The sequence below is a fragment of the Mycetocola lacteus genome, from assembly GCF_003667575.1.
Lineage (GTDB): Bacteria > Actinomycetota > Actinomycetes > Actinomycetales > Microbacteriaceae > Mycetocola > Mycetocola lacteus.
In genome coordinates this window covers 1-185,243 of sequence record NZ_RCUY01000014.1, presented here as the reverse complement: position 1 = coordinate 185,243, position 185,243 = coordinate 1, and the positions used below count along the sequence as shown (strand labels likewise).

The 185,243-nt window shown below is 65.6% G+C and carries 170 protein-coding genes, 2 pseudogenes and 1 riboswitch; of the genes and pseudogenes, 93 read left to right on the top strand and 79 right to left on the bottom strand.

Going from position 1 to position 185,243, the window contains the following annotated elements; translation table 11 throughout:
• Window positions 1–555: 555 nt before the first annotated feature.
• The 4 genes from D9V34_RS15310 to D9V34_RS15295 all read right to left on the bottom strand — a co-directional run bounded on the left by D9V34_RS15310 (window position 556) and on the right by D9V34_RS15295 (window position 5,860).
• Window positions 556–2,835 (bottom strand): transglutaminase TgpA family protein, encoded by a 2,280-nt coding sequence (locus tag D9V34_RS15310; RefSeq protein WP_183091998.1) that lies wholly within the window; start codon window positions 2,833–2,835, stop codon window positions 556–558.
• A gap of 65 nt (window positions 2,836–2,900) precedes the next feature.
• Window positions 2,901–4,118 (bottom strand): DUF58 domain-containing protein, encoded by a 1,218-nt coding sequence (locus D9V34_RS15305; protein ID WP_183091997.1) that lies wholly within the window; start codon window positions 4,116–4,118, stop codon window positions 2,901–2,903.
• A gap of 79 nt (window positions 4,119–4,197) precedes the next feature.
• Complete coding sequence (locus D9V34_RS15300) at window positions 4,198–5,199, bottom strand: AAA family ATPase (protein ID WP_121689344.1); 1,002 nt, start codon at window positions 5,197–5,199, stop codon at window positions 4,198–4,200.
• A 40-nt stretch (window positions 5,200–5,239) separates the two neighbouring features.
• Entirely contained in the window at window positions 5,240–5,860 is a 621-nt protein-coding gene (locus D9V34_RS15295; protein ID WP_147441710.1) for a hypothetical protein, read from the bottom strand.
• Window positions 5,861–6,097: 237 nt separating this feature from the next.
• Between D9V34_RS15295 and D9V34_RS15290 the strand changes: the two genes are divergently transcribed.
• Genes D9V34_RS15290 through D9V34_RS15280 form a run of 3 tightly spaced genes read left to right on the top strand, consistent with a single transcriptional unit; the run spans window position 6,098 to window position 8,914 of the window.
• On the top strand, window positions 6,098–7,096 hold the full coding sequence (locus D9V34_RS15290; protein ID WP_121689342.1) for a sugar ABC transporter substrate-binding protein: 999 nt from the start codon (window positions 6,098–6,100) through the stop codon (window positions 7,094–7,096).
• Between the two features lies 1 nt (window position 7,097).
• On the top strand, window positions 7,098–8,141 hold the full coding sequence (locus D9V34_RS15285; RefSeq protein WP_030149083.1) for an ABC transporter permease: 1,044 nt from the start codon (window positions 7,098–7,100) through the stop codon (window positions 8,139–8,141).
• Complete coding sequence (locus D9V34_RS15280; protein WP_121689341.1) at window positions 8,138–8,914, top strand: ATP-binding cassette domain-containing protein; 777 nt, start codon at window positions 8,138–8,140, stop codon at window positions 8,912–8,914. The genes D9V34_RS15285 and D9V34_RS15280 overlap by 4 nt, the downstream gene beginning before the upstream one ends.
• 69 nt (window positions 8,915–8,983) lie before the next feature.
• Here D9V34_RS15280 and D9V34_RS15275 read toward each other — a convergent pair whose 3' ends face one another.
• Together D9V34_RS15275 and D9V34_RS15270 are read right to left on the bottom strand one after the other, a co-directional pair.
• Window positions 8,984–9,778 (bottom strand): alpha/beta fold hydrolase, encoded by a 795-nt coding sequence (locus tag D9V34_RS15275; protein ID WP_121689340.1) that lies wholly within the window; start codon window positions 9,776–9,778, stop codon window positions 8,984–8,986.
• Between the two features lie 7 nt (window positions 9,779–9,785).
• Window positions 9,786–11,225 (bottom strand): XRE family transcriptional regulator, encoded by a 1,440-nt coding sequence (locus D9V34_RS15270; protein WP_121689339.1) that lies wholly within the window; start codon window positions 11,223–11,225, stop codon window positions 9,786–9,788.
• Window positions 11,226–11,354: 129 nt separating this feature from the next.
• On the opposite strand from D9V34_RS15270, the gene D9V34_RS15265 reads away from it, so the two are divergent.
• A complete protein-coding gene (locus D9V34_RS15265) occupies window positions 11,355–13,244 on the top strand; it encodes a phosphoenolpyruvate carboxykinase (GTP) (RefSeq protein ID WP_245992044.1) in 1,890 nt (629 codons plus the stop codon).
• A gap of 141 nt (window positions 13,245–13,385) precedes the next feature.
• Here the strand turns inward: D9V34_RS15265 and D9V34_RS15260 are convergent, their stop codons facing one another.
• Complete coding sequence (locus D9V34_RS15260) at window positions 13,386–14,195, bottom strand: amino acid deaminase (RefSeq protein WP_121689338.1); 810 nt, start codon at window positions 14,193–14,195, stop codon at window positions 13,386–13,388.
• A 142-nt stretch (window positions 14,196–14,337) separates the two neighbouring features.
• Here D9V34_RS15260 and D9V34_RS15255 point away from each other — a divergent pair, with 142 nt between their 5' ends.
• The 7 genes from D9V34_RS15255 to D9V34_RS15225 all read left to right on the top strand — a co-directional run bounded on the left by D9V34_RS15255 (window position 14,338) and on the right by D9V34_RS15225 (window position 20,745).
• Complete coding sequence (locus D9V34_RS15255; RefSeq protein WP_183091996.1) at window positions 14,338–15,072, top strand: HAD family hydrolase; 735 nt, start codon at window positions 14,338–14,340, stop codon at window positions 15,070–15,072.
• Window positions 15,073–15,119: 47 nt separating this feature from the next.
• Complete coding sequence (phnD, locus tag D9V34_RS15250) at window positions 15,120–16,097, top strand: phosphate/phosphite/phosphonate ABC transporter substrate-binding protein (RefSeq protein ID WP_121689336.1); 978 nt, start codon at window positions 15,120–15,122, stop codon at window positions 16,095–16,097.
• Between the two features lie 8 nt (window positions 16,098–16,105).
• The gene (gene phnC, locus D9V34_RS15245) at window positions 16,106–16,999 is read left to right on the top strand and encodes a phosphonate ABC transporter ATP-binding protein (protein WP_121689356.1); all 894 of its coding nucleotides are present in this window, start codon (window positions 16,106–16,108) and stop codon (window positions 16,997–16,999) included.
• Window positions 16,996–17,799: a phosphonate ABC transporter, permease protein PhnE gene (gene phnE / locus D9V34_RS15240; protein WP_121689335.1), complete on the top strand. Its 804-nt coding sequence runs from the start codon at window positions 16,996–16,998 to the stop codon at window positions 17,797–17,799. The genes phnC and phnE (D9V34_RS15240) overlap by 4 nt, the downstream gene beginning before the upstream one ends.
• A complete protein-coding gene (phnE, locus tag D9V34_RS15235) occupies window positions 17,796–18,650 on the top strand; it encodes a phosphonate ABC transporter, permease protein PhnE (protein WP_121689334.1) in 855 nt (284 codons plus the stop codon). Before phnE (D9V34_RS15240) ends, phnE (D9V34_RS15235) begins: the two co-directional genes overlap by 4 nt.
• A 32-nt stretch (window positions 18,651–18,682) precedes the next feature.
• Window positions 18,683–19,591: a MurR/RpiR family transcriptional regulator gene (locus D9V34_RS15230; RefSeq protein ID WP_245992042.1), complete on the top strand. Its 909-nt coding sequence runs from the start codon at window positions 18,683–18,685 to the stop codon at window positions 19,589–19,591.
• 329 nt (window positions 19,592–19,920) lie between these two features.
• A complete protein-coding gene (locus tag D9V34_RS15225) occupies window positions 19,921–20,745 on the top strand; it encodes a hypothetical protein (RefSeq protein WP_147441709.1) in 825 nt (274 codons plus the stop codon).
• Between the two features lie 53 nt (window positions 20,746–20,798).
• Here the strand turns inward: D9V34_RS15225 and D9V34_RS15220 are convergent, their stop codons facing one another.
• Together D9V34_RS15220 and D9V34_RS15215 are read right to left on the bottom strand one after the other, a co-directional pair.
• Complete coding sequence (locus D9V34_RS15220; protein ID WP_121689332.1) at window positions 20,799–22,655, bottom strand: ABC transporter ATP-binding protein; 1,857 nt, start codon at window positions 22,653–22,655, stop codon at window positions 20,799–20,801.
• A gap of 407 nt (window positions 22,656–23,062) precedes the next feature.
• Window positions 23,063–24,475 carry an MFS transporter gene (locus D9V34_RS15215; RefSeq protein ID WP_121689331.1) on the bottom strand — a complete coding sequence of 471 codons (1,413 nt, stop codon included), beginning with the start codon at window positions 24,473–24,475 and terminating at the stop codon, window positions 23,063–23,065.
• A 199-nt stretch (window positions 24,476–24,674) separates the two neighbouring features.
• Here D9V34_RS15215 and D9V34_RS17890 point away from each other — a divergent pair, with 199 nt between their 5' ends.
• A complete protein-coding gene (locus D9V34_RS17890; protein ID WP_183091995.1) occupies window positions 24,675–24,848 on the top strand; it encodes a hypothetical protein in 174 nt (57 codons plus the stop codon).
• On the opposite strand, the gene ribH is transcribed toward D9V34_RS17890, so the two are convergent.
• Genes ribH through ribD form a run of 4 tightly spaced genes read right to left on the bottom strand, consistent with a single transcriptional unit; the run spans window position 24,845 to window position 28,307 of the window.
• Window positions 24,845–25,309 carry a 6,7-dimethyl-8-ribityllumazine synthase gene (gene ribH, locus D9V34_RS15210; RefSeq protein WP_030149065.1) on the bottom strand — a complete coding sequence of 155 codons (465 nt, stop codon included), beginning with the start codon at window positions 25,307–25,309 and terminating at the stop codon, window positions 24,845–24,847. The genes D9V34_RS17890 and ribH overlap by 4 nt on opposite strands.
• A 26-nt stretch (window positions 25,310–25,335) precedes the next feature.
• Window positions 25,336–26,598, bottom strand: a complete 1,263-nt coding sequence (ribA, locus tag D9V34_RS15205) for a GTP cyclohydrolase II (protein WP_121689330.1) — start codon at window positions 26,596–26,598, stop codon at window positions 25,336–25,338.
• A gap of 3 nt (window positions 26,599–26,601) precedes the next feature.
• A complete protein-coding gene (locus D9V34_RS15200; protein WP_121689329.1) occupies window positions 26,602–27,234 on the bottom strand; it encodes a riboflavin synthase in 633 nt (210 codons plus the stop codon).
• Complete coding sequence (gene ribD / locus D9V34_RS15195; RefSeq protein ID WP_121689328.1) at window positions 27,234–28,307, bottom strand: bifunctional diaminohydroxyphosphoribosylaminopyrimidine deaminase/5-amino-6-(5-phosphoribosylamino)uracil reductase RibD; 1,074 nt, start codon at window positions 28,305–28,307, stop codon at window positions 27,234–27,236. The genes D9V34_RS15200 and ribD overlap by 1 nt, the downstream gene beginning before the upstream one ends.
• A 94-nt stretch (window positions 28,308–28,401) precedes the next feature.
• A riboswitch (FMN riboswitch) is annotated at window positions 28,402–28,549 on the bottom strand.
• Window positions 28,550–28,687: 138 nt separating this feature from the next.
• On the opposite strand from ribD, the gene D9V34_RS15190 reads away from it, so the two are divergent.
• Window positions 28,688–28,951, top strand: coding sequence for a ribbon-helix-helix domain-containing protein (locus tag D9V34_RS15190; protein WP_121689327.1), 264 nt, complete (start codon window positions 28,688–28,690; stop codon window positions 28,949–28,951).
• A complete protein-coding gene (locus D9V34_RS15185) occupies window positions 28,948–29,187 on the top strand; it encodes a toxin (RefSeq protein WP_121689326.1) in 240 nt (79 codons plus the stop codon). Before D9V34_RS15190 ends, D9V34_RS15185 begins: the two co-directional genes overlap by 4 nt.
• Window positions 29,188–29,254: 67 nt before the next feature.
• On the opposite strand, the gene D9V34_RS15180 is transcribed toward D9V34_RS15185, so the two are convergent.
• Complete coding sequence (locus tag D9V34_RS15180; protein ID WP_030149058.1) at window positions 29,255–30,241, bottom strand: sugar-binding transcriptional regulator; 987 nt, start codon at window positions 30,239–30,241, stop codon at window positions 29,255–29,257.
• Window positions 30,242–30,666: 425 nt separating this feature from the next.
• Here D9V34_RS15180 and D9V34_RS15175 point away from each other — a divergent pair, with 425 nt between their 5' ends.
• The 14 genes from D9V34_RS15175 to D9V34_RS15110 all read left to right on the top strand — a co-directional run bounded on the left by D9V34_RS15175 (window position 30,667) and on the right by D9V34_RS15110 (window position 46,248).
• Window positions 30,667–31,692: a zinc-dependent alcohol dehydrogenase family protein gene (locus D9V34_RS15175; protein WP_121689325.1), complete on the top strand. Its 1,026-nt coding sequence runs from the start codon at window positions 30,667–30,669 to the stop codon at window positions 31,690–31,692.
• Between the two features lie 42 nt (window positions 31,693–31,734).
• Complete coding sequence (locus tag D9V34_RS15170; protein WP_121689324.1) at window positions 31,735–32,382, top strand: DUF2291 family protein; 648 nt, start codon at window positions 31,735–31,737, stop codon at window positions 32,380–32,382.
• Entirely contained in the window at window positions 32,379–33,950 is a 1,572-nt protein-coding gene (locus D9V34_RS15165; protein ID WP_121689323.1) for a sugar ABC transporter ATP-binding protein, read from the top strand. Before D9V34_RS15170 ends, D9V34_RS15165 begins: the two co-directional genes overlap by 4 nt.
• Complete coding sequence (locus D9V34_RS15160) at window positions 33,947–35,047, top strand: ABC transporter permease (RefSeq protein ID WP_121689322.1); 1,101 nt, start codon at window positions 33,947–33,949, stop codon at window positions 35,045–35,047. The genes D9V34_RS15165 and D9V34_RS15160 overlap by 4 nt, the downstream gene beginning before the upstream one ends.
• A 2-nt stretch (window positions 35,048–35,049) precedes the next feature.
• Window positions 35,050–36,033: a D-ribose ABC transporter substrate-binding protein gene (locus D9V34_RS15155; RefSeq protein WP_121689321.1), complete on the top strand. Its 984-nt coding sequence runs from the start codon at window positions 35,050–35,052 to the stop codon at window positions 36,031–36,033.
• A gap of 41 nt (window positions 36,034–36,074) precedes the next feature.
• Window positions 36,075–37,859 carry a dihydroxyacetone kinase family protein gene (locus tag D9V34_RS15150; protein ID WP_121689320.1) on the top strand — a complete coding sequence of 595 codons (1,785 nt, stop codon included), beginning with the start codon at window positions 36,075–36,077 and terminating at the stop codon, window positions 37,857–37,859.
• A complete protein-coding gene (locus D9V34_RS15145; RefSeq protein ID WP_121689319.1) occupies window positions 37,856–38,341 on the top strand; it encodes a ribose-5-phosphate isomerase in 486 nt (161 codons plus the stop codon). Before D9V34_RS15150 ends, D9V34_RS15145 begins: the two co-directional genes overlap by 4 nt.
• A 2-nt stretch (window positions 38,342–38,343) precedes the next feature.
• Window positions 38,344–39,126, top strand: a complete 783-nt coding sequence (locus D9V34_RS15140; RefSeq protein WP_245992041.1) for a triose-phosphate isomerase family protein — start codon at window positions 38,344–38,346, stop codon at window positions 39,124–39,126.
• Between the two features lie 52 nt (window positions 39,127–39,178).
• Window positions 39,179–39,994 carry a DeoR/GlpR family DNA-binding transcription regulator gene (locus D9V34_RS15135; protein ID WP_121689317.1) on the top strand — a complete coding sequence of 272 codons (816 nt, stop codon included), beginning with the start codon at window positions 39,179–39,181 and terminating at the stop codon, window positions 39,992–39,994.
• A 19-nt stretch (window positions 39,995–40,013) separates the two neighbouring features.
• Window positions 40,014–41,045, top strand: a complete 1,032-nt coding sequence (locus tag D9V34_RS15130; RefSeq protein ID WP_220700607.1) for an NAD(P)-dependent alcohol dehydrogenase — start codon at window positions 40,014–40,016, stop codon at window positions 41,043–41,045.
• A 606-nt stretch (window positions 41,046–41,651) separates the two neighbouring features.
• The gene (locus D9V34_RS15125) at window positions 41,652–43,385 is read left to right on the top strand and encodes a glycerol-3-phosphate dehydrogenase/oxidase (RefSeq protein WP_121689316.1); all 1,734 of its coding nucleotides are present in this window, start codon (window positions 41,652–41,654) and stop codon (window positions 43,383–43,385) included.
• A gap of 171 nt (window positions 43,386–43,556) precedes the next feature.
• On the top strand, window positions 43,557–44,270 hold the full coding sequence (locus tag D9V34_RS15120; RefSeq protein WP_245992046.1) for an MIP/aquaporin family protein: 714 nt from the start codon (window positions 43,557–43,559) through the stop codon (window positions 44,268–44,270).
• Between the two features lie 111 nt (window positions 44,271–44,381).
• The gene (glpK, locus tag D9V34_RS15115) at window positions 44,382–45,896 is read left to right on the top strand and encodes a glycerol kinase GlpK (protein WP_030149055.1); all 1,515 of its coding nucleotides are present in this window, start codon (window positions 44,382–44,384) and stop codon (window positions 45,894–45,896) included.
• A gap of 106 nt (window positions 45,897–46,002) precedes the next feature.
• Window positions 46,003–46,248 carry a PLDc N-terminal domain-containing protein gene (locus tag D9V34_RS15110; protein WP_183091994.1) on the top strand — a complete coding sequence of 82 codons (246 nt, stop codon included), beginning with the start codon at window positions 46,003–46,005 and terminating at the stop codon, window positions 46,246–46,248.
• Here the strand turns inward: D9V34_RS15110 and D9V34_RS15105 are convergent.
• Both D9V34_RS15105 and D9V34_RS15100 read right to left on the bottom strand, forming a co-directional pair.
• Window positions 46,232–47,485 (bottom strand): Nramp family divalent metal transporter, encoded by a 1,254-nt coding sequence (locus tag D9V34_RS15105; protein ID WP_121689313.1) that lies wholly within the window; start codon window positions 47,483–47,485, stop codon window positions 46,232–46,234. The two genes, D9V34_RS15110 and D9V34_RS15105, sit on opposite strands and share 17 nt — an antisense overlap.
• Before the next feature lie 109 nt (window positions 47,486–47,594).
• Entirely contained in the window at window positions 47,595–48,023 is a 429-nt protein-coding gene (locus D9V34_RS15100) for an organic hydroperoxide resistance protein (protein WP_030149052.1), read from the bottom strand.
• A gap of 158 nt (window positions 48,024–48,181) precedes the next feature.
• On the opposite strand from D9V34_RS15100, the gene D9V34_RS15095 reads away from it, so the two are divergent.
• Entirely contained in the window at window positions 48,182–48,871 is a 690-nt protein-coding gene (locus tag D9V34_RS15095; protein ID WP_121689312.1) for a TetR/AcrR family transcriptional regulator, read from the top strand.
• Window positions 48,872–49,303: 432 nt separating this feature from the next.
• On the opposite strand, the pseudogene D9V34_RS18305 reads toward D9V34_RS15095, so the two are convergent.
• The 6 genes and pseudogenes from D9V34_RS18305 to D9V34_RS15070 all read right to left on the bottom strand — a co-directional run.
• A pseudogene (locus tag D9V34_RS18305) lies at window positions 49,304–49,429 on the bottom strand (transposase); the annotation flags it as partial.
• A gap of 560 nt (window positions 49,430–49,989) precedes the next feature.
• Entirely contained in the window at window positions 49,990–51,027 is a 1,038-nt protein-coding gene (locus D9V34_RS17655; protein WP_147441708.1) for a hypothetical protein, read from the bottom strand.
• On the bottom strand, window positions 51,024–51,323 hold the full coding sequence (locus tag D9V34_RS15085) for a hypothetical protein (RefSeq protein ID WP_121689311.1): 300 nt from the start codon (window positions 51,321–51,323) through the stop codon (window positions 51,024–51,026). Before D9V34_RS15085 ends, D9V34_RS17655 begins: the two co-directional genes overlap by 4 nt.
• 940 nt (window positions 51,324–52,263) lie before the next feature.
• Window positions 52,264–53,271, bottom strand: coding sequence for a tryptophan--tRNA ligase (gene trpS, locus D9V34_RS15080; protein ID WP_121689310.1), 1,008 nt, complete (start codon window positions 53,269–53,271; stop codon window positions 52,264–52,266).
• Window positions 53,272–53,298: 27 nt separating this feature from the next.
• On the bottom strand, window positions 53,299–54,147 hold the full coding sequence (locus D9V34_RS15075; protein WP_121689309.1) for an exodeoxyribonuclease III: 849 nt from the start codon (window positions 54,145–54,147) through the stop codon (window positions 53,299–53,301).
• Window positions 54,148–54,216: 69 nt separating this feature from the next.
• Window positions 54,217–55,440, bottom strand: a complete 1,224-nt coding sequence (locus D9V34_RS15070; protein WP_121689308.1) for a YihY/virulence factor BrkB family protein — start codon at window positions 55,438–55,440, stop codon at window positions 54,217–54,219.
• Window positions 55,441–55,574: 134 nt separating this feature from the next.
• On the opposite strand from D9V34_RS15070, the gene ptsP (D9V34_RS15065) reads away from it, so the two are divergent.
• Together ptsP (D9V34_RS15065) and D9V34_RS15060 are read left to right on the top strand one after the other, a co-directional pair.
• Complete coding sequence (gene ptsP / locus D9V34_RS15065; protein WP_121689307.1) at window positions 55,575–57,215, top strand: phosphoenolpyruvate--protein phosphotransferase; 1,641 nt, start codon at window positions 55,575–55,577, stop codon at window positions 57,213–57,215.
• An 81-nt stretch (window positions 57,216–57,296) separates the two neighbouring features.
• On the top strand, window positions 57,297–58,127 hold the full coding sequence (locus D9V34_RS15060) for a DUF4190 domain-containing protein (protein WP_121689306.1): 831 nt from the start codon (window positions 57,297–57,299) through the stop codon (window positions 58,125–58,127).
• Window positions 58,128–58,182: 55 nt separating this feature from the next.
• Here the strand turns inward: D9V34_RS15060 and D9V34_RS15055 are convergent, their stop codons facing one another.
• A complete protein-coding gene (locus D9V34_RS15055) occupies window positions 58,183–58,593 on the bottom strand; it encodes a VOC family protein (RefSeq protein ID WP_121689305.1) in 411 nt (136 codons plus the stop codon).
• Window positions 58,594–58,633: 40 nt separating this feature from the next.
• Window positions 58,634–59,089 carry a hypothetical protein gene (locus D9V34_RS15050; protein ID WP_121689304.1) on the bottom strand — a complete coding sequence of 152 codons (456 nt, stop codon included), beginning with the start codon at window positions 59,087–59,089 and terminating at the stop codon, window positions 58,634–58,636.
• A 131-nt stretch (window positions 59,090–59,220) separates the two neighbouring features.
• On the opposite strand from D9V34_RS15050, the gene D9V34_RS17650 reads away from it, so the two are divergent.
• The gene (locus D9V34_RS17650; protein ID WP_147441707.1) at window positions 59,221–59,778 is read left to right on the top strand and encodes a DUF4190 domain-containing protein; all 558 of its coding nucleotides are present in this window, start codon (window positions 59,221–59,223) and stop codon (window positions 59,776–59,778) included.
• A gap of 118 nt (window positions 59,779–59,896) precedes the next feature.
• On the opposite strand, the gene D9V34_RS15040 is transcribed toward D9V34_RS17650, so the two are convergent.
• The 4 genes from D9V34_RS15040 to sdhC are packed head-to-tail and all read right to left on the bottom strand — an operon-like array spanning window position 59,897 to window position 63,380.
• Window positions 59,897–60,658, bottom strand: a complete 762-nt coding sequence (locus tag D9V34_RS15040) for a succinate dehydrogenase iron-sulfur subunit (RefSeq protein WP_121689302.1) — start codon at window positions 60,656–60,658, stop codon at window positions 59,897–59,899.
• Between the two features lie 2 nt (window positions 60,659–60,660).
• On the bottom strand, window positions 60,661–62,463 hold the full coding sequence (sdhA, locus tag D9V34_RS15035; RefSeq protein WP_121689301.1) for a succinate dehydrogenase flavoprotein subunit: 1,803 nt from the start codon (window positions 62,461–62,463) through the stop codon (window positions 60,661–60,663).
• A gap of 40 nt (window positions 62,464–62,503) precedes the next feature.
• On the bottom strand, window positions 62,504–62,950 hold the full coding sequence (locus tag D9V34_RS15030) for a succinate dehydrogenase hydrophobic membrane anchor subunit (RefSeq protein ID WP_030149041.1): 447 nt from the start codon (window positions 62,948–62,950) through the stop codon (window positions 62,504–62,506).
• Window positions 62,951–62,960: 10 nt separating this feature from the next.
• Complete coding sequence (gene sdhC, locus D9V34_RS15025) at window positions 62,961–63,380, bottom strand: succinate dehydrogenase, cytochrome b556 subunit (protein ID WP_255505689.1); 420 nt, start codon at window positions 63,378–63,380, stop codon at window positions 62,961–62,963.
• Window positions 63,381–63,661: 281 nt separating this feature from the next.
• Here sdhC and D9V34_RS15020 point away from each other — a divergent pair, with 281 nt between their 5' ends.
• The 4 genes from D9V34_RS15020 (at window position 63,662) to D9V34_RS15005 (ending at window position 66,881) form a co-directional block, all read left to right on the top strand.
• On the top strand, window positions 63,662–64,777 hold the full coding sequence (locus D9V34_RS15020) for a mannose-1-phosphate guanylyltransferase (RefSeq protein WP_121689300.1): 1,116 nt from the start codon (window positions 63,662–63,664) through the stop codon (window positions 64,775–64,777).
• Between the two features lie 156 nt (window positions 64,778–64,933).
• On the top strand, window positions 64,934–66,058 hold the full coding sequence (locus D9V34_RS15015; RefSeq protein WP_121689299.1) for an adenosine deaminase: 1,125 nt from the start codon (window positions 64,934–64,936) through the stop codon (window positions 66,056–66,058).
• A gap of 82 nt (window positions 66,059–66,140) precedes the next feature.
• Complete coding sequence (locus D9V34_RS15010) at window positions 66,141–66,593, top strand: PTS sugar transporter subunit IIA (RefSeq protein WP_121689298.1); 453 nt, start codon at window positions 66,141–66,143, stop codon at window positions 66,591–66,593.
• A 15-nt stretch (window positions 66,594–66,608) separates the two neighbouring features.
• On the top strand, window positions 66,609–66,881 hold the full coding sequence (locus D9V34_RS15005) for a PTS sugar transporter subunit IIB (RefSeq protein WP_030149036.1): 273 nt from the start codon (window positions 66,609–66,611) through the stop codon (window positions 66,879–66,881).
• 57 nt (window positions 66,882–66,938) lie between these two features.
• Here D9V34_RS15005 and D9V34_RS15000 read toward each other — a convergent pair whose 3' ends face one another.
• Complete coding sequence (locus tag D9V34_RS15000) at window positions 66,939–68,627, bottom strand: phospho-sugar mutase (RefSeq protein WP_121689297.1); 1,689 nt, start codon at window positions 68,625–68,627, stop codon at window positions 66,939–66,941.
• A gap of 157 nt (window positions 68,628–68,784) precedes the next feature.
• Window positions 68,785–69,618: a purine-nucleoside phosphorylase gene (locus D9V34_RS14995; RefSeq protein ID WP_121689296.1), complete on the bottom strand. Its 834-nt coding sequence runs from the start codon at window positions 69,616–69,618 to the stop codon at window positions 68,785–68,787.
• 96 nt (window positions 69,619–69,714) lie between these two features.
• On the opposite strand from D9V34_RS14995, the gene D9V34_RS14990 reads away from it, so the two are divergent.
• The 3 genes from D9V34_RS14990 (at window position 69,715) to D9V34_RS14980 (ending at window position 71,875) form a co-directional block, all read left to right on the top strand.
• Window positions 69,715–71,154 (top strand): NAD(P)H-quinone dehydrogenase, encoded by a 1,440-nt coding sequence (locus tag D9V34_RS14990; RefSeq protein WP_030149033.1) that lies wholly within the window; start codon window positions 69,715–69,717, stop codon window positions 71,152–71,154.
• Between the two features lie 133 nt (window positions 71,155–71,287).
• A complete protein-coding gene (locus D9V34_RS14985) occupies window positions 71,288–71,590 on the top strand; it encodes a hypothetical protein (protein ID WP_030149032.1) in 303 nt (100 codons plus the stop codon).
• Window positions 71,591–71,692: 102 nt separating this feature from the next.
• Window positions 71,693–71,875 (top strand): hypothetical protein, encoded by a 183-nt coding sequence (locus D9V34_RS14980; RefSeq protein WP_121689295.1) that lies wholly within the window; start codon window positions 71,693–71,695, stop codon window positions 71,873–71,875.
• 290 nt (window positions 71,876–72,165) lie between these two features.
• Here D9V34_RS14980 and D9V34_RS14975 read toward each other — a convergent pair whose 3' ends face one another.
• A complete protein-coding gene (locus D9V34_RS14975; protein ID WP_220700605.1) occupies window positions 72,166–73,749 on the bottom strand; it encodes an MFS transporter in 1,584 nt (527 codons plus the stop codon).
• A gap of 182 nt (window positions 73,750–73,931) precedes the next feature.
• Between D9V34_RS14975 and D9V34_RS14970 the strand changes: the two genes are divergently transcribed.
• Complete coding sequence (locus D9V34_RS14970) at window positions 73,932–74,504, top strand: TetR/AcrR family transcriptional regulator (RefSeq protein ID WP_245992040.1); 573 nt, start codon at window positions 73,932–73,934, stop codon at window positions 74,502–74,504.
• A 324-nt stretch (window positions 74,505–74,828) separates the two neighbouring features.
• Here the strand turns inward: D9V34_RS14970 and D9V34_RS14965 are convergent, their stop codons facing one another.
• The 3 genes from D9V34_RS14965 to D9V34_RS14955 all read right to left on the bottom strand — a co-directional run bounded on the left by D9V34_RS14965 (window position 74,829) and on the right by D9V34_RS14955 (window position 77,846).
• The gene (locus tag D9V34_RS14965) at window positions 74,829–75,101 is read right to left on the bottom strand and encodes a hypothetical protein (protein WP_147441706.1); all 273 of its coding nucleotides are present in this window, start codon (window positions 75,099–75,101) and stop codon (window positions 74,829–74,831) included.
• Window positions 75,102–75,332: 231 nt separating this feature from the next.
• On the bottom strand, window positions 75,333–77,105 hold the full coding sequence (locus tag D9V34_RS14960; protein ID WP_121689292.1) for an acetyl/propionyl/methylcrotonyl-CoA carboxylase subunit alpha: 1,773 nt from the start codon (window positions 77,103–77,105) through the stop codon (window positions 75,333–75,335).
• Window positions 77,106–77,183: 78 nt separating this feature from the next.
• On the bottom strand, window positions 77,184–77,846 hold the full coding sequence (locus D9V34_RS14955; protein ID WP_121689291.1) for a Maf family protein: 663 nt from the start codon (window positions 77,844–77,846) through the stop codon (window positions 77,184–77,186).
• 62 nt (window positions 77,847–77,908) lie between these two features.
• Between D9V34_RS14955 and D9V34_RS14950 the strand changes: the two genes are divergently transcribed.
• Genes D9V34_RS14950 through D9V34_RS14935 form a run of 4 tightly spaced genes read left to right on the top strand, consistent with a single transcriptional unit; the run spans window position 77,909 to window position 82,130 of the window.
• Window positions 77,909–79,180 (top strand): class I SAM-dependent RNA methyltransferase, encoded by a 1,272-nt coding sequence (locus tag D9V34_RS14950; RefSeq protein WP_121689290.1) that lies wholly within the window; start codon window positions 77,909–77,911, stop codon window positions 79,178–79,180.
• Window positions 79,180–79,839, top strand: a complete 660-nt coding sequence (locus tag D9V34_RS14945) for a response regulator transcription factor (RefSeq protein WP_121689289.1) — start codon at window positions 79,180–79,182, stop codon at window positions 79,837–79,839. Before D9V34_RS14950 ends, D9V34_RS14945 begins: the two co-directional genes overlap by 1 nt.
• A gap of 57 nt (window positions 79,840–79,896) precedes the next feature.
• Window positions 79,897–81,156: a sensor histidine kinase gene (locus D9V34_RS14940; protein WP_121689288.1), complete on the top strand. Its 1,260-nt coding sequence runs from the start codon at window positions 79,897–79,899 to the stop codon at window positions 81,154–81,156.
• Entirely contained in the window at window positions 81,156–82,130 is a 975-nt protein-coding gene (locus tag D9V34_RS14935) for a hypothetical protein (protein WP_121689287.1), read from the top strand. The genes D9V34_RS14940 and D9V34_RS14935 overlap by 1 nt, the downstream gene beginning before the upstream one ends.
• A gap of 363 nt (window positions 82,131–82,493) precedes the next feature.
• On the opposite strand, the gene D9V34_RS14930 is transcribed toward D9V34_RS14935, so the two are convergent.
• Entirely contained in the window at window positions 82,494–82,721 is a 228-nt protein-coding gene (locus tag D9V34_RS14930; RefSeq protein WP_245992038.1) for an acyl-CoA carboxylase subunit epsilon, read from the bottom strand.
• Entirely contained in the window at window positions 82,718–84,376 is a 1,659-nt protein-coding gene (locus D9V34_RS14925; RefSeq protein WP_121689286.1) for an acyl-CoA carboxylase subunit beta, read from the bottom strand. Before D9V34_RS14925 ends, D9V34_RS14930 begins: the two co-directional genes overlap by 4 nt.
• An 87-nt stretch (window positions 84,377–84,463) precedes the next feature.
• Between D9V34_RS14925 and D9V34_RS14920 the strand changes: the two genes are divergently transcribed.
• Together D9V34_RS14920 and D9V34_RS14915 are read left to right on the top strand one after the other, a co-directional pair.
• Entirely contained in the window at window positions 84,464–85,276 is an 813-nt protein-coding gene (locus D9V34_RS14920) for a biotin--[acetyl-CoA-carboxylase] ligase (RefSeq protein WP_121689285.1), read from the top strand.
• Window positions 85,277–85,371: 95 nt separating this feature from the next.
• Complete coding sequence (locus D9V34_RS14915) at window positions 85,372–85,956, top strand: PH domain-containing protein (RefSeq protein ID WP_121689284.1); 585 nt, start codon at window positions 85,372–85,374, stop codon at window positions 85,954–85,956.
• Window positions 85,957–86,014: 58 nt separating this feature from the next.
• Here the strand turns inward: D9V34_RS14915 and ptsP (D9V34_RS14910) are convergent, their stop codons facing one another.
• From ptsP (D9V34_RS14910) to D9V34_RS14885, 6 genes are all read right to left on the bottom strand, one after another.
• A complete protein-coding gene (ptsP, locus tag D9V34_RS14910) occupies window positions 86,015–87,724 on the bottom strand; it encodes a phosphoenolpyruvate--protein phosphotransferase (protein WP_183091993.1) in 1,710 nt (569 codons plus the stop codon).
• Window positions 87,721–87,990, bottom strand: coding sequence for an HPr family phosphocarrier protein (locus D9V34_RS14905; protein ID WP_121689283.1), 270 nt, complete (start codon window positions 87,988–87,990; stop codon window positions 87,721–87,723). The genes ptsP (D9V34_RS14910) and D9V34_RS14905 overlap by 4 nt, the downstream gene beginning before the upstream one ends.
• Before the next feature lie 112 nt (window positions 87,991–88,102).
• Window positions 88,103–90,253 carry a PTS fructose transporter subunit IIABC gene (locus tag D9V34_RS14900; protein ID WP_121689282.1) on the bottom strand — a complete coding sequence of 717 codons (2,151 nt, stop codon included), beginning with the start codon at window positions 90,251–90,253 and terminating at the stop codon, window positions 88,103–88,105.
• Between the two features lie 44 nt (window positions 90,254–90,297).
• Complete coding sequence (pfkB, locus tag D9V34_RS14895) at window positions 90,298–91,245, bottom strand: 1-phosphofructokinase (RefSeq protein WP_121689281.1); 948 nt, start codon at window positions 91,243–91,245, stop codon at window positions 90,298–90,300.
• On the bottom strand, window positions 91,242–92,018 hold the full coding sequence (locus D9V34_RS14890; protein WP_245992037.1) for a DeoR/GlpR family DNA-binding transcription regulator: 777 nt from the start codon (window positions 92,016–92,018) through the stop codon (window positions 91,242–91,244). The genes pfkB and D9V34_RS14890 overlap by 4 nt, the downstream gene beginning before the upstream one ends.
• Window positions 92,019–92,264: 246 nt before the next feature.
• A complete protein-coding gene (locus D9V34_RS14885; RefSeq protein WP_121689280.1) occupies window positions 92,265–92,837 on the bottom strand; it encodes a GtrA family protein in 573 nt (190 codons plus the stop codon).
• Window positions 92,838–92,945: 108 nt separating this feature from the next.
• Between D9V34_RS14885 and D9V34_RS14880 the strand changes: the two genes are divergently transcribed.
• From D9V34_RS14880 to D9V34_RS14870, 3 genes are read left to right on the top strand one after another with little or no spacing between them, the layout of a single operon-like run.
• Window positions 92,946–94,130, top strand: coding sequence for a 5-(carboxyamino)imidazole ribonucleotide synthase (locus tag D9V34_RS14880; RefSeq protein ID WP_425454455.1), 1,185 nt, complete (start codon window positions 92,946–92,948; stop codon window positions 94,128–94,130).
• A 17-nt stretch (window positions 94,131–94,147) separates the two neighbouring features.
• On the top strand, window positions 94,148–94,657 hold the full coding sequence (purE, locus tag D9V34_RS14875; protein WP_121689278.1) for a 5-(carboxyamino)imidazole ribonucleotide mutase: 510 nt from the start codon (window positions 94,148–94,150) through the stop codon (window positions 94,655–94,657).
• Window positions 94,654–96,009, top strand: coding sequence for an LCP family protein (locus D9V34_RS14870; protein WP_121689277.1), 1,356 nt, complete (start codon window positions 94,654–94,656; stop codon window positions 96,007–96,009). The genes purE and D9V34_RS14870 overlap by 4 nt, the downstream gene beginning before the upstream one ends.
• Before the next feature lie 56 nt (window positions 96,010–96,065).
• On the opposite strand, the gene D9V34_RS14865 is transcribed toward D9V34_RS14870, so the two are convergent.
• Together D9V34_RS14865 and rfbD are read right to left on the bottom strand one after the other, a co-directional pair.
• A complete protein-coding gene (locus D9V34_RS14865) occupies window positions 96,066–97,196 on the bottom strand; it encodes a glycosyltransferase family 4 protein (protein WP_121689276.1) in 1,131 nt (376 codons plus the stop codon).
• Between the two features lie 98 nt (window positions 97,197–97,294).
• Window positions 97,295–98,158, bottom strand: coding sequence for a dTDP-4-dehydrorhamnose reductase (rfbD, locus tag D9V34_RS14860; protein WP_121689275.1), 864 nt, complete (start codon window positions 98,156–98,158; stop codon window positions 97,295–97,297).
• Window positions 98,159–98,296: 138 nt separating this feature from the next.
• Here rfbD and D9V34_RS14855 point away from each other — a divergent pair, with 138 nt between their 5' ends.
• The 3 genes from D9V34_RS14855 to rfbA all read left to right on the top strand — a co-directional run bounded on the left by D9V34_RS14855 (window position 98,297) and on the right by rfbA (window position 101,157).
• Window positions 98,297–99,592 (top strand): alpha/beta hydrolase, encoded by a 1,296-nt coding sequence (locus D9V34_RS14855; RefSeq protein WP_245992035.1) that lies wholly within the window; start codon window positions 98,297–98,299, stop codon window positions 99,590–99,592.
• An 85-nt stretch (window positions 99,593–99,677) separates the two neighbouring features.
• Window positions 99,678–100,283: a dTDP-4-dehydrorhamnose 3,5-epimerase family protein gene (locus tag D9V34_RS14850; protein WP_121689274.1), complete on the top strand. Its 606-nt coding sequence runs from the start codon at window positions 99,678–99,680 to the stop codon at window positions 100,281–100,283.
• A gap of 4 nt (window positions 100,284–100,287) precedes the next feature.
• A complete protein-coding gene (gene rfbA / locus D9V34_RS14845) occupies window positions 100,288–101,157 on the top strand; it encodes a glucose-1-phosphate thymidylyltransferase RfbA (RefSeq protein ID WP_121689273.1) in 870 nt (289 codons plus the stop codon).
• Window positions 101,158–101,216: 59 nt separating this feature from the next.
• On the opposite strand, the gene D9V34_RS14840 is transcribed toward rfbA, so the two are convergent.
• On the bottom strand, window positions 101,217–102,083 hold the full coding sequence (locus tag D9V34_RS14840; RefSeq protein WP_121689272.1) for a glycosyltransferase family 2 protein: 867 nt from the start codon (window positions 102,081–102,083) through the stop codon (window positions 101,217–101,219).
• 209 nt (window positions 102,084–102,292) lie between these two features.
• Here D9V34_RS14840 and D9V34_RS14835 point away from each other — a divergent pair, with 209 nt between their 5' ends.
• Genes D9V34_RS14835 through D9V34_RS14825 form a run of 3 tightly spaced genes read left to right on the top strand, consistent with a single transcriptional unit; the run spans window position 102,293 to window position 105,435 of the window.
• On the top strand, window positions 102,293–103,537 hold the full coding sequence (locus D9V34_RS14835) for a rhamnosyltransferase WsaF family glycosyltransferase (protein WP_121689271.1): 1,245 nt from the start codon (window positions 102,293–102,295) through the stop codon (window positions 103,535–103,537).
• Window positions 103,530–104,459 carry an NAD-dependent epimerase/dehydratase family protein gene (locus D9V34_RS14830; RefSeq protein ID WP_121689270.1) on the top strand — a complete coding sequence of 310 codons (930 nt, stop codon included), beginning with the start codon at window positions 103,530–103,532 and terminating at the stop codon, window positions 104,457–104,459. Before D9V34_RS14835 ends, D9V34_RS14830 begins: the two co-directional genes overlap by 8 nt.
• Entirely contained in the window at window positions 104,452–105,435 is a 984-nt protein-coding gene (locus D9V34_RS14825; protein ID WP_121689269.1) for a glycosyltransferase family 2 protein, read from the top strand. The genes D9V34_RS14830 and D9V34_RS14825 overlap by 8 nt, the downstream gene beginning before the upstream one ends.
• 102 nt (window positions 105,436–105,537) lie before the next feature.
• Here D9V34_RS14825 and D9V34_RS14820 read toward each other — a convergent pair whose 3' ends face one another.
• The 3 genes from D9V34_RS14820 to D9V34_RS14810 are packed head-to-tail and all read right to left on the bottom strand — an operon-like array spanning window position 105,538 to window position 108,824.
• On the bottom strand, window positions 105,538–106,713 hold the full coding sequence (locus tag D9V34_RS14820) for a polysaccharide pyruvyl transferase family protein (RefSeq protein ID WP_121689268.1): 1,176 nt from the start codon (window positions 106,711–106,713) through the stop codon (window positions 105,538–105,540).
• Between the two features lie 2 nt (window positions 106,714–106,715).
• Window positions 106,716–107,885 (bottom strand): ABC transporter ATP-binding protein, encoded by a 1,170-nt coding sequence (locus D9V34_RS14815; RefSeq protein ID WP_121689267.1) that lies wholly within the window; start codon window positions 107,883–107,885, stop codon window positions 106,716–106,718.
• Window positions 107,886–108,824, bottom strand: a complete 939-nt coding sequence (locus D9V34_RS14810) for an ABC transporter permease (RefSeq protein ID WP_245992034.1) — start codon at window positions 108,822–108,824, stop codon at window positions 107,886–107,888. It lies immediately after the preceding gene.
• 189 nt (window positions 108,825–109,013) lie between these two features.
• On the opposite strand from D9V34_RS14810, the gene D9V34_RS14805 reads away from it, so the two are divergent.
• From D9V34_RS14805 to D9V34_RS14785, 5 genes are all read left to right on the top strand, one after another.
• Entirely contained in the window at window positions 109,014–110,396 is a 1,383-nt protein-coding gene (locus tag D9V34_RS14805; protein WP_121689265.1) for a hypothetical protein, read from the top strand.
• Window positions 110,397–110,568: 172 nt separating this feature from the next.
• On the top strand, window positions 110,569–111,054 hold the full coding sequence (locus D9V34_RS14800) for a hypothetical protein (RefSeq protein WP_147441705.1): 486 nt from the start codon (window positions 110,569–110,571) through the stop codon (window positions 111,052–111,054).
• Window positions 111,051–113,339, top strand: coding sequence for a hypothetical protein (locus tag D9V34_RS14795; RefSeq protein WP_121689263.1), 2,289 nt, complete (start codon window positions 111,051–111,053; stop codon window positions 113,337–113,339). The genes D9V34_RS14800 and D9V34_RS14795 overlap by 4 nt, the downstream gene beginning before the upstream one ends.
• A 195-nt stretch (window positions 113,340–113,534) precedes the next feature.
• Window positions 113,535–114,182: a glycosyltransferase family 2 protein gene (locus tag D9V34_RS14790; RefSeq protein WP_121689262.1), complete on the top strand. Its 648-nt coding sequence runs from the start codon at window positions 113,535–113,537 to the stop codon at window positions 114,180–114,182.
• Window positions 114,183–114,200: 18 nt separating this feature from the next.
• Window positions 114,201–114,566, top strand: a complete 366-nt coding sequence (locus D9V34_RS14785; RefSeq protein WP_121689261.1) for a DUF2304 domain-containing protein — start codon at window positions 114,201–114,203, stop codon at window positions 114,564–114,566.
• A gap of 77 nt (window positions 114,567–114,643) precedes the next feature.
• Here the strand turns inward: D9V34_RS14785 and D9V34_RS14780 are convergent, their stop codons facing one another.
• Entirely contained in the window at window positions 114,644–116,146 is a 1,503-nt protein-coding gene (locus D9V34_RS14780; RefSeq protein ID WP_147441704.1) for a hypothetical protein, read from the bottom strand.
• A 105-nt stretch (window positions 116,147–116,251) separates the two neighbouring features.
• On the opposite strand from D9V34_RS14780, the gene D9V34_RS14775 reads away from it, so the two are divergent.
• A complete protein-coding gene (locus D9V34_RS14775) occupies window positions 116,252–117,484 on the top strand; it encodes a hypothetical protein (RefSeq protein ID WP_121689259.1) in 1,233 nt (410 codons plus the stop codon).
• A gap of 67 nt (window positions 117,485–117,551) precedes the next feature.
• Here D9V34_RS14775 and D9V34_RS14770 read toward each other — a convergent pair whose 3' ends face one another.
• Window positions 117,552–118,445, bottom strand: a complete 894-nt coding sequence (locus tag D9V34_RS14770; RefSeq protein ID WP_121689258.1) for a glycosyltransferase — start codon at window positions 118,443–118,445, stop codon at window positions 117,552–117,554.
• Window positions 118,446–118,546: 101 nt separating this feature from the next.
• Between D9V34_RS14770 and galE the strand changes: the two genes are divergently transcribed.
• Both galE and D9V34_RS14760 read left to right on the top strand, forming a co-directional pair.
• Window positions 118,547–119,524: a UDP-glucose 4-epimerase GalE gene (gene galE, locus D9V34_RS14765; RefSeq protein ID WP_121689348.1), complete on the top strand. Its 978-nt coding sequence runs from the start codon at window positions 118,547–118,549 to the stop codon at window positions 119,522–119,524.
• Window positions 119,517–120,512 (top strand): glycosyltransferase family 2 protein, encoded by a 996-nt coding sequence (locus tag D9V34_RS14760; RefSeq protein WP_183091992.1) that lies wholly within the window; start codon window positions 119,517–119,519, stop codon window positions 120,510–120,512. The genes galE and D9V34_RS14760 overlap by 8 nt, the downstream gene beginning before the upstream one ends.
• Before the next feature lie 24 nt (window positions 120,513–120,536).
• On the opposite strand, the gene D9V34_RS14755 is transcribed toward D9V34_RS14760, so the two are convergent.
• From D9V34_RS14755 to D9V34_RS14745, 3 genes are all read right to left on the bottom strand, one after another.
• Window positions 120,537–121,853, bottom strand: coding sequence for an O-antigen ligase family protein (locus D9V34_RS14755; protein WP_121689256.1), 1,317 nt, complete (start codon window positions 121,851–121,853; stop codon window positions 120,537–120,539).
• Window positions 121,850–123,289: an O-antigen ligase family protein gene (locus D9V34_RS14750; protein WP_121689255.1), complete on the bottom strand. Its 1,440-nt coding sequence runs from the start codon at window positions 123,287–123,289 to the stop codon at window positions 121,850–121,852. The genes D9V34_RS14755 and D9V34_RS14750 overlap by 4 nt, the downstream gene beginning before the upstream one ends.
• Window positions 123,290–123,380: 91 nt before the next feature.
• The gene (locus tag D9V34_RS14745; protein ID WP_121689254.1) at window positions 123,381–124,559 is read right to left on the bottom strand and encodes an acyl-CoA dehydrogenase family protein; all 1,179 of its coding nucleotides are present in this window, start codon (window positions 124,557–124,559) and stop codon (window positions 123,381–123,383) included.
• A 182-nt stretch (window positions 124,560–124,741) separates the two neighbouring features.
• Between D9V34_RS14745 and manA the strand changes: the two genes are divergently transcribed.
• The 4 genes from manA (at window position 124,742) to D9V34_RS14725 (ending at window position 131,268) form a co-directional block, all read left to right on the top strand.
• Window positions 124,742–125,953 (top strand): mannose-6-phosphate isomerase, class I, encoded by a 1,212-nt coding sequence (gene manA, locus D9V34_RS14740; protein ID WP_121689253.1) that lies wholly within the window; start codon window positions 124,742–124,744, stop codon window positions 125,951–125,953.
• Between the two features lie 151 nt (window positions 125,954–126,104).
• Window positions 126,105–126,422: a WhiB family transcriptional regulator gene (locus D9V34_RS14735; RefSeq protein ID WP_121689252.1), complete on the top strand. Its 318-nt coding sequence runs from the start codon at window positions 126,105–126,107 to the stop codon at window positions 126,420–126,422.
• Window positions 126,423–126,546: 124 nt separating this feature from the next.
• The gene (locus tag D9V34_RS14730; protein ID WP_183091991.1) at window positions 126,547–129,864 is read left to right on the top strand and encodes a glycosyltransferase; all 3,318 of its coding nucleotides are present in this window, start codon (window positions 126,547–126,549) and stop codon (window positions 129,862–129,864) included.
• Entirely contained in the window at window positions 129,865–131,268 is a 1,404-nt protein-coding gene (locus D9V34_RS14725; protein WP_121689250.1) for a DUF5719 family protein, read from the top strand.
• Window positions 131,269–131,310: 42 nt separating this feature from the next.
• On the opposite strand, the gene D9V34_RS14720 is transcribed toward D9V34_RS14725, so the two are convergent.
• The 5 genes from D9V34_RS14720 to D9V34_RS14700 form a co-directional block, all read right to left on the bottom strand.
• On the bottom strand, window positions 131,311–131,916 hold the full coding sequence (locus tag D9V34_RS14720) for a response regulator transcription factor (RefSeq protein WP_121689249.1): 606 nt from the start codon (window positions 131,914–131,916) through the stop codon (window positions 131,311–131,313).
• Complete coding sequence (locus D9V34_RS14715; protein ID WP_121689248.1) at window positions 131,913–133,154, bottom strand: sensor histidine kinase; 1,242 nt, start codon at window positions 133,152–133,154, stop codon at window positions 131,913–131,915. Before D9V34_RS14715 ends, D9V34_RS14720 begins: the two co-directional genes overlap by 4 nt.
• Window positions 133,155–133,278: 124 nt before the next feature.
• Window positions 133,279–134,055 (bottom strand): CPBP family intramembrane glutamic endopeptidase, encoded by a 777-nt coding sequence (locus D9V34_RS14710; protein WP_121689247.1) that lies wholly within the window; start codon window positions 134,053–134,055, stop codon window positions 133,279–133,281.
• Window positions 134,056–134,177: 122 nt separating this feature from the next.
• Window positions 134,178–134,990: an ABC transporter ATP-binding protein gene (locus tag D9V34_RS14705; RefSeq protein ID WP_121689246.1), complete on the bottom strand. Its 813-nt coding sequence runs from the start codon at window positions 134,988–134,990 to the stop codon at window positions 134,178–134,180.
• Window positions 134,991–135,116: 126 nt separating this feature from the next.
• Entirely contained in the window at window positions 135,117–135,557 is a 441-nt protein-coding gene (locus D9V34_RS14700) for a metallopeptidase family protein (RefSeq protein ID WP_030148977.1), read from the bottom strand.
• A gap of 80 nt (window positions 135,558–135,637) precedes the next feature.
• Here D9V34_RS14700 and D9V34_RS14695 point away from each other — a divergent pair, with 80 nt between their 5' ends.
• The 3 genes from D9V34_RS14695 to ahcY are packed head-to-tail and all read left to right on the top strand — an operon-like array spanning window position 135,638 to window position 137,610.
• Window positions 135,638–135,841 (top strand): DUF3499 family protein, encoded by a 204-nt coding sequence (locus D9V34_RS14695; protein ID WP_030148976.1) that lies wholly within the window; start codon window positions 135,638–135,640, stop codon window positions 135,839–135,841.
• A 12-nt stretch (window positions 135,842–135,853) separates the two neighbouring features.
• Entirely contained in the window at window positions 135,854–136,072 is a 219-nt protein-coding gene (locus tag D9V34_RS14690; RefSeq protein ID WP_121689245.1) for a hypothetical protein, read from the top strand.
• 56 nt (window positions 136,073–136,128) lie between these two features.
• Window positions 136,129–137,610 (top strand): adenosylhomocysteinase, encoded by a 1,482-nt coding sequence (gene ahcY, locus D9V34_RS14685; protein ID WP_121689244.1) that lies wholly within the window; start codon window positions 136,129–136,131, stop codon window positions 137,608–137,610.
• A gap of 74 nt (window positions 137,611–137,684) precedes the next feature.
• Here ahcY and D9V34_RS14680 read toward each other — a convergent pair whose 3' ends face one another.
• Window positions 137,685–138,512 (bottom strand): tautomerase family protein, encoded by an 828-nt coding sequence (locus D9V34_RS14680; RefSeq protein ID WP_121689243.1) that lies wholly within the window; start codon window positions 138,510–138,512, stop codon window positions 137,685–137,687.
• A 92-nt stretch (window positions 138,513–138,604) separates the two neighbouring features.
• Here D9V34_RS14680 and D9V34_RS14675 point away from each other — a divergent pair, with 92 nt between their 5' ends.
• The 7 genes from D9V34_RS14675 (at window position 138,605) to D9V34_RS14645 (ending at window position 147,465) form a co-directional block, all read left to right on the top strand.
• Window positions 138,605–139,702, top strand: coding sequence for a LacI family DNA-binding transcriptional regulator (locus D9V34_RS14675; RefSeq protein ID WP_245992032.1), 1,098 nt, complete (start codon window positions 138,605–138,607; stop codon window positions 139,700–139,702).
• Between the two features lie 227 nt (window positions 139,703–139,929).
• Window positions 139,930–141,612, top strand: a complete 1,683-nt coding sequence (locus D9V34_RS14670; protein WP_030148967.1) for an ABC transporter substrate-binding protein — start codon at window positions 139,930–139,932, stop codon at window positions 141,610–141,612.
• On the top strand, window positions 141,612–142,592 hold the full coding sequence (locus D9V34_RS14665; RefSeq protein WP_121689241.1) for an ABC transporter permease: 981 nt from the start codon (window positions 141,612–141,614) through the stop codon (window positions 142,590–142,592). Before D9V34_RS14670 ends, D9V34_RS14665 begins: the two co-directional genes overlap by 1 nt.
• On the top strand, window positions 142,589–143,497 hold the full coding sequence (locus D9V34_RS14660; RefSeq protein WP_121689240.1) for an ABC transporter permease: 909 nt from the start codon (window positions 142,589–142,591) through the stop codon (window positions 143,495–143,497). The genes D9V34_RS14665 and D9V34_RS14660 overlap by 4 nt, the downstream gene beginning before the upstream one ends.
• A complete protein-coding gene (locus D9V34_RS14655) occupies window positions 143,494–145,221 on the top strand; it encodes an ABC transporter ATP-binding protein (RefSeq protein WP_121689239.1) in 1,728 nt (575 codons plus the stop codon). Before D9V34_RS14660 ends, D9V34_RS14655 begins: the two co-directional genes overlap by 4 nt.
• A 134-nt stretch (window positions 145,222–145,355) precedes the next feature.
• Complete coding sequence (locus D9V34_RS14650; RefSeq protein WP_121689238.1) at window positions 145,356–146,252, top strand: alpha/beta fold hydrolase; 897 nt, start codon at window positions 145,356–145,358, stop codon at window positions 146,250–146,252.
• A gap of 43 nt (window positions 146,253–146,295) precedes the next feature.
• Complete coding sequence (locus D9V34_RS14645; RefSeq protein ID WP_121648305.1) at window positions 146,296–147,465, top strand: glycoside hydrolase family 1 protein; 1,170 nt, start codon at window positions 146,296–146,298, stop codon at window positions 147,463–147,465.
• A gap of 130 nt (window positions 147,466–147,595) precedes the next feature.
• Here D9V34_RS14645 and D9V34_RS14640 read toward each other — a convergent pair whose 3' ends face one another.
• Complete coding sequence (locus tag D9V34_RS14640; RefSeq protein WP_220700604.1) at window positions 147,596–148,147, bottom strand: SMI1/KNR4 family protein; 552 nt, start codon at window positions 148,145–148,147, stop codon at window positions 147,596–147,598.
• Between the two features lie 35 nt (window positions 148,148–148,182).
• Complete coding sequence (locus D9V34_RS14635) at window positions 148,183–149,034, bottom strand: RDD family protein (protein WP_121689237.1); 852 nt, start codon at window positions 149,032–149,034, stop codon at window positions 148,183–148,185.
• Window positions 149,035–149,051: 17 nt separating this feature from the next.
• On the opposite strand from D9V34_RS14635, the gene D9V34_RS14630 reads away from it, so the two are divergent.
• The 4 genes from D9V34_RS14630 (at window position 149,052) to D9V34_RS14615 (ending at window position 152,659) form a co-directional block, all read left to right on the top strand.
• Window positions 149,052–150,047 carry a stage II sporulation protein M gene (locus tag D9V34_RS14630; protein ID WP_121689236.1) on the top strand — a complete coding sequence of 332 codons (996 nt, stop codon included), beginning with the start codon at window positions 149,052–149,054 and terminating at the stop codon, window positions 150,045–150,047.
• A 73-nt stretch (window positions 150,048–150,120) separates the two neighbouring features.
• Window positions 150,121–150,585 (top strand): Fur family transcriptional regulator, encoded by a 465-nt coding sequence (locus tag D9V34_RS14625; RefSeq protein ID WP_121689235.1) that lies wholly within the window; start codon window positions 150,121–150,123, stop codon window positions 150,583–150,585.
• 95 nt (window positions 150,586–150,680) lie between these two features.
• On the top strand, window positions 150,681–152,132 hold the full coding sequence (locus tag D9V34_RS14620) for a catalase (RefSeq protein WP_121689234.1): 1,452 nt from the start codon (window positions 150,681–150,683) through the stop codon (window positions 152,130–152,132).
• Between the two features lie 167 nt (window positions 152,133–152,299).
• Window positions 152,300–152,659 (top strand): VOC family protein, encoded by a 360-nt coding sequence (locus D9V34_RS14615; protein ID WP_121689233.1) that lies wholly within the window; start codon window positions 152,300–152,302, stop codon window positions 152,657–152,659.
• Window positions 152,660–152,668: 9 nt separating this feature from the next.
• Here the strand turns inward: D9V34_RS14615 and D9V34_RS14610 are convergent, their stop codons facing one another.
• The 4 genes from D9V34_RS14610 to D9V34_RS14595 all read right to left on the bottom strand — a co-directional run bounded on the left by D9V34_RS14610 (window position 152,669) and on the right by D9V34_RS14595 (window position 155,577).
• Window positions 152,669–153,040: a hypothetical protein gene (locus D9V34_RS14610; RefSeq protein ID WP_183091989.1), complete on the bottom strand. Its 372-nt coding sequence runs from the start codon at window positions 153,038–153,040 to the stop codon at window positions 152,669–152,671.
• Between the two features lie 141 nt (window positions 153,041–153,181).
• Window positions 153,182–153,982, bottom strand: coding sequence for a hypothetical protein (locus tag D9V34_RS17645; protein ID WP_147441703.1), 801 nt, complete (start codon window positions 153,980–153,982; stop codon window positions 153,182–153,184).
• On the bottom strand, window positions 153,979–154,407 hold the full coding sequence (locus tag D9V34_RS14605) for a hypothetical protein (protein ID WP_147441702.1): 429 nt from the start codon (window positions 154,405–154,407) through the stop codon (window positions 153,979–153,981). The genes D9V34_RS17645 and D9V34_RS14605 overlap by 4 nt, the downstream gene beginning before the upstream one ends.
• A 693-nt stretch (window positions 154,408–155,100) precedes the next feature.
• A complete protein-coding gene (locus D9V34_RS14595) occupies window positions 155,101–155,577 on the bottom strand; it encodes a MarR family winged helix-turn-helix transcriptional regulator (RefSeq protein WP_121689229.1) in 477 nt (158 codons plus the stop codon).
• 56 nt (window positions 155,578–155,633) lie between these two features.
• On the opposite strand from D9V34_RS14595, the gene D9V34_RS14590 reads away from it, so the two are divergent.
• Window positions 155,634–156,146 carry a DUF6790 family protein gene (locus D9V34_RS14590; protein WP_121689228.1) on the top strand — a complete coding sequence of 171 codons (513 nt, stop codon included), beginning with the start codon at window positions 155,634–155,636 and terminating at the stop codon, window positions 156,144–156,146.
• Between the two features lie 195 nt (window positions 156,147–156,341).
• Here D9V34_RS14590 and D9V34_RS14585 read toward each other — a convergent pair whose 3' ends face one another.
• From D9V34_RS14585 to D9V34_RS14565, 5 genes are read right to left on the bottom strand one after another with little or no spacing between them, the layout of a single operon-like run.
• The gene (locus tag D9V34_RS14585) at window positions 156,342–157,673 is read right to left on the bottom strand and encodes a DUF58 domain-containing protein (protein WP_121689227.1); all 1,332 of its coding nucleotides are present in this window, start codon (window positions 157,671–157,673) and stop codon (window positions 156,342–156,344) included.
• A complete protein-coding gene (locus D9V34_RS14580; protein ID WP_121689226.1) occupies window positions 157,674–158,657 on the bottom strand; it encodes an AAA family ATPase in 984 nt (327 codons plus the stop codon). It abuts the gene before it with no gap.
• Window positions 158,658–158,662: 5 nt separating this feature from the next.
• The gene (locus tag D9V34_RS14575; RefSeq protein WP_121689225.1) at window positions 158,663–159,913 is read right to left on the bottom strand and encodes a DUF4350 domain-containing protein; all 1,251 of its coding nucleotides are present in this window, start codon (window positions 159,911–159,913) and stop codon (window positions 158,663–158,665) included.
• Window positions 159,910–160,569, bottom strand: coding sequence for a DUF4129 domain-containing protein (locus D9V34_RS14570; protein ID WP_121689224.1), 660 nt, complete (start codon window positions 160,567–160,569; stop codon window positions 159,910–159,912). Before D9V34_RS14570 ends, D9V34_RS14575 begins: the two co-directional genes overlap by 4 nt.
• Complete coding sequence (locus D9V34_RS14565; protein ID WP_121689223.1) at window positions 160,566–162,074, bottom strand: glycerophosphoryl diester phosphodiesterase membrane domain-containing protein; 1,509 nt, start codon at window positions 162,072–162,074, stop codon at window positions 160,566–160,568. Before D9V34_RS14565 ends, D9V34_RS14570 begins: the two co-directional genes overlap by 4 nt.
• 253 nt (window positions 162,075–162,327) lie before the next feature.
• Between D9V34_RS14565 and mtrA the strand changes: the two genes are divergently transcribed.
• The 6 genes from mtrA to secA all read left to right on the top strand — a co-directional run bounded on the left by mtrA (window position 162,328) and on the right by secA (window position 171,999).
• Window positions 162,328–163,008 carry an MtrAB system response regulator MtrA gene (gene mtrA / locus D9V34_RS14560; protein WP_121689222.1) on the top strand — a complete coding sequence of 227 codons (681 nt, stop codon included), beginning with the start codon at window positions 162,328–162,330 and terminating at the stop codon, window positions 163,006–163,008.
• A 72-nt stretch (window positions 163,009–163,080) separates the two neighbouring features.
• A complete protein-coding gene (gene mtrB, locus D9V34_RS14555) occupies window positions 163,081–164,664 on the top strand; it encodes an MtrAB system histidine kinase MtrB (RefSeq protein WP_245992031.1) in 1,584 nt (527 codons plus the stop codon).
• On the top strand, window positions 164,661–166,364 hold the full coding sequence (locus D9V34_RS14550; RefSeq protein WP_121689220.1) for an LpqB family beta-propeller domain-containing protein: 1,704 nt from the start codon (window positions 164,661–164,663) through the stop codon (window positions 166,362–166,364). Before mtrB ends, D9V34_RS14550 begins: the two co-directional genes overlap by 4 nt.
• Before the next feature lie 1,133 nt (window positions 166,365–167,497).
• The gene (locus D9V34_RS14545; protein ID WP_121689219.1) at window positions 167,498–168,034 is read left to right on the top strand and encodes a YagU family protein; all 537 of its coding nucleotides are present in this window, start codon (window positions 167,498–167,500) and stop codon (window positions 168,032–168,034) included.
• 217 nt (window positions 168,035–168,251) lie between these two features.
• Complete coding sequence (hpf, locus tag D9V34_RS14540; RefSeq protein ID WP_121689218.1) at window positions 168,252–168,908, top strand: ribosome hibernation-promoting factor, HPF/YfiA family; 657 nt, start codon at window positions 168,252–168,254, stop codon at window positions 168,906–168,908.
• A gap of 307 nt (window positions 168,909–169,215) precedes the next feature.
• Window positions 169,216–171,999, top strand: coding sequence for a preprotein translocase subunit SecA (gene secA / locus D9V34_RS14535; protein WP_121689217.1), 2,784 nt, complete (start codon window positions 169,216–169,218; stop codon window positions 171,997–171,999).
• An 89-nt stretch (window positions 172,000–172,088) separates the two neighbouring features.
• On the opposite strand, the gene D9V34_RS17885 is transcribed toward secA, so the two are convergent.
• Complete coding sequence (locus D9V34_RS17885) at window positions 172,089–172,556, bottom strand: Rv3235 family protein (RefSeq protein WP_183091988.1); 468 nt, start codon at window positions 172,554–172,556, stop codon at window positions 172,089–172,091.
• A gap of 350 nt (window positions 172,557–172,906) precedes the next feature.
• Between D9V34_RS17885 and D9V34_RS14520 the strand changes: the two genes are divergently transcribed.
• The 3 genes from D9V34_RS14520 (at window position 172,907) to D9V34_RS14510 (ending at window position 175,769) form a co-directional block, all read left to right on the top strand.
• Window positions 172,907–174,397, top strand: coding sequence for a sensor histidine kinase (locus tag D9V34_RS14520; RefSeq protein WP_121689214.1), 1,491 nt, complete (start codon window positions 172,907–172,909; stop codon window positions 174,395–174,397).
• 129 nt (window positions 174,398–174,526) lie between these two features.
• Window positions 174,527–175,042, top strand: coding sequence for a hypothetical protein (locus D9V34_RS14515; protein ID WP_121689213.1), 516 nt, complete (start codon window positions 174,527–174,529; stop codon window positions 175,040–175,042).
• A 112-nt stretch (window positions 175,043–175,154) separates the two neighbouring features.
• Window positions 175,155–175,769 carry an RES domain-containing protein gene (locus tag D9V34_RS14510; protein ID WP_147441701.1) on the top strand — a complete coding sequence of 205 codons (615 nt, stop codon included), beginning with the start codon at window positions 175,155–175,157 and terminating at the stop codon, window positions 175,767–175,769.
• A gap of 73 nt (window positions 175,770–175,842) precedes the next feature.
• Here D9V34_RS14510 and D9V34_RS14505 read toward each other — a convergent pair whose 3' ends face one another.
• Genes D9V34_RS14505 through D9V34_RS14480 form a run of 6 tightly spaced genes read right to left on the bottom strand, consistent with a single transcriptional unit; the run spans window position 175,843 to window position 181,968 of the window.
• Window positions 175,843–176,940 (bottom strand): Gfo/Idh/MocA family protein, encoded by a 1,098-nt coding sequence (locus tag D9V34_RS14505; protein WP_121689211.1) that lies wholly within the window; start codon window positions 176,938–176,940, stop codon window positions 175,843–175,845.
• Window positions 176,925–177,614: a ThuA domain-containing protein gene (locus tag D9V34_RS14500; protein WP_121689210.1), complete on the bottom strand. Its 690-nt coding sequence runs from the start codon at window positions 177,612–177,614 to the stop codon at window positions 176,925–176,927. The genes D9V34_RS14505 and D9V34_RS14500 overlap by 16 nt, the downstream gene beginning before the upstream one ends.
• Window positions 177,615–177,635: 21 nt before the next feature.
• Window positions 177,636–178,823, bottom strand: a complete 1,188-nt coding sequence (locus D9V34_RS14495; RefSeq protein ID WP_121689209.1) for a Gfo/Idh/MocA family protein — start codon at window positions 178,821–178,823, stop codon at window positions 177,636–177,638.
• 15 nt (window positions 178,824–178,838) lie between these two features.
• Window positions 178,839–179,753 (bottom strand): carbohydrate ABC transporter permease, encoded by a 915-nt coding sequence (locus D9V34_RS14490; protein WP_121689208.1) that lies wholly within the window; start codon window positions 179,751–179,753, stop codon window positions 178,839–178,841.
• On the bottom strand, window positions 179,753–180,658 hold the full coding sequence (locus tag D9V34_RS14485; RefSeq protein ID WP_121689207.1) for a carbohydrate ABC transporter permease: 906 nt from the start codon (window positions 180,656–180,658) through the stop codon (window positions 179,753–179,755). The genes D9V34_RS14490 and D9V34_RS14485 overlap by 1 nt, the downstream gene beginning before the upstream one ends.
• Window positions 180,659–180,663: 5 nt before the next feature.
• Window positions 180,664–181,968, bottom strand: a complete 1,305-nt coding sequence (locus tag D9V34_RS14480; RefSeq protein ID WP_121689206.1) for an ABC transporter substrate-binding protein — start codon at window positions 181,966–181,968, stop codon at window positions 180,664–180,666.
• A gap of 296 nt (window positions 181,969–182,264) precedes the next feature.
• Here D9V34_RS14480 and D9V34_RS14475 point away from each other — a divergent pair, with 296 nt between their 5' ends.
• Complete coding sequence (locus D9V34_RS14475) at window positions 182,265–183,284, top strand: LacI family DNA-binding transcriptional regulator (protein ID WP_121689205.1); 1,020 nt, start codon at window positions 182,265–182,267, stop codon at window positions 183,282–183,284.
• Window positions 183,285–183,357: 73 nt separating this feature from the next.
• Here the strand turns inward: D9V34_RS14475 and D9V34_RS14470 are convergent, their stop codons facing one another.
• Window positions 183,358–184,389 carry an NAD(P)-dependent alcohol dehydrogenase gene (locus tag D9V34_RS14470; RefSeq protein WP_220700603.1) on the bottom strand — a complete coding sequence of 344 codons (1,032 nt, stop codon included), beginning with the start codon at window positions 184,387–184,389 and terminating at the stop codon, window positions 183,358–183,360.
• Window positions 184,390–184,582: 193 nt separating this feature from the next.
• Window positions 184,583–184,831 carry a WhiB family transcriptional regulator gene (locus tag D9V34_RS14465; RefSeq protein WP_030148928.1) on the bottom strand — a complete coding sequence of 83 codons (249 nt, stop codon included), beginning with the start codon at window positions 184,829–184,831 and terminating at the stop codon, window positions 184,583–184,585.
• A 185-nt stretch (window positions 184,832–185,016) separates the two neighbouring features.
• On the opposite strand from D9V34_RS14465, the pseudogene D9V34_RS14460 reads away from it, so the two are divergent.
• Window positions 185,017–185,243 (top strand): annotated as a pseudogene (locus D9V34_RS14460) (hypothetical protein); the annotation flags it as partial.

Sequence of the window (185,243 nt, the reverse complement as noted above, 5' to 3'; positions counted from 1 at the left end):
CAGGTTGAGAGCCCTGACCGTTTTTCGGTCGGGGCTTTCCTTGTTTAACAGCATTGTTTGTGGTGCTGGTGCTGGTGCTGGTGCTGGTGTTGTGAGTGTTGGTCTCATCCTGGAGGGTGGGGCTTTTGCTGTTTAACCCGGGGCTGTGGGGGTGTGTGCTGGCGCGGCTGTGCCTTGCCCTGGATAGGCGTGGGGCTTTTACTGTTTAACCCGGCTCGCGGGGTCTGTACTGCCGCAGCTATGGCCTTGCCCTGAACAGGGGCGAGGCCTTCGCTGTTTAACGCGCTGGTTGGGCTGTTGGTGAGATACCGCTGCCAGGCCTGGGACGTGTGGGTTTTCTGTTTAACACCTGCGAGTGCTCCAGACAGTGATAGGGGAGCACGGCCGCTTCCGCGCGGACGTATGATGCGGAGGCCAGGGAGGCCAGGGAGGCCAGGGAGGCCAGGGAAGCCAGGGAGGCTCGGTATAGGTATGTACTGCTTGGGGGCGTGTGTCCGCGAGAGGGCAGGGTGTGTCTGGCGTGAGTAGGGCGCGTGCCTGGTGCGCGCACCCTACTTATCCGCGACGCAGGGATGCCGGGAAGAAGAACTCCCGGAGCCTAACCGGCACGGGTCGGGTCGTACGCAGCGCGCGGGCGAGGTCCCGCACAATCGGCCGGAAACCTCCGGCACCCTGAACCGGCGCGCCCGTTGCGTCGCGGCCGTAGCTTCCGCCTCCGGCCCCCTGTACCGGTGCCCGCGTCCCGCCGCGGCCGTAGCTTTCCCTTTCGAGTGCATGCAAGAGGTCCGCACAGCCGGGCTGCTCGGTGGACATCGTGGCCTGGAGCCTGGCTGCGAAATCGCGTGCTGTTTCGCCCGCGATCGGGGCGAGCCCGAGGTCGGTAGCTGTCGCCTCCAGCTCGGCCCACGCCGCACCTGCAGGGGTGCCGTCGCGGGCACCGTGACGATAGCGTCGCTCGCGCTGCCACATTCGGGCGATGGTCTGACCGAAGATCAGAACGAGCAGAACCAGGACCCCCAGCACAGATACGCCGATCGGGCTAGACACCGTGCCTGCGGAGGAGCCTCCGGGAGCCTGGGTGGGGCTGTTGGAGGCCGACGGGACCGGGGCGGCGGTGGGCACGGGAGCGGCGCTCGGGGCGCTGGTGGGAGCGGCGGTGGGTGCCGTGGTGGGAGCGGTTGTCGGATTCGGAGCCGCCTGTGCAAACTGCGCGGGGACCCCGCGACTCGTGGTGGGTTCAAACGAGATCCACCCGGCACCCTCGAAGTAGAGCTCCGGCCAGGCGTGAAGCTGTTGTGAGGTGACACGATATGTCTGTTGGCCGTCATCGTTCAGCCCATCGGCGGTTCCGGGAAGATAGCCCACCGCAATGCGCGCGGGGATCCCCATCAGCCTGGACATGACCGTCATCGCCGAGGAGAAGTGAACGCAGTATCCGGTTTTACGCTCAAGGAAACTCGCGATAACCTCGCCTGCCGACCCATCAAACCCCTTCTCTACCGGGGCAGATTCGGAGTAGGTGAAGTCGTTGCGGAAGTAGTCCTGCAGCGCCATCGCACGGTCATAGTCGGTGGTGGCACCGGCGGTCACCTCGTTCATGACCGCGGTGATCGAGGCCGGGAGATCATCGGGAAGCGAACGGTACCGCGGATCGATCGCGCTTGTGCTTCCCGGCACAGCCGCGCGTAACTGCTCGGCGCTGGGCTCCACCTGCGTGCTGGTGACGGTGTACCGCTCGGCTCGTGTGTTGGTTTCGTTGCTGTAGGCGGCCAAGCTCGGCAGCTCCCAGTTCCAGTCGCCGATGAGTCCGGTCACACCATCTGGCGCATAGGGCAGCGGAAGCCAGTTTGTGGACAGGGAATCGATGGAGATTGTGGTGGTGACCCGGGCGGTTGGTGTCTCCGCGTCGAGGCCCGGGGGCGCGGGGAACTCTACGACGCTGGAGTTTGGCGCTGCCTCGAAGGGGCGTGGCTGCCAGAGGGTGCGATCCAAATCGTCGATGGTGAAGACGCGGAGATAGAGCGGGATCTCCGAGGTGGTGACGTAGGTCAGCGCGACGGTGTTGGCACCACGACGGAGGTCGTCACCGAGGGTGATCATCGGGTTGATACCCGTCTCAAACGGCCCGGCCTGATTGCCGATGGCCAGGGGCTTGCTGCCCACGGTGGCGGTGAGCGCGGGGGCGGCGGTCAGCGCGGTGATGACCGCGATCGCGGCCACCGGGATCGCGATGGGACGAAACCATCCACCGTGTTCGGCGGAGGGGGAGACCGGGCGGGTGAGTGTCAGCAGAAGCAGGATCGAGAGCGCAAATGCGGTGAAGGAGGCCACATTCAGCGTGGGGGTGATGACCAGCTGAGGTGCCGCGTAGACGGCCACCGACAGCAGGATGGCGAACAGGGGAAGGCCCGCGATCAGGACCAGCGCCGCCGAGACAAAGGCAATCAGGAGAACGGCGAGTGTGATCAGAAAGCGGAATCCGTCGCCGGGGAGAAGCGGGGCGGCCCCCGAGAGCATCTCATCCAACCCGGCCGAGGTGAGCGAACCAAAGGAAATCAGCGTCCCGGGCAGCGGAAGAATGCCCAGCAGAGCATTCCCGGGGCTGAATGCCAGGGTGAGCCCGGCGAGCCCGGTGAGCGCGCCGGCGGCCCACGGAACCACCGCGCGCAGGATGCGAGACGTTCTCGCGGCGGGGCGATCCATCCAGAGTCTGAGGGCCACGATGACGCCGTACATGATCGTGGCGATGACCAGCGGGACCATGATCCACGTTGTGCCCAGGAAGATACTTCCGAAACCACCCAGACCGGTTGCCACCAGGAGCAGGGTTGCCACGGCCTGGATACTCGGTCTGAGCCGGTCCATCGTTCGCGGGCGTGACGTGGGCACGGACTCGGGCCTCATCGTTTCGCCCCCTCACGCGTCCGCCGGAGAGGCTCCGGGGAGGGCATGTCCACGCAGACCCAGCCTGCCGTCTCGAGGATCGAACGCGTCTCGACCGGCAGATCGGCGACAAGCAGCGCGGTGCCGGAATCAATCTTGGCGCACAGCGCCGCGTACTCGGCCGCCACCTCGGGAGTCACCCGACCGAGAACCGCGATCACCGCATGCCGTCGCGAGAGTGTCGAGTGCAGCGCACTCACCGGCACCGAATGGGTGGAGGGCTCGGCCCGGGCCAACGCCAGCAGCGCGGGTTCGGCCGAGGCGCTGGTGGTTTCACGGCCACGCGTGGTGACCACGGTGCCGCCGGTGCAGAGCACGGGACGCCAACCGTGAGCGGCCGCGTCAATCGAGGCGGTGGCCGCAAGTGAGACCGCCCACTCAAACAGCGGATCGTACCCATCGCGTGCCCCGGCCGCCCACTCATACATGGGTTCAAACGAGGCACGCGCCGGCGGGCTAAACCAGTGCTCGGCATCGGTATCGAGGACCACGTACAGCGTCGGCGACGGGGTGGACTCCTCCTGACGAACCATCAGCTCGCCGTGACGCGCACTCGCGCGCCAATTGACACGACGAATGGAATCCCCCGGGCGATATGCGCGAGGAATCGGATCGTCCAGGCCCGACTCGCCGCGACGAGATACCCGGCCGGCCTGGCCGTCCGCACCCTGCGTGCGCAGGCCTCCGAAGGGCACATGGGTGGCTGGACGCGGCAGGACCGTAATCTGATCGGTGCCGCCAAAATGCCGACGCACGCGGACTAGGCCAAACGGGTCCCCGATGAGTGCCTCGACCGGACCGAGCGTGTGCACGCCGCGACGCTGGGCGCGAACCGTGGTGCCGCCGGTGAAAGCTGATCCGCCGCCGGGCAGTACCACGCGGGTGGTGGGTGTCTCCGGCACCAGCTCGTCACGGGGGAGCGCCGAGGGAAGCAGATCGTGCCAGTCGGAGACCGCCACGCGATGGGCACCGGGACCATCCAGACGTACACGAATGTGCATCCGATCATCCGCGGTCAACGTAGAAATCGGGTGCACCCGCTCGACCCGCACCGATCCGATCGGCCACAGACCGATGAGCACCGCGAAGGGGAGCAGTGCCGCAAGCAGCAGGCCGGCGGCCATGAGCTGCACCGAGCCCAGTGAGGTGGCCGACACAAAGAGCAGGATTACCACGATGAGCAGTCCCCACCCTCGCGATGTGAGGGCGAAGCGCGCGTTGTGTCGGGAGTGCCGCCGCGGCGCGCGTGCCACGCTAGACCGCCTGCCCCGAGTGCGGGACCTGGGTGACACGGAGAATGTCGCGCAGGATCTCATCGATGGCCGTACCGGTGTGGACATCGTGCTCGCCAGTACCCCGTCGAGCCGGGATCAGACGGTGAGCCAGCACCGGAATAGCCAGCGCGGCAATGTCATCGGGGAGGACAAAATCGCGTCCATCCAGCGCCGCCCGGGCCTTCGCCGCGCGCACCAGCTGGAGGGTCGCTCGCGGGCTGGCACCAAGCTTGAGGTCCGGATGTTCCCGGGTTGCCCGGATCAGAGCCACCGTATACGCCTCGATCAGCGGGGAGACAAAGACGTGCTGGGCCCAGGAGATGAGCTGTTCGAGTTCGGCCCGGCTGATGACCGAGGTGATCGAGTCGAGAGGGTTGGTGGTGTCGCGCTGGCGCAGCATCTTCATCTCGGCGTCCGCATCCGGATATCCCATTGAGATCCGCAGCATGAAGCGGTCCCGCTGAGCCTCGGGCAGCACGTAGGTGCCCTCCATGTCCAGCGGGTTCTGGGTGGCGATCACCGTAAAGGGATGGGGGAGAACGTGGGTGTGCCCATCGCTGGTCACCTGGCGTTCGGCCATGGCCTCCAGGAGCGCCGACTGGGTTTTGGGGGAGGCTCGGTTGATCTCATCGGCAATCACAATATGGGCAAAGACGGCCCCGGGTTTGAACTCAAACTCCCCACGTCCGGCATCGTAGATGGACACACCGGTGATGTCGGCAGGCAACAGATCGGGGGTGAACTGGATGCGCCCCACTGTGCAGTCCACACTCGCGGCGAGGGCGCGGGCGAGCGCGGTTTTCCCCACCCCCGGCACGTCTTCGATGAGCACGTGCCCCTCGGCGAGGAGCGCGATCAGCGCGAGCTGGGCGGCCTCGGGTTTACCGTCGATGACGGTTTCTACGCGTTCCAGGATGCGCTCGGCGGAACCCTGAAAGGCATCCGCAGTCTGCGGGGGCGACGCGGTGGGGGGCTGGTTCATGTGAGCTCTTCCGGGTAGGCGTGGCCGGTGGGGTGCTGGTTCATGCGAGGTCCTCCGGATAGGCGCGACCAACGGGGGCCGGAACCGGGACGGCGTGGATGCGATCAAAGCGCAGGGCATTGACGGCTAACGCGGCGAAGACTCCGAGAAAGCCGAGAATGGTGAAGGGATAAGACAGCGATCGCAACGTTTCGTGTACCGGCTCCCAGGGATTGGGGGTGTCCGGGAACGACTCCTGGTAGTAGCCGCCGGACAGACTCATCATGCTCTGCGCAAAAACGCCGTAGATACCCAGGACCAGTGCAACAATGCCCACGGTCCAGAGCGTGATCAGCCACGGATTTCGACGTCGCTTGGGTGTCACATATTCCGCAAAGTCCAGGGAATCCTCCGGAGGCTGGCCCCAGGTCTGGGGGGATCCGGCGTGTGTGGCCGCCGGCGTGGCCGGGACCGAGGGGGTGGGTGCGGAGGCCCGCGCGGCCGGGGCGGGCTCCTGGGCGCGTGTTACCGGTGCCGTCGAGGACGGTGCGGGAATGAGGGATTCGGGTGCCGGTGCCGCCGCCGAGATTTCCGTTTTAGCCTGGGATTTTTTGGGTTCACGGATGCCCGTCGAGCTGGCATACCCGCGTTGGAATGCCGGGTCGTATCGTGAGTCCACCACGGAGTCTCGCTTCCCGCCGCGACCGCGCGGCATAGGTTCGGATTGCCCCGATCCTAGCGTCCACTTCTGTCAGCCTCCAGGAAACGAGCTTTGGGGCGTGCCGTGGATGGCCTCGGATGGAGTGCACGGATGACCCGAGGATCCCGGATCGAGTCGCCGGTCGTGCCCACGACGGTAGGATCGAAACGCCCCCGCACGCGTCTTGCCCCGCGCGTTCGACTCCCCTAACTAAAGGACATGCCCACCGTGACCCTGCGCCCCTGGACCCGCCGCGCCCTGACCACCCTTGCCGGTGCCGGACTCGTTCTCACCCTCGCGGCATGCGGAGGGCCCGCCGGTGTGGGCGGTGCGGCGGCGAAGGATGACGCGTCCGGACCCGAGTTGAAGATTGCCATGATCACCCACTCGGGTGCCGGCGATACGTTCTGGGACATCGTGCGCTCGGGTGCCGAGGCCGCGGCGAAGAAGGACCATGCCGAACTGCTGTACTCCTCCGACCCCGACGGCGCCCGCCAGGCACAGCTCGTGGATCAGGCGGTGGACCAGAAGGTTGATGGCATCATCGTGACCCTCGCCAAGCCCGACGCCGTCGCCTCCTCGGTGAAGGCGGCCGTGGCCGCGGGTATTCCGGTGGTGTCGATCAACTCCGGTGAGGACGCCTGGCAGGCCCTCGGTGTGCTGGCCCACTTCGGCCAGAATGAGACCATCGCCGGCGAGGCGGCCGGAACCAAGCTGGACGAGCTCGGGGCCAAAAAGGTCGTGTGTGTGGTGCACGAGCAGGGCAACGTGGGCCACGAGGCCCGCTGCGATGGCCTCGCCAAAACCTTCACCGGCAGTGTCGAGCGCCTCTACGTCAACGGTCAGGACATGACCAACGTGGCCTCTACGATCACCGCCAAGCTGCAGACCAGTCCCGACATCGACTATGTGGTCACCCTCGGCGCCCCGTTCGCGATGTCCGCGATCGACGCGATCGCTGATGCCGGCAGTTCGGCGAAATTGGCGACCTTCGACCTCAGTGCCGACGCGGTGAATGCGATGAAGGCGGGCAAAATCCAGTTCATCGTGGACCAGCAGCCCTACCTGCAGGGATATGAGGCGCTGGATAACCTGTGGCTGTACAAGACCAACGGCAACATCCTCGGCGGCGGCAAGACCGTGCTGACCGGACCGCAGATCCTGACCTCCGCCGACGCCGACAAGATCGCCGGCTTCGCCAAGAACGGTACCCGCTAATTTGAGTACCGGTGATCTGATTCGCGACGAGCGGGTGCGCGGCCGCGGACTGTTTGAGCGCGTGTTTGTGCGACCCGAAATCGGGGCGCTCGCCGCGGCCCTGGTGCTATTTGTGGTGTTCGCCGCGGTATCGCCGGTCTTCACCCAGCCCGCATCGCTGGCCACCATCCTGTACGGGGCGTCGACCGTGGGCATCATGGCCGTCGGGGTCTCGCTGCTGATGATCGGCGGCGAGGTGGACCTCTCGGCCGGCGTGGCCGTGACCACCAGCGCCCTGACCGCCGCGCTGATCGCCTACTGGTTTGGCGGCAACATCTGGTGGGGTGTGCTGTTCTCGCTGATCGCCGCGCTCGCGGTGGGCGCGCTCAATGGGTGGCTGCTCACCCGGACCCGGCTGTCGAGCTTCATCGTGACGCTGGCGTCCTTCTTTATGCTCACCGGTCTGAACCTCGGTGTCACCCGGATGCTGACCGGCGGGGTCGCCACCCCCTCGATCGAGGCGGCGCCGGGCTATGAGCTGGGCCGAGAGATCTTTGCGGCCGACGTGCCGGTGTTCGGAATTACGATCAAGATCACCGTGTTTTATTGGATCGCGCTGGTGATCATCGCCACCTGGATTCTGCGTCGCACCCGGGTGGGTAACTGGATTTTTGCATCCGGCGGTGCCCCGGCGGCGGCCCGTGCCTCGGGAGTCCCGGTGCGCGCCACCAAGATCGGCCTGTACATCGGCGTGGGCTTCTGTGCCTGGCTATTGGCCATGCACCAGCTGTTTGCGTTTAAAACCGTGCAGTCGGGGGAGGGCATCGGGAACGAGTTCCTCTACATCATCGCCGCGGTGGTGGGCGGCTGCCTGATGACCGGCGGCTACGGTTCGGCAATCGGGGCGGCGATCGGCGCACTGATCTACGGGATGGCGCTCAAGGGTGTGGTTTACGCCGAGTGGAGCCCCGACTGGCTGAAGTTCTTCCTCGGCGCGATGCTCCTGGCCGCGACCGTGTTCAACGTGTATCTGCAGCGCCGCGCGGCCCGAGGGAGGATCCGATGAATGCCCCGCTGCTGAAGCTGACCGGTGTGGGTAAGACCCACGGCAACGTGATTTCGCTGACGGATGTGGACCTCGAGGTGCACGCCGGCTCGGTGACCTGTGTGCTCGGCGATAACGGTGCCGGCAAGTCCACCCTGATCGGGATCATCTCCGGCAACCACGCCCCGGACTCGGGGACCCTGGAGATCGATGGGATCCCCACGCGGCTATCCTCGCCCCGGCAGGCCCTGGAGCGCGGCATCGCCACCGTCTACCAGGACCTTGCGGTGGTGCCGCTGATGCCGATCTGGCGCAACTTTTTCCTCGGACAGGAACTCACCCGCGGATGGGGTCCGCTGAGCCGGCTGGATATCGCCACGATGCGAGAGATCACCCGGCGGGAGCTGGCCGGGATGGGTATCGACCTGCGTGATGTTGACCAGCCCATCGGGACCCTTTCCGGCGGGGAACGCCAGAGTGTGGCGATTGCCCGGGCCGTGTACTTCGGTGCGCGCATCCTCATGCTTGATGAGCCCACCGCGGCGCTCGGGGTGAAGCAGTCGGCCCTCGTGCTGCGTCATATCCGGCACGCGCGTGAGCGCGGACTCGGGGTTATCTTTATCACCCATAATCCGCGTCACGCGATGCCGGTGGCCGATCGATTCCTGATCCTGGGACGCGGCCGTACGATCGGAGCGTTCCCGCGTGAGGAGGCCAGCATCGAGCGGATCACCGCGCTGATGGCCGGCGGAGACGAGCTGGACGAGCTGCTGCGCGAGCTGGATCAGGACTAGCGCACTGAGCCAGGATGCAGGCGGCCGCGCGAGGAGATCGGTCTCCGGGAGCGGGCGGCTGCCACGGGACTAAACCCGGTCGCGGTGGCGCACCAAAAACTCGACCGCCGCGTCCTTGAAGGCGCGGGCACCCACGGCGTTGAGGTGACCCCGGCCGGGGATCTCCACAAACTCCGCCCCGGCATCCGCGGCAAGGGCCCGGCTGCCCGGTGCCACCGCATCCTTCTCGCCGGTGGCCAGCAGCATCGGTGGGGTGGGGGCCGCCCCCAGGGCCGCATGCTCGCCCCCGCGTACCCCCTCCACCACGGCGATGAGCGCGTCCAGCCGGTTTCCCGGGACCCCCTCGGCCATGCGGACATAGCCGGCGGTCAGCGCATCCTCGATCGGGGTGCCGTGGTCGCGGTAGGCATAGGCCGCGGGGGCATCAAAGGTGGTGAGCGGGTCGCCCTCGGGCATGCCGCCGAGCACCAGGTCGTGCAGCAGTTCGGGACTCTCTCGGCCCAGTCGCCATCCGGTGCGAGCACCCATCGAATAGCCCAGGTAGTGGGCGCGTGCGACGCCGTGGTGGGCGAGGACCGCGCGCGCATCCGAGGCAAATAGGCCCAGGGAATAGCGGGCGGGATCGGTGGGAGCGTCGGAGGATCCGTGCCCACGCAGGTCGAAGGCCAAGACCGAGAAGCCGGCGCGGGTGAGTTCACGCGTCCATCCACTCAGCTCCCAGTTCAAAAAGGCGTGGGAGGCGAAGCCGTGGACCGCGAGCACCGTGGGGGCGGTTGGATCCCCGTATCGATAGGTGGCCAGGCGCAGCTCATCGGCGGTGGTGACATACTCGGTCGGGACGCTCGGTTCGGTGGGAATCAGCATGCCGCGCCTAGCCCGCGTGCCGCTCGAGGAACTCGTACACCTCGGTATCATCCACCCCGGGGAAAGTGCCGCTGGGCAGCGGGGAGAGGATGTGCGCGTGCAGGCGTGCGCTGGGCCAGGACTTGTCCTGCCAGCGGTTTACCAGGTCCTTGGCCGGGCGGCGGCAGCAGGCGGCGTCCGGGCAGGTGCTGGTCGCGCGGATCGAGGTTTCGCGCCCGCGGAAGTACTTGGACTGGTTGAACGGAACGCCCACCGAGATCGAGAACTCACCCGCGTCCGTGGACCCGGTCTGGGTGGCACACCAGAAGGTCCCCGCGGGGGTATCGGTGTACTGGTAGAACTCGGTGGTCCGGTTGGTGCGCTCAAACGCGGCCCGGGCGGCCCAGTGCCGGCAGATGATCTGGCCCTCGACGGCACCGGTGATGTCGGAGGGGAGGGGGAGACCGTCGTTGGCGAAGACCTTGGCCACCGCACCCTGCTCGTCCACCCGGAGGAAGTGCAGCGGCATTTCCAGCTGCGAGGTCATCAGGTTGGTGAGACGAATGCCCGCGGCCTCATGGGTCACACCAAACGCATCGCGGAAGTCCTCCACCGCCAGGTTGCGCTCACGCTTGGCGGCCTGGAGGAAGGAGACGGCGGCAGTCTGCGGCATCAGGCAGGCGGCGGCGAAGTAGTTGATCTCCATTCGCTGCAACAGGAACTGCGCGTAGGAGGTGGGACGGGTGTGGCCCAGCAGGCGGTGCGCCATCGCCTGCAACGCCATCGAGCGTAGGCCGTGCCCGCCGGGGATCGAGGCCGGGGGCAGGTAGATGCGACCGTTTTCCAGGTCGGTCACCGAGCGAGCCGAGTGGGGGAGGTCGTTGACATAGATGAGCTCGAGTCCCAGCTGCTGGGCCATGATCGACACCGTGCGGTGGGTGATCGCGCCGGCCACGTGGCCACTGGCTCGCACCCGTTCCTCGGCGATCTTCTCGATTTCGGGGAGGTAGTTATCCACCGCCCGCATCTTCTCGCGCAGCTCGGTGTTGGCCCGGCGGGCCTCCTCGGGGGTGGCCACCGCCTCGGTCGCGCGCCGCTGAAGCTCGTGGTGCAGTCCGACGATCGAGGCCAGGGCATCGTCGGCCAGGCCACGGGTCACCCGGATGGGCGGCAGCCCCAGCTCGGTGAAGACCCCGAGCTTTTGCGAGCGTTCCAGCTCAATCTCCAGCGCCGCCCGCGGAGACGGAGCCTCCGAGGTGAGGAGATCGGCCAGATTGAGGCCCAGCGTCTGGGCGATCTGCTGGAGGGAGGAGAGCTTGGGCTCACGCTTTCCGTTCTCGATCAGCGAGAGCTGACTCCCGGCCAGGCCCACCGATTCCCCGAGCTGATCGAGGGTCAGGCCGCGGGCGGTGCGGAAGTGTCGGATCCGTTTGCCAAGGGTCGCAAGATCTGCGGAGATACCGGTCATCTCTTCATCATAGGGAAAGAATCACGGTTCTTAACACCAAATTACAGCCGTTTTCTTCGATTTATCGCCTCAGGATGGGGTTAGTGGTGAAACTTACACCGCATCCACTCGGCCGAAGGAGACCGTGAGATGACGATGATCGACCAGCGACACGATGCCCAGACGAAGACCGAAGCTGTCCGTGGAACCGGCCACGACAGCGCCTTCACCGGAGACGCCGCGACGTATCCCGCGGCCGTTGGTGTGCCCGCGGCGCTCGCCGAGTGGGTCGCCACGATTGCCGCGCACACCCGACCCGACCGCGTGGTGTGGTGGACCGGAACACAGACCGAGGTCGCCGCGCTGCAGGATGAACTGGTTGCCGAGGGCAAGCTGATCCGGCTGAACCCGGAGCTGCGTCCCGACTCGTTCCTTGCCCGCAGCAACCCGGATGATGTGGCGCGGGTGGAATCCCGCACGTTTATCTGTAGCGAGAACCCCGCCGACGCCGGCCCGACTAACAACTGGCATGAACCCGCCGCGATGCGTGCCGAACTGAGCGCGCGCTTTGCCGGCAGCATGCGGGGACGCACCATGTTTGTGGTCCCGTTCAGCATGGGGCCGGTGGGCGGTCCGCTCTCCCGGGTGGGTGTGCAGCTCACCGATTCGGGGTACGCGACGCTCTCGATGACCATCATGACTCGGACCGGATCCGCGGTGCTGGACGAGATCGAACGCGGTGCCGACTGGGTGCGCGCAATCCACTCGGTGGGTGCGCCGCTGCTTCCCGGTGAGGCCGATGTGGCCTGGCCCTGCAACCCGGAGAAGTACATCGTTCAGTTCCCCGAGACCCGCGAAATCTGGTCCTTCGGGTCCGGCTACGGCGGCAATGCGCTGCTGGCAAAGAAGTGTTTTGCGCTGCGGATCGCCAGCGTTCAGGGCCGGGACGAGGGATGGCTGGCCGAGCACATGCTGCTCATGCGGCTGATTTCGCCCGAGGGGCGTGCGTTCCACATCGCCGGAGCCTTCCCCTCGGCCTGCGGTAAGACAAACCTGGCCATGCTGCGCCCGGATCTGCCCGGCTGGCGGGTGGAAACTCTCGGTGACGACATCGCCTGGCTCCAGCCGCGGCAGGACGGCCGGCTCTGGGCAATCAACCCCGAGGCCGGGTTCTTCGGGGTTGCACCGGGCACCAATGCCAAGACCAACCGGGCTGCCATCGAGATGCTGGCCGCACACACGATCTTCACCAACGTCGCGCTGACGGCCGAGGGGGATGTGTGGTGGGAGGGCCTGACTGATGTGCCGCCCGCGGGCATAACCGACTGGCAGGGTAACCCGTGGGACCAGTCCGCCGGGACCCCGGCCGCGCACCCCAACGCCCGCTTCACGGTGGCCGCCGAGCACTGCCCGACCGCCGCCGAGAAGATCGGTGAGGCCGTGCCGGTGGACGCGATCCTGTTTGGTGGCCGTCGCGCCAGCACCGTACCCCTGGTCACCGAGGCGCGGGGGTGGGCACACGGGGTCTACCTTGGTGCCACGATTGCCAGCGAAACCACGGCCGCGGCCGAGGGTACCACCGGCATCGTGCGCCGTGATCCCTTCGCGATGCTGCCGTTCTGCGGCTACCACGTGGCCGATCACTGGGCACACTGGCTGCGCATCGGCGAGCAGCTGGATCCCGACCTAGCGCCGCGGATGTACCGGGTCAACTGGTTCCGGCGCGACGCCGAGGGCGGATTCCTCTGGCCGGGGTTCACCGAGAATGCGCGGGTGCTGGCCTGGATCGCCGGACGCATCTCCGGCGAAGCCGAGGCGAACGAGACGGCTATCGGGTCGGTCCCGCTCACCGCGGACATCGCCGCCGAAGGGCTGGATGCGGACCGTCTCAGCCGGCTGCTGACGGTGGATCCGGTCGAGTGGCGCTACGAGGTTGAGCGCGAGGCCGAGTTCTTTGGCGGGGTGGGGAACCGGTTGCCGGTGGAACTTTCGGGCCAGCTGGCCGAGGCGCGCATTCGGATCGCCCGGGCGTTCGGATGATCGTCTTGGTGGTTCGGGTGTTTGCGATGGGGGTCCGCCGGGCCCGCGACGCCGGACGCGAGTAAACCATGACTACGCCGGGTACCCACGGGGGTGGGTGCCCGGCGTAGTCGTGCCTGGCGTGTGGTGTACCCGTGGGGTTTAGGGAGTCAGCGCGTTGTAGCGCAGTCGCGGCGGTGCCGATACGTGCACCGAGCACAGCTCGCCCGCCGACCCGGCGTAGGGGAATGCGGTGATCAGGTGGATGCCGCGGGAATCTTCGAGGGCGTAGGCCAGCGCCGCGGGTCCGGCCGCGCCGGGGCGCGCCTGGTAGAGCAGGGTGTGAGCGGCCAGATCCGGGGTGATCTGCTCGCGCAGGCGCAGCAGGTCGCCCCGGCGCGGACCGCCCGAGAACAGCGGCAGCAGCACCTCGGTGAGACGGGCCAGAGGCGTGGATTCTCCGTCCTCGGGACGGAAGTGGGTCGCCGGGAGGCCGAGCGCTCCGGCGAGCTCGCCGTCGATCCACCGTTCACGCTTGGTGCCATAGGGGGTCTGCACCGGCGCATACAGGTAACCGTATACGTGCAAGAGACCGGCGTTAGCTTCGGGCGCGGTGGCGGGAAGCCCGGCGCGAGCGCTCAGAACGTTGAGGACTGGAGCGGCGAGCACCGCGGAACCCACGTTCTCATCGACCGCGGTGGAGCGGCCCCAGTGGGCAAAGACGCCGGCGGCGCGGTCGCGATCCAGGGCATCGGCAAGCCAGGGCTGGGCGCGGAAAAGATCCTCGGCGAGGCTGAGCGGGGTGGCTTCGGCCAGCGCGGTGAGGTGGAGCGAAAGATCCTGCAGATGGGCGTGCAGGGCGGCGGTGTCCGTGGGGTTCGTACGCAGCGTGGAGTGCGCCGCGGACCCGTCGGTCGGGGACGGCGCGAGGGCGGTGGTGCGCGATGCCGCGGTGCCGAAGAAGTGCTTCATGAACTCATGCTAGGTGGAGCATGCTGGGGGACCGCCCGCTCACGCCGATCGGCCGTCACACGTTCACGACCCGTTCACCCACTCGTGGTCATTTCGTCCATTTTAACTTCTTAGTCTGGACGCATCGTCCACAAGGAGAATTGTGATCCCCACCCCCACCCTGATTTTTGACTTTGATGGCACCGTTGCCCTCGGCACCGGTCCGGTCCGAGCCTACGCCGTCGCCGCGGCCACCGGAATCCCCGCCGAACAGCGCGCCGACTTCCTGACCCGGGTCCTGGATGAGCACACCGATCCCGAAGCCCTGGACGGCTACGACCGGGTCGCCCGGGCGGCCCGCCTGCTCGGCGTCGGTGAAGACGAGCTCTCCGCCGCCTACCTGCATTCACGCGGCGTGCTCGGCGGTGCCGAGGCACCGATCCTCGCCCCGCGCGGATTCCGGGAATTCCTGGAACAGGCCCGGACCCACGCCGAGATCGTCCTGGTCACCAACGCCCCCGCCGCGGGCATCGACCGGGTCCTGCAGACCCTGGGCCTCGCGCCGCTGTTCGACCGGGTTGTCACCCAGGCCGGCAAACCCGCCGGGTTCCCGGCCATCCTCGATGAGCTGGGTGCCAGCCCGCTGCCCGAGCGATTCACCGCCGAAGCCAGGGACCAGAACGCCTCCGCCGCCGCGGCCGAACGCGGACCGGTCCTCTCGATCGGCGACATCTGGGAAAACGACCTCGCCCCGATTCGCGAGCGCGGCCACCACACGGCCCTGGTGGGAACCCGCCGTCCCGCCGAGGCCACCCCTGATCTCGCGGCCGAACGCCTGGAGAGCCTCTACCCCGAGCTGCTCGCCTGGGCCCGCGGCGAATTCATCGCCGCCCACTAAACCTCTACCCCCCTCCCACTCACACCCCCATATTGGAAGGCATAACCATGCTGAAGAAGTCCCTGAGCGCCCTGGCCCTGATCGGTGCCGCGGCCATCGTCCTGACCGGTTGTTCGGCTAACGCCGGCTCCGGATCCTCCGCCTCACCCGAAGCCGTCAAAGACCCCACCGAGCTGACCCTCGCCCTGGTTCCCTCGCAGGACCAGTCCGGTCTGGTCGACACCGCCGCACCGCTGACCGACTTCCTGACCAAGGAGCTCGGCATCACCGTCCACGGCGTTGTGTCCAAGGACTACCAGGCCGCCGTCGAGGCGATGGGTGCTGGTCAGGCCCAGATCGGCTTCCTGCCCTCGCTGCAGCTGTGGCAGGCCAGCGACAAGTACGGTGCCAAGACCGTGCTGCAGACCGAGCGCAACGGTAACATCAGCTACCCCGCCCAGTTCATGACCAACAACCCCGACAAGTACTGCACGGACAAGCCGGTAGAGCGCGACGGCAAGCTGTTCTGCAACGGTGCCGACGCTCTCAAGGGTCCGGCGGGCCTCGACTCGATCAAGAAGATCAAGGGCGCTAAGGTTGCGGTTCTGGGCCCGGGATCCCCGGCCGGTTACATCTACCCGATGCTGGCCCTCAAGGAGGCCGGACTGAACATCGACACCGACATCAACAAGCTCCCGGTCACCGCCAACGACGCCTCCGTACTCGCCGTCTACAACGGTGACGCCGAGGTTGGCTTCTCGTTCTGGGATGCCCGCGACATCGTCAAGAAGGACACCCCGGACGTGGGCCAGAAGGTTGTGGTCTTCGCCCTGAGCCAGGAAATCCCCAACGACGGCGTGACCCTGAGCAAGGACCTCTCGCCCAAGCTCCAGGACAAGATCGCCAAGGCGCTGGCCGACTACTCCAACACCGAAGCCGGATCCAAGGTGCTGCAGAGCATCTACTCGATCACCAAGCTCGCCCCGGCCGACCCCAAGTCCCTCGACGTTGTGGCCCGTGCCGCAAAGACCCTCGGACTGCAGTAGTGACCCGGATTTCCCCGGAAACCCCGGCGGGGGCCGCGACCGCGGCCTCCGCCCCCTGGTCCATCCGGTTGCGCGACGCGGTGGTTCGCTACCCCAACGGTGTGGTGGGCCTCAAGAAGATTTCCCTCGACATCGAAGCCGGCGAGATGGTCTCCATCGTCGGCCTCTCCGGATCGGGCAAGTCCAGCCTGATCCGCACCATCAACGGCCTGGTGCCGCTCAGCTCGGGCACCCTCGAGGTTGGCGGGCACCGGATGGACCTCGCCCGCGGCCGCGAACTGCGCCGCCTGCGTGGACAGATCGGCATGATCTTCCAGGGGTTCAACCTCGCCGGACGCACCACGGTGCTCAACAACGTCCTGGTGGGACGCCTCGCCCACACCTCGGTGCCGCGCACCCTGGTCGGTGCATACCGTCAGCGGGATCGACAGCTGGCCTTCGAGGCGCTGGATCGCGTGGGTATGCTCGAACGGGTATATCACCGGGCGGCACACCTCTCCGGTGGCCAGCAGCAGCGCGTGGCCATCGCCCGCGCCCTCGCTCAGGAACCCGGCATCGTGCTGGCCGATGAGCCCGTCGCAAGCCTCGACCCGCCCACCGCGCACGCGGTCATGGGCGACCTGCGCCGGATCAACCGCGAGCTCGGGATCACCGTGCTGGTCAACCTGCACCTGCTCGACCTCGCCCGCGGTTACGGCACGCGGCTAATCGGGCTGCGCGCCGGGGAGATCGTCTATGACGGACCCGCGGCCACCGCCACCGACGCCGACTTTGAGCGGATCTACGGGCGACCGATTGGCGACCAGGATCTGCTCGGCGGTACGACCGCAGGCTCCGTCCAGGGTGGCGACCAGGACCTGCTGGGCGGCCAGAGCGCGGCCCCCGCCGGGACGCCCGCGTGAGTGCAGCAGAGTATCCCGGTCTCCCGGCCAAACCCGGCGGACGCTGGAAGATCTGGCTGGCCATCGCGATCATCGCGGCCATCACCGCGGTGACCCTGGCCCCCGGCATCGGCGTGGACTTCTCCCTCGACGCCATTGTGCGCAACTGGCGCAACGGAGCCGAGAAGATCGGCCAGCTGCTGGTGCCCGACTGGTCGTTCTTCCCGCGCACGATCGAACCGCTGATCGAGACCCTGCAGATGGCGGTGATCGCCTCGGTGATCGGTGCGATCGTCTCGGTCCCGCTGAGTATGTGGGCGGCTCGCCTGACCAACCCCAACCGGGTTACCCGCGGACTCGTGCGCACCGTCCTCAACATCGTGCGTGCGGTTCCTGATCTGCTCTACGCCGCGGTCTTGGTGGCCATGGTCGGGGTGGGCGCACTGCCGGGTATCATCGCGCTGGTGCTGTTCAACGTGGGCATCGTGGTCAAGCTGGTGTCCGAGGCGATCGAGTCCGGGGATCCCGGTCCCGGTGAGGCCGCGCGTGCGGCCGGTGGTACCCAGACCCAGATCAACCGGGCGGCGCTGCTGCCGGATATCTGGCCGCCGTTTATCAACCAGGCGCTCTATGCGTTCGAGCTCAACGTGCGCGCCTCGACCGTGCTGGGACTCGTCGGCGCGGGTGGCCTCGGCCTCCTGATCGATGCGGTGCGTACCTTCTACCGTTACGACCAGCTCGCGCTGATCATCCTCGAGATTCTCGTGGTTGTGGTGCTGATCGACTGGGCGAGTGCGGCGATTAGAAAGCGTTTGAAATGACAGCCCTGAATACCGCGCCGCGGACCACACGCACCGCCCCCGCGCGCCTGGTCACCCCGCCGGCCAAGCCGCGCCGACCCTGGCGAACGGTCCTCACCGTGGCCATCACCCTCCTGGTGGTGCTGGTCTTTTGGTCGGTCAAGGTGGACTGGGCGCGCACCGCAAACCTTCCCGCGGACATCGCCCGCTACCTGTGGCTGATGTTCTCCAACCCCGCCTGGGACAAGGTCCCCGAGGCGCTCTGGCAGACCTGGCGTAGCGTGGAAATGGCGTGGGTGGGATGCCTGCTGGGAATTGTGATCTCGTTCCCGCTGAGCTTCCTCGCCGCCCGTGGCATCGGCCCAGCCCCGGTGCGGCTCGCGCTGCGCGGGCTGTTCTCGCTGATCCGGGCGGTGCCCGAGATCGTGATCGCCATCGTGATCCTCTCGGTCACCGGGCTCACCCCGCTGACCGGTGCGCTCGCGCTCGCGGTCAACGGCATCGGAACCCTGGGTAAGTGGGGATACGAGGCGATCGAGGGTGTGCATCCCGGACCCATCGAAGCCGTGAACGCCGCCGGTGGAAGCCGCTGGCAGACCGTGCGCTGGGGAATCTGGCCGCAGGCCGCCCCGGAGTTTGTGTCGTTCTGGCTCTACCGGTTTGAGATCAACGTGCGCGCCAGCGCCGTGCTGGGGCTGATCGGTGTGGGTGGAATCGGCGATATGCTCACCTCGTACACTCAGTACCGGGAGTGGCCCACCGTGGGTGCGCTGCTGATCGTGGTCATCATCGTGACCATCGCCATTGACCTGACCTCCGGTGCCATTCGGCGCCGCATCACCGAGGGGAGCAAGGCGCGTGACCTCGCCTAGCATCCGTGTCCCGTTCGAGAGGAGCGCCGCCCGTGACCTCGTCTAGCATCGATGTTGTCTCCACCGGGGAGATTCCCACCGCGATGCCCACCGTGCGCATCGCCACCGCCCTGCCGGGCATGCAGCGCAGTGAGCGTCGGGCGGCGGAAATCATCGCCGCCGATCCCGAGAGTGTGGTGGAGCTGACCGCACAGGAGCTCGCCGACCGCGCCGGTGTGGCCCGCTCAACCGTGGTGCGGATGTGCCAGAGCCTCGGCTACCGCGGCTATCCGCAGCTGCGGGTCGCGTTGGCCGGGGAACTCGCGCTCGCCGGGGAGATCGCCCAGCGCACCGAGGACGCCGACCCGGGCGCGGGTGCGCTCGGCCGGATCCGCGCCGAGATCGTCGCCCTGGCACAGGTCTTGCCGCAGATCGCCAGCGTGCTGAGCGAACCCGAGGTGGACTCGGCGGTGGACTCGATTGTCGCGGCGGGCCGGATACTCGTGGTTGCCAGCGGCCTGTCGGGTCCGCTGGCGATGGACCTGGCGATGCGCCTGACCGCGGCCGGCCGGCCGGCGGAAACCCTGGCCGATCCGATTGGCCAGCAGATCGCCGCCCGCGGTCTGCGCGCCGAGGATGTCTGTCTGGTGATCTCCGGCAGTGGTGCCAACGAGGCAAGCCTGCGCGCCGCCGCCCAGGCCAATGAGGCCGGGGCGCGGGTTATCGCGGTCACCTCGTTCCGCAACACCCCACTGACCCGCCTGGCCGCAATCACCCTGCTGCTGGCCCCGGCTGCGAGCTTCCGCCAGGAGCTGGAACACACCTCGCGGGTACCGCACGTGGTATTTCTCGAGGCGCTGGTGGAGACCATCGGGACGCGCCTTGGCGCGGCCGGTGAACGGGCGCGCTCACGCGTGCTCGACGTGCTTGCCGAAAACCTCGGCGACGAGGCGGGCCGCTAGGCTCGCCCACCCCTCCGGCGGCTCGCATCGGAAACGAGCCGGCCGGATGATTGATGCCCCGTACCGTCCTCCAGCGGTGCGGGGCATGTCGGCGTTGGGGCGCGCTGCCTGTCCGCGATGTCCCACATGCTGAGATTACGTGATCCGCTTGGGACGTCTCCACCCACGTGTTTTCGCGGATCTTGGCGCGGATGCGGGGGCGAGATCACGAAGTGTGACCTGATCGTATCGATGTTTTCCCAGTGGACGTTGCCGGGCTCGTAGCGTCGAAGCAGCGCCCGATGAATCAGGGCGTGACTCAGCGGGGCATGACGAAACGGGGACCGATAATGCGGCGAATTCACACGGATGTTTTGGGCCGGCTGGGGGTGGGTCTGCGAGCCGACGTGCAGGCGATGGTGTCACAGATCCCCGGCGCGAGTATGTCGGTACTGTCCGAACGGCGTGCCCTGGTGGGCAAGATCATGGTGAATCGAGAGGAACGTTTTGTGCTCAAAGCGGGAGCTTCGAGTGTCGAATCGATCGCACGTGAGTGGAAGACCATCTCCAAGCTGGGTGACGCGCAGAATCGACGTCGAGTAGCATTTCGAGACTCACGGAACGGTCGGGTGGCACTGCTGCGCTGGGTGGATGGGGAGGACCTGAGCTCGGCTCTGCGCCGCCATCCGGAACGGCTGCTGCCCCTGCTCGCCGCTGCCCGCGCCGAACTTGTCGACACTCATCACTCTGGGGCGTTTCACGGCGATATCCAGCCCGCTCATCTGCGGGTACGAGGGACGCGCATCCGACTGATCGATTTTGGGGAAGCCGGAAACGCAGGTCTGTACGGCGGAGGACTGGTCTACTATGCGGCACCCGAAAACGCGGCGATGCTGCTGGAGAACGAGCGGGCAACGCGCGGTCCCGAAGAGGACTGGCACGCGCTCATCGCGAGCTTTGCGGCGGCGACAATCGGAGCGCACCCGGTCACGCTTACGGCAACACACCCCTCCTTCCGGGACAAGATGCTCGCCGTACGTAGGCGTTCGTTTGCACCGCCGCCCGCGCAGAGTACACCCGAGGTGCGAGCGCTGTTCGGCCTCCTGAGTGTGGAACCCGAGGACCGCCAGCCCGGGCTGGCATCACTGTTGGCGCGATACGAGCGCACGAGCTAAGCCACGGACCACGTTATGGCGTGTGATTCCCGCCCCATCGTGGCCCCATACCGCTACACCAGGAACTGGTGCTTGGCCAGATCCCGGTACAGCGGCACCGAAGCCACCAGTTCGGAGTGGGTGCCGGTGCCCAGCACGGTTCCGTGTTCGAGGACCACGATCTTGTCGGAGTCCACGACGGTGGAGAGGCGGTGGGCGATGATGATCAGCGTGCGATCCTTGGCCACGGCATCCAGGGCCACCCGCATCAGCTGCTCGTTCTGGCCATCCAGCGAGGAAGTGGACTCGTCCAGCAGCAGCACCGGGTGGGCAGCGAGCAGCGCACGGGCGATGGCCAGGCGCTGACGCTCACCACCGGAGAGCATGATGCCGTCCTCACCCACGGCGGCGTCCAGGCCGGCGCTGTTACGCGCCAGGACTTCGCCGAGGTTGACGTCGCGCAGCACACGCTCGCAGTCCGCATCGGTCGCGTCGGGGGCGCCGAGCAGCAGGTTGTCGCGAAGGGAACCGGCCAGGACCGGGGCATCCTGCTCCACGTAGCCGATCTGGCCGCGCAGGTCGCCACGGTCCAGGGCCCGGATGTCGCGGCCACCGAAGAGGATCGCGCCGTCCTGGGGGTCGTAGAAGCGCTCGATCAGCGCCAGGATCGTCGACTTGCCGGCACCGGACGGACCCACCAGCGCGGTCCGGGTGCCGCGTTCGGCGGTGAAGGACACCCCGCGCAGCACCTCGGTGCGCTCACCGGTGGTGGTGACGGTACGGATCTCATCGGCCTCGGCCACGCCCCCGGACGCCGGGGCGGTCGCGTAGCCAAACTTGACGTCGCGGAACTCGATGGCCGCAGCCTCGGCCGAGACGGTGCCCGGGTCGCTCAGGGCGGCGGCGATTTCGGCGTCGTGGGCGTCCTCGGCGGGCAGATCGATGATCTCCTGGATCCGGCCCAGGGCGCCGAGCGCCTGGTTGGTCGCGGTGAGCGCCCCGAAGGCCTGGCCCAGCGGCATGATCATCATGAACAGGAACATCACAAACGCAACCAGGCTGGAGATTTCGATCGCGCCCGAGGCCACCCGGAATCCGCCGACACCCAGCACCACCAGGAGCGAGGCCTGCATCGCGATGCCCGCCACCGGCACCACCAGGGCCGAGGCCTTGGCGACACGAATGCCCATCTTCCAGGCGGCGGTCGCGTGCTGCTCAACCCCGGCGATCTCACGCTCGGTGGCCCCGGCCGCTCGCACGGTACGGACCGAGCTGATTGCCCGCTCCACGGCGGAGGTCAGGTCGCCCACACGAGCCTGGGCGGCGGCGCTGGCCTGGCGAATCCGCGCCGAGAGCGCGACCACCACGAGCACCGAGACGGCGACCACAAGAACCGTGAGGCCCAACAGCACCGGGTCGAGGATCAGCATCGCGATCAGCGCTCCCACAAAGGTCACCGCGCCACCGATGGCCTCGATCAGTCCCTGGGTGAGGACCGCCCGCAGCAGGGTCGTGTCGCTGCCCACGCGGGAAACCAGGTCGCCGGTGCGGCGGGCATCAAACTCGGCGACCGGGAGGCGCAGCATTCGCGAGATCAGGCGCTTACGGCTGGAGAGCACCACACCCTCACCGGTGCGCTGCAGCAGATAGTGCTGGTAGCCCATGAGGAGCGCGGAGATGACCACCAGCGCAACCAGTGCCCAGACCAGTGATCCCAGCATCTCGTTCTTCTGCACCCGGCCGATGACCTGGCTAACCAGCAGCGGCTGAGCGAGCGAAGCCAGGGCACCCAGGACCGAGAGCAGGATGATGAACCACAGCATCCGCTTGTGCTCAAACAGGAACGGCAGCAGCTGCCTAAACGAGGCGCGCGGGCCCTCCTGCGGCTTACGCCGGGCAAAGGGAGAACGGGACGGTGCGGGCGAGGACATGTGGCCTTTCCTGGTGCCGGACGCGGTCGTGGATCGGCGCGCGGCGGGGTGATTCGGCGGCCGTGGGCATCTGCGTTCTGGCCGGGTACTGGGATGAAACGGTGCGGCAGATCCCGGCGCTCCCACGCGGCGATGCGGTGGGAGAGGGAACTGCGTGCTTTCCTTACCGTAGAACACCGGGAGAGCCTGGTCAAACGCATCGGTAACGCGTGTGACCGGGCATTTTCCCGACCCCGCGTCGATGCGGTTCCGACAGCCTGTCGTCAAGATGGGTGTGGCGGCGGACACCGGGGACAGGCAGGGGCCGCGGGTCGCTCCGAGTGGGTCCCGAACGGCCGGCACATGCCAAAGCCCCGCCGCCCGGACACACAATGTGGCGGGGCGACGGGGCCGCGGGAAGGACGCGACTAGTTGTCGATGTTGATGTCCTTGGTTTCGCGGGAGAGCAGCAGCGCAATCAGGGTGAGCACACCCATCGCCACCAGGTACATACCCACCAGGAACGGGCTGCCATCGGCGGCCTGCCACAGCTGCAGGGCGATCAGCGGGGCCACGGCGGCACCGAGGATCGAGCTGACGTTGTACGAGATCGCCGAGCCGGAGTAGCGCACGTTGGTCGGGAACAGCTCGGGCAGCAGTGCACCCATCGGGCCGAAGGTTGCCCCCATCAGCGTGAAGCCGATGATCAGGAACGCCTGAGTCAGACCCTTATCGGTGCCGAGCATCGGCTCGAACAGGAAGCCGAATCCGATGATCAGAATGGTGATCACGATCAGGGTCTTGCGGCGACCGAAACGGTCGGCCAGCGGGCCGGAGACCAGCGTGAAGATTCCGAAGAACACCACGCCGATGATCAGCATCAGCACAAAGTCGACGTAGCCGAAGCCACCGCCGGCAATGAACGTGGACGGATCAAACGGCTTGCCCGCGGCCTCGGCGGCCTTCTGCGCAACCTCAACCGAGGAGGCGCGGGTGCCGAAGGTCAGGGTGAAGTTGGTCATCAGGTAGAACAGCACGTAGGTGGCCAGCATGATGAAGGTACCCAGGATGAGGTTCTTCCAGTGGAAACGGAAGACCTCGGCCAGCGGGGACTTCTTCAGCTTGCCGCTGTCAGCATTCTTCTGGAAGCTGGTGGACTCCACCAGGCGCAGACGCACCCAGAGGCCTACGATCACCATCACCGCGGAGAACAGGAACGGGATCCGCCAGCCCCAGGCCACAAACGCCTCGGACTGCAGGGCCGGGTTTTCCGGGTGGGGAAGCATCGCGTTGATGATCAGGAACAGCCCGTTGGCGATGATGAAGCCCAGCGGTGCACCCAGCTGCGGGAACGTGCCGTACCAGGCACGCTTACCGGTCGGGGCATTCTCGGTGGCAACCAGTGCCGCACCGGACCACTCGCCACCCAGGGCGAAGCCCTGACCGAGGCGCAGGATCAGTAGGAGCAGGGCGGCCCACCAGCCGATGTTGTCATAGGTCGGCAGCACACCGATCAGGAAGGTGGCGATACCCATGGTCAGCAGCGAGGCGACCAGGGTGGCCTTGCGACCGTAGCGGTCACCGAAGTGGCCAAAGACCATCGCACCCACCGGACGCGCGACCATCGCCGCACCAAAGGTGGCAAACGAGGCCAGCAGCGAGGTGGTCGGGTTAGCGCTCGGGAAGAAGAGGGTGGGGAATACGAGAACCGCCGCGGTGGCGTAGACGTAGAAGTCGTAGAACTCGATGGTGGTGCCGATCAGGCTCGCGGTAATAACGCGCGAGCGGGGATTGGCGGGGGCTGCGGGGGCCTTCGAATCCCCCGTGGTTGCTGCTGACATGCTGTCGTCCAAAAACGTCGTAAATCAAGTGTGAGGTGCAGTCATCACGGGGGTGGGGTGATCGCTGAGCCTAAATTGGTGTGGGTATCCGATTGTGGCGGAACTGCCAATATACGCCCATACCTGGAGTTTCCTGAAACTCCCTGGCGTAAGAGCGATAGATCCTGGCGTAAATGAATCGCGGGCCGTGGGTGGGGAAATGAGCGAAAACCCCGCGCAGAGCACCGCCCGTGCCGTCTTACGGACCAGACAGGTTCGGTTTCCCGCCTACGTCAACGGTCACCGCGATGGCAAAACCGTGATTCTGCTGCAGTGGGCCGCGCTGAATCTCTTCGGCGCGGCCCACGAGGCGGTTCTGTTACCCGAGGGTTAGAGCGAGCGCAGCAGGACCGCGGTGTGCAGCGCGGCCTCGGCGGCCTCACGGCCCTTGTCCTCGCGCGAGCCGGGCAGGCCCGCACGGTCGATGCCCTGTGCCTCATCGTCCAGCGTGAGCACGCCAAAGCCCACCGGCTTCCCGGTCAACACGGACACCTGGGTCAGTCCCGAGGTTGCGGCGTCCGAGACGAACTCGAAGTGCGGGGTGCCGCCGCGGATGATCACGCCGAGCGCGACCACCGCATCCGCCCCGGCCTCCAGTGCCGCACGGGCGGCCACCGGCAGTTCGAAGCTGCCGGCGACGCGCACGGTTGTGAAGGTGGCACCGGACTCGGCCAGGGCTTTCTCGGCACCGGCGATGAGACCGTTGCTGATCTCCTCGTGCCAGGATCCGGCGATCACGGTGACGTTGAGGCCGGTGCCGTCAACCTGGAGGGAGGGGATTCCGTTGCTGCTCATTATGTGTTCCGTTCGGTAGGGAGGGGTTAGTCGGAGAGCGGGATGAACGAGCCGGGCTCACCCTCGAAGCGGTGGCCCATGCGGTCGCGCTTGGTCTGGAGATAGTTCTCGTTGACCTCGCCCACGCCGACCACCAGGGGCAGACGCTCAACCACGCGGATGCCGGCCTCTTCCAGCTGGCGGATCTTCTCGGGGTTGTTGGTCAGCAGGCGCACGGCGCTCACTCCCAGGTCTTCGAGGATCGCGCTGGCGGGCAGGTAGCTGCGAGCGTCCGCCGGCAGGCCCAGGGCCAGGTTGGCGTCGAGGGTGTCATAGCCCTGCTCCTGCAGCGCATAGGCACGCAGCTTGTTGATCAGGCCGATGCCGCGACCCTCCTGGCCGCGCATGTAGATGACCACGCCGTCCTTCTCGGCGATCTCCTCGAGGGCGGCGTCCAGCTGCGGACCGCACTCGCACTTGAGCGAGCCGAGAGCCTCACCGGTCAGGCACTCCGAGTGGACGCGCAGGATCGCGGTGTCGGTGAGCTCACCGTGGATCAGAGCCAGGTGCTCGGCACCGGTCTGACGGTCACGGTAGGCGCGCACCTTGAAGTTGCCGTGGGTCGTGGGCAGGTTGGTCTCGATCTCGAAGTGCACGGCCGAGTCATTGGCAACCGCGGCCAGCTGCTCGGTGGTTCCGGCATCGGCGGCGTTGAGGTACTCGATCAGATCGGCGATGGTGATCACCGGAATATCGTGCTCCACACCGAGTTCCAGCAGGCCCGGTAGGCGCATCATGTCGCCCTCGTCGGTCACGACCTCGCCGATCACGCCGACCGGGTTCAGTCCGGCCAGACGCAGCAGGTCCACGGCGGCCTCGGTGTGACCGGCACGCTCGCGTACGCCCCCGGCCACCGCGCGCAGCGGCACGATGTGTCCGGGGCGGATGAGGTCTTCGGCGGTGCTGGTGGCATCGCCGAGGACCCGCAGGGTGCGGGCACGGTCGGAGGCGCTGATGCCGGTGGTCACGCCCGAGGCCGCATCCACGGTTACCGTGTATGCGGTCTTGCGCGGGTCCTGGCTGTTTTCCACCATCGGGGGCAGGGCCAGTCGGTCCGCGATGTCCGCGGTCATCGGGGCGCACAGGTAACCACTGGTGTGCCGAACGGCCCAGGCCACGGTGTCGTGGGTGGCGAGCTCGGCGGCGAAAATCACGTCGCCCTCGTTCTCGCGGCCCTCATCATCGGCCACGAGGATTGCCTTGCCCGCACGCAGGGCGGCGAGGGCGGCAGGAATGGTTGAGAGACTCATCGGTTATCGGCTTTCGTTGGGAGTAACTGCGGCATTCACGGCGAGCAGACGCTCCACGTGACGTGCCAGAATGTCGGTTTCAAGATTGACGGTGTCGCCGATCTGGCGCTCGCCGAGGGTCGTGGCGACCAGGGTTTCGGGGATCAGCGAAACCTCAAACCAGGGGGCGGTTTCGGCGGGATCGGAGATCGCGCTGACCGTGAGGGAGACCCCGTCCACGGTGATCGACCCCTTATCGGTGACCAGCGAGGCGTGCTCGATCGGCAGCGAGAAACGCAGCACCCGCCAGGCGTCACCCGGGGTGACCTGGAGCAGGGTGCCGGTGCCATCCACGTGGCCCTGGACGATGTGACCCCCGAGGCGGTCGCCCACCTGGGCGGCGCGCTCGAGGTTCACCTTCGTGCCCACGGTCGCCCCATCCAGGGCGGACATAACGAGGGTCTGGGCCATGACGTCGGCGGTGAAGGATGTCTCGGTCTGCTCGATCACGGTGAGGCATACGCCGCTCACGGCAATCGAATCGCCGTGCCCGGCGTCGGAGACCACGAGCGGTCCCTCCACGGTGATGCGCAGGGCATCGGCACTGGGAACGAGCGCGGTGATGGTGCCGAGCTCCTCAATGATTCCGGTAAACACTAGTGGGCTCCAGACGTCGGGTGGGTGGATGGGGTTTCGGGGGCGACCGGTTCGGCGGTGAGGCGCAGATCCGATCCCAGGTGTTGGACATCGGTGAAAACGAGGCGATGCTGATCGTCGATGGTGTCCACGCCCAAGTCGGTCAGCGCGAGCTTCGGGCCGCCGATCAGGGTGGGCGCAACATAGACCAGGACGCGGTCGGCAAAGCCGGCACGAATGAAGGAGCTGGCGAGGCTTGGGCCGCCCTCCACAAACACCGATCGGATGCCGCGTTTCCACAGAACATCAAGATCCGCGGCCAGATCATCGCCGCTGAGGGTAATGAGCTCGCGCGGGTGGGAGTGTAGCTGCGCGTCGGCAGGCACCTCGCGGTGGCCAAAGACCACGGGGATCGGCTGGGCCAGCGGCGCACCGTTTTCCTCGCCGCGGGCGGTGAGGGCCGGGTCATCGGCCAGGACGGTTCCGGTGCCCACGGCGATCGCGTCGTGACGGGAGCGTTCGAGGTGCACGTCGGCACGGGCGTCGGGTCCGGTGATCCACTGGCTGGTCCCGTCGGCGGCGGCCGCGCGGCCATCCAGGCTGGTGGCCCACTTGACGGTCACGGTCGGGCGTCCACGTCGGGCATCCCGCAGCCAGTCGGCCAGCAGCTTCTCCGCCTGTTCGCGGCGTGGTCCCAGCTGGGCGGGGATGCCGGCGTCGATCAGGGTCTGCGCGCCGTGGCTGGAAACCGCTCCGGGATCCGGCACCGCGAAGTACACCTCCGCAACACCGGCGGCAATCAGCGCCTGCGCGCAGGGCCCGGTGCGGCCGGTGTGGTTGCACGGTTCCAGGGTGACCACGGCGGTCGCGCCGCGGGCTTCGCCCGGTGCCAGGTGGGAGAGGGCGTCTACCTCGGCGTGCGCGGTGCCGGCACCACGGTGCCAGCCCTCAGCGAGGGTATGCCCATCGGGGCTGAGGATGACGCAGCCAACCCGCGGGTTGGGCCCGCCTTCGGGCCCGCGGGTGGCGATCTCCAGGGCGCGGCCCATGGCCGCGTCGAGGACGGCCGCGTCTAGGCGGTCTGGGGTGATCATCGGAGTGGTTGCCTTTTCTCGAGCGCACTCCGGGAGGGTGGCGACGCGAGCGTCACCGAATTACGCGCACCTGACGAAGGGTCGTCAAATCCGCGTGTGCTACCTCTCATCCGGACTCGAATCCCGCAGGACCCATAACCGTCGGTGCCGGAATTTCACCGGCTCAACCCCTCCTTTTCGAAAAAGGACGGGCTCGCGGACTCTCACCGCCGGTTTGGACTCTCACCAACCCCGGAGCACTATTTGTTATCTATCGTAGGACAACCGCACTGCCCGGTGGAAGTATTCCGACACACCGAGACTTTTTTCCGGCTGCCACTCGGGGTCGCCGTGAGCTGGATTCACTGGCTAGATTCAGAATTTCGTTATACGTTAATCGTATGTCCGCACACGAAACCATTAACGGAGTGCCCGTAACCGAGGCACAGATTGCCGCGTGGGCACACGAGGCCGAGGTTGGGTACGACGTAGAGGCGTTGAAAAAGCGCGGTCGAGGCCGCCCCGGTCGAGGTGCCGAGGCCTCTCAGGTGGTTGCTCTTCGACTGACTTCCGACGAGCTTGCGGTCGTTGATGCCCGCGCCGAGCGGGAGGGCAAGTCTCGATCCGAGATCATTCGCGATGCACTGAGTCTGCTTTCCACATGAGACTGCACGCGAGCGCCCTGAAGCATGGCGTCGCTGCGGAAGATGTTGTTCAGGCTGCGAGCTGGCCACTCTGGGTGGATCTTCCGGACGGGGAAAACCCCTCTCGACAGTTGCGCCTGGGATTTGATACGAAAGGTCGGTTGCTGGAAACCGTAGTTCTGGTTTTCGATAGTGGAAATGAACTGGTAATCCATGCAATGAAAGCGCGGCCCGAAATGCTCAGTCTGCTTCCCTAGGTGCCCGCAGACACAAACGCTCCCCTCGAACTCGAGGGGAGCGTTTGTGTGTGCGTGGCGGGGCGGGCTAGGCGTCCAGTGGGCCCTGGTCGACCAGACGGCGGGCGGTGCCGGCGTCCACGATCAGGTCGGTGATCAGGCCGGCGGCCAGGGCACCGCGCAGGGTGCGCAGCTTGCCGGCACCGGAGACCACGCCGACGCGGCGGGAGATGCCGCGCAGCACGTCGAGGCTCGGGCCCGAGGAGCGGGAGTTCAGGGCGATGTTGTCGCTGCTGCCATCCTCGCGGTAGAACACGGTGGCGACGTCACCGACGACCCCGTCCTCGCGCATCACGGCGAGGTCCGCATCGTCGATGTAGCCGGCGACATAGAGGTGGCTGGGCACATCGGAGTAGGTCGAGCCGAGACCGAAGACCGCGATGTCCAGCGCGTTCTGGCGCTCCACCACACGGCTCACGCTGCGCTCACGCCACATGGCCGTTTTGGTGTTGGGATCATCAAAGACGGCGGGCACCGGGAACTGCTGGATCGCCGCACCGAAGGCCGCACCAAAGCGCTGCAGGATCTCGCTGGCATAGGCGATACCCGTGGTGCGCGGGTTGGCGGCACCGTTGAGCTGCACGATGAGCGAGTTGTGGGTGGGCTTGGAGGAGAGGTTGCGGGAGACCGCGCTCATGGTGGAACCCCAGGCCACCCCCATCGACATATTGGAGTCGAAGAAGCCGCCGAGGATGCGGGCGGCATAGAGCGCGACGCGGTCCAGGCGGTCCACATCGCTGATCTGGTCGGGGACCGAGACCACGTGGGCGACCACGCCGAACTGCTGACGGATGTCGTTTTCCAGCTGGCGCGGGGCATCCAGCGGGGAACGGACCTGGATTTCCACCAGGCCGGTCTCGCGGGCGTGACCCAGCAGACGCGAGACGCTTGAGCGCGAGGTGTGCAGCTCGGCGGCGATCGCATCCATGGTCAGGTCCTGCAGATAGTAGAGCTGCGCGGCGGTTAGGGCGTCACGAGTTTTCCCACTGAGGGAAAACGATTCGGGAACCGACATTGGTAAAACTCCTTGCGCCGTGCGGCCGTTGCAGAGGCCGGTCAGGTGGCGGATGTATTGCGGGTGTGATGTGCGGGCCCGCGTGGTGGTGCGGGATCGCCGCGTTCACCGTCGCAAGACTTCACCTCCGAGCTTAACCATTTTTTCTTGTGCGTGTGCACAGCTGCCGTGCACGCACCGCATCGCACATCACACGGACCATGTGATGTTTTCGAATGTCATGTGATATTTGCCCGCCAAACCGAAGATATATCTCGTCTCACGATATAAATCACAGTATGAATGTTAGATATAACAAGTTTCTGTGTTAGGTTGTGGGAACGATGTAACACATTGGAGTCAAAGACGCCCCCAGAGTCGGTGGCGTTTCACCCCGCGAGCGTTGCCGGTCGAAGTAGACCCGGCGACGGGAAGGCACTACGACGATGCGAGCAATTGTTTTTGATCGGGAACACGAACTCTCCCTGACCGAGGTTCCCACCCCCACCGCCGGCCCCAAGGACGTCATTATCAAGGTCGCGGCCGTGGGTATCTGCGGCACCGACACACACGTGTTTGACGGCGAGTTTGAGGGCACCGTGTATCCGCTGATCCCCGGACACGAGGCCACCGGCGTCGTGACCGAGGTGGGCAGCGACGTCCACGATCTGAACATCGGCGACCAGGTCGCCATCAACCCCTCAACCACCTGCGGCGAGTGCGAGTACTGCCTCACCGGTCGCAGCAACCTGTGTCGTGCCTGGAACGGACTGGGCGTCGTGGCCAGCGACGGGGCCTCCGCCGAATTCGTCTCGGTGCCGCGCGCCAACGTGTTTGTGCTGCGTCCGGACACCGACATCCACCTGGCCGCGCTGATCGAGCCGCTCGCCTGTGCGATCCGCGGCTACGACATTCTGCCGCGCAAGATGGGCGAGCACTACCTCATCTACGGTGCGGGCACGATGGGCTTGCTGATGGCTCAGCTGGCCCCGCGCGCGGGAGCGGCAAGCGTCACGATCGTGGACCTCAACAAGGATCGCCTGCAGGCAGCCCGCGATGTGGGCGTCCAGCACCCCCTGACCCGCGCCGACGATGCCGAACGGACCAACTGGGACGTGGTGATCGACTGCACCGGCGTCATCGCGGCCATCGAGGACGCCCTGCCCCGGGTCAAGGCCGGAGGCACCTTCCAGCACTTCGGGGTCGCCCCCGCCGAGGCCCATGCCAAGTACTCACCGTTCCGCGTGTACCGCGACGAGATCAACATCGTGGGCACGATGGCCGTGCTCAACTCCTTCGGTCGTGCGGTCGAAATGTTTGAGGCCGGAGCGATCAACGCCGCCGCGATGATCTCCCACACCTTCACCCTGGAGGACTACGCCGCGGCCCTCGACAAGTTCCGCGCCGGAACCGGGCGCAAGCTCCAGATTCGCCCGAACGACACCGAGTCGCGCGAACTGCTCGCCCTCTAGGGCTTTCGGCACCCCACACTCACCGACGAGTCAGGAAATTCTGTGTCACACGTTTCAACCAAAAAATCGCGCCGCGGGGCCTGGATCCTCACCGGATCCGTCGTGGTTCTGATCGGCCTGATGGCCCTCGGCACCCGGGTCATCCCGACCGCGGATGTGGCCGCGGCCACCGCCGATGGCATCGACCCGGGCACCTACGCCAGCGAGCACTATCGCGACGTGGTGGTGGAGGGAATCACCGAGCGTGCGGTTCCGCTTGCCGAGGTCGCCCAGGCATTGGCCGAGGACCCGGTTGCCGCCGCCAAGAAGTATGCGGTTGGCGAGGGTCCCACGGCAACCTACTCGGTGACGGTCACCGGCGTGGCCGGGGAGCGGGCCGCCAATGGACAGCTCCCGATCACCGTCGAGGGTCTGCCCGAAGGCACCACCGTGGCGGTTCAGACCGGCCCCGCGCTCATGGGCACCGCCCTGCGCGACGCGACCGGGAAGATCGGTTTTGCGATGTTCACCAACCAGCTGGACTTCCAGAGCGTGGGCGACAAGCTAAACCAGCAGATGAAAACCGAGCTGCTGGACAAGGCCGATCCGGCAGGCTTGCCCGGAAAAACCGTGACCGTAACCGGTGCATTTCAGCCGCTGAACCCGAGCTTCCTGCTGATTACCCCGGTGGCGATCGAGGTGGCCCAGTGAGTGTCCGCGCCCCCGAGGATTTCGCGGTGGGGGATGTGATCCTACGGGCTCACAACGTGACCAAGAACTACGGCGTCACCCGGGCGCTCAAGGGTGTGAACTTCGAGATCCACAAGGGCCGGGTGACCACCCTGTTCGGGGAGAACGGTGCGGGCAAGTCCACGCTGATGCGCATCCTCTCCGGGGTCGAGCAGCCCTCCGGTGGCAGTCTGGAACTCTACGGCGAGCCGGTGGCGTTCGACTCGACCGGGGCGGCCGCGGCCGCGGGCATCTCGATCATCCATCAGGAGCTGAGCCTCGCCCCAAACCTCAGCGTGCGCGACAACATCTTTATGGGCCGGGAAATCCTGACCCGCGCGGGCACCGTGGACTTCGCCGCCGAGGCGGCCGTGGTGCGCGAGCTGATGACGCGCCTGGAAGAGGACATCGACCCGGCCACCCCGGTGTCGGAACTGCGCATCGGGCAGCAGCAGATCGTCGAGATTGCGCGGGCCCTGTCTCAAAACGCCCGCATTCTGATCATGGATGAGCCGACCTCGGCGCTCTCGGCCTCCGAGGTCGAGGTCCTGTTCCGGGTCATTGATGATCTGACCGCCAACGGGGTTGCGATCGTCTACATCTCCCACCATCTGGAGGAGGCCCTGCAGGTCTCGGACTATGCGGTGGTGTTCCGCGACGGCAACCTGGTGGCCACCGAACCGGTGGCAAATATCGACCTGCCCTGGATCGTCGGGCAGATGGTCGGAGCAAACTTTGACCTGGGAACTCCGCCAGACGAGGCGGGCTTCGGCGAGGTGGCGCTGAGCCTGCGCGGATTCAGCGTGGCCGACCGCTCCAATCCCGAACGCCTGGCCGTGCGCGGGGTGGACCTCGACGTGCGCCGCGGCGAGATCGTCTGCATCTACGGCCTAATGGGGGCCGGCCGCACCGAACTGCTGGAGGCGCTCGCCGGGCGGGATGATCCCGCGGCGGGCACCGTCACCGTGGATGGGACGGACCTCAACGGGATGAGTATCGCCCAGCGGATCGAGCACGGCATCGCCCTGGTCCCCGAGGACCGGCAGCGTGACGGCATGATTCAGGCGCTCTCGGTCGGCCGCAACCTCTCGCTGGCCAGCCTCGGCGCGATCACCCGCGGGGTGGTGCTGGGCTCGCAGGCCGAGCAGCGGCGCAATGTGGCCTCCATCCGCGACCTGTTTATCAAAACCGCCGGACCCGATGCACCGATCACCTCCCTGTCCGGAGGCAACCAGCAAAAGGTTGTGATCGGTAAGGTCCTGCAGACCTCGCCCCGGGTGGTGCTCCTGGATGAGCCCAGCCGTGGCATCGACATCGGCGCCAAAACCGAGGTGTTTGCGCTGCTGGCCCAGCTCGCCGCTACCGGCCTCGCGGTGGTCTTCACGACCTCCGAGGTCATCGAGTGCCTGGGTGTGGCCAACCGCGTGCTGGTCATGCGCCGCGGCGAGTTCGCGGCCGAGTTCACCTCGCATACGGCAACCAAGGAAGACATTATGGCCGCCTCCGGTGAGGCGATCGACACCGTACCAACGAACGGAACCGAGAAATGACACGCACCGCCGCCTCGCCCAAGCGGGGACTCCTGCCCGAGGGCAAATCGATTGGGCACCTGCTGCTTGAGGGCCGGGCGTTTATCGCGCTGCTGGTCATCATCATTATCTTCTCCTCGCTCTCGCCGAACTTCTTCACGATGGACAACCTCGTGGTGATGACCCGGCACGTGGCCGTCAACGCGATCCTGGCGATCGGCATGCTGATGGTCATCCTGAACGCCGGCATCGACCTCTCGGTGGGCTCAACCGTGGCCCTCTCGGGTGTGGTGGCCGGCTACCTGTTGCAGGGGGTGAACCTTCCCTTCTGGGAGGCCGTCGCCTATCCCGCGGTCTGGGTAGTGGTGATCATCTCGATTGTGATCGGTGCGCTGGTGGGCAGCGTGAACGGCATCCTGGTCTCCAAATTCAGGGTCGCGCCGTTTGTGGCAACCCTGGGCATGATGTACGTGGTCCGCGGTATCGCGCTGCTGATCACCAACGGTCTGACCTTCCCCAAGCTCGGCGGATCCGAGACCCTGGGCAACACCGGGTTCGACTGGGTGGGGTTCAACACCATCCTGTTTGTCCCGGTGGGTGTGATCGTGATGATCCTGATCGCCGGTGGCTCGAGCTTCGCCCTCAACAAGACCCCCTTCGGCCGTTGGCTCTACGCCTCCGGAGGCAATGAGCGGGCCGCCGAACTCTCGGGAATCCCGGTCAAGCGCGTGAAGATCAGCGTGTACGTGATCTCCGGTGCCTTCGCCGCCATCGCCGGTCTGATCCTCACCTCCGAGCTCACCTCGGCCACCCCGCAGGCGGGGAACTCCTATGAGCTGACCGCGATCGCCGCGGTGGTCATCGGTGGGGCCTCGCTGATGGGTGGAAAGGGCACCATTCGCGGCACCCTGCTCGGGGCGTTTGTGATCGGCTTCCTCTCCGACGGCCTGGTCATCATCGGCGTCTCCGAGTACTGGCAGATGGTCTTCAAGGGTGCGGTGATTGTGCTCGCGGTGATGCTCAACGCGGTCGAGTACAAGACGCGCAAGGCCAAGACTCCCATCGTTTCTCCCAAGCCCGCGCCGGTTGGCGCGGCATCTACTCCTGGAAAGGACTAACCATGTTTCGCAGCAAGGCAGCAAAGGCGCTGGCCATCGGAGCACTCGCCGCACTCACCCTGAGCGGGTGCGCGGCGGGCGGCTCGGATAAGCCCGCGGACGGCAAGGATACCCAGGGCGGCCTGATCTCCCTGGTCACCTCGCCGCTGGATAACCCCTACTGGACCACCGAGGCCAACACGGTCAAGGCGGAGGGGGAGAAGCTCGGCTATAAGGTCAACATCTCCTCGCACGCCCAGGATCCCAAGAAGGAGAGCGACCTGATCGACACGGCGATCTCCAATAAGTCCGTGGCGATCGTGCTGGATCCCGCCGGAGCCGATTCCTCGATCGGAAACGTGCGCCGGGCCACCGACGCGGGCATCCCGGTGTTCCTGGTGAACGCCGAGATCAACACCTCGGGTCTGGCAAAGGCCCAGCTGGTTTCCAACAACGCCCAGGGTGCGGTGCTGGGTGCCCAGCAGTTTGTCCAGGCGATGGGGAACTCGGGGAAGTACGTGGAGCTCAAGGGGCTCTCGACCGACACCAACGCCGAGGTGCGCTCTACCGGCTACGCCTCGGTCCTGGGTCAGTTCCCCGAGCTGGAACTGGTCCAGCAGGAAACCGCCGACTGGGATCAGAAGAAGGGCTTCGACAAGATGCAGCTGATGCTGCAGGCTCACCCCGACATCAAGGGCGTGATTTCCGGGAACGACCAGATGGCTCTCGGCGCGATCGCCGCCCTGAAGCAGGCGGGCATGCTCGACCGCGTGGTGGTGGGTGGCTTTGATGGTGCCCCGGATGCGGTCACCGCCGTGGGCGCCGGCGAACTCGCCTACACCGTGGTGCAGCCGGTGGTGGATTTCTCCACCGCCGTGGTGAAGCAGATCGACGAGTTCCTGAAGACCGGCAAGACCGGTGTCAAGGACGAGAAGCAGAGCTTTGACTGCTTCCTGGTGACCAAGGAAACCGCCAGCGAGTGGGTGGACTTCCAGCGCAAGGGATAGCGCGAAGTCTTCCCGATCCCCTCTAACCTAAGGAGCCAGGCATGGCCTACATCTTTAACTCGGCACGGAGTTTTGCCGAGGAATCCACCGCCGGATTCGTTGACCTCTATTCGGATATTCTGCGGGCGGTCCCCGGTGGGGTGGCCCGGGCAACCCGGACCCCGGCCGGCCAGGTCGCCGTGGTGATCGGCGGCGGTTCGGGCCACTACCCGGCCTTCGGTGGCCTGGTGGGGGCGGGACTTGCCCACGGTGCGGCCCTCGGTAACGTGTTTGCCTCGCCCTCGGCGCTGCAGATCTATACCGTCGCCAAGTCGGTGGAGAACGGTGGCGGAGTGCTGCTGAGCTACGGGAACTACGCCGGCGACGTGCTGAACTTCACCCAGGCTCAGGACCGGCTGCGGGCCGAGGGGATTCCCTGCGAAACCGTGCGGGTGACCGATGACATCTCCAGCGCCGACGCCTCCGAACGGGAGCGTCGCCGCGGGGTGGCCGGGGATCTGGCGGTCTTCAGAATTGCCGCCGCGGCCGCCGAGGCCGGGGCGTCCCTGGCCGAGGTGGTTGCGCTTGCACAGCGTGCCAATGAGCGGGTACGCACACTGGGCGTCGCGTTTGGCGGGGCCACCCTGCCCGGTGCCGAGGAACCGCTGTTCACCATTCCCGCGGGCCGGATGGCCGTGGGAATGGGCATCCACGGCGAACCGGGCATCGGGGAAGACGACCTTGTGCCCGCTGCTGCGCTCGCCGCGCTGCTGTGGGACCGGGTGCGCACCGAAGCCCCCGTGGGTGCGGGTTCGCGGGCGGTTGTGCTGATCAACGGCCTGGGCTCGGTCAAGCACGAGGAACTGTTTGTGCTGTACCGGGAGATTCGACTGCTCGCCGAACGGGACGCAATCACCATCGTGGAACCCGAGGTGGGAGAGCTGGTCACCAGCTTCGAGATGGCCGGGGTCTCACTCAGCGTGTTCTGGGTGGATGCCGAACTCGAAGCGCTCTGGGCGACCCCGGCCCACGCTCCCGCCTACCGCAAGGGCCACGCGCTCGTGGTCGGGGAGCGGGTCACCGAGGTGGAGGCGCTCGCCGCCGTTACTCGGACCGGCGAGGAGAGTGCGGTGTCGCACACGCTTGCCTCCGTTACCCAGCCTGGCGAGGCGAGTGCCGAGTCCCGGGCGCTCGCCCCGCTGGCTGGCCGCCTCATCGCGGTGATCGCCGACACCGTGGATGAGCACGTGGAGGAGCTCGGCCGTCTCGACGCGGTGGCCGGCGATGGCGATCACGGAATCGGCATGCAGCGGGGTTCACGTGCGGCCGCCGATTCGGTGGACGCCGCGCTCGCCGACGGTGCCGGCCTCGCGTCCCTGCTGAGCGCCGCCGGGGATGCCTGGGCAGACCGCGCCGGAGGAACCTCGGGTGCGCTCTGGGGCACGATCCTCACCTCCGTGGGGCGGGAACTCGGCGACACCGAGGTGCCCGATGCCGCGCGGCTTGCCCGGGCGGTGACCGCCGCCAGCGATGCGGTGATGCGGGTCGGCGGCGCCCAGCCCGGTGACAAAACCATGGTGGATGCCCTGGTCGCCCTCGCCGAATCGTTTGCCGCCGAGGTGGCCTCCGGAGCATCCCTGGAGGACGCCGCCGTGACCGCCTCGGCGCATTCCACCACCGTGGCCCGCGCCACGGCCGACCTGCTGCCGCGGATGGGCCGGGCCCGCCCGCACGCGGAAAAGGCTCTCGGCACCCCCGATCCCGGTGCCATCTCGCTGGCGCTCATCGCCACCGCGATCGCCCGCGCAGCAACCGCACAAACCACCGCTATCAAGGAGAACTCATGACCAACACGCTGCGTATCGTGGTCGGCTCGGACGACGCCGGCTTCGACTATAAGGAGGTCCTCAAGGCGGACCTTTCGGCACACGAGGGTGTGTCCGAGGTGTTCGATGTGGGGGTGGACGCGGCCGGAGGCAGCGCCTATCCGACCATCGCGATTGCCGCCGCCGAGATGGTCGCTCGCGGCGAAGCTGACCGCGCGCTGCTGGTGTGTGGCACGGGCCTGGGGGTGGCGATCGCCGCCAATAAGGTTGAGGGGATTCGAGCGGTGACCGCCCACGACAGCTTCTCGGTGGAGCGCGCGGTCCTGAGCAACAACGCACAGATTCTGACCTTCGGGCAGCGCGTGATCGGTCTCGAACTCGCCCGTCGGCTTGCCCGGGAATGGCTCGAGTACCGCTTCGATGTCGCCTCCGCCTCGGCGGACAAGGTGGCCGAGATCACCGAGTACGAGCATGCCCATGCCGGCTCGACCCCCGAGTCGTAGGCGTGAGCGTGGGGCACGGCAACACGTTCATCGGGGTGAGTCTCAAGATGTATCTCGGACACGAGGAGACGCGGGAGTGGGCCCAGGCAGTGGTGGACATCGCCCGAACCGACCCCGGTGTCCGTGATGGCCGCACCACCGTGGTGATTCTGCCGACGTTTGTGTCGCTCGAGGCCGCGCTTCAGATCGCCGTGGGCACCCCGGTTCAGGTGGGCGCGCAGAACCTCTACTGGCAGGACCGAGGCGCATTCACCGGCGAGGTGAGTGGGAAAACCCTCGACGAGCTGGGCTGCCGGTACGTGGAAATTGGTCATGCCGAACGGCGCTCACTCTTTGGGGAGGACGCGGAAACCGTGGCTCGAAAGGTCGAGGCCGCCCGGCGAAACGGTCTGATTCCGATCCTCTGCGTGGGGGAGACCGAGCGCGGCGATATCGACCAGGCGATCACCGCGAGCCTGGGTCAGCTCGGTTCGGCGCTCGCGCTGCTCTCGGCACCGATCGAGGAGATCGTGGTGGCCTATGAGCCGGTGTGGGCAATCGGAGCTCAGACCCCCGCCGAACCCGCCCATGTGCGGGCTGTGTGCCGGGCTCTGCGCGCCGCGGTGTTCGGAGACTCTCGGATCGGAGGAGGCACGGTAATCTATGGGGGAAGTGCCGGACCCGGCGTCCTGGCGGACCTCGGTAACGACGCAGACGGCGTGTTTCTCGGCCGGTTTGCGCATGATCCGGAGGCGTTACGCGGCATCCTGGTAGAAGGCGACTCCCGAGAGCACGCGTCCCCCTGATCCGCGGGATGAGAGCGCTAATCGATAGCCGACGCAGAGAACGGGGAAATGAATGACCGCGAAGAACGCACGGAACCTCAAGCGTGACGATCGCCGCGACGCGATCGCACAGGCGGTGATGGAGCACGGTGCGCTGCGCATCGAGGACCTGGCAGCACGCTTTGACATCTCGCTGATGACCGTGCACCGCGACCTGGACGAGCTGGTCGAGCGGGGGATCCTGCGGAAGTCTCGCGGGGTAGCTACGGCTCTCGCCTCGACCCTGGTGGAATCCAGCATCGTCTACCGGCAGGGTCAGCGTCTGGCAACCAAGCGGGCGATGGCGGCCACCGCGCTGGAGTACGTCGAGGCGGGGCAGTCGGTGTTCCTGGATGATTCCACCACCGTGCTGCAAATCGTTCCGCTGCTGCGTGAGCGCACCCCGCTCACCGTCATCACCAACTCGCTGTTTGTGGTCAACGAGGTGGGCACGATGCCCCGTATCTCGCTGATCGCCCTCGGCGGCACGTTCCATAACTGGTGCGGATCGTTTATGGGCCGGATGACCAACGACGCCATTCATAAGCTGCGTGGCGACGTGCTGATCATGTCGGCACCGGCGATCACCGACGGCACCCTGTATTTTCAAGCCCCCGAAACCGTGGATACCAAGCGTGCGATGTTGGATGCCGCCGGCACCAAGATCCTGCTGGTGGACCACACCAAATTCAAGGGCCGTGCGCTGCACGCCCTGGCCGACCTCAACGAGTTCGACGTCGTGATTGTGGACGCCGGCATGTCCGAGGCGGAGATTTCGGCACTGCGTGCCGAGGGCATCAACATCGTGGTGGCCCCGGCGGTGCCGGACCACCCCACCCAACTCAGTTAGATCCAATGAAGGAGTAACCATGTCCCACCTCCCCGAAACGATGCGCGCGAGCGTCCTGCTCGAAGCCGAAACCCTGGAACTGCAGGAGCGCGCGGTTCCGGTACCCGATCCCGATCAGGTGCTCATTCGAATCGAGGCGGTGGGGGTGTGCGGCTCGGACGTGCACTTCTTCCATGAGGGAAAGCTGGGCGACTGGGAGGTGACCGAGCCGCTGGTGCTCGGGCACGAATCGGCCGGGGTCATTGTGGCCGTGGGCTCCGCGGTGGATCCGGCGCGGATCGGCGAGCGGGTCTCGATCGAGCCGCAGCGCCCGGACCCCACCTCGCGGGAATCGCTTTCGGGTGCCTATAACCTGTGCCCGAACATGGAGTTTTATGCGGTGCCCGGGGTGGATGGGGCCTTTGCCCAGTACGCCACCATTCAGTCCCACTTCGCTCATCGGATTCCCGACCACGTCTCGCTTGAGGCGGCCGCGCTGCTGGAGCCGCTCTCGGTTGCCATCGCGACGGCCCGCAAGGCCGGGTTCACGGCGGGCTCGCGGGTGCTGATCACCGGTGCCGGGCCGATCGGAATCGTGACCGCGCAGGTCGCACGGGCCTACGGTGCGAGCGAAATCATCGTGACCGACGTGGATCCGCAGCGCCGAGCCCAGGCCGAACGCTTCGGGGCAACCCGCACGATCGATGCGCTGACTGAGCCGGTGGGTAACCTCGGCCTCGACGTGGACGCGTTTGTGGATGCCTCGGGTGCGCCTGCGGCCGTGCGCTCGGGCTTCGGCGAGGTGCGCCCCGGCGGCACCGTGGTTTTGGTGGGCATGGGTCCCACCGAGATTCCGCTGCCGGTGAGTACCATCCAGAACCGTGAGCTCGTGGTTACCGGGATCTTCCGCTACAACAACACCTGGCCTCTCGCCATCGAGCTGGTGGCCAGTGGACGAGTGGACCTCGACGCCCTGGTGACCGGCCGCTTCGGTCTGGACCGGGTGGCAGACGCCCTGAACTCAACCCGCGACCCGCAGACGCTCAAGTCGGTGGTCACTCCCAACGCCTAACAATTTCATCACCCGCCCCGTCGGGCATCCACACCTCGTGTGGGTGCCCGACGGGGCGTTTTGCGTGTCATGGGGGACATCGCACTAGCGGGTGATGAATGCGGGAAGAGGTATATCTTGCACCTCCGCGCACGGTTTTTGACTCAAAACAGGGTGTTTTGGGCACGCAGCATCGTTTTACCGGTTCGCGATTCGGATGTGGGGCTCTATGTGAGATCCGCTTATTTCCGGGGGCTACGGGGCGTTTACCGTCCGTTCACCTGGATAACGGTCGTTGAGAAATTGTGCACCAAGATTGGGTGGATGTGTGTTTTTTAAATGTTTCTTTGGCGCATCCAGGGGCCGCATTTGGGGGACAGTGCGCAGGGTGTGCGTGGGTGAATGGGGTGCGATTGATATATGACGCTCCGCGTAACGATGCGGAAAACCCCTATGCAAAGCGCATGACGGCTACTAAGTTGTGATCCAAGAACATGTGTTATCGGCCCGCTGCACATTCGTGCATCGGCTTTGCGCGTTTTGTGCAGGTGGGTCACAATCGGAAAGAACCGACGGCGGGGATGCCGCTGCCGGGGGAAATCGAAAGTTTCGAAAAGGGGTAACACCATGCAGGATCAGGTAGGGAACCCGGGCACCGCTCGCACCACGGTAGAGGCTGTCCGCGCAGAGCCGCGAGCCAACGTACTGATTATCGGTGCCGGTATCAACGGGATTGCCACCTTCCGCGACCTCGCCCTTCAGGGAGTCAACGTGACCCTGATCGAGCGTAACGACTTCTGCTCGGGCGCTTCGGCCGCCTCGAGCCACATGATCCACGGTGGCATTCGCTACCTGGAGAACGGCGAGTTCCGACTCGTGCAGGAATCGGTTCAGGAGCGCAACTCGCTGATCAAGATCGCCCCGCACTACGTCAAGCCGCTGCCCACCACCGTGCCGATCTTCTCGACCTTCTCGGGTATGGTCTCCGCTCCGATGCGCTTCCTGACCCACAAGCAGGGCAAGCCGAAGGAGCGCGGTGCCGCGCTCATCAAGATGGGGCTCATCATGTATGACTCCTTCTCCCGTGATGGCGGCTCGGTACCGCGTCACCGCTTCCTGGGCAAGAAGAAGACCCTCGCCGAGCTGCCGCAGCTCAACCAGGGCCTCAAGTACACCGCCACCTACTTCGACGCCTCGATGCACGACCCCGAGCGTCTGGCCCTCGACGTCATGCACGACGGTCTGGCCGCCGGCGACCACGCCCGTGCCGTCAACTACGTGGAGGCCGTGGGATCCACCGAGGCCGGTGCGATCACCCTGCGCGACCGCGTCACCGGCGAGGAGTTCGACTTCACCGCCGACGTCGTGGTCAACACCTCCGGTCCCTGGACCGACCTCACCAACGGCGCCTTCGGGACCCCGACCACCTACATGGGTGGCACCAAGGGTTCGCACATCGTGCTGGAAAACGACGAGCTGCTGGCAGCCACCGGTGGACGCGAGATCTTCTTCGAGCACAACGACGGCCGCATCGTGCTGATCTACCCGCTCAAGGGCAAGGTCATGGTGGGCACCACCGACATCAACGCCGACCCGCGCGAAGCCGCCGTCTGCACCGAGGAAGAGGTGGACTACTTCTTCGACCTGGTCAAGCACGTCTTCCCCAAGATCTCGGTGGACCGCTCGCAGATCATCTACCGCTTCAGCGGCATCCGCCCGCTGCCCGGTCACGGTGACACTCAGCCCGGTTTCGTTTCCCGTGACTACCGCATCGTCGAGACCGCCGTGGGCAAGACCCCGCTGCTGAGCCTCGTCGGTGGAAAGTGGACCACCTTCCGCGCCCTGGCCGAGCACCTCTCCGGAGACGTGCTGAAGGTCCTGGGTGTCGAGCGCAAGGTCTCCACCGCCGGGATGGCGATCGGTGGCGGTAAGGACTACCCCCGCGACGATGCAGCCCGCGCCCGCTGGGTATCCGCCAACCGCGGCCTGGTCTCCGACAAGCGTGCCGACGCACTGCTTGAGCGCTACGGCACCCGTGCCGCCGCCCTCATCGCTCAGCTCCCGGCGGATGAGCACATGCTCGCCACCGCCCCGGACTACAGCGCCGAGGAGCTCACCATTTTGGCCACCGAAGAGCGCGTGGTCACCCTGCTTGATGTCATCCAGCGCCGCACGAGCCTCGCCTTCACCGGTCGGAGCTCGCACGCGGTCCTCGTCGAAGTGGCCGAGGCCATTGCGTCGTCACTGGGCTGGGACACCGAGGCGACCGAACGAGAAATCGCTCGGGCCGCAGAATACCTGAGCTGGGCTCACGGCATCACCGATTCCCGCGCTGGCGGGAAGACTCCGGTGAGCGCCTAGGGTTCACTCAGTCCGGGCTTAGGGGCCGCCACCGACGAGAGTCGGTGGCGGTCTCGATCCGGGACTCACACACCAACGCGGCGACCAGGGGTCGCCACGAAACAGAAAAGGAAGGTCAACGTGGACGTATCTTTAGGAACGGTCTTTCTCTCCGAAGCTTTCGGTACGGGAATGCTCACCCTGCTTGGTGGGGGTGTAGTTGCAAACGTGTTGCTGGCCAAGTCCAAGGGCCTGGGCGGCGGCACCCTGATGATCAACTTCGGTTGGGGCCTCGCGGTCTTCGCCGGTGTGATCGTTGCATTCAACTCGGGTGCACACCTGAACCCCGCGGTGACGCTGGGTATTCTTACCTCCGGTGCCGCTGATTACGCACCGCATGTGCCGGTCAGCGTCGGCGCGACATTCACCTACTTTGGTGGACAGATGATCGGTGCCATTATCGGTTCGATCTTCATGTACCTGGCGTACAAGAAGCACTTCGACGCCACCGAGGACAAGGGCGTCAAGCTCGGCGTCTTCTCGACCGGCCCGGAGATTCGCTCCTACACCTGGAACCTCATCACCGAGATCATCGCGACCTTCGTGCTGGTCATCGTGATCCTCGGCTTCAACCACCAGGGTGAAACCGGTGGTCTGGCAGCCGTGGGCGCACTGCCCGTTGCCTTCCTGGTTGTGGGTATCGGTGCCTCGCTGGGTGGCCCCACCGGCTACGCCATCAACCCCGCACGTGACCTCGGTCCGCGTATCGCTCACGCCATCCTGCCGATCAAGGGCAAGGGTTCCAGCGACTGGGGTTACGCCTGGGTTCCCGTTGTGGGCCCGATCATCGGTGGTGTCCTCGCCGGTGTGCTCTCCCCGGTACTGCTTCCGGTCATCGGAGCCTAACTTAACACCTCGGTCCGGGCGGATGCACGGCAAACATGCATCCGCCCGTGCCACCCTCGTAGTATTCCCCCCTCACAGACACCGCAGTTTTTGAAATAAGGAGTTAAGCACATGGCTGACTACGTCATCGCGATTGACCAGGGAACCACCTCGTCGCGTGCAATTGTTTTTGACCACTCCGGGAGCATCGTCTCGACCGGACAGCTTGAGCACGAGCAGATTTTCCCCAAGGCTGGTTGGGTTGAGCACGACCCGAACGAGATCTGGAACAACACCCGTGAGGCCATCGGACAGGCGCTGTCCAAGGCCAACCTGACCCGCCACGACATCGCGGCGATCGGTATCACCAACCAGCGCGAGACCGCGGTCATCTGGGACAAGAACACCGGTGAGCCCGTCTACAACGCCATCGTGTGGCAGGACACCCGCACCCAGGACATCGTGGACCGCCTGGCGGCCGACGGCGGCGTGGAGCGCTTCAAGAAGACCGTGGGTCTGCCCCTGGCCACCTACTTCTCCGGTACCAAGATCGTCTGGATCCTGGAAAACGTCGAGGGCGCTCGTGAGCGTGCCGAGGCCGGCGACCTGCTCTTTGGAACCACCGACACCTGGGTGCTGTGGAACCTGACCGGTGGCGTTGAGGGTGGTGTGCACGTCACCGACGTGACCAACGCCTCGCGTACCCTGTTCCTCAACCTGGAGACCCTCGAGTGGGACGACGAGATCCTCGCCGCCTTCGATGTCCCCAAGTCGCTGCTGCCGACCGTGAAGTCCTCCTCCGAGGTCTACGGCCACGCCGACAGCCACTCGCTGCTGCGCGAGACCCCGATCGCCGGTATCCTGGGCGACCAGCAGGCCGCGACCTTCGGTCAGGCAGCCTTCGACAAGGGTGAGGCCAAGAACACCTACGGCACCGGTAACTTCCTCATCTTCAACACCGGTGAAGACATCATCCACTCGGAGAACGGTCTGCTGACCACCATCGGGTACAAGATCGGTGACCAGCCCACCCACTACGCGCTCGAGGGATCGATCGCCGTGACCGGTTCGCTGGTGCAGTGGCTGCGCGACAACCTGGGTCTGATCTCCTCGGCCGCCGAGGTTGAGGAACTCGCTCGTGGCGTGGAGGACAACGGTGGTGCCTACTTCGTCCCCGCCTTCTCGGGTCTGTTTGCTCCGTACTGGCGTTCGGATGCCCGTGGTGCACTGGTGGGTCTGACCCGCTTCGTGAACAAGGGTCACATCGCCCGGGCCGCGCTGGAGGCCATCGCCTACCAGACCGCCGAGGTGCTGGACGCGGTGAACGCCGACGCCGGTGTGGACCTGACCGAACTGCGCGTGGACGGTGGCGCGACCGCCAACGACCTGCTGCTGCAGTTCCAGGCCGACATCCTGGGTGTCCCGGTTGTCCGCCCGGTGGTTGCCGAGACCACCGCGCTGGGTGCCGCGTACGCCGCGGGTCTGGCCGTCGGATTCTGGAAGGACACCGACGACCTGGCCAAGAACTGGCAGGAAGACAAGCGCTGGGAGCCCAGCATGGACAAGGGTGAGCGCGACCGTCTGTACCGCAACTGGAAGAAGGCCGTCACCAAGACCTTCGACTGGGTTGACGAGGACGTGAACTAGTTCGCGAGTTTTCTCTGACCGCCGCCCCCACTGGATTCCAGTGGGGGCGGCGGTTTTTCGCTAGGGTGTAGCTACTCGGATGTGCCGAGGGGGAGTGGGGAACACCGTGTCTAATCTGCTGATGGGCTGGCACCTGCCGGTTCTGCTGGGAATCTTTGCGCTGTTTGGATACTGGGTGTACGCCATCGTGGTCACCGCAAATGATCGCCAGATGCGAACCTCGGAGAAGGTCATCTGGATCGTGCTGCTGGTCCTCCTACATGTGCTCACCCTGATCGCCTGGACCCTGGACCGCATTGTGCGCCGGGCACGCGGCCGTGGGCAGGGTTCGGTGGCTATGCCGCGCCCGTGAGGGTGAGGTAGATCAGCACGATATTCAAAAGAACGATGGCGGCCACCACGATCGCGGTGATGATGCGCATCGGAAGTCGGTTCACGAACTCACCCATCAGCGAGCGCTTGGCGGTCAGATAGGCCAGTGGAATCAGGGCGAACGGGATGCCCACAGAGAGCAGAACCTGGCTCAGTACCAGCGCCAGTGTGGGGTCAAAACCCACGCCCAGCACGATCAGTGCGGGGATGATGGTGATGACCCGGCGTACCAGGAGGGGGATGCGCACGTGCAGCAGGCCGTCCATGATCGTGGCACCCGCGTAGCAGCCCACCGAGGTGGAGGCGAGGCCCGAGGCTAATAGGCCCACGGCGAAGACCACTCCGACGACCGGGCCGAGGGCCGCGGTGATGGCCGCATGGGCACCCTCGATGGTGTCGGTGCCCGCGACACCGGGTAGGGCCGAAGCCGCGAGCAGGAGCATCGCGATGTTCACACCCCCGGCCAGCACAAGAGCGAGGCTCACATCCCAGCGAGTGGCCTTCAGGAGGCGGCGGATCCGGCCGGGGTTGGTGCTCACGCCGTGACGGTCGCGGGCGAGGGCAGAGTGGACGTAGATCGCGTGCGGCATGACCGTGGCGCCGAGCATGCTCGCGGCCAGCAGGACCGTCTCGGTGCCCTCGAAGCGCGGCACCAGCCCGCCGGCCACGCCACCCCAGTCCAGCGGGGAGAAGAATAGGCCGCCTACAAAACCGATGGTGATGATCACCAGCATGCCCAGAATGACAAACTCAAACGGACGCTGGCCGCGGCGAGACTGGATCGCCAGCAGTACCATCGAGACCACGCCGACGATGATTCCACCGAGCAGCAGCGGTGTTCCGAACAGCAGGTTCAGGGCGATGGCGCCGCCGATCACCTCGGCGAGGTCCGTGGCCGCGGCGATCACCTCGGCCTGGACCCAGTAGGCCAGCCGTCCGGCGCGCGGCATGCGCTGTCCCAGCAGCTCGGGCAGGCTCTTGCCGGTAACCAGACCAAGCTTGGCCGAGAGGTACTGCACCAGCACGGCCATGACATTGGCCAGTACCAGAACCCAGACCAGCAGGTAGCCGTAGCCCGCGCCGGCGGAGAGATTGGCCGCGACATTTCCCGGGTCCACATAGGCGATGGCGGCTACGAAGGCCGGGCCGAGGAGGCTCAGGAGTCGGCGTTCGGGGGCGCGGGCCGGGCGCGTGGTGGCGGGTGCTGCGGAGGTCATGCGCTCACACTAGCAGGTTAATTTCGGCGCACCGAAAAATGTCGTCCCGGGTATCAAAAAACGGGCACCCGAGAGTATCTCGGGTGCCCGTGATGCCTGGGGGAGGGCGTTAGGCGACGACGGTCTCGATCTCGACCTTGATGTTGCCGCGGGTGGCGTTGGAGTACGGGCACACCTGGTGGGCAAGGCCCACGAGGCGCTCGGCCTCGGCCTGCTCGATGTCCGCGATTTCCACGTGGAGGGCTGCGCCGAGGTCGTAGCCACCCTGGCCGTTGGGGAAGATCGAGATGTCGGCCACCACGGCCGAGTCGGTCAGGGTGATCTTCTCTGCGGCGGCCACGGCCTTGAGTGCGGAGTGGAAGCAGGCCGACCAGCCGGCGGCGAAGAGCTGCTCGGGGTTGGTTCCGCCACCACGGCCACCCATCTCGGTGGGGACCGCGAGGACCAGGTCGAGGTTGCCGTCGCTGGAGACGACGTGGCCCCCGGCGCGGCCGTCGCCGGTCGAGGTGGCTACGGCGGTGTACAGGGTTTCGCTCATAATCTGTGTCCTTCTGACGGGGATTCTCGGAAAATTCCTAGGTAGACGAACTAGTCACTCTACCTACAAGATCTATACTGGAACAGGACTCGGCAACACGCAAGTCCAACCTCAAATTCTCGGTTTCGATTCAGGAACCGTTCGGCACGGGAGCATACATGACGCAGGCACAGGCGCAAGGCACGGTCGTCTCGGAGTCCTCCGTTGCACAGGCCGAGACTCCCGGTGCCCCGGTGCGGATCGGCGCGCGTCAGCGCATCCTCGATGCCGCCGGCGCACTCTTTCCCGCGCTCGGGTACCGAGCCGTGAGCGCCGATCGGATCATCGCCGCCGCCGGCATCACCAAGGTCACCTTCTACCGTCATTTCCCCACCAAGGACGACCTAATCGTTGCCTACCTGGATGCCGAGTCTGCACGCGCCCAGGAATCGGTGGCACGCCTGTTTGCGCCCGACGGTGCGAGCGCCGCGACCGCGGGGCTCGAAGAACTGCCCGTGCGGATCGTCACGGCCGAGCAGGCCGAACTGTTTCTCTCCGGCTTTGCCCGGGTGATCGGTGTGGAGAGTTGCCGCCCGGGTTTCCGAGGCTGCGTGTTCCTCAACGCCGCGGCCGAATACGCCGAACCCGAGCACCCGATCCGTCGGGCCGTGCTGACCCACCGCGACTGGCTCCTGGGCACCCTCGCGGACGCCGTGCGTGCCCTGGGCATCGCGCCCGCCGAGCCGGTCGCCCGCCAGCTCCTGATGCTCAGGGACGGTGCGATGTTTGCCGGATACCTGGATACCCCCGAACAGATCGAGACCCAGCTGCGCACCGCGGGACGCGCGATCCTGCGCGCCGCGGCCTGAATCCCCGCGACCGCGGAGGGGGTTGCCGCGACTCCTCTCGCGCCCACGCGGTGACCCCGGGCGCGGTGATCCGGAGCGCGGTGATCCTGAGCCAGGTGACGCTGACGGAGCCTCCACGGGCACACCTCTTCCCAGCGCACCCCCGTTTTGACACGTAATTGACCGGTCAAAACGGGGTATGCGCGTAGGTGTATGTCCCTGGCGTGCGCCAAAGCGGGGTGGCAGACTCCGAAAACGTACGGAATTGGTACGCCGGCCGGGGAGATGAAACACAGACACCCGGACCGATCGGCCCGGGTGTCTGTGTGTGGGGTGTGGGGTTTAGCGCGCGAAGGCCTGTTTGGAGAAAATCAGTACCCGGTAGGGCACCGCCACGGGAACCCTGATCGGAGCGTCCCTGGCAGCCAGCTCTCGGACCAGTGGGTACATTATCCAACGATGCAGGGCAGCGGGTGGCACACCGAAGTCCTTTGCGACCCGGGCAATTGGCGCTTCGCCCGTGCGGGCAACCGCGACGGCATCGCGGCGGAATTCTTCGGGAAAGGCTTTGGGTAAGATGACTATCCTTCCACCCGCAAGGATCAAATCCTCACAGGCAAAGTGTCAAGTAAAGCTTCAGTAGACCCGACCATTGGTAGCTGGTGGTGTGTTGTTTTTATGGTTTTGGGATTGTTTTTGGGTTTTGCGAGAAGCGAGCATGATGTAGCTGGTAAAGATGAGGGCGATTGTTATCCCGCAAAGTATAACTACCGGCCAAACCCCGATACGTAAGCCCAGAAACGTCACGTAGATACCCAATGGATATGCTCCTAGGATTCCTGTAGTGAGTCCGGTAATGATTGCGGGGGCTGGGCTTGGCCGGAGTGGGCCGGGCCGTTCTGTTTTGGAGTGGCGTGAAGGAAGTAGTAGTGACAGACGGTAGGTGCCATATGCACACAGTCCCATAAGAAAACCAACCACAGACCACACCGGCGCAAGGCCCCATACGAAGGAGAATATGTCAACGACTGGGAACTCATGATCTCGAAATATTGGCACGCCTAGGTACGTGACAGTCAGGATCAAGAGCGCAGTTGCCATGCTGAGCAAAATGAACCGGAGAAACATGTATTTCTGCATCATCCTGATCCGTATCTTTTGATAATGGATTGAAAGTTCTCAGCCTGTTTTTTCCAGGTGTCATTTGCGCCGAATGTGACTCCTGCGACCACTGTGGCTTGTGCTTTTTCAGCGTCTGCGACTTTCCGGAGGTAGAACTCGCCGTCTTTTTCGATTATTGAAAACTCGATAGTCGAACCGGGTCCGTCAAAATAGTTATCAGAGACGACCGTGAATTTTACGCTTGTGTCCGTTGTTTTTACAGCGACTGTTCCCGTCTCAACACCCCACCCAAACCCAAGTGTTTTTGAGAGCTCAAAGACAGCTCCGTCCTGGAAACCTCCATCCGGACCCTTCACCGTGAATGGGAAAATCTCGGATGGGTATTTCTTGAAAAGGTCCATTAGCTCTTTAGCCGTGTACTGGTCAGTACTGACTGCCAAAGAATGGTCCATGGTGTACTCGTAGCTGCCCTGTTGCTCCCATGAGCGATCCGATGGGTATGCTTCTGGTGAAAGATTCCAGTGTTCGGAAATCACCGTTCGGACTGATTCCAATACTACTTCATCGGCTTTTTGTCTGCGCTGTGCGAGGGATTTCAGACTACTTATTGCTTCTTCTCTCCCGGCCCGGGCAGCTGCCAGCTTCGCGTCGAGGTCAAGATTTCTGTTGAGATCAGCAAAGTGATCGGTGGTGATCACAAGCATGTTTGATGAGATTTCTTTTATCGTGTCTTGTGCAGCATCGCGCAGAAAAATCTGAGTGTTGGCCCGTGACTTAATCTCGTCGACCTCGTTGGTGTATGCGTTGAGAGCTGTTTTCACCGCCGCCGTAGCATCGCTCAATACACCAACTCGTGTTTTGGTTTCCTCGATCTGAGGGGCAGCAACTCTCGCGGATACACCTTCCCATTCATCGGGAAAAATACTCAGGCTCTCTCTGATGTCACTTTCACCCTTAGCCAGCAGCGTACTTGTTGAATCCAACATGGAAGCAAGACGTGCCACTGAGTCGGTTGAGCCCAGGCCAGGGTTTTCTTCTGTCCAGTGTTCACTCATCTGCTAACCAGTATCGCTAAAAACCGAAGAACCTGGTGTACCTGTTCTGACTCAGTCTTGTCGAAATCATCAGCGCAGCCCTCCATCGCTTCGGCAATGCGCTTGGCATTGCGTTTTTCTGATTTCAGTTTTTTCGTGAACTCGTCAATGAACAGTTTCAGTGTTTCCGAGACCAGAGAGCTTCCGGAATCCGTGCATGTCGTGTAGCCGGAGTCGGGTACCTCATCTAACGCGTATTCAATGCGCTGAGCGGACTCCCTGATCGCGGTAACGTCGAAAACAAATGGGCCGGTCATTTTGACAGGGTATACGCACGCGTATAGGAGTAAACGCTGAGCGACAGCTATTGTTGTTTGTGGTGTCGCGAGGGGCCTTGCGACCCCACAAACAGGCAAGCTACGGGGCTAGACTTTTTCCGTTTCCACCATTTTCTCCCTGGTGCGGGTGAGTGTGCTTTCGACAGACCAGTATCGATCATGCGGAATGCTGTTCTCAGGTCGTTAGCATTGCGTTCTGAGACTTCTCGGAAGAGTTTCTCTGCTGCTTGCTCACCTTCGAGTCGAGCGACTCGATGACGTAGGTGTGTCGCGTCGTGTGTCGTGCTGTAAATCCCGCTGCATGGAGGTCGTCAACCGGGATGATCCAGCGTCCCCGAGTATCTTTGTGTGCACCGGCGAACTGCCCCGTTGAAAGAAGACGCTGGAGAGTGCGCCGCTCGATTTCGGACGCGGATACAGTGTCCGAAACGGTGAGCCGCGGACGCTCAGCCAGTACGCGGCCTTCGTAGACTCCACGAGGTTCTGCTGTCGCCTTACGGATTGTTTGAGGAGTTACCCTGAGCCTGTCTGCAAGCTCGCATGCAGAACGACCGTTTCGTCTGGTCCGTTGAATTCCAGGGTTAGTCATTGATTAACTCCAAACAAAGCTTGCGGAGGGGAGAAGGTCACCACCGGAAATCAGCACAGGATGTGCGCCACTCGGTTTTAAAGGGTCAGCAGACCCGGTGATTATCCCGAGTAAGCGAGTGTGCGCTATCGACCGAACCTCAACAGCGTCGAATGCAGCCTTGGTCGCCTCACTGGCGCACTTGGCGTTGCCTCGAGCAGGCATTTAACCTCTATCGAATATAGGACGCGTTCAGCCGCCGGCCAGGTACACCTAGGAGTACACGCACAAACACCCGGACCGATCGGCCCGGGTGTCTGTGTGTGGGGTGTGGGGTGTGGGGTGTGGCGTTTAGCGCGCGCGGCGCAGCAGCCCGATCCGGTCGTACACGGTGTCGAGGGTGGCCTCGGCGACCTCGCTGGCGCGCTCGGCGTTGCGGGCGAGCAGGCGGTCGAGCTCGGCCGGGTCGGACATGAGCTCGTTGGCGTGCTCGCGCACCGGGCCCAGGGTGTCGGCCACCAGCTCGGCGAGATCCTTCTTGAACGCGCCATAGCCCTGGCCGTCGTAGGACGCGGTGATGTCCTCGACAGTGCGGCCGGACAGACCCGAGAAGATGCTCAGCAGGTTGGAGACGCCGGGCTTGTTTTCGCGGTCGAAGGCCACCACACCATCGGCGTCGGTGACCGCGCGCATGATCTTCTTGGCGTTGACCTTGGGGTCATCCAACACCCAGATGATGCCCGCGGGGGACTCCCCGGACTTGGACATCTTCGAGGTGGGGTTCTGCAGGTCGTAGATGCGCGCCTCGTTGCCGCCGATGTGGGCGGTGGGGATGGTGAAGGTCTCACCGAAGCGCGAGTTGAAGCGCTCGGCGAGGTTGCGGGTCAGCTCGACGTGCTGGCGCTGGTCATCGCCCACCGGCACCACCTCGGTCTGGTACAGCAGGATGTCGGCGGCCATCAGGACCGGGTAGGCGAACAGGCCCACGCTGGTGGCATCGGAACCGTAGCGGCTGGACTTGTCCTTGAACTGGGTCATCCGGCCCGCCTCACCAAAACCGGTGATGGTGTTGAGGATCCAGGCCAGCTCGGTGTGCGCGGGCACGTGCGACTGCACGTACAGGGTGGACTTATCCGGGGAGATACCGCCGGCGATGTACTGTGCGGCGGTGCGACGGATCTTCTCGCGCAGCGTGGTCGGGTCCTGCGGCACGGTGATCGCGTGCAGGTCGACCACCGAGAAGAAGGCGTCGTGGGTTTCCTGCAGACGCTTCCACGGCGAGAGCGCACCCAGATAGTTGCCGAGCTGGAGCGAGTCGGCCGAGGGCTGCATGCCGGAATACAGGCGGGGGTTGGTCATGATGAAATCCTTAGAATCGAGCGAAATTTAGAGTGCGTAGACGACGGTGACGGGCGCGTGGTCGGACCATCGCTCGTCGTACGCAGCGGCCCGCTCGACCGCATAGGAGGTAACGGTGGCAGCCAGCGCGGGCGTTGCCATGTGGTAGTCGATGCGCCATCCGGCGTCGTTATCGAAGGCCTGACCGCGGTAGGACCACCAGGTGTAGGGGCCGGGGACCTCGCCGGCGAACGCGCGCCCGACATCCACCAGGCCGATGCCCGGGCCGGTGACGCCGTCCACGCCGGTGACCTCGGTGCCCGCGGCACCGAAGAAACGGTCGAAGTAGGAGCGTTCCTGCGGTAGGAAGCCGGCGTTTTTCTGGTTGCCCTTCCAGTTCTTGATGTCGAGCTCGCGATGACCCACGTTGAGGTCACCCACCACGACGGCGTGCGAGGTCTGGGCCGAGAGCTCGGCCAGACGCACCAGCATCGCCTCCAGGAAGGCATACTTGGACACCTGACGCGGGGTATCCACCTCGCCCGAGTGCACGTAGGTGGACACCACGGTTACCGGGGTGCCGTGCCAGTCGTAGTCGCCCTCAAGCCAGCGTCCGGTGCTGTCGGTCTCCTCGCCGCCCAGGCCCGCGCGTGAGGCGGTCGGGGCGATCCGGCTGAGCAGCGCAACACCGGCGCGACCCTTGGCCGCGGCCTCATCGTGCAGAATGTGCCAGCCCTCGCCGACCAGCTTGTGCACGTCGGCGTCGCCGGCGCGGACCTCCTGGAGGGCCACAATGTCGGCACCGGAGTTTTCCAGCCACTCGCCCATACCCTTGCGGTAGGCGGCGCGGATGCCGTTGACGTTGACCGAAATAACGCGTAATGGGTTGGCAGACATGGCCCCAGTTTACCGGGTGCCGGCGACACTCCGGGGCGCAAACTCCCGATTGCATGCAGCGGTCACGAACTAGCGACCGCGACGCTCGGCCCGCAGGGTACGCAGCTCCTTACGCGCCCGTTCGGCGCGGGCCCGGGCCACCAGCTTGGCCGGGCCTCGCGCCGCCCGGGCTGCGGCCACCGCCTCATCAAAGGTGGTGCGTGCGATCAGCTCGCGGGCATCGGCCAGGTCCTCGAGCCGCTCGCGCTCACTCTGCTCGATCAGGACCACACCCTTGCGCTCGAGACCCTCGGCGATCCAGGCACCGGCAATCAGGATTACCCGACAGACAAAGTTGAACCAGATCAGCAGACCGATAAACACCGCGAAGGTCGCCAGCAGCGGGTTTCGACTCGCCCCACCCAGCACCGCACCACCGGCCACGCTCAGTGCGGTCAGGGCGAGTGCGCCGAAGAAGGAGCCCATAAAGAGGTCGGGCAGCGGAATCGGGATCCGGGCAAGCACCCGGTACAGCGCCGAGAGCGTGATGAAGTTCAGCAAGAGGCCGGCGACCAGACCGATCAGTGAGACGCTCGCGCGCCCCCAGAACGACTCATCGGAGATCCCGATCAGCGACAGCACCCACGTCACCGCCTGGGTCGAGAGCATGTTCGCCGCGGCCGAGAGCACCAGCAGCACCCCGAACGCCAACGCGAGGCCCAGATCCTTGGCCTTCTGCAGGAAGAAGTTTCCCTCGGCGCGGGGGAGATGGAAGATCGAGCGCAGGGCCTGCCGGGTCGAGGAGAGCCAGGCGATCGCGGTGAAAAGCAAACCAACCAGCGCGATCGCACCGGTCCATCCGAACACGTTGACGCGGGCGATGGCGAGGATCTGGTCCTCCTTGATGATGCCGCTTCCACCGTTGGTTCCGATCAGCCCCGGCACCGCGTTATTGATGATGTGGACGAGGTTGGAGAAGAGCTCCTCGTTGCCGATCAACCAGAGTCCGGCGACCGCGAATCCCACATACAGCGCCGCGAAAACCGCAAACACCGCCTGGAAACTCATGCCCGAGGACAGCAGGTTTCCGTCGGCCTCGTTATAGCGCATGACCGTGCGCACCACGCGGGTCCGGGTGACCGTATCCACGGCTTCGCCCGCCCGCTCCAGCGGCTTTTCGAAACGCTGCACCAGCGCGTTATCGCTGTTGCGGATCGTTTCCGAGAAGGACGCCTCGCGCTTGGACGACGCCTTTCGGGCATTCTTTTCGGCCAGGCGTTGGCCTCGGGAGGCTCTGCGGGGTCGACTGCTCATGCCCCTACTGTAATGGGGGCGCTCGCGGGGGCGGAGATTTCCCGGGAACGCCGCCCGATTCGCCCCCGAATGTGCGCCGGACTCGGACCTGGCCTAGGCTGAACCCTAGATAGCGGTCGGATGAAGGGAACCAGGTGCGGGTGCAGGGGGTGGGTGTTGGTCGCGGTGTGGTTACCGGACCGGTCCTGCGTATGCCCGAACCGTTGCCGGAGCCCTCGGATCGTCCGCGCAGCAACACGGCCGCCTGGGAGTCTTCCCGGGCCGAGGCAGCGCTGCGCGAAACCGCGCATGATCTCTCCCAGCACGCCGAGCACACCACCGGCGAGGCCCGTGCGGTACTCGAGGCTCAGGCGCAGATGGCGCAGGATCCCTCCCTGCTGACCGACGTGCGCTCCCGGATCGCCGCACAGAAAACGGCCGAGCGCGCGATCTTTGAGGCGTTCCACACGTTCCAGCAGATGCTGCTCTCGATGGGCGGCTATATGGCTGAGCGCGCCTCCGACCTCGGCGACCTCTCGCAGCGCACGATCGCACACCTACGTGGGGTCCCGGTCCCGGGCATCCCCGACTCGGATACCCCCTTTATTTTGGTTGCTCACGACCTTGCCCCGGCCGACACCGTGGGACTTGACCTGGAGCGCGTGCTCGGACTGATCACCAGCGGCGGCGGCCCCACCTCACATACGGCGATCCTCGCGCGTGCCAAGGCCCTGGTTGCGGTAGTCGGAGTGGGCGATGTGGCCGCGCTCGTGGACGGCACCGAGGTCCTGCTGGATGCGGCCGAGGGCACGGTCACGATCGATCCGAGCCCCGAGGACGTGCAGACCGCCCGCCGCCGGCTGGGGCGTCGTCGTTCCAAGGTCCCGGTGGGCCCCGGAACCCTCGCCGACGACACCCCGATTCCGTTGCTGGCCAACATCACCCGGGCTGATGAGGCCCCGGCCGCCCGGGAACTTGGTGCCGAGGGTGTGGGGCTGCTGCGCACCGAACTCCTGTTCCTGGATGCCGAGCGTGCCCCGAGTATCGCCGAGCAGGTCGAGCACTACCAGCGGATCTTTGAGGAGTTTCCCGGCCGTCGCGTGATCGTGCGGACCCTGGACGCCGGCGCCGATAAGCCGCTCGCGTTCCTCCCGGTGGATGCCGCCGAACCCAACCCGGCCCTGGGCATGCGGGGGTTGCGGGCGTTCCGCGGCGATGATTCGATCCTCCGTGACCAGCTGCGGGCCCTCGCCATCGCCGCCGACAGCTGCCGTGCGGACGTGCGGGTGATGGCCCCGATGATCGCCGATGCCGCCGAAACCGCCAGGTTTGTGCTGTTGGCCCGCGAGCTGGGACTCGGCACCGCCGGAGTCATGGCCGAGGTTCCGTCGGCCGCCCTCCTGGCGGCGCAGATCCTGGGCATCGCCGACTTCGTCTCGATCGGCACCAACGATCTCACCCAGTACACCCTGGCCGCCGACCGGCAGTTGGGGGCGCTGGCCGACTACCAGGATCCCTGGCATCCGGCGGTGCTGCGTCTGGTTCGGATGATCGGGGATGCCGGCGGCCAGTCGGGCAAGCCGGTGGGGGTGTGCGGGGAAGCGGCGGCGGACCCGCTGCTCGCGGTCATTCTCGTGGGGCTCGGGGTAACCTCGCTGTCGATGGCCCCCGAGGCTCTCGCGGACGTGCGCACCGAGCTGCGTCAGCACACCCTGGAGCACGCGCGTCTGCTAGCCTCTCGGGCTCTCGCGGCCGCCACCCCAGCCGAAGCCCGTCTGGTGATGGCCGAGGCCTAGCGGTCGCCAGAATCCGCCCCGAAAGGGGGGTAAAGGGGAATTCGGCGCGGCAAAATAACACACGCTATTGTTGGCCGTATCATGACTAACTCTGAATTCCCTGGACAGCCCGAGCAGCCCCCGGTTGCCCCGCTGCCGCAGGCCCCCGTCGAGACTGCGCCCGCATCCGTTCCCTCCTCGCGGCGCGGACTGGCGATCACCGCCCTGGTGCTGGGTATCGTCGCCGTTGTCTTTGCCTTCTTCCCGCCGCTGGGCATCCTGCTGGGTGTCATCGCCGTGGTGTTCGGCATCATTGCGCTGGTGAAGCGTCAGCCCAAGGGTCTCGCACTGACCGGTCTGATCCTCGGTGCTGTCGGCGTGATCGTCAGCGTGATCCTCCTGGTTGTTGGGCTGATCTTTGCCGCCAACCTGATCGAGCAGGGACAGCGGGGCGAGGGCCCGCTGGCGAACTCCTCGCTGCTGCCCTCCGCAGAGCCTACCGAACAGGTGGACGAGAGCGCCGACACCGTTGGAGCGATCGGTACTCCGATCGTGGGTGACGGCTACACCGTCGTGATCAACTCCTTCACTCCGAACCAGACCGCCGAGGTGATGGCCGCGGACGCCGAGAACGCCGAGCCTATCGACGGACACAGCTACGCCGTGGTCAACTACACCGTGACCTACACCGGCACCGCACAGGGCAGCCTCCTTGAGGCACCGGTGCAGTATGTGACCTCCGCAGATGAGCTGTACCCGCTCGAGGACACCTTTGGCTACGCGCCCGAGCCGCGCTTCACGCTCGACGAGACGCTGACCCCGGGGCAGTCAGTCACCGGCAACATCGCGCTGATCGTCCCCAACGATGACGCGGGTAAGCTCGCGGTTATCGCCGGACAGGGCCACCAGGGCACCCTGGTCCCGATCAAGTAGTTTGAGCATAAGGAAGCGGCCCACCCTCAACGAGGATGGGCCGCTTTTTTGTGTGCTAGTTGGCGGTGATGTTCACCAGCCAGCCGATTCCGAACGAATCCACCAGCATGCCAAACGTGTCACCCCACGGTGCGGTTTCCAGCGGTGCCTGCACGTTCGCACCGGGCAGCAAACCCTCCCAGTAGCCACGCAGTTCCGCCTCATCCGGGCCCGAAAGCGAGACCGAGACGTTGTCGCCCACGGTGAGTTCCATATAGCTCGGGGTATCGGAAACCATGAGGGTCAGGCCCGAGGGGGAGACGATCATGCCGTGCATGATGAGGTTGGCATCGGCGGGGTCCACCGGCATACCGGCCTCCCCGAAGGTCGAGACGGTCAGCTCGCCACCGAAGATTCCGTGATAGAACTCGAGTGCCGCGCGACCCTCGCCGCGAAAATTAATGTAGGGATTCAGGGAGACGGTCATCGTTGGTCCTCTCGATCATGCGCGTTATGCGCTGATTCGATTATGAACCCGATTCGGTCGACTCGGAAGGGGCAATCTCCGGATTGTGATCCACGATCCGGTGGGTGATGAAGTACCCGGCGGTGGCCGCGACGATGGCCACCGCCAGCGGCAGCCAGGACACCGGCAGATCGGCGGCGGGGATCGTGCCCACGACAACCAGCGAATACCCAAACAGGCTCTGGGCGATCAGCAGTGCCGCCAGATCCCCGCGGCGCTGATCCGGTGTGCGGGTCGCGTGTCCGCTGCGAAAGGCCCAGACGGTGACCAGCATGATGAGGGCCAGTGCAATAGCCACAAACCAGCTGGAGACGCCGCCGGCGGCCGGAGCGTCGGCACTGCCGAACTGGATCGGGACCGGGCCCGGAAGCGCGACGCAGAGAATGACCCACAGCAGCAGTGCGAGCACAATCACGCGGGGGACAAGCTTCTTGCGGTGCGCGGAGGCGGCGGTCATGACTCCCTTTCGTCCTCCCTAGCCTAGCGATGTTCACGAACGTCTCCACGCGTGTGGGGGCGACAGGGAGCCGACCAGTTCGAGACACCCGGGACTGACAACGGTCGGGGGCAACGTAGCCTGGCCGCACTATGACCGCACCTGATCCCCACGATCCGTTCACTCCACCCGTCACCGGATACCCGACACCGCCCGCATATTCGGCGGGGCCCGCGTACCCCGAAGCTCCGGGGAACCCGCATCCTTCGGGCGGCCTGCAGCCTCCCGCCTCTCCGGGACCCGCGGCCTATCCGGGTGCTCCCACCTATCCGGGAACTGCGGCCTATCCGGGTGCTCCCACCTATCCAGGTACTGCGGCCTATCCGGGTGCCCCGGTGGGTGCGACGCTGCCCTACCCGCAGCAGGGGGGATTTGTTTACGATCCGATGATGGTGCGTCCGTCCGAACCGCGGGGCCAGGCGCTCTCGGCGATGATCGTGGGCATTGCCTCGGCCGTGCTGGGCGGGTTATTCGGGTTCATGGTGCTGCCCGGCGGCATCGTCGCGCTGGTACTGGGCATTCTTGCGCTGCGCAAACGGCAACCCCGGGGATTCGCACTGACCGGGATCATTACCGGTTCCTGGACCATCCTGATTTCGCTGGGGATGCTGGGCCTCATCATTTTTGCGGTGATCGTGGGCAACTCGTAGCCCCCTCCGCCAAAGCACAGTGCCCCGATCCTGAGGACCGGGGCACTGTGTGTTTGTCGCGGTGGTTCTTACGGCTTGCCGCGCATGCCTTGGAGGTACGGACGGACCGAGGCGTTCCCTACGGCTTGCCGCGCATAATCGCCGACTTGACCTCGGCGATGGCCTGGGTCACCTGGATGCCACGGGGGCAAGCCTCGGAGCAGTTGAAGGTGGTGCGGCAGCGCCACACACCCTCCTTGTCGTTGAGGATGTCGAGGCGAACCTTGGCCTGGTCGTCACGGGAGTCGAAGATGAAGCGGTGGGCGTTCACGATCGCGGCCGGGCCGAAGTACTGGCCGTCGGTCCAGAACACCGGGCAGGACGAGGTGCACGCGGCGCACAGGATGCACTTGGTGGTGTCGTCGAAGCGGGCACGGTCGGCCACCGACTGCACACGCTCCTTGCCGGTGCCGGGGGTGCTGTTGGCCTGCAGGAAGGGCTGCACCTCACGGAAGGACTCGAAGAAGGGCTCCATATCGACCACGAGGTCCTTCTCCAGCGGCAGGCCCTTGATGGCCTCCACATAGATGGGCTTCGAGATGTCGAGGTCCTTGATCAGGGTCTTGCAGGCCAGGCGGTTGCGGCCGTTGATGCGCATCGCATCCGAGCCGCAGATGCCGTGCGCGCAGGAGCGGCGGAAGGTCAGCGATCCGTCCTGCTCCCACTTGATCTTGTGCAGGGCGTCGAGCACACGGTCGGTGCCGTAGAGCTCCACGTCGTAGTCCTGCCAGCGCGGCTCCTCGTCAACCTCCGGGTCGAACCGGCGGATGATCAGGGTGACGGTGAAGGACTCGACCGCATCGGCGGCTGCCGGCGGCTTCTCGGCGGTAGCGGTAGCCACGATTAGTACTTCCTTTCCATCGGCTGGTAACGGGTAATGACCACGGGCTTCCAGTCCAGCGTGATGTGGTCACCGGCGTCGGCGGAGTGCGGGTCGCCGCTCAGGTACGCCATGGTGTGCTGCATGTAGTTTTCGTCGTCGCGCTTGGGATAGTCGTCGCGCATGTGTCCGCCGCGGCTCTCCTTGCGGTTCCGGGCGGAGAAGACAACCACCTCGGCGAGGTCGAGCAGGAAGCCCAACTCGATGGCTTCGAGCAGGTCGGTGTTGAACCGCTTGCCCTTGTCCTGGACGCTGATGTTCTTGTAGCGCTCGCGCAGCTGGTGGATGGTCTCGGTGACCTCGGCGAGGGACTCGTCGGTGCGGAACACCTGGGCGCCGCGGTCCATGTGGTCCTGCAGCTCCTTGCGCAGGACGGCTACACGCTCGGTGCCGGTTCCGGTGCGGACCTGCTCGAGCAGCTCGCGCACCTCCCTGGCGGGGTCCTCGGGCAGCGGCACGAACTCGGCGGTCTTGACGTACTCGACGGCGTTGTTACCGGCGCGCTTACCAAACACGTTGATGTCGAGCAGCGAGTTGGTGCCCAGACGGTTGGAGCCGTGCACGGACACGCAGGCGCACTCGCCAGCGGCGTACAGGCCCGGAACCACGGTGGTGTTGTCTCGCAGTACCTCGGCCTTGACGTTGGTGGGGATTCCACCCATGGCGTAGTGGGCGGTCGGCATCACCGGGACGGGCTCGGTCACCGGGTCGACACCCAGGTAGGTGCGGGCGAACTCGGTGATGTCGGGCAGCTTGGTTTCCAGGACCTCGGCACCGAGGTGGGTGCAGTCGAGGTACACGTAGTCCTTGTGCGGTCCGGCACCGCGGCCCTCGGCCACCTCCTGAACCATGCAGCGGGCGACGATGTCACGCGGGGCGAGGTCCTTGATGGTGGGGGCGTAGCGCTCCATGAAGCGCTCACCCGAGGCGTTGCGCAGGATCGCGCCCTCACCGCGGGCACCCTCGGTGAGGAGGATGCCGAGGCCGGCCAGGCCGGTCGGGTGGAACTGGAAGAACTCCATGTCCTCCAGCGGCAGGCCCTTGCGCCAGACAATGCCGACGCCGTCACCGGTGAGGGTGTGGGCGTTGGAGGTGGTCTTGTAGATCTTGCCAAAGCCACCGGTGGCGAAGATCATGGCCTTGGCCTGGAAGACGTGCAGCTCGCCGGTGGAGAGGTCGTAGGCGACAACGCCCGAGGGCTGCTTGACGCCGTCCACCTCGGTCATGATGAGGTCGAGGACGTAGAACTCGTTGAAGAAGTTGATGCCGTGCTTGACGCAGTTTTGGTACAGGGTCTGCAGGATCATGTGTCCGGTGCGGTCGGCCGCGTAGCAGGCCCGGCGAACCGGCGCCTTACCGTGGTCGCGGGTGTGACCGCCAAAGCGACGCTGGTCGATCTTGCCCTCGGGGGTGCGGTTGAAGGGCAGACCCATGTTCTCGAGGTCGATGACCGCGTCGATGGCCTCCTTGGCCAGGATCTCGGCGGCGTCCTGGTCAACCAGGTAGTCGCCACCCTTGATCGTGTCAAAGGTGTGCCACTCCCACGAGTCTTCCTCGACGTTGGCGAGGGCGGCGGCCATGCCACCCTGGGCCGCACCGGTGTGCGAGCGGGTCGGGTAGAGCTTGGAGATGACGGCGGTCTTGGCATTCGGGCCGGCCTCGATGGCCGCCCGCATTCCGGCACCGCCGGCACCGATGATCACGATGTCGAACTGGTGGTAGTGGACGCCGCCTACGATGGTGGATCCCTGGGTGCTGTTCGTCACAGAATTTTCCAATGTGTTGATCGTTGGGTGTCCGCGGTCGCTAGTGCGCGGCGCAGAGCTGAATCAGGGCATCGGAGGAGGGGTTTCCGATGCAGGGGTCAAACGTGAAGACCACGAGCGTGCCGAGGATGATCAGGATCGCGACGGCCGCCAGGATGGCGATCTTCAGGATGCCGCGGGTGGTGCGTCCGCGAGCGTAGTCGTTGACGATGGTGCGCATGCCGTTGCCGCCGTGGATCAGCGCGAGCCACAGCATGATGACGTCCCACCACTGCCAGAACGGGTCGGCCCACTTGCCGGCCACGAAGGCGAAGTTGATGGCGGAGACGCCGGTGCCCTGCCAGAGGTTCACAAACAGGTGACCAAAGATCAGTACCACCAGCACAACGCCGGAGACACGCATGTAGAGCCAGCCCCATTTTTCCCAGTTGGTGCCGTTTCCACGGGTGCGGGGGGAGCGGGGAGCCGCGATTTCGGTAGTAGTCATGGCGGGCCTCCTAGTGGCTGAACACGTTGGTCAGGTGCCGCGGCACAAAGGCGAGCATGGTGAGTACCCAGAGGGCGATCACGATCCAGAACATGAGCTTCTGGTAGCGGGTTCCCTTGGACCAGAAGTCCACCAGGATGATCCGCAGGCCGTTGAAGGCGTGGAAGACGATTGCGGCGACCAGGCCGACCTCGCCAATACCCATGATCGGGGTCTGATAGGTGCCGATCACCGCGTCATACGCCTCGGGGGATACACGCACCAGCGCGGTATCCAGGACGTGAACCAGCAGGAAGAAGAAGATCGCGACGCCGGTTATGCGGTGGAAAACCCATGACCACATGCCCTCGTGACCGCGGTACAGCGTACCCGCGGGACGCGGTTTCTTTTTTGATGCCTTCGGTGGAGTCCCTGCAGTCTGCACTGACACGAACAGCCCTCCCATAATCGTCGAAGCCTCGGTCGACAGCCACACGAGCCGTCGTGCGTCTTTTAGGCGCTATGCACATCCTATGTCGACAATCAGTCGGTTACCGCTTAGGCGACCCTTAGTGCCTCGAGATATTCGCTGTCCGAAACCGGTCGTTCACCGGGAAATCCCGTGAAATTTGTTGTCTGGGTGACGCGACACTCGCCGACGCCCGGGCACGATTGCGGCGTTGTGCGCCGGGTCGCCCACTCCTCACAGGTTGCGCCGACTACCCTGGAGACATGAAACCCGCACTCGACCGCTTTTTTAGTGTGATTCCGGCCGGGGGTGTCGGCTCACGACTGTGGCCGCTGTCCCGCGCGGATGCACCAAAGTTCCTGCACGACCTCACCGGCTCCGGCTCGACCCTGCTGCGGGCAACCTGGGATCGGCTGGCGCCGATCGCCGGCGACCAGCGCATCATGGTGGTCACCGGACGCGCGCACCGCGCCGCCGTGGAGGAGCAGCTGCCCGGGCTTGCGGATCAGAACATCGTGCTCGAGGCAGACCCTCGGGATTCGACCGTGGCCATCGCCCTGGCCGCCGCGATCCTGGTGCGCCGCGAGCCCGATGCGATTATCGGTTCGTTTGCGGCCGATCACGTCATTAGCGGCGACCGCCTGTTCCGCGCGGCCGTGAACGAGGCCGTCCTGGCGGCCGATGCCGGATTTATCGCGACCATCGGCATCACCCCGACCGAGCCGGCGGTGGGCTTTGGCTATATCAAGGTGGCCGATGACCTCAACATCACCGGTGCCGACAGCGCCCGCGCGGTGGAGTGCTTCGTTGAGAAGCCCGACCTACCCACCGCGCAGAGCTACCTGGCCGACGGCGGTTACCTCTGGAACGCGGGCATGTTCATCACCCGCGCCGACGTGCTGCTGGAGGAGCTGGGCCGTAACCAGCCCGAGCTGCGCGCCTCGATCGTGGAGCTCGCCGCGGCCTGGGACGACCCGGCAACCCGCGGTCCCGCGGTGGATCGCATCTGGCCGACGCTCAAGAAGATCGCAATCGACTACTCGGTCGCCGAGCCGGCCGCCGCTGCCGGTCGCCTCGCGGTGATCCCCGGCGCCTTTAAGTGGGACGATGTGGGCGACTTCGCCTCGCTGGCCAAGCTCAACACCGGTGGTGCCGGTGGCGACCTGGCGATCCTGGGTGAAAATGCACGCGTTTTGGCGGATGCCTCCAGTGGCATCGTGGTCTCCGAAACGGATCGTGTGATCAGCCTGATCGGTGTGAAGAACATCGTGGTGGTTGACACTCCGGACGCGCTCTTGGTCACCACCAGCGAGCACGCCCAGCGGGTGAAATCCGTGGTGGATGCGCTGAAGATCTCCGGTCGCAACGACCTGCTCTAGACGCCTCGAAGCCCGCGAATTCCCACCCGGAATTCCCGGGCTTTGTGGTATCTAAAACCGCTGATATACCTACAAATCTGTCGCCTGATGACGAGTGTATGAACGGCATTGGATTTACCCTGTCGTTTCGCGAGGGTCGCGGGTAGACTTTGCCGGGTGAGTACCTCGGATAACTACACGCTGCCCGGTGGCATCAACCTGCGGGCCCTGCCCAAGGTGTCGCTGCACGACCACCTTGACGGTGGACTGCGCCCTCAGACCATCCTGGATCTGGCCGCCGCGGCCGGCCTGGAGGCCCCCGCCAACACCGCCGAGGAACTCGCCGAGTGGTTTATCGACCAGGCCAGCGCCGGCAGTCTGCCCGCGTACCTGAAGACCTTCGACCTGGCCATCGCCGTCCTGCAGACGGCGGATGCGCTGGCCCGGGTCGCCCGCGAGTTTGTCCATGACCTGGCCGACGACGGTGTGATCTACGCCGAGATTCGCTGGGCCCCCGAGCAGCACCTGCGGGGCGGGCTGACCCTGGACCGCGCCGTCGAGGCCGTGCAGCAGGGCCTCGAGCGCGGGGTGGACGATGTGCGCCGAGCCGGGGGCGAGATCGAGGTGGGGCAGCTGCTCACCGCGATGCGGCATGCCGACCGGGCGCTGGAAATCGCCGAGCTGGCCGTGCGTCATCGCGATCACGGCGTGGTGGGGTTCGATATTGCCGGGGCTGAAGACGGCTTCCCGCCTGCCCGGCACCGCCTGGCCTTCGACTACCTGGCCCAGCACTATTTCCCGGTCACCGTGCACGCGGGGGAGGCCGCCGGTCTCGACTCGATCCAGGGCGCGCTGTTTGATGGACGCGCCCTGCGCCTGGGCCACGGCGTCCGTCTGGCCGAGGACATCGAGGTGCGTCGCACCGAGGGCGACAACGTCTATGTCGAGATGGGGGAGCTTGCGCACTGGGTCAATGATCGCGAGATCGCGCTCGAACTCAGTCCCTCCTCGAACCTGCAGACCGGGGCGATCGACGCCTGGGGGGACGAGCTCGAAGACCACCCCTTCGACCTGCTCTACCAGCTGGGCTTCCGAGTCACGGTCAACGTGGATAACCGTACGGTCACCGGAACCTCGCTGACCCGCGAACTGGCCCTGCTCTCGGCAGCCTTCGAATACGACCTTGAAGACCTGGAAATCTTCCAGCTCAATGCGGCCGCCGCCGCATTTATGCCCACCGAAGACAGGGAGTACCTGACCGAGCGCATTCGTGCAGGTTTCGACGCCGCGGCAGACGCATAGCGAGCGTTCTACCGATTCTCGGGGCGGGAACCGGTAGCCTGGAAGTACGAACCGTTCGCCCCCGTGATTCAGTGAGGATCTCATGCCGCTACCCCCGCTTCCCGACGCCGCAATCAACCTGCACGCCAGTGCGGGTGACTGGCGTGACGCGGTGCGGCTTGCCGGCAACGCTCTTGAGCGTGGCGGCTTCACCGCCGAGAGCTACTCCGACCGGATGATCGAGGTCATCGAGGAGTTCGGTGCCTACGTGGTGATCGCGCCGGGCCTGGCCCTCGCCCACGCCCGCCCGGGTCCCGACGTGCTGAACTCGGGCATCGCCGTGGTCACCCTGGCCGAGCCCGTCGTGTTTGGGCACCCGCACAACGACCCGGTCAATGTGGTCATTGGTCTGGCCGTCACCGGGACCGAGGAGCACGTCACCACGGTGGCTGAGCTCGCCAACGTCTTCAACGATGCCGGATCGATCCCGGCGCTGGCCGACGCCCCGACCGCGGAGCGTGTGCGCGATATCCTCGGGGCTCCGGCCGCGGAATAGAGGGGGTCAACCGTGATGCACATCGTTGCAATCTGTGGGGCCGGGGTGGGAACATCCGGCATCCTCAAGGTGAACGCCGAGCGCGCGCTGGCTCGTCTGGGCCTGGAAGCCACGGTCACCGCGAGCGACGCGGCCTCGGTGATGACCGCCGCCGCCGATGCCCAGATCATCCTCACCTCCTCCGAGCTGGTCCCGGCCATCGGCAAGACCTACGCGGAGATCATCGTGATCAACAACTACTTCGACCTGGACGAGCTGGCCGACAAGCTTGAAGAGGCCCTGAGCTAGCCACAACACGGAACGAGCCGGGTGGAGAAATCCACCCGGCTCGTTCTGTATGTGCTGTTACTCCGAGACCAGCTCGGTGAGGTCGCTGCGGATCTCGACCAGGCTCTCCAGCACGGTCTCGTCCTCGCCACGCACGTCGAGGTAGAACTTAACCTTGGGCTCGGTACCGCTCGGGCGAATCATGATGCGCGCACCGTCGGAGAGCTCCCAGCGCAGCGCGTTGGTGCCCGGACGCTCGGCGGTGGCGACGGACAGGTCCTCGATCTTAACGATCTCCCGGCTGCCCAGCAGGGCCGGTGGGGTCTCGCGCAGACGCGCCATCAGCGCGGGGATCTGAGCCAGGTTGGTGAAGCGGATCGAGAGCTGGTCGCTGCCGAAGTAGCCGAACCGGGTCGCAAACTCGTCGAGCATGTCGCCCAGGGTGCGTCCCTCCTCGGCGGCGGCACCGGCGAGCTCCAGCACGGCAAGGCCGGCGGAGATGCCGTCCTTATCGTGCACGGTGTCGGGGTTGACCAGGTAGCCGATGGCCTCCTCGTAGCCGAACAGCAGGTGCGGGACGCGGGAGACCCACTTGAACCCGGTGAGGGTTTCGGCGAAGTCCAGCTGGTACTGACGCGCAACCTCGGCCAGGGCCGGGGAAGACACGATGGTGCAGGCCAGCGCGCCGTGACGACCGGCGGCGCGCGCCCGCTCGGCGGCACGCCATCCCAGCAACCAGCCGATCTGGTTACCGGTCAGCTGGCGGAAGCCGCCGGGAGCCGCGGGATCGGGGATCGCGACCGAGCAGCGGTCGGCGTCGGGGTCGTTGGCGATGATCAGATCGGCACCGTGCTCGCGCGCGGTCTCGATGGCCAGATCCAGCGCGCCGGGCTCCTCGGGGTTGGGGAACGCGACGGTGGGGAAGGCGGCATCGGGGTCGCGCTGGGCGGCCACGGCGATGGGCTCGGGGAGCCCGGCCGCGGTCACGACCTTGGCGAAGGTTTCCCAGCCCACACCGTGCATCGCGGTGTACACCACGCGCAGCGGCTGCGGGGTCTGGTCAACCAGGGCGGCGGTCGCGCGCACATACGCGTCGATCACGGCCTCGTCGGCGATCGCGTACTCGGGGGAGCGGGGCAGATCCAGCACGCTCTCGTCGGTCGCGATGCGCAGGATCTGGGTTGCGATCTCGGCGTCCACCGGGGCGACGATCTGCGAACCGGCATCCTCATCACCGAGGTAGACCTTGTAGCCGTTATCGGCGGGCGGGTTGTGGCTCGCGGTCACCATGATGCCCGCGCTGGTGCCCAGCTGACGCACGGCGAAGGCCAGCACCGGGGTGGGCAGCGGACGCGGCAGCAGGGTCACCCGGATGCCCACACCCGAGAGCAGCTCGGCGCTGTCGCGCGCGAACACGTCGGAGTTCTTGCGGCCGTCATAGCCGATCACGACGCTCGGGGTGGTGTCGCCGGCGCGGGCGTTGAGGAACGCGCCGATGCCGGCGGCGGCCTGGGAGACCAGGACCCGGTTCATCCGGTTGGATCCGGCCTCGACGCGGCCGCGCAGGCCCGCGGTGCCAAATTCCAGGCGTCCGGCGAAGCGGTCGGCCAGGTCGGCGCGGGCGGCGGAGTCGCCGCCGCGGACGGCCTCAAGGATCGAGGAGAGCTCGTCGCGGGTCTCCGGATCGGGATCCTGGGCGAGCCACGCCTCGGCGCGCTCAAGCAGGTCGGTGCACACCGGAACGGAACCGGTATTTTCGCCGCTCATCGGGCTCCGCCGGGTCGGCTCAGGCTGTTCATTGCAGTTTGCATGTCCACCATGCTAACCGGATCGGCCACAAAACCGGGTGTGCACGCGGTGATTAACGCGGTGTGGCGGCGGCCCGGAATCCCGGGGCCGCCGCCACTTGGCGTGCTCTAACGGATTAGATCGCCGCGACGATCTGCGCGAGCAGCGCGCTGATCTTGGCCTCGGCCGCCTGACCGGCCTCGATGACCTCGGTGTGGCTGAGCGCGGTGGGGGAGATCCCGGCGGCCAGGTTGGTGATCAGGGACATGCCCAGGATCTCCATGCCGGCCTCGCGGGCGGCGATGGCCTCCAGCGCGGTGGACATACCCACGATGTGGCCACCGATGGTCTTGGCCATCTGCACCTCGGCGGGGGTCTCATAGTGCGGTCCGCGGAACTGGCAGTACACACCCTCGTCCAGCTCGGGGGCGATGGTGCGTGCCAGGTCGCGCAGACGCGCGGAGTACAGGTCGGTCAGGTCCACGAAGGTGGCACCCTCGAGCGGGGAGTCCGCGGTGAGGTTGATGTGGTCGCTGATCAACACCGGGGTACCCGGGGTCCAGTGCTCCTTGATGCCACCGGCACCGTTGGTGAGGATCATGGTCTTGGCCCCCGTGGCGGCGGCGGTGCGCACCGAGTGGACGGTGCGGCGAACGCCGTGGCCCTCGTAGTAGTGGGTGCGGGCGCCGATGACCAGCGCGTGCTTGCCGTTGGCCAGGCGGATCGAGCGCAGGGTTCCGCCGTGTCCGGGCAGCGCGGGCTTGGAGAAGCCGACAACCTCCTCGGCGGGGAACTCGGCGACGGTCTCACCGAGTAGGTCCGCGGCCTTACCCCAGCCGGAGCCGAGGGTCAGCGCGATATCGTGCGAGGCGACGCCGGTCTTCTCGGCGATCTGGGCGGCGGCTTCGGCGGCAACCTCGCGCGGCGAAACGGCCGGGTCGTGCAGGGGGTTTGTGGTGGAGTCTGACATGGTTTCCACTCTAGCCAAAGACCCCGGATCGCGCCCGTTTTCGAGGCGCGCCGAATTCACTTTGAACGCCCCGATAAGCCTGCAAGAATGGAGGTCATGGTCTACGACTTTGAACGCACCCAAAAGATTGCGGTAATCGGTGGCGGCCCGGGCGGCTACGAGGCAGCCCTGGCCGGCGCACAGCTCGGCGCGGAGGTGACCCTGATCGAACGGATCGGGGTCGGCGGATCCGCCGTCATCTCCGATGTTGTCCCCTCCAAATCGCTGATTGCCACCGCCGAGGCAACCACCGCCATTCGGACCGCGAGTGATCTCGGGGTCCGTTTTTATGCGCAGGATGAGAACACCGGCAAGCCGATTCAGCCCGAGGTGGCCGTCAACCTGGGCGCGGTGAATAAGCGCCTGCTGAGCATGGCGCACGCGCAGTCCGAGGACATGCGTCAGTCGCTGGTCGAGGCCGGCGTGACCATCATCGACGGACACGGACGCCTGGATGGACGCGACGCCGTGATCGCCTCGACCGAATCCGGCGGCACCGGTGCCGACTTCGACCGGATCGAAGCGGACACCATCGTCGTCTCGGTGGGCGCGAGCCCCCGCATCCTGGACACCGCCAAGCCCGACGGTGAGCGCATCCTGACCTGGACGCAGCTCTACAACCTCAAGACCGTGCCCGAGCACCTGATCGTGGTCGGGTCCGGCGTGACCGGCGCCGAGTTCGCCTCGGCCTACCGCGCCCTGGGCTCGACCGTGACCCTGATCTCCAGCCGCGACCAGGTGCTGCCCGGCGAGGATGCCGACGCCGCCGCGGTGATCGAGAAGGTCTTCAAGCGCGGCGGCATGACAGTGCTGAATAAGTCCCGCGCCGACTCGGTGGTGCGCGACGGTGACGGCGTGCTGGCTACCCTGTCCGACGGTCGCACGGTGTCCGGCTCGCACGCGCTGATCGCCGTGGGTTCGATCCCGAACACCGCGGGCATCGGCCTCGAGGAGGCAGGTGTGCTGATGACCGAGTCTGGTCACATTCGTGTCAACAAGGTCGCCCGCACCTCGGTCCCTAACATCTACGCCGCCGGTGACTGCACCACGTTCCTGCCGCTGGCCTCGGTGGCCTCGATGCAGGGGCGCACGGCGATCTACCACTCCCAGGGCGATGCGGTGAACCCGATCGAGCTGCGCAACGTGGCCGCCAACGTCTTCACCCAGCCGGAGATCGCAACCGTCGGCTGGAGCCAGAAGGAGATCGAAGACGGCAAGGTCCGCGGCGAAATCTATAAGCTGCCGCTGGCCCACAACCCGCGCGCCAAGATGATGGGCATCAAGGACGGCTTCGTGAAGCTGTTTGCCAGTGTCGGTTCCGGTGCCGTGCTGGGTGGCGTGATCGTGGCTCCCAAGGCCTCCGAGCTGGTCTTCCCGCTCGCGCTGGCCGTGGAGCACCGCCTGACGGTGGACCAGGTGGCGGCGGCCTTTGCCGTGTATCCGTCGCTGGTGGGCTCGATCACCGATGCGGCTAAGGCGATGCACCGCGTCGGCTAGTCTCGGGTTTTATGGGGTCCCGTCCGCGTTGTCCGCGGGCGGGACCCGCTGTTTTTCGGGGATCTTCTCGCCATACCGGTTTTACCCATTGTGGCGGCGCACGCTTTTCTCACACCAGTGTGAGGAGGCCCCGATGGCCCAGAAATTTGAACTCCGATACTCCGAGGGATGCCGGCGCGCCCTGGAGGACCTGCGCGGCAGTCCATCCATGCGCAAGAAGCGTCGCCGGGTTGAGCTCGCCCTGGAGAAGCTCGCCAACGACCCGCTGTATCCCTCGCTGCGCAGCCATAAACACGTGGCTGTCAACGATGAGGACGGGGTCGGGGTGTTTGGGTCCTACGTTGAGCACCACACCCCCTCGGCCTGGCGACTGCTGTGGCGCTATGGGCCGGGGGAGGGGGAGATCACCGTGCTCGGGGTTGGGCCGCATCCGTAGCAGCCGGGGCTCGCAATCGATGCCCGGGCGCGGTAGGGTGTCGGGACAAACCTCGGGCCCTGCCGCTTGGGATCCGGGGCAGTGAACCGCGAGAGGAGTGTTATGAACGCACAGACCGAGGGCACCAACGGAACACCCGCCGATCACGATCACGTATCGGATCCGGCACATAGCGATGAGACGGGCAACGACTGGACCGATGAGGGCGGTGCCACCGTATTTGGGGCGGCCACCCACGTGGATGATCCGGACGCACACGAACCCGTATCCAACCAAGACAACTAGAAAAACGAAGGCCCGGATCCTGGGGGATCCGGGCCTTCGTGGGTGCACGGGCCGCGCTCATGGGGCGCGTTTATCCGTTATGCGATGCAGAGAGTGCCCGGTTTAAGGGGTACCGAGTCGTCCGCGGATTCCATCGGGGAATCGGTTTCGCGGAGTGCGCGGCGCAGATAGGCCGAGTCGCGCATGTCGTTCCAGAGGCCGCGAACGGCCTCGCCTAGGCGGAGGGCTGTTGTGATCATCGTGTGTAGATGCTCCCTTCGGAATCGAGTGTGGGCCAGAATCGGCCCGGGTTACCGCGCGGAGATACCGTCGCGGAGTGTGGGGGCGGCATCGAGGTCGGCCTCGAGGCCAGCGGGATTTCGGTCGGTGGGGATTTCGTCGGCGGGAAGGGCGGCGCCGGCCGCGGCGATGACCACCGAGGCCTCGGCTTCCAGGGCTTCGGCGTGGGAGGGGGCCGCGGTTTCGACCGTGGTCTTGGGATCGGAGGCGTCCCGAGCGGGACGGCGGCCGGGAATCAGCGCGGCGGCCGCGGTGGCGGCGATCCCGGTGATCGTGATGAAGACAAACGCCCCGGTGTAGCCCGCGGCGGTGGGCAGTCCGGCCATGCCCGCGGTCGAGGTGACAATCGCCCCGAAGATCGCGGTACCCACGGCTCCACCCACGGTGCGAATGTTGGTGTTCATGCCGGTGGCAACGCCGGTCTGGTGGGCGGGAACCGCGTTCACGATCACGTTGGTGAGCGCGGCGTAGGCGATCCCGAGCCCCAGGCCGTAGATGCCACAGGCCAGGGCGATCTGCCACAGCGCGAAGTGTTCAATCACGATCAGGGCGGAACCGATCGCGCCCATCGCGCTCGCGGTCATCAGCTGGATGCGGTAGCCGAGCAGTCGGGTCAGCGGGGCGCTAAAGGCACCACCGACCGCCATACCCACGGTCATCGGCAGGATGACCAGGCCGGCCAGGGTGACCGAGGCCCCGAAGCCGTAGCCCTGGGCGGGGCTGGTCTGGACGTACTGTGGGACGAAGGTGATCATCGCGAACATGCCGGCGCCAAACAGGAAGGCCACCAGGTTGGTGGTCCATACGGCGGGCAGACGCATCATCTTCATGTCGACGATCGGGGTGGGGGAGGTGGCCTCCACGCGGATCCACACCAGCATCAGCAAAGCGGCCAGGGCAAACAGGCCGATGGTGAGCGGCGAGGCCCATCCCCAGCGCGAGCCGTTGGACAGCGGCAGCAGCAGGGCGACCAGCCACCCGGCCAGCAGTACCGCACCGAGCGGGCGCAGGCGTCCGCCGGGACGAGATTCGGACTCGGGCAGGACAAACGCGGCACCGATGGCCACGATCGCCACCACGGCGGCGGGCAGCCAGAACAGCGCGCGCCAGCCCAGCGCGTCGACGATCGGACCGGCGAGCACGCTGCCCAGGCCACCACCCACGGCGATCACCGAGGACATGATGCCGACGGCACCGGCCACCCGGGCGGCGGGGAAGTTTTCGCGGATCAGACCGAAGGCCAGCGGGAAGACCGCACCGCCGAGGCCCTGGAGCACGCGGCCGGCCAGCAACAGTCCGATGCTCGGGGCGAAGGTGGCCAGGATGCTTCCGGCAACGATCGCGCCGAGGGCGAAGAGGATGGTGCGCTTCTTGCCAAACAGGTCACCCATCCGGCCTACCAGCGGGGTGCTGGCCGCGGCCGAGAGGGCCCAGGCGGTGAGGATCCACGTGGTCGCGGTCTGGGTGGTGTGGAGTTCCTGCTGGATCAGCGGGAGCGCGGGGTTCAGCAGCGACTGAAGCATCGACATGGCCGCGGAGGCGATGGCGAGGATCAGGAAGATGAGCGTGAGTGGACGTCGAATCGTAGTCGACACGGTGGGAACCTTTCAGAAACGACTCGAACGCTCGGGCTGCTGGGTGAGTCGGAGTGTCGTGCCGAAGGGTAGATTATGGCCTGCACGAGGAGTAAAGTGGAGGCGTCCTCCTGGATTACCGGAGGCATGCTCTTAGATTACCGGAGGGTTCCTCCGGTTTGCAAGTGTTGGAAGGAAATTTGGTGGAACTCGAGACCCTGGTTGAAACCAGCCGACCCCACCGCGCCGATGCGGCCCGCAACTACGACGCGCTGATCGAGACCGCGAAGGTGGTCTTCCGTGAGGAGGGCATCACCGCCTCCCTGGAGGAGGTCGCGCGCCGCGCGGGCGTGGGCATCGGGACGCTATACCGCAACTTCCCCACCCGCGAGGATCTGATCGAGCGCGTCTATGCGTCCGAGGTGCTGGTGCTGTGCCGCAAGGCCGATGAGCACCTCGAGGACGGCGGCAGCGAGTGGGACGCCTTCGAAGCCTGGCTGCGCGAGTTCATCCCGTTCCTGGCCACCAAGCGTGCGCTGCTAGACGGCCTGAACCGCGGCTCGGAAACCATGCTGTGCTGCCGGACCGCGATGTACGCGGCGGGCGAGCCCCTGCTGGAAAATGCCCAGACCGCGGGCCTTGTGCGTCCGGACGTGGAGATCGCCGATGTGATCCGTCTGGTGGTTGGCGTCGCCGGTGTCGCCTACGAGACCGAGGAGCAGGGCGAGCGTGTGCTCGGCTTCGCTTTCGACGGCATCCGTACGACCCGCCCCTAGCTCTCCGAACGCTGGCTGCCCAAACCGCACTGCTACCCGAACCGCACTGCACTGGCTGCCCCAACCGCGCCCGTTCTGCCCCGATTCGCGCCTGCCCCCGCACGCCGCGTCCGGGCTCAGGGCGAGTGCGCCGTCCGGCACGATGAAGTAGCGAGATGCGGTTCTCGGGACACACTGCCTTTGGGGGTGGGGGCATTTTGACACGTCAATTACAGGTCAAAACGGGCCGTGCTCACAAAGGGCATGCGTCTGGAGAGCCGATAGCGGTCGGTATCGTGGGCTTGCTGGCTTGCTGGCTTGCTGGCTTGCTGGCTTGCTGGCTTGCTAACGCGCGTTCCGGCGCAGCACGAGCGTGCCCGCGCCCACGGCCACGATCGCCAGCGCGATCAGTGCGCCGGCGGCGATCAAACCACCAAAGATGGTGCGGCCGAGCTTGGCCGGCTCACACAGGTCTGTTGAGACCACGTCGCCTGCGCAAGCGAGCGCCGAACCGGGCAAATTCGCCAGTCCAAACCCGAGGATCACCAACACCACCAGCGCGATCGCGATAATTGCGCCAAGCACCAGCGCCGTGATGTGTCCCCGTTTGATTTCCACGGTGACCAGTATGGCGAGACTGCGACGTGCAGGTGCGTCGCCGCGCGGCCGGGGCGGGATTTTGCCCACGCGAGCGAAAGTCACGTGCGGAAGCCACGCGCGCGAAAGCCACGCGTGGCTGTGCCCACTCACGGTGTGGGCACTTGCGACTCAGCCCACGCGACGCAGCCCCTACACAGCACAGCGCCCCAGCCGAGGAAACCCGGCCGGGGCGCTGCGCTGTGTGTGTGGTTACGCGTCGAGGATGTTCAGCAGGACGTGACCGGCCGAGACGGTTTCGCCAACCGGGGCGCTGATCGCGCTGACGACGCCGTCCTTGTGGGCGGTGATCGGCTGCTCCATCTTCATCGCTTCGAGTACAAGCACCAGGTCGCCCTTAACAACCTTCTGGCCCTCCTCAACCGCGACCTTGACGATCGTGGCCTGCATCGGGGACGCCACCGAGTCGCCGGTGGCGCGGGCGCCCGAGCTCGAACCGGCACCGCGGCGGGCGGGCGGGGTCGCGAGCTTGCGGGCACCGGAGTTCTGCGCGGGCAGGACCGAGTCGGGCAGGCTGACCTCGAGACGCTTGCCGGAAACCTCGACCACCACGGTGTTGCGGCCGGCGGGAGCACCCAGTGCCTGCGGCTCGCCATCCCAGGGCTCGATGTCGTTCACGAACTCGGTCTCGATCCAGCGGGTGTAGATCCCGAAGGTGCCGTCGGCACCCACGAAGGCTGGATCGCGGACGATCTTGCGGTGGAAGGGCAGCACGGTCGGCAGACCGGCAACCTCGAACTCGTCCAGGGCACGGCGCGAACGCTCGAGCGCCTCCTGGCGGGTCTTGCCGGTCACGATGATCTTGCCGATCAGCGAGTCGAAGGCACCGGAGATCTCGTCCCCGGCGGTCACGCCGGAGTCCAGGCGAATGCCGGGGCCACCGAAGGTCTTGAACACGTGGATCGGGCCGGGCTGCGGCAGGAAGCCACGACCCGGGTCCTCGCCGTTGATGCGGAACTCGAACGAGTGACCCTCGGGCTTGGGATCCTCATAGTCCAGCAGGCCACCCTCGGCGATGCGGAACTGCTCGCGCACCAGGTCGATACCGGTGACCTCTTCGGACACCGGGTGCTCCACCTGCAGGCGGGTGTTGACCTCGAGGAAGGACACGGTGCCGTCCTTGCCGATCAGGAACTCGCAGGTACCGGCACCCTGGTAGCCAACCTCCTTGAGGATGGCCTTGGAGGCGGCATACAGCAGCTCGTTCTGCTCATCAGTGAGGAACGGGGCCGGAGCCTCCTCCACCAGCTTCTGGTGGCGACGCTGCAGCGAGCAGTCGCGGGTCGAGATGACCACCACGTTGCCCTCGGCGTCGGCGAGGCACTGGGTCTCGACGTGACGCGGCTGGTCGAGGTACTTCTCCACGAAGCACTCGCCACGGCCGAATGCGGCCACGGCCTCGCGGGTGGCCGAGTCAAACATCTCCGGCACCTCCTCGCGGGTGCGGGCCACCTTGAGGCCGCGTCCACCGCCACCGAAGGCGGCCTTGATCGCGACCGGCAGGCCAAACTCATCCACGAAGGCCAGGACCTCGTCGGCACCGGAGACCGGGTTGAGGGTTCCGGGGGCGAGCGGTGCGCCCACCTTCTCGGCCACGTGACGGGCGGAAACCTTGTCGCCCAGCAGCTCGATCGCGTCGGGGCTCGGGCCGATCCAGGTGAGGCCGGCACCGATCACGGCGCGGGCGAAGTCGGCGTTCTCGGCCAGGAAGCCGTAGCCGGGGTGCACGGCGTCCGCGCCGGAGCGGCGGGCGACCGAGAGCAGCTTGTCGATGACGAGGTAGGTCTCGGCGCTGGTGCTGCCGCCGAGGGCGTAGGCCTCATCGGCGAGGCGCACGTGGAGGGCGTCGCGGTCCTGGTCGGCATAGACGGCAACCGAACCGATTCCCGAGTCGCGGGCAGCACGAATTACACGGACGGCGATTTCGCCACGATTGGCGATAAGAACTTTAGTAATACGGGGCACAGTCCCCTAGCCTACGATGCCTTTGGCCTCGGGCTTTGGTGGACTCTCACAAAAAAGTGAATCGGATTGCGTGAAACCCTACAGTTCCGCCGGGCCGAGAGCCCCCGGCCGGTTCCACAGATCGGTCCATGACACGCCTAATTCCGCGAAAGAATCACGCAAAAGCGGGAGGGAAAGGCCAATAACGGTTGACGGGTGTCCCGAAATTTCGGAGATAAAGGCGCCCGCCAAACTGTCCAGGGTGAACGCGCCGGCCACCCACAGTGGTTCGCCCGAGGCCACATATGCGGCGATCTCGGCATCGGTGATGTTGTCGGCGAAGGTGACCGTGGCCCGAGCTACCCCGCCGGTGGCGGCGCGCGGGACCCCACCGCGGTAGTCGATCAGCCAGTGTCCCGAGTACAGCGTGCCGGTGCGGCCGCGCTGCGCCTCCCAGCGCGCGGTGGCGCGCTCGGGCGTATGCGGCTTGCCCTGGGAGACACCGTCCAGCTCAAACGAGCTGTCGCCGCCGAGGACAAAACCATCCAGCGGGTGCCCGTCGGCATCGCGGGTAACCGCCTCGGCCTTCGCCCGGCCCAGCAACGCCACCATATCTGGGGTAGCGAGCGGACCGGAGACCGCCTCGGCCGCGGCGACGGTGGCCGGTTCATCCACGTGAGAGTGCACAATCACGGGCTCGATCCCCGCCGAACGCAGCAGCATCAGGCGGGCGGGAGAGGTGGAGGCGAGGTACAGGGTCATGACGTTCCTTGGCACAAAAGTAGGTCGCGGCGGGGAAAACGTGGGAAGCTCGGAGTGTGAGTGTGCAATCCGACCCCCAGATCCTCGAACTTGATGTAACCAACGTAGCCCACGGTGGTGTCTTTATCGCCCGACATGAGGGCCGCGTGGTCTTTGTTACCGACGCGATCCCCGGCGAGCGCGTGCGCGCCCGGGTCCGTCGTCAGAAGTCCAGCTTCTGGGAGGCCGATACCCTCGAGGTTCTGGAGCCCTCCGAACACCGTCGTGAGCACGTGTGGTCGGCGGCGAGCATCAGCCGCGACCCCGCGCAGCGTGCCGGTGGTGCCGAGTTTGGACACATCGACCTGGCCCACCAGCGCAGCCTCAAGGAAACCGTGGTGACCGAGGCCCTGGCCCGGTTTGGTGGCATCGAGCTGCCGGTGACCGTCTCCGCGGTCCCCGGCGATGACGAGGCCGGCGGCCTGGGCTGGCGTACCCGCGTGAGCCTCCAGGTGGACGGCGACGGCCGGGTTGGTCCCTATGCGTCCGGCACCCACAGCGTAATCGAGGTAGACGACCTGCCGCTGGCCCACGCGGCCATCGCCGAGGCCATGCCGCGTCACGGCGTCCCCGCGGGGACCGCCTCGATCGATATTCTGCACACCTCGGGTGGCGAGACCCGGGTGAACCTGCGCGAGCAGGTGCGCCGCCGCGGTCGTGCCCCGGTGGCCCCGGCGAATGCCCCGACCATCATCGAGACCGTGGGTGGACGCGAGTTCCGCCTGGCCGAAAACGGCTTCTGGCAGGTGCACCACGGTGCCGCCCAGGTCCTGACCACCGCCGTGCAGGATGCGATCGACGCCGACTACTTCGATCCCGCTGCCGGTAACCTCGATCTCTACGGTGGCGTGGGCCTGCTGGCCGCCGCCGTGGGCGACCGCTTCGGTGCGGGCACCCGGATCACCAGCGTGGAATCCAGCGAGCGGGCAACCGTACACGCGGGGGAGAACCTCGCCGAGTGGATCGGGGCCAGCGCCCAGACCGCCCGGGTGGATGCCTACCTGAGCGGCCTGTTCGAGAGCGCCGGATCGGCCGAGCGTGCGCGCCTGGCCGCCGGCACCGTGGTCCTGGACCCGCCCCGCTCGGGCGCCGGCAAGCGCGTGATCGAGCAGCTGGTGGAGCTCGACCCGGCCCAGATCATCTACGTGGCCTGCGACCCGGTGGCCCTGGCCCGCGACCTCGGCCAGCTCACCGCCTCGGGGTACACCCTCACCGGGGTTAATGGGTTTGACCTGTTCCCGCACACCCACCACGTCGAGGCCGTGGCCTCGCTGGTGCGGACCGGGCGGCGCTGATGAGTGCCGTACGCATTGCCGTGATCGACGATCACGAGTCGGTACGGCTCGGCCTGCAGGCCGTGTGCGCGGCTGCCGGTCACCGCATCGTGTCCAGTACCGCCGGGGTCGCCGAGTTCCTGGAGATCCGAGTGCCGGTGGACGTCGTGGTGCTGGATCTCTCGCTGGGGGACGGATCCAGCGTGGCCGAGAACGTGCGCGCGGTCTCCCGAGATGGCGCGGCCGTGCTGATCCACAGCATCGCCGACCGGGTGGGCCTGGTCCGTGAGGCCCTGGCCGCCGGTGCCGCCGGGGTCATCCCCAAGTCCTCTCCCGCCCACGATGTGGTGGCGGCGATCGAAACCGTCGCCGGCGGCGGCCCGCTGACCAACCTGGAGTGGGCCAGCGCGATCGAGGCCGACCGGCAGTTTGCGGTGGCGCAGCTCGGACCGCGCGAGCGCGACGTGCTGAGCCTGTACGCCTCGGGTTTGCCACTCAAGGATGTGGCGATCGAGTTGGGCATCGCCCCCTCGACCGTGAAGGAATATCTGAACCGCATTCGCGGGAAGTATGTGGAGGTGGGCCGTCCGGCACGCACCAAGCTGGAGCTGCTGCGGCGTGCGGTTGAGGATGGCATCCTGGAAGACATTCCCGGAGGTCCCGGTGACCCCATCGGCTAGCGCCCGTCGCCCGCACCCCGCAGAAGTGCGTGCAGAAACCCGCACGGAAATCCACGCATGGTGAGCCTGCCCGGACAGAGTGCCCAGGAAACCGAGCAGAATACCCGGCTCGGTCGGGAGCTGAACTCGATTGCCGCGGTGAGCTCGCTCGGCGCGGTCCGGGTGGAGCGCTGGATCGCGATCTGTATCGGCGCGAGCGGGCTGCTCTATGGCCTGCTGGCCCTCTCCGGGATCCTCTCCGATGGGATGGGACGCCTCGGCCCGCAACTGATCGGCTACTCGGTCGCCTCGCTAGAGCTGGTGCCGCTGGTGCTCGTGGTCCTGGCCACCCCGTGGCCCTGGCTGCAGCGGCGGGCCAGCATCCTCTTTGTGGTGTGCTACCTCCTCGCGGTCCTGCTGTGGGTGCGCTTTGTGCCGGACCCGCTGGTCCAGCCCTCCTGGATCTGGTACCTCTGCACCGTGGCCAGCGCGTGTGTCGCGCAGGCCTTCGGGCGCACGATCGCGCTGTGCTACACCGCGTTGATCGCCGTGCTGGTAGGAATCAGCGGGGTGGTCCACGAGGGGTTTGTGATCGGGGCCCGCGAGCCGATGATGGACGCGATCTTCTCGCTCACCCTGGGCACCCTGGTGGTAATCCTGGTGGACCTGTTCCGCTCGGCCGTGAGCCAGGTGGATACCACCGCCCGGCTCGCCCTGGAAAAGTACAGCGGCACCGTCGAGCGCGCTGCCCAGGAGCTCGAGCGCGCCGAGGTGGATGCGCTGGTGCACGACACCGTGCTGGCCAGCCTGAGCGCCGCCGTACACGCCAATACCGAACAGCAGCAGCACATCGCCCGGGATATGGCCGATGAGGCGATCGTGCGCCTGACCACCGCGGTGGCCCTGGCCGCCCCGAGCGAGGAGCGGATGGCCCTTGCGGTGGTCCAGGAACGCCTGACCGATACCGTGGCCACCCTCGACGTGCCGATCCTGGTCCAGCGCTACGGCCAGATGGAGGGTGCCCTGCCCGCGGATGTGGCCCACGCCCTGATTCAGGCGGCCACCCAGGCCCTCACCAACAGCGTGCAGCATGCCGGGGACGCCGAGGTCCCGCGTCAGCTGACCATGCGAGCCCCGGCACCGGGCAGCCTGGTGCTGGAGATCATCGACCGTGGACGCGGATTCCGACCCGACCAGATTGCGCCGGGCCGCCTGGGCGTTCGGGTGTCGATCCGGGGCCGAGTGGAGTCGGTCGGGGGCGAGGTTCGCATCCTCTCAGCCCCGGATCGCGGGACCCGGGTGGTTCTCTCCTGGGCACCGCAGGGAGGAACCAACTAGTGCGTCGGGTACCACTGCTCATCCTGGCGGCCGTCTTCTCGGCGCTCCACGGCGTCCTCGGACTCACCCATCTGGATCACAACCCCGAGGCCGATCCGGTCCTGCTGGCCATCGCGCTCTACTGGGCAGCCTCGGCGCTCAGCCTGGCCTGGCCCGGCGGGCGGCCCCTGCCGCGCGCGGTCGCGATCGTCAACGTGGTGGTTTCGGCGGTCGTGCTGCTGCTGGTGATCCCACCGTTGGATCCCACCGTCCCCAACGGCTACGCCACCTGGCCCATCGCCGGCATCGGAACCCTGATGGTGATCACGCTGGTGCGCGGCCGCGAAATTACCGCCTGGGCGGGCACGCTGGTGCTGATCGGCATCTCAATGGCCTGGGCGGGACCGCTGGGCGCGCTGGGGATCGGCCTGCCCGGGTCGATCGTCTGGATGGTGGCCGCGAGCCTGCTCACCCACGCGATGAACCGGCTGGGCCGCGATAACGCCCGCCTGATGCAGGCCAGCCGGGAAACCGCGCTGCTGCGGGCCGGGCAGGACGCCTACCGGGAGGTCCGGCTACACCGTCTGCGACAGACCCAGCTACGCGCGGCCCCGATGCTGCGCGCGATCGTGGAGTCCGAGGGTAACCTTTCGATGGCTCAGCGCCGCGAGTCCGAGGTGCTGGAGGCCGGTCTGCGGGACGAAATCCGTGGCCGCGGCCTGCTGAGTGATCCGGTCCGTCTGGCGGCCCTGGACGCCCGCAGACGCGGCATCCGGGTGGACCTGTTGGATGAGGATGGCCTGCTGGGACTGCCCACGCACCGTCGCGAGCAGATCGCCGACCGGATCGTGCTCTCGCTCGGACAGCTCGAGCGCGGGCGCGTGGTGGTGCGCAGCGGCACCGGCGACATCGCGGTGACCATCGTGGGCATCGGTCCCGGGGCCGACGGCGAGGACGAGCTGAAGTTCCGCACGCTGATTCCGCGCAACCTCTAACCCTGGTTTTTCCGCAGAGCGGGCCGCATCGGTTAAAAGAAATCGGCCGGGATTGTTTGTAAAAACAACCCCGGCCGTTCCGGTTGAAGAGACTAACCCGAATAGTCTCTCCATCCTCCCCCCAAGACGTTGTTCTTACCCTAGAACGAGTGTCTTGGTAGATGCACGGCGTAAACACCGTGTATCCGTTGTCTATTCTGGTCGAAAACCCCCGGCGCGTCCAAGCGAAACGACAGTATTGACCAAAGTGCAAACGTTTGCGCTGATCCGAACCGTGATTCTTTCAGGCCTTCCGGGCGTGTCATGCGACAAAACGGCGGCCCTATGCAGGTGCATGGGCCGCCGTGATGTGAAATACCGTGATTATCCGCTGAATCCGCGCCAACGTCCGGCACCGGGCTGGACCACCGGGCGAATCGCGCGCTGCGATCGCGTCCAGGCCGACACGTTTGCCGGCTCGCTGCGTTCGGCGCGGGCACCCTCTTCGGCCAGCACCAGGGTCAGCACCGCCGACACCGCGGCGATCTCCTCCTCGGTGGGCTCACCGCGCATGAAGCGCATCGCGGGGGCGGGCATGTTTGCCTCGGTCACAGCGGGATGTTTCCGTGCTTCTTGGGCGGCAGGCTCGCACGCTTGGTCTTGAGCGAGCGCAGGGCCTTGATGACCGCGACGCGGGTGGCCGCGGGCTCAATCACGCCGTCCAGCTCGCCACGCTCGGCGGCGAGGAACGGGCTGGCCACGTTGTAGGTGTACTCGTTGGCCAGCTTGGTGCGCACGGCGGCCACGTCCTCGCCGGCCTCCTCGGCCCGCTTAATCTCACCGCGGTAGAGGATGTTGACCGCGCCCTGACCACCCATCACGGCGATCTCGGCGGTGGGCCAGGCCAGGTTGATGTCGGCACCGAGCTGCTTGGAACCCATCACGATGTACGCGCCGCCGTAGGCCTTGCGCAGGATCACGGTGACCAGGGGCACGGTGGCCTCGGCGTATGCGTAGAGCAGCTTGGCGCCGCGGCGGATTACGCCGGTCCACTCCTGGTCGGTACCGGGCAGGTAGCCGGGGACATCCACCAGGGTCAGGATCGGGATCGAGAATGCGTCACAGAAGCGCACGAAGCGGCTGGCCTTCTCGCCGGCCTCGATGTTCAGGGTGCCGGCCATCGCCTGCGGCTGGTTGGCGACGATACCCACCGGGCGTCCCTCGACGCGGGCGAAACCGATCACGATGTTCGGGGCGAACAGCGGCTGCACCTCGAGGAACTCGCCCCCATCCACCACGTGCTCGATGACGGTCTTGACGTCATAGGGCTGGTTGGGGGAGTCGGGGATCAGGACGTTGAGCTTGCGGTCCGAATCGCTGGTTTCCAGGTCCACCTCGGTGGGGTACTCGGGCAGCTCGGCCAGGTTGTTATCCGGCAGGTAGGAGACCAGCGAGCGCGCGTAATCCAGCGCGTCAGACTCGTCCTCGGCCAGGTAGTGCGCGACACCCGAACGGGTGTTGTGGGTCAGCGCGCCACCGAGCTCCTCCATGCCCACGTCCTCGCCGGTGACGGTCTTGATGACGTCGGGGCCGGTCACGAACATCTGGCTGGTCTTGTCAACCATGATCACGAAGTCGGTCAGCGCGGGGGAGTACACGGCACCGCCGGCGGCCGGGCCCATGATGATCGAGATCTGCGGGATCACACCCGAGGCGGCGGTGTTACGGCGGAAGATCTCGCCGTACTTGCCGAGGGCCACCACACCCTCCTGGATGCGGGCGCCGCCGGAGTCGAGGATACCGAGGATCGGCACGCCGGTCTTCAGGGCCAGGTCCATGACCTTGATGATCTTCTCACCGGCAACCTCGCCGAGTGAGCCACCAAAGACGGTGAAGTCCTGCGAGTACACGGCCACCTGGCGACCGTGGATGGTGCCGGTTCCGGTGACAACCGCGTCACCGTAGGGACGCGAACGGTCCATGCCGAACGCGGTGGTGCGGTGGCGCACAAACTCGTCCAGTTCCACGAAGCTGCCCGGGTCGAGCAGCTGTTCGATGCGCTCGCGCGCGGTCTGCTTGCCCTTGGCGTGCTGCTTGGCCTCGGCCGCGGCACTGGGCGCGGTTACGGCCTCGTCATAGCGACGCTTGAGGTCGGCGATACGACCGGCGGTGGTAAAGAGGTCCGCGCCGTCGGCGGGGTTCGGCTGGGCTAAAGATTCAGTCACACGGTTTACTCTATCTCGACCACCCCCATCTGGCGGGTTCATCGGTTCCTACAGTGTGAATCGTGTTTCGTTGTGGGAAAGCTCAGTGGGCGAACGATGGTGGGGATCCCCAGGCCGTATTCTGGGGGAATGACCGAAGACGCGCCCTCGCTGACCCGCTCCCGTGCCCTCGCCCAGCGCCTGCGCTGGCTGAGCGAATCCGGCTCGACCAACGCCGATCTGCTGGCCCTGGCCACCGCCGACACCGCGGGCTGGCCTCATCTGAGCGTGCTGTTGACCGATACCCAGGTGGCCGGCCGCGGACGCCTGGACCGGGTCTGGACCTCCCCCTCGGGCAGCGGCCTGGCGATCTCGCTGCTGGTGCGTCCGGCCGGAAAGCTGCCGATGGAGAGCTACGGGTGGCTCTCGCTGCTGGCCGGTACCGCGATGGCCGAGGCGATTAACGCCCGGCTGAGCGCGGCCGGTGCCGCCCCTGATGCCCGGGTCAAGTGGCCCAATGATGTGCTGGTGGCCGGCAAGAAGATCTGCGGGGTGCTGGCCGAGATCTCAGCCGACGGATCGGTGGTGATCGGGACCGGGATCAACACGGCGATGAGCGCCGCCCAGCTTCCGGTGGACACCGCAACCTCGCTCGCGGTGCTCGGTGCGGATCCTGACCCCGACGCCCTGCTGGCCGAGTACCTGGGGGTGTTCATCGAGCTCTACGAGGCCCTGGTGGCAGCCGGGGGCGATGCCGAGGCTTCGGGTCTGCGGGCGCGGGTCGAGGCGCGGCTGGATACCCTGGGCCGCTCGGTGCGGGTGGAGCGTCCGGGCGGGGTGTTCCAGTTTGGCAGGGCGCTTGCGCTGGACGCGGACGGACGCATCGTGATCGTGGATGCCGACACCGGCACCCACACCACGGTCTCGGCCGGGGACATCACGCACCTGCGCGCGCAGGACTAGCGGTCCTCCCACCAGCGCCCGAGAAACGGCCGCAAATCCCACCGTTTCGGCCGAGCCATCCACCGTCCGGGCGCGCTTGCTGATAGGAATGGACCATGGTCGATTTCACCCGCGGCCCCGGGACCGGGGACGCCACCCAGATCCTCGGAGCTCCCGCCGGTGCCCCAGTGTTTCCGACACCCAGCGTGGTGCCCACCGAGCGGGTGGTTGCCCGGCTGCGGCGTCATGCACGCTTCCTGATCCTGCCGGCGCTGATTTTTATTGCGCTGCCCGGGGCCCTGGTGTTTGGAATCAGCCGATTCCCCACCGGCCCGGAGTTCTGGATGGTGGTCGGCGGTGCGATCGCCGTGTTTGTCTTCCTGGTGCTCTGGCCTTACCTGGTCTGGCTCAACCGACGCAGCACGATCACCACCCGCCGGGTCATCATGCACCGCGGCTTCCTGGTGCGTGAGCGGCGCGAGGTGTTCCACAGCCGCGGCTACGAGATCGCCACCCGACGCGGTCCGATTCAGGCGCTCTCCGGCTCGGCCACGATCGTGCTCACCGCCGGCACCGACCGGCCGCTGGTTCTGGTGTCGGTGCCCGGCTCCCGCCAGGTGGTGGACACCCTGCACCACCTGATCGAGGTCAACCAGGTTGTGCCCTCGCTCTCCCCGCAGCGCGAATCCGGGGCCTTCTAGTCTTTGCTGCACACACAACAGCGCACGCCCGCGGGCGTGCGCTGTTGTGTGTGATGGGCTAGAGCAGGGCGACCAGCTCGGGGGTCGCGGCGGCTCGGACGGCCGCCCGGGCACCCTCGGGATCCTCGGCCGCCAGGGCCGCGGCAGCCAGCCGCTCGCAGTGTTCCAGCGTGTGGGTCTTCAGCGCCAGACGTACCCCGCGAATCTTGCTGGTGGCCATCGACAGACTGGTGACACCGAGACCAACCAGCACCAGTGCCAGCAGCGGGTCTCCGGCGGATTCCCCGCAGACACCCAGCGGCTTGCCCGCGTGCTTCGCACCGGTCGCGGCGGCGGCGATCACATCGAGCACGCCCGGCTGCCAGGGATCCAGCAGCTCGGAGAGTTCCCCCTCCATCCGGTCGGCGGCCATCGTGTACTGGGCCAGGTCGTTGGTGCCCAGGCTCCCGAAGTCGACCTCGGCCAGCACCTGCGCCGAACGCAGCGCCGCCGCGGGCACCTCGATCATGACCCCGGCCTTGGGCAGCCCATTGGCGCGCACCCGGTCGGCAAACCAGCGGGCCTCGGCGATGGTGGCCACCATCGGGGCCATCACCCGCACATCGGCACCGGTGGCCCGGGCCGCGGCGGCGAGCGCCTGCAGCTGGGTTTCCAGCAGCTCGGGCTTCGCCTGCGAGAGACGCAGACCGCGGCGTCCCAGCGCCGGGTTCTCCTCCTCGCCCAGGTTGGCGAAGGCCAGCGGCTTATCGGCCCCGGCATCCAGGGTCCGCACAACCACGCGGCGGCCATCGAAGGGCGCAAAGACGCGGCTGTAGATTGCGGTCTGCTCCTCCAGGGTCGGGGCATGGGCGGCCGAAAGGAACACAAACTCGGTGCGGAACAGGCCCACACCCTCGAGGTCCTCGGCGCCGGCCAGCTCGGCGTCCTTCGCCCCACCGATGTTGGCCAGCAGGGCGATCGGATGCCCATCCTGGGTGCTGCCGGGGCCGGAGACCTCCGCCAGGGCGGCGGCACGGCGCTCGCGGCGCAGACGCTGGTTGGTCACCACCTCGGGGTCGGGGTTGAGCACAACCTCGCCGGTGTCCCCGTCCAGGGAGATCGGGGTTCCGGCAGGAATCTCGGTCGCGCCGGGCAGCTGGACCACCGCGGGGATGCCCATCTGCGCGGCAAGAATTGCCGTGTGGCTGGTGCGTCCACCGGCGCGGGTCACGATGCCCAGGACCAGGGAGCGATCCAGCGTCGCGGTTTCGGCCGGAGCGAGATCCTCGGCCAGGATGACGCTGGGCACGCTAAAGGGCGGTACCCCCGGCGCGGGCACACCCAGCACGTGGGCCATCGCCCGCGAGCCGATGTCGCGGAGGTCGGTGACCCGCTCGGCGAAGTAGCCGCCGAGGGCCTCAAACTTGGCCGCGAACTCGTCGATGGCCAGGTTGATCGCGGTGGCCGGTCCGTTGCCCTCACCCAGGTGCTTGGTCACCGCGCGGTGCAGGGCACGGTCGCGGGCGATCATCGCGGTGGCCTTGAGCACGTCCCGGGCGGTGTCATCCGCCCGCGCCGAACGAGCCTCGAGGTCCTCGGCCACGTGCATGAAGCTGGCAATCGCCGCCTCGGAGGCCGTGGCGGGATCCGCCGGAGCCTCCTCGTTCTGCGGGGGCTGCACCGGCGCCGCGACCTGAACCACCGGGCCATAGGCCGAGCCCGGGCTCACGCCCACACCCTGCCGCACCTCGGTTACCGCGGAACCGTCGGCGACGCCGTCGGTGCTCACTCGGCGTCCAGGTCCGAGTTCAGCAGTTCAACCAGACGGTCCAGGACAGCTTCGGCGTCCGGCCCCTCGGCGGTGAGCTCGACGACCTCTCCGTTGCGGGCACCCAGGGCCATCACGCCCAGGATGCTGCCGGCGTCCACGGTGGGCTCGCCCACGCGGCCGATCTCAACCTCGAGGCCCGAGTCCTCGACGGCCTCCACAAAGATGGCGGCCGGACGCGAGTGCAGGCCGATGGATGAGGCGATGGTTGCGGTACGAGTTGCCATGATGACTCCTTTGATAACTGTGACTACGGTAGCCCGCCCGGGAGCGGGCGTACAGGGGTGAGAGTGAGACGGTGCCCGGCGGTGTCGGTTAGCACCGGGCACCGGGGTGGGACTAGACGGCGGCTGGGGCGCTCGACTGTGCGCTCTCCTGGGCACTGACCTGCGCGGCCAGCTTGTTCCGGGCGGCGATCGACTTGGACACGATTACCAGCAGGGCGGTGATCGCCACACCGATGGCCAGGGCCAGCACAAACAGCAGCGGCTGACCGATCAGCGGGAGCACCCAGATGCCACCGTGCGGGGCACGCAGGGTGGCGCCGAAGAGCATCACCAGTCCACCGGTCACCGCGGATCCGATGGTCGAGGAGATCATCACGCGGATCGGGTCGGCGGCGGCAAAGGGGATTGCGCCCTCGGAGATGAACGAGGCACCCAGCAGCCAGGCGGCCTTACCGTTTTCCCGCTCGGGGGCGGAGAACAGCTTGGGACGCAGAGTCGTGGCCAGGGCCATCGCCAGCGGGGCGACCATACCGGCGGCCATGACCGCGGCCATGATCTTGAGTTGCGGCGCATCCATCGAGGCCCCGGCGGCGGCCAGGCCCGCGGTGGCGAACCCGTAAGCAACCTTGTTGACCGGACCACCGAGGTCAAAGCCCATCATCGCGCCGAGGATCAGGCCGAGCAGCAGCACACCGGCACCGGTGAGACCGTTCAGGCCGTCGTTCATCGCGGTCATCAGCCAGACGATCGGGCGACCCAGCACCGCGATAAACAGACCCGCGGTGATAAACGTGGACAGCAGCGGGATGACCACCACCGGCATCACACCGCGCACACCCTTGTGGACCTTCCAACTGGAGATCCAGTGAGCGACGGCACCGGCGAGCAGACCGGTCACGATACCACCGAGGAATCCGGCGTTCATCGAGGCCGCCAGTGCGCCGCCGACGATGCCGGGAACCAGGCCCGGACGGTCGGCGATCCCGAAGGCGATGTAGCCGGAGAGGATCGGAACCAGGAACCCGAAGGAGGCCGATCCGATCACAAACAGCAGACCCGCCCAGGAGGTGAGGCTGGCAATGTTGAAGTTCTGGGTGATGTCGAAGGCGGCGTCCTGCGTGTGGATGCCGTACTTCACGATCTCGATCGCACCGTTTTGGCCCAGCGCGATCTGCGCGAGCATAAACGACAGCGCGATCAGGATGCCGCCGGCGGCAACAAACGGGATCATGTAGGAGACACCGGTCATCAGCCACTGCTGCAGACGGGTACCAAAGCCCTTGCGCTCGCTGGACTCGCTGGGTACCGCGGCCGCGCTCGCCGAGGCGGTGGCCCGGCTCGGGTCGGCGGCCCAGGCGGCGGCCAGGTTTCCCGCGTCGATCAGCAGCTGCGGACCGGCGGAGATCGCCTTCTTCACGCCGACGTCGATCGTGGGCTTGCCGGCGAAGCGGGCGCGATCCTTGACCTCCACGTCGTGGGCGAAGATCACCGCGTCGGCCGCGGCAATGTCCGCGGGGCTCAGCGGGGTGGATCCGGCCGAACCCTGGGTTTCCACCAGGATCTGGTGGCCGGCCTCGCGGGCGGCGTTTTCCAGTGCTTCGGCGGCCATGTAGGTGTGGGCGATGCCGGTGGGGCAGGAGGTCACGGCCACAAAGCGCAGCGGGCGGGCGGCGGGGGCCGCCGGGGAGCTCTCGGAAACGGTGGCTCCGGGAACATCGGCAGCGGGTGCAGCCGGAGCGGCGACGGCCGAGGTAGCCGCGGCAGCCGACGTCTCTGCAGCCGGCGTCTCTGCGGCCGGTGCAGCGGGCTGTTCGGCCTTGAGCTGCACGTGCTCCTCGACGATGGCCACGACCTCCTCGGGCGTGGCCGCATTCAGCAGCGCCTCGCGGAAGTCGTTGTGCATCAGCGCACGGGCCAGCTGGGGGAGCACCTGCATGTGGGCGTCTCCACCGTCGGCGGGAGCGGCGATCAGGAACACCAGGCGGGCGGGGCCGTCCTTGGCACCCCAGTCGATGCCGTCGGCGATGCGGCCAAAGACCAGCGAGGGCTCGGTAATCGCCGCGCTGCGTGCGTGCGGGATCCCGATGCCGCCGGGCAGCCCGGTGGCCATCTTGGACTCACGCTCCTGCACATCGGCGATGAACAGGTCGATGTCGGTGCAGCGTCCGCTGGCAACCAGGCGCTGGGCAAGCGTCCGGGTGGCCTCGTGTCGGTCGGCTCCGGTGAGGTCGAGCACCACTTGTTCGACGTTGATGAGTGGCATGTCGAATCCTTTCAGGGTTTTCTGTGTAGCGGGAGGATCGGTGATTAGTCGTTCAGGGGCAGATCGCGCTGCGGGGAGCGGATCAGGTCGACCTCGATGTGTTCAAGATCGGCGGGCGCAGGCACCTCGGTACCGGGCAGACGGACGGCGGCGGCACCCCAGCGGACGCCGCGAACCAGTGCGTCCGCCTCGTCCTCTCCGCGGTTCAGGCCGAAGAGTAATCCGGCAAGCATGCAGTCACCGGCACCCACGGTGGATACCGGGTCGGTCACGATCGAGCGCGCGTGCACCGCGGTGTCGGCACTGACCAGCACCGCGCCGTCCCGACCCAGGCTCACGGCGACAAACCGGATTCCGGTGGCCACCAGCTCGCGGGCGGTATCGATGACCGCGCCCATCGTGGTGAGTGAGCGTCCGGTGAGTTCCTCCAGCTCGGTGCGGTTGGGCTTGATCAGCGTGGGGATTGCGGCCACGGCGCTGGCAAACGCCGGCCCCGAGGAGTCGATCGCCACGTTCGCCCCGAGTCGCTTCGCCTCGGCGATCAGCTGCGCGTACAGGTCGGCGGGGGCACCGGGCGGCAGGCTGCCGCAGCCGGTGATCCAGGACCCCGGGGTGGCCGGGGAGAGCGTGGCCGCAAACAGCGCGTGGACGTCCGCGGCACCGAGGGTGGGCCCCGCCTCGTTGAGCTTGGTGGTGGTGCCATCGGGCTCCAGCACGCTGATGTTCATCCGCACGCTGCCGGCGATCGGCACGATCCGGGTGGGCACCGCGGTCTTGGCCAGCAGTGCCTCAAGCAGGGTGCCTTCGGGACCGCCCGAGGGGACCACCACGAGCGGCTGCTCGCCCATGCTGGCAAGCGCCCGGCCCACGTTGACACCCTTGCCGCCGGGATCGATCCGGGAGGATGCTGCGCGCAGCACCTGGCCGCGATGCAGGGCCTCGACGGTGACCGCGCGGTCCACGCTGGGGTTGGGGGTCAGGGTGATAATCATGCGTTCACCACCTTGGGGCCGGCCGCGCGGATCGCCTCGGCGAAGTCCTCGTCGATGTCGGTATCGGTGATCACCACGTCCATCTCCTCGAGGGCGGCGAAGCGGTGCAGGTGCACGTTGGCGGCCTTGCTGGAATCGGCGACCAGGACGGTGGTGCGGCTCGCGGTGACCATGGCCCGCTTGGTGGCTGCCTCCATCTGGTCGGGGGTGGTGAGCCCGCGGTCCACGTCGAACCCGTTGGTCCCGATAAAGCCCACGTCTACGCTGAGTTCGGCCAGCGCATCGGTGGTCCAGCGGCCCACCGCTGCTCCGGTCATCGCGCGCACCTGACCGCCCAGCTGAAGCAGGGTGATGCCGGGCTTGGTGGACAGGGCGGCGCAGATCATCGGGCTGTTGGCCACGACCGTGAGTTCGGCATCGGCGGGGAGGGCCTGGGCGATCGCCAGGGTGGTGGTGCCGGCATCCAGCAGGATGGTGCCGGTCTCGGGGAGCTGTTCGAGTGCTTGCAGCGCGATCCGGCGCTTATCGCTTGAGTGGCGACCGATGCGCTCGCTGAGATCCAACTCGGAGTTCAGGGCGTCGGTGGGGATCGCTCCGCCGTGTGCCCGCTTGACCAGTCCGCGCCGTTCGAGGGCGGTGAGGTCGCGACGGATGGTTTCCGCCGTCACATCCAACTGTTCGGCGAGTGCGCTGCCCTCGACCCGTCCCTGGCTGCGAGCCAGGGTGAGGATGAGCTGCTGTCGTTCCGCGGCGTACACGGCGTCTCCCGTCATTGGTAGAGGAATTTGAAATATAGTCCCACACAAACGGACTAAAACAAAGACGTACCAACATCAACGAGCGGGTTTTTGGTGAATTAACAGCCTGGGAATTCTGCGTTTCGGTGGAAATGGCGCGAATTCGGGCGGATAGACACGGTCACCGAACGATCCCCGGATACGACAAAACACCCTCACCTTTCGGTCAGCCGGGGCCGAGCGGGGTGAGGGTGTGTGGTGGCCGGAAAACCGGCGGGAAGACTAGTGGATCTCGTCCCGGGCCACGGTCTTGGCCTCGGGAACCTTGGAAATCTCGATATCCGATTCGGTGAACTCGGCCGCACTGGCTTCGAGATCGGTGATCTCCTCGGCCGCGCGGTCGCGGTTGGGGGAGAACACCCAGTACCGGTAGAGCACAAAGCGGAAGACCGAACCGAGGATCAGGCCCACGCCGTTCAGCGCGATATTGTCGGCGGCGGCGGAGGTGAAGCCGAGCACGTCGTGGGACACCCAGACGCACAGGGTGCTGATGCCCATGCCGGCAAAGCTCACGGCAAAGAACTCCACACCCTCGCGCACGGTGCTGTTCGAGCGGTGCGTGGCGAAGGTCCAGAAGCGGTTGCCCAGCCAGTTGGTGATGATGGCCAGGGTGGTGGCGATCACCGTGGCGATGACCACGCCGTTCTTGACGTGCTCGGGGTTCAGCGGACCCACCCGCAGTAGGTTGAAGGAAACGGCGGTCACAACAAAACCGGCGCCACCAACCACGGCGAACTTGAAGAGCTGCATAAACAGCGGGTACCAGGATGCGGATTTCACGCGACTCAGGTTCATTTACCCCCCTCGGGCGGAAAACTCCCCGGGTGGGTGTTCTCGGCAATTGTCTGTGCACCAAACGGAAAGATGTGCACCGGACGGATAGTCTACCCGCAGTTCTATAACATTAGCTTTGAGTGTGCTGAAGAACACAACCCCTCGGAGACGGAGACCCACGTGCTGAAAATCGGAGTAATCGGTGGCGGTCAGCTGGCGCGGATGATGATGCCCGCCGCGATCAACCTGGCCCTGGATGTGCGGGTGCTCGCCGAGACCCCCGGATCCCCGGCCGAAATTGGTGCCAGCGCGGTGGGGGACTACCGTGATCTGGATACCGTGCTGACCTTTGCGCGCGATGTGGATGTGATCACCTTTGATCACGAACACGTCCCCCAGCCAGTGCTCGCCGCCCTGGTGGCGACCGGTGTGCGGGTGCACCCGGGCCCGCAGGCGCTGCTGTACGCACAGGACAAGCTGCTAATGCGTGCCAAGCTCAGCGAGCTGGGTCTGCCCACCCCCGAGTGGGCCGAGGTGCGCTCGGCCGCGGAACTCCAGGTGTTCCTCGATGCCCACGGCGGTGCCGGGGTACTGAAGACCCCGCGCGGCGGCTATGACGGCAAGGGTGTGCGCGTGGTGCGCTCCTCCGCCGAGGCGACCGACTGGTTTACCGCGGTCGCCGAGTCCGGAGACACCGGCAGCCTGCTGGTTGAGGAGCTGGTGGACTTCACCCGCGAGCTGGCCCTGCTGGGCGCGCGTCGTCCCGGCGGTGAGAGCGCCTACTGGCCCGTGGTCGAAACCATCCAGCGTTATGGTGTGTGTGCCGAGGTGCTCGCTCCGGCCCCGAACAGCGACGGTGCAGTGGCGGCCGAGGCTGAGCGGATCGCCCGTGCCCTGGCCGACGGACTGGGAATCACCGGTGTATTCGCCGTGGAACTGTTTGAAACCACCGACGGGCGAGTGTTGGTCAACGAGATGGCGATGCGCCCGCACAACTCGGGTCACTGGACCCAGGACGGATCGATCACCAGCCAGTTCGAGCAGCACCTGCGCGCGGTCGCCGACCTGCCGCTGGGGGCCACCACACCGCGGGCCCCGATCACCGTGATGGCCAATATTCTCGGCGGTCCGCTCGAGGGAACCCTGGGGGATCGCTACCCACAGGTGATGGCCGAATTCCCCGATGCCAAGATCCACAACTACAACAAGGCCCCGCGTCCGGGACGCAAGGTGGGCCACATCAACCTGACCGGGGCCGACCTGGAATCGGTTCGTGAGCGCGCCCGCGCGATCGAATCCCGCTTCCAGGGTTGACCCGTTAGCATTGACCCATGTCTCATCACTCCAGTGAAAATCCCCGTGTTGGCATCGTCATGGGAAGCGACTCCGACTGGAGCGTTATGGCCGCCGCCTCGGCACAGCTGAGCGAGTTCGGCATCGACCACGAGGTCGAGGTGGTCAGCGCGCACCGTACCCCGCACAAGCTGGTGACCTACGGCGAGCAGGCGCGCGAGCGCGGGCTCAGCGTGATCATCGCCGGTGCCGGCGGTGCCGCGCACCTGCCGGGCATGCTCGCCTCGGTCACCACGCTTCCGGTGGTGGGCGTGCCGGTTCCGCTGGCCACCCTGGACGGGATGGACTCGCTGCTGTCCATCGTGCAGATGCCCGGGGGGATCCCGGTGGCAACCGTCTCGATCGGCGGTGCCAAGAACGCGGCCATCCTGGCCGCCCGGATCCTCGCCACCTCGGACTCGGCGCTCGCCGAGACCCTCGCCACCTACCAGCGCGAGCTCGCCGAGCTGGTTGAGGAAAAGAACGCAGCGCTCAAAGCCCGCCTATGATCGAGCAGAGCGAATCGCCCATCCGGCACCCCAACACCGCGTCACCGCAGGTGATGACCCGGCGCGGGTGGTGGCTCGTGCTGCTGGGCTTTGTGCTGCCCGGTTCGGCGCAGGTTCTCGCCGGGAACCGCCGGCTGGGCCGGATCGGCCTGGTCTCGACCCTGATCATGTGGATCGCCGGGATCGCAGCCCTGGTGCTGTATCTGACAAATCCCGAACAGCTGTTTTCGTTTGCGACCAACTCATGGTTCCTGCTGATCGCCCAGATCGTCCTGGTCGCCTATGCGGTGCTGTGGTTTGTGTTGACCATCGATACGCTGCGCCTGGTGCGGATCATCAAGGCCTCCCCGCTGGGCCGGGTCCTGATCCTGGCGCTCGGCCTGGTGTTCCTGGTGGCCTCGACCGGTGCCGCCTCGGCGGGTGCCTATGTGGCCAATGTGACCAGCGGCACCCTGGGCAAGCTGTTTGGGACCAGTGCGCCGCCCGAGGACCCCACCGACGGCTACTACAACATCCTGCTGCTGGGTGGCGACGCAGGCCCCGACCGCTCGGGTATGCGCCCGGACAGCCTCTCGGTGGTCTCGATCAACGCCGACACCGGCCAGGCCACGATGATCGGCCTGCCTCGGGACATGCTGAACGTGCCGTTCAACGAGTCCTCGCCGATGTATAAGCGCTATCCCAATGGCTACAATAAGTGTGATGTGAGTGCGTGCAAGCTCAACTCGATCTACACCGAGGCCGAACTGCGTCACCCAGACTTCTATCCCGATGCCAAGGCCGAGGGATCCTCCCCGGGCATCGAGGCGACCAAGGACGCCGCTGAGGCCCTGACCGGCCTGCGCATTCCCTACTACGTCCTGGTCGACATGCAGGGCTTCGCCGACCTGATCGACGCCCTTGGTGGCGTGGAGATCACCGTGGACAAGCGTCTGCCGATCGGGGGAGACGAGAACCTCAAGGGTGTGGTCGAGTGGATCGAACCCGGCACCCAGCACATGGACGGCTACCACGCGCAGTGGTTTGCCCGCTCGCGCCACGGGACCAGCGACTTCGACCGGATGGAGCGTCAGCGTCAGCTCCAGGAGGCCGTGCTCAAGCAGTTCACCCCGGCCAACGTGTTCTCCAAGTTCCAGGGCATCGCCGAGGCGGGAACCCAGGTGGTCAAGACGGATATCCCGCAGGATCTGCTGGGCTACTTCGTGAACCTGGCCACCAAGACCCGCGCGCTCCCGGTGCAAAAGCTCGAGCTCACCCCGGCCAACGGGATCGATCAGGACCATCCGGACGTCCCGGAGATCAAGTCCAAGATCAACGACCTGCTGCACCCCAAAACCACGCCCACCAACTAGGGCGCGATACACAACCGGCCCCGTCCTTGGACGGGGCCGGTTGTGTATGGGCGGCGCTAGAGCTCGGCGTGCAGTGCCCAGACCCGCTCGGCCGAGTCTCGCCAGCCAAAGACCTGGTCACGGTCGGTGCCGGCAAAGCTCAGGCGTTCGCGGCGCTCATCGTCCTCGATCAGCTCGGTGATCGAGGCGGCCAGGCGCTCGGCAAAACCGTCGTCCCCGGCTTCCACGGCCTCGCCGGCCCCGCCGGAGATCTCCAGCAGCGCGGGATCGTCGGTGTGCAGCACCGGGGTTCCCAGCGAGAAAGCCTCGAGCAGGGGCAGTCCGGTGCTCTCGCGCACGCTCGGGTAGACAAACAGCGTAGCCCGCGCGTACACGGTGGCCAGGTCGGCGCTGCCCAAATCGCCCAAGGCGCGCACCCGACCCTCGGCCAGGCCCGCCTCATCGGCGGCCGCGGCGAGGGAGGAGGAGCCCCAGGCATCGGGTCCGATGACCAGCAGCGGCAGATCGGGAACACCGGGCCGCGCGAGGGCCTGCAGCAGCGGATCCAGACCGCGGCGCGGGTCGAGGCTGCCCAGGGTCAGCAGATAGCGCTCGGGGAGATCCAGGTTACTCGCGCGCCAGGAGGCATCCGAGGGCAGGGCCAGGGTGCTGGCCGGAGCCTCGGGGATGACCCGGACCCGATCACCAAAATCGGCGATCTCGGCCAGTTTTGCGGCCACCGCGTGGGTGGGGACCACGATCGCGTCGGCGTGCTTGCGGGCACGCTTGAGCATCTGCTTCTGCCAGGCCACCGAGGTGGGGGTGAGACTCTTGGGATCGGTCCAGGCGAGGGTGTTCCGCAGGGTCACCACGATCTGAGCGGACTCCCGATCGTGTCGTCGCAGCGGCGCCAGCAGACTCGGGGCATGGATCATTCCCTCACCCAGTTGGGTGGTGATTCCCAGCTGCCATGCGGTGGTGAGCTCGCGCCGGGGCAGGTTTGTGCGCTGGATCTCGGTGATACCGGGCAGCCGGGCCGCGAGCTCATCGATGCGCTCCTGAGGCTGAGCTGAAACCACTCCGTGCACGCTGCACCCCCGCGGGGCGGTGGCGATCAGAGCGCGGGTGAGTTCCTCGGCGTAGCGACCGGTTCCCCCGTGACCGGGGGTCAGGGCCGAATCGAGAATGACACGGAGTACTGCGGGCATCGTGGGTTCCCTCCTGCGGGTGAAAAGACCGGGTTACTGCGCTCGGCAATAAGGCGAGCAGGCAAAAACGGCCGCGCCCGAGGGCACGGCCGCATTCGCTAGGCGGTGGGTTCGGGCGCGTGGATCGCACCCGAGGCGATGGCCTCGTGCAGGGCCTCGCGCCAGTCGCGCATGATCGGCAGGCCGGCGGCGGTCCAGCCCGCGTGGCTGAGTACCGAGTACGCGGGCCGCGGAGCGGGCCGTACAAAGGAGGCGCTGTCGGTCTCCAGCACGCGGGCGGGATCGAGCCCGGCCTCGGTGAAGATCGCCTGGGTGAAGTCGTACCAGCTGCCCTGTCCGGCGTTGGTGCCGTGATACACGCCGGCGGGAGCATCGGATTCGGCCAGCAGACGCAGCTGGGTGGCCAGATCGCGAGTCCAGGTGGGCTGACCGACCTGGTCGGTGACCACGCTCACGGTGGGGTGGCTGCCGGCCAGGCGCAGCATGGTGGCGGCAAAGTTGTTGCCGTGCTCACCGTAGATCCAGGCGGTGCGCACGATGAACCCACCGGTCGGGTGCTCACCCAGCACAAACTCCTCACCGGCGGCCTTGGTGCGGCCGTAGGCGTTGAGCGGTGCGCGGGCGGTGTCCTCGGCATAGGGCTCGGTGGCGTTGCCGGCGAACACGTAGTCGGTGGAGATATGGATCAGCTTGGCCCCGTGGGCGGCAGCGGCGGCGGCCAGGTTGCGCGGTCCCAGCGCGTTGACCGCATAGGCGGCGTCCTCATCGGTTTCGGCCGCGTCCACCGCGGTGTAGGCGGCGCAGTTGATGACCACATCGTGGCCGGCAACCGCCGCGTGTACGGCGTCGGGATCGGTGATGTCCAGCCCGGCGCGATCCAGCGCGGTGACACTCTGGTCGGCCAAAACGGTTTGCAGGTCGCGGCCGAGCATTCCGGCCGCTCCCGTGATCAGGTAGCGCATGTATTCCTCACGTGTTGTTCCCCCGATTCTACGGGGTCCATACCGGGTACAGGTAGCGGTCAGGAATGGGTAATACCGTGATCACCCGCAGCCGTTCGCGGCCGCGTTCCCCTCCCCATTGCAGAAAGTCGATTCGCCGTGAAACTGAACCTGCTCGATATCAATATCGTCAGCGGGCCCGTGGTCAACACCATCTATGCGGTGGCCGCACTGATCCTGCTCTACCTGCTGATTCGCCCGTGGTCCCGTGCATGGCTTCGTACGGCGCTCCTGACAATCGTGATTAGTGGTGCCCTGGGGATTCTGACTCTCCTGGTTGTCGAACGCGGGCTCAAACTCATTGATGCGCCGCTGGGCGCGGAGGCACGCACCTGGATCGTACTCGCCTTCATCGGCTTTGGCGTAGCAATCGTGAATCTTTTCCGCAGCCGGTGGTGGCGCAAGGTCATTGCCGCGCTGGGCATCGTGTCCTTTGCGCTTGCGGCGACGGTCGGGGTGAACGCGGCATTTGGGATCAACCCGACCGTGGGAGCATTCCTCCACATCGTCGAAAATAAGCCGATTCATCTGGCGAAGCCGACGGCGCAGCAGCCCAAACCCACCGGTCCGCTGTATCAGTCGTGGAAGCCCCCGGCGGGCATGCCCGCACTGGGACGCACCGGAACTCAGGTGATTCCGGGAACACTGTCAGGGTTTAAAGCGAGACCCGCAGGAATCTACCTTCCCCCGGCCGCGCTTGCTCCGAACCCGCCGGCGTTGCCCCTCATGATCATGATGATGGGTCAGCCCGGCGACCCCAACCCGGCGTTCATGCAGCAGGCTCTGGACGCCTATGCGGTGGAAAATAACGGCCTCGCACCGATTGTGGTGGTGGCCGATCAGCTGGGAAATCCCAACGTCGATACCCTCTGCATCAACTCCAAGCAGTTTGGCAATGTGGAGACCTACATGACCCAGGACGTCCCAAACTGGGCTCTGGCCAACCTCAATGTGATCAAGGATCCCTCGACGTGGACCATCGCCGGGTACTCCAACGGCGGGGGATGCGCCATCTACTACGGGGCCACCCATCCCGAGCTGTTCCGCAACGTGATCGATATTTCGGGGGAGGACTACCCGGGAGCCTCCGAAGCTGCCACCTCGCTGAAGAACTTCTTCGGGGGGAACATGGCTGCCTATGACGCGATCAAGCCCCTCAAGATCATGGCGACCCGGCACTACACCGATTCGACGGCGATCTTCACCGGCGGGGCCAAGGACCCCGACTACTCGGCCGCGGCCGCGAAGGTTGCCGCGGGTGCACGCGCGGCCGGGATGAACACCACCCTGTTTTCGGTCCCCGGGGCGGGACACGGTGCCGATGCGCTGGTGGGAGGAATGAAGATGGCCGCCCGAGTGCTGTTCCCGGTCCTCGGTCTGGCACCCAAGTCCTAGCGTTGGGGCGCGGTGAATGCACGTTCAGCGTGCGCCCTGTCCCAGCGTTGGGCACTCGTGGAGCGAAGATTGCTAGACTGACGGCGTGGATATCCGTGAATTAAAGATCCCTGACAGCTATGAGATCACGCCGAAGCAGTTTGGTGATGACCGTGGCGTGTTCCTGGAAGCGTACCGTTTCGACCACCTGACCAAGGCCACCGGCCGTGCGGTGAACCTGGCACAGGCCAACACCTCGGTCTCCAAGCGCGGCACCGTGCGCGGCATTCACTTTGCCGATGTGCCGCCGAGTCAGGCGAAGTATGTCATGTGCCAGCGTGGTGCGGTCCTCGACTTTGTGATCGACATTCGGGTGGGCTCGCCCACGTTCGGTCAGTGGGATGCGGTTCGTCTGGACGATGTCGAGCGCAAGGCGATCTTTATTTCCGAGGGCCTCGGTCACTGCTTTGTGGCACTGACCGACGATGCCACCGTGACCTACCTGGTGAACGACGTGTTCCGTCCCGACCGGGAGCACGGAATCAACCCGCTTGACCCGGAGATCGCCCTGGAGTTCCCGGCCGAGGCCGGCGAACTGCTGCTTTCTCCGAAGGACACCGAGGCACCGAGCCTCGCCGAGGCTGCCGCCTCGGGTCTGCTGCCAACCTGGGACGCCGCGCGCGCCTACTACGAAACGCTGAAGGGCAACTAGTTTTATGAAGGGCATCATCCTCGCCGGCGGTTCCGGCACCCGACTGTGGCCGATCACCAAGGGCATCTCCAAGCAGCTCATGCCGATCTATGACAAGCCGATGGTGTATTACCCCCTCTCGACCCTGCTGATGGCGGGCATCAACGAGGTCCTGATCATCACCACCCCCGAGTACAACGAGCAGTTCAAGGCTCTGCTGGGTGACGGATCGGACCTGGGCATCCGCCTGGAGTACGCCGTTCAGCCCTCGCCGGATGGTCTGGCACAGGCCTTCATCATCGGTGAGGAGTTCATCGGTGATGACTCGGTAGCCCTGGTCCTCGGAGACAACATCTTCCACGGCACGGGCCTGGGTTCAGCGCTGCGCAACCACAACGAGATTGACGGTGCCGTCATCTTCGCCTACCCGGTTGCCGACCCGCGTAGCTACGGTGTGGTCGAGTTTGACGAGAACTTCACCGCGATTTCGATCGAGGAAAAGCCCGAGCAGCCCAAGAGCAAGTACGCCGTTCCCGGTCTGTACTTCTACGACAACTCGGTCATCGAGATTGCCAAGTCGATCGAGCCCAGTGCCCGCGGCGAGCTGGAGATTTCGACCGTGAACGAGCGCTACTTGGAGCAGGGCAACCTGCACGTTCAGGTTCTGGATCGCGGCACCGCCTGGCTGGACACCGGCACATTCGAGTCGATGATGCAGGCCTCCGAGTATGTGCGCGTGATCGAGGACCGTCAGGGCTTCAAGGTCGGCTGCATCGAGGAGATTGCCTGGCGCGCCGGATGGATCGATACCGATCAGCTCAAGGCGCTGGCTCAGCCGCTGATCAAGAGCGGTTACGGTAAGTACCTCGCTCACCTCGCCGACAGCGAGGGCTAGAGCCTCATCGAAAAACGGCACCGATCCAACCGGATCGGTGCCGTTTTTTGCCGTGATGCCTATTCGTGTGAGCGGCGGATGAGCTGGAAGCGCGCCCACAGGCCAACCCGCAGTACCAGGCGGAGGGGGGCGAGGTACCACGCGTGGTACTTCTTGCTCATAAAGCGGTAGGCACTCTCATGATGGATACGCAGCATCCGATCGGATTCGGTGCGGGTAGAGGTGCCGCCGGTGTGGGTGGCACTCACCGTGGGCAAGTAGGTGCTGGTCCAGCCGTCAAGACCCAGCCGGTAGCCCAGGTCTACATCCTCGAAGTACATGAAGAAGCCCTCGTCGAATCCGCCAAGCTTCTCGAATGCGCTGCGTCGCACCAGCAGGCAGGCCCCGGAGAGCCAGCCGGCGTCGCGCGGGGTGTCGCCATAGTCTGCGTCGGCCCGATAGTGGCGCGACCAGGGGTTGTCCGGCCAGAACCGGGCAAACAGTGCGTGGCCCACACCGTTACGCAGCGAGGGGACCGAGCGGGCCGAGGGATAGACAGTGCCGTCCTCATTGAGGATCCGCGGGGCCACGGCGCCGCAGTCGGGATGGGTATCCAGCCAGTCGACCAGGGCGGGGAGCGTATCCGCGTTCAGGCGCACGTCCGGATTTGAAATCAGGACGTACTCGACCCCACTGTCCAGCGTCGCGACACCGCGGTTCATCGCGCTTCCGTAGCCGGCATTGCTGGGCAGGCACACAAAGTTCACCCCGTGGGCGGCGGCGGTCTGACGGGTGGCTTCGGCCTGCGGGGAACGGTTTTCCACCACGATGATGTGGTCGCCGGGCAGGGTGGTCTGAGCCAGGGAATCGAGAAACTCGGAGACCTGGGCACACGAGTTATAGGTCACCGTTACTACGGCGGCGCGTTCCGGATTCAGGGAGGACATTGTTTCCAGTGTACCGATGCTTGCGGGTGCCTACGATGAGCGTGCGCTGTGAGGGTTCGTCCCGCTGGCGTTCTCAAAACTGTCGGCTTCTCGCGCAATGTTCAGCTTGGCCCTTGATAGACTGGGCGTTCGCCGGCATTTTTGCCGTTTAGCGTCGCCGCACAAATGACGCGGGTCGCGCACGAACGACGAGGGGAACTTCCTACACCGTGGCTAACATTTTCAACGCCGTTGGGCGATCTGCTCGGCTGATCGCTGATGAGGGAATCAAGACCTACCTGGGCCGCGTCTTTGCAAAGGCATCCGTGATGCTGATTCCGCAGAGCCCCGCCGGTCAGATGCTGGTTGACCTCGGCGATGCCGCGGAACTGGACTGGACCCTTCCGGCACCGCAGCTGGAAAACCCGATCGTGGTTGAGGAAGGCCCGATCAACATCGCCTGGATCATGTCTCCTCCCGGCCGTGAGTCCGGCGGACACCAGAACCTCTTCCGGTTCATCGACTTTGCCGAAAAGGCCGGTCACAAGTGCACCGTGTATCTCTACACCACCTCGGACTTTGGCCCGAACCTGCGCGATACCAAGGCGATGCTGGATCAGAGCGACGCGTACCCCAACGTTAAGGCCGAGATCAAGCTCTACGACCGCAAGGTTGGGGTCGACGCCGAGACCCAGGCGCTATTCGCCACCGGTTGGGAAACCGCCTACCCCGCGTACCTGGACAAGACCCACGCGCGCCGCTTCTACTTCGTGCAGGACTACGAACCCAGCTTCTACGAGCTCGGTTCGCAGGCAATCCTCGCCGAGAACACCTACCGTTTCGGCTTCCACGGCATCACCGCCGGAGGGTGGCTCTCGCACAAGCTGAGCACCGAGTATGGCATGACCTGTGACTCGTTCGACTTCGCGGTGAACAAGAAGAACTACTCGCTGACCAACACCGGTCGCCGCAACGAGGTGTTCTTCTACGCCCGCCCGGTGACCGCACGTCGTGCATTTGAGCTGGGCATCATGGCCCTGGCCGATTTCCACAAGCTCAACCCCGACGTGACCATCAACCTGGCCGGCTGGGACGTTTCCAACTGGGACATTCCGTTCCCGCACAAGAATCTCTCCAGCCTCAAGCTCTCCGAGCTCAACACGGTGTACAACCGTTGTGCTGCCGGTCTGGTGCTGTCGCTGACCAATATGTCGCTGCTGCCGCTTGAGCTGCTGAGCTCGGGTGTAGTCGCCGTCGTAAACGACGGTGCCAACAACCGCATGGTGTCCGACAACCCCTACATCGACTACTGTGAGCCGGTTCCCGGTGCGCTGGCTCGTCGACTGAGCGAGGCTGTCAACCGCGAGGACGCCCCCGAGTATGCGAAGACTATCTCCGCTTCGGTGGCGAACGCCAACTGGGAAGACTCGGGTGTGCAGTTCAATGAGGCGCTCGAAAAGGCCATGCGTGGCTAGGGCACTCGTTGTCGGGGCGAACGGGTTTATCGGTTCGCACCTGGTGGATGCGCTGTCGCGCGCGGGTCATGAGGTTACCGCTTTTGACCGATTCAGCTCGCAGGAGCCCACGTTTACCGAACCCGGTGTGCGGGTGTTCCGGGGCGAGTTTCTGAGCCGGTCGGACATGGAGGAGGCCACGGCCAACCAGGATCTGGTGTTCCACTTCCTCTCCACCACCACCCCGGCCACCGCTGAATCCGATCCCACCCTGGATATCCGCACCAACATCGCCCAGACCGTGGAACTCCTCGAGTCCTGCGTTCACGCGGGGGTAGAACACTTCTACTTTGCCTCAACGGGCGGCGCCATCTATGGCTCGCAGGGCAAGGAGCGCTACGGGGAGGCCGATCGTGCACTGCCGATTTCTCCCTATGGGATCGGCAAGCTGGCCATCGAGAACTATCTCAACTACTTCCAGACCAGGCATGGGCTGGGCTCTACGGCGCTGCGTATCTCGAACCCCTACGGTACCCGCCAGCACCCTAACCGACGGCAGGGTCTGATCCCGATCGCGCTGCGCAACATCGCGCGTGGAGACGAGGTCATTCAGCTGGGTGACGGTTCGATGGTGCGTGACTACGTGTTCGTGACCGATTTGGTCGATATGATTGTCGCCTTTATCGGCCGTGAAACCGAACACTCGCTGTACAACCTGGGCAGTGGCATTGGCTACAGCGTTTCAGAGATTCTGGCGGCCCTCGCCCGGGTGACCGGCGAGGACTTCACCATTTTGGAAAAGCCCAAACCGGCCACCTTTGTGGACCGGGTTGTGCTGGACACCTCGCGACTGCGCGCCGAGTTTGGTGAGCCCGCGCTCACCAGCCTGGATGCCGGTGTAGCGGCCACCTGGGCCGAGATTAAGGAACAAACCAATGGCTAAAGAACCTGGCGCGCCGCTGCTGACGGTAGCCGTGCTCACCTATAACGGCGAGGACTACCTGGAGCGCATCCTCACCCAGCTGCGCAATCAGGAACTGGACGGGGAGATGGAGGTTCTGGTCATCGACTCGGGCTCCACCGATTCGACCCTGGACATCATTGCCCGCTTCCCCGAGGTGGTGCTGCACCAGATCCCCAACCATGAGTTCGGACACGGTCGCACTCGTAACCTGGCGGCCCAGTTGGCGCACGGCGAGTTCATTGCCTACCTGACCCACGATGCGATCCCGCAGACCCCGATGTGGGCCGCCGAGCTGATCGCGCCGTTCGCGATCTCCGACAAGATCGTGGCGGTCATGGGGAAGCAGGTGCCGCGGGTGGGCTGCTTCCCGCTGCTGAAGTACGAGATCCAGGGCATGTTTGCCGGATTCGGACCGGACTTTGGTACCGGTGTGTTTTATAAGGACAAGTTTGTTCAGTCCGAGGGCGTGCTGGGTGCGATCTCGTTCTACTCCGACGTGAACTCCGCCGCCCGTCGCGCGTTCCTGACCGACGTGATTCCCTACCAGGACGTGCCCTATGCCGAGGACCAGCTCTTTGGTCGGGACCTGGTGGAGGCCGGCTGGATCAAGGCCTATGCGCCGCGCGGTGCCGTTGAGCACTCCAACGATCTGACCCTGGCCGAGTACCGCAAGCGGATCTTTGATGAGACCGTGGGCCTGCGCCGAATCGGCCACGATATTCCGGTGCTCACCGCCAAGGCTCAGGCCAAGCTGACCCTGCGCGGGATTGTGGGGGACACCCTGCGCATTCTGCGCGATCGGGAGTTCTCTTGGAAGCGCCGCCTGTTCTGGCTGGCCAATAACCCGCGCTATCAGGTGGCCAAGTGGAAGAGCTATCGTCGTTCCACGCTGGTGGACCTGAGCGATGAGGCTGCCCTGCGCAGTGGCTCGCTGGAACACTCGCGCAAGCGCTAACCGATCCGCACACACAACGCCCTCGTCATCCGATTGGATCACGAGGGCGTTGTGGTTATGCGCTGCGGGCCAGAATGCCCGTTAGGAGGCTCGGGGAGGCCGCTAGCGGATTAGACCGAGCTTCCGACTGATTCGGGTCGGCAGAGCCTCTTCCAGGCGTCGGATCTGTTCCGCCTGCTCGGCCACCACCGCTTCGAGCCGCTGGTGGCTGGCGTAGATATCACGCATCTCACCGAGGGTGGCCAGGCGGCGGGCCTCGACCGCGCCCAGGGCGAGGTCGTGATCGGCGATCACACGGTCGGCCTGTTCCAGGTACAGCGCGGTACGCTGAGCCTGCTCGGCGGCGTTGGGGGCTGCCTGGGTGGGGAAGCCCTCGCCCAGCAGGCCGGTGTAGCGATCATAGGCCGCGTTGATGCGTGCGGCATCCGCGGCAATCAGATCGGTGAAGTCCATCTCGCCGGATGCGGCGCGCTCCAGAGCCGACTGGAACTCGCCATTATTACGCACCAGCTGGCCCTCGAGTCCGCGGTCCCTGAAGTAGTACTCGGCCTTGCGCTGGTGGATCGACACAAACGGCACGTTCTGCGAGTAGGAGAAGATCGAGGCGTGCAGGGAGGAGACCACGGTATAGCGCATCTGTCCCAGCACCGAGTGCAACTCCAGCGGATCCAGCTTGGGCAGCACGATCGCATCACTCATATCGAAGAGCGAGCGCATGAAGGGTTCATCCCCGTTGTAGTGGGTGAACGGAATGAAGACCTTGCGGTAGGGAATTGCGTTGATCAGCGTGAGTAGATCATCGATCAGGCGCAGGGAGTGGGGCACCAGGTGGATGCCCACGACCGGTTCGCCCTCCTCCAGACCCGGAATCTGATAGTGCTCGGAACGCATCAGCGTGGTGGAGCAGGGGAGTACCTCCACCTGGTCGGCGTACGGGGCGAGCGTCTCGGCTTCGCGGCTCGAGCGTGCCGACACAAACGCATAGTCGCGCAGATAGTCCAGGTCATTGGCGCTGTCCCAGATTCCGGTGGCATTGAGGATATGCGGTCCATGGGGACGGAAACGATCGTAAAAGTCGTCGACGGTGGTCCGGATTAGCTCGCCGCCGCCCACGATCATCGGGGTGGTTGAGGAGGCCGAGGGGCCAAACGGATCGATAATGGTGTGCTCAACGCCGCGAGCGCTCAGCAACTGACCGGCCGCAATACCCATCGCGATATCGCCGGTGTTGCGACTCACCGAGTCGTAGAGCAGTCCGGCGCGAATCGTGTTGTTCATGTTTAGGAGGTTACCGTGATTTCGGGGTTGATTCGGATCAGACCATAGCCAAAGTCATTGGCTTCGACCGCGAATGAGGCGGCACCGGCGATGCGGTGGAAGGTCTCACCCGCCTGGTTACCCAGGCCGATGTTGACCAGGTAGGTACCCGCTCCCACCCGCACCTGCGGCAGCACGATCTCGAGGTGGTGTACCCCGCGCGTGTTGGGAAGCACAAGCTCGGGACGGTCAAAGGTGGTCATGCCATAGAGATGGGTACCCAACGAATTCTCGATCGAGAGTCCGATTCCCCAGCTATCGCGGGGCTCGAGGACCTCGACGTCCAGTCCCACCCGCACATCATCGGGAGTCGTGGGGTCAAATGTTGCGGTGGCATTGGCGATCCGGTAGCTGTCCACCGCCGGGGCCGGTGCTTCGGCCTCGTGTGCGACGCGGTCGGCTTCATAACCGGCACGCAGGATTGCCAGGCCCTTGGCGGGGTCGCCATCGTGCATAATCTTGCCACCGTCCAGGACGATGACACGATCACACAGCGAGCCCACCTGTGCGGCGGAGTGGCTCACCAACACGATGGTGCGGCCCTGACTCTGGAACTCGGCAATCTTGTCCATGCATTTGCGCTGGAACGGCTCATCACCCACGGCGAGGACCTCGTCCACCAGCAGCAGGTCGGGTTCCACATGGATGGCAACGGCAAAGGCTAGGCGGACATACATGCCCGAGCTGTAGAACTTCACCTGGGTCTCGATGAACGACTCGATCCCGGAGAACTCCACCACGTCGTCGAAGATCGCGTCGGTTTCCTCTCGGCTCAGCCCGAGGATGGCCGCGTTGAGGTACACGTTTTCGCGGCCGGTGAGGTCGGGATGGAATCCCGCACCCAGCTCGAGCAGGGCGGCCAGACGTCCGCGACGCTCGACCTTTCCGGTTGTGGGCTGCAGGATTCCGCCGATGACCTTGAGCAGGGTCGACTTGCCCGAGCCGTTGTGACCCACCAGGCCCACGGTGGTCCCCGCCTGAATGGTCAGGTCGATGTTTGACAGCGCCCAAAAGTCATTGCGGTGCTCACGGGCCTTACGCACGTTGAGTACTCGCTCCTTGAGCGATTTGTCCTGGTGCAGGACAAAGCGCTTGGATACGTCGTGGACCCGGATGATGTCTGTAGTGGTCATTTAGAGCTCCTGTGCAAAGCTGCCCTGCAGGCGGGCGAAGAGGCGCTGGGCGAGCCACAGCAGCACAATGGAAATACCGAGGGTGATCAGCAGGCGCAGCTCGAGGTTTTCGGGCCAGTGCTGGATCAGCTTGGGGTCGGTCTCCACGGATCCGGCGCGCCACAGGGCACGCTGCATGGAGACAATACAGAGGGTAATTGGGTTGTTCAGATAGATCTGTTCCAGCCAGTTGCCCTGCAGCTTGTCGTGCACAAACTTGAAGGGGTACACGATCGGGGAGGCCCAGAACAGGATGGTCAGCGCGAGCTCCACGAAGTGCTGGATGTCGCGCAAATAGACGTTGAGGGCGGCAAGCGCCAGCCCGATGGCGGTCGCAAACACGATCAGCGTGATCAGCGCCAGCGGAGCCAGCAGCAGATGATCGGGGATCGGCGGCGCACCCAGCGCGATGAACGCGATGATCAGGATCACCACCTGCACACCGAAGTTAAACAGCGCCGAACCCACACCCGCGAGCGGGAAGATCTCACGCGGCAGGTAGACCTTTTTCACCAGGCCCGAGTTGGAGATGATCGACCCCACCCCCGAGTTGAGAATGTCGGTGAACAGCGCCCACATGGTCAGGCCGATAAACACAAAGATCGCAAAGTCGGGCGTGGAACGGGCGGCGCCGAGGACCTGACCGATGGCGAAGTAGTAGATCAGCAGCTGCGCGAGCGGGCGAGCGAGGCTCCAGACGATGCCGAGTCGGCTGTCCTTATACTTTGCCCGCAGCTCACGACGAACCAGCAGGCCCAAGAGCTCGCGGTGCTTCCAGATGTCTACGATCGACGCTCGGGTACCCGAAAAGAACCCCGGGTTGCTGCCGACCGAGACGAACGGTTCGGTGGAGAGCCGAGCGATCCGGTTCTCCGCAGATTCGGCCGCTTGATTTTGCACGGGCAGGGTTCCTCCAGTGATGTATGCACCCATTCGTCGAGAAGGACGAAGAATTTGGGCGCACTCCAGTGCGGGCATATTTGAGCCAGCGTGTACAAGCATACTAATCTACGGGTAACGGCGGTCTATGTGTGCCGCCTGAGCGTGAGACGTTCACCCGGGAAAACCCATACCAATCGGGGAGTATCGATGAGTCACACGCGAAGCTGGACGGTACGCATACTTTCGGTCCTCCTGCTGGTGGCCGCGAGCATGGCCTTCGTCGGGGTGGGAGCGGCGCAGCACACCTCGCTGTCACCCATCGATGAGTACGTCTATATCGATTACCTGGCCAAGGTTGGGAGCCAGGGAGCGGTGGCTTCGGGGGAGGCGACCGGAGAGTTTGCCCGCGAGTATTTGGACTGCCACGGCGTGCAGTACGCGCTCGAGCCGCGGCCCGAGTTCTGTGGCACCGGCGTATCCGGCACCGATGCGGACTATCCGTTTGGCGGCGCGAACACCGCGGATCTGTACACCCCGATCTACTTCGCGATCACCCGTGTCCTCGCTCAACCGCTGATGACGCTCGGCGGGATGGACCTGGTGGCCGCTGGTCGTCTGGTGGGTGCGGTCTGGCTTGCGGCAGCGGCCGTGCTGCTTGCCGGATCGTTGCGCCGGTTGGGTGCTGATCGCATGCTCAGCGTGGCCGCGCCCCTGCTCCTGATCGGATCGCTACCGATTTGGTGGTCGACCACGTTTGTCACCACCGATGCCACCGCCCCTGTGGCCGGTGCGGCGCTACTCTATGTCACCGTTCGCTGGGCGCAGAGTGGACGCGGGGCCTGGATGTTGCCGACGATTGCGCTCGTTGCCACCCTGGCCAAATTACAAAACCTGATGGCGGTGGCTGCGTGCGCGATTACCCTGGTGGTGCTGGCCTGGCGGCGTTCCCTGCCCGAGGCCGTGACGACTCGCCGTGTGGTCACGGTACTGGGTTCGATGCTGATACTGCCACTGATCGGCCAGGGGGTGTGGAGCGTGCTGCGCCCGAAACTCGCCGATCCGCTGTCGGGTGCGCAGGGAATTACCCAGCCCTTGACCGGGGACGCGCTGGTACGTGAAGTCCTGAAATTTTTCGGTTCCTACACCACGAGCGGCCGGGATCCGTTGCTCTTCAACGCCCCCGGCTACCTGGTTGCCACCGTGCTGGGCTGGGCTATTGTGGGCGGAATCCTGGCGGCGCTGGTGCTGTATGGGCCGCGAGTCGTGCGCCGGTCCGAGGTCTCCTCCGTCACTCCGGACCCCGAGAATGCGCGTAATTCGCTGCTGTTCGCCCTGGCTCTGGGGGTCCTTATCGTCAGTCTTCTGGGTGGACCACTCCTCGTGGCCGCACTGTGGCTGACGGGTCAGGGATACTTCCCACTTCCCACCCGTTATGCGCTATCGCTGTTTCCGATCGCGCTGGCCATCACCGTGACGCTGTGTGCCCGCGCGCGGGCCGGGAGAGTGCTGATCCTGATCGGTGCCCCGGTGGCATTTGTCTGTGGACTGCTTTTTGTCTTCACCGGAACACCTCTGGGAAGCGGATCGTAGGCTCCGAGGCTTGTCCTCGCGAGAGTGCGGATACGACACGAGCATTCGACGCGGCGGGTTCCGTCGATTAAGCTGACTAAATGTCAGATGTGACAGCGGGCTGGCAACCCGTTACGGCGGGGAGTCAGGAGTACAACCGATGCGGGAACGTGCGAGAAATCGTCAACGGAATATGAGCGCCCATCGACGCCCGGCTCAGCTAGGGGCAATCGGGGTGCTTTCGCTGCTGCTCCTGGCCGGATGCGCCGTACATGACGAGGCCACGGAGCCTCACACCCCGGGTCCCGGGCCCCTGCCCTCGGGCGAGGCCAGCAGCTCACCCGGTACCGAAACAGAAAACCCGGCCGACGAGCACGAGGCAGTTCTGGTACTGGCAAGCGTCGACGTCGACGGGAAAAATGTCTCGGTTTCGGGGTATGTCACCGGAATCATCGAGGACAACGGTTCCTGCACCTACGAGCTCACCAACGACGAGGGTGTCGTGCAGAGCGTGGAGCGCACCGGTGTCGCCGATCGGGCAAGCACCAGCTGCGGCGTGGGACAGGTACCGATCGAAAAGCTTCCGAGTGGGTCGTGGAAGGCCCGTCTCGTTTATAAACCCGTGGATAGTGCCGCACAGCCGGTCACCTCCGCCGTCGAGACCGTGGAGGTCCCATGAGTATCCGCAGCCGCTCCCTCAGCGGCGGACTCCTGTTTACGCTGCTTCTTGGCCTCCTGGTAGGAATCGTTCCGGCGACCTCCGCCCAGGCGGCCGATGCCCGTGATTTCAATCCGGGCAACCTGATTACCGACGCACAGTTCTTCGACGGTCAGGCCATGAGTGCCGCCGAGGTGCAGTCGTTCCTGAACGGCAAGGTTGCCAAGTGTCAGAGCGGATACACCTGTCTTAAGGACTTCACCATGAACACGGTGACCCGTCCGGCAGACGCGGGCAAGTGTGCCGCCTATGACGGACGCGCCAATGAGACCGCCGCACAGATTATTGCGCGCGTGGGTCAAGCCTGCGGCATTAGTCAAAAGGCGATCCTGGTCCTGTTGGAAAAGGAGCAGGGCCTGGTCACGCTGAGCAACCCGTCGGCATCGCGTTATACGATCGCCACCGGTTATGCCTGCCCGGACACCTCCGCCTGTGATGCCAAGTACTTCGGTTTTTACAACCAGGTGTATATGGCCGCGCTCCAGTTCAAGCGCTACCAGGCGAACCCGACCTACTGGGGACACATTGCCGGACGCGTGAACAACATTCGCCTGCACCCGAACGCAAGCTGTGGAACCACGCCGGTGTTTATCCAGAACCAGGCAACCGCCGGGCTCTACAACTACACCCCGTACCAGCCCAACCAGGCGGCCTTGAACAACCTTTATGGCACCGGTGACTCCTGCAGCTCCTATGGAAACCGAAACTTCTGGCGGATGTACACCGACTGGTTTGGTGCCTCCACCGACCCCAGCGCCCTGGTGCGAACCACGTCGAACTCGACGGTGTATCTGATCAGCGATACCCGTAAGCACGTGGTCTCCGACATGACCCTGCTCAATAACCTGGCACCGCTGGGGAACGTGTCCTATGTGGACCAGTCCTACCTGGACAAGTTCACCACGGCACAGCCCGCGGGACGCATTATGCGCGCGGCAAGTGGGGCGATGTTCTTCTTCGATAACGGCGTGAAATTCTCCATGAGCTCCTGTGTGATCGTGGAAGACTTTGCCGGAGCCTGCAACCCCGCCGGATACGTGCAGCTCACCGACGATCAGGTGGCAAAGTTCACCACCGGTCCGGCCCTCACCTCGGTGGTGGGTTTGTCCTCGGGGCAGCGCTTCTACATTAAGTCCAGCCAGCGTCGCGAGGTAGCCGACGCCGCCTCGCAGAGCCAGGCCGGCATTCCCGCCGGGTTCACCATGCTGAGCGACTCGGCCATTTCCGGCCTGGCACTGGGAGCTCCGATTGTGCGGGACTCACTGGTGGTGCAAAACCGCAACACGTCGGCGCTGAGCTATGTTTACGGCAGCAGCCGGTATCCAGTCTCCGAGGCGACGCTGAACTCGCTGAAGAACAACCTCAAGCCGTACGGTTCGCTCTCAAACGACTCGATTAATATGCTGACCGCCAATTCCACCGTGTTCTCTGGTCGAGTCCGTGTGGGCGGAAGCGGGCCGACGCAGCTCCTGACCAGCGACGGCCGAGTCGAGTGGGCAGCAGACAGCGGGGCGGGAAGCCTGGACAGTGTGCCGGCCACCGCGCAGCTTGTTGCCGACTATCCGCTGCAGGGCACCGTTCCTGCCGGTGCCGCGGTCAAGGGCGCCAGCTCGCCGGTGATCTCGCGTGCGGCCGATGGCCAGATCCGCGGATACGACGGATGGTCGGGCTTTGTTCGCCTCAACGGGTCGAGTCAGTTTGTCACCCTGCCAGATAAGGTATTCACCCGGATCAAGACCGGACCGGCCCAGCTCACCGTGGGTGCGCTGTACCGGACCGCCGCCGACCCGAACGTGTACCTGATCGACGGTGCCGGGACCAAGGTTCTGCTGAACAGCTTCGACCCCGCCGCCGCGGCGGGGATCACGCAGTCGGTCACCTTTGTTTCGATCGCGGATCTCAACGCGTACAAGGTCGCCGCAGCACCGTTGGCCTACGGGTACATCTGTGGCGCAAACTCATTTGTCGCGGCCGGTGGAACCCTGGTCCCGGTGACCGACCGGAACCAGTTCCCGGTGGGCTATACAACACTGGATCCCTCCACCTGCGCCGTTCTGACCAAGGCTAAGAATCCGGCCCCCAAGTTCATCCGCACCGGCGACGGTCGGATCTATCTGTTGGATGCGGGCCGCAAGCGCGCGGTGGATTCGATGGATCGTTTCAACGCACTGGGCGGCCCGGCCGTGGGATTCCTCAACGTCTCCTTCGATTTCGCCCGCCTCATCCCGGATGGTCCTCTGGCATAGGCATGACCGCGGCTGCGTCACGATGCGAGTACTCGCACCGTGACGCAGCCGCATGTCATCACAAACTATCGGACGCCACATCCGGCGTACCGCGGGAGCTGGAGAGCTTCCCCGTCGCAGTGTTTTACACTGGACTACGAATACCGAGCGAGGGAGAATCGCATTTCCACATCAGTAACCCAACGCACGTGGCTCGTGGTGCCGCTGTATAACGAGGCACAGGTCGTGCGGGAGGTTGTCGAGCACGCTCGACAGACCTTCCCCAACATCGTGTGCGTAGACGACGGCAGCACGGATGCATCGGCCGAACAGGCGCGCCTGGGCGGGGCGACCGTTGTGGTCCATCCGATCAACCTGGGCCAGGGGGCCGCGTTGCAGACCGGGATCAGCTACGCGCTGCAGGATCCCAATGCAGAGTTTTTTGTGACCTTTGATTCCGACGGGCAGCACCGGGTTGAGGACGCCCTGGCGATGGTTAACCGCCTGGACTCGGAGCCGCTCGATGTGGTGATCGGTTCGCGCTTCCTGGACGGACGGACCAAGCCGGGCCTGCTCAAGAAGATCGTGCTGAAGGCCGCGGTGATCTTCGGAAACCTTACCTCTGGGATGAAGCTGACCGATGCTCACAACGGTCTGCGAGCGTTTAACCGCACCGGTGCGAGCGCGATTCGCATTCGCCAAAACCGGATGGCACACGCCTCCGAAATCATCGCCGAGATCGCCAACGCCAAGCTGCGTTACGCGGAGGAGCCCGTCTTTGTGGTGTACACCGACTACTCCCGTTCCAAGGGGCAGTCGCTGTGGAACTCGGTTAATATCCTCAGCGATCTCTGGCTGAAGTAGGGGAAACGGTACACGGAAATGGACAATCAGTTTTTTATTAAGGCAGTGCTCATCGCGGTTTTCCTCATCATCGGTTTTTTCCTGGTGATTCCCACTCGCGGGGCTCGGCACCTTGCCGTTCGTCGTTTGACCACCCTCGTTTTGATCCTCGCGGCCGTTTTTGCCGTGGTGTTCCCCGACCTGATTAACTCCCTGGCAAACCTGCTGGGTGTCGGACGCGGAACCGATCTGCTGCTTTACGGCCTGATCGTGGTTTTCATTGGGAGCTCGGTAACCGCGTCACGTCGTTACCGTCAGCAGGAGGCGCAGATCACCGAGCTGGCTCGAGCCATCGCGATCTCTCAGGCGCAGGACCCGGCGCAGTCTCCGCAGGACCGCCCCTAACCCCTCGCACAAACGGCCGGGGCCGGATGAATCAGATGATTCATCCGGCCCCGGCCGTTTGCCTGGTGGGGGAGCGGTTAGCGTGCGAGCACCGGCGCCGCAGCCAACACCACAACGTAGAGCACAACCGCGTACGTCCCGATCAGGATTGTGGCCCATCGGTTGCGAATCTGCATACCGGCCAGCATCAGGAAGGCCGCCAGCATTGGGGATCCGTAACGCGGGGGCAGCGGGAAGTACGCACCGGTCGCCAGGGTGATCACGATTGCCAGCATCGGAGCAAACAGCACGGCCGAGATCGTGACCGCGATGATCATGTGGCGAGCCGGGTTGGTTTTGCGTAGCGCCCAGAAGGCACCAATCACACCGGCGATGCAGAGCCAGCTGAGCGGAAGCACGGCAAAGGTGGGAATCGCATAGGCGAAGTTTGTGCTGCCCGAAATATTGACGTTCGATGTGATCGTGCCCGACAGGAACGTGGTGGTTTGGAGCAGGAGCTCCTGTCCGGTGAGCGGGACCGAAATTGCCTGGTTGGCGCTGTCGCCCACGGACACCAGATGGCGGAATACCAGCCAGGCAACCTCGACGACTCCGGCTGCGACGATCGAGGTGAGCGCCAGGGTGAGCGGATTGAACCAGCCGCGACGCGCGGGTGGTTCGATCCCCCGCCGGCGCTTGGCAATGAACTCGTCGAGCCAGACGATACCCAGGTACAGCGCGATCAGACAGACCGCCAGGATGTTAGTCACCTTGATCGACAGAGCGAATGCCGAGAGGCCTACCACCCACCAGCCCGAACCACGGCCACGCACGTAGTAGGTGGCGGCAACCAGCAGGGCCGTGCCCAGTGCCATGGTGGGCGCGTCGGTACTGACATAGGTGAAGGTCCACCATGCGTACGGCGAACCGATAAACGCCAGGCCCAGAACGACGGCGACGGTCTTGGGGACACGCCAGATCCGCATCAGCCAGTACATCAGGACCAGGGTCAGGGCGAGCCACAGTGACCCGGTGGCGCGCCAGGAGGTGAGCTCATGGGCACCGGTCACCGCGTGGATCGTGTCACCAACGACTCGGGTAATCGCGAAGTACACCGGAGTGTAGGGATCGGCCGATGTTCGGGCGGCGAACGGGAACTTGCTCAGATCGGAGTAGTCGCCGCGGCATGCCGGTCCCATCGGCCCATAGGGCTTCACCCCATCGCAGGCCATCGCATCCAGTGCCTCATGGCCGATGATCTCGCCCTGCTGCAGAATGCCCTGATGGGGCAGCTTGTACAGGTAGTCGACGTACACCCACTCGTCGATGGGGGAGAGCGCATGGCTGTGGTTGGCGGTCACGACAAAGGACATACCGAAACCGGCAAGCACCAGGATGACCGGTGCCCACAACAGCCGGGCCCATCGCTCAAACGTCAGTTTCTTGCCGGTGGATGGCGTCCGCGGCCGTCTCGGCGGCGTGGACGCGGTGTCCGCGGGCCGGGCCTGTACGGCGGTGGCAACGCCGTCCTGCGCACCCGCGGGTGTTGCGGCGCCGTCCACGTCGGTGGGGTCGTCGGGGAATGAATGTTGAATGGGCACGCTCCATGGTAACCGGTAAAGCCCTGTCGGCCTGGGAGATAGATCCGTGAAGCCGGGTAGTCTGGAGCACGTGCTGTTTCAGTTTTATACAGGTAGGGGTCCGGCGTGAGTGACGCAACCGAAATCACACCCGTACGCTCGGGCCTTCCCCTCGTACTGGGGGCCACGGCCGTTGCCGGTGTGCTGGGGTTTGTAATCCAATTCGGGATGGGGCGCATCCTCGGCAAGACCCCCGAATACACCGAGTTTATGGCCTTCTGGTCGGCGTTCTTCCTGGTTGTCGGTGCCATTGCCGGCGTGCAGCAGGAGTATTCGCGTGCGGTGGCAGAGGCCCAACGGAGCCCGCTGTTGGCATCGAGCGGAGTGAGCGCGCGGGGATTCGCGCTGAGCGCGGCGCTGGTGATCGCCCTGATCCTGGGCGTCAGCGGGCTTGCCTGGGGCCCCGGCGTGTTCAGCACTGACTGGCCGATTGCGGTGCTGCTGATCGCGATCGGTGGCGGAGCCTACGTGTTGTTTTCGGCAATTAATGGCAATCTCTACGGTCGGGAGCGCTGGTCTCTGGTGACCGTCGGTATCATCGCCGACCCGCTGCTGCGGCTCATCCTGCTGGCGGTCGCCGTGGTTGCCGTGGCGAGTATGGAGAACGCCCTGCGCGCGGCCATTATCGTCCCCGTGGTGCTGACGGTGTTGCTCCTTGCGGCGCTCGGTCGCGACACCGAGTTTGGAACCACTCGACTGGGGAGTTCGGCACGGCAGATCACCTGGAACATCCTGCGCACCGTGGGCGGTGCCGCCTCGACCGCGGCGCTGATCAGCGGCTATCCGCTATTCCTGGCAGTGTTTGGTGGTTCCGGCGCGGCGGCGGCCACCGTGATCTTTGTGTTCACGATCGTACGAGCGCCGATCGTGATTCCGATGCTGGCGCTTCAGAACTTTATGATTGTGCACTTTGGCAAGGCCCCCGAGCGTGTTGCGGCATCGGCGGCTCGCCTCATGGCCGCGGTGATTGCCGGTGCCCTGGTGCTCAGCGGGCTCGCCGCCTGGATCGCCCCCTGGTTTATCGACTGGGTGACGAACGGGCAGTACAACCCGAACCCGTGGCTGGTGGCGGCGATGGTCGCCACGGCAGGGTTGACCGGGGCGCTCTGCGTGAGTGGTGCCGCCACCGTGGCGCTCAACCGTCACAGCGGTTTCGTGGCCGGATGGGCCGTGGCCGCGGTGGTCAGTATTCTGCTTCTGCTGTTGCCCGGACCGATCGAGCAGCGTGCGCTGATTGCGCTGGCTGCGGGGCCCGCGCTGGGCCTCGTTGTGCACTTCCTCGCGCTTCGCCGGTCGTAGCGCACACACACCTGTGCCCTCCCGTCCGATCTCTCGGAGGGGAGGGCACAGGTGTGAGGTGAGTTGGTTAGCTGCCCAGTGCGTGCCGCAGTAGTGAGCGTATGGCGTCGCCCGAGCCCACTCGAATGGCGCTGGGGAGTTCGGTGAGGGCATTAGCACGTGAGGTAAATCGGATCTGTGCGGTGCGCCGGGCCTTGTGCCAGCCCAGCGCGCGGGCGCGCTCGGCCGCATCGTGGAAGAGTTCGCGTTCCTCGATGAACTTCTTCCCGTCCGGTCCACGCTTGGAGGACACCGAGGTGGCGTGACGACGATAGTGGAAGACCACCGGGTCCTCATCAATCAGGAGGGTTCCGCCATCCTCGATGATTTCCAACACCATGACCAGGTCCTCCACGACCTCATAATCGGTGCGGAAGGACCGCTTCTTGAGTTCTTCCACACGCCAGACCAGGGAGGGGAAGTACAGCCAGTTTCCGCGCAACAGTCCGGTAACCAGCTCCTCGCCCGCGGCGACGCGGGTTCCGGTACCGGCCGGTCGTAGCCGATACTTGATCCGATCTGCCAGGGGCGAGGAGGGCTCACCCTCGCCATCAATAATGCTGACTCCGGGCTGGATGATGGAAACATCCGGATATGCCTGGGTCAGCGCGCGAACGTGGGCGACATAGCCGGGCAGGAGGACATCATCGCAGCCCATGATGATGGCGTGCTCGGATTCCATCAGACGGATACTCTCGTTAAAGTTTCCGCTAATGCGCAGGTTTTTTTCGTTCCGGCGGTATTCAATCCGCGGATCCTCGGCCGCTCGGGCCGCCGCCCATTCTCCCGGTGCCGGATCGGGATACTGGTCATCGATAATGACCAGACGCCAGTTCGGATCGGTCTGCGCTCGAACGCTCTCTACCGCCTCAACCAGGTGATCAAATCGGCCGTAAAACGGGAGCATGATATCGAGGTTCACTCCCACATGCTATCAGGGGAGCGGATCCTCACCTCGGCGGGATGTGTGCATTGACGGGCGTTCGCAGGTTCTTCAACGCGCTCTTTGATAAGCTGCACAGCATGCGAACTCTCGTGACCGGCGGAGCCGGCTTCATCGGTGCCCACGTTGTTGAGCTGCTGCGAAACCGCGGCGATGAGGTCGTGATTGTTGATGATCTGGTGACCGGGCTGGCGCATCGGGTGGACGGCGTCGAGATTCATCAGATGGATCTCGCCGATCTTTCGGTCGTGGCACCGCTGACCGAGCTCATGCGTGCCAAGGGGATCGACTCGGTGATCCACTTCGCCGCGCGTAAGCAGGTATTCGAATCGGTGCAGCGACCCGCCTGGTACTACCAGCAGAACATCGGCTCGCTGGCGAACGTGCTGCTTGCCATGCAGGAGGCCGACGTACGCCGCCTGGTATTTTCCTCTTCCGCCTCGGTCTACGGTACAACCGAGGGCGCATCCATCCTGGAAAGCGATGGCACGGTCCCGGTGAACCCCTACGGGGAAACAAAACTGATGGGGGAGCGCCTGGTTGCGGCCGCTGGTGCGGCCTGGGGGTTGCGCGGCGTGAGCCTGCGATACTTCAACGTTGCCGGTGCCGCATCGGCTCGACTCGGGGACCGTGCGGTCCTCAACCTGGTTCCGATGGTGTTTGAACGCATCGATGCCGGTGAATCCCCGCTGGTCTTCGGCGGAGACTACGACACCCCCGACGGCTCCTGTGTGCGCGACTACGTGCATGTGAGTGACCTAGCCGATGCCCACCTAGCCACCCTGGACAACCTGGGTGAGCGCGCAGACGGCTGGCACGACGCGTTCAACGTGGGCACCGGTGTGGGCACCAGCGTGCTGGAAATCGTCAACCTGGTGCGTGAGGTGACCGGTTTGGATATTCGGCCCGAGATCAGGGACCGTCGGGCCGGGGATCCGGCTATCGTGGTGGCGTCGGCGGAGAAGATCGAGCGTGAACTGGGCTGGCGAGCCCGCCGCGGTACCGCCGAGATCATCGAATCTGCCTGGAGCGCGCACCGGGCCAATACCGGTGCCTAGCGTCGGTGATACCCCCGCTGTACCCGGGGTTTCGGTAGCACTGGCGACCCATAATGGCGCGCGCTATCTCGAGGAACAGCTGCGCAGTATTCTCGATCAGAGTGTCCGTCCGATCGAGATTGTGCTGGCCGATGACGATTCCCGAGACGGCACCGTGGATTTGGCACGTGCGGTGGTGGGGGATCAGATACCGATGGTGGTGCGCGAACATCGCCCCGCCCTCGGGGTCCGTGAAAACTTCGGTGCGGCGATCCGGAATACCCGGGGTGCCCTGGTCGCGCTGTGCGATCAAGATGATCGGTGGAGCCCGAACCGGGTAGAGCGTGCACTCGACGTCTTTGAACGGCGTCCCAACACCCACCTCCTCTTCACCAATGCACGCATGGTGGACACCCTGGGCCATCCCCTCGGCTACACCCTGTTTGAGGCACTAGAGTTTGGTGCCGCCGAACGTTCGGCCATCGAGTCGGGCCATGCCTTTGATGCGTTCCTGAAACGCAACCTGGCCACCGGGGCAACCGTGACGTTCCGTCGGGACCTGTTTGACCGAGCCGAGCCGATCCCCGATCCGTGGATTCATGATGAGTGGTTGGCGGTTATCGCTGCTGCCGATAACGCGGTTGCCTACCTGGATGATCCCCTGATTGACTACCGGCAGCATGATGCCAACCAGATCGGCATGCGCAAGCCCGGTCTCCGTAACAAGATCAACCGCGTGTTGGCTCCCCGAGGCGAGCGCAACCGCACCCTGGCGCGCCGAACCGAGCAGCTGGTGATGGCGCTGTCCTCCCTGCCGTCCCCCGTTTCCGCCGAGGTCCTGAGCGCTGCCCGGGGCAAACTCGCGATCGAACGCTTCCGGGCCGAGCTGCCCACCAACCGTCTCAGGCGTGTGGTGCCGGTTCTGCGGCGCGCGCGCACGGGCGACTATGAACGCTATACCTCCCAGGGGCGGTTGGAGATCCTCCGCGACCTGCTTCAGCCTGCCTAGGCTGGCGAAGCGTCCGGTAGACGACTATTCCCGCGGAACCGGGGGCAGAGCTTTTCGTGTCTCCCGGAAGCGCGCTAACCAGGAGGTTGAGCGTGACGCCAGGATCGCGCAGATCACCAGCATGACCCAGCCACCCGAGGTGAGGACAAAGCTCTCGGCCACCGAGGTTCCGGCCAGGGCCACCATGATCAGCGCGGGCCAGGTGTAGGTCACCGTGCGGCGGTTACTGGCGAGCAGCCAGGAGCGAATAAACGCGGTGATGCACAGGATCGCAAACAGGCAGATGCCCACCACTCCCACCTGCAGGGCCACGTCCAGGTACGCATTCAATGCCGAGGTATGGCGTCCCTGCAGCGTGAAGTTGATGGTGTTGTACGGGGTTGTGGACGCGCGCCACATGCCGGTCCATCCCCATCCCTCCATCAGGTTGACCGGGATCAACCGCCACACCTGAATCCACAGCGTGTACCGAGTCTGGAACTCGCCGTTAACGTTGAGGAGGGTGAGCACCCGCACCCGATTGACGTACACCAGAATTGCGACGATGACGCTGAGGACCAGCAGGGTCCATTGCAGCGCCGGCCGTCGGGCGGCGGGGGCCTGCCGGATCCCATACAGGGCGGCGGAGGCGATGCCCAGGACGATCGCCACAAAAATCATGACCGGCGAGCGGCTCAGCAGCAGACACATCACCGCGAGTGAGATCGAGAAACCCGCCAGCGGCTTGGGGACCGAGCGGGTGCGCCACTCGATCACAAACGAAATCAGCGCGATCATGGTGGCAAACGCCAGGAAGCTGCGCGAGCCAAAGATGCCCTGGATCGGGCCGCCCGAGGCGATGGTTCCGCTGATCTTGAGGAACGGCACCGGGGTGTCCAGCAGGATGCCCGAGAAGATCTCCAGCATCAGCGAGGCCGTGAGCAGGATGCGCATCGCGGTGCCTACGGCCCGGACCACCTGAATCGTGTCGCGGCTGAGCGCGACCGCGGCCGCCAGGAACCCGAAGCCCAGCTGATAGGCGGCACCCACCAGCGAGTTCGCCGGGGACGTGGCCCAGATGACCGAGATCGTGCACCAGCCGACAAAGGCCAGCACGGTGAGCGGGATGACCCCGCCCCACTCGATGTATTCGCGCCGGCCGATCAGCATCAGGGCGGCCAGGAAACACAGCGTGGCCAGGCCCGCGGCTACTCCGGCCCAGCCCAGCAGCGACTGGGTGAAGGGCACACAGAACGACCAGCCGATGATGGTGACCGCGAGGGCCTGTACCCCGGGGGCGCCGGTGAGGACCTCCCGCAGCTGCCGGATCGGCGTGGCACCGATGGGATCCGGACGGCTCATGCGTGCGCCGTTCGGGTATCGCCGGGCGGGGGAACCTCGGGGCGGTCATAGCGCGGCTGAGGATTCGCATCGGGGGCGAGCTCGGTGCCGGCGTCCATCAGCGGCCGGCGTACACCGGTGAGTGCAAACAGGCAGATCAGGACCCAGCCGGATTCCACCAGCGGCCGGCTCTCGGCGATCGACTGGACCAGCAGGGTGACCAGGATCAGCAGCGGGACCAGCGCATAGGGGGAGAAGGGACGGGTATCATTCTGGTCGACGCGGGGGCGGTCAATGGCGGTGAACCAGGCACGCCACAGTGCCGAGGTCAGGGCCAGCGCCAGCAGGATGACACCGATAATGCCCAGCTGCATCCAGACGTCGAGCCAGGTGTTGTGCGCCTGTAACTGCAGGACGCGGTTACGCACCACCAGGTGGTTGAAGGGTTCCACCCAGGGGATCCAGGGGCTGGCGAACCCGTTACCCACAATCGGGCTCTTCTCGGCCTGCCTGATCACGGTGGTCCAGATCTCGGCGCGGCCGGTCAGATCCGAGCTCTTGCCCAGCAGCGAGAACACACGATCCCGCAGCAGCCAGAAGGCGATGCCGCCCACCGCAAACACCCCGCCCACCACGAGCGAGCGACCAAACTGTTTCCCCGGTGCACCCGCGCGCACCCAGAGCGCGGCGGCCCCCACCACGATGACCGCGGCCAGTGCAAGCACCAGGGTCGAGGAGCGGGTCAGCGCAAATAGCAGGACGGCCAGGGCAAACCAGGTGCCGGTGACCCAGCGACGGGGTTCCCGAGCGCGGGCAGCGGGGGAGAGCCGGGGGTAGGCCAGCAGACGCAGACCCAGCAGGATGATACCGAGCAGCGCGACAAAGGCCAGCAGGTTGGCATTGCCCAGGATGCCCTGGATGCGGTCGCCGGTAAACAGAACGTTACGCGACCAGTACGCCAGCAGCGGCGGCTTATGCCCGTACTCCACCCAGAATGGGAGGACCGGGTGCCGGATGATCAGCGCGACCACCAGCTCAAACACGATCGAGAGGGCCAGGACCGCCTGCACCGCGCGGGTGAGCGCCCCGATGATTTCGTTCCAGGTCAGGACCAGCGCGAGCATCAGCGCGGTCGCGGTGCACGCGAGCATACCCAGCAGGGTGATCGCGGATCCGCCGGGATAGGCCGACCAGATCAGCGAGAGTACCGCAAACAGAATGTATCCGGCCAGCGCGAGCGGCCAGGGGCCGGTGAGCGGGCGTGGACGCAGCCGAATCAGGAAGTAGACACACGCGATCAGCGTGAGCGAGGCCACCGCGAGGTACCCGGGAAATCCGAGGAGGTTACGCAGTCCGTCTCCCGCCAACGCCACAAACAGCGCAAACGTGGCCACCGCGCGCAGCCACAGGCGCTCCGTGGACAGTGCGGCGGGTGGGAGCACTCGGGTGTCGGACATAGGTCCACACTACCCGGTGGGCCCGATGATCCACGCCGAATTGCCCGGCGATCCAGCCGGATTCACGGCGAACCCGATCCGAGCTGTCGGCCTAGACGAATGCGGCCTTTCCGGTGATTGCACGACCCACGATCAGGGTGTTCATCTCGCGGGTGCCCTCATAGGAGTAGAGCGCCTCGGCATCGGCAAAGAACCGGGCCACGCGGTAGTCCAGCACGATTCCGTTGCCCCCGAGGATCTCCCGTGACCAGGCCACGGTTTCACGCATCCGCGAGGTGCAGAACGACTTGGCCAGGGCCGAGTGCTCATCGCGCTGCGCATCCGCATCATGCATCTCGGAGACGCGCACGCACAGGGCGATCGACGCGGTGATATTGGCGAGGCACTTGGCCAGGAGATCCTGAATCATCTGGTGCGCGGCGATCGGCTTACCGAACTGGATGCGTTCGCGGGCATATTCCAGCGCCGCCTCATACGCGCCGATGGCCACGCCCACGCTGGACCAGGCCACACCGGCCCGGGTGAGGCGCAGGACCTGGGCGGTGTCGGCGAAGGAGTTGGCATTCTCCAGCTTGAGGGACTCGGGGATGCGCACATTGGTCAGCGTGATGTCCGCGTTCTGCACGATCCGCAGGCTGGTCTTACGCTCGATCTTGGTGGCCACATATCCCGGGGTGTCGGTGGGCACGATAAAGCCCTTGACCTGGTTGTCGGCGGTGTCCTTGGCCCAGATGATCGTGATATCGCTGAAGGTGGCGTTGCCGATCCAGCGCTTCTGGCCGTTCAAGACCCAGTGATCACCATCCCGGGTGGCGGTGGTGGTCAGTCCCCGGGCGCTGTCCGAACCCGAGAGCGGCTCGGTGAGTCCAAAGGCTCCGACGATTTCGCCGCTGGCCAGTCGGGGGAGCCACTCGGCGCGCTGGGCGGCCGAACCGCAGACCCCGATCGAGCCCATGGCCAGGCCCTCGGTGACGCCGAGGAAGGTCGAGATGGAGGCGTCCACGCGGGAGAGCTCGAGTGCCAAGAACCCGCGGAACACCGCGGAGTTCTCTCGCGGTCGGGTTTCCTCCCAGGCCCAGGTTCCCACGCCGGTGGCCATCAGGGGGCGAATCAGATCGTGCGGGAACTCGGCTGTCTCCCACAGATCGGTGACCCGGTCGGCGACGTGGTCGGCGAGGAAGGATCTGACCGTTGTCAGGGCCTCCTGCTCATGGGGTTCGAGCGTGGTTGAGAACCCGTAGAAGTCACTGTCGAGGGGCTGGAAAGTCATGATCGCTCCTTTGCTGAATCACCGATGAAACCGACCCCAGCCTAGGGAGGCCCGGAGGCTCGCGCCAGACTCCTTGGCGAGTTCCTCCAGAGTTCGTCACGACCGGGTGTCCGGACTTGTATGGTGGGCATAAGCACATCCATGACGGCCGTGTACGGCGCGCCCGTAGAAAAGAGGAAGTAGTGTTCGTCACCCTCACCAATACTCCCCGCGACTATGCCTGGGGTGCCCCGGGCGCGATCAGCGCGCTGCTGGGTGGGACGCCCACCGCGGCACCGGAGGCGGAACTCTGGCTGGGAACCCACGCGGGCAGCCCTGCGCGGGTGAGTGCGCCCGAGGGCCCCGCGAGCTTCGGCACGCTGGAGCGGTGGCTTGCGGCGGAACCCGCGGCCGCGGGAACCGAGAGTGGTGCGCTGCCCTTCCTCTTTAAGGTGCTGGCCGCGGGGTCTCCGCTGTCGATTCAGGCCCACCCAAACGCCGAGCAGGCGCGCGCGGGCTTCGAACGCGAGAACGCCGCGGGGATCGCCCTGGATGCCCCGCACCGCAACTATCGTGACCCCTTCCCGAAGCCCGAGCTGATCGTCGCGATGGAGGACGGATTTGAGGCGCTCTCGGGGTTCCGTCCGATCGCCAAGGTGATCGCCGACCTGGATGAGCTGGTCCATGCCGGGGTGCAGGACCCGGTGCTGCGTGATCTGCGAGAGCGACTGTCTCACGCGATCGATGAGGGCGCCGAGGCGGAGGTGCTGGCGCAGGAGGTTTCGGCCGCGCTCGGCGGTGACCGGGAGAGCGAACGTGCCGCGCTGGTCGCGGCGGCCACCTCGATTTCTCGGGTCCCGCTGCCGCACCTGGCCGAGACGGTCCGCCTGCTTGTCGCGGACTATCCCGAGGATTCGGGTGTGTTTGTTGCGCTCTTTCTCAACCGGGTCACCCTAAAACGGGGGGAATCGCTGTATTTGGATGCGGGCAATATGCACGCCTATCTGCGCGGCATTGGCCTTGAGCTGATGACGGCCAGCGACAATGTGCTGCGTGGCGGAATGACTCCCAAGCACGTGGATATTGCCGAGCTGTTGGCCGTTGTCAGGTTTGCTCCGGGACCGGTCCCGTTTCTGGATCGCAGCGATATCGCCCCGGGTGTTGTGGGCTATCAGCCCGCGGGTGCAAACTTCGCGCTGTACCGCGTAGACCCCGAAATCACGCGGAGTTTTCGGGTTTCCGGCCCGGCAATCGCGCTGCAGATTCAGGGAGAAGCGACGTTGGAGCAGGGCGCGGACCATACGAGCCTGGTGCGCGGAGACATCCGATATCTGACTCCGAGCGATACGGTGGTACGCATCGCCGGGAACGGTGAACTTTGGATCGCTTCGGGCCCATTTGGCGTCACCGCTTGAACACGATTTGAACCTGTCGGCGCGTCGTGAAGTCTCTAGCTCGCGCTGAGGGTTTACGATCTGCGACTTGACGAATCCCCAATTACAAAGGTGTAATTATCTAGGTGTCACTAACCGGTGCACCGAAACACCAAGGGGAAAGGGGGTCGATATGTCGCTCGACTATCGACAGGGGGTTCCCGACGACTGGTTTATTGACCCGGTTGATCTGGGAGTACCCGGAGTACGCCGCGATGACGAGGACGGGAATCCTCTCTCATGGCAGGCTGACTCGCTGTGTGCGCAGACCGATCCCGAGGCGTTTTTCCCTGAAAAGGGCGGCTCTACACGCGATGCAAAGCGAATTTGCACCTCGTGCGAGGTGCGGGCTCAGTGCCTGGAATACGCGTTGGGTAATGACGAGCGGTTCGGAATCTGGGGCGGACTTTCCGAGCGCGAACGTCGCAAGCTGAAAAAGCGCGCGGGCTAGGACTCACCACGGGGGTGGAATCTGAGGATTCCGCCCCGGTGTGCTTCCTGGGCATCCGCCGGGATTTATGGCGCGCCGAGGCAGCGAGTCCCGGTGCTCGCCGGGACAACATAGTCTGGAAGAAATGTCTCCACGTGTAACCGCCATCATTGTTGTCCAGGACGGCTCCCGGGATGCCGTGCACCTGAGGGCGACGCTGCACGCCCTCGAGGCTCAGACGCGCCGTCCCGATCACGTCGTCGCCGTGAGCCTCGCCTCGCCGCCCGCGGTCATCGAATTACTGCAGGGCGCGGCGATCCAGCAGATCGTTCAGCTGCGCGAAAACATGGGCTTCGGTGAGGCCGTGCGTGCGGGAATCCGTGCCTCCGCCGACGTGCTCGCGGCCACCGGCGCGGCGGATGTGGACGGGGACGCCTACTGGCTTCTTGCCCAGGACACCGCCCCCGAACCCGGCGCCCTGGCGGCGCTGGTCGGCGCGCTTGAGGTGTCGCCCTCGGTGGGCATCGTGGGACCCAAGCTTCTTGACTGGGATCGTGGCGAGACGATCATCTCCTATGGCGAATCGATGACCCCGCTCGGCGCCGCGGTGACCCTGGTTGCCAATGAACTCGATCAGGGCCAGCACGACGCGGTGAGTGATGTACTCGGTGTGGCCGCGCCGGCGATGCTGGTGCGTGCCCGCGTCTGGGACGAAGTTTCCGGCATCGATCCCGCACTGCACCAGGCCGATGATGGCCTGGACCTCTCGGTGCGGGTGCGCCTGGCCGAGCACCGGGTCTCGCTGGAACCCAGCGCTCGCGTGCGCTGGGCCGGCGACGGTGTGGCCGGTCCCAACCGCTCGCGTCGCGGCGCCGTGGTGCGCCGACAGGCCTATGTTTCGCGGGCGGCGCAGCTGCATCGCCGCATGGTGTACGCCAACGCGGCCGTGGTGTGGCTGCACTGGCTGAGCCTGCTGCCGCTGGCCCTGGTGCGCGCCGTCTGGCGTCTGATCACCAAGCAGCCCGAGCTGATCACCTCGGAGATCGGGGCCGCGCTGGCCGTGGCCTTCGGATTTGGACGGATCTCGCGTGCCCGCCAGCGTCTTCGGGCGTCCAAGCGTGTGGGCTGGGCACAGCTGGCACCGCTGCGGATCTCGGTGGGCGAGGTCACCCGCCGCAGCCGTCTGCGCCGCGAGGCCGGTGCCGTCACCGTTGTGGTGGAGCGCAGCGACCTGCGCTTTATCTCCGGCGGCGGAGGATGGCTGGTTACCGCATCCGCGCTGCTCTCGGCCGTGCTCTTCTTCCGCTTTATCGACGTGCAGGCCCTGGCCGGAGGCGGACTTCTCCCGCTCTCGAACACCGTCGGCGAGCTCTGGGGAAACACCGGCTTTGCCTGGCGTGATCAGGGTCTCGGCGTCATCTCCGCGGCCGATCCGTTCGCCGTAGTGCTGGCATTCCTGGGCACGCTGACCTTCTGGAACCCCTCGTTCTCGATCGTGCTGCTCTACCTGCTGGCCCTGCCGCTGGCCACCCTGGGTGCCTGGTTTGCCGCAACCCGGCTCACCGAACGCAGCGGATACCGCCTCTTTGTGGCCGCCCTGTGGACCCTGGCCCCGAGCCTGCTCGGCTCGCTGGCAGCCGGAGAAATCGGCGCGGTTATCGTGCACCTGCTCCTGCCGTGGCTGTTCTACACCGCCTCGGTCTTCCGCCGCTCCTGGGCGGCCACGGCCGTGGCCGCGATGCTGGCCGCGGTGATCCTGGCCTGTGCCCCGTCCCTCTCGATCGCGTTTGCGCTGATCTGGGTCGTGCTGCTGGTGACCGCCGGACGGTACATCCCGCGCGTGATCTGGATGCTGATCCCCGCGCTGACCCTGTTTGCCCCGCTGATTTGGCAGCAGGGAATCCGCGCCGGCAACTGGTGGGCGCTGCTCGCCGATCCCGGTTCGGTGCTCACCGCGTATCCGGTGACCGAGGGCTGGAAGATCGCCCTGGGCATGCCCGCCTACGGCAACAGCGGCTGGCCGGGACTGATCTCCTCGCTCGGCATCGGCGGCGTTGCCGCCGAGTGGGCGCTGCCGGTGCTGCTGGCCCCGCTGCTCCTGCTCGCGATCATCGCCCTGTTCTTCCGCGGAACCCTGCGCGTGTCCGGACTGTTGCTGATCGCGCTGCTGGGCCTCACCACTGCGGCCCTCTCCAGCCACCTGCTGGTGACCCTGAGCGGCCCCAACACCGTGGCTATCTGGCCGGCACCGGCGCTGAGCCTGTACTGGTTGGGCCTGGTGGGTGCAGCGGCAGTGGGGCTGGACGCCATGCGTCGCCGTGGCATGATCCCCGCCCTCGTGGTGGGTGTGCTGGCGATCGTGGTGGCCGGTCCGATGATCGCCATCTTCCCCACCGGACACAGCCCGGTGCAGGCCTCGGATGGACGCACCCTGCCCGCCTACGTGACCGCGGCCGCGAGCCAGGACCCGAGTCAGGGCACCCTGCTGATTCGTCCCGAGCGGGCCGACGCGATCTCCGCCACGCTGATTCGGGGTGGCGGCACCAGCCTGGATTCACGCTCGACCCGCGCCAACACCCGCACCGCCCTCACCGAGGACGATAACCGCGTCGCCGACCTGGCCGGAAACCTGATTTCCGCCAGCGGACTGGATGTGGCCAAGACCCTCACCGACCTGCGGGTGCGCTTTGTTCTGCTCGCCCCGGCCAGCCCCGGCCTCGACCCGGCGGATGCGGCCGGTGCCGAACAGACCCTCAACCGTGCGGTCGCCGCGCTGGAAACCGAGGGGGCGCTGGGACGCGTGGGCCCGACGGATCAGGGCATCCTCTGGCGCTTTGACGGGCAGATTCCGCCCGCCGCCGAGGCTCCGACCACCTGGGCGACCCCGGTGGTGGGCTTCCTGACCGGGCTGGTATTCATCGTGGCGCTGCTGCTCGCGGTGCCGACCGCAGCATCGCGCCGGATGGCCGAGGCGACCCCGCGTACCATCGGTCACGCGGTTCCGCGTTCCGGCGGTGGACGTCGTGCCGCCGGTCGTCGCGGAAACCACCGTGAGGTCGAGGGCTCGAAGCGTGCGCGCCGTCGGGCCGAACGGGTTGCCGAGAAGGAGGCCGAGGCAGCCCTGGCCGCCGAGGTTGAGGCGCACGCCCCGGACGTGAGCGAGCCGGAGGCACCGGTCACCGCGCCCGAGGCCGAGTCCGCACCGGCCTGGCCCGAGCCCACCGATGCCGAGGCCATCGCCCGCACCGCCGAGGCCGCCCACGACGCCGAGCTGGCCCAGGCGAGCGAGCCGGCCCCGGTGCCCGAGACCGACCGCGAGGCGACCGAGCGGGAGGGGCAGATCCCCGATGCGGGTGCAGCGCCGATCGCCACCCCCGAGGAGGCTCCGGCCGCCGAACCGACGATTATCGTCACCGGTTCGGCTCCCGAGGCCTTAGACGATGACTCGAAGGAGCAGAAGTAAATGGTTTCCTCACGGAGCATCGCCACGGTTTCGGGACGTATCGTCGCCGGGATCGCCGGTGTGGGTGTCGTGGGTTTGGTTGCGTTCGGGTTTACCCGGGTGACGATTCCCACAATCAGCGCCAGCGCGCCGAGTGTTCAGGTTCATCCCAGCGCCGCCGCGCAGACCCGGGTGTGCTCGGGCCCGCTGCTGCAGCCGGGTGAATCCGGCGGCCAGGCAACCGTGATTGGCGGCGTGCAAACGGCCACCAGTGCCGACGCCGACCCGTCCGTCACCCCGCTGACCAACCCCGAACTCAGCGGAACCGAGGCTGGTTCGGCCGAGGTTCTGCGGATCCCCGTGGCCGGAACCCAGACCCCGCTGCTGGCCGGATCACAGTCTCAGCAGGTCGGCCTCGCCGATCTCACCGGTTTCGCGGCCAGCGCGTGTGCCGAGCCCGTGGCCGATGCCTGGTTGGTTGCCGGAAGCACCGCTACCGGCCGCACCTCACTGATCACCCTGGCCAACCCCGGGAACGCCGACGCCAACGTGGTGCTGGAAATCTTCGGTGAGAACGGGCGCGTTGAGGCTCCCGGAGCCGACGGCATCATCGTGCGTGCCGGGTCGCAGAAGGTAGTGTCCCTGGCGAGCCTCGCCCCGGGTCTGGAAAAGCCGATCGTTCACGTGAGCACCCGTGGTGGGCACGTGTTTGCCAGCGTGCAGCAGAGCTCGGTGCGCGGCCTGACCCCCTCGGGTGTCGAGGTAGCCGGACCGTCCGCCGCCCCCGCCTTGAACCAGTACGTCCCCGGTGTGGTGATCCCCGAAACCCCCGCCGAACTCGAGTCCGATGACACCTATGACGACCGCGCGACCGCACTGCGCCTGATGGTTCCCGGCACCACCGATGCCAAGGTCACCATCTCCTTTGTCAACGAGGCCGGGGGGAGCGCCCCCATGTCGCTTGAGGCCACGGTACCCGCGGGTGTGGTGCACGAAATCTTCCTCGCCAATCTGCCTGCCGGATCCTTCGGGGTCAAGGTCGAGTCCGACCAGCCCGTGGTGGGCGGCGTACGCGTCACCACCACCAACGGGGCGGACTTTGCCTGGTTTGCCTCCACCTCCAAGATCGGAAACTCCGCACGGCTTGCCATCGCACCGGGGGAGAACCCGCGACTGCACCTCGGCAACCGCGGTGACGCCGACGCCCGGGTCACGCTGACCCCGGTGGAGGGCGACCCGATCGAGGTCACGGTGCCCGCCGGTGGCGGTGCCGTGGTTCCGGTCACCGCCGGTGCCGGTTACGTGGTCTCGGGGACCGGCGACGTGCTGGCCTCGGTGAGCTACGCGGGGGAAAGCGCGCTGTCCTCCTTCGCGGTGCAGCCGGCCAACCCGGGCTCCTCCACGGTCACGGTCTACCCGCGCTAGAACCACAACAGGCCCGCCCCATCGTTTGGGCGGGCCTGTTCTCTAGATCCACCCCTGTCGGGAGGCCAGGTGGACCGCCTCGTGGCGATTGGTCGCCCCCAGCTTGGCGATGGCCGAGGCAAGATAGTTGCGCACGGTGCCGGGCGAGAGCGAGATGCGCTGGGCGATCTCTCCCACCGGTGCACCTTCCCGGGCGAGGCCGAGGACGTCGGCTTCGCGGGGCGTGAGCGGCGAATCACCTGCCCCCACGGCCTCGGTAGCGAGGTCGGTATCGATGTGACGGCCACCGTCCATCACGCTGCGCACCACCTGAGCGAGGGTCTGGGCAGAAACTGTCTTAGGGAGAAAACCCATCACCCCCACGGCCAGGGCCGATTTCAGATAACCGGGTCGCCCGTGGCTGGTGACGATGATGCATCGGCAGGCCGGCAGTGCCGTGGAGAGCTGGCGGGACACCTCGATTCCGTCGGGCTCGGGCATCTGTAGATCCAACAGGGCAATGTCCGGGCGATGGCGCAGTGCCTCGCGGATCGCCTCCTCACCGCTGGCCGCGCGGGCCACCACCTCGAAGTCGTCCTCAAGTTCCAGAAGCCCCGAAATGGCGTCGCGAATCAGCCGTTCATCATCGGCTATAAGGATGCGGATCATTCTGAATCTCCGGTTTCTGCGGGAAGAAGGGGAAGGGTCGCATCGAGTCGGAACCGATCGCCACCGTGATCGGTGCTGACCCGGCCGCCACGGGCCCGGATTCGCTCCGACATGGCCAGCAATCCACTGCCGGTGTGGGGATCGGCCACGCTCGGGCGCAGGGTGCGAGCACCATCATTGGTGATCAGCACACGCACGTGATCCGTGGCAACGGTGGTGGTGATAATGACCCGGCGTGCCCGGGAGTGCCGGAGCACATTGGTTACCCCTTCACGGATCACCCAGGCGAACGTATCAGCCACCGCGGGCGGCATCGCAGGGCCCTCGATCGTGCAGGAAATTCCGGCGGCCGCGAGCAGGGATTTTGCCCCCGCCAGCTCAGCCGCCCAGGTGGGCTGGAGCTCTCCGCGCACCACCTGACGGACCTCGGTGCCCGCGTCTCGGGCAAGCCCTCGGATTTCGATCAGCTCATCGGCGGCACGCTCATCCTTGCCGCGGCGTACCAGCTCAAAGGCCAGCTCACTCTTCACGGCGATTGCCGCCAGGGTACGCCCAAAAACATCGTGCAGGTCACGGGAGATCCGCAGGCGCTCATCGGCCAGGGCTAGGGCAGCTCGGTCTTCATGGGCACTCTGTAACTCCATCAGGACTCGCAGCATCCAGACCGTCGACCAGCATGCCCAGAGTGAGACGCTCGCCGCCAGTAGCGTGCAGATCGCCAGTAGCGCCGAGTCGGTAAAGGGCAGGAGCATAAGGGCCAGTACGACGTACAACACGTTGAGCCAGACGGTGCGCCGGGTGGTGAGAAGGGGGATGAAGCTCGTGGGAACCGAGGCGATCACCGCAACGATGGGAAAACCCACCACCGGGTCCGGGATCATCAGCAACACGGCCACCAGCGTCACCATGATCGCCAGCCACAGCACCACCAGGGAGATCGACAGCGGGGTGCGATAGCCCACAACTCGGCGTACGCTCCACCGGCTCACCCACATATTGCCGGCTACCAGAAGAAGCGAGAGGGTCGTCGCTGTCCAGACCGGAACCGGATAGTCCGAGGCAATGCCGCGGGAGATACCAAGCCCCACGCCCACCGAGATGGCCGGAACCAGCACCACCGTGTAGGCCGACCAGCGCACAAAAGCCTCAACCCGGCGTGGGTCCAGGACCGTCGCGATGCGGGGCGAGGATCCGGCCAAATCAACCGGGCTGGGCTGCGGAACGGCAAATCTGGACATGCTTGTACTCTACCTACTGCGATATTTGTGGATGCGGGATATATGCGGATAGGCACATTTTCGGGCACGGATATGCGGCACCGCGGATATCTCGGGATATCCGCGGTGCCGCAGCGTGAGTTCGCTAGGCGGATACCGCGGCGCGCTTTGCTGCGCGACGCTCACGGCCCAGCAGGATTGCAACCACAATCACCGCGGTGTATCCCACCACCGGTGCTAACAGGGCGCTGACCACATTGTGCGAGGTGAAGGAGGAGAAGTCCCAGAAGGCGTGCAGCAACATGCTGAAGACAAGCGATCCAGTTGCGCGGCGGGTCAGGTAGAACAGTGAGCCCATTCCAAAGGCGACGAACACCTGGAAGTAGGTGGCACCACCCACACCGTAGAAGATGTTGGGGAGGTGGAAAACCGCAAACATGAGGGAGGTGAGGAGCCAGACACCGGTCTCACCGAATCGGGTTCGGAAGGCGACAACCAGCTGCCCGCGGTTTACGGTCTCCTCGCTAAAGCCCACCATCAGACAGCCAATGCCAACAAGCAGGAACATGGTGGGGCTGACGGTGCTGAAATCCCCGGTCACCATGTTGGCAGCGGCGATCACGGTGGCCATGATGGGCAGGAACAGGGTCCACTTGGGCAGTCGCTTGAGTTCGCGAATCGCGGGCTTCCACCAGCCGTAGACGCTCACCAGAATGACCGTCAGCACAAAGCCGGCGATGGTCGGCGGTAGGAACATCGTGAGTACGTTCTCGACGCTGTCCGAGACGTGCATATAGTCCACCCCGACCAGGGTGAAGACCGCGTAGAACACGGCCATATAGGCGAGGTAGACCAGCACACCACGCCAGGCGGTCGGCCGGACGCGAAGCGCTGAGGGGATGGAGGATGTGTTGTTTACCATGTCCCCAGTTTTTCGGGGACCGCGGACCAAAAACAGTGTGATGTGTCATGAGTGGTGTGCAGAGTGCACGGGTTCGAGATGACAGATGTCATACCCGCCGATCACACGGGTACTGGCGGGAATTAGCGGCCGGCGCGGGCGCTCCAGCGGCCCTCGTGCTCGCTGATCCGGATCGGATAGTTGAAGCTCTCCGAGACCGCCTCGGTGGTGAGTACCTCTCGGGCGAGACCCTGGGCCGAGATCCGGCCGTCGGTCACCAGCGCGGCATGGGTGGTGGAGGAGGGCAGCTCCTCGAGGTGGTGGGTAACCAGCAGGGTCGCCAGTTCGGGCCGGACCGACACCAGGTGGTCCACGGTTTCCAGCAGCTGCTCGCGGGCGGCTACGTCGAGCCCGGTGGAAGGTTCGTCCAGGAGCAGCAGTGCGGGGTCTGTGATCAGGGCCCGGGCGATCAGCGTGCGACCGCGCTCACCCTGAGACAGGGTGGTCCACGGCTCGGCGAGTTTGGAACCCAGCCCCAGCAGGGTCGCCAGCTCGAGGGCGCGGGCGCTCTCGACCGCGGTGGGTTCCCAGCGCATCATCTTTTCCACGCTGCCGGTCAATCCGGTGAGGATCACATCCAGGATCGGCAGCGGACTTTGCAGCGGGTGCCGCGGATTCACATGGCCGATATGGGTGCGCAGCTCCCGAATCTCGACCCGGCCCAGGCGTGCGCCCAGCACGTCCACGGTGCCGCTGGTGGGATGCTGGACCGCGCCGCAGAGGCTCAGCAGGGTGGACTTACCGGCGCCATTGGCCCCGATCACCGCCCAGCGCTCACCGGCATGAACGGTGAGATTGACATCGATCAGAAGGGGCCGGCCACCACGTACCAGGCCGACGTGTTCGAGTTTCAGCACCTCGGTGCCGATTTCGGGGGAGGAGGAAGAGGGGAGCATCACACGCTTTCAAGACGGGATCGCGCGGTCCGAGCCGGCACGATCAACACGGTGCAGGGAGCGCTGCGGGGTCGTGGCGCGGGGACGCGAGTCGTGGGTGTGCGGCGTCGTGCCCGGGATTCCAGCCTAGCGGAAACGCTCGGGACCGAGGTCCCAGGGGTCGCGCTCAAGATACTCAGCGGTGGCCCGGAACACGCAGCTTTCGATGTGCATCTGGCGGTGCAGCTGATCGTTGACGTGCAGCCGAGCCAGTCGCTCGATCGGCACCCGGTAAAGAATAATCCGGCGCTGATCGCGCAGCGCGTCCCAGCGACGCACCCCGGTGGGACCGGGCTCACCCAGCGGCATCCCACCGATCTCAAACGAGACGTTTTCCAGCTCCTCGCTCCACATACCGCGCAGGAAATCCGCGGTGCTGCCGACGATCAGATCGAAGAAGTCGACCCGTCCGCGCAGCGGCGGAAGGTGCGGCCCGGTGACCGAACTGCGGCCTGCGCGTCCGTGACGATCGTGTCGTACGGCACGTCGTCCGGTACCTGATCGTTGGGAGTGGGAGGAGCGGGGCATTGCCCCAGTCTACGCGTTTCCCGGCAATACCGACCGGTAGGACCGGTGGGTCTGCGCGGGCAGGGTACGCTGAGAGGGATATGAATCAGAGGCTCTGCTCCCGAATCGGCTGTAACCGCGAGGCGGTCGCGACCCTCACCTACGACTACGCGGATTCGATGGCCGTGATCGGACCGCTCGGTACCGAGCGTCGCCCGCACTGCTATGACCTGTGTGCGTTCCATGCAACCCGTCAAACGGTGCCGCGGGGATGGACCCTGATTCAACCGCGAACCACCCCCTAACCCGGAGGCAGCATGAGCCCGTTCCAGCGTGTGTCCTACATCCTGTTTATCGTCCTGGGCGCGGGATTTGTCATCTACGGCATCATGCGCGGGGCGATGGGCGGATTCGCCGGGTCGAGCCTGCTCACCGCGATCATCTTGATTCTGGCCGGTGGCCTGGTACTTTACCGCGGATTTCGCGGAGTGCGCGCGATGCTGGAGGGGCGTTCAGACGATTCGTCCGAGCGCTGATCGCCCACCCAGAATCCTCTCCGTAATGTAACGAAACGGTCTGCAACAATGGGACTATGTCGCGTCCTGAACTTTCAAACGATCTCCCCTATCTCGTTGCAGACCTGAGCCTCGCCGAGGCCGGTCGTCACCAGCTGCGTCTCGCCGAAAACGAGATGCCGGGCCTGATGAGCCTGCGTTCCGAATTCGCCGAGAGCCAGCCGCTGGCCGGCGCTCGCATCGCCGGATCGCTGCACATGACCGTGCAGACCGCCGTGCTGATCGAAACCCTCGTTGCCCTCGGTGCCCAGGTGCGCTGGGCCAGCTGTAACATTTTCTCGACCCAGGATGAGGCCGCCGCGGCCGTCGTGGTGGGCCCGAACGGAACCGTGGAGAACCCGCAGGGTGTCCCGGTGTTCGCCTGGAAGGGCGAAACCCTGCCCGAGTACTGGTGGTGCACCAGCCGCATCTTCGACTGGTCTACCGAGGCCGCCGAAGCCGGTGCCGACTGGGCCGGACCCAACCTGATTCTGGACGATGGCGGCGACGCCACGATCCTGGTGCACAAGGGCCGCGAGTTTGAACTCGCCGGGGCCGTACCCGCCACCGCCGAGACCGACAGTGTCGAGTACGGCGTGATCCTCGACCTGCTGCGCGACTCACTGGGCACCAGCACCGACCGCTGGACCCGCATCGCCGAGGAGATTCAGGGCGTCACCGAGGAGACCACCACCGGTGTGCACCGCCTCTACGAGCTTGAGCGCGACGGCAAGCTGCTGTTCCCGGGCATCAACGTCAACGATTCGGTGACCAAGTCCAAGTTCGACAACCGCTACGGCATCCGCCACTCGCTGCCGGACGGCCTGAACCGGGCCACCGACGTGCTGATCGGCGGCAAGGTTGCCTTCGTCGTTGGCTACGGTGACGTGGGTAAGGGTGCGGCCGAAGCCCTGCGCGGTCAGGGTGCCCGGGTGATCGTCTCCGAGGTTGACCCGATCTGTGCACTGCAGGCCGCGATGGACGGCTTCCAGGTCGCCAAGCTGGAATCGGTTGTCGGCCTGGTTGACATCTTTGTGACCACCACCGGTAACTTCAACGTGATCCGTCCCGAGCACATCCTGGCGATGAAGCACCACGCAATCGTCTCCAATGTGGGCCACTTCGACAACGAGATCGATATGGCCGGGCTCGGCAAGATCGAGGGCGTCGAAAAGGTCGAGATCAAGCCGCAGGTGCACGAGTGGAACCTGCCCAACGGTCGCAGCGTGATCGTCCTCTCCGAGGGGCGCCTGATGAACCTGGGTAACGCCACCGGACACCCCTCGTTTGTGATGAGCAACTCGTTCACCAACCAGGTGCTCGCACAGATCGAGCTGCACACCCGTCTCGAGGAGTACCCGGTGGGCGTGTACACGCTGCCCAAGCTCCTGGATGAGAAGGTTGCCCGCCTGCACCTGGACGCCCTGGGTGTCGAGCTGACCGAGCTCTCCCCGGAGCAGGCCGCCTACATCGGAGTCTCGGTTGAGGGCCCCTATAAGGTGGACCACTACCGCTACTAGCGGATAACGCAAACGGCCCGGCATCCACGCGGATGCCGGGCCGTTTTGCGCGTGCGCTCGGTCTGGTGCAGTTCCTATACGGTGGTTTCCCAAATATCGAGGCTGACGTTGAAGCCCTGCCCAAGCTCCTCAGTCACCCGCAGGGTGAGGATGCCGCCTTCGGCCGCGTGAGCCTCGGCGTGGGCGATGTTCTCGCCCCAGCCGTGGTCGTGGTGGTAGACGGTGTTGAAGCCGTGGGCCCAGGCCTTCAGCCGGGCGCGCAGGGCATCCGAAATCTGGGGAAACTGTGATTCGTTGGTGAGCCCCTCCGGACCCCAGAGCGGCCAGTCCACCCCGTACTCGTTTGCAATCTTGATGGATATCCGCTCTCGGGTCAGGCCCAGCCGGAACCGGTCGCTGGAGAAGACCTCAAAACGCTCACCGCTCAGGGGTGCGTCGGCACACCAGATCGGTGTTCCGTCCTGGGCAGAGGTGTCGGCGGTCGCCGGTTCCACCTTGTGTTCGTCCCGCTGGTCCGGTTCGATCGCATAGCTCAGCGCCAGTTCATCGCCGGTGGTGCCGCGGATGCCCCAGTTTTCGCGCGGGGTCTCGGTGAGGGTGATTTCGAGGTCCTGCGGGTCGATGCCCACGTCCGTCGAGACCCGCTCGAACAGCTCGTGGATGAATCGCTTTCGGGTGTCCACGCTGCGCCCGGCAAAGAGTGACACCTCGATGATCGTGTAGTTCTGGCTGCGGTCGGCGGGGAAGATGAAGTCCTCGCGCTCGAGCGGGATGAAGCGATGGAAGCGCTTGGCCTCGGGTAGCCCTAGTTCGGCGACCGCGGCTGCGTGAATGGCTTCCGAGAGTGCCTGCCGTCGCGGGCGCAGCGTGTCTGCGAGTCCATAGATGATGATCTGAGCCATGCATGCCAGTATGCCCGCGTGTGCGCCGCGGCAACAGGGTACGCTGGAATCCTCCCGCGCGTAAGCGCATCCATTTTGGAAGGCCCCGGATAGTGAAACCGCCCACCGTGTATGACGTTGCCGAGCGTGCCGGGGTCTCGATTGCCACGGTCTCGCGGGTGCTGCGCTCGCCGGATCGGGTGCGTCCCGACACCGCCGCCCGGGTCGAGGCGGCCGTGCGCGAACTGGGCTATGTTCCAAGCGGTGCCGCCCGCGGGCTGGCCGAGCGACGCACCGGCGTGCTGGGGCTCTACCTGCCGGGGTTTGACGCCATTGAGGACCTAACCGAGATCGAGCTGCCCGAAACCGGCGGGACGGATATCGTTACCGACCTGGGCAAGACGGCCGACGACCACATCGCCGATCTCTACTTCGATGAGGTGGTGCGCGGGGCCGAGCTCGAGGCCTGGCGACGCGGATTTGCGCTGATGGTTGCGGTGGGGCGGGGGAGTAAATCCCTGCAGACCTTTACCGATATGGCCGGACGGGTGGACGGCTTAATTGTGCTGGCACGGGCCGTGCCCGACGCGGTGTTGAAGCCGCTGGCCGCACGCATCCCCGTGGTGGTGCTGTCCTCACGCGGCGACTATGAGGAATTTGACCGGGTGTCGGTGTCCAACCGTGAGGGCATGGCGGCGCTCACCGATCATGTGCTCACCCGCACCGATGGTGCGCTGGTGTATCTCGGTGGGCCCGAGGAGTCTCCCGACGCTCGGGACCGTCGCCGCGGTGTGCGTGACGCGCTGGAAAAGCACGGGCGCGCCGAGGATATGCGCTGGATCAGCGACACCTTTACCCGGGAAACCGGCCGCAGAGTCGGCCGTGAACTGGCGGAATTAGCGGACGCCGGCGGGGAGCTTCCCGGAGCCGTGCTGTGCGGTAACGATCAGATGGCGCTCGGTGTGCTGGACGAGTTTGCGGCCGCCGGCATCGAGGTGCCCGGACGCGTGCTGGTCTCGGGCTTTGACGGTATCCCCGCCGCGGCGCTGTCGAGTCCGCGGCTGAGCACCGTGCGCCAGCCCATCGAGGATCTGGGCCGGGCGGCGATCGCCCTGCTGGATGAGCGATTCCAGGAGCCGGCGGGGGAGCCGCGCGGAGTGCGCCTGCCGGTGTCGGTCCTGCTGCGTGAGAGCACCGAACCCGCGCGGTAGCGGCTTGCCGTATGGTTTGGCGCAATCCATCCCAATTGTGAGGAAAACGCCCGAATCTGGGTGTGACCCGACCGGGGGCCGTGCGCCACGCTCTGGGGCTTGCATTTTGTAAATGTATGCGCTTACACTGAGGGGGTTGCACGCGTCCGCGTGGCAACTCGACGTGTTCAATGCCCTCCCCCGAACGCGCCGACTCGTGACGAGGATGACTCGAGGTTTCGCATTCAATGAAGAAATTTCCCCGCCGATCGCGACTGCTATCGCTTGTCGCAATCACGATCGCGACGGGTCTAGCCCTCACCGGATGTAACATCCACATCGAGAGCAAGCCGGACCCCACAATTCCCCAGGACACCCTGCTCCTGGCCGCCGATCAGGGCTCGCCCATGTATCAGCGCAACTTCAACCCGTTCATGGCTAACCGCCGGATCGGTGCCGCCTACATCTACGAGCCGCTCGTGATCGTGAACGATGTCAACGGGGATGTGACCCCCTGGCTCGCCCAGAAGGTCACCCAGCCCGACGCCTCCACCGTGGTGTTCACCCTGCGGGATGGCGTCAAGTGGTCCGACGGCAAGCCGCTGACCGCCAAGGATGTTGAGTTCACCTTCAACCTGCTCAAGACCAGCCCGACCCTGGACATGCAGGGTATCTGGCAGTACATCAGCACGGTCGAAACCGGCACCGATGAGGGTAGCCAGACCGTGACCGTGCACCTGAAGTCCGCAGACGTTCCCGCCGCCAACATCATCGCGCAGACCCTGATCCTGCCCGAGCACCTGTGGAAGAACGTCAAGGACCCCGGCACCTACACCGATGAAAACCCGGTGGGTACCGGCCCGTTCACGCTCGGTAACTACAGCCCGCAGCAGTACACGATGAACCGCAACGAGAACTACTGGCAGAAGGACAAGGTCACGGTCAAGCACCTGATCCTGCCCGCCACCAACGGTCAGCTCGCGATGGTCACCCAGGGATACGACTGGGGTTACATGTACATGAGCGACGTGAAGAAGACCTGGGGCGGTGCCAATCAGTACAACCGCTACTGGTTCCCGCCGGGTGGTGTGATCTCGCTTCAGCCGAACCTCACCAAGGCCCCGTTCAACAACCCCGACGTGCGTCAGGGTATCGCGCTGGCCCTGGATCGTAAGCAGATCGCCGATGCCGCAACCGAGGGCTCGATGCAGCCCGCAACCCAGGCCGGAATCCTGCTGCCCAACCAGCAGGCAGACCTCGACCCCTCGATCCCCAACGGCGGCGTGATCACCCAGGACCTGGACGCGGCCAAGGCAGCCTTCGCCCGGGCCGGGTACCACGACCAGGATGGCAAGCTCGTGGACGCCTCGGGTAAGCAGCTGAGCTTCTCGCTGCTCACCGCCAACGGCTACACCGACTGGCTGCGAGCAGCCAGCCAGGTACAGCGCCAGCTCTCCGCACTCGGCATCGACGTCAAGCTCACCCAGCCCCAGCCCCCGGCCTACCAGCTGGCCCTGCGCAACGGTGACTTCGACATCGCGATGGGTGCCTACGGCGGACTCGGTTCGCAGTACCAGGACCTCAACGGTCTGCTGAACAGCTCCAACTTCCGGCCCGTGGGCCAGGAGGCACCGAGCAACTTCGAGCGCTACCAGAACCCGGCGGTGGACGAGATCCTCGCCAAGTACCGCACCTCGCTCGACCCCAACGAAACCCGCGAGCTGGGATACCAGCTGCAGCACGCGATGGTCACCGACCTGCCGGTGATCTCGCTCTACTACGGCGGCTCCTGGGGCCTGTACAGCGAGAACAAGTACGTGGGCTGGCCCGACGCCGACCACCCGTACGCCTCGCTGAAGACCTACACCCCGACCGCCCTGCTGATCTTCACTTCGCTGAAGCCGCGTGAGCACACCGAGGACAAGAAATAATGAAGTATGCACTGCGCAAGCTCGGCATGCTGTTGCTCACCCTGTGGGCCGCGGTCACGCTGAACTTCTTCCTGCCCCGGCTGATGCCCGGTTCGCCGGCCGACGCCGCGATCGCCAAGCTCTCCCAGAACGGACCCGTGAGCGCCGCGACCCGCGCCGCGATCGAGGCCCAGCTGGGTGTGCCCGGCGGTAACCTGTTCGAGCAGTACGTGCACTACCTCCAGCAGGTTGTCACGCTGGACTTCGGTGTCTCGTTCACCTTCTATCCCGAGAAGGTCTCCGACCTGGTCCTGACGGCTCTGCCCTACACCCTGGTGCTGGTGGGACTCGTCACGATCCTGGCCTTTGTCATCGGAACCCTGATCGGTATTCTTGCCGCCTGGAAGCGCGGCACCTGGATGGACACCCTGCCCACCCTCGGTGGCAGCTTCCTGAGCGCGTTCCCGTACTTCTGGATCGCCCTGCTGCTGCTGTTCTTCGCGGGCTACGTGGGCCACCTGTTCCCGACCTCGGGGGCGTCCTCGCCCACCGCGGTCCCGGAGTTCTCGTTCTCCTTCATCGCCGACCTGATCTATCACGCGACCCTGCCGGCCCTGACCATCCTGATCACCTCGCTGGGTGGCTGGATCCTGGGTATGCGTAACGCGATGATCAACACCCTCGGCGACGACTACGTGACCTTTGCCGAGGCAAACGGTCTGCGCGGCCGCACCGTGGCCATCAAGTACGCCGCCCGCAACGCGATCCTGCCGAACCTCACCGGTTTTGGTCTGGCCCTCGGTGGCGTGGTGGGTGGTTCGATCCTGGTGGAGCAGGTGTATGGCTACCCCGGAATCGGATACCTGCTGTACAACGCCGTGGTCAACCAGGACTACCCGCTGATGCAGGCCCTCTTCCTGATGATCACCGTGAGCGTGCTCATCGCTAACTTCCTCGTAGACATTCTCTACGGTGTACTCGACCCAAGGACGCGACGATGACATCCACCACCACTACCCCCGTGCGGGCGCGCGCACTGCGTGGCACCCTGCGCACGATTGGCCGGATCGCCGGCACCATCTGGTCCAACCCCCGGGCCCGGATCGGCGTGGTCCTGCTGGCCATCTTCATCATCACCGCAACCTTCGCCCCCTGGCTTGCGCCCTACGGTGCCAGCCAGGACGGCTTCGAACGCAGCGCCGGCGGCTCGGCCGCCCACTGGCTCGGCACCACCGCCGCCGGTGAGGATGTGCTCTCCCAGATCATCTGGGGCGCCCGCGTCTCGGTCTTTGTGGGATTCGCGGCCGGAGCCATCGCCACGGTGATCGCCGTGCTGATCGGCCTCAGCTGGGGCTACTCGCGCGGCTTCGGCGGCGACGTGGTGGGCTTCATCGTCAACCTGTTCCTGGTCATCCCGGGCCTGCCGCTGATGATCGTGATCGCCTCCTACCTGCAAAACGGTGGCATCGTGATGATCATCGCGGTGATCGTGGTCACCGGTTGGGCCTGGGGTGCGCGCGTGCTGCGCAGCCAGACCCAGACGCTGCGCTCGCGTGACTTCGTGACCGCCGCCCGGTTCGCCGGGGATAGCTCATTCCGCATCATCTTCCGCGAGATCCTGCCGAACATGACCTCGCTGATCACCGGTTCGTTCTTCGGTGCGGCCACCGCGGCGATCCTCGCCGAGGCGGGTCTGGAATTCCTGGGTCTGGGTGACCCGACCACCGTCAGCTGGGGAACCATGCTCTTCTGGGCACAGAACTCCAACGCGCTGCTCACCGGACAGTGGCTGCTGCTGTTTGCCCCGGGTCTCTGCATCGCGCTGCTGGCCACGAGCCTCACGCTCATCAACTTTGGTGTCGACGGGATTTCCAACCCGCGGCTTCGGGAAGGAAAGGGTCGATGACCACCAACACCACTCCCGCACAGGGAGCCGAAGAGCCGATTCTGCGGGTCGAAAACCTCACGGTGGAGTACCGCAGCGAGGGCTTCGAGCCGGTCGCCGCGGTCAAGAACGTCTCCTTCAGCCTGCGTCGTGGCGAGTTCATTGGACTCGTGGGCGAATCGGGTTCGGGTAAGTCGACCCTGGGCTTTGCCCTGACCCGTCTGGCCAAGCCGCCGGCAACCATCGTGGATGGCAAGATCCTGTTCCACGGATCCGACATTCGCACCCTGGATGATGAGGCCCTGCGCAAGCAGCGTCGCGGTGGATTCGCGATGGTGCTGCAGTCGGGCATGAACGCGCTGAACCCGGTGCGCACCATTCGCAAGCACTTCCACGACATCTTCCGTGCCCACGGTCACGTCGAGGCGGGCAGCTTCAACGCCCGCGCGAGCGAGCTGGTGCGCAAGGTTGAGCTGCCCGAGACGGTGCTGGATCGCTACCCTGGGGAACTCTCCGGCGGTATGCGTCAGCGTGTGTCGATCGCCCTGGCCCTCTCGCTTGAGCCCGAGCTGCTGGTCTTTGATGAGCCGACCACCGCGCTGGACGTGCTCGTGCAGCACGCGGTGATGGACACCATCCGCCAGCTCCAGGCCAGCGAGGGCTTCACCGCGATCCTGATTTCCCACGACCTGGGTATCGTGCTGGAATCCACCGAGCGTGTGCTCGTGATGCACGACGGCGTCGTGGTGGAGGATGGCCCGAGCCACCAGATTCTGGATGACCCGCAGGCCGAATACACCCGGATGCTGCTCAGCCACTATGCGGACCCGCGCGCCGAGGAGATCCACATCCCCGGCTTCAGCACCCGCGGACGCTCGGCCGATGCCGCGCGGGCCGAGCGTGCCACCACCTCGCCGCGATCCGATGCTCGGGCGGCCCGCCGCGCCGACGCCTCGATCGTGGTCGAAGGGGCGAGCAAGGTCTATGCGCCGCCGCGTCGGGGCGAGCAGCCCGTCGTCGCAGTGGACAACGTGTCCTTCACGCTGGCACCGGGGGAGTCCCTGGCGCTGGTCGGCCAGTCAGGTTCGGGCAAATCGACCATCGCCCGCCTCGTGACCGGTGCCGAAAAGCCCAGCTCGGGTCTCGTGCGCTTCGGTGACTCGAACCTCGCGAGCCTGCGTCGCCGGGAGCTGCGCGATCTGCGCAAGAACGTTCAGATGGTGTTCCAGGACCCGTATGCGGCACTCAACCCGCTGCACACGGTGGAATACACGCTGCTGCGTCCGATCCTGAACTTCACCGAGCGTCGTGGTGAGGAGGCTCGTGAGCGCATGCTGGAGCTGCTGGAAACCGTGGGGCTGACCCCCGCGGAGACCTTCGCGCAGAAGCTCCCGCACCAGCTCTCCGGTGGTCAGCGTCAGCGCGTGGTCATTGCCCGTGCCCTGGCGAGTGACCCGCAGGTACTCGTGGCCGATGAGCCGGTGTCGATGCTGGATGTTTCGCTGCGCGCGGGTGTCCTGGGTCTGCTTGAGGACCTGCGCGAGCAGTGGGGTGTGAGCATGCTCTACATCACCCACGACCTGCTGAGCGCGCGTCTGGTGACCGATCGGATGATGGTGCTGAACGCCGGCCGCGTGGTCGAGTCCGGCCCCACGGCCGACGTGCTGCGCAACCCCAGTGACGAGTACACCATCCGCCTGCTGGACGCCGTGCCCAACCCCGCGCGGGCACGCGAAACCCGCTAGAACAGGGTGTCCGGGAACCTGGTTCTCGGACACTCCAACCCGGACACCCGGATCCCGCCGGTGCACCCGAACCTGTTTCGGGTGCACCGGCGGGAGCCACCGCCTTACCGCCCGAGCCTCGCGAAGGAGACCCCATGAGTACCCCCGACTCGACCACCACCCCCGGTTCCACGATCACCCCCGGCAGCCCGTTTGGTGGCCTGGAGCTGGACCCGCGGGTGACCCCGCTGAACATTGCCGCCGGGGTGGGCACGCTCACCGCGCTGCACTCGGCACCCGTCGGGCAGCGTCGTGGCACGGTCCTGTTTGTGCCGGGCTTCACCGGGTCTCGTGAGGACTTCCGCACGTTCCTGCCGCTGCTGGCCGAGCGCGGCTGGGATGCGTGGGTCTACAGCCAGCGCGGTCAGGCCGATTCGGTGGGACCCGAGGGCGTGGAGAACTACAGCCTCGACCTGTTCGCCGCCGATGCGGTGGAGGTCGCCCGAATTGTGGCTGCCGAAATCGGAGACGCGACCGTGCACCTGGTGGGCCACTCCTTTGGTGGCTGTGTCGCCCGCGCCGCGGCGATCCTCGACCCCAGCGCGTTTGCGAGCCTGACCCTGCTCTGCTCGGGCCCGCACGGGTGGCCTGGACGTCACCAGGACACCGAGTATGCGGTCCAGGAGGGTGGCTCGATCGGCCTCTGGTACCGCGACAACCCGCACACCCTGGGCATGCCCGATGAGGACATGGATCCCGAGATGGCCTTCCTGCGCCACCGCGCGGCCGCGACCTCCTCGGACAACCTGATCTCCGGTGCACGCATCCTCCGCAACGACCCCGACACCACCCCCGAGCTGGCCGCAACCGGCCTGCCGGTACTCGTGGCTCACGGCGAGCACGACGATAAGTGGCCGATCCCGATGCAGCGCGACAGCGCCCTGCGTCTCGGGGCCTACTACGCGGTGATCCCCGTCGGTGCCCACTCGCCCCAGTTCGAAGCGCCCGAGGCCACCGCGGTGGCCCTGGATGCATTCTGGGCCGACCACTAAATTTCCCCTACCGTCCGCACATTCACGACCAAGGAGTAGTACCGTGCTGAAATTCCCCGAAGGCTTCCTCTGGGGTGCCGCGACCGCCGCGCACCAGATCGAGGGCAACAACGTCAACAGCAACTGGTGGGTCATGGAGCACGCCAAGGACACCACGATTGTGGAGCCCAGCGGCGACGCCATGGACAGCTACCACCGCTACCCGGAGGACATGAAGCTCCTCGCGGATGCCGGTCTGAACTCCTACCGGTTCAGCATCGAGTGGGCCCGGATCGAGCCCGAGCGTGGATTCTTCTCCAACGCCGAGATCGACCACTACCGTCGCATGATCGACACCGCGCACGAGCTGGGCCTGGACCCCACCGTGACCCTGATGCACTTCACCGTGCCGCGCTGGATGTACAACGACGGATTCTGGCGTGCCAAGGACGCCGCGGATCTGTTCGCGCGTTACACCGAGAAGCTGCTGCCGATCCTGCAGGACGTCAAGCACGTGTGCACGATCAACGAGCCGAACATCGCCGCGATGCTCGCCGGCGGCGAGGACGCCTCGAACCTGGTGGCCTACGGCCTGCCCAACCCAGACCTGGGCGTCGCCGACACCCTGCTGGAGTCGCACCGTCGTTCGCGCGAGGTGCTCTCGCAGATCTCCGGCCTGAAGTCCGGCTGGACCGTCGCGACCCAGGCCTTCCACTCCACCGGTGAGCCCGGCGCGGACGAGATGATGCGCGAGTACGGTCACCCCCGCGATGACTGGTACCTGGAAAACGTGAAGGGTGATGACTTCGTGGGTGTGCAGGCGTACACCCGCACCTTCATCGGCCCCAACGGCCCGCTGCCCGTGTCCGAGGACGTTGAGACCACCCTCACCGGCTGGGAGTTCTTCCCCAAGGCCCTGGAGATGGGTGTGCGTTCGGCCTGGGAGCTCACCGAGGGTGTGCCGGTCTTCGTGACCGAAAACGGCATCGCCACCGCCGATGACACCCGCCGCATCGCCTACCTGGACGGCGCCCTCGAGGGCCTCCACTCGGCCATGCAGGACGGCGTCGAGGTGCTGGGATACCAGCACTGGAGCGCGCTGGACAACTACGAGTGGGCCTCGGGCTTCCGCCCGACCTTCGGCCTGATCGCCGTGGACCGCGAAACCTTCGTGCGCACCCCCAAGCCCTCGCTGGCCTACCTGGGTGAGATCGCCAAGCGCAACGCGCTCTAAGCCTCACCACCGAAAATGCCCGGGACCGCTGGTCCCGGGCATTTTTGTGTACCCATCTCTTGCGCACTCTCCGCCACAATGAGCGGGCCCGGTTCACGCAGGTGAGGAACCGGGTCTAGCCGGTTTTGAGCTAGTTGATGTTCAGGCGGAAGCTTGGAAGGGGCTGGAACAGCGGGGTGTCCGGGGCCGCCGGGTCGGTGGCGCGCTCGTGCAGGAGCGGCAGCGCCTCGTCGAGGCTGCTCCCCAGGCGGTGCAGTGATCCGAGCCCGCGGGATTCCCAGATCGGGAGTTCACCCTGCGGCGTGCGGGCACCGAGCTCCCAGAGCAGGTAGTCGCCGTTTTCGCTCCACCCAAAAACCTCGAGTCGTTCGGACAGGTCCCAGGAGCCATCGGGCTCGATGACCCAGGTGTACTCCTCGGCGCGGCTGTCGGCGTACACAACCCGAAAGTGCTCGCTCAATCGTGAGGTGCGGCCGGGCCAACCATCGGCATACCCCTCCCTGACCGGGGGATAGATGAACCACAGCCCAAAGAGCCGCCCCCAGCCCACCTGGCGAATCAGTGCACGATAGGACGGCGGAAACGGCTCACCGTCGGCGAGGCGGATCCGATCGAGAGCGTCGGTATTGATGTGCTCACGCGTGGGGGAGTCGGGGATGCCAATCCACTCGGTACCGGTCATACGGAAATGCTAGCGGGTGGGAGCGGCATGGCCTCCTACCGCTGGGGGAAATCGTGAGGTGTGCCCATCAGCGCCGGTGCCAGTGCATCGAGGCGGCGGCCCCGCGCCTGCAGCGCACGGGCGTCACGGTCGCGACGGATCGCGGCCACCCCCACCAGCAGGGTTTCCGGATGCACGCGCGGGAGCGGCGAGGTGAAGGGGGCAACCTCGGCCGCCAGCTCGCTGGCCACGCGGAACCGAGATTCGGGGGTGAACCGGTCCGCCTGGGCGAGGAACTGGCTGATTCGACGGGCGAGCGGCTCGGGGAGCTTGGCGACGTCGACGATCTGTGCCCACCCGTACAGCTCGGGCGGCATGGGCCGGATAAAACGACGAATCTGCGGGACGCGTTCGTGCTGGGAGTACGTGCCCGCCAGGAGATCGCCCAGGCGGCGGCTGCGATTATTCAGCAGCCCCACGGTTGCGGCCAACCCGCCCAGCGTGAGGTACAGCTCCAGCACGCCCACAAGCGCCCGGGTGAGGGCGTGACGGAAGGAGATCGCTCCGCCATCGTTGCGCACAATTCGTGCACCCACGGTGAAGCGGCCGACGGAACGGCCGCGGGTGAGGGTTTCCACGGTGGCCGGCAGGATCACCAGCCCGGTGGCTACGACGGCCACGCTCAGCGCCTGCCCGATGGCCGCATCCATGTCGATCATCGTGGAGAGCATCCCCAGCAGCATGAAGCAGCCGATGATGAAGATGACCGTAACCAGGCCGTCAATTAGGGCACCGGCGGCGCGCAGCAGGAACGAGGTATGGCGCACCTCGAGGACAACGGCCTCACCGGTGATGAGTTCGTTTTCCGTGCTGTCGCCGACGGCAATCGGCGAAAATGTCGCGGTCATGTCTACAATCTAAGCAGATGGATCTTGACGCGTATCGTGCCGCGCACGAAAAAGAATGGACCCGGCTTCAGGCGCTCTCCGCCAGAGGCTCGCTCAGTGGTGCCGAAGCCGACGAGTTTATCGCCCGCTATCAGTCGGCCGCGAGTGATCTTTCGGTGCTTCAGGCCTCGGCCGGCAGCACCCCGGACGGGGATCGTCTCGGAGTGATCATCGCCCGCTCCCGGCTGCGCTTTACCGCCGCGAGCAAAAACGTGCTGCTTCAGCTGGGCGAGTTTTTTGTGCTGCAGCTGCCGGCCGCGCTCTATCGGATTCGCTGGCTGACCCTCGCCGTGGCGCTGGCCACAATCCTGATCGCGGTGGCGTGGGCCATCTGGCTGCTCGGAGATCCGCAGCTGGTCTACAACCTGGGGACCCAGGCCGGCCTGGAAAAGTACGCCTCGGAGGACTTTTACCAGTACTACTCCGAGTATGCGTCCTCCTCGTTCGGGGCGATGGTCTGGACCAATAACGCGTGGATCGCCGCCCAGGCGGTGGCCTTCGGGGTCACCGGAATCTGGGTGCCGTTTATCATCGCGCAGAACGCTCAGGGACTGGGGCAGTCGTTCGCGATCCTGCACACCTTCGGCCACGGCGGTGACTTTTTCCTCTACATTGCCCCGCACGGCATGCTGGAGCTGACGGCGATCTTTGTGGCCGCCGCAGCGGGTCTGCGCATCTTCTGGGCCTGGGTGGCTCCGGGCAAGCGGCCGCGTCTGGTGGCGCTCGCCGAGGACGGTCGCTCGCTGATCACCGTGGCCATCGGCCTGGTGTTTGTGCTGGGAGTCTCGGGTGTCGTGGAGGGTTTTGTGACCGGATCCGCGCTGCCCTGGCCGGTGAAAATCGGAATCGGTGCCGCGGTGTTCCTGGGGTTCCTCGCCTACATGCTGATTCTGGGACGGAAGGCATATCGGTCGGGAGAAACCGGCGATCTGGGCGAGTTTGAATCCGGTGCCCAGCGCGTCTACGCGGGCTAGTTCAACCTCCGTTCGCCACACGGAAACCCCTCGTTATTTTTAGTCATTCAAAAAAACGTGTAGGGTGGGTGTCATGACAGTCGCCACCACCGAGGAACTCTCCGACGCCATTCGCGGCGCAGGGCTCCGCCTCACCGCCCCGCGTCTTGCGGTGCTGGGCGCGGTGGGCGAGAAGTCGCATGTGGATGCCGGCACCGTGTTTGAGCGGGTCCTCGCGGACCTCCCGGACACCTCGGTGCAGGCCGTCTACGGCGTCCTGTCTGCGCTCACCGATGCCGGCCTGTTGCGTCGGATCGAACCGGCCGGTTCCCCGGCCCGGTATGAGCGTCGGGTGGATGATAACCACCATCACATCGTGTGCACCCGCTGCGGTGCGATCAACGATGTGGACTGTGTTGTGGGGCACGCTCCGTGCCTGCACCCGGGCAACGCCTCGGGATACACGGTGCAGACCGCCGAGGTCACGTTCTGGGGGCTGTGTCCGGCCTGCCAGGACGAGGTGGCCCGCGCGGAAAACACGGCCGAACCCGTCTCCTGAACCAGACGGTCCCGGCCTATACCCGGACACTGTGACACACCCCGGTGGCAGCTGCCACATCGGGGTACTTGCCAGCGAAAAAAGAGGAGATCACCATGACGGAATCACCGACCACCACCACCAACTCCGGCGCCCCGGTCAGCGCCGATTCGCACTCGCTTGCGATCGGCCGCGACGGTGCGATCCCGCTGCACGACCACTACCTCGTTGAGAAGCTCGCCCAGTTCAACCGCGAGCGTGTGCCGGAGCGTGTGGTGCACGCCAAGGGCGGCGGAGCCTTCGGTACCCTGACCGTGACCCACGATGTCTCGGCCTACACCAAGGCCGCGCTGTTCCAGCCCGGCGTGGTCACCGAGGCTCTGGCCCGGTTCTCGACCGTCGCCGGTGAGGCCGGAAGCCCCGACACCTGGCGTGACCCGCGCGGTTTCGCGCTGAAGTTCTACACCACCGAGGGCAACTACGACCTGGTGGGTAACAACACCCCGGTGTTCTTCATCCGCGACGGCATCAAGTTCCCCGACTTCATCCACTCGCAGAAGCGTCTGCCGGGTAGCCACCTGCGCGACAACGACATGCAGTGGGACTTCTGGTCGCTCTCCCCGGAGAGTGCACACCAGGTGACCTGGCTGATGGGTGACCGCGGTATCCCCGCCAACTGGCGTCACATGGACGGCTTCGGTTCGCACACCTACCAGTGGATCAACGCCGAGGGTGAGCGGTTCTGGGTCAAGTACCACTTCCGCACCAACCAGGGCAATGCCTCGCTGACCGCCGAAGAGGCCGAGCGTCTGGCCGGAACCGACGCCGACTACATGATCCGCGACCTCCACGACGCCATCGAGCGCGAGGAGTTCCCGAGCTGGACCGTCTCGGTTCAGGTCATGGGCTACGAGGATGCCAAGACCTACCGCTTCAACCCGTTCGACCTCACCAAGGTGTGGCCCAAGGCCGACTACCCGCTGATCGAGGTGGGTCAGTTTGAGCTGAACCGCAACCCGGAGAACTACTTCGCGCAGATCGAGCAGGCCACCTTCGCCCCCTCGAACTTCGTGCCGGGTATTGCCGCCAGCCCCGACCGCATGCTGCTGGCCCGCATCTTCTCCTACGCGGATGCACACCGCTACCGCGTGGGCACGAACCACGCTCAGCTGCCGGTGAACGCCCCCAAGAACGAGGTTCACTCGTACTCGCAGGACGGTGCCGCACGCTACTCGTTCAACTCCGCATCGACCCCGGTCTACGCACCGAACTCGGTGGGTGGCCCCGCCGGAGATTCCGCCTATGCCGCCGATGAGCGTGGCTGGGAGAACGACGGCGAGTTCGCTCGGACCGCCGCCAGCCTGCACGCCGAGGACGACGACTTCGGTCAGGCCGGAACCCTCGTCCGCGAGGTCATGGATGACGCGCAGCGCGCCCGCCTGCTGGCCACCATCACCGGTCACGTGGGTGCCGTCCAGAACACCGAGATCCGTGCCCGGGCCATCGCCTACTGGACCAACGTGGACGCAACCCTGGGGGCGGCGCTCGCCGCCAACCTGGCCGCCTAGGCTCGGTTCCCCGCTCCGCCGCACGGCGTCGCCCTCACCGGCGGCGTCGTGCGGTTTGTGGTTTCCAGGCGACCTCCGTGGCGCTGCTGGGTGCTGGCGAGGTTCTGGCGAACGGTCGGGGGATCCGGCTACGCTGGGGATACTCTTCACCGGCGAAAGGACCCCCGATGCGACTCGGCATGATCACCCTGGACACCCTCGACCCGGCGCCCGTGGCTGCCTGGTGGGCGGAACTTCTGGGCGGCGCACTCAACGATGTGGGTGGGACGGGGGAGTTCCTGGTGCTTTCGGGTGCTATTCCCGGCATCAACCTGGGGTTCGCGAAGGTTCCGGACCCGACACCGGGGAAAAACCTGATCCACCTCGATTTCGATCTGGAGGCCGGTGAGGAGCGTGAAGCCCTGCTGAATTCGGTGCGTGCGGCGGGTGCCGAGCATCAGGCCCACCATGAGTTTCCGGGTATTCAGTGGGATGTGTTCACCGACCCCTTTGGGACCGTATTCTGCATCGGCGACGCGCACGACTAGACGATCACACTAGCCCCACGGGTCGGTCGGGGTGCCCTGGGCGATTTGGTTGGCTAGGCGGACCAGCTCGGCCGCGGCATTTTCGTCCTCGTCCATCAGGTCGGCGATGGCCAGCGAGAGGACGCGGGCACCGTTGTCCACTTCCCAGGCAAGATCCTTGAGGAGCTTATACAGCTGCCAGTTCAGCTCGCGAATGCTGTTACTCGGGCCGGTCGCGCTCATTCCGAGTTCCGGGCTGCGCATGACATGGGAGGAAGCGTCACAGTTGCGATCTTTGGCGGCAATGTCTTCAAGTTCGATCCCAATTTCGGGGAGATACGACCTCACGATTTCGTCCACCAGCTGTCTATCAAGAATGATGATCCCGTCGCTACTGGCCATCGGCGGTTGGGATGGATCGTAGGGGGAGCGTGAGTTTTGCACGCTGTTGAGGTTGTGTTTGGCGTTTGCTTCGATCGCGCGTTCCTCGTCTTTAATCTGTCCATTGAGCTTGTCTAGGGCGGTGCCTAAACCCGTCATTGCCTAGTCAAAAGATATCGCTTTGTACGAGGCTTCAACCCTTTTCTGATCTGTCTCTGAGAGAATGGAGATGCCAAGATTCACAACTTCAAGAGCAACAGAGACCCCTCCGGAAGCGAAAATCGAGAGGCCTTTGCCTGCCCATCCGGCGACCTGAAGTGTGGTTTCTGCTAATCCGGATTTTCCGGAGGAAATGGCAGTCATTGCATCGCGCGCGTTAGAAACAATTTCAACTACATTTTTGCGAGCCCTGGTCCAAATACCCTTCTGTGCGGCAATGTTGGCTCCCCTCGCCAGCGAAATTGCATGGAGACCACCAGCGGTCACACCGAGTTGTGCAAGAAATTTGGCCTTGAATGTGGCAATCGTGATTCCGGACAACGCGATCGTGTTTTGATCTATGAGTTTCAGATAGCTTGCTATGTTTCCCGCGGCCATCAGCTCGCCGTTAGATACGGAGCTTGCACCTGAGAGTCGTTGAGTGGTGCGCCTACATGATTCCAAAACTTCCTCTATCCCATCAGGATCGGGGAGACTCTCCCAGGGGTAGAGGAGCGCATCTATCTCATCCGAGATATCCGCAAAGGCTGCCGCAAATTCTTCCGCCTGGGCCTGGGGAATTAGTCCGGTAACGCGCCCGCCCCCGCTGCCGCTTGAGTTCGGTCGGGTGGCCGACAGTGAAGTAGTCCCAGCGGAAAGCACATACTGATCGCCCGCCATCCGCCACCCTTTTCCCCGCATGTAGGCGTCTATCGACGCCTGTTTAAGCTGCCCGATGGTTGCGCTGAGCGTTGAATAGTTCATGTGACGGGTTCTCCATCCGTGTTCGGAGCGGATCCGGGCAATTTGTTCGTCAGAGATCGTTTAACCGAGGCGGCACAGAGCCCGATGCCGATCAAAATGATCAGTGCCAACAGCAGGACGATCGTGGTTTGGCGGTTGCTGCGCAGGTCCTGGCAGATTTGGATGGCTGTGGCGTTCGCCTCGTCGATGGAGTTTTGGATGCGCTGTTCGCTATTCGACCCGGTCGATGTGAGATAGCGGTCAATTACGTCAACGTTTTCGAGGGGGCCACCGATGAGGGACCGCGGGTTATCAGAGATATCGCCGAGTGGTTGACACTGCAGACGTTCGTAGGTGTTGGGAACGCTGAAACTTGGTGCAGTGAGGAATAGCCACCCAACCGAGAAGATCAAAAGAGTTGCGAGGATGTGTGGGATTCTCCTCATCGTGTCCACGTTTCACGGTGACGAGAGCCTCGTCTAAATCCGATCCGGCATCGGACGTTGAGTGGAGCCTCGGCTGCGGTAATCACAATGCGTTGCACAGCTCCCAATGTTTTTCGGTGCATAATCATGGTCCTTACGAGTGCTCTGATAGTTGCTGGGGTGTCGGCCACTAGCGCTCCTTGGATGTGAGGTTTTTCCGAGGAGGCGCTGAAACGGCTCTGGTGCGCCACCAGACAACAAACAACACCGAAATCGTGAGCACGCCGTTGAACGTTGCCTGCCTGCCCGCTCTCGCGTCCTGGCAGCGGAGATCCAGGGTTGAACGGACCCGATCTGCGGTACTGGAGCGGCGATCCTCTCCGTCGTGAAGCATTGAGTCGACGTATTGATCAACGATTTCTCCGCGCTCGCCCGGCGACGAATACAGCGAGACCTGAGTTCCGATCTGAGGCGCGAGCGGATCGCACCAGACGTACGCATCGATGTTATTTACTCGAAATCCAGGCGCTGAGAAGTAGAGCCACCCGGCCGCGAGGGCCAGAATGAGGGCGAGAATCTGCCAGTACCTGCGCACGTGCACCGCTTTCCCCGGTGAAAATCAGCGCCGGCTGGCGGTGATCGTTGGGGTTAAACGTTGCACCGGCATCGCGGCAGTAGTGGTGCGTGTCCGAAACTGGATGGTGGCGTGACGCCCTATTCTCCGGGGGCTGCCGGAGCATTGGCGACTGGAGCCGACTGGGGGGCCTGGTTGAGTGACCCGAGAAGCTCGGCAAGATGCTGCGAGTCGGCGAGGTAGCGATCATAGGGGAAGCCCTCGCGGATCAGCCATTCGCGAAGCTGGGTTGCGCTCGCGGTGCCCGAGGCGTGGAACGCGTCGAGACCCGCGGGGGTGGCCGAGGCGAGGCGTCGCTTGGCGTGGGTGGGATCGGTGATGATGTCCACAAATCCCTCGTCGCGCAGCGTGCGCAGGGCTCGGGATGTCGCCGCTTCGGAGAGGCCGACGGAGTCGGAGAGTTGACGCTGGGTCATTCCCGGAGATTCCTCCAGGGTGCCGATAATCCGAATTTGGGTATACGTCAGCGCGGAGTCGCCGGCGGCCATGCGCTGGCGTGCAAGATCGCCAAAGGTCGCGACGACGCGGTGCAGCAGGTCGGCAATTCCATCATCCATGTGATCAGTATAGCGCAGTCTTGTGCATGCAATATTGCGTGTGCAAGACTGTCGGCATGTCTACCTCACAGTTCATTTTTGAAACGTCCGTTCCCGCCCTCTGGCTGCTGATCGCCGTGATCGGGGCGAGCATTCACTCGGCACGATCCACGAAACTTCCGCGCCTGGAAATCTGGCAGCGCTGGTGGGCGGTGGCCGCGCTCGGGTGCGGAAGCGCCTGGATGACCCTGTCATTCCTGGTCATCCCCGACGTGATGACCACCGCCATCGGATTCCAGCAGACCCCGTTTGTCACCGAGATCGCCTTCGCAAATCTCGGCCTGGCGATCGGTGGTTTCCGTGCCGTACACGCCGGTGCCCGGGAGCGCATCACGATCGGCCTGATTGCCGGGATGTTCCTCTGGGGTGCCACCCTCGGTCACGTCTATCAGTCGCTGGCCCACGGCAACTGGGAGCCCGGGAACACCGGCGGCGTGCTGGCCTATGACGTGCTGATTCCGGCCGTGATGATCATCCTGGCCGTCCGCAGTCGTCGACTGGAGGCCGCGTCACCGGCCACGGTTTCCTAAACGGTCACGCGCACCCGAGGGGGATGAATCCATGAGTCGAATTCCGCGCACCCAGCGTGGCCCGGACCGGCTGGTCAGCTTTTGAGACTCCACTGGAGCGATCGCCGATCACCCTGCTGCTCCTGGTTCCCGCCGAAAGGCTCTCCGACTTCCTGGAGCGGCGCGGATGGGCCTGCAGGAGGAAACGTCCAGCAGCTAGAGCTTGCCCGCCCGTTTGAGCGCCAGGTAGTGGTCGGCGAGGAGCGGGGGCAGCGCCTCCGGAGAACCGGCAATCGGATCGGCACCCACGCGGCGCAATGCCTGGGCGACCCGGTCGGCATCCAACAGTGCACGCTCGGCACCGGCGGCCTCATACACATCCTCGCGGCTGTCCACAAAATGGCGGGCGGCCAGCGCTTCGGGATCGCGCACCGACGCGACCACCACCAGGTGACGCGCGGTGAGTTCGGGCAGGCTGGCAATCAGATCGGCCGCGGATCCCGGGCTCTCGGCCGCGGTCAGGATGACCACCAGCGACCGCTGGGAGGTGATCTGACGCACCTCCGCGGGAATGGCCGACCAGTCGGTTTCGATTAGTTCGGGCTCGATATCGGCCATGGTGTTCACCATGTTTTCCAGCAGGGCGGCACCGGTAGAGCCGGTTACCCGCCCGCGGATACGACGGTCAAAGCACAGCAGATCCACACGGTCCCCGGCACGGGTGGCCAGCGCGGCCAGCAGCAGCGATGCCTCAAATGCGGTATCCAGGCGCGGCTCATCGGCGATGCGGGCGGCCCCGGCACGGCCGGTATCGGCCACGATGATGACGCGACGGTCGCGTTCGGGACGCCAGGTGCGTACCACCAGGTGCTCGCCCGCGTCCGGCTGGCCGCCCATCCGGCGTGCGCTGGCGCGCCAGTCGATCGAGCGCACATCATCGCCGCGGACATAGTCGCGCAGGGAGTCAAACTCGGTGCCCTGACCGCGCACCATCAGCGAGGTGGCGCCATCGAGCTCGCGCAACCGGGCCAACCGCGAGGGCAGGTGACGGCGCGACCTGAACGGCGGAAGCACCCGCAGGGCACCCGGTGCCGACAGGGTGGTCTGCCAGGCGGCGAGTCTGAGCGGGCCGAAGGAGCGGATGGTCACCGATTCACTGCGCCGCTCGCCCCGCCGGGTGGGGACCAGAACCGTGCGCACCAGGCGTCGCTCGCCACCGGGAATCCGGACTCGCGCGCGCGATGTTTGGGCACCGGCAGACGGCATCCACGCATCCCGAACGATGCCCACCAGCGTGCGCGCACCGGTGTTGGTGAGGTACAGCAGGGCATCGGTGGGCTCGCCCAGGCGGGCCCGCGAGGCACCGCCACGGACCAGGCGCAGCGCGCGGGGCGAGGCGGCGAGGGCCAGATCCAGGATCAGCAACACCGCGGACAGCGCTATCCAACCCGCCAGAATCAACAGCGGGTTGCCGCCGAGACCGGTGCCCACAACGATCGGGATGACCCCGGCGCCCACAACCAGCACAAACCAACCGGTGATCGCCATTTAGATGGGAACCTGAACCTGCTGCATGATCGAGCGCAGAATGGTGTCCGCGGACACACCCTCCAGCTCGGCTTCGGGACGCAGCTGCAACCGGTGACGCCAGACCGGCAGGACCATCGCCTGCACGTGATCGGGGGTCACCGCCGGGTATCCACTCAGCCAGGCCCACGCCTTAGCACTGGCCAGCAGCGCGGTGGCACCACGCGGGCTCACACCCATGCGCACCGACGGGCTCTGCCGGGTGGCGCGGGCCAGATCCACCAGGTAGGCCAGCACGTCGCCGGAGACGGTGGTCTGTGCGGCGGCGGCCTGGGCGGCCGTGAGCTCTTCGGCGCTGAGCACCGGCTGTACGCCGGCTCCGCCCAGGTCGCGTGGGTTGAATCCCAGCGCGTGACGGCGCAGCACCTCGATCTCGGTGTCGCGCTCGGGCAGATCCAGCACCAGCTTCAGCAGGAATCGGTCAAGCTGGGCCTCGGGCAGCGTATAGGTGCCCTCATACTCGATCGGGTTCATGGTCGCGGCCACCAGGAACGGGCTCGGCAGCGGCAGCGAGACGCCGTCCACCGACACCTGGCGCTCCTCCATGGCCTCCAGCAGCGCCGACTGGGTCTTCGGGGGCGTGCGGTTGATCTCATCCGCGAGCAGCAGGTTGGTGAAGACCGGACCACGACGGAACTCGAAATCTCCAGCCTTGGCGTCGTACACCAGCGAACCGGTCACATCGCCCGGCATCAGGTCGGGGGTGAACTGCACCCGCTTGGTGTCCAGCGACAGCGCGGTACTGAGTGTACGCACCAGCAGGGTCTTGGCCACACCCGGCACACCCTCCAGGAGCACATGCCCCTGGGCGAGGAGGGCGATGATCAGACCGCTGACGGCGGCGTCCTGCCCCACAACGGACTTGCCCACCTCGGCCCGAACCCGGGCCAGGGCACCGCGCAGGTTGTTGTCGCGGGCGTGGATTTCTTCGGCGCTGAGTGTCATCGTAGCTACTTCCGGTCGAGGGACGAGGGATCGGTATGGTGGGGTGCCTGCCCGGGCGATGTCGGACGGCTGGGATCCAGGGCCGCGGCCAGCGCGTCCTCCAGATCGTGAAGGGCTCGGGCGAGCTGGACCAGTTCGGCCTCGGTGGAGGCCGGACGGGCAATCAGCAGGTCGAAGATGTCGGCACGGGAATGGCCCAGCCGGTCGGCGACGGCGAGGGCCACCTCATCGGCGGATGTCTGCCGGGGGAGGCCCAGCAGCGCGCTGGATCGATCCACCACCCCGATCCGAAGCGCATCCAGAGCCCGGGTGCGTGCGCCCACCCGCTGGTAGAGGCGGGCGCGTCCCCGACGGGTTTCCGAGGCCGGAACCACCACGGGCAGATCCTCGGCGACGAGCTTGCCGAATCGACGTCCACGCCACACAAAGGCCGCCAGTGCGGTGACAAACAGCAGCAGCAAAACCGGGGTGAGCCAGACCGGCGTCGCATCCTCGAGGGAGGTGATACCGGTATCTTCCAGGTCTGCCGCGGTGGGGATGTACCAAACCAGGTGGGTATTTTCCCCCAGCAGGCCCACCGCGAGAGCGGCGTTGCCCTCCCGCAGCACGGATTCGTTTTGCAGGACCGACCGCGACCCGAGCACGGTCACCTTGTGATCCTCGCTCACCACCAGCGAGTATCCGTCGGTGGGGGTACCGAAGCACCCGGTTGCGGACTCGGTCTGGAACACCCGTCCGGTGGTGATGCTGCCCGCGCGGACGGCCGCGGGTACCCGGCAGGCCACCTCTTTGGAGACCTCATCCGAGGCCAAGCCCGCGGGCATCACGCCGAGATCAAATTCGGACAGGATCGAGAATCCCGGGTCCACCAGCACCGTTGAGGTTGCGGTATTCGCGAGTTCCTGCACCCGAGTGCCGTCCAGATATCCGCCGGTATCGGCGAAGAGGAGGGTCCCGGGCGCGGATTCGAGCGCCGATTTTGCCTGCTCAAAGGAGTGCGCAACGGTGATGCGGACCCCGTGGTCCCGCAGCACATTCGCCACCGCCTGTGATCCCACCGGCGAGGGGTCCTCGGCCGAGAGGTCTCGACCGCGGGCGTTGCCGGCATTGCCAAGCACCATCAGAATCAGGGCGGTGACGACGATCACCGCCGCCGCGATGATCCAGAAGCGTCGTTGACGCAGGAATCCGCGGACCGTGGGGGTCAGCGCGGGGGAGGCCACCTCGGGTGTCGTGTCGGTTTCGAGCACACTCATGTCCGCATCCCCTCGCCCACGCCGGCGAGCACCGGACGCTGCGCGCGCAGGTCGTAGTCGGTGCTGCGGATCCGCTCCCACTGCTCGGCGGAGGCCGGGACCGAGAGGTAACGGACGGCATCGAAATCGTTGGCCGTCTGGGCCAGCACGCCGCCAAACTCGGGGAATGCGTGGCCCGCGGCCATGGCTGCCTGGTGGGCAGTGCTGCCCGGATCCAGGGCAATAATCGTGCGCTCATCCAGGTCGCGGCAGAGAGCCCGATACCCCTCCAACACCGCGAGGTTATAGTCGCCGGCACCGGCCGCCCGGGCCGCCGCCGCGCGAATCTCGGCCGCACTGCGGGTGTCACGCTCACCAAACAGCGCCTGCACCGAGGCGGTGCGGGCACGGTTGAGCCGTGGTCGACCCCAGATCAGCACCACGGCGATGACCGCGGCGGCAACCAGGAGCAAAAGCAACACCGGCACCCAGTCACCGGGGCCGTCGATGTTGCCGCTGAACAGACGCCCCAACCACTGCAGAAACTGGTTCACCAGGCGGTCAAAAAGGTTGGGGGTGGCCGCCGCATACTCGGGCTTTGCGAGCTCGTTACTCAGCCAGTCCTGTGCCTCCGGGACATCGGGAGTGAGCGGAGGCTCGGCAAAACGCACACTCATTGGTTTCCCGAATCTGAGCCGCTCGGGGTGTCCGTGGGCGGTGCCGGGTAGCTGGGCCCGGTGGGGGAGTGCGGGCCGGGAGCTGCCTGCGAACCGGGTGCCGCGGGGTATCCAGGAGCCGCCGGGTAGCCGGGCGCTGCCGGATATCCGGGCGCTGCCGGATATCCGGGCGCCGCGTAGGACTGTGGTCCGGCCGGTCCACCCGAGCGATACTGACCCGCCGATGCCGCGGACTCGCTGCGCACGATGCTGAACGGATCGGGCAGATCACTCGAGGTTGCGCCGGCCTCGACGTAGCGCAGCAGGTCGATATCCAGACCCTCCTTGCGCATGCGCAGATCGATATAGATCAGCGCCACGACGGAGGACTGGATCACCACCGAAATCGAGCCAATCAGCAGCGAAATTACCCCGACGATCAGGCTCGGCACCGCCTGGCTGATCACCGCCCCATACATATCGGTCTCGCCGGTGGGCATGAACAGTGTGGTCAGCAGGCTGACGGCGATGGAGACCGGGAACACCACGATCTGGCTGACCGCCGAGACGATCGCGTTAACCAGGAACTGAATACCCAGCGTCTTCCAGAAATACCCGTTGGTCAGGCGCCAGGAACGCTGAATGGCTGCGCCAACCCCGCGGCGCTCCAGCACAATCACGCTGGGAACCAGGGAGGTTTTGATCAGCAGCCAGGCGAACAGAAGGAAGAAGGCGGCACCCAGCAGGAAGCCGGCCAGGAGCGCCCACCCCCAGTTGTCGGTGTTGGTCGCAAGGATCGCGATCACGGCGCCGGCGATCACGGCCACCGCGACGATCATCACGCCGATCTGCAACAGGCTGAAGAGGAACAGGTGTCCTACCCGGGGCCAGACGGCCTTCCACAGTTCCCCCATTCGGCGCTTTTCGCCGATGGTTGCGCGCGAAACCTCGCTCACCAGGACTCCCTGGAGGAAGGCCACGCTGAACGCCGAGAGCAGGATCGGAATCAGCAGCAGCAGGAGAAGAACCGCGCCGCTACCGATGGCAATCTCATCGCGATCGGCATACGAGGCGCTCGCGATGCGATCCGTAAACCAGACCATTCCGAAGCCGGCAATCACCATCGAGAGGATGCTGATCGGTGCCTGGAGGAGGAGTGCGCTACCCAGGCTGGCGCGCGGATTGCGGGTCAGGACACGAAATGGCGCACCCATCAGCGTGCCGAAGGCGAGCGGGCGCAGCGGAATGAGCCCCGGTTTGGGGGCAGCCTGCCACTGGTTCGCACCGGGCCCCGTGTATCCCGGGGGCGAATAGCTTCCGTGTGGACGGCCGGCACCCGGTCCCGGCCCGCCCGGAGCGGGCATCGTCGGTGCCGTCGGATAGCCCGGAGTGGTCCAGCTGGGGACCGCCGTGGCGGGGTCAAAATTACCCGCCGAGGGCGGAGTGAAGGCCGGAATACCCGGGTCAAACCCATCCGAGCGCGCACTATTCTGCTCGGGCTGGTGCTGTGAACGTGGGTCGGTCACCGGAGTTCTCCTCGGCTATCGGGGCGGCTAGCGTGTCTCCATCGTGACACACCGAGTCGCCGCGCGTGCAGAGTCACGCCCCGCGGGGCGAAAGCGACGTCAAATTTGTCGTGTATCGGCCCCTGACCGGACGGGAAATCGCCACGACCGGGAGAATACGTCTCTTAAACCGGCGACAACGGGTAGTGTGAGGGGAACTGTGTTTCCCCCCCTGCGCGGTGCAAACCCGCGGCGAATACTGAGAACGGGATCGATGACTCCACGCATTTTGGTGGTTGATGACGACACGGCGCTGGCCGAGATGATCGGGATCGTGCTGCGCACTGAAGGCTTTGAGCCGGAGTTTTGCGCCGACGGTGCCGCCGCCGTGGGTGCCTTCCACGAGTTCAAGCCCGACCTGGTGCTGCTCGATCTCATGCTGCCCGGGATGGACGGGATCGAAATCTGCACCCGCCTGCGTCAGGAATCCGGCGTACCGATCATCATGCTGACCGCCAAGTCGGACACCGCGGACGTGGTCAAGGGGCTCGAATCCGGTGCCGACGACTACATCGTGAAGCCGTTCAACCCCAAGGAGCTGGTCGCCCGGGTGCGTACCCGGCTGCGCCCCGCGAGCGAAGCATCGGCGACCGAGCTGGCCATCGGCGACCTGATCCTCGATGTGGCCGGCCACGAGGTGCGCCGAGGTGCCTCGCGAATCAACCTCACCCCGCTCGAATTTGACCTCCTGCACGCCCTGGCCGCCAAGCCCGCGCAGGTCTTTAGCCGCGAAGCCCTGCTGGAACAGGTCTGGGGCTACCACTACAAGGCCGATACCCGCCTGGTCAACGTCCACGTGCAGCGTCTGCGCTCAAAGGTCGAGCTCGATCCGGATAACCCCCGGATCGTCATGACGGTGCGCGGCGTCGGCTACCGAGCCGGGAGCGCCGAGTAGCGGCCCACGATGCCCGAAGACTACTTCTCCGCGGTTCGGCTCCGCCGCTGGCGGAGGATTCCTCGTGGAATCATGCGTGCCTGGCGCCACTCGCTCCAGTTTCGCGCGGTCACCATCACGATGGTGCTGAGCGCGCTGGCGATCATGCTGTCCAGCGGCTACATGACCATCTCGATCGGGAGCGATCTCTATCAGTCCCGGGCCGCTCAGGCTCAGAGTGATACCAGGCGTGCGCTGGATACCGCCCAGCGCACCCTGGATTCGTCCACGGCCGAGTCTCGCGTCGATTTCCAGGCGCTGATGACCACGGCGCGCACCGACCTCGCCCAGGCGTCGGGCAGTCCGCTGGTGGCCGCCTTCCGCGTTCCGGACCAGCCCTTCAGCGCGACCGCGCCGCAGGACTTTGTGGCCCCCGGGCTGCAGGGTGAGGTGATCAGCGCCGAGCTGCGTCGCACGGTCCAGAAGAACCCCGATGGCCTGTGGTGGCAATCCACGGCCCTCGCCGCAAGCGGCGAACATACCGATCCCGGCCTGATCGTGGGCGGCCAGGTACGGCTGCCCGATGGGGCCGCCTATGAGGTGTACATCGGCTATAACCTGGCCAGCACCGAGGAGACCCTGGGCTTTGTCCAGCGCTCGCTCCTGGTGGGTGGCCTGGTGTTGCTGCTGCTGGTGGGCGGAGTCGCCTGGGTTGTGGTGCGCCTGGTGGCTGATCCGGTCAAGGTGGCCGCACAGACCTCGGCAAAGTTGGCGGCGGGCGACCTGGAGGTGCGCATCCCGGTGCGCGGCCAGGACGAACTGGCGACGCTGGGACGCTCCTTCAACCGGATGGCCGACAGCATGCAGGGTCAGATCCAAAAACTTGCGGCGCTGTCCAGCGTGCAACAGCGCTTTGTCTCCGACGTGTCCCATGAGCTCCGCACACCGCTGACCACGATCCGACTGGCCGGGGACGTGCTGTACGACCAGCGCGAGGACTTCTCGCCCACCACCGGGCGCACGGTAGAGCTGCTGCACACGCAGACGCAGCGATTCGAACTGCTGCTGGCCGATCTCCTGGAAATCAGTCGCTATGACGCCGGATCGATTCAGCTGGAGATGGAACCGGTGAGCCTGCCCGGACTCGTGCGCGACTGCGCCGACGGCATGCAGCAGCTCGCGGATCAGAGCGGCACCCGGCTGATCGTGCTGGCCCCGGGCGGGTACGGTCCGGTGGATATGGATCCGCGCCGAATCCGTCGGATCGTCAACAACCTGCTGGGCAATGCCATCGAACACGGCGAGGGCCGACCGGTTGTGATGACCATCGACTCCACCGCGAGCACCGTGGCCCTCACCGTACGCGACTACGGTCTCGGCATGAACGAGACCGATGCCGCCCGAGCCTTTGACCGGTTCTGGCGAGCCGATCCCTCGCGCCGCCGCACCATCGGTGGGACCGGGCTGGGCCTGGCGATTGCGCTTGAGGATGCCCAGCTGCACGGGGGAACCCTGGCGGTGTGGTCGCGTCCGGGGGCCGGATCTAACTTCCGGTTGCTCCTGCCCCGGCACCAGGGCGAAACCGAAACCCTCGGGGCGTCCCCGCTCCCGCTGGAACCCGTGGACGCGGGAGCCGAGGGGCCCGATGAAACCGATTTTGAGGGGACTACCGCATGAGTATCTCCACCCCCTGGCGTCGCCGGGGCACCGCCCTGGTCGGGGCGGTCATTGCCCTGCTCCTGGTTTCCGGGTGCGCCACCATTCCGCGGGGCGGCGGCGTCAATGCCGGACACGCGGTGGATCGTCCCGAGGGACCCGAGGTGGTCTTCCTGGCTCGAGGTCCGGAAAAGGATGCCAGCCGTGAGGAGATCCTCACCGGCTTTATCGAGGCCGCCGCGAGTCCCGCGGGTAACTACGCAACCGCGCGAGAATTCCTGACCGCGACCCTCGCCGGTTCCTGGAAACCCGATGCACGGGCGATCGTGGATCAGGCCGAACAGCGCAAGATCACCCCGGATGATGGCTCGGGCGGGTTATCCCTGACCACCAACCCCGAGGCGGCGGTGGATAGCACCGGCCAGTACACCCCGTCATTTGGAAACTCATCCGTTCAGCTGGATTTCACGTTTTCCCGAGTGGATGGTCAGTGGCGTATTTCGGGTGCCCCGGACGGTGTGATCCTGGACCCGGTCAAGTTCCGCGAGGTATTTAAGCCCTATACGCTGCGCTTCTTTGACCCGACCTGGAGTGTGCTGGTGCCCGAGGTACGCTGGTTCCCCTCACGTTCGTCGACGTCAACCAACGTGGTCAAGGCGCTGCTGGCGGGCCCGAGCCCGTGGCTCGCGGGAGCGGTCTCAAGCGCGTTCCCCGAGGGCACACGATTGCTCTCGGATGCCGTACCGGTGGACAACAGCGTGGCCAATATCAACCTCAACCGTGAGGCAGGTGGCCAGGATGATCTCACCCTGCGCCGGATGAAGGCGCAGCTCACGGAGAGCCTGTCCGAGGTTTCCTCGATTAAGGCCATCTCGTTGAGCATCAACGGGGTCGCCCAGGAGGCGCTTCCGCTCACCATCTCGGGCGCGCGCACCGATCCGCGCGCGCTGGTGTTGACCAAGGACGGATTCGGTTTCCAGACCGATGACCGGTTGGAAAAGATTGCCGTACTCTCGGCCCATGTGGAGGCGCTGAACCCCAGCGCGGTGGCGATCGACGGCACCCGGCAGCTGATCGCGGCCCTCGCTCCCAGCGGGGTTTCGGCGATCCGACCCGGCGGGCCGGAACTGGTGGATGCTCGTCCGCATCTGATCGCGCCGAGCATCGATGAGGCGGGCAACATCTGGACCGTTCCTCACGATGCACCCGGCGAAATCCTGGTGATTACCCCGGATGGGAAGCAGCATCCGGTGGCTGCGAGCTGGCCGGATGCCTCGCAGATCGTCTCGCTCCAGGTTTCCCGAGACGGGACGCGGGTGCTTGCTTTTGTGGTGTCCGGTGGGCGCAGCACCCTGCTTGTTGCGGGTATCCAGAAGGATGAGAACGGGGTGCCGTCCAAACTCGGTGAGCCCATTCGGGTGCCGGCCGCCGCGGGGTCTGCGGCCTCGGCCACCTGGGTGGATGAGAACTCGGTCGCCTCGCTGGGCACCAACGATCAGGGGGTTGCTCAGATCGTGCAGTCCACGATCGGTGGCCGCAGCGAGAGCCTAGTCACGGTTTCCGGCGGACGGGAGATCGTGGGGGGCAGCTCGGAGAATCAGCTGCGGGTCCTGGTCGAGGGCGGGCGCATGATGCAGTGGCGTTCGGGATCCTGGCAGCAGGTGGCCAGCGATGTGCGGGTCATCGCGACCCAGCAGGGTGCGGTCGAGCGGGTCGAATAGGCTCGTCCTCCACAACGTCATTCCCGCGGCGTGTTTTCCACAGCTTGGGAAATCTCGTGTCGGCATCGAGAACCGCGACCAAGAATGGTCCCATGACCACTCGAATCGCCTCCTTCACCCTTGGCTGCTTTGTTCCCATCCCCTGTGCCGGATGCGGGCATCCGGCCGATCCACGCTGGCCCGTGTCCGGGCTCTGTCCGGGCTGCCGTGCCGCGCTCGCCGCGGCGACGCCACATGAGGGGCGGCTACCCGGTGCCCCCGACGTCCGATTGCTCTGGGCCCTGCGCTATCACGATCCCCACGCCCGGCTGATCATCGACTTCAAGAACCACCATCGAGTCGACCTTGCCGGTGCGTTAGCCGCGCCGTTAGCCAAAACCATCGCCGAGGCCGCCGAGCAGCCGGGGTTGGCCCCTGCCGTTCTGGTGCCCGTCCCGGGTCGGGACGCCGGATTTATTCGGCGTGGGTACCACCCGGTCGAGATGCTGATTCGGCGCACCGGGCACACACCGCGACGGATGTTGGAGTGGGCGCGTGCGCCGCGTGATCAACTGGGGTTGAACCTCGCCGAGCGTGCCCAGAACCTAGACGGGGCCCTGCGGGTGCGGGTGCGGGTGCGGGCGCGCGGCACGACACGGCTACTCGCCTCCCGGAGCGCGTCTGCCCGTTCGCCGCGGCCCGAGGCATTCTGGGTGGTTGATGATGTGTGCACGAGTGGTGCCACCCTCCGGGAAGCCGTGCGTGCGCTCCGGAGTGCTGGGATGCCGCCGGCTGGTGTGTTGGTGCTCGCGCGTGCGGCCCGGGAAGAACACTCCGCACGGCCGCCCCCTCCCGGCAGCGACGGAACGAAATGCGGTGCAGGCGGGCCCCCAGGACTCTAATGCATACAACTGGTGTCGCTATTTGACGGGTGTGATTGCGCACGGGATTCTGGGTGAGTGATGCATGCACCTAGCTGAAAAATACTGAATTTTCGGGGTTTTTAGGAGTCTCTTGGTATACCCAGGACCAAAGTGAGAGGTGAGTTCTGGCCGCACGGATGCAACTTCATTGACAGGGATTTGTCGCAAAAATTACGCTAGTAGCTGTCATAACCGACGTAATTTTGGGGACAATCATGTGTGGGGGAAACAGTGTTTAAGGTAACAAAACCGACCGCTCCGGTGGGAACGATCATCCTAAAGAGCCTGTGGTACGGCTTTATCGCCGGAATGATTTCCGGGATGGTGAAGATTGGATGGGAGGTCATCTTCCCGCCACGCACCATCGAGCGAAACGCCACCAACCCGCCGCAGACGCTGCTGGAGCAGTTTGGGATGACCTCCGAGCAGACCCACTCCTTCGTGATGTTCGGAGATCAGAAGGTCTTCTACGTGGCTCTGATTATCCACTTTGCCTTCTCAATCGTGTGCGCCATGGTGTATCTCTTCGCCGCCCAGTACTTGCCGATCACCTCGCTGTGGCAGGGGGCCGCCTTCGGCCTCGTGGTCTGGGTCTTTTTCCACCTGATCCTGATGCCCGCGATGGGGACGGTGCCTGCCGCCTGGAACCAGCCCTGGGAGGAACACTTCTCCGAGCTGTTCGGCCATGCCGTGTGGGGCTGGGCCATTGCCGCCTGCGGCTTCTTCCTGGCGCAGAAAGACCGGTCTAAGACGCTGGTGAACCTGTAATCGGAAGAGCCGGATACGGCGGCGGCAGGGTGGGCGATGCCCGTCCTGCCGCCGTTTTTTGTGCGGATTCTCAGGGTCGGCCCGAATGGGGCACGCCCGGAAAACATCGGATCCAAGTTTTCTGATGACAAGTGTAGGAAAGGGGGCTACGGTGGGGGCTAAAGGCGTGAAAGGACCGCCGGGATCAACTGGTGGCACGCCCTGACTGGAGGTCCACATGGAAACCAACATCGTAGGATTTGGCCTGAAGATCACCGATCGTTTCCGTGACTATGTCGAGGAAAAGTCCGCCAAGGTCGAGCACCTGGCGGAGAAGACGATCTCGTTTGAGGTCAAGGTTTCCCGGCACAGCGATAAGTCCGGCCGTCGCGGCGAAGACCGGGTGGAACTCACCCTCGTGGGTCCCGGCCCACTGGTCCGCGCGGAGGCCACCGGATCCGACCAATACGTGGCGTTTGACCTCGCCATGGCGAAGCTCATGGAGCGGATTCGCCGCTCGAAGGATCGTCGTAAGGTCCTCCGAGGCCGCGGACGCACCTCGCTGCACGAGGCTAGCGCGGAGGGATTTACCTCTATTGGTCTCGAAGCTGCCGGCGTTGACGTGCTGAACGCGGTCGCCACCGGGTCCGTCCCCGTGGTTGAGGAATCCGAAGAGGACGTGCCCTACAGCCCCGTGGTGATCCGCGAGAAGCTGTTCCCCGCCGAATGGATGACCGTGGAGGAGGCGGTGGACCGGATGGAGCTGGTCGGACACGACTTCTTCCTCTTCATCGATGCCCGCACCGATCGCTCCAGCGTCGTCTACCGCCGTAAGGGCTGGGACTACGGTGTGATCGGCCTGCATGAGGAAGCCGAAGAAGCACGCGCCTCATAGACGCATCATTCGCCGGGACGCTCGCCAACCATACGGTGTGTGTCGCCCCGCGGACCAGCGCCCCGGCCCTCTAGAGGGGGCCGGGGCGCTTCGCTTTGGGAGAAATTTGCTGTGTTTTCGGTCGAAATCCGTACCGAACACCGGTGTTGTTCCCCCGTCCCGATAACATAGACTTGGCCCTCGATGGTCCCATCGAAGGGTCGGCCGCACACACCGTGCGGAACTGCGCCCCGTCGACGATGGGTGGGCCGCACACCCGTGCGGACCCGCGCCCCGTCGGCGACCAAAGACAAGTGGAGAGCAAGTCGTGGCCTCAGTCCTGGAAAAAGTCCTTCGTGTTGGCGAAGGCCGAGTCATCAAAAAGCTGCAGAACCTGACCAAGGCGGTCAACGCGCTTGAGGAAGACTTCAACGGCCTGACCGACGAGGAGCTGCGCGAGGAGACCGCCGAGCTGCGCGGTCGCTTCGAAGCCGGCGAAACCCTCGACGATCTCCTGCCCGAGGCGTTCGCCGCCGTCCGTGAGGCCTCTAAGCGCACCCTGGGCTTGCGTCACTTTGACGTGCAGATCATGGGTGGTGCCGCCCTGCACCTCGGCAACATCTCCGAGATGAAAACCGGTGAAGGTAAGACCCTGGTCGCGACCCTGCCCGCCTACCTCAACGCCATCGCCGGCAAGGGTGTGCACGTGGTCACCGTTAACGACTTCCTGGCCAGCTACCAGTCGGAGCTGATGGGCCGTGTGTTCCGTGCCCTCGGCATGACCACCGGTGTGATCATCTCCGGTCAGACCCCGGCCGAGCGTCGCGAGCAGTACGCCGCCGACATCACCTACGGCACCAACAACGAATTTGGCTTCGACTTCCTGCGCGACAACATGGCGTGGCAGTCCGCCGACCTGGTCCAGCGTGGCCACTTCTTCGCCATCGTGGATGAGGTTGACTCGATCCTGATCGATGAGGCCCGTACCCCGCTGATCATCTCGGGCCCGTCCTCAGGTGAGGCCAACCGCTGGTTTACCGAGTTTGCCCGCATCGCCACCAAGCTTGAGGCCGGCGTGGACTACGAGGTCGACGAGAAGAAGCGCACCGTGGGTGTGCTGGAGCCCGGTATCGAAAAGGTTGAGGACTACCTCGGCATCGACAACCTCTACGAGTCGGCCAACACCCCGCTGATCTCGTTCCTGAACAACTCGATCAAGGCTTCGGCCCTGTTCAAGCGCGACAAGGACTATGTCGTGATGAACGGAGAGGTCATGATCGTGGACGAGCACACCGGTCGTATCCTCGCCGGTCGTCGCTACAACGAGGGTATCCACCAGGCCATCGAGGCCAAGGAGGGTGTGACCGTCAAGGCGGAGAACCAGACTCTCGCCACGGTGACCCTGCAGAACTACTTCCGTCTCTACGAGAAGCTCTCCGGTATGACCGGTACCGCCGACACCGAGGCCGCCGAGTTCATGTCTACCTACAAGCTGGGTGTGGTCCCGATCCCGACCAACAAGCCGATGCAGCGCATCGACCAGCCCGACCTGGTGTACAAGAACGAGCAGGTCAAGTTCGAGCAGGTCGCCGAGGACATCGCCGAGCGTCACGAGCAGGGCCAGCCGGTCCTGGTGGGAACCACCTCGGTGGAAAAGAGCGAGTACCTCTCCCGTCTGCTGGCGAAGAAGGGCATCCGTCACGAGGTTCTGAACGCCAAGAACCACGCCCGTGAGGCCGCGATCGTGGCCCAGGCTGGACGCTTCGGCGCCGTGACCGTGGCCACCAACATGGCCGGTCGTGGTACCGACATCATGCTCGGTGGAAACGCCGAGTTCCTCGCGGTGGCGAAGATGACCGAGAAGGGCCTGAGCCCCTCGGAGAACCCCGAGGAGTACGAGGCAGCCTGGGACGACGTCTTCAAGGCCGTCAAGGCCGAGGTTTCCGTGGAAGCCGATAAGGTCGCCGAGGCCGGTGGACTCTACGTGCTGGGCACCGAGCGTCACGAATCGCGTCGAATCGACAACCAGCTGCGTGGTCGTTCGGGCCGTCAGGGAGACCCGGGCGAGAGCCGCTTCTACCTGTCGCTGACCGATGATCTGATGCGCCTGTTCAACTCCGGTGCGGCCGAGGCTCTGATGAGCCGTGGGGGAACCCCGGACGATGTGGCGATCGAGTCCAAGATGGTGTCGCGGGCTATCCGCAGCGCCCAGTCACAGGTTGAGCAGCGTAACGCCGAGATCCGTAAGAACGTGCTGAAGTATGACGACGTTCTGAACCGTCAGCGCGAGGCCATCTACACCGACCGTCGCCACATCCTCGAGGGTGATGACCTGCACGATCGCGTGGACACCTTCCTGGAGAACGTCATCGACGAGATCCTCGACGTGCACGTGCACGAGGGTAATGGCGACGACTGGGACTTCGACGCCCTGTGGGTCGACCTCAAGCAGATCTACCCCGTCGGGGTGACCATCGACGAGGTGATCGCCGAGGCCGGTCAGCGTGGACGCGTGAACCGCGACTTCATCCGCCGCGAGATTCTCTCGGATGCCAAGGTGGCCTATGGCCGTCGCGAGGAGCAGCTGGGCGAGCCGGCCATGCGTGAGCTGGAGCGTCGCGTGGTGCTGCAGGTTGTGGACCGCCGCTGGCGTGACCACCTCTACGAGATGGACTACCTCAAGGACGGCATCGGCCTGCGTGCGATGGCACAGCGCGACCCGCTGGTTGAGTACCAGCGCGAGGGCTATGCAATGTTCCAGCAGATGATGGGCCAGATCCGTGAGGAGTCCATCGGCTTCCTGTTCAACCTTGAGGTTGAGGTCGCTCAGGGTGCAACCGAGGCCGTGGACGGCGGCACCGTTGAGGTGACGGCGAAGGGTCTGGAGCGCAATGAGCCCGAGCAGCGCAAGCTGAGCTACATCGCCCCCAGTGAGGACGGCGAGGTCGAGGTGCGCGGTGCCGGCGGTCAGGTTAACCAGAGCGCCACCGCCAAGGCTCAGCGTGAGGCGGGCCCGGCCGGTCCGTCTGCCGCCAGCGCCACCGGTGGTGACCGCGGTGCGTTCGGTCAGCAGACCGGCGGAAACCGCGCCGATCGACGCAAGAAGAAGTAGCCCGGGACCTTCCCGGTTCGGAAATGCCGCTCGCCCCTCGGGGTGGGCGGCATTCCTGTTTTCATGGCGGATTCACCGACCGTGGCACGTTAGAGGACATGCAGGACGCTGGCTCGCCAGTGGGCACCGTGCGTCTCCAGCCGAAGGACCACGGCCACCGAGGTGACCGGCCCGTGTGCGATGATCGTCGCCTCCACGGTGTGGACGGTCGGCCGGCAAAAGTGGGGAGGCCCGAGCCGGTAGGCCACATGACGTTCGGATTGACCGTGCGCCGATCGTCCCCGCCGTGCCAGAGTCGCCTGCCGCTCGAGCCCGGTGTACACCTCGGGGGTGAGCCAGCGTGCAAGCTGGCTCACATCCCGCATACCGGCCAGCGCCTCCAACGCGGCGAGGGCGATTCGGGCGATCTCGATCTCGACGCCGGGCCGCAGCGTGCGTGGGGGATGCTGGGCCGGTGCCTGTGCCGGTGCCTGTGCCTGTGCCTGTGCCTGTGCCGGTGCCGGTGCCGGTGCGGCGGCAACCGGTGCCGATACTGGGCCGGAGTCTGGGGTCGTCACCGCTCCGGCCGATCGTTCCGGGGGCGTGGAGCGGGAAGTCGAGGAACCGGGGGCATTGCGATGTGCGGGCTGAGGGACGGACGGGTGTACTGGGTCGTGGTGAGCGGACATGAGTGTCTCCGATGGATACCGATGCCGCCCGGATGCCGGGGAGTTCGAGCCGGATAGCCCGGAACTGGCGGCATGGGCTACCTATCCAAACAGCCACGCACCATACGCCGCGCACACCCGGCGCACACTGTGCATAACCCGTTCAAAAAAGGCGCTGTGGAGGACGCGGAGGAGGATTCCGCCGTGTCGATTCCGCGGGCCGTCACATCAGACAACGCGCGGCATTCTAAACTGGGGGAATGTCGACTCTCAGTGACCTCATCCACCGTCAGGGCCTCGCCAGCGAAGAGGACATCGACTGGCTCCATATGCTGATCGGTGACGCCCAGCTGCTGGCCGACCTCGCCTTCGCCGACATCGTGATTTGGACGCCCACCGCGGATGGATCGTTTGTGTCCGTGTCGCATCACCGTCCCTCGAGCGCCGCGACGCTCTTCTACCGCGACGTGGTGGGCCAGCGAATTAAGCCGCAGTGGTCGGCTCAGGTGTCCGGGGCTTTCGAGGAGGGCAAGATCGTGGATTCCTCCTCGCCGGACTGGTATGAGGAGACCCCGACCCGGGTGCTCGCGGTCCCGGTCATGCGCCGACTGAACCCGACCTCGGCCGAGAACGCGCCGCGTCCGATCGCCGTGCTCACCCGGCACACCAACCTGTCCGAGACGCGCACCCCGAGCCGTCAGGAGCTGACGTTCAACGAGTGCGCGGACGACCTGTTTGGCATGATCGCCGCCGGTGATTTCCCCGACCTGGGTGCCCCGAGCGGTCCGCGCCGCGGTGCCCCACGCGCCAACGACGGCCTGATCCGTCTGGATGTGGAGGGCATCACGACCTTCGCGAGCCCCAACGCACTGTCTGCGTTCAACCGAATGGGCTTTGTGGACGAGCTGGAGGGGGAGTCTCTCGCCGAGGTCACCACGCAGATTCTGCCCGGGAAGCAGGACATCGACGAGTCGCTGCCGCTCGTGGTGACCGGTCGCGCACCGTGGCGCACCGACATCGAGGCGCGCGGGGTCACCGTCTCGCTGCGCACCATCCCACTGCGCCACCGTGGGGAGCGGGCCGGGGCGATCGTGCTGTGCCGCGACGTGTCCGAGCTGCGCCACCAGGAGCGCGAGCTGATCACCAAGGATGCGACCATCCGCGAGATCCACCACCGGGTGAAAAACAACCTGCAGACCGTGGCCTCGCTGCTGCGTATCCAGGCGCGTCGTGCACGCACCGAGGAGGGTGCCGAGGCGCTGACCCAGGCCATGCGTCGGGTGTCCGCCATTGCCGTGGTACACGACACCCTCTCCGAGGGTCTGAACCAGGCCGTGGACTTCGACGACGTGTTTGAGCGTGTGCTGATGCTGATCGCCGAGGTCGCCTCCTCGCACAACACCAAGGTCCACCCGATCAAGACCGGCACCTTCGGAGTCCTGCCGAGCGAGTACGCAACCCCGCTCGCGCTGGCACTGACCGAGCTGGTGACCAACGCGGTGGAGCACGGCCTGGCCGGACGCGAGGGCAAGGTCGAGATCGTGGCCCAGCGCGACGCCGAAAACCTCACCGTCCTGGTGCGCGACAACGGTGTGGGTCTGCCCGAGGGACGCGTGGGTGCGGGCCTGGGAACCCAGATCGTGCGCACCCTGATCCAGGGTGAGCTCTCGGGCCGGATCGACTGGCACACCGTGATGGGGGCCGGCACCGAGGTGACCATCGAGGTGCCCATGCGCTTCATCCGCGGCTAGCCACGGACACATGAAGAAGGCCCTCATCCGTTATCCACGGATGGGGTCTTTTTTCCTGGTTTCAACAGGGGTGCACCTATCTATTGATGTTCGCGGCACCGCGGGTTAGCGTGGCCGCAGGAGGTCACCATGAGACAAAAAACCGAACTACCCGATCGAGTCGGCAGCACGCCCTGGCTCGGTTCAGCGAGCATGCATGACGAAGGCGCGCGTGAAGAGCACATCGATTCTGTTTCCAAACGGCAGGCTTGGGACTCGCTTGGCGACGCTGAACTGCTGCAGACGGTAGTGAACTCCCTGGGCCCGTGGGTGAGCACACAGGATGTCGAGCGGTGTCTTGACGTTGACTCCCTGGAGCTTGCCGGAATGCGGGGGGCGCACTCGATTCTCGGTGTGCCTCTGGGACCAGATGATGAGCTATTTTTCCCCGTTCAGCAGTTTGACCCCGCCGGCGAAATCATCTCGGGCCTTCCGGAGGTCCTGGAAATATTGGATGCCATAGATCCGATGACAATCGCAACGATGTTGGCAACACCCGCGCGCGGTGACGATGATCGGACCGTATGGGACGTGCTCCGAGGCGGCGACCTCCCCCTAGCCGTGGACTGGGCACGGCGCACGCATGAGCGCTGGCTTGAGCCGTGAGCTGTGAGCCGTGAACCGAGGAGCCTCGGCACAGGGCCGGCCGCCGTCCTCATTGGGCGACTTTCCCCACTCCACGCTTCCCGAGGGAACCCAGTTCCACCGTGCGGTCGGGATGGACGATCGAGGCCGGCCGCATGGGCCGGGGAATTTCTCGGCGAGCGGAGACGGCCGTTTTGACCTCGAGCGTCCTCGCGGCACAATGTATGTAGCCCTGACGAAACGCACCGCGGCGCTGGAAAGGCTCGGCCTGCTCTATCGCACCGATTCATCAGCACCGACCCGCATTGAAACAGGCACTGGTTACATCCCCGGAACCTCTGCGGTGTGGCGCGCTCACACCGAGCGGGTGTTCATCTGGACGGTGAGGAACGCCGTTGTGCTCTCGCCCCTTGCGAATCTGAACGATCCTCTCGCGGCCAATTTCGGCGTAACCGGTGAGATTTCCGGCGGGGCCGGCCCGGATCACTATCGGGTCACCCAGCACTGGGCTCGACAATTTGACGTCGATGGATATGCGGGGATCCTTTATCGTGCTCGATTTGATCCATCCGATGTTGGGCATGGACTCGCTCTTTTTGGTGCTGCCGGATTTCGAGACGGTCCGTTCGTGCGGGTTGGGCCACCGCAGAGCCTTGTCGACATAGCGGAAGAGCTCGGAATTCGTGTGCTGGATCCCCGTCACGGATCGGCAAAACCGACACTCCTCGTTGTGCCACCGGAGCCGTGATGGATGAAAGAGCCCTTATGAAGCGAGGGACCACTCCGCAACGAAATGGTCCCTCGCTCCAACAACCTCGAGACTAATGCTGCGGCACCGCCGCCGGGCGCTCGACCGTGGAGGCGATGGTGACCGCGCTGCCCGAGTGGGCCGAGGTCAGCACCGATTCCATGATCTCCAGCACGTGCAGGGCCAGATCACCGCTGGCACGCGGGGTTTGGTCGGCGGGGGTCGCGGCGAAGTCGTCCAGGCCGATGCCTCGGGAGGCTCCGGGGTAGCCCGCCGACACCGGCAGGGTCTCCCAGTCGTTCTCGCCCAGGCGGCGGATCCGTACGTCGCCCTCGAACCCGTTGGGATCGGGGACGATCAGCGAGGCGGTTTCGCCGTGGACCTCGATATTCGAGGACCGGGTGGCGACCGCATCGAAGCTCATGAACAGGGTCGAGAGGGCACCCGAGGCGTGTGTCAGGATCCCGGTCACGTGCGAGTCGGTGGTCACCGGGATCACCTCGCCCGCGCGCGGTCCCGAACCGATGGTGCGCTCGGCGCGGGTGTGGCTTGCGGCCCCGATGACGCGGGTGACCGGGCCGAGCAGGCTGACCAGCGCGGTCACATAGTACGGTCCCATGTCCAGCAGCGGGCCGCCGCCGGGCGCATAGTAGAAGTCCGGGTTCGGGTGCCAGCGTTCGTGCCCCGGGGTGACCATCGTGGCGCTCGCCGAGATCGGCTTCCCGATCAGGCCCGCATCCACCGCCGCGCGGGCGGTCTGCACGCCGGTGCCCAGCACCGTGTCCGGCGCGCAGGCGACCCGAACCCCGGCGGCCTGGGCGGCGGCCAGGACCTCGACGCCCTCGGCGACGGTCGCCGTCAACGGCTTCTCGCCGTAGACGTCCTTACCCGCGGCAATCGCCCGCAGCGCGATATCGGCGTGCGCCCGCGGGATGGTGAGGTTGAGCACCACGTCCACCTCGGGGTCGGCCAGTAGTTCATCCACCGTGAGTGCACGCACTCCGGGAACCGGGGCGGATTCGGCGACGCTGCGTGCACGATCCATGTCGAGGTCGGCCACCGCGACCAGGCGCAGGTGTTCCAGCGTGGGGAAGCTCGCCAGGTACTGGCCGGCAATCGCGCCGACCCCGACGATGCCCACGCGGGTGGGGGAGGTTACCGGCTGGCCCACAGCAGCCCCCGTTCGATGATCGTCTTCACGTTGTCGTCCTGCAGGATCTCCACCCGGTGACCGGGGGTGCTCACAAAGATGCGCCCCTGGCCCCACTGGCGCGTCCAAATGGCGGGGGAGGTGACCGGACGAGTCCAGGCATCCCACTCGCGCACGGCCTGCGTGGTGGTGGCCAGTACGTCGTTGTAGTCATCGGCGAGGACCCAGTACTGCTCGGTAACCAGGTCGAAGTCGGAGATCCCGGCAACGATGGGGTGATCCGCGGCCTCGGGCACAATGTTGATGGTGTGCGGCACGTAGTTGTCGGACTGCTCACCGGTCAGGGTATCGGGGTGGTTACCCGGGTGGCAGGCGAACTGGCCGCCGATCAGCTGCAGATAGTCGGAGTTGTTGCGGTAGGAGTCGGCGATGCCGCCGTGCCAGCCGGCGAGTCCGGTGCCGGCCTCCACCGCGGCGCGCAGACCTTCAAACTCCTCCTTCTCGATGGTGGTCATGGTGTTGCACTGCACAATCAGATCCACGGTGGCGAGGTAGTCGGCATCGGCATAGACGGCCGTGGACTCCTCGATCCGCACGGTATAGCCGTTGTCTTCGAGGAAGGGGATAAAGAGGTTGGTGGCCTCGACGGGCTGGTGTCCGTCCCAGCCGCCGCGCACCACGAGGGCGTTTTTCATGGGTGTACTTTCCTTTGGGGGTTACCGGGAAACCGGGGTATAGATGCTGTGATCGGCCGAGCTGCGTTCGACTGCGTCCAGCACCCGCTGCACGCCGAGGGCGTCGCGGAAGGAGGGGGTGGGGGAGGTGCCGGCACCGATTGCGGTGACCAGGTCCACCACCTGGTGGGTGAAGCCGTGCTCATAGCCCAGGCCGTGTCCGGCGGGCCACCAGTTGGCGGTGTAGGGGTGCACCGGCTCGGTCACGATGATGCGCTGGAATCCCTGGGTGTGGGCGGGCGCCGTGCCGTCGAAGAACTCCAGTACGTTCATGTCCTCGAAGTCGAAGGCGAGCGAGCCCAGCGTGCCGTTGATCTCCAGGCGCACGGCGTTCTTCCGCCCCAGCGCGAAGCGGGTGGCCTCGAAGATACCCACCGTGTTGTCGGTGAAGCGGGCGGTGAACAGCGCCGCATCATCCACGGTCACATCGGCGTACTCGCCGTCGGTCGCGCCGGAGCCGCCGAGGCCCACGTGCTCGCCGCCCACCGGGCGTCGGGTCACAAAGGTTTCCAGCATCGCCGAGACCCCGGCGATATCGGTGCCGGTCACGTACTGGGCGGCATCGATGATGTGGGCACCGATGTCCCCGAGCGATCCCGAACCCGACTTGGTTTTGTCCAGCCGCCAGGTCATCGGGGCGTTCTCATCGCTCAGCCAGTCTTGGAGGTACTGCGCGCGTACCTGGCGCACGGTCCCCAGGCGTCCCTCGGCGACCAGCTGGCGGGCCAGGGTCAGCGCCGGTGTGCGACGGTAGGTGAATCCACACATCGAGAAGACCCCGCGGGATGCGGCGTCCTCGGCGGCGGCGGTCATCTCCTCGGCCTCGGCCACGGTGTTGGCCAGCGGCTTTTCACACAGCACGTGCTTGCCGGCGGCGAGGGCCGCCAGGGCGATCTCGCGGTGGGTGTCGCCGGGGGTGCAGATGTCGATCAGGTCGATATCGTCACGCTCGATCAGCTCGCGCCAGTTCGTGGTCGACTCGGCCCAGCCGTACTTGGCCGCGGCGGCCTCGGTGGAATCGGGATTTCGACCGGCGATCACCGCGAGCTCGGGGATGAGTGGCAGATCAAAGAATCGGGGGGCCGTGCGCCAGGCGTGTGAGTGCATGGCACCCATAAACGCGTGCCCGATCATGCCAACCCGCAGCGCGGGCGGGGAAGTGGGGGTCATGATGTTCCTTCCTTCTTACTTTCCGAAACCGGCGGTGAGGCCGCTGAGCAGCTGGCGGCGACCGACGAGGTAGAGCGCCAGCAACGGCAGCGTCGAGAGGATCACGCTGGCCAGGATCGCCGGGATATTGATGGTGAACTCGCCCTGGAACGCCCAGAGCGAGAGCGGCAGCACCCGATTATCCGGGCTCTGGGTCAGCACCAGCGGGAACAGGAATCCGTTCCACACCTGCAGCCCCTGGTAGATACCAACGGTCATCAGCGCGGGCTTGGTGAGCGGGAGCGCGAGTCGCCACAGCATCTGCCAGTGCGAGCATCCATCCAGCCGCATCGACTCGAACAGCTCGGTGGGGACGTTGCGCATGAACGTGTTGAGGATGATGACCGAGAGCGGAATCGCAAACGCGATCGAGGGCAGAATCAGCGCGAGCAGCGAATCGTAGAGACCCGCCTTGGAGATCATGAAGTAGATCGGCACGATGGTTGCCTGGATCGGAATCGCCAGCCCCAGCAGGAACAACGTGTTCGCCCCGTTGATGAACCTGCCCTTACCGCGCACCAGTGCGTAGGAGGCCATAAACGACACCAGCAGGATCGGGATCACCGAGCCCACCGTGACCACGGCCGAGTTGATCAGGTAGCGGACAAACTGGTTTTCCAGGACCAGCGCGTAGTTCTCAAACGTCGGGTTGACCGGGGGGAGGAGCGGGTTGGTGGAGAAGTAGTCCGACTGCTTCTTGAGGCTCGTGATGACCACGTAGTAGACCGGCAGGATGATGATGGCCAGCCAGATCCAGCCACCGAGTCCAGCCAGGAAGTTGGGCCGGCCCACCCCGCGGGAGGCCTCGGGGGAGCGACCGGCCGAGGCTGCGCGCGGGGTCGGGGCGCTCGCCGCGGTGCGGGTCTCGGCGCGGGTTTGGGTGGCGGTCATTATGCTCCCTCGGTCTGGTTTGCGCTGCGATCCTTGCCACCCAGTCGCTGCAGCATGAGTGCCAGCAGCAGCCCGATGACCACCAGGATCACGCCGAGTGCGGCGGCCGCGCCCATGTCGTTGGAGCGGAATCCGGTGAGGTACATGTGCAGCGGCAGCAGGCGGGTGGAGTATCCGGGACCGCCGGCGGTGAGGATGAAGATCAGGTCAAAGTAGGTCAGTGAACCCACGACCATCAGCGTGGAGGAGGTGATGATTGTGTACTTGAGCTGGGGCAGGGTGATGTGGAAGAACTGGGCGATGGTGCCTGCTCCGTCCAGGCGCGCGGCCTCGTACATGCTGGCGGGAATCTGCCGTACGGCACCCTGGTAGATCAGCGTGTGGAAGGGGACAAACTGCCAGGCGATGACAAAAATCACGACAAACAGCACCAGGTCGGGGTTACCGAGCCAGTCTTGGGCGAGGGCGGGGATGCCGAGGCCCGCACCCAGACCGAAGTTCGGGTCCAGCAGGGCCTTGAAGGCGATGGCCACGGCGGCCGAGCTCAGCAGCAGTGGGATGAAGTAGAACACCGCGAGCAGTGCGCGATAGCGCTGCTTGCCGGCCACGAAGGCACCCAGCAGGATGCTGATCGGGGCCTGCACAATATACGAGAACACCATGATCTTGGCGGTGACCACCAGCGCGTTGCCGGTGACGGGGTCTACCAGGACCTTGGCCCAGTTGGCAAAGCCCGCCCAGGTGATCGCTCCGATTCCGTTCCAGCTGGCCAGGCTCAGCGCGATCACGCCGACCAGCGGCACCACCGCAAAAATGACAAAAAAGACCAGGGCCGGGGCCACGAACCACCCCGAGGGGCCCGCGTCGTGGGCCCCTCGGTGACGCTTGGAAGTGATGAGCGTCATGATGATTACTTACCCAGGGTCTTGTTCATGTTGGTAGCGAACTCCTCGGGGGTGATCTTCTTCAGGAAGATCTGGTCCAGGTTGGTCAGCATCGCGTCGCCCTGGGTCGAGGGAAGAGCCTGGTCCCAGGAGAGCTGGAAGTGCGGCGCGTTGGAGGCCAGGTTGTAGGTGAAGGTGAGGAAGTCGGCGTCCTCGCTCTTCTTGAGCTGGTCCTCGACGCCGGTGACCACGGGGACCGAGCCGGTGTCGATCAGCTGCTTGGTGTACTCGGCGTCAAACATGCCGTCCTTGAGGTACGCCAGGGCCGCCTTCTTCTGCTCGGGGGTGGCCTTGCTGGATACCGACCAGAAGTTCGAGGGGTTACCCACGATGTTCTGCGGGTCACCCACACCGCCGGTTACCGCGGGGAAGGGAATGTACCCGAGGTCGCCGTCCTTCACGAACTGCGGGGCGTCGGTCTTGAAGGTGGGGTAGGCCCAGGCACCCTGCATCAGCATCGCGGCCTTGCCGGTGTGCAGCAGGGCGCGGTCGGCACCGGAGTCGGCGGCGATCGAGGAGAAGCCGGTGACAAATCCGCCGGCATCCACCAGCTCCTGAATCTTGGTCAGTGCGGCGAGAACGGCGGGGTTCGACCAGGCGTCGGGCTTGCCATCGATGATCGCCTGGAAGACCTCGGGTCCGCCGATGCGGTCGGTGAGGTACTGCAGCCACATCAGGTTGGGCCACTTGGACTGCCCGCCGAGGGAGAACGGGGCGATGCCCTTGTCCTTGAAGACCTTGACCAGACTCATCAGGTCGTCCCAGGTTTTGGGCGGGGTGACCCCGGCCTCCTCGAAGACCTTCTTGTTGAAGTAGATCATGACGGGGGTGTTGGCGTTGTTGGGCAGGGCGTAGGTTTTGCCATCCACCTGGCCGGTGGGCAGCACCGACTTGAGGTAGCGATCGGCCACCTCGGGGTTCTCGGCGAGGAACCCGCTGAGGTCCTCAACCTGGCCGGCCTCGACGTAGTCGCGCAGCACGCCGCCACCCCAGCTGTAGATAAAGGTGGGGCCCTCGCCGGCCCCGATGGCGGTGCGGACCTTGGTCTTATAGGCATCGTTGGCAAAGGAATCGAGCTTAATGCTCTCGGACTCGTGTGCCTTATTCCAGCGGGCCACGGAGTCGTTGATGATGGGCTCGGTGCCTCCGGCGAGGGTCCACATCGTGGCCGATCCCTCGGGGACGGAGTTGCCGGCGCTTCCGCAGCCGGTCAGGGTCAGGGCGAGAATGGCCGCCGTGGCCATCACGCTGGTCAGGGTACGTCGCTTCATGAGTGCTCCATTGCTTTCTCCGCGGCGCCAGTGCCGGGATATCGAAACTCGGACCGTGCGGTCTTGCCGAGGCAAAACGGCTGAGGTCGAACCTGAAGGGTGTTCCGCCATCGTTTACGAAAACTTTTCGCAATTATTTAGGTGGAATACAGGTACTTTAGCCAGACGCCGCGGCGAAGGTCAAGGGTATTTGTTGGATAATTCGCGAAATTAATGCGTGGCGTTCCGTTTCGGGGAGTGGGGGCGCTAAGCTGCGAGGCACCGAAAGATTTTCGATGACCCGATCGAGGAGGCCCATGACTCACAAACGCGCAACGCTCGCGCAGGTAGCGGCGCAGGCCGGTGTCTCGATGGCCACGGTGTCCAAAGTCCTCAACGGACGCGACGACGTGGCGGCCGCAACCCGGATCCGCGTTCAGGCGGTGATCGATGAGGTGGGATACGAGGCGCCCGGGCGTCGCCGGGAGGCCCCCGCGGGTCCTCGGCTGATCGACTTCGTCTGCGAGGAGCTCGACAGCGACTACGCCCTCGAGGTGCTGCGCGGCGTTGTCGAGGCGGCGAGCGAAATCGACGTGGATATCGTGGTGTCCCAGGCGCGCACCGACCGAGTGGACAGCGGCGCGTGGGCACGCCGCCTCGCCGATGCCGGGCGCACCGGCATGGTCCTGATCACCTCGCGGATGACCGTGGCCGAGCTGGCGGAGTTTCGTCGCCTGGGGATGCCCGTCGTGGTGGTGGATCCCTTCAGTCCGATCGACGAGGGCTTTGTGAGCGTGGGCTCCACTAACTGGGCCGGTGGACGCGCGGCAACCGATCACCTGGCCGACCTCGGGCATCGGCGTATCGCCTATATCGGCGGCCCCGAGATCGCCGAGTGCCATGTGGCCCGGTTGCACGGCTACCTCGCCTCCCTGCGCGCCCACGGCATCGAACCGCGCGCCGACTATGTGATTCCCGGAACCTTCCACACCGAATCCGGGGTGGCCGGTATGGCTGCCCTGATGGATCTGGAGGAGCCGCCCACGGCGATCTTCGCCGCCAGTGACAGCATCGCCGTGGGCGTTTTCGAGGAGGCTGCCCGGCGTGGGCTGCGGATCCCCGAGGACCTGAGTGTGATCGGGTTTGACGGGACCGCGCTCGGGCTGCGCACGATCCCGCCGCTGACCACCGTCGCCCAACCGCTGCGGGATATTGGACATGCGGCCCTGCGCCTGGTGCTTGAACAGTCCCGTGACGGGCTGCTGGACTCGCATCATATGGAACTCGCGACCACGCTGGTCCCTCGCGCATCCACGGATGTGCCCGCGCGGGGGTAGCCCGGCCCGCGCCGCCTCGTCCCGTTTGGCCCGGTCGCCGGGCACCCCGTCGGGCAACACCCCGGCCCGCGTCCTAGCGTCCCGGGTAGACCACGGTCTTGAGCGCGGATTCCTGGGTGCTGGCCTCGAGTGCGGTTTCAACCTCGGCGAGACCGTACTTCCCGGTGACCAGGCCGTCCAGATCCACCTTTCCGGCGGCAACAAGGTCGATACCCAGCGGCCAGGTGTTGGTGTAGCGGAAGATCCCGGTGACGATCAGCTCGTTGTTCTGAATAACCGACACCGGCAGCGTCATTTCCGGCGTTCCCAGGCCCACCAAAACCACGCGGCCCGAGGGGCGCACCGCGCGAATGCCCGAGGTGACGGCGGCGGTGGCGCCCGAGGCATCCACGAAGGCGTCCACCCCGAGGGTGCTCACATCCTCCTCGCGCGGGTCGAGTACCCGGGTGGCACCAAAGCGCAGGGCCTGCTCGCGGCGGCTCTGGCTGAGGTCGCTCACGATGACTTCGAGGGCCCCAAAGGCGCGGGCGACCTGGGCGATAATCACGCCGATCGGGCCGGCACCGGCGATCAGCACCCGCGATCCCGCGGTGAATCCGACCTTGCGGGCGGTGGCGATTCCCACCGAGAGGGGTTCGATCAGGGCGGCCGCCTCATCGCTCACCGAGTCGGGGACGTCATGGGCGAAGTGGGACTGGATCACCGCGTACTCGGCAAAGGCCCCGTCGATCGGCGGGGTGGCGTAGAACTCCATGTGCGGGTCGAGGTTGTAGTTGCCCTCGAGGGTTTCGCGGGAGGTGGCGGTGGGGCGCTGGGGCTCGATCGAGACCCGCGAGCCGATCCGGGCGGGATCAACGCCCGCACCCACGGCGGCGATCACACCGGCGGATTCGTGGCCGAGGATCATCGGGGACTCCACCACGAAGTCGCCGATGCGCCCCTCGTGGTAGTAGTGCACGTCCGAGCCGCAGATGCCCACGGCGGAGATTTTGACCAGGACCTGGTCGGGGTCGAGGTGGGGGAGCGGGCGCTCTTCCAGGGTGATCTGGCGGGCTGCCTGGAGCACGCTGGCGCGCATGGAGGTGGGGAGCTGGGTCGTCGACATTGAGGATCCTGACGGGACGGGACACATTTGTTGTGTCAAACGGTAAATATCGTTACTGGGTACGATACCCCGACAGCGCCCCCGGCGATAGCCCCGATTTTCCGAATTTGGGCACGCAAAAACGCCCAGGATTATGTGGGGAGAAATCCTGGGCGTTTGCGTGAAAAATCTGGTGCGGGGAGATCCTTGCGGATTAGGAGGCGCGGCGTGCGCGAGCGGCACGACGCTTCAGTGCGCGGCGCTCATCCTCGGAGAGGCCACCCCAAACGCCCGAGTCCTGACCGGTCTCCAGCGCGTACTGCAGGCACAGCTCGGTGACGTTGCAACGACCGCAGACCGTCTTGGCCTTCTCGATCTGGTCAACGGCCGGGCCGGTGTTTCCTACCGGGAAGAAGAGTTCCGGGTCGGCTGTCAGGCAGGCAGCTTTATCGCGCCAGTCCATGGGGGTGCTCCTTTTTTGAATACGGTTCCCAACCAGCTAAGGTCGGTGTGAGGGGATCGTACCGAGTCTCAGAGGTCGCGAAACAATAAACGCGTTGGTGCCCACGACCCTGTGAGCGGCGACTCGGCCTCAAATATGGTCGCATATTGGTCACCACAGCGCAAGAGTTTTCTAAGGGTTTGTCCATGTCTCAGTCCGACGATACCGATCGTTCATCCGTCCCCGCCTCCTCCGGCGTGCACCCCAACCTGCGCTGGCTCAGTGTGATCCTCGGACTCGAGGCGCTGGCGATGATCCTGGTGACCGGTTGGCTCGTGGTGGATCTGTTCACCGAGCGAGCCACCTCGATGCCCACCGCGATCGCGCTCACCGTGCTGGTGGCCGCCGGTGCGCTCTCGGTGGTCGCCCTCTC

What these genes read in the sequence shown, in the direction of transcription:
- D9V34_RS15300 (WP_121689344.1), bottom strand. Translation starts at nt 5,199, where the DNA reads ATGAACCAGCCCCCCACCGCGTCGCCCCCGCAGACTGCGGATGCCTTT.
- D9V34_RS15290 (WP_121689342.1), top strand. Translation starts at nt 6,098, where the DNA reads ATGCCCACCGTGACCCTGCGCCCCTGGACCCGCCGCGCCCTGACCACC.
- D9V34_RS15280 (WP_121689341.1), top strand. Translation starts at nt 8,138, where the DNA reads ATGAATGCCCCGCTGCTGAAGCTGACCGGTGTGGGTAAGACCCACGGC.
- D9V34_RS15275 (WP_121689340.1), bottom strand. Translation starts at nt 9,778, where the DNA reads ATGCTGATTCCCACCGAACCGAGCGTCCCGACCGAGTATGTCACCACC.
- D9V34_RS15270 (WP_121689339.1), bottom strand. Translation starts at nt 11,225, where the DNA reads ATGACCGGTATCTCCGCAGATCTTGCGACCCTTGGCAAACGGATCCGA.
- D9V34_RS15265 (WP_245992044.1), top strand. Translation starts at nt 11,355, where the DNA reads ATGACGATGATCGACCAGCGACACGATGCCCAGACGAAGACCGAAGCT.
- D9V34_RS15260 (WP_121689338.1), bottom strand. Translation starts at nt 14,195, where the DNA reads ATGAAGCACTTCTTCGGCACCGCGGCATCGCGCACCACCGCCCTCGCG.
- phnD (WP_121689336.1), top strand. Translation starts at nt 15,120, where the DNA reads ATGCTGAAGAAGTCCCTGAGCGCCCTGGCCCTGATCGGTGCCGCGGCC.
- phnE (WP_121689334.1), top strand. Translation starts at nt 17,796, where the DNA reads ATGACAGCCCTGAATACCGCGCCGCGGACCACACGCACCGCCCCCGCG.
- D9V34_RS15225 (WP_147441709.1), top strand. Translation starts at nt 19,921, where the DNA reads ATGCGGCGAATTCACACGGATGTTTTGGGCCGGCTGGGGGTGGGTCTG.
- D9V34_RS15220 (WP_121689332.1), bottom strand. Translation starts at nt 22,655, where the DNA reads ATGTCCTCGCCCGCACCGTCCCGTTCTCCCTTTGCCCGGCGTAAGCCG.
- D9V34_RS15215 (WP_121689331.1), bottom strand. Translation starts at nt 24,475, where the DNA reads ATGTCAGCAGCAACCACGGGGGATTCGAAGGCCCCCGCAGCCCCCGCC.
- D9V34_RS17890 (WP_183091995.1), top strand. Translation starts at nt 24,675, where the DNA reads ATGAGCGAAAACCCCGCGCAGAGCACCGCCCGTGCCGTCTTACGGACC.
- ribH (WP_030149065.1), bottom strand. Translation starts at nt 25,309, where the DNA reads ATGAGCAGCAACGGAATCCCCTCCCTCCAGGTTGACGGCACCGGCCTC.
- ribA (WP_121689330.1), bottom strand. Translation starts at nt 26,598, where the DNA reads ATGAGTCTCTCAACCATTCCTGCCGCCCTCGCCGCCCTGCGTGCGGGC.
- ribD (WP_121689328.1), bottom strand. Translation starts at nt 28,307, where the DNA reads ATGATCACCCCAGACCGCCTAGACGCGGCCGTCCTCGACGCGGCCATG.
- D9V34_RS15190 (WP_121689327.1), top strand. Translation starts at nt 28,688, where the DNA reads ATGTCCGCACACGAAACCATTAACGGAGTGCCCGTAACCGAGGCACAG.
- D9V34_RS15185 (WP_121689326.1), top strand. Translation starts at nt 28,948, where the DNA reads ATGAGACTGCACGCGAGCGCCCTGAAGCATGGCGTCGCTGCGGAAGAT.
- D9V34_RS15180 (WP_030149058.1), bottom strand. Translation starts at nt 30,241, where the DNA reads ATGTCGGTTCCCGAATCGTTTTCCCTCAGTGGGAAAACTCGTGACGCC.
- D9V34_RS15175 (WP_121689325.1), top strand. Translation starts at nt 30,667, where the DNA reads ATGCGAGCAATTGTTTTTGATCGGGAACACGAACTCTCCCTGACCGAG.
- D9V34_RS15160 (WP_121689322.1), top strand. Translation starts at nt 33,947, where the DNA reads ATGACACGCACCGCCGCCTCGCCCAAGCGGGGACTCCTGCCCGAGGGC.
- D9V34_RS15155 (WP_121689321.1), top strand. Translation starts at nt 35,050, where the DNA reads ATGTTTCGCAGCAAGGCAGCAAAGGCGCTGGCCATCGGAGCACTCGCC.
- D9V34_RS15150 (WP_121689320.1), top strand. Translation starts at nt 36,075, where the DNA reads ATGGCCTACATCTTTAACTCGGCACGGAGTTTTGCCGAGGAATCCACC.
- D9V34_RS15145 (WP_121689319.1), top strand. Translation starts at nt 37,856, where the DNA reads ATGACCAACACGCTGCGTATCGTGGTCGGCTCGGACGACGCCGGCTTC.
- D9V34_RS15135 (WP_121689317.1), top strand. Translation starts at nt 39,179, where the DNA reads ATGACCGCGAAGAACGCACGGAACCTCAAGCGTGACGATCGCCGCGAC.
- D9V34_RS15130 (WP_220700607.1), top strand. Translation starts at nt 40,014, where the DNA reads ATGTCCCACCTCCCCGAAACGATGCGCGCGAGCGTCCTGCTCGAAGCC.
- D9V34_RS15125 (WP_121689316.1), top strand. Translation starts at nt 41,652, where the DNA reads ATGCAGGATCAGGTAGGGAACCCGGGCACCGCTCGCACCACGGTAGAG.
- D9V34_RS15120 (WP_245992046.1), top strand. Translation starts at nt 43,557, where the DNA reads ATGCTCACCCTGCTTGGTGGGGGTGTAGTTGCAAACGTGTTGCTGGCC.
- glpK (WP_030149055.1), top strand. Translation starts at nt 44,382, where the DNA reads ATGGCTGACTACGTCATCGCGATTGACCAGGGAACCACCTCGTCGCGT.
- D9V34_RS15105 (WP_121689313.1), bottom strand. Translation starts at nt 47,485, where the DNA reads ATGACCTCCGCAGCACCCGCCACCACGCGCCCGGCCCGCGCCCCCGAA.
- D9V34_RS15100 (WP_030149052.1), bottom strand. Translation starts at nt 48,023, where the DNA reads ATGAGCGAAACCCTGTACACCGCCGTAGCCACCTCGACCGGCGACGGC.
- D9V34_RS15095 (WP_121689312.1), top strand. Translation starts at nt 48,182, where the DNA reads ATGACGCAGGCACAGGCGCAAGGCACGGTCGTCTCGGAGTCCTCCGTT.
- D9V34_RS17655 (WP_147441708.1), bottom strand. Translation starts at nt 51,027, where the DNA reads ATGAGTGAACACTGGACAGAAGAAAACCCTGGCCTGGGCTCAACCGAC.
- D9V34_RS15085 (WP_121689311.1), bottom strand. Translation starts at nt 51,323, where the DNA reads ATGACCGGCCCATTTGTTTTCGACGTTACCGCGATCAGGGAGTCCGCT.
- trpS (WP_121689310.1), bottom strand. Translation starts at nt 53,271, where the DNA reads ATGACCAACCCCCGCCTGTATTCCGGCATGCAGCCCTCGGCCGACTCG.
- D9V34_RS15075 (WP_121689309.1), bottom strand. Translation starts at nt 54,147, where the DNA reads ATGTCTGCCAACCCATTACGCGTTATTTCGGTCAACGTCAACGGCATC.
- D9V34_RS15070 (WP_121689308.1), bottom strand. Translation starts at nt 55,440, where the DNA reads ATGAGCAGTCGACCCCGCAGAGCCTCCCGAGGCCAACGCCTGGCCGAA.
- D9V34_RS15060 (WP_121689306.1), top strand. Translation starts at nt 57,297, where the DNA reads ATGACTAACTCTGAATTCCCTGGACAGCCCGAGCAGCCCCCGGTTGCC.
- D9V34_RS15055 (WP_121689305.1), bottom strand. Translation starts at nt 58,593, where the DNA reads ATGACCGTCTCCCTGAATCCCTACATTAATTTTCGCGGCGAGGGTCGC.
- D9V34_RS15050 (WP_121689304.1), bottom strand. Translation starts at nt 59,089, where the DNA reads ATGACCGCCGCCTCCGCGCACCGCAAGAAGCTTGTCCCCCGCGTGATT.
- D9V34_RS17650 (WP_147441707.1), top strand. Translation starts at nt 59,221, where the DNA reads ATGACCGCACCTGATCCCCACGATCCGTTCACTCCACCCGTCACCGGA.
- D9V34_RS15030 (WP_030149041.1), bottom strand. Translation starts at nt 62,950, where the DNA reads ATGACTACTACCGAAATCGCGGCTCCCCGCTCCCCCCGCACCCGTGGA.
- D9V34_RS15020 (WP_121689300.1), top strand. Translation starts at nt 63,662, where the DNA reads ATGAAACCCGCACTCGACCGCTTTTTTAGTGTGATTCCGGCCGGGGGT.
- D9V34_RS15010 (WP_121689298.1), top strand. Translation starts at nt 66,141, where the DNA reads ATGCCGCTACCCCCGCTTCCCGACGCCGCAATCAACCTGCACGCCAGT.
- D9V34_RS15005 (WP_030149036.1), top strand. Translation starts at nt 66,609, where the DNA reads ATGCACATCGTTGCAATCTGTGGGGCCGGGGTGGGAACATCCGGCATC.
- D9V34_RS15000 (WP_121689297.1), bottom strand. Translation starts at nt 68,627, where the DNA reads ATGAGCGGCGAAAATACCGGTTCCGTTCCGGTGTGCACCGACCTGCTT.
- D9V34_RS14995 (WP_121689296.1), bottom strand. Translation starts at nt 69,618, where the DNA reads ATGTCAGACTCCACCACAAACCCCCTGCACGACCCGGCCGTTTCGCCG.
- D9V34_RS14990 (WP_030149033.1), top strand. Translation starts at nt 69,715, where the DNA reads ATGGTCTACGACTTTGAACGCACCCAAAAGATTGCGGTAATCGGTGGC.
- D9V34_RS14985 (WP_030149032.1), top strand. Translation starts at nt 71,288, where the DNA reads ATGGCCCAGAAATTTGAACTCCGATACTCCGAGGGATGCCGGCGCGCC.
- D9V34_RS14980 (WP_121689295.1), top strand. Translation starts at nt 71,693, where the DNA reads ATGAACGCACAGACCGAGGGCACCAACGGAACACCCGCCGATCACGAT.
- D9V34_RS14955 (WP_121689291.1), bottom strand. Translation starts at nt 77,846, where the DNA reads ATGACCCTGTACCTCGCCTCCACCTCTCCCGCCCGCCTGATGCTGCTG.
- D9V34_RS14945 (WP_121689289.1), top strand. Translation starts at nt 79,180, where the DNA reads ATGAGTGCCGTACGCATTGCCGTGATCGACGATCACGAGTCGGTACGG.
- D9V34_RS14940 (WP_121689288.1), top strand. Translation starts at nt 79,897, where the DNA reads ATGGTGAGCCTGCCCGGACAGAGTGCCCAGGAAACCGAGCAGAATACC.
- D9V34_RS14925 (WP_121689286.1), bottom strand. Translation starts at nt 84,376, where the DNA reads ATGAACCCGCCAGATGGGGGTGGTCGAGATAGAGTAAACCGTGTGACT.
- D9V34_RS14920 (WP_121689285.1), top strand. Translation starts at nt 84,464, where the DNA reads ATGACCGAAGACGCGCCCTCGCTGACCCGCTCCCGTGCCCTCGCCCAG.
- D9V34_RS14915 (WP_121689284.1), top strand. Translation starts at nt 85,372, where the DNA reads ATGGTCGATTTCACCCGCGGCCCCGGGACCGGGGACGCCACCCAGATC.
- D9V34_RS14905 (WP_121689283.1), bottom strand. Translation starts at nt 87,990, where the DNA reads ATGGCAACTCGTACCGCAACCATCGCCTCATCCATCGGCCTGCACTCG.
- D9V34_RS14900 (WP_121689282.1), bottom strand. Translation starts at nt 90,253, where the DNA reads ATGCCACTCATCAACGTCGAACAAGTGGTGCTCGACCTCACCGGAGCC.
- pfkB (WP_121689281.1), bottom strand. Translation starts at nt 91,245, where the DNA reads ATGATTATCACCCTGACCCCCAACCCCAGCGTGGACCGCGCGGTCACC.
- D9V34_RS14890 (WP_245992037.1), bottom strand. Translation starts at nt 92,018, where the DNA reads ATGACGGGAGACGCCGTGTACGCCGCGGAACGACAGCAGCTCATCCTC.
- D9V34_RS14885 (WP_121689280.1), bottom strand. Translation starts at nt 92,837, where the DNA reads ATGAACCTGAGTCGCGTGAAATCCGCATCCTGGTACCCGCTGTTTATG.
- purE (WP_121689278.1), top strand. Translation starts at nt 94,148, where the DNA reads ATGTCTCATCACTCCAGTGAAAATCCCCGTGTTGGCATCGTCATGGGA.
- D9V34_RS14870 (WP_121689277.1), top strand. Translation starts at nt 94,654, where the DNA reads ATGATCGAGCAGAGCGAATCGCCCATCCGGCACCCCAACACCGCGTCA.
- D9V34_RS14865 (WP_121689276.1), bottom strand. Translation starts at nt 97,196, where the DNA reads ATGCCCGCAGTACTCCGTGTCATTCTCGATTCGGCCCTGACCCCCGGT.
- rfbD (WP_121689275.1), bottom strand. Translation starts at nt 98,158, where the DNA reads ATGCGCTACCTGATCACGGGAGCGGCCGGAATGCTCGGCCGCGACCTG.
- rfbA (WP_121689273.1), top strand. Translation starts at nt 100,288, where the DNA reads ATGAAGGGCATCATCCTCGCCGGCGGTTCCGGCACCCGACTGTGGCCG.
- D9V34_RS14840 (WP_121689272.1), bottom strand. Translation starts at nt 102,083, where the DNA reads ATGTCCTCCCTGAATCCGGAACGCGCCGCCGTAGTAACGGTGACCTAT.
- D9V34_RS14825 (WP_121689269.1), top strand. Translation starts at nt 104,452, where the DNA reads ATGGCTAAAGAACCTGGCGCGCCGCTGCTGACGGTAGCCGTGCTCACC.
- D9V34_RS14820 (WP_121689268.1), bottom strand. Translation starts at nt 106,713, where the DNA reads ATGAACAACACGATTCGCGCCGGACTGCTCTACGACTCGGTGAGTCGC.
- D9V34_RS14815 (WP_121689267.1), bottom strand. Translation starts at nt 107,885, where the DNA reads ATGACCACTACAGACATCATCCGGGTCCACGACGTATCCAAGCGCTTT.
- D9V34_RS14805 (WP_121689265.1), top strand. Translation starts at nt 109,014, where the DNA reads ATGAGTCACACGCGAAGCTGGACGGTACGCATACTTTCGGTCCTCCTG.
- D9V34_RS14800 (WP_147441705.1), top strand. Translation starts at nt 110,569, where the DNA reads ATGAGCGCCCATCGACGCCCGGCTCAGCTAGGGGCAATCGGGGTGCTT.
- D9V34_RS14795 (WP_121689263.1), top strand. Translation starts at nt 111,051, where the DNA reads ATGAGTATCCGCAGCCGCTCCCTCAGCGGCGGACTCCTGTTTACGCTG.
- D9V34_RS14785 (WP_121689261.1), top strand. Translation starts at nt 114,201, where the DNA reads ATGGACAATCAGTTTTTTATTAAGGCAGTGCTCATCGCGGTTTTCCTC.
- galE (WP_121689348.1), top strand. Translation starts at nt 118,547, where the DNA reads ATGCGAACTCTCGTGACCGGCGGAGCCGGCTTCATCGGTGCCCACGTT.
- D9V34_RS14755 (WP_121689256.1), bottom strand. Translation starts at nt 121,853, where the DNA reads ATGAGCCGTCCGGATCCCATCGGTGCCACGCCGATCCGGCAGCTGCGG.
- D9V34_RS14750 (WP_121689255.1), bottom strand. Translation starts at nt 123,289, where the DNA reads ATGTCCGACACCCGAGTGCTCCCACCCGCCGCACTGTCCACGGAGCGC.
- D9V34_RS14745 (WP_121689254.1), bottom strand. Translation starts at nt 124,559, where the DNA reads ATGACTTTCCAGCCCCTCGACAGTGACTTCTACGGGTTCTCAACCACG.
- D9V34_RS14735 (WP_121689252.1), top strand. Translation starts at nt 126,105, where the DNA reads ATGTCGCTCGACTATCGACAGGGGGTTCCCGACGACTGGTTTATTGAC.
- D9V34_RS14730 (WP_183091991.1), top strand. Translation starts at nt 126,547, where the DNA reads ATGTCTCCACGTGTAACCGCCATCATTGTTGTCCAGGACGGCTCCCGG.
- D9V34_RS14725 (WP_121689250.1), top strand. Translation starts at nt 129,865, where the DNA reads ATGGTTTCCTCACGGAGCATCGCCACGGTTTCGGGACGTATCGTCGCC.
- D9V34_RS14720 (WP_121689249.1), bottom strand. Translation starts at nt 131,916, where the DNA reads ATGATCCGCATCCTTATAGCCGATGATGAACGGCTGATTCGCGACGCC.
- D9V34_RS14715 (WP_121689248.1), bottom strand. Translation starts at nt 133,154, where the DNA reads ATGTCCAGATTTGCCGTTCCGCAGCCCAGCCCGGTTGATTTGGCCGGA.
- D9V34_RS14710 (WP_121689247.1), bottom strand. Translation starts at nt 134,055, where the DNA reads ATGGTAAACAACACATCCTCCATCCCCTCAGCGCTTCGCGTCCGGCCG.
- D9V34_RS14705 (WP_121689246.1), bottom strand. Translation starts at nt 134,990, where the DNA reads ATGCTCCCCTCTTCCTCCTCCCCCGAAATCGGCACCGAGGTGCTGAAA.
- D9V34_RS14700 (WP_030148977.1), bottom strand. Translation starts at nt 135,557, where the DNA reads ATGCCCCGCTCCTCCCACTCCCAACGATCAGGTACCGGACGACGTGCC.
- D9V34_RS14695 (WP_030148976.1), top strand. Translation starts at nt 135,638, where the DNA reads ATGAATCAGAGGCTCTGCTCCCGAATCGGCTGTAACCGCGAGGCGGTC.
- D9V34_RS14690 (WP_121689245.1), top strand. Translation starts at nt 135,854, where the DNA reads ATGAGCCCGTTCCAGCGTGTGTCCTACATCCTGTTTATCGTCCTGGGC.
- ahcY (WP_121689244.1), top strand. Translation starts at nt 136,129, where the DNA reads ATGTCGCGTCCTGAACTTTCAAACGATCTCCCCTATCTCGTTGCAGAC.
- D9V34_RS14680 (WP_121689243.1), bottom strand. Translation starts at nt 138,512, where the DNA reads ATGGCTCAGATCATCATCTATGGACTCGCAGACACGCTGCGCCCGCGA.
- D9V34_RS14670 (WP_030148967.1), top strand. Translation starts at nt 139,930, where the DNA reads ATGAAGAAATTTCCCCGCCGATCGCGACTGCTATCGCTTGTCGCAATC.
- D9V34_RS14665 (WP_121689241.1), top strand. Translation starts at nt 141,612, where the DNA reads ATGAAGTATGCACTGCGCAAGCTCGGCATGCTGTTGCTCACCCTGTGG.
- D9V34_RS14660 (WP_121689240.1), top strand. Translation starts at nt 142,589, where the DNA reads ATGACATCCACCACCACTACCCCCGTGCGGGCGCGCGCACTGCGTGGC.
- D9V34_RS14655 (WP_121689239.1), top strand. Translation starts at nt 143,494, where the DNA reads ATGACCACCAACACCACTCCCGCACAGGGAGCCGAAGAGCCGATTCTG.
- D9V34_RS14650 (WP_121689238.1), top strand. Translation starts at nt 145,356, where the DNA reads ATGAGTACCCCCGACTCGACCACCACCCCCGGTTCCACGATCACCCCC.
- D9V34_RS14640 (WP_220700604.1), bottom strand. Translation starts at nt 148,147, where the DNA reads ATGACCGGTACCGAGTGGATTGGCATCCCCGACTCCCCCACGCGTGAG.
- D9V34_RS14635 (WP_121689237.1), bottom strand. Translation starts at nt 149,034, where the DNA reads ATGACCGCGACATTTTCGCCGATTGCCGTCGGCGACAGCACGGAAAAC.
- D9V34_RS14630 (WP_121689236.1), top strand. Translation starts at nt 149,052, where the DNA reads ATGGATCTTGACGCGTATCGTGCCGCGCACGAAAAAGAATGGACCCGG.
- D9V34_RS14625 (WP_121689235.1), top strand. Translation starts at nt 150,121, where the DNA reads ATGACAGTCGCCACCACCGAGGAACTCTCCGACGCCATTCGCGGCGCA.
- D9V34_RS14620 (WP_121689234.1), top strand. Translation starts at nt 150,681, where the DNA reads ATGACGGAATCACCGACCACCACCACCAACTCCGGCGCCCCGGTCAGC.
- D9V34_RS14615 (WP_121689233.1), top strand. Translation starts at nt 152,300, where the DNA reads ATGCGACTCGGCATGATCACCCTGGACACCCTCGACCCGGCGCCCGTG.
- D9V34_RS14610 (WP_183091989.1), bottom strand. Translation starts at nt 153,040, where the DNA reads ATGGCCAGTAGCGACGGGATCATCATTCTTGATAGACAGCTGGTGGAC.
- D9V34_RS17645 (WP_147441703.1), bottom strand. Translation starts at nt 153,982, where the DNA reads ATGAACTATTCAACGCTCAGCGCAACCATCGGGCAGCTTAAACAGGCG.
- D9V34_RS14605 (WP_147441702.1), bottom strand. Translation starts at nt 154,407, where the DNA reads ATGAGGAGAATCCCACACATCCTCGCAACTCTTTTGATCTTCTCGGTT.
- D9V34_RS14595 (WP_121689229.1), bottom strand. Translation starts at nt 155,577, where the DNA reads ATGGATGATGGAATTGCCGACCTGCTGCACCGCGTCGTCGCGACCTTT.
- D9V34_RS14590 (WP_121689228.1), top strand. Translation starts at nt 155,634, where the DNA reads ATGTCTACCTCACAGTTCATTTTTGAAACGTCCGTTCCCGCCCTCTGG.
- D9V34_RS14585 (WP_121689227.1), bottom strand. Translation starts at nt 157,673, where the DNA reads ATGGCGATCACCGGTTGGTTTGTGCTGGTTGTGGGCGCCGGGGTCATC.
- D9V34_RS14580 (WP_121689226.1), bottom strand. Translation starts at nt 158,657, where the DNA reads ATGACACTCAGCGCCGAAGAAATCCACGCCCGCGACAACAACCTGCGC.
- D9V34_RS14575 (WP_121689225.1), bottom strand. Translation starts at nt 159,913, where the DNA reads ATGAGTGTGCTCGAAACCGACACGACACCCGAGGTGGCCTCCCCCGCG.
- D9V34_RS14570 (WP_121689224.1), bottom strand. Translation starts at nt 160,569, where the DNA reads ATGAGTGTGCGTTTTGCCGAGCCTCCGCTCACTCCCGATGTCCCGGAG.
- mtrA (WP_121689222.1), top strand. Translation starts at nt 162,328, where the DNA reads ATGACTCCACGCATTTTGGTGGTTGATGACGACACGGCGCTGGCCGAG.
- mtrB (WP_245992031.1), top strand. Translation starts at nt 163,081, where the DNA reads ATGCGTGCCTGGCGCCACTCGCTCCAGTTTCGCGCGGTCACCATCACG.
- D9V34_RS14550 (WP_121689220.1), top strand. Translation starts at nt 164,661, where the DNA reads ATGAGTATCTCCACCCCCTGGCGTCGCCGGGGCACCGCCCTGGTCGGG.
- hpf (WP_121689218.1), top strand. Translation starts at nt 168,252, where the DNA reads ATGGAAACCAACATCGTAGGATTTGGCCTGAAGATCACCGATCGTTTC.
- D9V34_RS14520 (WP_121689214.1), top strand. Translation starts at nt 172,907, where the DNA reads ATGTCGACTCTCAGTGACCTCATCCACCGTCAGGGCCTCGCCAGCGAA.
- D9V34_RS14515 (WP_121689213.1), top strand. Translation starts at nt 174,527, where the DNA reads ATGAGACAAAAAACCGAACTACCCGATCGAGTCGGCAGCACGCCCTGG.
- D9V34_RS14510 (WP_147441701.1), top strand. Translation starts at nt 175,155, where the DNA reads ATGGACGATCGAGGCCGGCCGCATGGGCCGGGGAATTTCTCGGCGAGC.
- D9V34_RS14500 (WP_121689210.1), bottom strand. Translation starts at nt 177,614, where the DNA reads ATGAAAAACGCCCTCGTGGTGCGCGGCGGCTGGGACGGACACCAGCCC.
- D9V34_RS14495 (WP_121689209.1), bottom strand. Translation starts at nt 178,823, where the DNA reads ATGACCCCCACTTCCCCGCCCGCGCTGCGGGTTGGCATGATCGGGCAC.
- D9V34_RS14490 (WP_121689208.1), bottom strand. Translation starts at nt 179,753, where the DNA reads ATGACCGCCACCCAAACCCGCGCCGAGACCCGCACCGCGGCGAGCGCC.
- D9V34_RS14485 (WP_121689207.1), bottom strand. Translation starts at nt 180,658, where the DNA reads ATGACGCTCATCACTTCCAAGCGTCACCGAGGGGCCCACGACGCGGGC.
- D9V34_RS14480 (WP_121689206.1), bottom strand. Translation starts at nt 181,968, where the DNA reads ATGAAGCGACGTACCCTGACCAGCGTGATGGCCACGGCGGCCATTCTC.
- D9V34_RS14475 (WP_121689205.1), top strand. Translation starts at nt 182,265, where the DNA reads ATGACTCACAAACGCGCAACGCTCGCGCAGGTAGCGGCGCAGGCCGGT.
- D9V34_RS14470 (WP_220700603.1), bottom strand. Translation starts at nt 184,389, where the DNA reads ATGTCGACGACCCAGCTCCCCACCTCCATGCGCGCCAGCGTGCTCCAG.
- D9V34_RS14465 (WP_030148928.1), bottom strand. Translation starts at nt 184,831, where the DNA reads ATGGACTGGCGCGATAAAGCTGCCTGCCTGACAGCCGACCCGGAACTC.